This is a genomic window from Georgenia sp. M64, from assembly GCF_038049925.1.
Classification (GTDB): Bacteria; Actinomycetota; Actinomycetes; order Actinomycetales; family Actinomycetaceae; genus Georgenia.
Window position 1 is genome coordinate 1,088,483 of sequence record NZ_CP145809.1, and the last position, 230,686, is coordinate 1,319,168.

The following is a 230,686-nucleotide window of genomic DNA, read 5'->3' on the forward strand; positions in this document are numbered from 1 at the left end:
CGGCGACGGCGAACGCGTCCACGCGAACTCGTTCCATGAGCCTGAGTATGCGGGTACAGGTTCCCGAGACATCCTCAGATCCCGAAGACCGTTCGCGCCTCTGCGCGCGCTCATGCCGCGGGAAGCGTGCACGGACGGGGGGAACGGTTCCCGCTCCATGGATGATGGACCTGTGAACTGGGCCCGCCCTGTCCTGTCCTCTCTGGCCGTCGTCGGCGTCAGCCTGCTGGCTGGCGCACTGACCTCGTGGGCCCAGGGCGTGCTGCCGGAGGCCCTGGCGCCGTTCGCCAACTCGCCGTCCGGGTGGACCGTGCTGACCGCTGTGCTCGTCGCCGTGGCGCGGCCCAGGCTGGCCTGGGGCGCAGTGCTCGGGGTGGCCTCGTTCGTGGGCCTGGTCCTGGGCTACACACTCGCCTCCGAACTGCGCGGGCTCACCTACAACCCGGTGCTGTGGAGCACCGTCGGCGTCATGGCCGGCCCGTTCGTCGGCGCCGCGGCTGCCGCGGTCGTGGGACGACACCCGGTCCGAGCCGCCCTCGGCGCGGGGGCGCTCGCCGGCGTCCTGCTCACGGACGGCATCTACGGTCTGACTGTCGTCAGCGACAGCACCAGCCCGGTGTACTGGAGCTTGTGCCTGGTGGCCGGCGCCGTGCTGGTTGCGGTCACGGCCCTGCGGCTCGGCACTCCTGCTGCCACGGTGCGCGTGGTCGCCAGCGCCGTCGCGGCCACCGCGCTCCTGACCCTGGGATACACGGCGCTCAACGCGGTGGCGTGATCCCACCGCCGGCCGGGCTCACTCCCCGGGTCGCCGGCCTCGCAGTCCCTGCTCCGTGAACGGAGTCTCCGATCTGCCGCGAGACACGTACTCCGGAGTCAGGTAGCGCTTGTTGTGGTTGCCTTCATCCAGCTGGATTTTGCCTGGTGGTGGCTCTTCGCAGTCTTCCTGCTCTGGGACCTCTCCATGGTGGGCTACATCGCCTCACCGAGAGTCGGCGCGATCAGCTATAACGTCGGCCACAGCTACCTCGGGCCGGCCGCGCTGCTCGCCCTCACATGGGCCGGCGACGCCCGGTGGCCGGCGTTCGTCGCCCTGACGTGGGCGTTCCACATCGCCGTCGATCGCCTCCTCGGCTACGGGCTCAAGTTCACGGACCGCTTCACGCACACCCACCTCGGGGAGATGGGCTCGGTATCGAAGCACCCTCCGGAGCACGGACCGATCCACGCCGCCAGCACCACCGCTGTCCGGCGATCACCGGTAGGCCGTTCGTCATCAGGAGCGTCGCCGTCGGCGTGGGTGTCCACCTCAGCGGCCCGCCGTGGCCGCGTGATGGTCGGCCGCCACCGATGAGCCGGCCCGCGGCGCCTCGGGCTCGTGCTGCTCCGTGCGGCGGTGCAGCAGGACCAGAGCCAGCACGATCGTCCAGGCGAACCCGGTGTAGGCGTTGATCCGCTCGAACACGCCGAGCCACGGAGTGGCGAGGCTCTCGGCGAGGGAGGTCATGAGTGGCCCCGTCAGCCCGGCGACGAGGGCCATGACGACAAGGGAAGCGATCGCGTAGAGCCGGAACCACCCGCGCAACGCAACGGCCGACGCCACGACGGCTCCGACCATGAGCGGGACGAAAGCCATCGTCAGGACCACATGCATCGTGTCGTTGAACCCGGGCTCCATACCGCGGGAGCTCATCGGGAAGAAGGGGTGCAGCGGTGCGGTGACCACGCCTGCGGCAAGCAGCAGACCTGCCGTCCACCGTAGGGCCCGACGCGGGCCCGCCGACCACCAGACGCCCACACTGAAGGCAAGCCCAAGGAGCCCGTGCAGGACGATCCATCCGACCGCCAGCGGTCGAACCGGTGAGCCGTAGGCCGAGAGCTCGCTGATCGCCTGGTCCCGGAAGCTGTAGCCGTCGTAGAGCACCCCGGAGACCACGTCGCCTGCCGCGTAGACGACGACCGCCGCGACACCGGCGAGCAGTAGCAGCCTGTGGGCCGGCGAGCCCGGGTGTGTGTGGAAGCCGACCTGCTCACGCGACCCTGCGCTCGTGCGCGTGGTCATGACGCACCTCCGTCAGGTCCTCGTTCAGGATCCCGCGGTCCGCCGTGCGGTTACCAGAGGCGAAGGTCCCTCGTCGGGGCCGCCACTGGGCGAGCCGGCGAGGTGGTGCATCAGCGACATCTGTGAAGGATTCATCGGGCAGAGGTCGAGCACCGTGTCCGTCCCGGCCACCTCCCCGGACGCCACGCGATCGTGGTGGATCCGCGCCCGGGGGACCATGCCGGCTGTCACTACCGCGCCCACGTCGCTACGGTGAGGGCACATCAGCTCTGGCACGCCGCCGATGAAGGGGTCCCCGCAATGGCTGGTCGCGTTGACGCCGTCGTCTTCGACGTCCTGGAGACGCTGCTCGACCTCGACCCCATCGGTGACAGGCTCGAGGCGGTCGGGCAGCCCGCGGCGGTGCTGGGGCCGTTCTTCATGCGGTTCCAGCGCGATGCGATGGCGTTGACGCTCGCGGGCGACGTCGCGGACTTCACCGCGACCGCACGCCAGGCACTGCGCACGGAGACCAAGCACGCGATGTCCGAGGACGCGATAGCCCACGTCCTGGAGGGTTTCGGGGCAGTCCCTGCGTTCCCAGATGCCGCCCCCGCCCTGCGCAAGCTCTCCGACGCCGGGGTGGCCATCGGATGCCTGACGGTCGGCGATCCGGACAACACGCGCTCGTTCCTGGCCAGCGCGGGGCTGGAAGCCTACGTCGACCATGTCGTGACGTGTGATGCCGTCGGCGTCTGGAAACCCGCACCCGCCGTCTACCACCATGCCGCGAAGGTCCTCGCCTGCGAGCTGGATCGAATGGCACTGGTCGCGGTGCATGCATGGGACTGCCACGGCGCCAAGAAGGCAGGCGCTCTCGCCGGCTGGTGCTCCCGCCTGGAGGGAGAGCCCGGCGATGTCTTTCTACCCGCTGACGTCCGCGGGGACGATCTCGTCGAGGTCGTCGAGGCACTGCTGGCGCTCTAGATCTCCGAAGTACACGCTCATGCCGCGCACCGGTACGCCGGCCCGCTCGCCCCGTCTCGCGGCGATGCCGAGACCCGAGTGCCAGGAGTCATCGATGGTCCGGTGACACCGACCCGTCGGCCCGGGTGAGCCCCGCTAACACCCGTTGAGGGCGTGCCGGAGCTCCTCGGGGTCGAGGCCGTCGGTCGCGGGCACCGCCACGTCGTGGTCCTCGAACACGACGGCACGCCGCTTCCAACCCTCCACGATCAGTCGACGGGTGTCGGTGGTGGTCGGGTTCTGCCGCACCTGTGTCATCGACCAGGTGATCGCGGCATCGCCGGCCGACTACGTCCGCCGCCCCGACGTTCCGCCCGACTCACCGACCCTCGGGCTGTCGCACCTGCAGTTCGAGGTCCTGCTCACCGCCGCCCGTACCTCGGCCAACCGCAACGACTTCGCGCTGGTGACCATGCTCGGGTTGCTCGGTCTGATGATCTTCGAGGCCTGCGGGGCGAACGTCACCGACCTGGGCGAGGAGCACGGCCACCGCGTGCCGAAAGTGCGAGGGAAGGGCGGGAAGGTCGTCCTGACCCCGCTCGCGCCGGCCGTGCAGCGTGCCATCGAACCAGCGGCACACCTTCGTCACCACGATGCTCGACGCTGGGGTCGACCTGCGCGACGTCCAGATCGCCGCCCGCCACGCCGACCCGAGGACGACCATGCGCTACGGCCGAGCCCGCAAGAATCTCGACTGTCACCCCAACGGCATCCTCGCCGCCTACATGGCCTCCGGCACGTAGGTCGTCAGACGACCGGTGGGCTTGGTGAGGCGCTCGGATCAGAGCACCGAGCGGCCGATCGGGCCGGGGTTGTGCGCGACCTCCCAGCGGAAGCCGTCCGGGTCGGTGAAGTAGCCGGAGTACCCGCCCCAGTCCCGGCGCTGCGGGCCGCTGGTGGTGGCACCGGCGGCCCGCGCGGTGGCGAGGACGGCGTCGACGTCGGCCTCGGTCGGGCAGTTGTGGGCGAGCGTGACCGGCGGGACGCCGTCGGCCGGTGCGGCGCCGACCTCGGCGGTGAAGGCCGCCACGTCCCACAGCGACAGGACCACCTTCTCCGCCACCCGGAACATGAGCACCTCGCCGGGGACGTCGAGCTCGGGGGTCCAGCCGAGCCCGGCGACGTAGAAGCGGCGCGAGGCGTCGAGGTCCCGCACGGCCAGGGTGACGAAGCTGAGGCGCTGGTCCATCGCACCACGGTGGCACCGCCGGTGGTGCTGCCGCGACCGGGGGCTCCTTCTGCTGCGGTTTCGGTGGCCGTGCGAGAAGGTGGAGGCAGACGCCGGCGGACCGTGCCGGCTCGTGGAGGAGGGAAACGATGACCGTTCACCTGTGGTCGCGCGAGGCCGAGCCCGAGCAGGGCTCGGAGTTCCGTCGCGTGCTCTGGACCGGCGAGCACAGTCAGCTCGTCGTCATGACGATCCCGCCCGGTGGCGAGATCGGCGAGGAGACCCACCCGAAGAACGACCAGATCCTCAGCTTCGTCTCCGGCGCGGGCAAGGCCGTCGTCGACGGCGACGAGCAGTTCGTGGCCCCCGGCGACATCGTCGCGGTTCCCGCCGGGGCGAAGCACAACTTCCTCAACGTCGGGCCGAACCCGCTCGTGCTGTACACGATCTACGGGCCGGCCCACCACTCGGCCGACACGGTCCACGCCACCAAGGAGGAGGCGGAGGAGGCCGAGGAGCGCGGCGAGGACGAGCCGCCCCCCGGCGGCGCCGCCTGACGCCTGACGCTCGCGCGACGGCCCCGGTCCCCGAGCGGGCACCGGGGCCGCCGCCGCGACGCGCGCCCCGGCCACCTGCGAGGATGGCGGACATGAGCCTGACGATCGGTTACGCCGCGGCCCTCGAGCAGTTCGGTCCGCGGGAGTCGGTGGACTACTCGGCGCTGGCGGAGGAGCACGGCTTCTCCGGCGTCATGGCCGCCGACCACTTCCAGCCGTGGACGCCCACCCAGGGTCAGTCCGCGTTCGTGTGGAACGTGCTCACCGCCGTCGGCGAGCGCACGAGCGGCGACCTCGGTCCCGGGGTGACGGCCCCGACCTTCCGGTGGCACCCGGCGATGGTCGCCCAGGCCTCGGCGACCCTGGCGGCGATGTACCCGGGACGGCACTGGCTGGGCCTCGGCTCGGGCGAGGCCCTCAACGAGCACATCACCGGGCAGTACTGGCCCGAGGCGCCCGAGCGGATCAACCGGATGTTCGAGGCGATCGAGATCATCCGCAAGCTCTTCACCGCCTCCCTGGCCGGCAAGGACACCAAGCACGCGGGGCAGTTCTACAAGCTCGAGTCCACCCGCCTGTGGACGATGCCGGAGGAGGCCCCGCCGATCCTCGTCGCGACGGGCGGGCCGGTGACCGCCCGGCGGGCCGGCAAGTTCGCCGACGGCCTCATCACCGTCGGTGCGCCGCTGGAGAAGATCGGCGGGCTGTTCGAGAAGTTCGCGGCCGGGGCGAAGGAGGCCGGCAAGGACCCCGACGCCATGCCCCGGGTGCTCCAGCTGCACCTGTCGTGGGCGCCGACCGACGAGGAGGCGCTCGCCAACGCCATGACCGAGTGGCCCAACGGCGGGATGAAGTTCCCCAAGGCCGACATCCGCTCGCCGTTCGACTTCGCCGCCATGGCCAAGCTCGTCCGCCCGGAGGACTTCGCCGGGCGGATGGTCATCTCGGCCGACCCCGACGTCCACCGGGCCGAGATCCAGAAGTACGTCGACCTCGGGTTCGACCGGATCTACCTGCACAACGTCGGCCGCAACCAGGAGGAGTGGCTCGAGGTGTTCGGCCGCGACGTCCTGCCCCAGCTCGCCCGATGATCCTCGCGCAGGCCCCCGACGGCGTCCCCACCATCACGCGCGGCGACGACCTCGCCGCCCGCCTCACCCCCGTCCTGGCCGCGCTGACCTGGCCGGACGGGTCGCGCGGGCTGGCCGAGGGAGACGTCGTCGTCGTCGCGTCGAAGGTGGTCGCCAAGGCCGAGGGCCGCCTCGTCGCGGCCCGCGACGACGCCGAGCGGGAGCGGGTCGTCGCGGGTGAGACCGTCCGGGTGGTGGCCGAGCGTGCCCGCCCCGACGGCGGCGTGCTGCGCATCGTGGAGAACCGCCAGGGTCTGGTCATGGCCGCCGCGGGCGTGGACTCCTCCGACGTCCCCGCGGGCACCGCCCTGCTCCTGCCCGAGGACCCGGACGACTCGGCCCGGCGGCTGCGCCGAGGCCTGCACGCCCGGTTCGGTGTACGGCCGGGGGTGCTCGTCACCGACACCGCCGGGCGGCCGTGGCGCCGGGGCCTGACCGACATGAGCATCGGGGCTGCCGGGGTTCGGGTCCTGGACGACCTGCGCGGGCGGCGCGACGCCTACGGCCGGGAGCTGAAGGTCACCGTCGTCGCGGCCGCCGACGAGATCGCCGCGGCGGCCGACCTGGTGCGCGGCAAGGCCACCGGCCGGCCGGTGGCGGTGGTGCGGGGCCTCGGCCACCTCGTCACGACCGAGGACGGCGACGGCGCCAGGGCGCTGGTGCGCCCGCCGGAGGAGGACATGTTCCGGCGCGGCTCCGACCTCTGAGACGCCCTACGCCGGGTCGAGGAGGAGCAGGTCGCGCCCGTCCACCGAGACCCGGCGCGCACGCACCCCGTAGACCGCCGAGACCAGCTCCGCGGTGAGCACCGCCCCGGGCGGCCCGGCGGCGACCACCCGGCCCTCCTGCAGGACGACCACCTGGTCGCAGTACCGCAGCGCGTGGTCGAGGTCGTGCAGGGCGGTGAGCACGGTCATCCCGGTCGCGGCGAGGCCGCGGGCCAGGCCGAGGACGGCGAGCTGGGCGGCCACGTCGAGGTGGTTCGTCGGCTCGTCCAGCAGCAGCAGCCCGGGCTGCTGGGCCAGTGCCCGCGCCAGGTGGACCCGCTGGCGCTCGCCGCCGGAGAGCGTGGCGACGTCGCGGTGGGTGAGGTCCGCCGCACCCACCCGCTCGAGCGCGTCGGACGCGAGGGCGACGTCGGCGACGGAGTCGCCGCCCCACCGGGAGCTGTGCGGGGTGCGACCGAGGAGGACGACGTCGAGGACGTCGAGCGAGACGTCGGCGGCGCTGTCCTGCTCGACCAGGGCGACCTGCCGGGCCCGGCGCCGACGGGCCATCGCCAGGAGGTCCTCGCCCGCGAGCCGCACCGCACCCCGGCCTGGCGGCAGGGCGCCGACGACGGTGCGCAGCAGCGTGGACTTGCCCGACCCGTTCGGCCCGACCACCGCGGTGACGGCGGCCGGCGGCGCCGTGGCACGGACGCCGTCGAGGACGACGTGCCCGCCGAGGACCACACCGAGGTCCAGGACCTCCAGGGCCGGGCCGTGCGCGGGGGTCTCGTGGGCGTGCCCGGCCGGCGCGACGGCGACCTCCGACGTGGTGGCGGGTCTCATGTCGCGCTCCGGCGCAGGAGGAGCGCGAACACGGGTGCCCCGACCGCGGCGGTGAGGATGCCGACGGGCAGCTCCCGCGGCTCGAACAGGCTGCGGGCCGCGGTGTCGGCGAGGAGGAGGAAGACCGCCCCGGCGAGCGCGGACACCGGCAGGAGCCGGTGGTGGCGGGGGCCGGTGAGGAACCGCACCGCGTGCGGCAGGACCAGCCCGACGAACCCGATCGAGCCGGCCACGCTCACCAGCGCGCCGGTGAGCAGGGCGGTGGCGGTGAGCAGGAGCCACCGGGCGCGGCGGACGTCGACACCGAGCGAGGCGGCCGAGACGTCCCCGAACGTGAAGGCGTCCAGGGTGCGGCCGTGGCCGAGGAGCACGGCGCCGACCACGACGGTCGCGCCCGCCGTGAGCGCGGCGTCGCCCCAGGTGGCCGCGGCGAGGGAGCCCAGGAGCCAGGAGAGGATCTCGCGGTAGGAGTCCCCGGTGGCGGACCAGAAGATGACGAGGCTGACGACGGCGGAGCCCACCTGGGCCACCGCCACCCCGGCGAGCACGGTGCGCACCGGGGACAGCGACCCGGTCCGGCCGGTGGCGAGGGCGAGGGTGATCACGAGCGCCGCTAACGCGCCGGCGAACGCCGCCACCGGCAGCGCCACCGCGACCCCGAGGACGAGGACGAGGACCGCGCCGACGGCAGCCCCCGAGGAGACCCCCAGCAGGTAGGGGTCCGCCAGGGGGTTGCGCATGAGGGCCTGCATGACGGCCCCGGCCAGCGCCAGGCCCGCGCCCACCGCCGCGGCGGTGACCACGCGCGGGGCGCGGCCCTGCCAGACGATGGCGTCCTGGATCGTGGTGAGCGGGTCCGCCCCGCACGTGGCGCCCACCGCCGAGCACGTGTGGTGCAGCGCCGAGGCCCACACCTGGCCGGCCCCGATGTCCGCCTGCCCCAGGGTGACCGCCCAGGTGGCGGCCACCAGGAGGGCGCCGGTGAGGGCGACGAGGGCGAGCGGGAGCCGCACCCGGCCGGCGTGGGCCCGGCGCCGCGGTGGCGCGGTCGTGGTCAGTCGGTCCTCCCGAGCTCGGCGAGCTGGTCCGCGAGGTCGGCCGCGGCGGGGACGCTGCGCACCCCCGCCTCGCTGGCCGGGAACGGGACGGTGACGTAGCGGCCCTCGCGCACGGCCGTGAGGGTCGCGGTGACCGGGTTGGCCTCGAGCGTGTCGATCTTGTGCTCGGCGGTGTTCCAGGCGGCGTCGACCAGGACGATGACGTCCGGGTCCTCCTCGGCGACGGCCTCCCAGGCCAGCGACGTCCACGTGTCCGCGACGTCGTCCGCGATGTTCGCCAGCCCGGCGGCCTCCATGATCATCTGCGGCGCCCCGATCCCCGCGCCCACGTAGGGCGTCTCGGTCCCCGAGGAGTACCACAGGGCCGTGCGCCCGTCGCCGGCCGGCTCGACCGCGGCCAGCTCGGCGCGCTGGGCCGCGACCAGCTCTGCGGCGGCGTCGGTGCGGCCGAGGACCGCGCCCATCTGGGTGATCTCGTCCATGACGAGGTCGAAGGTGAGCTTCTCGGGCTGCTGGTCGGGGGCCTTGCAGGCCGACGGTGAGACGTAGGTGGAGATCCCGAGGTCCTCGTACATCGCCCGCTCGCCCGCGCCGTCGGCGGAGAGGTTGGACTCCCAGCCGGCGTAGACGAGGTCGGGCTCGAGCTCGAGGACGCTCTCGCTCGCCGGGTTCTGCTCGGCCAGGACGGGTGGCTCGACCTCGGCGAGCCCTCCGGGCAGCGGCCCGTCGGCGAACGCGGTGCCGACGAGGCGGTCCCCGGCGCCGAGCGCGAGGACCATCTCCGTCGCCGAGGACTTGATCGTCACGATCCGCTCCGGCGGGGCCTCCAGGGTGGTCTCGACCCCGCAGGTGCTCACCGTGAGCGGGAAGTCCGACTCCGCTCCGTCGGCGGACGCGGAGGCGGTGTCGGAGGTGGCTGGGTCGGCGCCGGCGCCCGCCCCGCACGCGGTGAGCGCAGCGGCGGTGAGCAGCGCGGCGGTGGGGACGGCGGTCGTGGACAGCAGACGGTGGGCGCGGCGGATGGTCGGCTCCTTCGAGCTCGGCGGGGGCCGCCTGGCACGCAGTCACCTCGCTGCACGCCGGCCGGTGGGGGAACAGGCCGGGGGCCCACGTCCAGGCCCGCGCCCCGCGGCACGTCAGCCGCGGGCACCCGTGGATGATCCTACGCGCCGAGCTACCGGCGCCCCACCAGGCGCAGGTCCACCCAGACCAGCCGGTGGTCGGAGGTGGGGAACGGGAACTGACCGGTGAGCTCCGAGCCCGGCTCGTCGGCTGCGGGCCAGAAGACCCCGGAGCCCGCCACGGGGAGGTGCTTGGAGGGGAGCGCGTAGTCGACCCTCAGGTTCCCCGGCGCGGGGTCGTCGTTGAAGTCGGCGGTGTCCAGGGCGTCGTCGCCGCGGTGGAGGATGTTCGCCCCGCCCTGGGTCAGTGCCGCCTCCACGGCGCCGGTGGAGGTGGGTTCGGGGTCCCGGACACGAGGGTTCTCGAGGAGCTGGTCGATGGCACCGGGGACGGAGTCGCCGTCGAGGGGGTCGGCGTTGTAGTCGCCGACGATGACGAAACGCTCGTTCGCCGGCAGACCGCCGCGCCCGCCGTCGTCGTCGTAGATGTACCCCGCGTCACGCCCGCCGGCGACGTAGTCGGCCCAGAGTCGGATCTCGTCGTGGTTGCGCCGGCCGTTGCGGTCCTCCACGCCGTCGAAGGTGGGCGGTGTGGGGTGGGCGGCCAGGACGTGGACGGTCCGGCCCCACACCTGCACCGGCACGTCCCAGTGGGACTTGCTGGACAGCGGCAGCGCGGCCAGCTCGGCGTCGTCGTACCAGTCGCCCGCACCGGCGACGGCGGGGTCGTCCGGCAGGAGCGCGCCGGGCATGTCCGCCCAGCGGAAGTTCTGGAACGTCCGGACGTCGTCGGTGACGATCGGGTACCGGGACAGCACGACCATGCCGAACTGGCCGGGGAAGAAGCCGAAGCCCAGCGCGTCCCCGGGGCCACCGACCGTGCCGTCGTTGTCCAGGTCGAGCCCGGAGGGCACCCCGGTGTTCACCGGCGCGGTGTACGCGTAGGGGTAGTGCAGCGGCTCCTCGTGGTGCTGGGAGACCTCGAGGTAGTTCTCGCGGAAGAGGTCGACGGCGAGACCGTCGTCGTCGTGGTCGAACTCGTTGAGCAGCACGATGTCGGGGCGGGTGATCTGCAGGACCTGGGCGATGGCCGCGGCCTGCGCGTCGTCGCCCTTGGTGAGGTCCTCGACGAGCTCGCCGGCAGCGGCTCGGTTGAGCGAGGCGTTGTAGGTCGCCACCCGCACGCTGGAGGGGACCTCGGGGCGGACCTTCGTGGGCGCGTCGGGGTCGGCCGCGGCCGCCGGCGCCAGGGCGGCGGCGGTGACCAGCACTGCGGCCGCCAGGGCCGCACGGGGTGTCCTCCGCATACCCTCCACGGTAACAACGCCGCAGGTGAGGCGTAACCCCCTGGGGACGGGCAGTCTCGAACAAGCTGGGACCCGGCCGCCTCGCCGGCAGGCCGGAGGGGCACGTCCAGCCGGACGTGCCCCGCCGATCATTCACACCGCGCGCAGCGCGTCGGGGCCTCGTCCTGCGGCTTGGGTCGGCATGTCGAGCTCAGGGCCTCGGGGTCAGCCTCGTGCGTCCACAGGAAGAGCGGTCGGTCAGGCGGGCGCCATGCACAGGTCCAGGTCGCGGCTCGCCGTGAGTCGGGACCGGAGGCGCCGGCGAGTCAGCTCCCGCTCAGCTCGCGGTCCCGGTCGACGGTCGCCTGGACCCCGCGGACCACGGCGGGGGAGAACCCGGCCTCCTCCATGGCGACCAGACCGGCCACGGTCGTCCCGCCGGGGGAGCACACGGTGTCGACGAGGTCGGCCGGGGTGACGCCGTCGCCGGCCCGTTCGAGCACGAGGCGGGCGCTGCCCAGGACCGCGTGGGCGGCGATCCGCACCGCCTGGGCCTTGGGCAGCCCGTTGCGCACCCCGCCGCGCGCCAGGGCCTCGATGAAGGTGAAGACGAACGCGGGGGAGGACCCCGCCACCGCGGTGTAGGCGGGGAAGTCCCGCTCGGGCAGGACGAGGGCGGAGCCGACGGACTCGAAGAGCCCGACGACGGCGTCGACCTGCTCGTCGGTGGTCTCGTCGTTGCCGCACACCGCCGCCATCCCGGCCCCGATCTGGGCGTTGACGTTGGGCATGACCCGCACCACCGCCTGGCCGGGTGCGAGCAGGTCGGCCAGGTCCGCGAGGGACGTGCCGGCGGCGAGGGAGACCACCAGGGAGCCGTACTCCTCGAGGAGGTCCCGCAGCGGGGCGAGGACGCCGGGGATCATGTGCGGCTTGACGGCCAGGACGACGGCGCCGCCGGGGCCGACGGCCTCGACGAGCTCCTCGTTCGAGCCGAGGACGTCCACCCCGGTCTCCCGGGCGAGGCTCTGCGCGGAGTGGCCGTGGGCGCTGGTGACCGCCAGGTCCTCCACCGCCACCGCTCCGGCGGCCACGACGCCCCGCACGATCGCCGACGCCATGTTGCCCGCACCGATGAACCCGACCCTCATGACTCTCCCGTCGTCGCTTCCCGCTCTCCTGTCACGACAGTAGGGCCATCACCCGGGACGCGGCATGATGCCACCCATGACGAATGCCGCGCCCGCCCCCGCCGACCGTCGTGCACCGCGGGCCCTGGTCACCGGCGCCTCCTCCGGGATCGGCGCGGCCACGGTCCGCCGGCTCGCCCGGGAGGGCTGGGAGGTCGTGGCGACGGCGCGGCGCACCGCCCGCCTGGAGGCCCTCGCCGAGGAGACCGGCTGCGAGATCTGGACGGCGGACCTCACCGACGCCGCCGACGTCGCCGCCCTGGCCGACCACGTGCGCGCCACCGGGCCCCTGCACGCGCTCGTCAACAACGCCGGCGGCGCCCACGGCAGCGACCCGGTCGCCGAGGGCAGCGTCGAGGACTGGCGCCGCATGTACGACCTCAACGTCCTGGCCACCCTGCGGATCACCCAGGAGCTCCTCGACCACGTCGGGGCCGACGGCGGCGGCGACCTCCTCTTCGTCACCTCCACCGCCGCGCACGACACCTACCCCGGCGGCGGGGGGTACGTGGCCGCCAAGCACGCCGAGCGGGCCATCGCGACCACGCTGCGCCTGGAGCTCGTCCGGCGGCCGCTGCGCGTCATCGAGATCGCCCCGGGCATGGTGCGCACCGAGGAGTTCTCCCTCAAGCGCCTCGGCGGCGACGCCGACGCCGCCGCCCAGGTCTACGCCGGGGTGGCCGAGCCGCTCGTGGCCGACGACGTCGCCGACGCGATCGTGTGGTGCCTGACCCGCCCGGCGCACGTCAACGTCGACACCATGGTCATCCGCCCCCGCGCCCAGGCCTCGAACACCCTGGTCGCCCGCGAGGACTGAGCGCTCGCGGACCGGCAGGTCGCCGGCGCACCTCACGGACGGACCGGCCGGTCCTCCCGGGAGGGCCGACCGGGGCGGCGGCGCTAAACTGCTGCGCACAGGCGTCGACCCGGCCATCACCGGTGAGCCTCCGGAAGAACGGGCTGCCGGCTCCCAGGAGCCGTCGGTCCTACTAGAACCGGACGGGTGGGCCCGTCACAGCCTGCTCGAGCGGTCACGACCGCGCCCCCGGGCGCGTCGCGGCAAGCGAGGTGGTACCGCGGCTGCGCGCCCCCGGACGCGCCGTCGTCCTCGCACCCTGTGCCGCCACCGACCGAGGAGCACCATTGGCCGACCAGCCGCAGCGCTACCCCCTCCACCGCCCCGGCAGCGAGGTGCAGGCCTCGCCCAGCTTCCCCGCCCTCGAGCGCGAGGTCCTGGACCACTGGGCCGCCGACGACACCTTCCGGGCCTCGGTCGAGGCACGCGAGGCCGGCGACCACGGCGCCAACGAGTTCGTCTTCTACGACGGCCCGCCCTTCGCCAACGGCCTGCCCCACTACGGCCACCTGCTCACCGGGTACGTCAAGGACGTCGTCGGGCGCTTCCAGACCCAGCTCGGCCGCCGGGTCGAGCGCCGGTTCGGCTGGGACACCCACGGGCTGCCCGCCGAGCTCGAGGCCGAGCGGATCCTGGGGATCAAGGACAAGTCCGAGATCGAGGAGATGGGCATCGAGGCCTTCAACAAGGCCTGCCAGGACTCCGTGCTGCGCTACACCGGCGAGTGGCGCGAGTACGTCACCCGCCAGGCCCGCTGGGTCGACTTCGACAACGACTACAAGACGCTCGACACCACGTACATGGAGTCCGTCGTCTGGGCGTTCAAGCAGCTCTACGACAAGGGCCTGGCCTACGAGGGCTACCGCGTGCTGCCGTACTGCTGGAACGACCAGACCCCGCTGTCCAACCACGAGCTGCGCATGGACGACGACGTCTACGCCAACCGCCAGGACCCGGCCGTCACGGTCGGCCTGCGCCTGGACACCGGCGAGCTCGCCCTCATCTGGACCACCACCCCCTGGACCCTGCCGTCCAACCTCGCCGTCGCCGTCGGCCCGGCCATCGAGTACGTCACCGTCGTCCCGGCCGAGGGGCCCCTGGCCGGTGAGCGGGTCCTCCTGGCCCGCTCGCGCCTGGCCGCCTACGCCCGCGAGCTGGGGGAGGACCCCGAGGTCGTCGCGACCGCGGTCGGGGCCGACCTCGTCGGGCGCCGCTACCACCCGATCTTCGACTACTACGTCGGCCGGCCCGACGACGAGGCGCCCGGACCGAACGCCTGGACCGTCCTGGCCGCCGAGTACGTCACCACCGAGGACGGCACCGGCCTGGTCCACCAGGCCCCGGCCTTCGGTGAGGACGACATGGCCGTGTGCGCCGCCGCCGGGATCGGCACGGTCGTCCCCGTCGACGACGGCGGCCGGTTCACCGCCGAGGTCCCCGACTACGCCGGCAGCCAGGTCTTCGAGGCCAACCGGGCGATCATCGCCGACCTCAAGCACGGCACCGGCCCCCTGGCCCGGTCCGCACCGGCCGAGCGCGCCGTGCTCGTGCGCCAGGAGACGTACGACCACTCCTACCCGCACTGCTGGCGCTGCCGGAAGCCGCTCATCTACAAGGCGGTCTCGAGCTGGTTCGTCCGGGTGACCGAGTTCCGCGACCGGATGGTCGAGCTCAACCAGGAGATCACCTGGGTCCCGGACCACATCAAGGACGGCCAGTTCGGGCACTGGCTCGCCGGCGCCCGGGACTGGTCGATCTCCCGCAACCGGTACTGGGGCACCCCCATCCCGGTGTGGGTCTCCGACGACCCCGAGCACCCGCGCACCGACGTCTACGGCTCCCTCGCCGAGCTCGAGGCCGACTTCGGGCGCCTGCCCCTGGACCGGGAGGGCCGGCCGAACCTTCACCGGCCCTTCATCGACGAGCTGACCCGGCCCAACCCGGACGACCCGACGGGGCGGTCGACCATGCGGCGCATCCCCGACGTCCTGGACGTGTGGTTCGACTCGGGCTCGATGCCCTACGCGCAGGTGCACTACCCCTTCGAGAACCGCGACTGGTTCGAGAACCACTACCCCGGTGACTTCATCGTGGAGTACATCGGCCAGACCCGCGGGTGGTTCTACACCCTCCACGTCCTGGCCACGGCGCTGTTCGACCGGCCGGCGTTCCTCAGCTGCGTCTCCCACGGCGTCGTCCTGGGCTCGGACGGGCGCAAGATGAGCAAGTCCCTGCGCAACTACCCCGACGTCACCGAGGTCCTCGACCGCGACGGGTCCGACGCCATGCGCTGGTTCCTCATGAGCTCGCCGATCCTGCGCGGCGGGAACCTCGTCGTCACCGAGGAGGGCATCCGCGAGACCGTCCGCCAGGTCCTCCTCCCGCTGTGGAACACCTGGTACTTCTTCGCCCTGTACGCCGGCACGCTCGACGGCGGGAAGGGCTACCTCGCCCGGCCGGTCGCGCTCGACGACCCGGCCGCCGTCGCCCGTCTCGACGTCATGGACCGCTACCTCCTCGCGCGCACCCGCGACCTCGCCGCCGGGGTGCGTACCCAGCTCGAGGCGTACGACGTCCCCGGCGCCACGCAGGCGGTGCGCGAGCACCTCGACCTGCTGACCAACTGGTACGTGCGCACCTCCCGGCAGCGGTTCTGGGACGAGGAGACCGGCGCGTTCGACACCCTGTGGACCGCCCTGGAGGTCCTCACCCGCGTCATGGCGCCGCTCGCCCCGCTCGTCAGCGAGGAGATCTGGCGGGGCCTGACCGGCGGGCGCAGCGTGCACCTCACCGACTGGCCCGAGCTGCCCGACGCCGTCGCGGACGACGCCCTCGTCGCCGCGATGGACGCCGTGCGCGACGTCGTCTCGCTCACCCACGCCCTGCGCAAGGGGGCGAGGATCCGCGTGCGCCAGCCGCTGCGCCGGCTCACCGTCGTCGTGGACGACCCCGCGGCGCTGGAGCCGTTCGCGGCGCTGGTGGCCTCGGAGGTCAACGTCAAGGACGTCGTCCTGCTCACCCCGGAGCGGTCCCACCTCACCGTCGCCCGCGACCTCAAGGTGCTCCCGCGCGAGCTGGACCCGGCCAAGCGCCGGCACACCCAGCAGATCTTCGCCGCCGCCCGTGAGGGCCGCTGGGCCGAGGCCGACGGCGTGGTCACCCTCGACCTCGACGGCGCGCCGCTGACCCTCGTCCCCGGCGAGTACGAGCTCACCACCCGCATCGACCTCGGTGAGCAGGCCGGCGGCCGGGTGGCCGCCGACGTGCTGCCGGGCGGCGGCTTCGTCGCCCTCGAGCTCGAGGTCGACGACGAGCTCGCCGCCGAGGGCTACGCCCGCGACCTGGTCCGCCAGGTCCAGGACGAGCGCAAGGCGGCGGGGCTCTACGTCGCCGACCGCATCGCCCTGTCCCTGACCGTGCCGGCCGACCGGCTGGCGTGGGTCGAGGCCCACCGCGAGCTCATCGCGGCCGAGACCCTGGCGGTGGACCTCACCGTCACCGGCGACGACGTCACGACGGCGCAGGTCGCCGTGCGGAAGGAGGCGTGATGAGCGAGCGCACCCCCGAGGAGGCCGACCGCGAGTCCCGCGGGCTCATCGACGCGTTCATGGCCGAGGCCGACGCGCCCGACGTCCCCGATGTCCCCGACGTCCCCGGCGCGGAGGGCGCCTCCCCGGCCGCCGCCGAGGACGAGGACGCCGGCCTGCGGGCGCTGCTCTCCTCGGCCCTCATCGCCGGCCCGGACCCCGACGTCGCCCAGGAGGTCCTCGCCGAGCCCGACGGCGGCGCGGCCGACGTCGCCGACGCCCAGGCGGAGGAGGAGGTCCGGCGGATCTACCTCGACATCCTCGCCCGGGCCCCCGAGCACGACGTCCAGCCGAGCCTGGACCGGGTGCGCGACGTCCTCGAGCTCCTCGGGGACCCCCAGCGCTCCTACCCGGTCATCCACCTCACGGGCACCAACGGCAAGACGTCGACCGCGCGGATGATCGAGCGGCTCCTGCGCGAGAAGGGCCTGCGCACCGGCCGGTTCACCTCCCCGCACCTGCACACGGTGCGCGAGCGCATCGCCCTCGACGGCGAGCCCATCTCCCCGGACGCCTTCGTGGCCACGTGGGAGGACGTCGCCCCGTACGTCGCGATGGTGGACGACCGCTCGCAGGCGGCCGGCGGGCCCCGCCTGAGCTTCTTCGAGGTGTTCACCGTCATGGCCTACGCCGCCTTCGCCGACGCCCCGGTCGACGTCGCGGTCGTCGAGGTCGGCATGGGCGGGCGCTGGGACGCCACCAACGTCGCCGACGGCGAGATCGCCGTGATCACCGCCGTCGAGCGCGACCACGAGCGCTGGCTCGGGCACGACCTCGTCGACATCGCCGCGGAGAAGGTCGGCATCATCAAGGAGCGGGCCACCGTCGTCGTCGCGGAGCAGCACGAGGACGTCGAGGGCGTCATCCTCTCCGCCGCCGCGCAGCACGGTGCCACCGTGCTGCGCGAGGGCGCCGAGCTCGCCGTGCTCGACCGCCAGGTCGCGGTCGGCGGGCAGCTGGTCACCCTGCGCACGCCCGCCGGGGTCTACGAGGACGTCTTCGTCCCCCTGCACGGCCGGCACCAGGCCCGCAACGCCGTCCTCGCGCTCGCGGCGGTCGAGGCGTTCTTCGGCGGCGGCGCCCTCGACGCCGGCGTCGTGGAGCAGGGCTTCGCGGGCGTCGACTCCCCGGCACGCCTGGAGGTGGTGCGCCGCAGCCCGTCGGTCCTCGTCGACGCCGCCCACAACCCCGCCGGCGTCGAGGCCCTGCGCGAGGCGGTGGAGGAGGCCTTCGAGCTCTCCCACCTCGTGGGCGTCGTGGGCGTCATGGCGGACAAGGACGCCGAGGGCATCCTCGCCGGGCTCGAGCCGTTCCTGGCCGAGATCGTCGTCACGCGGGCCGGGACCGACCGGGCCATGGACGTCGACGACCTCGCCGAGATCGCCCGGGACGTCTTCGGGGAGGAGCGCGTCCACGTCGCGGCGCGCCTCGACGACGCCCTCGACGCCGCCGTCACCCTCGCCGAGGCCGACGCCGAGGAGGTCGTGACGACCACCGGGGTGCTCGTCGTCGGCTCCGTCATCCTGGCGGCCGAGGCACGGACGCTGTTCGGACGCGGCTGAGCGCGCCGCGCACCGGGCGCTGCACGTTCGTGCCGTGAGGGCGCCCGACCGGGAGAATCGTCCCTCTTCCCTGGTCGGGGGCCCGGGGTAGGGGCCAGGATGGGCGGCGGGGCCCGGGTCGGGCCCCGTCCGGCTACCGAAGGAGCACGTCGGTGAAGAAGCTCATCAACGACCCCCAGCGCGTCGTCCCCGAGTCCCTGCGCGGGTTCGGCCTGGCCCATCCGGAGCACGTCGTCGTCCACGAGGACCCGCTCTTCGTCTCGCGGGCCGGCGGTGCGGTCAAGGGCAAGGTGGGGCTGGTCTCCGGCGGCGGCAGCGGGCACGAGCCCCTGCACGCCGGCTACGTGGGCGCGGGGATGCTCGACGCGGCCGTCCCCGGCGCGATGTTCACCTCCCCGACGCCCGAGCCCATCCTCGAGGCGACCAAGGCCGCCGACGGCGGCGCGGGCGTCCTGCACATCGTGAAGAACTACACCGGCGACGTCCTCAACTTCGAGACCGCCGCCGAGCTCGCCGAGGCCGAGGACATCACGGTCAAGGCCGTCGTCGTCAACGACGACGTCGCCGTCGAGGACTCCCTCTACACCGCCGGCCGGCGCGGCGTCGCCGGCACGGTCCTCGTGGAGAAGATCGCCGGCGCCGCCGCCGAGCGCGGGGACGACCTCGACGCCGTCGTCGCGGTCGCCGAGAAGGTCATCAAGAACGTGCGGTCGATGGGGGTGGCCCTGACGGCCTGCACGGTGCCCCACGCGGGCAAGCCCTCCTTCGACCTCGCCGACGACGAGATCGAGATCGGCATCGGCATCCACGGCGAGCCCGGGCGGCACAAGATCGCCATGGCCGGTGCGGACGAGATCACCGAGCGCCTCCTCGAGCCGGTGCTGGAGGACCTCAAGGTCGGGTCGGGGGAGAAGGTGCTCCTCTTCGTCAACGGGATGGGCGGCACCCCGCTGTCCGAGCTGTACCTCGTCTACAACCACGCCCACGACGTCCTCGCCGGCAAGGGGCTGGAGGTCACGCGCTCGCTCGTCGGGAACTACATCACCTCCCTCGAGATGCAGGGTGCCTCGATCACTGTGCTGCGGTTGGATGAGGAGCTGACGCAGCTGTGGGACGCCCCCGTGAACACCCCGGCGCTGCGGCGCGGGGTCTGAGGGCGCGACGGAAGGAAGAGGACGTATGAGCGCTGCCACCCTGGGGACCGCCTGGGCGATGGACTGGATCGCCCGCGCGACGAAGGTCGTCTCGGAGAACCGGATCGAGCTGATCGAGCTCGACCGGGCCATCGGCGACGGTGACCACGGCGAGAACATGGACCGCGGATTCACCGCCGTGGCCGCCAAGCTCGCCGGGGCCGAGCCGGCCTCCCCCGGGGAGGTGCTCAAGACGGTGGCCACCACGCTGATGTCCACCGTCGGCGGGGCGGCGGGGCCGCTGTACGGCACCGCCTTCCTCCGGGCGGCCAAGGGTGCCGACGGCGACCTCGACGCCGCCGGGGTCGCGACGATGCTCGAGGCCGCCCTCGAGGGCATCCGGGCGCGGGGCAAGGCCGACACCGGCGAGAAGACGATGGTCGACGCCTGGACCCCGGCCGCCGTGGCGGCCCGCGAGGCCGCCGAGGCGGGTGCGGGCCCGGTGCAGGCGATGCGGGCCGCGGCCGACGCCGCCGTCGAGGGCTCGGAGGCCACCATCCCGATGGTCGCCACCAAGGGCCGGGCGAGCTACCTCGGTGAGCGCTCCGCCGGTCACCGGGACCCCGGCGCCCAGTCGTCCGCCCTCCTGCTCGTGGCCGCGGCGGAGGCCGCGGAGGCCGCCGGGGCCGGCGCGTGAGCCCCGACGGCGCGCACGGGCGGGCGGTGCGCACCGGCATCGTCGTCGTCTCGCACTCCGCCCGGCTGGCCGACGGGGTCGTGGAGGTCGCCGCCCAGATGGCGCCCGACGTCGCCCTGCGCGCCGCCGGCGGGACGGACGAGGGCGGCGTCGGTACGAGCTTCACCAAGGTCGAGGAGGCCGTCCTCGAGCTCCTCGGCGCCGGTGAGGTCGTCGTCCTCACCGACCTGGGCTCGGCGACGATGACCGCCGAGTCGGTGCTGGAGATGCTCGACGACGACGACCGCGAGCGGGTGACCCTGGCCGACGGCCCCCTCGTCGAGGGGACCGTCGCCGGGGCCGTCGCCGCCCAGGGCGGCGCGGACGCGGCCGCCGTGGCGCGCACGGCGGCCGCCGCGGCGGCCAGCTTCGCCCACGCCGGTCAGGCCCCGCCGCCCGAGCCCGCCGACGGGGGCCGCACCGTCGTGCTGACCCTGCGCAACTCCGTGGGGCTGCACGCCCGCCCCGCCGCGCTCCTGGCGCGCCTGGCGTCGCGGTACGACGCCGAGGTCAGCGTCAACGACGTCGACGCCACCTCGGTGCTGGCCCTCATGGGCCTGGGCCTGGGCCAGGGCGAGGAGCTGCGGGTACGGGCCGACGGTCCCGACGCCGACGACGCCCTGGCGGAGATCACCAAGGTCGTCGAGGACGGCTTCGGCGAGGAGTAGCGCGCGCCGGACCCGGTGCGGGCGCCCGGAGGGCGTGCGGGCGCCCGCGCAGGCGCGGGAGCGGGTGACCGCGCCGGTACCCTGGACCGGGTGAGCACCACCGACGCCGCGCCCCGCCCGCCCGGCTCCGCGCGCCTGCTGTTCGCCCGGACCATCCTGGTCAGCGAGGCGTTCGTCGTGCTCTTCGCCACGCTCGTCGCCCACGGGCTGCGCCTGGCCGACCGGCCTCTCGTGTGGGGCGCCGGCGGCGGGGTCATGCTGGCCGCCGTGCTGGCCACGGCGGCGCTGCGCCGGCCGAGGGTGGGGCTCGTGGCCGGCTCGATCGTCCAGCTGGTGCTCGTCGCCAGCGGCCTCGTCGTGCCGATGATGTTCGTCGTCGGGGTGGTCTTCGCGCTGATCTGGGCGGTCTCTCTCCAGCTCGGCGGCCGGATCGACGTCGAGCGTCAGGAGCGCTACGCCGCCGAGCTCGCGCTGCGGGACGGTGCCTCCGGTGCCGCGGCGGCGACCGGTGGCGTCGACGCCGCCGAGCCCACCGACGCGACCGGTGCCGCCGATGCCACCCCCGGTCAGGCCCGCTGACCTGAGAGGTCCCGGCAGCCTGAGGATTCGCGCCGGTCGCGGTCAGCCCGTCGGCCTGACGGGTTGACGCAGGACCGTCCGCAGCCGCTCCGGTGAGACCCTCCGGGGGTCGCTCAGGTAGATCTCGTGGTGCCGGCCGTTCCACGTCAGGCCCCTGGCGGGCATGATCTGGCCGTGCAGGCGGGCCAGGGTGGCCGCTTCGGTGTCGTAGCCTCCGACGTGCATGATCTGCAACGACCGCCCCTCCTCCAGGCGGAGCGTGCGGACGTCGGCGACCGGCAGGCCCGGCTTCCTCCGCGCGGCGTCGGGCAGGCCCCGTGCGACGTCGTCCTGGCTCACCTGCTCGGGCAGGGGGGTGAGCATGGTCCAGTCCCAGTCGTCCTTCCGGCCCGCCGCGAACGACGAGGGGTCCGGGCTCGACCAGAGACCCTCGAGGGGTCCGACCACGAGCTCGTCGCCCGTGCGGGCCCGCAGGCGGGACCTCACGGCGTACGCGCCGGCGTAGAGAGCGGCCACCGCGGCCGGGTACGCCGGTGACGTCTCCGGGTCCCCGCGGCCGTCGATCGCCAGGTAGGTCATCGCCGGGACGTCGACCTCGACAAAGTCCGCCGAGCCCGGCTGGTAGAGGTCCTTGCGGTCCTTCTTCAGGTCGATCCTCACCGCTGCTCCTCTGGCACGGTCCGGGTGGCGTGGCGGCCGTCCTGCGACCGGCGTTCCCAGTCCAGCACAGGCAGGCCGTGCCGGTGGGCCGGTAGGGTGCTCACCCGTGACCACCACCTCCGCAGCCGCCGCCACGCCCGCCGAGCGCACCCTCGTCCTCGTCAAGCCCGACGGCGTCGCCCGCGGCCTCACGGGAGAGGTGCTGCGCCGCGTCGAGGCCAAGGGGTACCGGATCGTCGCCCTGGAGATGCGCACGGCCGACGACGCCCTCCTCGCCGAGCACTACGCGGAGCACCAGGGCAAGCCGTTCTTCGCGCCGCTGGTCGAGTTCATGCGCTCCGGCCCGGTCGTGGCCGCCGTCGTCGAGGGCGGGCGGGTCATCGAGGGCTTCCGTTCCCTCGCCGGGACGACCGAGCCCACCGGCGCCGCTCCCGGCACGATCCGCGGCGACCTGGGCCGGGACTGGGGCACCACCGTCGTCCAGAACCTCGTCCACGGGTCCGACTCGCCCGAGTCCGCCGCCCGCGAGATCGGGCTGTGGTTCCCCGCGCTCTGACCCGACCCGGTCGGGTCCCTGTGGACGGCCTGCCCGGCCCCGCCCGCGCGGGGCAATAGGCTGCCCCCGTGCACCTGAAGACGCTGACGCTGCGAGGGTTCAAGTCCTTCGCGTCCGCGACGACGCTGCACCTCGAGCCCGGGATCACCTGCGTCGTCGGCCCCAACGGCTCGGGCAAGTCCAACGTCGTCGACGCCCTCTCCTGGGTGATGGGGGAGCAGGGCGCCAAGACGCTGCGCGGCGGGTCCATGGCGGACGTCATCTTCGCGGGGACCTCCTCGCGCGCCCCCCTCGGGCGTGCCGAGGTCTCGCTCACCATCGACAACACCGACGGGCTGCTGCCCATCGAGTACACCGAGGTGACGATCTCCCGGACGCTGTTCCGCTCCGGCGGCTCGGAGTACGCCATCAACGGCGCCCCGTGCCGCCTCCTGGACATCCAGGAGCTGCTCTCCGACACCGGCATGGGCCGGGAGATGCACGTCATCGTCGGTCAGGGGCGCCTGGACTCGGTCCTCCAGGCCACCCCGGAGGACCGCCGCGGCTTCATCGAGGAGGCCGCCGGGGTGCTCAAGCACCGGCGCCGCAAGGAGAAGGCGCTGCGCAAGCTCGACGCGATGCAGGCCAACCTTGCCCGGGTGGGTGACCTCTCCGCCGAGATCCGCCGCCAGCTCGGACCCCTGGCCCGGCAGGCGGACGTCGTCCGCCGCGCCCAGGTCGTCCAGACCGACCTGCGGGACGCCCGGGCCCGCCTCCTCGCCGACGACCTCGTCCAGCTCACCGCCACCCTCGAGCAGGAGAGCGCCGACCTCAGCGCCCTCGAGCGACGGCGCGCCGAGACCGAGCAGGCCCAGGACGAGGCCCGGGCCCGGCTCACGGCCCTGGAGCAGGAGGCCGCCGCCGCGGCCCCGCGCCTGGGCAGCGCCACCGACGTGTGGTACCGGCTGTCCGGCCTGCGGGAACGGTTCCGGGCCCTCTCCGACGTCGCCGCCGAACGCTGCCGCCTCCTCGGCGCCCCGGCGGCGGCCGAGCCCGCCGGGGGGCGCGACCCCGACGAGCTCGACGCCCGCGCCGGCGCGGCCCGTGAGGAGGAGGCCGCCCTCGAGGCGGAGCTCGCCCGGCTCAAGGAGGCCCTCGCGGCCGCCGTCGCGGACCGCACGGCCGCGGAGGAGTCCGAACGGGACGCCGAGCGCGCCCTCGCCGCGGTGCACCGGGGGGTCGCCGACCGGCGGGAGGGCCTGGCCCGGCTGACCGGTCAGGTGGGCACCCGGCGCTCGCGCCTGGAGTCCGCCGAGGCCGAGCTCGGACGGCTGCGCGAGTCCCTCGCCGCGGCGCAGGAACGCGCCCGCGCGGCCGGCGAGGAGTTCGCCGCCCTCGAGCGGCAGGTCGCCGGGGCCGAGGAGGGGGAGGAGGGCCTGGACGAGGCGCACGAGGCCGCGACCGTCGAGCTCGAGGAGGCCGAGGAGGCCGTGACCCGGCTCGTCGAGGACGAGCGCGCGGCCGACGCCGACCGGACCACCTGGTCCGCGCGGCGCGAGACCCTCGAGCTCTCCCTCACCCGCAAGGACGGCACCGGGGCGCTCCTCGGCTCGGACCTCCCGGGCGTGCTCGGCGCCGTGCCCGCCCACCTCACGATCGAGGCCGGGTACGAGAACGCGATCGCCGCGGCCCTGGGGGAGGCCACCGACGCCGCCGTCGTGGAGAGCGTCGACGTCGCCGTCGACGCGGTGCGCCAGGCCCGCGACGGCGGGGACGGTCAGGTCCGCGTCCTCGTCGCCCGCGCCGACGACGCCACGCCCGGTCCGGCGTCCCGTCCGGTGCCCGCCGGCCGCGCCGCCGCCGAGCTCGTCTGCGTCGCCGACCCCGCCGTCGCCGCGACGATCGCTCGCCTCCTGACCGGCGTGGTCGTCGTCGAGGACCTCACCGAGGCACGCCGCGTCGTCACCGCCGACCCGGGGCTGACCGCCGTCACCCGGGAGGGCGACCTGCTCTCCGGCGACGCCGCGCGCGGCGGGACCCCCGGGTCGAGCGTGCTGGAGCTGCACGCGGCCCACGAGGAGGCCGTCGCCGAGGTGGAGGCCGCCGCCGCCCGGGCCGAGCAGGCCCGCTTCGCCCTGGGGCCGGCCCGCGAGCGGGTGGCCGCGGCCCGCGAGCGTGCCCGCACCACCCTGGCCGACCTCCACGCCTCGGACGCCCGGCTCGCGGCCGTCGCCGAGCGGCTCGGGCGCCTCGGTGCGACCGTCCGCGGGGCCGAGGCCGAGGCGGAGCGCGCCCGGCCGGCGATCGCGCGCGCCGAGGCCGAGATCGTCGAGCACACCGCCGAGCTCGCTGCCCTCGCCGAGCGGCTCGAGATCGCCCGCCGTGAGCCCGCCCAGGCGGAGGAGGACCTCGCCGGCGCCGTCCAGGTGCGCGACGCCGCCACCGAGGTCGCCCGGGCCGCCCGCACCGCCGAGACCGACGCCCGCCTGGCGGTGCGCACCTGCGAGGAGCGCGTCAAGGCGATCGCGGGCCGGGCCGCCTCGCTGAGGGCGGCCGCGGAGGCCGAGCGGCAGGCCCGGCGCCGCGCCGCCGAGCGGGAGGCCCGGCGGGCCGCCCAGGCCCAGGTGGCCCAGGACGTGCGCGCCGGCGCCGAGGCGGCCACCCGCGCCATCGAGGCCTCCGTGGAGGCGGCGGCCGCCGAGCGCGAACGGGCCGAGGCCGAGCGGACCGAGCGCGAGGAGGCCCTCGCCGCGGTCCGCACCGAGCTCGACGGGATCGGGCGCACCCTCGCCGAGCTCACCGACGTCGCCCACCGTGACGAGGTCGCCCGCGCCGAGCAGCGCCTGCGGATCTCCCAGCTGGAGGAGCGCGCCGTCGCCGAGCTCGGCCTCGACCCGCAGGTCCTCGTCGACGAGTACGGCCCCGACCGGCCCGTCCCGGGAACCGCGCCCGGGCCGGACGGCGAGCCGCCGGAGGCGCGGCCCTACGTGCGCGCAGAGCAGGAGAAGCGGCTGCGGGCGGCCGAGCGCGACCTCGCCAGGCTGGGCAAGGTCAACCCCCTCGCCCTGGAGGAGCACGCCGCCCTGGCCGAGCGGCACAAGTTCCTCACCGACCAGCTGGCCGACCTCAAGAAGTCCCGGGCGGACCTCATGGACATCGTCCGGGAGGTCGACGAGCGGGTCGAGCGCGTGTTCACCGAGGCGTACGCGGACACCGCCCGGCAGTTCGAGGGCGTCTTCGCCCGGCTCTTCCCGGGCGGGGAGGGCAGGCTCGTCCTCACCGACCCCGAGAACATGCTGACCACCGGCATCGAGATCGAGGCCCGGCCGGCGGGCAAGAAGGTCAAGCGGCTCTCCCTGCTCTCCGGCGGGGAGCGCTCGCTCACCGCGGTCGCGCTGCTCGTGGCCATCTTCAAGGCGCGGCCGAGCCCGTTCTACGTCATGGACGAGGTCGAGGCGGCACTGGACGACGTCAACCTCGGACGGCTGCTCGAGATCTTCACCGAGCTGCGCTCGGACTCCCAGCTCATCGTCATCACCCACCAGAAGCGCACCATGGAGATCGCCGACGCGCTGTACGGGGTGACCATGCGCGGCGACGGCGTGACGACCGTCATCTCCCAGCGGCTGGAGAAGGAGCCGGAACCCGCGATGTGAGCGGCGTCGCGGTGAGCAAGGTCACCGCCGCCCCCGCCGCACCAGTGGGACCTCAGGCCGTGCGCGCGGCGCCGGTCAGGTGATACTGGAGGCATGACCGGAGCCGTCCTCGCAGTGATCATCGCCGTCCTCGGCGCGCTCGGCGTCCTGGCCGTCATCCTCTCCGAGCGCAGCCCCGACGGTGGCTGGGCGCAGTGGCTGCGCGACTCCGTCGCCGCCTGGCGGTCGGAGGAGCTCACCGCGGAGCAGGTGCGCACCCGGCGGGCCGACGTCTCCGAGGCCGGCCTCGAGGACATCTTCGACATGGGTCCGACCGCCCAGCCGGCCTACATCGGTCCCGGGGACATCGCCTCCCGGATCGAGCGCGCCCGCTCCCGCGCGCGCAGCCGCGCCGACCGCTGAGGGCGGACCGCCTCGCACCCACCCCCGGCCGTGGGCCAGACTGTCCCGCGTGACCGACATCAGCTGGATCGTCATCGTCCTCGCCGTCCTCGTCCTCGTCGCCGTCGTCGTCGGTGTCATCGCCCTGACGTCCGGCGCACGGAGCCGCCGGGGCGGTGCTCCCACCCTCCCCGCCGAGGAGGTCAGCCCCTTCGAGGCCGACCAGGCACCGGCCCAGGGGGCCAGTGCGGTCCTCGAGCGGGAGGAGCCGGCGACCCCCACCCTCGAGCGGCCCGAGTCGGTCGCCGGTCGCATGCAGCGCCTGCGCGAGCGTCTCGCCCGGTCCGGTGCCCTGGGCCAGACGCTCCTGTCGATCCTCTCCCGCGGCGACCTCACCGAGAGCGACTGGGAGGAGATCGAGGAGACCCTCCTCCTCGCCGACGTCGGCATGGGGCCGACGACGGAGCTCATGGAGACCCTGCGCACGCGCACGAAGGTGCTGGGCACCACCGACCCCGCGGCCGTGCGCGAGGTCCTGCGCAGCGAGCTGCTCGCCCTCGTCGGTCCGGAGCTGGACCGCACGCTCCACCTCGACCCCGCCGTCGGCGACGACGGCCTCGCGCACCCCGCCACCGTGCTCGTCGTGGGTGTCAACGGCACGGGCAAGACGACGACGGTCGGCAAGCTCGCCCGGCTCCTCGTCGCCGAGGACCGCACGGTCGTGCTCGGCGCCGCCGACACCTTCCGCGCCGCGGCGGCCGACCAGCTCAGCACCTGGGGCGAGCGGGTCGGCGTACCCGTCGTCCGTTCCGAGCGCGAGGGTGCCGACCCCGCGGCGGTGGCCTTCGACGCTGTCCGGACGGGCCGGGAGAGCGCCGCGGACGTCGTCGTCGTCGACACCGCCGGCCGCCTGCAGAACAAGGCCGGTCTCATGGACGAGCTCGGGAAGATCAAGCGCGTGATGTCCCGCGAGGCGCCCGTGCGTGAGGTGCTCCTCGTCCTGGACGCCACGACCGGCCAGAACGGCATGCGTCAGGCGCAAGTCTTCGCCGAGGTCGTGGATGTCACCGGCATCGTCCTGACCAAGCTCGACGGCACCGCCAAGGGCGGCATCGTCGTCGCCGTCCAGCGTGAGCTCGGCGTCCCGGTCAAGCTCGTCGGCCTCGGCGAAGGCCCGGACGACCTCGCCCCGTTCGTCCCCGAGGACTTCGTCGACGCGCTCCTGTCCTGAGGCGACGGACCCGGTCCGGCCGCCGACGCGGCTCGCCGGACGCGCCGCCCTGACCCTCGAGGTCCCTCCGCCGGACCGATTCGTCTCGCATCGTGAGCCGAACGGGCCCGCGCAACAGGATCGTCACACCGGGGGCGATTCCGTCACACGGACGAAACATGGCGATGCACCGGACGAAACGTCGCCGATGGACTGTGGTGCCTGGCCAGCCGAGCGTGCTGGCGAGGGAGGAACCATGGAGCTGGATACCGGAGCAACCGCGTGGATGCTGATCTCAGCATCTCTCGTGCTCCTCATGACCCCCGGGCTGGCGCTCTTCTACGGCGGCATGACCCGGTCGAAGTCCGTACTCAACATGATGATGATGTCCTTCGGTGCGATGGCCCTCGTCGGCGTCATCTACGTCCTGTGGGGCTGGTCGATGTCCTACGGCAGCGACGTCGCCGGCATCCTCGGCAACCCGTTCGACCAGTTCGGCCTCTCCGGGACGATCTACGACGAGGCCGGTGAGTTCGTCATCGACGACTACGGCGTCCCCGCCGTGGTCGGGGTGGCGTTCCAGTCGACCTTCGCGATCATCACCACCGCACTGATCTCCGGCGCCATCGCCGACCGCACGAAGTTCTCCACCTGGATGGTCTTCGCCGGCCTGTGGGCGACCCTGTCCTACTTCCCGATGTCCCACATGGTCTGGGGCGGCGGGCTGCTCAGCGCCGACGGTCCCTTCGGCGGGATCGCCGCTCCCATCGACTTCGCCGGTGGCACGGTCGTGCACATCAACGCCGGCGTCGCCGGCCTGGTCCTCGCGCTCGTCGTCGGCCGCCGCAAGGGCTTCGGCAAGGTGCCCATGCGTCCGCACAGCCTGCCGCTGGTCATGCTCGGCGCGGCGCTGCTGTGGTTCGGCTGGTTCGGCTTCAACGCGGGCTCGGCCTTCACCGCCGACGGCGTCGCCGGCCTCGCGTGGGTCAACACCACCACCGCGACCGCCGCCGCGGTCCTCGGCTGGCTCCTCGTGGAGAAGCTCCGCGACGGTCACGCCACCTCCCTCGGCGCCGCCTCCGGCGTCGTGGCCGGCCTCGTGGCGATCACCCCCGCCGCCGGCGCGCTCGACCCGGTCGGCTCGATCGCTCTCGGCGCGGTCGCCGGCGCCCTGTCGGCCCTGGCCGTGGGCCTGAAGTTCAAGCTCGGCTACGACGACTCGCTCGACGTCGTCGGTGTCCACCTCGTCAGCGGCCTGTGGGGCACCGTCGGGATCGGCTTCCTCGCCACCGAGACGGGTCTGCTCTACGGCGGCGGCGCCAACCAGCTCGTCGTCCAGGTCCTCATCGCCGTCGTGGCGATGGTGTACTCCGGTGTGATCACCGCCATCATCGCGGTGGCGCTCAAGGCGACGATGGGCTGGCGCGTGGCGGAGGATGTGGAGGTCGGCGGGATCGACCAGGCCGAGCACGGCGAGTCGGCGTACGAGGCGCTCGGCGCCGGCCGGTTCTCGTCCGACGCCGGGACCACCGCTCCCGCGGCGACCCGCACTACTACGGAGGCAAAGGCATGAAGCTCGTCACCGCGATCGTCCAGCCCCACCGGCTCGACGACGTCAAGAACGCCCTCGAGGCGGCCGGGATCCACGGCATGACCGTTTCCGAGGCGAACGGCTACGGCCGCCAGCACGGCCACACCGAGGTCTACCGCGGTGCGGAGTACACCATCGAGCTCGTGCCGAAGATCCGGGTCGAGGTCCTCACCGACGACTTCGAGGCCCCCGCGGTCGTCGACGCGATCGTCGGCGCCGCCCACTCCGGGCGGATCGGCGACGGCAAGGTCTGGACGCTGCCGGTCGAGGACGTCGTCCGGGTCCGGACGGGGGAGCGCGGCCCCGAGGCCCTGTGACCATGCCGGCACCTCGGACGGGCCCGGTGCGGACCCCCGCCCTCGTGGGGGACCTGCGCCGGGCCCGTCTGGCGCACCCCGGCCAGGGCCCGGGGTACCGCCGGGCGCTGGCCGACCTCACCGACGCCGCCCTGGCCGAGCTGTGGGCGGCGGCCACGGCCGACCTGGACGTCGCCGGCGTGGCCCTGACCGCCGTCGGCAGCCTCGGACGGCGCGACGGCGGACCGCTGGCCGATCTCGACCTGCTGCTCGTCCACGACGGCAGGGTCGACCGGGCGCGGCTCGCCCGGCTCGCGGAGTCCCTGTGGTACCCGCTGTGGGACGCCCACCTCGAGCTCGACCACTCCGTGCGCAGCCTCGAGCAGTGCCGGCAGGTCGCCTCCGCGGACCTGCCCGCCGCCGTCGGTTTGCTCGACCTGCGCGTGGTCGCCGGCGACGCCGACGTCGCCGAGACCGCGGGCCGCGCCGTCCTGGCCGACTGGCGCTCGGCCGCGCGGCGCCGCCTGCCGGACCTCCTCGACTCGGTCGCCGCGCGGGCGGGGCGGGCGGGCGAGCTGGCCTACCTCATCGAGCCCGACCTCAAGGAGGCCCGCGGGGGGCTGCGCGACGCCGTCGTCGTCCGCGCCCTCGTGGCCAGCTGGCTCACCGACCGTCCGCACGGCGACCTCGACCGGGCCTACCGCCACCTCCTGGACGTGCGCGACGCCCTGGCGCGCACGACCGGCCGGCGCTCGCACGTGCTGCGCCTGGCCGAGCAGGACGACGTCGCCGCCGCCCTCGGGCTCGACGACGACGACGACGTGACCGACCCGGCCGACGAGCTCCTCGCCTCCCTCGCCCAGTCCGCCCGCGTGGTCACGGCCGCCCTGGACGCGACCGTGCGCCGCGCCCGGCGGGCCGCCGAGAAGCCGCGTCCGCGGGTCTTCCGCCCGTTCGTGGTCCGTGGCCGGGCCATGCCCCCGCGGCTGAACGAACCCGCGGAGGGGCTCGCCGAGCACGACGGCGAGCTCGTCCTCGCCGGTGGGGCCGACCCCGCGGCGGACCCGCTCCTCGCCCTGCGGGCCGCGGCCACCTCGGCCCGCACGGGCCTGCCGCTCTCGCCGGTCACCCTGACGAGCCTGGGCACGAGCGCGCCGCTCCCCGAGCCCTGGCCGGCCGCGGCGAGGGACCTCCTCGTCGAGCTGCTCGGCCGCGGCGAGGCCCAGGTGCCGGTGTGGGAGGGGCTGGACCTGGCCGGGGTCGTGACGACGTGGTTCCCGGAGTGGGCCAGGGTGCGCAACCGTCCCCAGCGCACCGCCGTGCACCGTCACACGGTCGACCGGCACATGGTCCAGACCGTCGCGCTGGTACCCGCCACCACCGGCGCCGTGCGGCGGGAGGACCTCCTCCTCCTCGCGGCGTTCCTCCACGACATCGGCAAGGCGCCGGGGGTGCGGGACCACGCCGCCGCGGGCGCGCGGCTCGCCGGGCCGATGATGGACCGGCTGGGCCTGACCCCCGCCGAGCGGGACGTCGTCGTGCTCCTCGTGCGCGAGCACCTGCTCCTGCCGGGGGTGGCCGGCCGTGAGGACCTCGACGACCCCTCCGTCGTCGCCCGGGTCGCCGCCGCCGTCGGGCACGACACCGACGTGCTGACGATGCTCCGCCGCCTCACCGAGGCCGACGCCGTCGCGGCCGGTCCCCAGGCGTGGACCACCTGGCGCGAGCGCCGCGTGGACGCCCTCACGGAGCGGGTGAGGGCCGCCGTCGCGTTACCCTGACCCCCAGGCCATCTTCACCCGCACACCCCGAGGGACCCATCCGTGTTCGCGAACCTGTCCGACCGGCTCACCGCCTCCTTCAAGCAGCTCCGCGGCCGGGGACGTCTGTCCGAGGCGGACATCGACGCCACCGTCTCGGAGATCCGGCGCGCCCTGCTCGACGCCGACGTCGCCCTGCCGGTGGTCCGGTCCTTCACCGCCAACGTGCGGGAGCGCGCGAAGTCGGCGGAGGTCTCCGGGGCGCTGAACCCGGCCCAGCAGATCATCAAGATCGTCAACGCCGAGCTGGTCGAGATCCTCGGCGGCCAGGCGCGCGACCTGCACATGGCGAAGCAGCCCCCCACGGTGATCATGCTCGCCGGCCTCCAGGGCGCCGGCAAGACCACCCTCGCGGGCAAGCTCGGGCTGTGGCTGCGCGAGCAGGGGCACACCCCGCTCCTCGTGGCCTCGGACCTCCAGCGGCCCAACGCCGTCACCCAGCTCCAGGTGGTCGGCCAGCAGGCCGGCGTCGCGGTGTGGGCACCCGAGCCGGGCAACGGCGTCGGTGACCCCGTGGCGGTGGCCCGATCCGGCGTCCAGCACGCCCGCGACAAGCAGTACTCCGTGGTCGTCGTCGACACCGCCGGCCGCCTGGGCATCGACGCCGAGATGATGCAGCAGGCCGCGGACATCCGCGACGCCGTCCGGCCCGACGAGACCCTCTTCGTCCTCGACGCGATGATCGGTCAGGACGCCGTCACCACGGCCAACGCCTTCGCCGAGGGCGTCGGCTTCTCCGGCGTCGTGCTCACCAAGCTCGACGGCGACGCCCGGGGCGGCGCGGCCCTGTCGGTGCGCGGCGTCACCGGCAAGCCGGTGCTCTTCGCCTCGGTGGGGGAGAAGCTCAGCGACTTCGAGCGCTTCCACGCCGACCGGATGGCCTCGCGCATCCTCGACATGGGCGACATCCTCACCCTCATCGAGCAGGCCGAGAGGACCTTCGACGCCGGCCAGGCCGAGGAGATGGCCGCCAAGCTCGCCGGTCAGGGCGACTTCACCCTCCAGGACTTCCTCGGCCAGCTCAACCAGCTCAAGAAGATGGGCTCGATGAAGAAGATGCTCGGGATGCTCCCGGGCATGGGCCAGATGCGCGAGCAGCTGGAGAACTTCGACGAGCGCGAGGTCGACCGGGTCGAGGCGATCGTCCACTCGATGACCCCGGCCGAGCGCAACGACCCCCGGATCCTCAACGGCTCGCGGCGCCAGCGCATCGCGCGGGGCTCCGGCACCACCGTGGCCGAGGTCAACTCGCTCGTCGAACGGTTCGAGCAGGCCAAGACGATGATGCGCCAGATGGCCCGCTCAGGCGGCAAGGGCGTCCCCGGGATGGGGATGATGCCCGGCGGCGGCAAGAAGTCCAAGGGACGCATGGCCCCGCCGCCGAAGAAGGGCAAGAAGGGCAAGTCGGGGAACCCGGCCAAGCGCGCGCAGCAGGAGGTCGAGCTCTCGCAGAAGACCGGTACCCGGCCCGCGGCCGGTGCCTCCTTCGGTCTCGGCGGCGCCGGCGGTGGCCAGGCCCAGGAGATGCCCGACCTCGAGGAGCTGCAGAAGTACCTGCGCTGACGCCGGGTATCTGCGGCCGCGCCGGCCGTCCCGGGTGGGCCGGCCGCGCCGTCAGGCTCGGCCGCGCCGGCCGGCGCGGGCTCCGCGTACGTCCCGGGCTCCGCGTCCGTCCCGGGCTCCGCGTCCGTCCCGGGCTCCGCGTCCGGCGCGGGCTCCCACCCGGCCTTGGCTCCCACCCGGCCCGGGCTCCCACCCGGCCCGATGCGAGCGCCGCGGCTTACCCCTTGCGCGGCTCGCCCCGGTGGCAACGCGCTGGGCTCGCCTCCACGAGCGCAGCCAGGTTGCCGGATCGGCTGCTGATCGCGACCAGATCAGCAACCTGATGGGGTCGTATGACCGGGGTCTGGGCCCCGGCCTCAGCGAGGTTGCCAGATTGGTAGTCGATCGCGACCAGATCAGCAACCTGGTTGCGGCCGGACGGGCTGCGGTTCGCGCGGTCGTCGCCGAGGACTCGTGCCGCCCCGAGCTGTGCACCAGCTCTCAAGCGTGCGGGGTGGGCACCCAGTCGATCGTTGCCGGCTGTCCGCGCCAGGCTTGACGCATGTACGCCGCCGAGGTTGCGCGCGCGACACAGCGACTCCGCCGATCCTCTGTCCTCGGCGTCTTCACCCTCGCGATGGCGGAGGAGGCCGGCTTCACCAGAGGATCCGTCAGGCATCGCGTCTCCCGGGGACGATGGCAACGGCTGGTTGGCGCCGCCTACGTCGACGTCACCGCACCTGTCCCGCCCGGGAGCGACGCGTACCGCCGGGCCGCAGGGGCGGCACTGACGTGGCCGAGCGCGGTGGTCTGCCTGCGGACCGCCGCGCTCGTCCACGGGCTGCCGGTGCGGGACGACGGAAAGGCTCACGTGATCGTCCAGGGCCGTCGCCGGGTCCGGGCCGGACTCGTTCCGCACTTCCTCGAGCTGGGGCCGGGCGATGCGAGGAGGGTCCTCTCCTTCCAGGCGACGACGCCGTTGCGGACCGCGCTCGACTGCCTGGCGACCTTCCCGTACGGCGAGGCGGAGAACCTCCTGGCCTGGGTCCGCACCCGCGAGGTCGTGACCGTGGACGCACTCGCCGCCGCGGTCGCCGAGCGTGGCGGGCGGCCGGGCGTCGCTCAGCTCCGGCGCCTGCTGGCGGCGACCGCCCGAGGAGCGCTGAGCGAGGGCGAGCGCCGCCTGCACCGCCTCCTCGACGTCGCAGGTCTGAGCGGCTGGGAGGCCGACCAGCGGATCGTGGTGAACGGTCGGGTGATCGCCCGCGCCGACGTCCTGTTCGAGGTCGAGCGGCTCATCCTCGAGGTCGACGGCCGGCGCGCGCACCCGGACTTCGAGGCCGACCGGGCTCGTCTCAACGCGCTCACTGTCGCCGGCTACACCGTTCTTCGGTTCACCTGGCGCCAGCTGGTCGACCAGCCGTCCGCCGTCGTCACGCAGATCGGGCAGGCCCTGCGACGAGCACGGACGTTGAGGGCGGGCGGGTGACGGTCGGCGGGTGACGTCTCGGGTGACCTCAGGAGCATCGTGATGGCGTGAGAGCCTGTCGCCCATGAGCGAGGTCCTCCACCTGACCGGCACGATCGTCGTCGACGACGCCACCGAGCTGGACGAGGCATGGGTCGTCGACGGCCGACTGACCTTCCGGCGACCCGACGACGCCAGTCGCGCCCGCATCGTCACGGGCTGGGTGCTCCCCGGGCTGGTCGACGTCCACTGCCACATCGGGCTCGGCGCAGCCGGGGAGGTCGACCAGGCCGAGGCGGAGGTGCAGGGCAAGGCCGACCGTGACGCCGGCACCCTGCTCGTCCGTGATGCCGGCTCACCCATGGACAACCGCTGGGTGCAGCAGCGCCCCGACATGCCCCGCCTGATCCGGGCCGGCCATCACCTCGCCCGACCGAAGCGGTACCTGCGGCACTACGGCCGCGAGCTCGACGACGTCGCCGACCTCCCCCGTGCCGCGGCCGAGGAGGCCGCGTACGGCGACGGCTGGGTCAAGATCGTCGCCGACTGGATCGACCGCTCCGAAGGCGCCGCGTCGGACCTGCGGCCGCTGTGGCCGGCCGAGATCCTGCGCGACGCCGTCGCCGCGGCCCACGACGCAGGTGCCCGCGTCACCGCCCACGCCTTCGCCCGCGAGAGCATCGGCCCGCTCCTGGACGCCGGGATCGACGGCATCGAGCACGGGACCGGCATGGACGCGGACCACCTTGCCGAGGCGGCCCGGCGCGGGATCGCGGTCACGCCGACGCTTCTGCAGGTCGGCCGGTTCGCCGCCATCGCCGAGCAGGCGGGGGAGAAGTACCCCGTCTACGCCGCGCGGATGCGGCGCATGCACGCCGACCGGTACGAGCAGGTCCTCGCGATGCACGACGCCGGGGTGCCGCTCCTCATGGGCTCCGACGCCGGGGGCACCATCAGCCACGGCTCGCTGCCCGCCGAGCTGGCCGAGGTCGCCCGGGCGGGTGTGCCGGCGCCCGACGTCGTCGCCGCGGCCTCGTGGCGCGCGCGCCGGTACCTCGGTGCCGCAGGCATCGAGGAGGGGGCCAGCGCTGACGTCGTCGTCTACGACGCGGACCCACGGGACGACGTCTCCGTGACCGCCGGGCCGGCTGCGGTGGTCCTGCGCGGCGAGATCGTCTGACGAGCCGCGCAGCGAGGTGGCCGACGCGTTGCCGGTGCGGGGGAGGCCGCACCGGCAACGGTCGGTGGTCGGCTAGCGGCGAGCGGCCGCCTCGGCGTCGACGAGGCCGGCCCCGAAGAAGGACGTCCGGCCCTCGCCGCCGTAGCAGCGGAGAGCGTCCTCATCCTCAGGATCGACAGGCGGGCACGGCATCTCCGTGGCGGTGGCCCGGACCGCCGCGGCGACGGCGCCCCAGGACCAGGTGGGGTGCTGCTCCACGATCAGCGCGGCGACGCCCGCGGCGTGCGGAGCCGCCATGGATGTGCCGTTGAGGTAGCCGTAGTTGTTGCCCTGGTCCACGGCGGTGATACCCGGGAAGACCGCCTCCAGAGGGTCGAAGATGCTGAAGATGTCGCTCGGGGTGTTGGGCAGCGCGCCGAGGATCGCGTCCTGGACGGTGTCCGTCGCGGAGAAGTAGTCGCCGCCCGGCGCGGCCACGTCGACGACGCCCATGCCGACGGAGGAGTAGTCGGCCAGGGGCTCGGGTCCGGTCGCCGAGACCGTCAGGACGCCCGGCAGCTCGGCCGGCGCCACCCGGCAGTTGTTGCCCACCTCGCGCTCGACGGCCGCGTCCGGCGGCCAGTCCGGCGAGATCGTGTCGAGCTCGGGGTGTGCCAGGTCGGCCTGCTCGTTGCCGGCCGAGGCCACGACGAGCACACCGCGCTGCTGGGCGTACCGCGTCGCCCGCTGGAGCTCGCGCAGTATCGCGCGCTGCTCGGCCTCGTTGCCGCAGTAGTACAGGTAGGGGTCGGCGAAGAGGCTGAGGTTGACGACGTCGAGGCCGAGGTCGCCGGCGTAGCGCAGCCCGGCGGCGACGGAGTCCGCGAAGCAGTACCCGACCTCCGTGCACACCTTGATGGCCACCAGGGTCGCGTCGGGCGCGACCCCGGCGATGCCGATCCCGTTGACCGGCGCGGCGATCGTGGACGCCACGTGGGTCCCGTGGCCGTTGACGTCGACGACGGCGGACTTGTTCGTGCAGTCCCCGTTGCCCGCCTCACCCGCGGCGGCGGTCGGGGTGTCGTCGTAGATGAACGAGCACGACTCGTCCCAGTCCAGGTTCGGTGCGATGTCGTCGTGCGTCGGGTCGACCCCGCTGTCCAGGACCCCCACCCGCACGCCCTCACCCGTCGCGAACGCATGGGCGCCGTCGCTGGTCGCGCCGATCTGCTCCATGTCCCACTGGCACACGGCCAGGGGCTCGTCGGTGGGGGAGATGCCGCCCCAGAGCTCCGCGCAAAGCTCGGCGAGCTCGTCCGCGGGTGCGGCTGCACCGGCGGGGGCGGCCGGCAGCAGGGCCAGCCCGGCCAGGAGCAGACCGGAGAGAAGTGCCGAGAGTCGTCGTGCCATGGATCCTCCTCGTCCAGCCCGGGAGCACCGTCGCACCCGGGGTCCAGGTCCGGCCGGGGTACCGGGGTACCGCGCCACGACCTCGGCTGATCGTGCGCCCGCGGTCGGCGGAATGTCCAGAACCCGTCGGTGACCTCGGGCTTCACGGTCCCGGGCCACCGGTGAGGGGTGGTCCCGTCGTCCTCGGGACGCCCGTCCCTGCGACCCGCGCCGTGGCGAGCCCCACGTTGGGACAACGGGCTCGGGTCTGGCAGAATGACCCGCTGTACTCAGCCCGTCCGGCCCCTCTCACCGTCCGGTGCTGCGTCCCGTGATCTCGGACGGCCCCGAAACCCACCGGGGCCCGACGCGGTCCGCCCCTCATCGAAACCAGGAGTGACCACCTAGTGGCAGTCAAGATCCGTCTCAAGCGTCTCGGCAAGATCCGGGCGCCGTACTACCGTGTCGTCGTCATGGACTCGCGCACCCGCCGCGACGGCCGTGCGATCGAGGAGATCGGCAAGTACCACCCCACCGAGGAGCCCTCGCTCATCGACATCGACTCCGAGCGGGCGCAGTACTGGCTCTCCGTGGGCGCTCAGCCCACCGAGCAGGTCGCCGCGCTGCTCAAGGTCACCGGCGACTGGCAGAAGTTCAAGGGCCTGCCGGGCGCCGAGGGCACCCTGCGCACCAAGGACACCTCCGCCGACGGCGCGGCGAAGGCCAAGGCGGACGCGGTCAAGGCCGCGGACGACGAGGCCGAGAAGCGCAAGGCGAAGGCCGCCGAGGCCAAGGCCGTGAAGGAGGCCGAGGCGCCCGCGGAGACCGCGGCCGAGGCCCCCGCCGAGGACGCCTGATCCCCGTGCTGGCGGACGCTCTCGAGCACCTCGTGCGCGGCATCGTCGACCACCCCGACGACGTCCGCGTCACCACCCGGTCGTTGCGCCGGGGGGAGCTGCTGGAGGTGCGCGTGCACCCCGAGGACCTCGGCCGTGTCATCGGCCGCTCCGGGCGCACCGCACGCGCCCTGCGCACGGTCATCGGCGCACTGTCCACCACCGGCCCGGTCCGGGTCGACGTGGTCGACACCGACCGGCGCTGACGCACCACCTCGCAGACCCGGCCCGCCCTGCGGGCCGGGTCTGCGTGTTCCCACCCAGAGAAGGAGCCGCCGTGCTGCTCACCGTCGCCGTGATCGGCGCCCCCCACGGACTTCGCGGGGAGGTCCGGCTCGACGTCCGCACCGACGACCCGGGCCGGCGCCTGGCCGTCGGCCAGGTGCTCGAGACCGAGCCGTCGGACGCCGGACCGCTGACCGTCTCACGGTTCCGCAGCCAGGGCGGGGCCACCTACGTCCAGTTCGAGGAGGCCCGCGACCGGGGCGGCGCCGAGGCGCTGCGCGGCGTCCGCCTGGTGGTGGAGTCCGACGAGGACGAGGACGAGGGCGACGACGACGAGGGCTGGTACCCGCACGAGCTCGTCGGCATGCGCGTGCGTCACGTCGACGGCCGTGAGCTCGGCACCGTCGCCGAGCTCGAGCACTTCCCGGCGCAGGACGTCCTGCTCGTCACCGAGCCCGACGGCGCCCAGGCGCGGGTGCCCTTCGTCGCCGAGCTCGTGCCCGAGGTCGACGCCGACGCGGGCGTCATCACCGTCGACCCGCCGCGCGGGCTGTTCGCCGCAGACCCCGGCGAGGACGACGACGAGGCCGACGACGACGGGAGCGACGGATCGAACGGCCGGGGCGACACCGCCGGCCCCGACGACGGTCCGGACGACCCGGCCACGTCGCCGAGCGGGGACCGGCCCGCGGGCGGGGCCTGACGTGCGCGTCGACGTCGTCACGATCTTCCCCGACTACCTCGCCCCGCTCGAGCTCTCCCTCGTGGGCAGGGCCCGCCGGGACGGGCTGCTCGACCTGCGCGTGCACGACCTGCGCGACGTCACCACGGACCGTCACCGCACCGTCGACGACACACCGTTCGGCGGCGGCGCCGGCATGGTCATGCGGCCGGACGTGTGGGGGGCCGCGCTGGACGGCGTGATCGGCGAGGGGCCGGTGGTGCTGCTGGTGCCGACGCCCTCGGGTGACCGCCTCACCCAGTCGATGGCCCAGGAGCTGGCCGGCGCCGAGCGGATCGTCATCGCCTGCGGCCGCTACGAGGGGATCGACGCGCGCGTCGCCGAGCACTACTCCGCCGTGCCGGGAGTGCAGGTGCGCGAGGTCTCCATCGGCGACTACGTCCTCAACGGCGGCGAGGTCGCCGCGCTGGTCGTCGTCGAGGCCGTGGCCCGGCTCCTGCCCGGCGTCGTCGGCAACCCCGCCTCCCTCGTCGAGGAGTCCCACGGGGAGGCCGGGCTCCTGGAGTACCCGGTGTACACCAAGCCGCCCGTCTGGGCCGGGCTGGCCGTGCCCGAGGTCCTCACCTCCGGCCACCACGGGCGCGTCGCACGCTGGCGGCGGGACCAGTCGCTGGCGCGCACGGCCGAGCGCCGGCCGGACATGCTCGCCGCCCTGCCGCCAGGGGACCTCGACGCCGAGGACCGCCGCGTGCTCGCCGGGCTCGGCTGGTACGTGCCCGCCGGGTCCGGGCCGGTCCGGGTGCGGGTGCGTGACGCCGTCGCCGCCGACGCCCCGGCGCTGGCGGACCTCGCTGCGGCCACCTTCCCGCTGGCGTGCCCGCCCGGCCTGGGGGCGGAGGACATCGCGGCGTTCGTCGCGTCGCACCTGACCGCCGCGCACTTCGCCGCCTACCTTGCCGAGCCCGAGCGCTACCTCGTCCAGGTCGCCGACACCGGCCTCGCCGTCGGGGATGCCGGCGCCGGCCTCGCCGACGGCGGCCGGCTCGTGGGCTACACCCTCGTCGTCCTGCCGCTCTCGGCGGACGAGGGGCCGGCGGCGGCCGAGGTCGCCGAGGTCGTCCCCGGCCGCCCGGCCGCCGAGCTGAGCAAGTGCTACGTGCTGGCGGACCTCCACGGGACCGGCCTGGGCGGGGCCCTGATGGACTCCGCCGCGGACGCCGTCGCCGAGCGTCGGGTCGACGGCGAGCCCGTGACCACGCTGTGGCTCGGTACCAACAAGGGGAACCGCCGCGCGCAGCGCAGCTACCTCCGGCACGGGTACACCACGGTCGGCACCCGCTCGTTCCGCGTGGGCGGGACGATCGAGGAGGACCTGGTCATGGCCCGCCCGGTGCCGCACGCCACACCCGGGCCCGGCGCCGGAGGTTAGCCTGCCCGTCACGGCTGTGGCAGACTAGGACGGCCCTGCGTCGCGACATCGTGCCTCCCGGACCTGCCACAGGGGGACCGGGCACGCCGACGCCGAGCACCCACGAGACGACAAGCGGCGCACCGCCGCCCGAGCAGCGCGCGTGACCTGTGGCACGAGCGGGAAGAGATCACATGCAGACCCTGGACACCGTCGACGCCTCCTCGCTCCGCGAGGACATCCCGTCCTTCCGGCCCGGCGACACCCTCAAGGTCAACGTCAAGGTCGTCGAGGGCAACCGCTCCCGCATCCAGGTCTTCCAGGGCGTCGTCATCGCCCGCTCGGGCGACGGCGTGCGCGAGACGTTCAAGATCCGCAAGGTGAGCTTCGGCGTCGGCGTCGAGCGCACCTTCCCGGTGCACTCGCCCTCGTTCGACAGCATCGAGGTCGTCACCCGCGGTGACGTGCGTCGCGCCAAGCTGTACTACCTGCGTTCCCTGCGCGGCAAGAAGGCCAAGATCAAGGAGAAGCGCCAGACCACCGCGCGCTGACCCGTGCTGCTGCCCGGCCACCCTCGCGGTGTGCCGGGCAGCGTGCTGTCCGGACCTTGTAGGGTCTAGCCACGGCCCCCGTCGGGCCGCGACCGGCACGGTCGCACCGCAAGAGGGGAAGTCACGACCAGGTGAGCACCGAGAGCACCAACGCGCCGGAGCAGGGCGACCCCCTCGCCCCGACGGCGCCGGCGCCCCGCCCGGCGATGCCGCCGAGCTACCCGCCCGCTCCCGCGCCCTCGGCTGCCGCGGCCCCCGCCCGGCGCCGCGGCGGGTGGCTGCGGGAGACACTCACCGTGATGGTCAGCGCCCTGGTGCTGTCGGTGCTCATCAAGACCTTCCTCGCCCAGGCGTTCTACATCCCGTCGGGTTCCATGGAGCACACCCTCGAGCTCGGGGACCGGGTCATGGTCAACAAGCTGGCGCCCGAGCCGTTCGACCTCGAGCGCGGTGACGTCGTCGTCTTCGTCGACCCGGGCGGGTGGCTCGACGACCTGCCCCCGGACACCCGGCCCGTGTGGCAGCAGCGGGTGACCGAGGTCCTCACCTGGGTGGGTCTGCTTCCTCAGGACGCCGGCCAGCACCTCATCAAGCGCATCGTGGGTGTGGGCGGTGACACGGTGGCCGCCGAGGACGGAGTCCTCACGGTCAACGGCGAGGCCGTCGAGGAGCCGTACCTGCGCGAGGGCGTGTCCTCGAGCGAGACCGACTTCTCCGTCGAGGTCCCCGAGGGGCAGCTGTGGCTCATGGGCGACAACCGCTCGGACTCGGCCGACTCCCGCGCGCACCTCGGGGACCCGGGGGGCGGCACGGTGCCGGTCGACAACGTCGTGGGCCGCGCCTTCGTCATCCTGTGGCCGGCGGACCGGATCTCCCTGCTCAACAACCCCGGGACCTTCGAGGACGTCCCGGCACCGGCGCCGTGAGCGCGCCCGCCGACCGCGCGCCGGCTACCAGGGCCGCCGTGCGGTCCACCGCCAGGCGCCGTCCGTCGCGGAGCCTGGAGACGGCGCTGCTCGCCGAGCTCGGCGGCGACGTCCTCGTCGCGGGCATGGACGAGGTGGGGCGGGGGGCACTGGCCGGTCCGGTCACCGTCGGCGTCGCCGTCGTCGGTGCCGCGACGTCGCGCCGGATGCCCCGCGGGCTCGCCGACTCCAAGCTGCTGACGGCGCGGGCCCGTGAGGACCTCGTCGACCCGGTCCACGCGTGGTGCGCGGACTCGGCCGTCGGCCACGCCGGTCCGGAGGAGATCGACCGGCTCGGCATCATCGCGGCGCTGCGGCTCGCCGGCCGTCGGGCGCTGGCCGAGCTGGCCGACCGCGGACGCGTCCCGGCGGTCGTCATCCTCGACGGCGTCCACGACTGGCTCAGCGACCCCGAGCCGGACCTGTTCTCGGCGATGCTCGTGCCCGCCCTCGACGTGCCGGGCGCTCCCGTCCCGTGCCCGCCCGTGCGCACCCAGGTCAAGGCCGACGCCGCGTGCGCCGTCGTCGCCGCTGCGAGCGTCCTGGCCAAGGTGGCACGCGACCGGATCATGGTGGACCTCGCACCGCACCACCCGCGCTACGGCTGGGAGGCGAACAAGGGGTACAGCTCCGCCGAGCACATCGAGGCCCTGCGCGAGCACGGCACCTGTGAGCTGCACCGCCGCTCCTGGCGGCTGCCCGGTGTGGGCGGCCCCGCGGGCGGCGTCGACCCGAGCGGCGAGGACGTGGCGCTCGGTGACGACGTGCTCGGCCACGAGGACCCGACCGGTGAGGACGTCGCGGTCGGCGTGCTCGGCGACGACGACGTGCTCGATGACGTGCTCGCCACGGAACGGGCGCGTACGTCCGAGCGTCGGCCGGAGGGCATGATGGTCCCGTGAGCGCCGAGGACCTGGAGAACTACGAGACCGAGCTCGAGCTCGACCTGTACCGCGAGTACCGCGACGTGGTGAGCCTGTTCTCGTACGTCGTCGAGACCGAGCGCCGGTTCTACCTGGCCAACAACGTCGACGTGCAGGTGCGCTCGACCGGCGGTGAGGTCTTCTTCGAGCTGACGCTGACCGACGCCTGGGTGTGGGACGTCTACCGCTCCGCCCGGTTCGTGAAGTCGGTGCGGGTGGTCACGTTCAAGGACGTCAACGTCGAGGAGCTCGCCAAGCGGGAGCTCGAGGTCCCCTGACCGGAGGCGCTCGAGGTCCCGAGGCCTGACGTGCGCGAGGTCGCGTCGCCGGACGCGCGCGGATCCGGCGGCGTGAGGCCCTGACGCCGCGACGCCGCCCACTCCCTCTGCGCAGCCCACTCCTCCCGCACCGCTCACCGCGCGGACGGTCCGTCCCCAGCCGGGCGGGAGGGCCGGCGTCCGGGTCCGCAGCCCCGGCAGGCTCGCGTCCATGAGAGCCAAGGACGCCGTCGGTGCGTACGGCGAGCGCGTCGCCGAGCGGCTCCTCGCCGAGGAGGGCCTGGAGGTGGTCGAGCGCAACTGGCGCTGCGCGCGCGGGGAGATCGACCTCGTCGCCGTGGACCACGAGCGCGACGAGATCGTCTTCGTCGAGGTCAAGACCCGGCGGGGGACGGCGCACGGTCACCCCGCCGAGGCCGTGACCCGCGTCAAGCTCGCCCGGCTGCGCGTCCTGGCGGCGCTGTGGCTGAGCGAGCACGACCGCCGCGCCCGCGGCATCCGCATCGACGTCGTCGCGGTCCTGGCCAGACCGGCGGGACCGGCGGTGGTCGAGCACCTCAGGGCGGTGGGGTAGTGGGGCTCGGACGAACCCGCACGGTCTCGCTCCTGGGGCTGCAGGGCCACGTCGTCGAGGTGGAGGCGCACGTGGCGCCCGGCCTGCCCGCGTTCACGGTCGTCGGGCTGCCCGACGCCTCGGTCAACGAGGCCAAGGAGCGGGTGCGGGCCGCGGTGACGTCCTCGGGCCTGGCGTGGCCCGCCCGGCGGACGACGGTGAACCTCTCCCCGGCGACCCTGCCCAAGACCGGTTCCGGCCTCGACCTGGCGCTCGCCGTCGCCGTGCTGGCCGCCGTGGACCTGCCCGGGGCTGCGGAGGCTGCGGGCCGGGTCCACCTGGGTGAGCTCGGGCTAGACGGCCGCCTGCACCCGGTGCGCGGGATCCTGCCGGCGGTGGCCGCGGCGGTGAGCGCCGGGCGGCCCGACGTCGTGGTGCCCGCTGCCAACGCCGCCGAGGCGAGGCTCGTGCCCGGGGCGGTCGTCCGGCCCGTCCACCACCTCGCCGAGCTCCTGCGCTCCTACGGGGGTGACGCCCGGGTCCCGGACCTGCCGGCCGAGGCCCCACGCTCGGTCGTCGTGGCCCCCGTCGTACCGGCCCCGCCGGACCTCGCGGAGGTGCTGGGGCAGGACGAGGCCCGGTTCGCCCTGGAGGTCGCCGCGGCGGGCGGCCACCACCTCTTCCTCGTCGGACCGCCCGGCGCCGGGAAGACGATGCTCGCCGCGCGACTGCCCGGGCTGCTGCCGGACCTCACCGACGCCGAGGCGGTGGAGGTCACCGCCGTCCACTCCGTGGCGGGCACGTTCGACCCGGCCCACGGACTCATCCGACGACCGCCCTTCGAGGAGCCGCACCACACCGCAACACCGGCCGCGGTGGTCGGCGGGGGGTCCGGCCTGCCGCGCCCCGGTGCCGCCAGCCGGGCGCACCACGGGGTGCTCCTGCTCGACGAGGCCCCCGAGTTCTCCCCGCGGGTGCTGCAGACGCTGCGCCAGCCGCTCGAGCGCGGCGAGCTGGTCCTCCACCGTGCGGCCGGGACCGCCCGCTACCCCGCCCGCTTCCAGCTGGTGCTCGCCGCGAACCCCTGCCCGTGCGGGCGGGCGGTGGGCAAGGGTCTGCACTGCACCTGCCGGCCCATGGAGCGGCGGCGCTACCTCGCCCGGCTGGGCGGCCCGCTGCTCGACCGCGTCGACATCCAGGTCGACGTCGAGCCGGTGAGCCGCGCCGCGCTCTCCCTCGGCGGAGCCCCGGACACGACCGCAGCCGTCGCCTCGCGCGTCGCCCTGGCCCGCGACCGTCAGCGCCGGCGCCTGGCCGGCACCCCCTGGTCGACCAACGCCGCCGTGCCCGGCTCCTGGCTGCGTGGGCCGGAGGGCAACCTGCCCGACGACGTCCGTACCGCCCTCGGCCGCGCCGCCGACCGGGGGGTGCTGAGCATGCGGGGGATGGACCGCGTGCTGCGCCTGGCGTGGACCCTGACGGACCTGGACGGACGCAGCCGTCCGACCGTCGCCGACGTCGGCGCAGCCCTCGGGCTGCGCACGAGAGGAGAGAGCGATGCCTGACCTGCCCTTCGACGCCGGCGACGCCCGCCTGGCCGCTGCCGCGTGGAGCCGCCTGGTGGAGCCGGGGGACACCTCCGCCGGGATCCTCGTCTCCCGGCTCGGACCGGTGGCAGCGCTGGACTGGCTCGTCGGAGCCGCCCGCGGCCGGCCGGCGCCCGTGCCGGGCGCCGAACGGCCCTGGGAGGCGGCCGTGGCGCGGTGGGCGCCGCGTCTGGAGAACCTGGACGTGCGCCGCGAGCTCGAGGTGCTCCACCGGCTCGGTGGGACGCTGGTCGTGCCGGGTGAGCCCGGCTGGCCCACCGCCCTCGCCGACCTGGGCGAGGGCGCCCCCTTCGCCCTGTGGGTGCGCGGGGACCCCACCGTCGTTGCCGCTCCGCGGACCGCCGCGCTCGTGGGCGCACGCGCGGCGACCGCATACGGTCAGCGCGCGGCCGCCGACCTGGCGGGTGGGCTGACCGAGGCCGGCACGGTCGTGGTCTCGGGCGGGGCGTACGGCATCGACGCCGCTGCCCACCGCGGGGCGCTGGCGGCCGGCGGCCCGACCGTCGCGGTCCTTGCCGGTGGCGTGGACCGGCTCTACCCGGCCGGGAACGCCGCCCTCCTGGAGGCGGTCGAGGCCGACGGGGCGGTCGTCGCCGAGGTGCCACCGGGCTGCGCACCGAGCCGGTCCAGGTTCCTCGCGCGGAACCGGCTCATCGCCGCGCTCGGTGCCGTGACCGTGGTGGTCGAGGCGGCCTGGCGCTCCGGGGCCCTGAGCACCGCGGCCCGGGCGGTCGAGCTCGCCCGACCTGTCGGCGCGGTCCCGGGCCCGATCACCTCGATGGCCTCGGTCGGCTGCCACCGGCTGCTGCGCGAGGGGGCGGTGTGCGTGACCGACGCCGCGGAGGTGCTCGAGCTCGCGAGCCCGGTCGGCAGCACCACGGCCGCCGAGCCCGCGGTCCAGGCGGGCCTCCTCGACGGCCTCGACGACGTCGCCGCCCGGGTCCTCGACGCTCTCCCCGCCCGGTCCGCGGCACCGGCGGAGAACCTGGCCCGGACCGCCGGGCTCAGCGCCGCCGAGGTCCGCTCCGCGCTCGGCCTCCTCGAGCTCGCCGGTCGGGTCCGCCGGCACGGCAGCGCGTGGCGCCGGACCTGAGCGCGGGCGCCTGGCTACCGTGGCGGGATGAGCGTCGAGGCGGATGAGGAGGTGCTCGACGCGTTCCTGCGCCACCTCGCCCTCCAGCGCGGGATGTCTCCGCACACCGTGCGCGCCTACGCCGGGGACGTCCTCGACCTGCTCACCTACCTCGGTGCGGCCGGAGCCCCGGCGCTCGCCTCGCTCGACCTCACCGACCTGCGCGGGTGGCTCGCGGCCCAGCAGCGGCGCGGGATGTCACGCGCCACCCTTGCCCGCCGGGCAGCCGCCGCCCGCGCCTTCTCGCGCTGGGCGCACCGCAGCGGGCACCTGCCCGCGGACGTCGGCGCACGTCTGCGCAGCCCCCGCGCCGACCGCCACCTGCCCACGGTCCTCGGCGTCGACGACACCGCCCGGCTGCTGGCCGTGGCGCAGGAGCGGGCGGCCGACGACTCGCCCCTGCACCTGCGGGACTGGGCCGCCCTGGAGCTGCTGTACGCCTGCGGGGTGCGCATCAGCGAGCTCGTGGGTACCGACGTCGACGACCTCGACCTCGCCGAGCGGACCGTCCGGGTGCTCGGCAAGGGCGGGAAGGAACGGGTCGTGCCCTTCGGCGTCCCGGCAGCCCGTGCCACGGCGGCGTGGCTCGAGCACGGGCGACCGGCGCTCGCGGGCCCATCCTCCGCCGGTGCGCTGTTCCTGGGGGCGCGAGGTGCGCGGCTCGACCCACGCACGGTGCGCGAGGTCCTGCACCGGCTCACCGCCGCGGCGGGCGTGCACGACCTCGCGCCGCACGGTCTGCGCCACACCGCGGCCACGCACCTCCTGGCGGGTGGCTCTGACCTGCGCACGGTCCAGGAGGTCCTGGGGCACGCCTCCCTCGCCACCACCCAGCGGTACACCCACGTCACCCCCGAGCGGCTGCGTGCCGCCTACGGCCAGGCGCACCCGAGGGCCTGAGATCACCGCAGCCCGGCCAGGTCCGCCGGGAGCAGCCGCACCACCACCTCGAGGCCCAGCAGGTCCATGGGGTCGACGTAGGACTGCGGACCCGTGCGCGCGCCCCAGTGCAGGCAGGTGGTCAGCTCCCACACCGGGCAGTGACCGGACTCCAGCAGCCCGAGGACCTCGCCGCGGCTCACCCGGTCGCCGGCCGAGACGGCGGGGGAGACCGGCTCGTAGGTCGTGCGCACGCCGTCGGCGTGCTGCACCGAGACCACCGGACGGTCCACGACCCGGCCGGCGAAGACCACGACGCCGTCGGCGGCCGCGCGGACCGCCGAGCCCGAGCCGTGCGCCAGGTCCACGCCGCGGTGGCCCGATCCCCAGGGCTGCGCCGGGGCGGTGAAGTCGCGCACGAGGTCGGCCGGCCCACCGGTCGGCCAGTCGTACTCGACCTCCCCGGCGGACCGGCCCTCGGCGTTCAGCGTGCGCACCGCGGGGGAGGCCCCGCTGCCGGCGCCGGCGGGGTCCCCGGCCGGGACCGGCGCGACGGGCTCGACGCGCGCGGTCACGGCCGGCGCGGTGACGGCCGGTGCGGTGACGGCCGGTGCGGCGGTCACCGCCGACTCGCCGGTCACCGCCACCAGGGACAGGGCGGCGCCGGAGACCGCCACGAGGAGGGCGACGACCGCGGCGTGCGTGCCGGAAGGACTCATGCGGCCAGGGTCGGCCGGGCGGGCCGCGCCTGGTCCGTCCCCGGTACCGGACTGGGGATGCCGCGACGGGGCTACCCCTGTGGAGGAGAGGTGCGGCTGCGCGTGGCGGCGGTGCGCGCGTGGCGGTGGTGCGAGGGTGCGGGCGGCGCACGTGCGGGCGGCGCACGAGTGCGGGCGGCGCAGGTGCGGCGGTGCGGGCCCGGACCCGGATCGGATAGCATGGCTCCCGCAACCGGCAGCAGTCGGTTGACATCGCGTGCCCGCAAGTCGTCGCACCACCGCCCCGGTCCCGACCGGGACGGCCAGGTCGGCGAGGCGACCTCCGGTCCTCTCCTCGCGAGAGGTGCTTCCTCGTCGCGGGCACCAGGGTCCCAGGCCACCCGGCCGCGGACGACAACCGAGAGACGGGCCGCGCGGCGCCTTCACGGCGAGCGTGGCCCCGTGGTGTGCGGGATCCCCGCACCAGGAAGGACGAGCCATGGCCGTCGTCACCATGCGCCAGCTCCTCGAGAGCGGCGTGCACTTCGGGCACCAGACCCGGCGCTGGAACCCGAAGATGAAGCGCTTCATCTTCACCGAGCGCAACGGCATCTACATCATCGACCTGCAGCAGTCGCTGACGGACATCGACCGCGCGTTCGAGTTCGTCAAGGAGACCGTCGCCCACGGCGGCAACATCCTCTTCGTCGGCACCAAGAAGCAGGCGCAGGAGTCCATCGCCGAGCAGGCTCAGCGCGTGGGCATGCCCTACGTCAACGAGCGCTGGCTCGGCGGCATGCTCACCAACTTCGGCACCGTGCACAAGCGTCTCCAGCGCCTCAAGGAGCTCGAGCAGGTCGACTTCGACGACGTCGCCGGCAGCGGTTTCACCAAGAAGGAGCTGCTCATGCAGCGCCGTGAGCGGGACAAGCTCGCGCGCACCCTCGGTGGCATCCGCGACATGGCGAAGATCCCCTCGGCCGTGTGGATCGTCGACACGAAGAAGGAGCACCTCGCCGTCGCCGAGGCCCGCAAGCTCCACATCCCCGTCGTGGCGATCCTCGACACCAACTGCGACCCCGACGAGGTCGACTACCGCATCCCCGGCAACGACGACGCCATCCGCGCCGTCTCGCTGCTGACCCGCGTCATCGCGGACGCCGCGGCCGAGGGTCTCGTCGCCCGCCACGGGGGCGGCGGCGCCGCACCCACCGCCGAGGAGCCCCTGGCCGAGTGGGAGCGCGAGCTCCTCGCCGCCCACGAGGCCGACCAGTCCGCGACCGCCTCCGTGGCCGCCGCCGAGGCCCCCGCGGCCGACGTCGCCGCCGCCGAGCAGACCGCCGGCGTCACCCACGACGCCCAGGAGGTCGCCGAGGCCGCCGAGGCTGCCGACGAGACCCCCGGCGTCGACGTCGCGGGCCCCGACACCACCCAGGTGGCCGACAACTCCGTCGCCGCGGAGGACGCCAAGGCCGCCGAGGCCGCGGAGTCCGCCGAGACCGAGCAGGCCTGACCCACCACCGCTGATCTGGAGAGGATCACTTATGGCGAACTACACCGCCGCTGACATCAAGGCCCTGCGCGAGAAGACCGGCGCGGGCATGCTCGACGTCAAGAAGGCCCTGGACGAGGCGAACGGCGACGCGGACAAGGCGCTGGAGATCATCCGCGTCAAGGGCCTCAAGGGCGTCGCCAAGCGCGAGGGGCGCACCGTCGCCGAGGGCCTGGTCGCGGCTCAGATCGTCGCCGAGGGCGACGGCGAGACCGGCGTCATGGTCGAGGTCAACTCCGAGACGGACTTCGTCGCGAAGAACCAGAGCTTCATCGACTTCGCCGACAGCGTGCTCGCCGCGGCGGTCGCCACCGGTGCCACCGACGTCGAGTCCCTCCTGGGCGCCGAGGTCGACGGCGAGACCGTGCAGGCCAAGGTCGACAACATCGCCGCCACCATCGGCGAGAAGATCGTCGTGCGCCGCCTCGTGCGGGTCAGCGGCGAGAAGGTCTCCAGCTACCTGCACCGCACCGCCAAGGACCTCCCGCCGTCGGTGGGAGTGCTCGTGGCCACGGACGCCGCCGGCGCCGAGGTCGGGCGCGACGTCGCGATGCACGTCGCGGCGTACTCGCCCAGCTACCTCGGCCGCGACGAGGTCCCCGCCGACCTGGTGGAGAACGAGCGCCGCATCGCCGAGGAGACCGCCCGCAACGAGGGCAAGCCCGAGGCCGCGCTGCCGAAGATCACCGAGGGCCGCCTCAACGGGTTCTTCAAGGAGAACGTCCTGCTCGACCAGGCGTTCGCCAAGGACCCCAAGAAGACGGTCGGCAAGGTCGTGGAGGAGGCCGGCGGCACCGTCACCGGCTTCGCCCGCTTCCGCGTCGGCGCCTGACGCACCCACCGGTGGCCCCGGCCCGCACGGGCCGGGGCCACCGGCGCACCATCCTGCGCCGGGGCCGCGGCCCCGCCCACCCATCCTGGAGGACCGATCACCGTGCAGCCCGACACCGAGCCCACCGGCGGGCGCGCCCGCCGTGTCCTGCTCAAGCTCTCCGGGGAGGTCTTCGGCGGCGGCAGGGTCGGCCTCGACCCCGACGTCGTCTCGGCCGTGGCGCGGGAGATCGCCGCGGCTGTCGCCGAGGGCGTCCAGGTGGCCGTGGTGGTCGGCGGCGGCAACTTCTTCCGGGGCGCGGAGCTCTCCCAGCGCGGCCTGGACCGCTCCCGCGCCGACTACATGGGCATGCTGGGCACCGTGATGAACGCCCTCGCCCTGCAGGACTTCCTCGAGAAGGCCGGCGTGCGCACCCGCGTCCAGACCGCCATCACCATGGGCCAGGTCGCCGAGCCGTACATCCCGCTGCGGGCGATCCGACACCTCGAGAAGGGCCGCGTCGTCGTCTTCGGCGCCGGCGCCGGCATGCCCTTCTTCTCCACCGACACCGTCGCCGCCCAGCGAGCGCTGGAGACGCACTGCGACGAGGTGCTCGTGGGCAAGAACGGTGTGGACGGGGTGTACACCGCCGACCCGCGCGTGGACCCCGCCGCCGTGCGGCTGGACCACCTCACCTACGCCGACGCGATCCAGCAGGGACTGCGGGTCGTCGACGCCGCCGCCTTCAGCCTGTGCATGGACAACGACCTCACGATGCGGGTCTTCGGTATGGGCGAGCCGGGTAACGTCACCCGCGCCCTGCGGGGTGAGAGGATCGGAACGCTCGTGACCACCCGTGAAGCTGACAACCAAGGAGTGACGCCGTGATCGACGACGCCCTGCTCGAGGCCGAGGAGAAGATGGACAAGGCCGTGGAGGTGGCTCGCGAGGAGATGAGCCACATCCGCACCGGCCGCGCCAACGCCGGCATGTTCAACCCGGTCCTCGTGGACTACTACGGCGCGCCGACCCCGCTGCAGCAGCTCGGCTCGCTCACGATCCCCGAGGCCCGCACGGTCCTCATCACGCCGTACGACCGGTCCTCCTCCAGCGCGATCGCCAAGGCCCTGCGCGAGTCCGACCTCGGCGTGAACCCCACGGACGACGGCAACGTCATCCGCGTGGTGCTGCCCGCCCTGACGGAGGAGCGTCGCCGCGACTACGTCAAGCTCGCCAAGCACAAGGGCGAGGACGCGCGGATCGCCATCCGCTCCGTGCGGCGCAAGGCGAAGGAGACCCTCGACCGCATCGCCAAGGACGGCGAGGCCGGGCAGGACGAGGTCGACCGGGCCGAGAAGGAGCTCGAGGCGCTGACCAAGAAGCACGTCGAGCTCGTCGACCACGTGCTCGAGGCCAAGGAGCGCGAGCTGCTCGAGGTCTGATGGCCCCCGCACCCGCGGCCGACCCCCGCGACAGCCAGGACAGCCTCGCCTCCGCCCTGCGCCGGCTCCGCGAGGCGCGGGAGCGAGCCCGCTCGGCCCTGGTCACCCCGGCCCCGCCGCGCCCGAAGGACCCCGTCCCGCCCACCGGGCGGGCGGGGCGGAACCTGCCCGCCGCGATCGCGGTCGGCGTCTCGCTCCTGGTGCTCGTGGGCGTCAGCCTGCTCACCCGCCCGGAGATGTTCGTCGCCCTGGCGGTCGTGGCGTCCGTGGGCGCGATGTGGGAGCTCGCGCGCGCGGTCGCCCAGCGCGGGATCCGCGTGCCGCTCCTGCCGCTGGTGGTCGGGGCGGTCGGGGTGCTCGTCTCGGCGTGGGTGGCCGGCGGCGAGGCCATGCTCATGGCCTTCACCCTCACCGCCGGCGGCGTGTTCGTCTGGCGCGTCATCGACGGCGGCGGGCGCGACGCGGTGCGCGACGCCGCCGCCGGCATCTTCACCGCCGCCTACGTGCCGTACCTGGCCGGGTTCGCCGTCCTCCTCCTGCGTCTGGAGGACGGTCCGCTGCTGGTCCTGACGTTCCTGCTGGTCACGATCGCCAACGACACCGGCGGCTACGTCGCCGGGGTGCTGTTCGGCAAGCACCCCATGGCGCCGTCGATCAGCCCGAAGAAGTCCTGGGAGGGCCTGGCCGGCTCGGTCGTGCTCGCCGTCGCCGTCGGCGTCGTCATGCTCGGCCCCGTCCTCGACGGCCCCTGGTGGGCCGGGGCCGTGCTGGGCGTGGCCGCGGTCGGCGCCGCGACGACCGGCGACCTCGCCGAGTCCCTCCTCAAGCGCGACCTGGGCCTGAAGGACATGGGCTCCCTGCTGCCCGGCCACGGCGGGATCATGGACCGGCTCGACTCCCTGCTCGTGGGCGCCCCGGTGTCCTACCTCATCCTCGCCGCCGCCACCGGCCAGGCGGCATTCTGAGAGGATGGGTCGGTCATGACGCAGCAGCCCCAGATCCGCCCCTCCCACGAGGTCAGTCCCGGTGACCGCCCGGTCCTGACCTTTGCCGCCAAACGTCGGGGCAAGCCCCCGCGGCACCTCGCGGACCTCTCCGCCGAGGAGCGCCGGTCGGTCGCGGCCGAGCTCGGTGTCCCCGCCTTCCGGCTGGACCAGCTCGCCCGGCACTACTTCGCCCACCTCACCCGCGACCCGGCGGACATGTCCGACCTGCCCGCCGCGGATCGCGACGAGCTCACCACCACCCTCGTGCCGGAGCTGGTGACCAAGGTCCGTGACCTCGCCGCCGACAAGGGCATGACGGTGAAGTCCCTGTGGAACCTCTTCGACGGCGCGATGGTCGAGTCGGTTCTCATGCGCTACTCCGAGCGCACCACCTTGTGTGTCTCCTCCCAGGCCGGCTGCGGGATGGCCTGCCCGTTCTGCGCCACCGGGCAGCAGGGCCTGACCCGCAACCTCTCCACCGCCGAGATCGTCGAGCAGGTCCGCCTGGCGGCCCGGTCGTGCCGGGACGGCGAGCTGCCGGGCGGTCCCACCCGCCTGAGCAACGTCGTCTTCATGGGCATGGGTGAGCCGATGGCCAACTACAAGGCCGTCATCGGTGCCGTGCGCCGCATGGTCGACCCTGCCCCGGCGGGCCTGGGCCTGTCCGCCCGCAACGTCACCGTCTCCACCGTCGGGCTGGTCCCGGCCATCGACAAGCTCGCCAAGGAGGGCGTCCCGGTCACCCTGGCGGTGTCCCTGCACGCCCCCGACGACGGGCTGCGCGACGAGCTCATCCCGATCAACTCCCGCTGGAAGGTGGGCGAGCTCCTCGACGCCGCCCGGCGCTACTTCGATGCGACGGGCCGGCGGGTGAGCATCGAGTACGCCCTCATCAAGGACATGAACGACCACGCCTGGCGAGCCCAGCTCCTCGCCGACGAGCTCAACGCCCGCGGGCGCGGCTGGGTGCACGTCAACCCCATCCCGCTCAACCCCACCCCGGGGTCGATCTGGACGGCGAGCGAGCGCGCGGTCGAGCAGGAGTTCGTCGACACGCTCCGACGTGCCGGGATACCGACGACGGTGCGGGACACTCGGGGCAGCGACATCGACGGCGCCTGCGGCCAGCTGGCCGCCGAGGTGCTCGTCCAGACGAAGGGGCAGGGATGACGGCGATGTTCCCGCCGGCGGGGCGGATGCGCACCGGCTACGACCGGGCGGAGGTGGAGGAGTTCTTCACCCGGGCCCGGGCGGCGTACGAGAGCGGCGAGCCGGGCGGTCCGGACGCCGCCGCCACCGCGTCGCTGAGCTCGACCGGGTTCGACGAGAAGGACGTGCGCGCCGCCGCGTTCACACTGGTGCGCGACGGGTACTCCACCGCTGCCGTCGACGCCGCGCTCGACCGGCTCGAGAGCGCCTTCGTCCAGCGCCGGCGCACCGCGTTCATCGCCGCGCAGGGCGAGAGCGCCTGGATGGACCACATCGCCGACCGCGCGACCACGCTCTACCCGCGCCTGCTGCGCCCCGCCGGGGAGCGGTTCCGCAGCCCGGAGAGCGGGCACGGCTACGACCGGGACGCCGTCGACGCCCTCCTCGAGCGGCTCGTCGCGTACTTCGACGACGGCGGCGAGCTGACATCCGCGGAGCTGCGCACGGCAACCTTCCCGCGGGCACGCGCGCCGAGGGCCTACCACGAGGGCACCGTCGACGCCTACCTCGACCGCGCGGTCGAGGTGCTCGTCGCGGTGGAGTGAGCGGCTTGACGCCCACCGACGTCGTCCTGCTCGGCTCCACCGGCTCCATCGGCACCCAGGCCCTCGAGGTCGTCGCCGCGGCAGCCCCGGGGACGTTCCGCGTGACCGCGCTCAGCGCCGGCGGCGGGAACCTCGAGCTGCTCGCCGAGCAGGCGGTGCTCCACGACGTCCCGGTCGTGGCGCTCGCCCACGGTGGTGACGGCGCCGTCACCCGGCTGCGCGAGCTCCTCGCGGACGAGCGGGCCCGCACCGGACGGGACGACCTCGCCGAGCCCGAGATCCTCACCGGGCCCGACGCCGCCACCACGGTCGCCGGCTCGTTGCGCGTCACGCCGGACGCGCTGGACGTCCGGGAGCCTCCGGCGGCGCCGCGCGCCGTCGTCCTCAACGGCATCACCGGCTCGGTGGGCCTCGCGCCCACCCTGGCCGCCCTGCGGTCGGGGGCCACGCTGGCGCTGGCCAACAAGGAGTCCCTCGTCGTCGGCGGGTCCCTCGTGCGTGCGGCCCAGACCCGGCCGGGCCAGGTCGTGCCGGTGGACTCCGAGCACTCGGCGATCGCGCAGGCGCTGCGCTCGGGCCGCCACGAGAGGGGGATGACCAGCCCCGTCACCACCGGGCGCTCCGAGGTCCGCCGGCTCGTCCTGACCGCCTCGGGCGGCCCCTTCCGCGGGCGCACCCGCGACGAGCTCGCCACCGTGACGCCCGCCCAGGCCCTCGCGCACCCCACGTGGGCCATGGGTCCGGTCGTGACGGTGAACTCCTCCACCATGGTCAACAAAGGTCTCGAGCTCATCGAGGCGCACCTGCTCTTCGACGTCCCGGCCGAGGACGTCGTCGTCGTCGTCCACCCGCAGTCTGTGGTCCACTCGATGGTCGAGTTCCACGACGGGTCCACCCTCGCCCAGGCCTCGCCGCCGGACATGCGCCTGCCCATCGCGCTGGGCCTGACGTGGCCGGAGCGGGCAGCCGGGGTCGCCGCGCCGTGCCGGTGGGACGAGCCCACCTCCTGGACGTTCGAGCCGCTGGACGAGGGCACCTTCCCGGCCGTCGCGCTGGCCCGGGCGGCGGCGGCCGCGTCCGCGACCCACCCCGCCGTGCTGAACGCCGCGAACGAGCAGTGCGTCGCGGCCTTCCTCGACCGTCGCCTCGACTACCTCGGCATCGTCGAGGTCGTCGCCGAGGTGCTCGAGGAGCACGAGGGCCCGGCCGCCTCGGCGGACCTCACCCTCGACGACGTCCTCGGCGCCGAGGAGCGGGCCAGGGCCCGCGCCGAGGAGCTCATCGCCGCCCGCGCCTGAGGCGCGGAACCGGCGCACGGTCCGCGGCCTCCGAGCCTCCGGCCGGGTCGCGCACCGGTCCCCGGAACCACCTCGCCCGCGCCGTCGTTGAGGTGGAGAATGGCCACGTCCCGCAGGAAGGAGCCCCACCGTGGAGTTCGTCGTCGGGGTCCTCATCCTCTTCGTGGGGCTGCTCGCCTCCATCGCCCTGCACGAGGTGGGCCACCTCGTGCCCGCCAAGAGGTTCGGCGTCAAGGTCCCCCAGTACATGGTCGGCTTCGGCAAGACCCTGTGGTCGCGCACGGTGGGCGACACCGAGTACGGCGTCAAGGCCCTCCCGCTCGGCGGGTACGTCCGCATGGTCGGGATGTACCCGCCCACCCGGCGGGCCGAGCGACCCCGCCGGGACGGCCGGCCCACGCTCGTCCAGGAGGCGCGCGCCGCCGCCCTGGAGGAGATCGGGCCGGGGGAGGAGCCCCGCGCCTTCTACAACCTCACGGTCCCGCGCAAGCTCGTGGTCATGCTCGGCGGGCCCACGATGAACCTGCTCATCTCCGCGGTCCTGCTCGGTGTCACGGTCGTGACCCTCGGGCTCGGCCAGTACACGACGACGCTCGGCACGGTCCAGCAGTGCCTGGTCGAGGACCCCGCCCAGGAGGGCTGCACCCCGGCCGACCCGGCGGCGCCCGGCGCCGCGGCCGGCCTGCTGCCCGGCGACCAGGTCCTCACGTGGGACGGCGCCGAGGCGCGCACGTGGGAGGACGTGTCGGGCGCGATCGCCGACGGTGACACCGGGCCGGTCCAGGTCGAGGTCCTGCGCGACGGCGCCCCGCTCACCCTCACCGTGGTCCCCGAGCTCACCGAGCGCCCGGTCCTCGGCGACGACGGGGCACCCCTGACCGAGGACGGCGAGCCCGTCACCGAGATGCGTCCCTACGTGGGCATCGGCCCCGACTTCGCGCTGGTCCGGCAGAGCCCGGCGGTCGTCCCGGGGCTCGTCTGGCAGACGTTCACGGGCACCGTCGAGGTGGTGCTCACGCTCCCGCAGCGGCTCGTCTCGGTCGCTGAGGCCGCGTTCGGCACCGCCGAGCGTGACCCGTCCGTGGTGGGCCTGGTCGGGGTGGGCCGCTTCGCGGGGGAGATCGCGTCGATCGACGGCGAGGGCTACGGCGTCGCGGAGCGCAGCGCCGACATGCTGTCGCTGCTGGTCTCGCTGAACATGGCCCTGTTCGTCTTCAACCTGCTGCCGCTGCTGCCACTCGACGGCGGCCACGTCGCCGGGGCCCTGTGGGAGGGGGCACGGCGCAAGCTGGCCCGCTGGCGCGAGCAGCCCGACCCCGGCCCCGTCGACACCGCGCGGCTGCTGCCGCTGACCTACGTCGTCGTCGCGGCCATGCTGGGGATGAGCGTCCTGCTCGCCTACGCCGACATCGTCCGGCCGGTCAGCCTCACCGGCTGACCGCGTCGGTGCCCGGCCGGCCCCTCAGCCGGGTGACCGCGTCGGTGCCCAGCCGACCCCTCAGCCGGTGACCGCGTCGGTGCCCGGCTGGGCCCCGCGGCCGGACTCGTTGCCCTGCGTGCCGGGTGCGATACTGGACGGGTGAGCGTACCCATCAGCCTCGGCATCCCCACGGTCAAGGAGCAGCCGCCCGTCCTGGCTCCCCGGCGCAAGACCCGCAAGATCCGGGTGGGCACGGTCGAGGTCGGCGGCGACGCCCCGGTGTCGGTCCAGTCGATGACGACCACGAAGACCCACGACATCAACGCCACGCTGCAGCAGATCGCCGAGCTGACGGCCTCGGGCTGCGACATCGTCCGCGTGGCGTGCCCGACGGACAAGGACGCCGAGGCGCTGCCGATCATCGCCAAGAAGTCCAAGATCCCGGTCATCGCCGACATCCACTTCCAGCCCAAGTACGTCTTCGCGGCCATCGAGGCCGGGTGCGGCGCGGTGCGCGTCAACCCGGGCAACATCCGCAAGTTCGACGACCAGGTCAAGGAGATCGCCCAGGCGGCCAAGGACGCCGGCGTCTCGCTGCGGATCGGCGTCAACGCCGGCTCCCTCGACCCCCGCCTGCTGCAGAAGTACGGCAAGGCCACGCCCGAGGCGCTGGTCGAGTCCGCCGTCTGGGAGGCGTCGCTGTTCGAGGAGCACGACTTCCACGACTTCAAGATCTCCGTCAAGCACAACGACCCGGTCGTCATGGTGCGCGCCTACCAGCTGCTCTCCGAGCGCGGGGACTGGCCGCTGCACCTGGGCGTGACCGAGGCCGGCCCCGCCTTCCAGGGCACGATCAAGTCCGCGACCGCCTTCGGTGCGCTGCTCTCCCAGGGCATCGGCGACACCATCCGGGTCTCCCTCTCCGCCCCGCCGGTGGAGGAGGTCAAGGTCGGCAACCAGATCCTCGAGTCGCTCAACCTGCGCCCGCGCAAGCTGGAGATCGTCTCCTGCCCGTCCTGCGGCCGGGCCCAGGTCGACGTCTACACCCTGGCCGACGAGGTCACCGCCGGCCTCGAGGGCATGACCGTGCCCCTGCGGGTGGCCGTCATGGGCTGCGTCGTCAACGGCCCCGGCGAGGCCCGCGAGGCCGACCTCGGTGTGGCGTCCGGCAACGGCAAGGGCCAGATCTTCGTCAAGGGCGAGGTCGTGCGCACGGTCCCCGAGGACCAGATCGTCGAGACCCTCATCGCGGAGGCGAACCGGATCGCGGAGGAGATGGGGTTCCCGTCCGACGGAGCCGCCTCGCCGGTCGTCACGGTCGGCTAGCCGCCGTGGCGCTGTGGCGCCGGTCGGCGCAGTCCGTCCGCCCGGTGGGGCCGGCCGACCGCGACGCGGCCCTGGAGCTGTGCCTGCGCGACCCCGTGGGGTCCGTGCTCGCGGCCGTCCAGGTCGAGCGGCTCGGGCAGCCTGGACCGTCGGGCACCCAGCTGCTCGGCGTCTTCGGTGAGGACGACCCCCGGCCCGCCGCCCTGTGCTGGGCGGGCGCGAACCTCGTGCCCGTCGCCCTGTACGACGAGCTCCTCGTCGAGCTCGCCGAGCACCTGCACCGGCGCAGCCGTCGCTGCTCGTCCATCGTGGGGCCGGCCGACATGGTCCTGCCGCTGTGGGACGAGCTGTCGACGAGCTGGTCCCTGCCCCGGGAGGTGCGGGCCGACCAGCCCTCCCTCGTCATCGACCACGAACCCGCGGTCGCCCCCGACCCGGCGGTGCGCCTCGCCCGACGGGACGAGACCATGCTCGTGCTGCCGGCCAGCGTCGCGATGTTCACCGAGGAGGTCGGCTACGACCCGACCGTCATGGGCGGCTCCTACGGCGCCCGGGTGGCCGAGCTCGTCGCGACCGGGCGCACCTACCTCCGGCTGGAGGACCTCGGGGACGGCCCCCAGGTGGTCTTCAAGGCCGACGTCGGGGCCCTCGCGATCGGGGTGGCGCAGGTCCAGGGCGTCTGGGTCCACCCCGAGCTGCGCGGCCGGGGGATGGCCGGCGCGGGGATGGCGGCGGTCGTCGCGGACGTGCGCGCACGGCTCGCCCCCACCGTCTCCCTCTACGTCAACGACTACAACGCCCCGGCGCTGGGCGCCTACCGCCGCGTCGGTTTCCGCCAGGTGGGCACCTACGCCACGGTGCTCTTCTAACGGAGGAGCTTCGACATCCGGCGGTCGGCCAGGATCTTCCCGCCGGTCTGGCACGTGGGGCAGTACTGCAGCGCCGAGTCGGCGAAGGAGACCTCCCGGACGGTGTCCCCGCACACCGGGCACGGCTGCCCCGCCCGGCCGTGGACCCGCATGCCGGAGCGCTTCGCGTCCTTGAGCTCGGCCGCCGGCCGGCCCGCCGCGGCCGCGACCGCGCCGCCGAGCACCTCCTCCATGGCGGTGTGGATGCGGGCGACCGCCTCGTCGTCGAGCGAGCCGGTCAGGGCGAACGGGCTCGTCCGGGCGGCGTGGAGGATCTCGTCGGAGTAGGCGTTGCCGATGCCCGCGATGACCGACTGGTCCCGCAACGCCCCCTTGACCTGCTGGTTGCGCGACCGCAGCACCGCCCCCAGCCCGGCGGCGTCGAGGCCGAGCGGCTCGGGCCCCAGGGTCTTGACGGCGTGCACCTCCTCCGGCGCGGCCACCACGTGCACGGCGAGCCGCTTGCGCGTCCCGGCCTCGGTGAGGTCGAACCCTGAGCCGTCGTCCAGGCGCAGGCGCAGTGCGATGGGGGAGCGGCCGGGACGCAGGCGCGCGGCGGGCACCTGCTCGTACCACCGCAGCCAGCCCGCTCGGGCGAGGTGGACGAGGAGGTGGAGCTCGGTGTCGTCGTCGGCGACGGCGAGGTCGATCCACTTGCCGTGGCGCGAGGCTCCGCGCACGGTCGTCCCGGCGAGCTGGGCGGGGTCGGGGGCGAACGTCTTCAGGGCCGAGATCGCGCCGACCTCCACGGCGGCGACGACGTGGCCGGACGTGCGCGCGTCCAGGAAGGTGACCAGCCCCTCGACCTCCGGCATCTCCGGCATGACCCCATGGTGCCGCAGGCGCACCGCGCGCACGAGCCGGTGCGCCGTCGCCGTCGCCGTCGTCGCCGTCCGGGACGGCGTGCGCGCGTCGGTAGGCTAGCCCGCGTGCTGATGAAGATGTCGTCCCTGTTCCTGCGGACCCTGCGCGAGGACCCGGCCGACGCCGAGGTCGCGAGCCACCGCCTCCTCGTGCGCGCCGGGTACATCCGGCGGGCCGCCCCGGGGATCTACTCGTGGCTGCCCCTCGGCCTGCGGGTCCTGGCCAAGGTCGAGCGGATCGTCCGCGAGGAGATGGACGCCGTCGGCGGCCAGGAGGTGCACTTCCCCGCGCTGCTGCCCAAGGAGCCCTACGAGGCCACCGGCCGCTGGGTCGAGTACGGCCCGAACATCTTCCGCCTCCAGGACCGCAAGGGCGCGGACTACCTCCTCGCCCCGACCCACGAGGAGATGTTCACGCTGCTGGTCAAGGACCTGTACTCCTCGTACAAGGACCTGCCGCTGACGCTGTACCAGATCCAGACGAAGTACCGCGACGAGGCCCGCCCGCGGGCCGGCCTCATCCGCGGCCGCGAGTTCATCATGAAGGACGCCTACTCCTTCGACGCCGACGACGCGGGCCTGGAGCGCTCCTACGAGCTCCAGCGCGGCGCCTACCGGCGCATCTTCGACCGGCTCGGGCTCGAGCACGTGATCGTGCGTGCCATGAGCGGGGCGATGGGGGGCTCGCGCAGCGAGGAGTTCCTCCACCCCACGCCCATCGGCGAGGACACGTTCGTCCGCTCCCCGGGCGGCTACGCGGCGAACGTCGAGGCGGTCACCACCCCGGTGCCCGAACCGGTGGACGCCACCGGCCTGCCCCCGGCGGAGGTCCTCCCGACGCCCGACTCGACGACGATCGACACCCTCGTCGCGCGCGCCAACGAGCTGCACCCGCGGGCCGACCGTCCGTGGGGGCCGGCCGACACCCTCAAGAACGTCGTCGTCGCCCTCGTCCACCCCGACGGCGCCCGCGAGCTGGTCGCGATCGGCCTGCCCGGCGACCGGGAGGTCGACCTCAAGCGGCTCCAGGCCGCGGTCGACCCCGCCCAGGTGGAGCAGGCGACGGACGAGGACCTGCGCAGCCGGCCCGAGCTGGTCAAGGGCTACATCGGCCCCGCGGTCCTCGGCCCCAACGGTGCTGCGCGCACCCACGACGACGCCGGCCGGGTCGCCGCCGGCGCGATGCGCTACCTCCTCGACCCGCGGGTGGTCCCCGGGACCTCCTGGGTCACCGGCGCCGACGCCGACGGGATGCACGTCTTCGGCCTCGTGGCCGGCCGCGACTTCACCGCCGACGGCACGATCGAGGCCGCCGAGGTCCGCGCCGGGGACCCGTCCCCGGACGGGTCCGGGCCGCTCGAGCTCGCCCGCGGGATCGAGATCGGCCACATCTTCGCGCTCGGGCGCAAGTACGCCGAGGCCCTGGACCTGAAGATCCTCGACGCCAACGGCAAGGCCGTCGTCGTGACGATGGGCTCCTACGGCATCGGGATCACCCGCGCCCTGGCCGCCCTCGCCGAGGCCAACAACGACGACAAGGGACTGGTGTGGCCGATGCAGGTCGCGCCCGCCCACGTCCACGTCCTGGCCACCGGCAAGGGCGAGGAGATCTTCGCCACCGCCGAGCGGATCGCCCGGGAGCTCGAGGCCGCCGGTGTCGAGGTCCTCTACGACGACCGCCCGAAGGTCTCCGCCGGGGTGAAGTTCGCCGACGCCGAGCTGCTAGGGGTGCCGCTGAGCGTCGTCGTCGGCCGGGGCCTGGCCGAGGGCGTGGTGGAGGTGCGGCGCCGGGCGAGCGGCGATCGCGAGGAGCTGGCACCGGAGTCGGTGGTCGCCCGCGTGCGTGAGCTGGTCGACGAGGCGCTCGAGGGCTGAGGCGCGCTCGGCGCTGAGGCCGCTCGGGGGCGATGCCGCCCGGGGCTGCCTCGCCCGGCGCAGATCCGGGCGCGGTCCCCGCCGAGTTGGGGGTTGTTGCCGTTTGCAGGGCCTTCGCACGGCAACAACAGCCAACTCGACGAGAAGCGTTCGCCCACCGGCGGGCGGATGGCCCCCGTCAGGCGGATCAACTGCCTGTGGATGCTTGGTGCAGAGCCCTTCGGATCATCTCCACGACCTGTGCCGGGTGGCGCATCTGTGCACGGTCGATCACGAGCACCGTCCACCCCGCCATCCGCAGTGCGTTGAGGCGCGCACGGTCGCGGGTGATCCACGCGGGATCGTCGTGGTGAGCGCCGTCGTACTCCACCGCGAGCCGCGCCTCCGGCCAGGCGAGGTCCGGCCGTGCGACGAACATCCCCTCGTCGTTGTAGACGCTGAGCTGTGTCACGGGCGGGGGAAGGCCGGCGAGAGCGAGGGTCACGCGCAGCACCGACTCGCGCGGGGACTCGGCGCCGGCGTCAACGAGGTCCAAGGTGCTCGCGACACGGCGGCAGCCCCGGACCCCCGGGTGCCGGGCCCCGACACTCTCCACGTCGCGGCGGAGTAACCCTGTCGCACGTACGAGCGCATCCAGCAGGGGCACTGCCACGAGAGCGGAGTACCAACGCGCCAGGTCGTAGGCCGTCCGCGCCGCTGTCGTCGTGAGACCGAGCGGGGTCACCGTCGTCTCGTCCGTGTCGAGCGTGTCGGTGCGGAGGAAGAGCTGCGGCCTGCGTGCGGTCGTGGGGCGTGGGACCAGGAGCTCCACCCTGTCGGACCCCATCGCCAGACGCGCACCGAGCGCCCATGCCGCGCTCCGGCCGGCCAGGACCGCATCAGCGGGAAGGACCAGGCGGGCTGCGGCGATCATGTCGCCGTGCGTGACGGGTCCAGCCTGGCTGTAGACACCACGCATGAGGCGCACGTAGGCGTCGCCGCGCAGCTGCCCCGCGGTGACGTGTCGCAGGGCCGTCGACCGTGTGAACGGCCCTGATGGCAGTCCAGTTGGGGCGGGCACCGAGGCATCGTCGCGTCCCGTGGGCGAACGCTCTGGCGAGCACGCGCCGGCCTGTGGATCTCGAACCCTGTGGAGAAGACTGGGGTGCCCCGAGCCGCTCACGCCGAGTGGGTGGTTGTTGCTGCCGAAAGCGACTCTGCGACGCCACAACCCACAACTCGACGAGCGCGGCGGGGCTGCGGTGCGGTGCGGTGCGGGGCGGTGCGGTGCGCCGCGCGGTGCGGGAGGGCCCCGGTCAGTCCAGGCCCGGCAGCGCCTCGAGCGTCCCGCCCCAGGCGCGGACCTGCCCGGCAGCGAGCTCCGCGGCCGCCAGGAGCGACTCGCGCTGCTCCGGCCCGGTGAGGGTGATGCTGAACACCCAGTGCGTCAGGAGCCGGGACTCGGCGTCGACCGCGGCGGCCTGCTCGGCGCTGAGGTCGTCGGTCGCGTCCGGCAGGTCGTACACCCCGGGCCGGCGGTCCGGCGCGCCGTCGGCCAGGGCGGTGTCCACGAGGAGCTGCAGGTGGGCGGCGCGCCCAGCCGCAGCGTCCCGGGAGGTCCCGGTCGAGCGGGCCGCCACGGTCTCGAAGGCGTGCCTGGCCTGGTCCAGGACGAGCAGGGTCGGACCGTCGCTGCCACGGGCCAGCAGTGCGTCGGGGGAGAGCTCGGCCCCCGCGGCCGGGGCGAGGTCCTCACCCAGCGCGCCCGCGAGGTCCGCCGCGGCGTGGCTGCGGGAGATCGACACCGACGCGAGCACCGCGGCGACGGCGTCGTCGGGGGAGGCCAGTGACGCCGCGCGCGCATCGGCCGCGCCCGCGGTGAGCAGGTCGAGGACGTCCTGCGGAGCCGGGTCGGCCACCGGCGGGTCCGTGCGCACCGGGGCCGTGGTGACGCCCTCGGGCGCGCCGCCCGGCCAGGCCTCCCACACCCCGCCCAGCGCGTCGGCGTGGGTCCGGGCCTGCTCGGCGACCCGCTCGAGGACCTCGGCGACCTCCCCCTCGGCGCCCGTGACCTCCGCCACGGTCCTCGCGATGGTGGCGGCGTCCACCGCGCCGTCCTGACGGACCTCCTCGACGGCGTCCGGGACGGGCGGGGTCGGTGGCGGCGACTCGAGCCGGACACCGCAACCGCCGAGCAGGGCCGCCCCAGCCACGAGAGCGAGCGTCCCGGCCACGACCCGGGGGCGCGGGCGACGGCGCACGGGGGCACCGGTGGCCGTGCTGCGGGGCGGTGGGAGGGGCATCGGGCCGATCCTGCCATGCCGACCCGCCCGTGCCCGGCCACGCCACGGGTGGGTAGGCTTGAGGACTGACCGCGGCGCCTCCGGGCGCCGCCCCGTGACGCAAGGAGACACCCCGATGAGCCCCGCCCGACCCGCCGAACTGCTCGACCGGCTCCGCGGAGCGCTCGAGCCGGTGGTGGCCGCCGCGGGCCTGTACCTCGAGGACGCGACGGTCGCCGCCGCGGGCCGCCGCAAGGTCGTGCGCGTCGTCGTCGACCTCCCCGACGGCCCCGGGGGCGTGGGGTCCGACCAGCTCTCCGAGGCCTCCCGGGAGATCTCGCGCGTGCTCGACGACGTCGACCTGCTCGAGGGCGCCTACACCCTCGAGGTCACCACCCCCGGCACCGACCGCCCCCTGACGACGCCGCGCCACTACCGCCGCGCCGTCGGTCGCCTGCTCACCGTCGCCACCCGCTCCGGCGGCACGGTCGCCGGGCGCGTCGCGGAGGCCGGCGACGACGCCGTCGTGCTCGACGTCGACGGCCGTCGCCAGGAGCTCGCCTACGCCGACCTCGCCTCGGCGCGGGTCGAGGTCGAGCTCAACCGCACCGAGCAGGACTGAGGAGGACCGATGGACATCGACATGACGGCGCTCCGCCTCATCGAGAGCGAGCGCGGCATCGGGCTGGACGTCCTCGTGGGCGCGATCGAGGAGGCGCTCCTCCTGGCGTACCACCGCACCCCCGGGGCGGTGGAGAAGGCCCGGGTCGAGCTGGACCGGCGAACCGGCCGGGTCACGGTCATGGCGACGGAGACCGACGAGGAGGGCAACGAGGTCGGCGAGTTCGACGACACGCCCTCCGGGTTCGGCCGCATCGCCACCGCGACGGCCCGTTCGGTCATCGTCCAGCGGCTGCGCGACGCCGAGGACGACCAGGTCATGGGCAACTACCGTGACAAGGCCGGGGAGATCCTGTCCGGCGTCGTCCAGCAGGGCCGCGACCCCCGCACGGTGCTCGTGGACATCGGCGACATGGAGGCGGTCCTGCCCGCCCACGAGCAGGTGCCCACCGAGACGTACACGCACGGCGACCGGATCCGCGCGTACGTCCTGGACGTCTCGCGCGGGTCGAAGGGACCCTCGGTCACCCTCTCGCGCACCCACCCCAACCTCGTGCGCAAGCTCTTCGCGCTCGAGGTCCCCGAGGTGGCCGACGGCAGTGTCGAGATCGTCGCCCTCGCCCGCGAGGCGGGCCACCGGTCGAAGATGGCCGTGCGCTCGACCGTGCCAGGTCTCAACGCCAAGGGCGCCTGCATCGGCCCCATGGGCCAGCGTGTGCGCGCCGTCATGGCCGAGCTCGCCGGCGAGAAGATCGACATCATCGACTACTCCGACGACCCCGCCACGTTCGTCGCCAACGCCCTCTCGCCCTCCCGGGTCTCCAGCGTGGAGGTCGTCGACGCCGAGGCCCGGGCCGCCCGGGTCGTGGTGCCCGACTTCCAGCTCTCGCTCGCGATCGGCAAGGAGGGCCAGAACGCCCGGCTCGCCGCCCGTCTGACGGGGTGGCGCATCGACATCCACTCCGACACCGAGGGCGCCGAGCCCGCCGCGGGGGCAGCGGCCGCGACAGCCGCCGAGCAGCCCGAGGGCTCGGCGGGGTAGGATGCTCGTTGGGCACGCGCCCGGAATCCCACATGACACATCGCAGCGAGACACCCACGCCCCCCGCCGGGCCGGTGCGGACCTGCACGGGATGCCGGGGACGGGCCCCGAGGTCCGACCTGGTCCGCCTCGTCCTGGACGCCGCCGCGCAGCGCGTGGTGGTCGACCAGGACCGGACGGCACCGGGACGAGGCGCCTGGCTCCACCCGAGCCGGGAGTGCCTGGACCTCGCCCTCCGACGTCGGAGCATCGGCCGGGCCCTGCGAGCAGCAGGACCGGTGGAGCTCTCCGCGGTGGGCGAGTGGTTCGACCAGCGACAACCGCCGCCGGCGCCCGATGCGCCAGAGGTGGTCACCACGTCATCGACGAAGAAAGCGGGTTGGAAGCCGATGGGCACCCGATGAGTACCCAGCGATGAGCTGCCAGCACTAAAAGCGGTCCACCCTGTCCCGGGCGGGCCGAGACAGGAGAGTTGTGGCAAAGGTCCGCGTGCACGAGCTCGCCAAGGAGCTCGGCGTCGACAGCAAGACGGTTCTCGCGAAGCTTCGCGAGCAGGGAGAGTTCGTGAAGTCGGCGTCGTCGACGATCGAGGCCCCCGTCATCCGTCGGCTGCGTGAAGCATTCCCCGCCGAGGCGGAGAGTCCGAAGAAGCCTGCCGGGCCCCGCCCCGGCGCGTCCGGCCGGCCGTCCGCGCCGGAGGCCGCACCCGAGCCGGCCACCACCCGGCCGGCCCCCGCCGCCGACGGCGGCCAGGAGCGTCCTGCCGCGCAGGCCCCCGCGCCCGCCGAGGCGAGCGCCCCGGCTGCGCCGGCTCCCGCCGCCCCGGCCGCCCCCGCCCCGGCAGCCCCGGCCCCCGCTGCGGCGCCTGCCGAGGCCGCGGCTCCCGAGGCGCCCGCCCCGGCGGCTCGTCCGGGCGCACCCCGCCCGGCGGCGCGACCCACCCCCGAGCGTCCGGCCCCGGAGCGCCCGGCTGCCGAGCGTCCCGCTGCGGAGCGCCCGGCCGCCGAGCGTCCCGGCGCCCCCCGACCCGGCGCGTCCTCGCGTCCGGGGAACAACCCGTTCGCGCCGTCCCAGGGGATGCCCCGTCCGGGCGGCTCCGGCGGCGCTCGCCCCGGCGCCCCGCGTCCGGGGAACAACCCGTTCGCGCCGTCCCAGGGGATGCCCCGTCCGGGCGGCTCCGGCGGTCCGCGTCCCGGCGCCCCGCGTCCGGGGCAGGCGCCCGGCGCCCGTCCCGCGGGCCCGCGTCCGGGCGGCCCCCGCCCGAACCCGAACATGATGCCCGGGCAGAGCTCGGTCGCCCGTCCCGGCGCCCCGGCCGCCCGTCCGGGTGGTGGCGGCGGCGGTCGCGGTCGTCCCGGCGGCGGAGGCGGCGGCTTCGGCGGCCGTCCCGGCGGCGGTGGCGGACCCGGCGCAGGTGGCGCTCCCGGTGGTTTCGCCGGCCGTCCCGGCGGCGGTGGCCGCGGTGGACGCGGCGGCACCCAGGGTGCGTTCGGCCGCGCCGGCGGTCGCCCGGTCCGGGGACGGAAGTCCAAGCGGGCCAAGCGCCAGGAGTTCGAGCAGCAGTCGGCGCCGTCGATCGGCGGCGTGCAGGTCCCCCGCGGCGACGGCAGCACGGTCGTGCGCATCCGCGCCGGCGCCTCGCTGGCGGACTTCGCCGACCGCATCGACGCCAACCCGGCGTCGCTCGTGACGGTGCTGTTCCACCTCGGTGAGATGGCCACGGCCACGCAGTCCCTGGACGAGGACACCTTCTCGGCGCTCGGCGCCGAGCTCGGCTACGTCGTCGAGATCGTCTCCCCGGAGGAGGAGGAGCGCGAGCTCCTCAGCGGGTTCGACATCGACCTCGAGGCCGAGGAGGCCGGCGAGACCGACGAGGACCTGCTCCCGCGCCCGCCGGTCGTCACCGTCATGGGTCACGTCGACCACGGAAAGACCAAGCTCCTCGACGCCATCCGCTCCACGGACGTCGTCGCGGGCGAGGCCGGTGGCATCACCCAGCACATCGGTGCCTACCAGGTCGTCACCGAGCACGAGGACCAGCAGCGCCGGATCACGTTCCTCGACACCCCCGGTCACGAGGCGTTCACCGCCATGCGTGCCCGTGGTGCCGAGGCGACCGACATCGCGATCCTCGTGGTCGCCGCGGACGACGGCGTCATGCCCCAGACCGTGGAGGCGCTCAACCACGCCCAGGCGGCCGGCGTGCCGATCGTCGTGGCCGTGAACAAGGTCGACCGCGAGGGCGCCAACCCGGCGAAGATCCGCCAGCAGCTCACCGAGTACAACCTGGTGGCGGAGGAGTACGGCGGCGACACGATGTTCGTCGACGTCTCCGCGCTGAGGCGCACGGGCATCGACGACCTCCTCGAGGCCGTCCTGCTCACCGCCGACGCGGCGCTGGACCTGCGGGCCAACCCCAACAAGGACGCCCGCGGTGTGGCGATCGAGGCCAACCTGGACAAGGGCCGCGGCGCCGTCGCGACCGTCCTGGTCGACTCCGGCACCCTGCACGTCGGGGACTCGATCGTCGCCGGCACGGCCCACGGCCGCGTCCGCGCCATGTTCGACGAGCACGGCGAGCACGTGACCGAGGCGGGCCCGGCCCGTCCGGTGCAGGTCCTCGGCCTGCAGTCCGTCCCCCGCGCCGGCGACTCCTTCCTGGTGGCGCCCGACGACCGGACGGCCCGCCAGATCGCCGACAAGCGTGCGGCCGCCGAGCGCGCCGCGACGCTGGCCAAGCGCCGCAAGCGCGTCAGCCTGGAGGACTTCACCAAGGCCCTCGAGGAGGGCAAGGTCGACACCCTCAACCTCATCATCAAGGGTGACGTCTCCGGTGCCGTCGAGGCCCTGGAGGACGCGCTGCTCAAGATCGACGTGGGCGACGAGGTCGCGCTGCGGATCATCCACCGCGGTGTGGGTGCCATCACGCAGAACGACGTCAACCTCGCGACGGTGGACTCCGCCGTCATCATCGGCTTCAACGTGCGCCCCGCCGAGCGGGTCGCCGAGCTGGCCGACCGCGAGGGCGTGGACCTGAAGTTCTACTCGGTCATCTACGACGCGATCGACGACGTCGAGGCGGCGCTCAAGGGCATGCTCAAGCCGGAGTTCGAGGAGGTGCAGCTCGGTACCGCCGAGGTGCGCCAGGTGTTCCGCTCCTCCAAGTTCGGCAACATCGCCGGTTCGATCGTCCGCTCGGGCACCATCCGACGGAACACGAACGCGCGTCTGACCCGTGACGGCGTCGTCATCACGGAGAAGCTGACCATCGAGTCGCTGCGCCGCGAGAAGGACGACGTCACCGAGGTCCGCGAGGGCTTCGAGTGCGGTATCGGCATCGGCTTCAAGGACGTCCAGGAGGGCGACATCATCGAGACCTTCGAGATGCGCGAGAAGCCGCGCGCCTGACGCCCCACCACGACGGCCCCGCGGCGCACGGATATCGTGCCCGCGGGGCCGCCTGTGTCCCACCCAGACGAAGGAGACCCCCATGGCCGACGCCCCCCGCGCCCGCAAGCTCGCCGAGCGCATCCAGCAGATCGTCGCCCGGATGATCGACACCCGGATCAAGGACCCGCGGCTCGGCTTCGTCACCGTCACCGACGTGCGCGTGACCGGGGACCTGCAGAACGCCACGATCTTCTACACCGTCCTGGGCACGGAGGAGGAGCGCACCTCCTCCGCCGCGGCCCTGGCGTCGGCCAAGGGGCTCATCCGCTCCGAGGTGGGCAAGCAGACCGGCCTGCGGCTGACGCCCACCATCGAGTTCATCCTCGACGCGGTGCCGGAGACGGCGGCGCACCTCGAGGAGGCGCTGCGCTCCGCCGCCGCGCACGACGCCGAGGTGGCCCGCCTGGCCGCCCAGGCCGCCTACGCCGGCGAGTCCGACCCCTACCGCCGTCCCGAGGACGACGACCTGGACGACGACCTGGCGGACGACGAGCCCGCGACCGGTGCCGTGTCCGAGCCCGCGACCGGTGCCGTGCCCGAGCCCGACGAGCGGCCCGACGGGACCACCACCCGGTGACCGCGCCCGCCCGGCCCGACGTCCCGCGCGGGGCGGCGACCGCGGCCGACGGGCTGGTGATCGTCGACAAGCCCGCCGGCTGGACCAGCCACGACGTCGTCGCACGCACCCGGCGCCTCGCCGCGACGAAGAAGGTGGGGCACGCGGGGACGCTGGACCCCATGGCGACCGGTGTCCTGGTGCTCGGTGTCGGCCGAGCGACGCGGCTGCTGACGTACCTCGTGGGCGTGGACAAGGAGTACACCGCCACGGTCCGTCTGGGGCAGGACACGGTGACCGACGACGCCGAGGGTGAGATCACCTCGGCACCGGGCGCCGCCGGCCTGCTGCGCGCGGACGGCACCGTCGACAGCGCGGCCCTCGAGACCGCCCTGGCGAGCCTGCGCGGACCCATCCAGCAGGTCCCGAGCCAGGTCTCGGCCATCAAGGTCGACGGCAGGCGCTCGTACGCCCGCGTCCGTCAGGGCGAGGACGTCGAGCTGCCCGCGCGGCCGGTCACCGTCCACCGGCTCGAGGTCACCGCGCCGCCCCGGCCGGGGACCGCCGGGACCACCCCGGTGGTCGACGTCGACGTCGTGGTGGGGTGCTCCTCGGGCACGTACGTCCGGGCGCTCGCCCGCGACCTCGGCGCCGCCCTGGGCACCGGTGGGCACCTGACCGCGCTGCGCCGCACCCGGGTCGGCCCCTTCCAGGAGTCGGACGCCCGCGGCGTCGACGAGCTGACGGAGCAGGTCCGTGCCGGGGCCGCGGCCGCCGAGCCGGCGGGCCTGCCCGTGACCGACCTCACCACCGCGGCCACCGCGTGCTTCCCCACCCGCGCGCTCGGGGAGGAGGAGGCCGCGGCCGTGCGGGTGGGCCGGTCGCTCACGCCCACCGGCGAGGCGGGCCCCACCGCGGCCCTCGCCCCCGACGGGCACGTCCTGGCGCTCCTCGCCGACCGCGACGGCGCCGCGCGTCCGGTCCTCGTGCTCGACCCGGCGTGAGCGCCCGGGAGGTGTCCCCGCCGGGCGCCACGCCCGGACCGCCGTCTACAGTGACGGACATGACCGGCCCGGTACCGGGCCCCCGACGTGAGGAGACCCCATGAGCGAGAACACCACCACCGGCGGCTGCGGCTGCGGCTGCGGCGGGCACGCCGAGAAGGCCCAGACCACCACGGAGGTCCGCCGCGACCTCGGGCTCAAGGCCGCCCGTCCCGGTGAGGGCACCAGCCCCGCCGAGCTGGCCGGCCACGGCGCGCACGCCGGGGGCGGCTGCGCCTGCGGGCGGCACTGACCCGGCCGGGCGCCCGGTAGGGTCGTCCACGCGCGCGCGTCGGCCGCGCCGACGCGGAGGAGGTCAGCGGTGCAGGTGTGGAGGAGCGTCGCCGAGATCCCCGCGGACCTCGGCGGCACGGTCACGACCCTCGGCATCTTCGACGGGGTCCACCGGGGCCACCAGGTCGTCCTCGCCGCCACCGCCGAGGAGGCGGAGGGTGCCGGGCTGACCTCGGTGGCCGTGACGTTCGACCCCCACCCGGTCCACGTGCACCGGCCGGCCGACGAGCTGCCGCTGATCTCGTCCCTCACCGACCGCATCGAGCGGCTGGCCGCCACCGGGATCGACGCCGTCCTCGTCCTGGAGTACACCCTCGACCTCGCCCGCAACAGCCCCGAGGACTTCGCCCGCGGCTACCTCGTCGACGCCCTGCACAGCCGCGTCGTGGTGGTGGGGGAGGACGTGCGCTTCGGGTGGGGCAACGCCGGCGACCAGCACACGATGGTCGCGCTGGGCCACGAGCTCGGCTTCGCCGTGCGGATCGTCACCGACATCTGCGACGAGGGCGGGCGCCGCTGGTCCTCGACCTGGGTGCGCGAGCTCCTCGCCGCAGGGGACGTCGCCGGTGCGGCGCACGTCCTCGGCCGGAGCCACCGCGTGCGCGGCGTCGTCGTCCACGGCGCCAAGCGCGGACGGGCCCTCGGCTACCCCACGGCCAACCTGCACGCGGACGACCTCGGTGTCGTCCCCGCGGACGGCGTCTACGCGGGCTGGCTGATCCGGCCCGCGCACGCCCCCGAGCCGGGCGCGTCCAAGCGCCTCCCCGCGGCGGTCTCCGTGGGCACCAACCCCACGTTCGACGGCGTGGAGCGCACCGTGGAGGCCTACGTCCTGGGGCGGACCGATCTCGACCTGTACGGCGAGGAGGTCGTCGTCGAGCTCGTCGAGCGGCTGCGGGCGATGGTGGCCTTCGACGGCGTCCCGGCCCTGCTGGAGCAGATGGCCGACGACGTGCGGCGCACCGCCGACATCCTCGGGGTGCCCGCGCCCGCCCGGCCCGACGTCTACGCGCCGCCCCGCACCTGAACCACCGCTGGACGGTCGGCCGGGGGCTCGTTCGCCCCGGATCCAGGGCGCCTGATAGTCTGGCCCGTGCCGTCAAGCCGGCCACGGATGCGTCATGCCCGGGAGAACATGCCCCGGTGCTCCGTGCAACGACCCGAAGGAGAACCCATGCCCCTCGCTGCCGACGTCAAGCAGTCCATCATCAAGGAGTACGCCACCCACGAGGGCGACACCGGTTCGCCTGAGGTCCAGGTCGCGATGCTCACGCAGCGCATCAAGGACCTCACCGAGCACTTCAAGACCCACAAGCACGACCACCACTCCCGTCGTGGTCTGATGCTCCTCATCGGCCAGCGCAAGCGCCTTCTCGGGTACCTGCAGGCGGAGGACATCGAGCGCTACCGCAGCCTCATCGCGCGGCTCGGTCTGCGCCGCTGAACCACCGGCCGGCCCGGACCCCACGGGTCCGGGCCGGTCGCGCGTGCACGGGGCACGTGCGTGCACGGCACAACTGAACTCCCACCACCACCCACCACGGGACGGCGCGTCCGGTCCTCGGTAGTGGCCTCCGGAACCGGAATCTCCGGCCTCCGTGGGCCTCGATCGAAGGCCGTCGGCCGACCGCAGGTGGACGACACGTAAGGAGGGCACCCGTGGAGGGTCCCGAGATCACGTCCGCAGAAGCCGTCATCGACAACGGCAAGTTCGGCACCAGAACCGTTCGCTTCGAGACCGGCCGCCTGGCCCGTCAGGCCGCCGGCTCCGCCGTGGCCTACCTCGACGACGAGACCATGGTCCTGTCGGCCACGACCGTCGGCAAGCACCCCAAGGACCACTTCGACTTCTTCCCCCTCACGGTGGACGTCGAGGAGCGCCAGTACGCCGCCGGCAAGATCCCCGGCTCGTTCTTCCGCCGCGAGGGCCGGCCCTCGACCGAGGCGATCCTCGCCTGCCGGCTCATCGACCGCCCGCTGCGCCCGACCTTCGTCAAGGGCCTGCGCAACGAGGTCCAGGTCGTCGAGACCGTCCTGGCGATCCACCCGGACGACACCTACGACGTCCTGGCGATCAACGCCGCCTCGCTGTCCACCCAGATCTCCGGCCTGCCGTTCTCCGGGCCCATCGGTGGCACGCGCATCGCCTACATCGACGACCAGTGGGTCGCCTTCCCGCGCTACTCCGAGCTGGAGAAGGCCGTCTTCTCCATGGTCGTGGCCGGCCGCATCGCCGGTGACGACGTCGCGATCATGATGGTCGAGGCCGAGGCGACCGACAACGCCTGGACGCTCATGAAGGACCACGGCGCCACCGCCCCGACCGAGGAGATCGTCGCCGCCGGCCTCGAGGCCGCCAAGCCCTTCATCAAGGCGCTGTGCGACGCCCAGTCCGAGGTCGCCGCAGTCTCGGCCAAGCCGACGGCGGAGTTCCCGCTGTTCCTGGACTACCAGGACGACGTCGTCGAGGCCGTCGAGGCCCACGTCAGCGCGGACCTCGCCCAGGCGATCACCATCCCCGGCAAGCAGGACCGCGAGTCCCGCCAGGAGGAGATCCGGGCCGGGATGCTCGCGGCGCTCGGCGAGCGGTTCGAGGGCCGCGACAAGGAGCTCTCCGCCGCGTTCCGGGCCATCACCAAGAAGGCGGTGCGCCAGCGCGTCCTCAAGGACGGCGTGCGCATGGACGGGCGCGGGCTCAAGGACATCCGCACCCTCTCCGCCGAGGTCGAGGTGCTCCCGCGGGTGCACGGCTCGGCGATCTTCGAGCGCGGCGAGACCCAGATCCTCGGTGTCACCACGCTGAACATGCTCCGCATGGAGCAGCAGCTGGACACGCTCTCGCCCGTCACGCGCAAGCGGTACATGCACAACTACAACTTCCCGCCCTACTCGACCGGTGAGACCGGCCGCGTGGGCTCGCCCAAGCGCCGCGAGATCGGCCACGGCGCCCTGGCGGAGCGGGCCCTCATGCCCGTCCTGCCCCCGCGCGAGGAGTTCCCCTACGCGATCCGTCAGGTCTCCGAGGCGCTCGGCTCCAACGGCTCGACGTCGATGGGCTCCGTCTGCGCCTCCACCCTGTCGATGCTCAACGCCGGTGTGCCGCTGCGCGCCCCCGTGGCGGGCATCGCGATGGGCCTGATGTCGGACACCGTCGACGGGGAGACCCGCTACGCCGCCCTGACCGACATCCTCGGGGCCGAGGACGCCTTCGGCGACATGGACTTCAAGGTCGCCGGCACGCGCGAGTTCATCACCGCCATCCAGCTCGACACCAAGCTCGACGGCATCCCCGCCTCGGTCCTGGCCTCGGCCCTGACCCAGGCCCGCGACGCGCGCCTGTACATCCTCGACGTCATGAACGAGGCCATCGACACCCCCGACGAGATGGCCGCGACCGCCCCCCGCGTCATCACCGTCAAGGTCCCGGTGGACAAGATCGGCGAGGTCATCGGGCCGAAGGGCAAGATGATCAACCAGATCCAGGAGGACACCGGCGCGGACATCTCGATCGAGGACGACGGCACCGTCTACATCGGCGCGACCGACGGCCCCTCGGCCGAGGCGGCCCGCCAGGCGGTCAACGCCATCGCGAACCCGCAGATGCCCGAGATCGGCGAGCGGTTCGTCGGTACGGTCGTCAAGACCACCTCCTTCGGCGCGTTCGTCTCGCTCAGCCCCGGCAAGGACGGCCTGCTGCACATCTCGCAGATCCGCCGGCTCGTCGGCGGCAAGCGCGTGGAGAACGTCGAGGACGTCCTCTCCGTCGGGCAGAAGGTCCAGGTCGAGCTCGCCGAGATCGACCCGCGCGGCAAGCTCTCGCTGCACGCCGTCGTCGAGGGCGAGGAGAACACCCCCGCCGACGGCGACGACCAGGTCGACGAGACCTCGGAGGCCACCACCGAGGAGGCCCCCCGTGCCGAGCGCCGCGAGGGCGGTCGCAGCCGGCGCCGCACCCGCACCCGCCACGACGAGGGCGGCGCGGACTCCGGGGACGACGCCTGAGTCATGCCCCACCCGCTGAACCTGGGTCCTGCCGGGTCGCCCGGCACCGAGGTCCGCACCGAGCAGGACGGCAGCGTCATCCGGCGCTCCGTCCTGCCCGGGGGGATCAGGGTCCTCACCGAGGAGATGCCCGGCCAGCGCTCCACCGCGGTGGGGGCGTGGGTGGCCGTCGGCTCGCGTGACGAGACCGACGGCCACCACGGCTCCACCCACTTCCTCGAGCACCTGCTGTTCAAGGGCACGCCGACCCGCACCGCCCTGGACATCGCCGAGGCCTTCGACGCGGTCGGCGGCGAGGCCAACGCCGCCACGGGCAAGGAGCACACCTCCTACTACGCCCGGGTCCTGGACGTCGACCTGCCCATGGCGGTGGACGTCATCGCCGACATGGTGACCTCCTCCCTCATCGACGCCGGTGAGCTCGAGACCGAGCGCGGGGTCATCCTCGAGGAGCTCGCGATGAACGACGACGACCCGGTCGACGTCGCCCACGAGCGCTTCACCACCGCCGTGCTGGGGGACCACCCCCTCGGCCGTCCCATCGGCGGGACCCCCGAGACCATCCGGGCCGTCCCGCGCGAGGCCGTCCTCGAGCACTACCGGCGCACCTACGTCCCGCGTGAGCTCGTCGTCACCGCCGCCGGCAGCGTCGACCACGACGCGCTGTGCACCCAGGTCGTCGACGCCGTCCGCGCGGGCGGCTGGACCCTCGACCCCGCGGCGGTCCCGGCGGCCCGGCGTCACGGCGCGGCGGCGGCCCACGCCCGCGGGATCGACGTGCCGGGCTCCGGCGCCGTCGTCGTGCCCGGCCCCGAGTCCGCCCTGCTGCCCACCGCGGGCAGTGCCGTCACGGTGCGGCGACCCACCGAGCAGGCCAACGTCCTCCTCGGCGGGCGGGGCATCCAGGCGGGCGACGACCGCCGGTACGTCCTGTCCGTGCTCACCACCGTCCTCGGCGGCGGGATGAGCTCGCGGCTGTTCCAGGAGATCCGCGAGAAGCGGGGCCTGGCCTACTCCACGTACGCCTTCGCCTCGTCCTACGCAGAGGCCGGCACCTTCGGCCTCTACGCCGGCTGCGCGCCGGGCAACGTCGAGCAGGTCGTCGAGCTGCTCGTCTCCGAGTGGGAGCGGCTGGCCGCCGACGGCATCACCCCCGAGGAGCTCGCCCGCGGGGTGGGGCAGCTGCGGGGGAACCTCGTCCTCGGCCTGGAGGACAACGGCTCGCGGATGGCCCGCCTGGGCCGCGCGGAGATCGTCCACGGCGAGCTCACCAGCCTCGACGAGATGATCGAGCGGATCTCCGCCGTGACGGCCCAGCAGGTGCGTGACCTCGCCGCCGAGCTGGCCGCCGCGCCGCGCTCCCTCGTCGTCGTCGGTCCGTTCGAGGACGACCTCGCGGCCCGGCTCCTCACCGCCGGCTGAGCCCTGATCCACCGGAGTGTGGATCAGGGCTGAGAGCCCGGCTCACCGACGGCCGACGGCCCGGCTCACCGCCGGCTGACCGGCCGGCCGCTCACCGACCGCCGACGACGCGGGGGAGCCACTGCGCCACGGCCGCCCCCACGGCCGCGAGGTCCTTCTTGAGACCGTGGTCGCCGGCCACCACCACGACGTCTCGCCCCGGCGCACCGGGCGGCGTACCGAACGGGTCGCGCTCACCCTGGACCACCAGGGTGGGCACGCCGACGGCGTCGAGCTCGCCGAGCCGGTCGGGCGCGTCCGGACGGCCCGGCGGCCGCACCGGGAAGGCCAGGCACAGCACGCCGACGGCGCCGGTGGCGGACACCGTCCGGCACGCCACCCGTGCGCCCGAGGACCGTCCGCCGACGACGAGCGGCCGCCCGGCGAGCGGGCCCGACCGGAGGTGGTCGACCACCGCCGTCCACGCCGCGTCGAGCTGCCGGGCCGGCGCCGGCGCCCGGCGGCCCGCCACCCGGTAGGGCTGCTCCACCAGGGCCACCGCGAGGCCCAGAGCGGTCGCCGCCGTGGCGGCGACCGTCAGGTCGGGGGCGCCGACCCCGCCGCCTGCCCCGTGCCCGAGGACCACGGCGGCGCGGGCGTGCGGCGCGGCGGTGAGGTGGACGCGAGCGGGTCCGTGGGGCGTCCCGACGTCCAGGACGTCGGCCGGAGGAGTGTCGGGCATGCGCCATGGTAGGCGCGCGGCAACTTGTGGCAACCGATTGCCGCAATCTGCTGGGGCGGGGGATGGTCGCCCTGCCCCACGAGGTTTCGGGGCACCGGCGCCGTCGTCCACCGGCGCCGGCCGGGCCGGGGCACAGGCGTCACCGGCCCACCACCGAGTTCGAAGGAGACCGGTTGATGACCAACTCTGCACGGGCGATGCGCCGGAGAGGCCTCGCAGGCCTCGCCGTCGCCATCCCGCTCACCCTCGCCGTCGGCGCCGGCGCCGTCGCCGCCCCGCCCGACCACGCCAACAACAGCGACCAGTCCGCCCAGGCTGCCCAGAGTGACGAGGGGAACCACGGCAGGCCGCCTCAGCTCGAGTCCCGGGTCAAGGACGTCCTCACCGTCAAGGGACGGCAGTTCAAGGACCTCAACGCCAACGGTTCCCTCGACGCCTACGAGGACTGGCGCAAGCCCGTCGACGAGCGCGTCGCCGACCTCGTCGGGCAGATGACGCTCGAGGAGAAGGCCGGCCTCATGCTCATCGACACGCTCAACGCCGAGTGCATCGACGAGGACGTCGCAAGTGTCTCGGACACCGGGTACGACTACATCAACAACCAGAACATGCACCGGCTCATCTTCCGCAACGTCGTGAGCGACACGGCGGTGTGCGGGGCGCCCGGTGGCGGGTTCCGCGCGTCCACGCAGCTCACCCCGGCCGACGCGGCCACGTTCATGAACCGCGTCCAGGAGGTCTCCGAGGGCACCCGCCTGGGGATCCCGGTGCTGTACAAGTCGAACGCCCGCAACCACATCGACCCGCAGGCGCGAGCCGGCATCAACGAGTCCGCCGGCGCCTTCAGCGCCTTCCCCAAGGAGGCCGGCATCGCCGCGGCCGCCCTGGGCGAGCAGGCGCTGGCCACCGGCGAGGCCACCGACGGCGACATGACCGTCGTCGAGGACTTCGCCGGCGTCATGGCCGACGAGTGGGCCTCCATCGGTCTTCGTGGCATGTACGGCTACATGGCCGACCTCTCCACCGATCCGCGCTGGTACCGCGTCCACGAGACGTTCACGGAGGACGCCGACCTGGGCGCCAACATCATGGGCGAGCTCGTCGAGACGCTCCAGGGGCCCGTCGGTGCCGACGGGAACTCCCTGAGCCCCGAGACCGCGGTCGCCCTGACCATGAAGCACTTCCCGGGCGGCGGCCCGCAGGAGCTGGGCCTGGACCCGCACTACTCCTTCGGCAAGACCCAGGTGTACCCCGGTGACGCCTTCGGCTACCACCTCAAGCCCTTCGAGGCGGCCATCGAGGCCGGGGTGGCGTCGATCATGCCGTACTACGGCGTGCCGATGGACGTCACCTACGAGGGCGTCGACTACGACGAGGTCGGCATGGCGTTCTCGGACCAGATCGTCAACGGCCTCCTGCGCGACCAGATGGGCTTCGCCGGCTACGTCAACTCCGACACCGGCATCATCAACGACCGCGCCTGGGGCCTGGAGGAGGCCACCATCCCCGAGCGCGTCGCCGCGGCCATCAACGGCGGGACGGACACGCTCTCCGGGTTCCACGACGTCGCCACGATCACCGGGCTCGTCGAGGCCGGCCTCGTGAGCGAGGAGCGCGTCGACCTCGCCGCCGAGCGTCTGCTCGTCCCGATGTTCGAGATGGGCCTCTTCGAGAACCCCTACGTCGACCCCGAGGTCGCCACGGCCACGGTCGGCAACGACGAGAACCGCGCGGTCGCCCTGGACCTCCAGCGCAAGTCCACCGTGCTCCTGCAGAACCAGGAGATCGACGGCGACCCGGTCCTGCCGCTCGGCGGCGACGAGACCGTCTACGTCCTCGGCAACGTCGACGCCGAGCAGGTCGCGGCGTCCGGCTACGCCGTCGTCGACGGCAACACCGAGGACCCGGCCGACCGGCCGAGCGCGGACGGCGCCGACGTGGCGCTCATCTCCGTGACCGCGACGAACACCGGCACCGGCAGCTACGCCAGCGACGACCCGGCCACCGGCCTGAACGAGGACTACCTCAACCCGATCGTCTGGGACGGCGCCCTGGGACTGGACGGGCAGAGCCCGTACGGCGCGGCCGACGCGTGCGTCGCCTACGGCGGCGAGTCCTGCACGGACGACGGCCTGCGCTTCGGCGGGTCCCTGCCGTGGGAGTCGGGCATCCTCGACCTCACCGGCATGGAGGAGGAGGCGGCCTCCTGGACGGTCACGCCGTCCCTGGAGACCATCCAGCAGGTCATGGCGGAGGTCGGCGCGGAGAACGTCGTGCTCGACATCTACTTCCGTCAGCCCTACGTCCTCGACGAGGCCTCCGGCCTGCTCGACGCCGGAGCCATCCTCGCCAACTTCGGCAACACCACCACGGCGCTCATGGACGTCGTCTCCGGGGACTTCGCGCCCCAGGGCCGCCTGCCGTACGCGCTGCCGAGGACCCGGCTGGCCGTGGAGCAGCAGTACAGCGACCTCCCCGGCTACGACGAGACGACGGACGGGGCCCTGTTCCCGTACGGCTTCGGCCTCACGTACGACAGCTGACCCGCACGACGCCGGCCCCCGGCGGTAGGTGATCGACGGCGAGCCCCCACCCGAGCCGGGTGGGGGCTCGCCGCACGACTACGCTTCGACGCCATGACCTCTCTCTCAGTGGCAGTGGTGGGCGCCGCGGGGCGCATGGGCCGGACGGTCTGCGCGGCCGTGGAGGCCGCCCCGGACCTCGACCTGACAGTGCGCGCCGACGTCGGTGACGACCTGGCCGCGCTGTCCGGACGGGCCCGGGTGGCGGTCGACTTCACCGTCCCGGCCGTCACGGAGGCCAACGTCCACGCCCTCCTCGACGCGGGCCTGCACGTCGTCGTCGGCACGACCGGCTGGACCGAGGAGTCGCTCGGCCGGGTCCGGGACCACCTCGAGGAGCTCAACGCCGGACGCCCGGACGGCCTCGGGGTGCTCATCGCCCCCAACTTCGCCCTCTCCGCGGTGCTCGCCATGAGCTTCGCGCGGCAGGCCGCCCGGTTCTTCGAGTCGGCGGAGGTCATCGAGCTGCACCACCCCGACAAGGTCGACGCCCCCTCGGGGACCGCTCTGACCACGGCCCGGCACATCGCCGAGGCGCGGACCCGGGCCGGGCTCGGTCCGGTCCCGGACGCCACCGAGAAGCAGCTCGACGGGGCGCGCGGCGCCGTCGTCGACGGCGTCCACGTCCACGCGGTGCGGCTGAGGGGCCTCGTGGCGCACGAGGAGGTCCTCCTCGGGAACCCGGGCGAGCAGCTGACGATCCGCACCGACTCCTTCGACCGGTCCAGCTTCATGCCGGGCGTCCTGCTCGCGGTCCGCGAGGTCGTCCGCCGGCCCGGTCTGACCGTGGGCCTGGACCAGGTCCTCGACGTGTAGCGGCACCCGCGGGGCGCCTGCGGTCGCGGCCGGCGGGGGAGCGAACTACCGTGTTCGCGTCTCCCGCCCAGATCCCGCGAGGAATCCCGTGAACACCGCGACCCGTCTCCACGACCGCCTCGGACTCCGGACCAGCCCCCGGATCTTCTTCGGGGCGGCGGCGGTGGTCCTGACCTTCGTGGTCGCGACCATCGCCTTCACCGACCAGGTGGACGCCGCCTTCGCGGCGGCGTCGGGCTGGCTCCTGGACAACCTCGGCTGGTTCTACATCCTCGGTGTGACCAGCTTCCTGGTGTTCCTGCTCTTCATGGCCGCCAGCCGGTACGGGCGCGTCAAGCTGGGGCCCGAGAACGCAGCGCCGGACCACTCCGGGCCCACGTGGTTCGGCATGCTCTTCGCCGCCGGCATCGGCACGATCCTCATGTTCTGGGCCGTCGCCGAGCCCATGAACCACTTCGCGAACCCGCCCCGCCAGGACGTCGAGCCCGGCTCGGTAGCGGCGTTCGTCGAGGCGATGAACTTCACCCTGTACCACTTCGGGCTGCACACCTGGGTGATCTTCGCCCTGCCGGGACTGGCGTTCGCGTACTTCATGTACAAGCGGAACCTCCCGCCGCGGGTGAGCTCGATCTTCCACCCGATCCTGGGCGAGCGGATCCACGGCCCCGTCGGCCGCGCGATCGACGTCGTCGCCATCGTGGGCACGATGTTCGGCGTGGCTGTCTCGGTGGGCCTGGGCACCATGCAGATCAACTCCGGCCTCGCCACCCTCGTCGGGCTCGACGAGTCCCGGCTCGTGCAGATCCTCATCATCGTCGCGGTCACGTCGATCGCGATCGTCTCGGTGGCCCTGGGCCTGGACAAGGGCATCAAGCGGCTGTCCAACCTCAACATCGTCGTGGCCGTCGGGCTGCTGTTCTTCGTCCTCGTCACCGGGCCGACCCTCCTGCTGCTCAGGGGCACCCTGGAGTCCCTCGGCACCTACCTCGGCGCGCTGCCCGAGCTCTCCCTGTGGAACGACACGATCAACGACAGCGGTTGGCAGAGCGGCTGGACCGTCTTCTACTGGGCGTGGACGATCTCGTGGTCACCGTTCGTGGGGATCTTCGTCGCGCGCATCTCCCGCGGTCGCACGATCCGGGAGTTCGTCGGCGGCGTGCTCGCCGCCCCCGTGCTGTTCTCGGTCGCGTGGTTCGGCATCTTCGGCTGGGCGTCCTTCGACATCGAGCGCAACGCCCCCGGCACGCTCGTCGGGCCGGTGGTCGAGGACGGCGACGTCGCCACGGCCATGTTCGTCTTCCTCGAGCAGCTGCCGTTCGCGACAGTCCTCTCCGTCGTCGCGATCCTGCTCGTCGTCGTCTTCTTCACGACGTCGGTCGACTCCGCGGCACTGGTCATGGACACCATCGCCAACGGGCACGAGGACCCGGCGCCGACCCGGCAGCGGGTCTTCTGGGCGCTCGCCGTCGGCGCGGTGGCCGCGACCCTCCTCGGCGCCACGGGGGCGGGCGGCCTCACCGCGCTGCAGCAGGTCATCATCGTCGTGGGACTGCCCTTCTTCGTCATGGGCTACCTCATGATCTACACCCTCCTGGCCGCGCTGCGCGAGGACGCCGGCGAGGCGCCGCTGCTGCGCACCAAGCGCTGGCGGCGGGTGCTCCCGCCGGAGGAGGTCGCACGGCGGGCGGAGGAAGGCGCCGCACTGCGCCGACCGGACGGGACCTCCCTGGCGGCACCCGTCCACCCGGCCACCGGCGAGGCGGACCCGCTCCACCAGGCGCCGTCGCGGTGAGGGAGCGTCGGGGGTCGCGCTGAGGCAGCGGTCAGGGTCGCCCTGAGGCCATGCGGTCAGGGCCCACCGGGGCCGGCGGTCAGAGGTCGGCGTACCAGCAGGTCTCGACGACCTCGGCGGCGCCGACCTGCAGGCGGCGGCGCAGGCCCGCCGGGGCGAACCCGGCCTCGGCGAGGAACCTCGCCCGGGACTCGTCGCCCTCGACCGCCCACACCTGCACCCGGGCCGTCCCCTGGTCGCGCAGGAGGTCGGCACAGGCCGCGAGGAGGCGCGAACCGTGGCCGCGGCGGGCGTGGGCGGCGGGCACCTCGAGCGCGAGGATCTCGGCGACCGCCGGGGCGTCGTCCGCGGCGTCGGTGGCCGCGGGGACGTCGGTGCCCGCCGCGGCGTCCGTGCCCGCGGGGGCGTCGGTGCCGGCTGCCGTTGCGTGGTCGGCAACGCCCTCGGCGTCCTGCGCGGGCGCGACCTCGACCGGGTCGGTCGCGGGCGCGAACGCGGCGAAGCCCACCACCTGCCCGCCGGCCAGGGCGGTGAGCACGCGGTGCGCGCGGGTCGGCGGCGAGACGATCGCCGCCGACCACGCCGCGGCGAGGGCGCCCGGGTCGACCGCACCGGCGACGTCGGCGGGCAGGCCGGCCCCGGTCCCGGCGGCCAGGGTGGCGCGCAGGGTCCTGGCGTGGACGTCGCCGAGGGCCGCGGCGTCCTCGGGGATGGCCGGGCGCACCGAGACGTCGGAGGTGGGACGCAGGGGGTCGTCGTGGCCGTGCCCGGCGTGCGGGTCGCGGAGACCCGCGAGGACGTCGTCGTGCGGACCTGGGACGCCGGGGGTGCTCACCCGGCCAGGTTACGCGGAGCGGGCCACACCAGCGGTGGCCGGGTGGGGCGGCCCGGCCGGCCGCGCCACGATGTGGCCCCCGGGACGCCTCCCCGGACGGCGGACGCTACCGTTCGGTCTCATGGCTGACACGAACGACCCCCGCCTGCCCTCGCGGACCTTCGGGTCGGTGGCGACGGCGATGGTCACCCCCTTCCACGACGACGGCTCGATCGACGTCGACGCCGGTGTGGCCGTGGCCGTCAAGCTCGTCGACGACGGCTGCGACGCCCTCGTCCTGCACGGCACCACGGGGGAGTCCCCCACGACGCACCAGCCGGAGAAGGACGACCTCGTCCGCGCCGTCGTCGACGCCGTCGGGGACCGGGCGATGATCATCGGCGGTGCCGGGTCCAACGACACCGCCCACGCCGTCCGGATCGCCCAGGGGGCGCAGCGCGCCGGGGCGCAGGGCCTCCTCGTGCTCTCCCCGTACTACAACCGGCCCTCCCAGGAGGGCGTCTACCAGCACATCAAGGCGGTCGCGGACGCCGTCGACCTGCCCGTCATGCTCTACGACATCCCCGGTCGCACCGGGGTCGCGATCGGTGACGAGGCGCTCGACCGCCTCGCCGAGCACCCCCGGGTGAAGGCCGTCAAGGATGCCACGGGCGACGTGCCCCAGGGGTTCGAGCGGATGGCCCGCACGGGGCTGGAGTTCTACTCCGGCGACGACTCCCTCAACTTCGGCTGGCTCGCGCACGGCGCCTCCGGGGTCGTCTCCGTCGTCGGTCACGTCGCCGCCGGGGCGTACGCGCAGATGGTGCGCGCGGTCGACGCCGGCGACCTGCCCGGTGCGCGCGACGTCGCCGCCCGTCTGCGGCCCCTCGTCACCGCGATCATGGGCGGCGGCCAGGGTGCCGTCATGTCCAAGCACGCCCTGCAGCTGCTCGGCGTCATCCCCACCGCGGCGGTGCGTCTGCCGCTCGTGCAGGCCTCGGCCGCCGAGGTCGACGCCCTCGCGGCGGTCCTGCGCGAGGAGGGCGTCCTCACCGCCTGAGCCCGCCGGCGGGGCGGTCCGCACCAGGGCGCGGAGCGGTGGCCGGTCCCGGCACGGGCCGCCCGCGGGCGCCCGCCCGATCCACCCCCGGCGCGGTCCGGGAAGCCGCGGCGCGGTCCGGGAAGCCGCGGCGCGGCCATCGCTGGCAAGATGGCCGCGTGAGTCATCCGCACCCAGAGCTGTCCCTGCCCGGTCCGATCCCCGCCGGGGGCCTGCGCATCGTCCCGCTCGGGGGCCTGGGCGAGGTCGGCCGGAACATGACCGTCTTCGAGCACGCCGGCAAGCTGCTCGTCGTCGACTGCGGGGTCCTCTTCCCCGAGGACCACCAGCCCGGCGTGGACCTCATCCTCCCGGACTTCGACTACATCGCCGACCGGCTCGACGACATCGAGGCCGTCGTGCTCACCCACGGGCACGAGGACCACATCGGCGCGGTGCCCTATCTCCTGCGCCTGCGCGACGACATCCCGCTCATCGGCTCCCAGCTCACCCTGGCGTTCATCGAGGCCAAGCTCAAGGAGCAGAGGATCCCGCCGGTGACCCTGGCCGTCAAGGAGGGGCAGGTCGAGCAGATCGGTCCCTTCACCCTCGAGTTCGTGGCCGTGAACCACTCCATCCCGGACGCGCTCGCGGTGATGATCCGCACGACCGCCGGCAACGTCCTGCACACCGGCGACTTCAAGATGGACCAGCTCCCGCTGGACGACCGGATCACCGACCTGCGCGCCTTCGCCCGGCTCGGCGAGGAGGGGGTCGACCTGTTCATGGTCGACTCGACCAACGCGGAGGTGCCCGGCTTCACCGCCCACGAGCGCGACATCGGCCCGGTCCTCGACAACGTCTTCCACCAGGCCGAGGGTCAGATCGTGGTGGCGAGCTTCGCCTCGCACGTCCACCGCGTCCAGCAGGTGCTCGACGCCGCCGCCCTGCACGACCGCAAGGTGGCGCTGGTGGGCCGGTCCATGGTCCGCAACATGACGATCGCCGCGGACCTGGGCTACCTCAAGGTGCCGCCGGGCACGCTCATCGACGTCAAGCGCATCGACGACTACGCCCCGTCCCAGACCGTGCTCATGGCCACCGGGTCGCAGGGCGAGCCCATGGCCGCGCTGAGCCGGATCGCCAACCGTGACCACCGGGTCTCGGTGGGCCCGGGCGACACGGTGATCTTCGCGAGCTCCCTCATCCCCGGGAACGAGAACTCGGTCTTCCGGGTCATCAACGGGCTCATGCGGCTCGGCGCCAAGGTGGTCCACCAGGGCAACGCCAAGGTGCACGTCTCCGGCCACGCCAGCGCCGGGGAGCTGCTCTACTGCTACAACATCGTCCGGCCCAGGAACGTCATGCCGGTGCACGGCGAGATCCGCCACCTCGTGGCCAACGGCGCGATCGCCGTCCAGACGGGGGTGCCCGCCGAGCGGGTGGTCCTGGCCGAGGACGGCGTGGTCGTCGACCTCGTGGACGGCCGGGCCCGCATCGCCGGCGCGGTGCCGTGCGGGTACGTCTACGTGGACGGCTCGAGCGTGGGGGAGATCACCGACGCCGAGCTCAAGGACCGGCGCATCCTCGGCGAGGAGGGCTTCATCTCGATCTTCGCCGTGGTCGACACCGCCACCGGCAAGGTGCTCACCGGCCCGCACATCCAGGCCCGCGGCATGGCCGAGGACGACTCCGTCTTCGACGCGATCCTGCCCGCCGTGCGCGAGGCGCTCGCCGAGGTCGTGGGCCGCGGCAACGCCGACACCCACCAGATGCAGCAGTCGATGCGCCGGGTCGTGGGGCGCTGGACCGCCAAGCGGCTGCGCCGCAGCCCGATGATCATCCCCACGGTCATCGAGGCCTGAGCGGGCGGGGGCCACCTCGCGCCTGGCCGGGGCGGCGAGCCCTCCCGGCGCGGCGGGCGCGCCGCCGGACCGCTGCCGGGCTACCGTGGGACCACCATGGCTACCCGTACGACTTCCCCCGGACGGTCGGCCTCGGCGGCACGCGGCTCCTCCGCACGCGGTTCACGCGGCGGCAAGAGCGGGCGGGGCGGCGGGTCGGCGGCTGCGCAGCGCCCCAGGAGACCCCCGTTCCCGGTACGACTTGTCCGCGGGATCTGGATGACGGGAGCACACCTGGTGGGAGGCACCGCGCGCAGCGTCGGGTCCGGGGCGAAGGGCCTCGACCCGGCCCACCGGCGCGACGGCCTCGCCTTCCTCCTCCTCGCCGTGGCCATCGTGGTCGCGCTGCGGGAGTGGTTCGCGCTGTCCGGCATCGCCGGGGACGTCATCCACCACGTCGCGGCCGGGGTGGTGGGCCTGCTCGGGGTGTTCCTGCCCGTCGTGCTCGTCGCGATGGCGGTGCGGCTCATGCGCCACCCCGAGCGCACGCAGGCCAACGCGCGCGTGTCGATCGGGATCGCGGGCGTCACCGGCGCCGCCACGGGCCTCATCCACATCGCCTCCGGGCTGCCCTCGCCGTCCGGGGACTTCGCCGCGGTGGAGTCCGCCGGCGGGCTCCTCGGCTGGCTCCTCGGCACCCCGCTGACGGTGCTGCTCTCACCGTGGGGGGCCGTGCCGCTGCTCGTGCTCCTCGCCGTTTTCGGCCTCCTCGTGCTGAGCGCCACCCCCGTCTCGGCGGTGCCGGGCCGGCTGCGCTCGGCGTGGGGCTGGCTCCTGGGCCGGCCGCGCGACGTCGCCGAGGTCGACGCGCCCACGGCCGAGCTCGTCGCGGCGGACGGCACGCACCGCCCGCCGGCCCCGCGGCGCCGCCGCGGCAAGCCCCGGGCGGAGGAGGCACCCGAGGTCGTCCCCGGCGCCTACCAGGCCGACGAGGCCTTCGCCCGGCCCGACGAGCGTGCGCCCGCCGAGGAGCCCCGCGGGGCCGACCCCGCCCCGGCCGAGGCGGGCGCCGCGGAGCCCGCCGAGCTCACCGCCCCGCCGACGCAGCCGCTGCCGTCGCGGGCCGAGCAGCTCGAGCTCGCCCCCGACGTCATCTACACCCTGCCCGCCGACGACGTCCTCATCAAGGGCGCGCCGCACAAGGTGCGCTCGGCGGTCAACGACCGGGTGGTGGAGTCCCTCACCCAGGTCCTCACCGAGTTCTCGGTCGACGCCACGGTCACCGGGTTCTCCCGCGGTCCGACGGTGACGCGCTACGAGCTCGAGCTCGGCCCGGGCGTCAAGGTCGAGCGGATCACGGCGCTGAGCCGCAACATCGCCTACGCCGTCGCCAGCGCCGACGTGCGCATCCTCTCGCCGATCCCCGGCAAGTCCGCGATCGGCGTCGAGATCCCCAACGCCGACCGCGAGACGGTGGCGCTGGGCGACGTCCTGCGCTCGTCGGTGGCGCGGCGCAGCGAGCACCCTCTCGTCGTGGGGGTGGGCAAGGACGTCGAGGGCGGCTACGTCGTGGCCAACCTCGCCAAGATGCCGCACCTGCTCGTCGCGGGCGCCACCGGCGCCGGCAAGTCGAGCTTCGTCAACTCCATGATCACCTCGATCATGATGCGCTCCACCCCCGAGGAGGTGCGCATGATCCTCGTGGACCCCAAGCGGGTGGAGCTGACGATCTACGAGGGCATCCCGCACCTCATCACCCCGATCATCACCAGCCCCAAGAAGGCCGCGGAGGCGCTGGAGTGGGTGGTCCGGGAGATGGACGCCCGCTACGACGACCTGTCCGCGTTCGGCTACAAGCACATCGACGACTTCAACACCGGGGTGCGCTCGGGCAAGGTCAAGCCGCTGCCGGGCAGCGAGCGCAAGATCGCGCCCTACCCCTACCTGCTCGTCATCGTCGACGAGCTCGCGGACCTCATGATGGTGGCCCCGCGCGACGTCGAGGCCTCCATCCAGCGCATCACCCAGCTCGCCCGCGCCGCGGGCATCCACCTCGTGCTCGCCACCCAGCGACCCTCCGTCGATGTCGTCACCGGCCTCATCAAGGCGAACGTCCCGTCGCGGCTCGCCTTCGCCACCTCCTCCCTGGCCGACTCCCGGGTCGTCCTGGACCAGCCGGGCGCGGAGAAGCTCATCGGGCAGGGCGACGCGCTGTTCCTGCCCATGGGCTCCTCCAAGCCCATGCGCGTGCAGGGGGCGTGGGTCACCGAGTCCGAGATCCACGCCGTCGTCGACCACGTCAAGGCCCAGCTGCGGCCCACCTACCGCGAGGACGTCATCGCGCCGGTGGTCAAGAAGCAGGTGGACGAGGACATCGGCGACGACCTCGACCTGCTCCTCCAGGCCGCCGAGCTGGTGGTGACGACGCAGTTCGGCTCCACCTCGATGCTCCAGCGCAAGCTCCGCGTCGGGTTCGCCAAGGCGGGCCGGCTCATGGACCTGCTCGAGTCCCGCGAGATCGTCGGCCCGTCGGAGGGCTCGAAGGCGCGCGAGGTCCTCGTCCAGCCCGACGACCTGCCCGCGACGCTGGCCGTCCTGCGCGGCGAGGAGCCCCCGCCCGAGGACGACGACGGGCCGGCTGCGGAGGTCGGGCCGGCCGACGACGGTGCGGACCGCTATGCCGACGGGGTCGCCGGGCACGGTCCGGCCGCCGTGGCCGAGGACTTCTACGACGACGCCGAGGGCGGCGAGGACGCCTGGGAGCTGACCGGGCGGTAGTCCGGGGCGGGGCGTGGCGCTCCTCAGCGGGGCAGGACCTCGGGCTCGGGCCCGGTCGGCTCGGGCGGGTCGGTCCGCTCGGGCTCGGCCATCACCTCGGCGACCCGGGCGGCCCGCGCCGCGATCGTCTCCGGCGCGAGGGACAGGCCGTCGGGCCGGGAGCCGGCCACCAGCTCGTGGAGCGGGTGGATGCGCTGGCCGCCGGCCCGGTCCACGGTCACGGCCGTCCACTCCAGGTCGGTGACCCGGGCGGGGCCCTCCGACGGCGCGGTGACCGTCGCGGTGACCATGGTGCCCGTGGCCGTCTCCATGGTGCAGCACGCGCTGTCCTGGTTGGAGATGAAGTTGCCCATGGACCACGCGACCCACATGCCCGTGCCGTCCGGCCCACCGTCGAGCCTGGCCAGCGGCTGGGGGACGTGCGAGTGGTTGCCCAGGACGAGGTCGACCTGCCCGGACGCGGCGAGCTCGTCGCCGATGCGCAGCTGCTCCTCGATGGGGGCGTGGACGTACTCCGTGCCCCAGTGCATGCTCACCACGACGAGGTCCGCGCCGGCGGCCCGGGCGGTACGGGCCTGCTCGACCAGCGCCCCGGTGTCCCCGGCGGCCGTGGTCGTGACGGCCCAGGGCGAGCTCGGCGGCGCGGGCAGGCCGTTGTCGAGCGTCGTCGCGGCGAGGTGGGCGACCACGACCTCCCGGCCGGCCCGCTCGAGGACGTAGAGCTGGGGCTCGGCCGCCTCCTCGGCGGTCCGGGCGGTGCCGACCGCACCCATGCCCGCGGCCTCGAGCATGTCGAGGGTGTGGAAGACCCCGGCCGTGCCCCGGTCCATCGAGTGGTTGGTCGCCGTGGCGCACCCGTCCCAGCCCAGCGACTCCAGACCGGGGACCAGCTCCGCCGGGGCACCGAACATCGGGTAGGCCGAGACGGCCTCGCCCGGTGGCGCCAGCGGGACCTCGAGGGAGCACAGCGCGAGGTCGGCGCCCTCGGTCCACGGCCGCGTCGCGGCCATGAGCGGCGCGAAGTCGTACGTCCCGTCGGGGCGCTGGGCCATGCGGTTGACGGTCGCGTGCGGCAGGACGTCACCGGCCGAGAGGATGGTGAGGACGGTCGGCTCGGCGGCCGTGGGTGCCGGCGCAGGACCCTGCGCGGTGCCGGTCGGTCCCGGCGCGGCCGGGGCGGTGGAGGACGGGGCGGACGGCGCGGCCGACGTCGGGCCGCCCCCGGGCTGCCCGCCGGTGAGCGCCGAGGTCGTCACCAGGACGGCGGTCACGGCCCCGGCACCGAGAAGCGCACCGGCCACCGGCAGGGCGCGACGAGGGCGCTCCTGCCGGGCGTGGCGTGCGAACCCCATAGGCGAAGGATAGATCGACCCTGCGCGGGCGAGCGCGTGCGACCGGGCGCGGCGCGGGTGAGCGCGCGCTCCGGCAGCCTCGGTGGCCGCAGGGTCATAGGGTGGGGGCCGTGACCAACCCTCCGGCGACGACGCCCGCCCAGCCCGTGCCGCTGTGGAACATCGCGAACGTGCTGACGATGCTCAGGATCGTCCTGGTCCCGGTCTTCGCGTGGCTGTTCCTCCTCGACGGCGACGCCGCCCGCCTGTGGTCGACGGCCGTGTTCGCCGTCGCGGCGGCCACCGACAAGCTCGACGGGCACCTGGCCCGCAGCCGTGGTCTGGTCACCGACTTCGGCAAGCTCGCCGACCCCATCGCCGACAAGGCACTGGTGATCACGGCCCTGGTGCTGCTCTCGGTCGACGGGCTGCTGCCGTGGTGGGTCACTGTCGTCATCGTCGTGCGGGAGCTGGGCATCACGGCGCTGCGCTCGTACCTCAAGCGTCGCGACTACGTCATGGCCGCCTCGCGCGGGGGCAAGCTCAAGACCACCCTGCAGGTCGCCTTCATCCTCATGCTGCTGGTGCCCTGGCAGGCGTTCGTGCCGAGCGGGGTGGCGGACTTCGTCGACCTCCTCGCGTGGATCGTCGTGCTGGCGACCGTGGCCGTCACCCTGCTCACCGGGATCGACTACGTCGTCAAGGCTCTGCAGATCGTCCGCGGCCAGGAGCGGGCCGGCGAGCGGGACCCCTCGGCCTGACCGTGCACGCCCGCGGCCCCGCCCCCGCCCCCGGCGCGGGCGCCACCGACCGGCTGGTCCGCCTCCTCGCGCGGCGCGGGGCCACCCTCGCCGTCGCCGAGTCCCTCACGGGCGGGGCGGTCGCCGCCCGGCTGGTGACGGTGCCCGGGGTCTCCGCCGTCCTGCGCGGCGCCGTCGTCGCCTACGCCACCGACCTCAAGGCCGAGCTCCTCGGGGTCGATCCCGTGCTCCTCGCGGTGCACGGTCCCGTCCATCCCGACGTCGCCCGCCAGATGGCCCGCGGGGTCGCCGCCCGGCTCGGCGCCTCGCACGCCCTGGCGACCACGGGCGTCGCCGGCCCGGGACCCGCCGACGGCCGGGCTGCGGGGACGGTTGTCGTGGCGGTCCACGGTCCCTCCGGCGAGCGCGTGCGGACCCTCCTCCTGCCCGGCACGCGGTCCGTCGTCCGGGAGGCCGCCGTGCGAGCCGCCCTGGCCCTGCTCGCCACGGAGCTCGAGGGCGGGCGGGGAGGGGAACAAGGAGCCGGGTCGTCCCGTTGAGAGGGGTGACGGCCCCGGACCCGGGGGCCGAGAACCGGTAGGTGAGGAACACGAGCCAGTACCAGTACCGCGGAGGCCACGCTGCCGGCACCGTCCGGCGCCCCGGTGGTCGTCCTGAAGGTGGCCGCCCTCAGAGGGTTGGCCAGCACCCTGTGCACGCGGCAGGGTACGGTAGAACGACGACGCCCGAGAGGGCAGGGGAGGAGGGCCGCACGATGATCCTGCTTCGACGCGAGATCGGTGACGTGCTGCGTGACGCGCGCCAGCGTCAGGGCCGCACCCTGCGTGAGGTCTCCTCCGCCGCGCGCGTGTCCCTCGGCTATCTCAGCGAGGTCGAGCGCGGCCAGAAGGAGGCCTCGTCCGAGCTGCTCGCATCCATCTGCGAGGCGCTCAACGTCCCCATGAGCTTCGTCCTCCGCGCGGTCTCGGACCGGGTCGCGGTCAGCGAGGGCGTCAACGTGCCGGACACCGTCCCCGAGGAGCTGCTCCGCCGGGAGAGCGCCCTCCAGCCGATCGGCTGATCCCGGTCGACCGCGGGCCGTCCCCACCACGGACCGCGGGCGAACGACGCAGAAGATCCTGTCAGGCATCGCCTGGCAGGATCTTCGGCGTCCCGGCGTCCCGGCGTCCCGGCGTCCCGGCGTCCCGGCGTCCCGGCGTCCCGGCGTCCCGGCGTCCCGGCGTCTCGGCGTCGCGGACAACGGCGTGCGGACCGAGGACCGCCGAGGAGGGCTCGGCGTCGTCAGCGTGCGCCGGTGGCGGCCCGGCCGACGGGAACGGGCTGGCAGCGCGGGCAGTAGAACGCCCTTCGCGCCGTCGGCGCCCGTCCCACCTCGCCCAGCGCGACCGGAGTGCCGCAGCGCGGGCACGGTCGCCGGTCCCGCCCGTGGACGTTGGCGCTGCGGCGCGGGTCGTCGGTGGCCCGCGGCGTGCGTGCGGCGACCGAGCGCAGCATGAGGGCCCGGGCTGTCGCGACCACCGCGGCCGCGGTCTCGCCGAGGTCGCCGGCGGGCGCCCACGGCGAGACCCGGTGCGCCCAGAGGCTCTCGGCCATGTAGATCGTCCCGAGGCCGGCGACGACGCGCTGGTCGAGGAGGACCTCACCGACGTCGCGGTCGCCCTGGTCGAGGATCCGGCGCCCCGCGGCGGCGACGTCGAGCTCCGCCCCGAGCACGTCCGGCCCGAGGTGACCCACCACCCGGTGCTCCTCCGCCGTGGGGACGAGGTCCATGAGGCCGAGGTCGATGCCCAGCGCGGTCCAGACCGGGGTGCCCAGCACGGCCCGCACGCGGGGCGACCGGTCCGCCCGCGACCTGCCGGCGGCGAGGTCGCCGGTGCGCACGATCCGCCACAGCCCGTCCATGCGCAGGTGCGTGTGGAGGGTGCGGCCGTCGTCGAGCCGCGTCAGCAGGTGCTTGCCGGCGGTGGCGTGGCCCAGCACCCGGCTCCCGACGAGGTCGACCCCCCCGAGGTCGGGCCAGCGCAGCTCCGCGCGAGCGAGGACCTGGCCGGCGATAGCGGCGTCCAGTCGGCGGGCGACCCGCACCACGATGTCACCCTCAGGCACCGGCGGCCTGCCTGGAGGCCCGGGCCTGTCGCCAGGCCGGCACGTACAGCGGCGCACCGAGCAGCAGGGCGCCGCCGGCGACGACCATGGCCGACGAGAGCGAGGTGCCGTCGGCGACCGCGGTGAGCACGAGGATGCCCACGGCCCCCGCGGGCTGGGCGGCCATGGAGTTCAGGGACACCACGGTGGCCCGGTGCCCGGGGCCGACCTGGCGGTGCAGGAGGGTCATGTGCGCCGGGTTGGACGCGCCGTGGGCCACATAGGCCACAAGGTACGCGGTGACGATCCCGGCCACGCCCGCGACCAGCCCGATCGCGACGACGGCGACCCCCTGGAGGATCCGCAGCAGGGCGGCGGCCGGCGCCAGCCCGGTGCGCCGCGCGAGAGCCGGGAGGAGTGCCGCGCCGGCTGCGGATGCGAGCCACGCGGCCGACGTCGCAGGTCCGGTCAGCGCGGCCGCCGCCTCGGTGTCGCCGATCACCTCGGCGAGCCGGACCGGCGTGAGGCTCTCGAGCGCGGCGAGGCCGAAGCCCCAGGTGAGCTCGACGGCGACGAGAGCCATGAGCACGGCGGAGCCGCGCAGGAGGCGGACGCCGTCGGCGACGGCCCGGGGCGTCGCCGACAGCGAGCGCCAGACCCGCCCGCGCGGTTCCTCGACCAGCGCCACCGCGATGCCCACCACCGTGAGGACCTGGACCGTCAGCGCCGCCACGACCGGCACCACGAGGGCCTCGACGCCGGGCAGCGGGTCCCAGGCGACCAGCCCGCCGCCCGCCAGGGCGCCCCCGGCGATGGCGAGACCGAGCACCGTCCCCTGGGCGCTGAGCCCCTTCTCGATGGGCGCCGCCGGGTCCGCGGCCTGGACGGCGTCGACGTACCAGGCTTCGAGCGGGCCGCTGTCGAGCGCCCGGTGGACACCCTGGAGGGCCCAGACCACCGCGAATGCCGCGACTGTCTCGGCGGTGAGGAGGACCGCCAGGGCGACGGCGCCCACGACCGCGGCCAGGAGGAGCACCCGACGGCGGCCGAGGGAGTCGGCCAGCCCGCCGGTGGGCAGCTCGAGCGCCAGGACGACGGCGCCCTGGAGGGCCGCGACGGTGCCCACCTCGGTCAGGCTCAGTCCCCGCTCGAGGGGGAGGAGGACGGTGACGGGGATGACGAGCCCCACGGGGAGCCAGCGCAGGGCGCTGACGAGGAGGAAGCGGCGCGTGACCGACCGCGGCGTGAGGGTCATGGCGGGTCGCCCTGGGGGAAGGCGTGGACGAACAGGAGCACGCGTCGTGCGTCCGGCGCGGGTGGGGCGTCGCGGTAGCCGTCGATGACGGCCGCGAGGTCGTCGAGGAGCGCGCGGAGCCGGTCCGGCGGCAGGTCGACGAACCAGTCGCCACCACCGGCGGCGTCGCGCCACCGCGGTGGCCACCGGTGCTTCGCGTCCTGCCAGGAGCCGGCCCGTTCCTCGAGGACGCGCAGGGAGTCGGCCTCGAGCCAGTCGTTGGCGGCCTCGCCGTCGGGGTCTCCCGCCGCGTCGGAGGGGGACCAGGAGTGGCCCTCGGACGCCGCCCGCCAGAGCCGTTCCCGACCGCGCCCGCCCGGCTCGTCGACGACCAGCCCGGTCTCGGCGAGCCGACGCAGGTGGTAGCTGGTGGCGCCGGAGTTGGTCCCCAGCGCCTGCGCCAGGGTGCTGGCGCTCGCCGGTCCGCCGAGCCGCAGGGCCCCGAGCAGCCGGCTGCGCAGCGGGTGGGCGAGGATCTTCATCGCGCGGGCGTCCAGGCGCATGGTGCGAGGTCGGCTCACGCTGTGCACAATAGTTGTGCACAGAAAGTGTGGGAAGCCTGCGTGCCATGATGAGGCGTGGCGAGGACCGCTTCCACCGTCGACCTCGTGCCGCTGCCCGTCGCGGCGCTGGCCGCACTGGCCGACGGAGACCTCGCGGCCGCCCGCGCCGAGTCCGGCCTGCCGCTGACGGGGTTCTTCCTCACGCCCCGCGCGGTGAGCCTGTGGCGTCTGCGTCTCGGCCAGATCCGGGAGGACCCCGAGGCCGCCCGCTGGGTGGCCCGCGCGGCTGTGCTCTCCCCGTCGGGCGAGGTGGTCGGGCACGCCGGCTTCCACGGCCCGCCCGACCCGGCCGGGATGGTGGAGATCGGCTACTCGATCGCCCCGGCGTACCGCCGTCGCGGGCACGCCCGGGCCGCTGTGCGCGCCCTCCTGGCGCTGGCCGTGGCGGACCCTCGCGTGCGCACGGTCCGGGCCTCGATCAGCCCGGACAACGCCGCCTCGCTCGCCACCGTCGCGCCGCTGGGCTTCGTGCGGGTCGGCGAGCAGTGGGACGAGGACGACGGCCTCGAGCTGGTCCTCGAGCGTCCGGTCCGCCCCGGCGGACCGGACGGACCGGCGGAGCAGAAGGACGGCCCGGCGGAGCGGCAGGACGGAGCCGGCCCTGCCGACGTCGGTCCCGCCACCGGTCCCGCCACCGGTCGCGCCACCGACCCTGGCACCTCTCCCGAGATCGACGTCCTCGTCGTCGGTGCAGGCCCGACCGGCCTCGCGCTGTGCGCCCAGCTCCTCGCGCACGGAGCGCGCGTGCGACTGGTCGACCGGGGCGCCGACCGCGCGCACGAGTCCCGTGCGCTGGCGATCCAGCCTAGGACGATGGAGGTCCTCGCCCCGCTGGGGATCGCGGCCGCGCTCGTCGCCGAGGGCAACCCGGCGGTGCGGGTGGCCGTCCACCTCGGACGCCGCACGCTCGTCGTGCCGCTGTCGGGGGCGGGACTGGGCACCCCGTACCCGTTCCTGCTCTTCCTCTCCCAGGCCCGCACGGAGCAGGTCCTTCTCGACCACGTCGCCGAGGGCGGTCTGGACCCCGAGCGTGAGGTCGAGCTGACGGGCCTGAGTGCGGGCGCCCGGGGGGTGACCTGCCGGCTGCGCGGACCGGGCGGCGAGGAGCAGGTGGTCCGGGCGGGGTACGTCGTGGGCTGCGACGGCGCCCGGAGCACCGTGCGAGACCTCGCCGGCATCGCCTTCCTCGGCGAGCGCTACCCGCAGTCGTTCGTCCTGGCCGACGTCGCGGCCGACGGGCCGGCCCCGGGCGCGGCGCACGCCTACGTGGGCCGCGACGGGATGCTCCTGATGTTCCCCATCGAACAGCCCGCCCCGTGGCGCATCGTGGCCATGCGGCGTGCGGGTGCCCCCCTGGGGGCCGAGGTCACCCTCGCCGAGGTGCAGGCGCTGGTGGACGCGCACACCAGCGGCGTACGGCTCCACGACCCCGTCTGGCTCTCCGGGTTCAGGCTGGCGCGCCGGCGAGCGAGCCGGCTGCGAGCCGGCCGGGTGCTCCTGGCCGGGGACGCCGCCCACGTGCACAGCCCGGCCGGCGCCCAGGGCATGAACACCGGGATCCAGGACGCGGTCAACCTCGGCTGGAAGCTCGCGCTGGTCGCGACGGGACGGGCGGTGCCGGACCTGCTCGACACGTACGAGGCCGAGCGGATGCCTGTCGCGCGCCGCGTGCTGCGGATGACCGACCGCGCCTTCAGCGTCGCCACCTCGGCCACCCCCGCGGTGCGGCTGGCCCGGGTCCACCTGGCGCCGCGCCTGCTGGCCGTGGTGCTGCGCGCCCGTCGGGTGCTCGCGCTCGGCTTCCGCGTCGTCGCCCAGCTGACGATCTCGTACCGGGGCAGCCCCCTGGCAGGCCCCCTGGCCGGCGACGGCCCCCGCCACCACGAGCGAGCGCGGGCGACGGACGGGCTGCCGCGACGACGTCTCCGGGCCGGGGACCGCCTTCCGGACGTCCCGCTCGTGGGCGCGGGCGCGGCGACGCTCCACGAGGCGCTGGCCCGCCCCGCGTTCCACCTCCTGCTCGCCGGGCGTCCGGCGCCGCCTGATGCAGGCCTCGGCGGCCGGGACCCGGGCGGCGACCTCGGTGACCCGGGCGAGGGTGGAGGCCACCTCGGCGACCCGGGCGACGGTGGAGGCCACCTCGGCGACCTCGCGGTCCTGGTGCGCCGCGGGGACCTCCGGGTCCTGCACGTCGTCGCCGACCCCGGCGCGCAGCACCCGACGCGGGCGGAGGCGGAAGTGCTGGTGCTGCGGGACGGGGCCGACCTCGAGCGGCTCGGGCTGGCGCGAGCCGACGGCGCGCTCCTGGTCCGCCCCGACGGGCACCTGGCCCACCGGGGCACGTCGGCGGGGGCGCGCGCGTGGCTGGCGAGGTGGCTGCGGCCGTAGGGCCTCAGCGTCGGGCGGGGGCGGCGCGCAGCCGCAGCCCCTTCGGGGTGGGTCCGAAGCCGGCCCCGGCCAGGGCGGCCCCCAGCGGCCCGTGGCTCTCCAGCGCGCCGACGCCGTCCACCTGACGGAGCGTGAGAGCCCCGAGCGCACCCGTGCCCGCCACCTGGGCCAGCGCCTCGGCCGCGGGAACGAGCAGCTCGACCTCGTCGGTGAAGGACAGCAGGGTCCGGCCGCCCCGCTCCACGTACAGGGTCATCGTCCCGTCGACGAGGACGACGACCGCGCCGGCCTTGCGCCCGGGCCGGTGCCCCTCGCCCGCGGTCGTCGGGGGCCACGCGAGCGCGGCGCCGTAGGGGTTGGCGGGGTCGGTGGCGGCGAGGAGGTGCACCCGCGGCGCGGGCTGCCGGCCGGGGTCGTCCGCGGCGGAGCGCCGAGCGGCGACCTCGGCGGCGTCGCCGCGGAGCCGGTCCACGACCTCCGGGAGCGCGAACTGCGCCGCGCCCAGGCCCTCGACGAGGTAACCGCGGCGCACCTGGCCCGAGTCCTCGAGGTGGCGCAGCACCTGGTAGGCCGCGCCGAAGCCGCCGGGGAGGTCCTCCAGGCCGGCGGCGCCGCGGACCAGGACGCCGTGCCGCTCGAGCAGTGCGAGGGTGAGGGCGGTGGCCCGGCGCGTGCGTTCGTCGGCGGCCTCGGCGGCGCCGAGGTCCCCCGGACGGACGAGCGACCACCGGCCGGCCGCGGCCGGCGGCTGCGCCCCACCCGGCCGGCTCCCCGCGACCGCCACCCTCGACAGGGCCGAGCGGCGCAGGGACGCGCCGGGCCGCATCGACCGGGCGCGCGCCGGCACGCGCGCGGCGGTGTGACTGGGGCGGCCCCCGCCGAGCCGCGCGCGCACGGGGGCGAGCGTGTCGTTGGTGACGAGGCCCGCCCACACGAGGTCCCAGAGCGCGTCGAGGACCTCCGCGGGCGAGGCCGTGACGCCCCCCTCCGGAAGGGGGAGCAGCTCGCGGAAGAACCGGCCGCCGCCGGCCGCGAGCACCGTGCGGAGGTGCTCGTGGACCTCGCCGGGGGCGACGTCACCGGGAGGAGGTGCGAGGTCGGCGACGGCGTCGGCCGGCAGGAGCGTGAGCTGACCGTCCACGCCGGGCAGGGCCCCGGCCCCGACCCACAGCACCTCCCCGGCGCTGGTCAGCTCGTCGAGCATCGCCGGGGAGTAGTCCCGCACCCGGGCGGGAAGGACCAGGGACTCCAGTGCCGACGCCGGCAGGCGGGCGCCGGCGAGCTGGTCGACCACGGCGAGGACGCCGTCGGTGCCGCGCAGGTCGGGGCGCGAGCCGACGGGCGCCACGTGCTGCCACCGGGGCCCGAAGACGGCGAGGGTCTGCGGGGCCACGGGCTCGACCTCGCTGCGCAGGTGCGCCAGGGTCCGTCGCCGGATCCGGCGCATGACCTCGGCGTCGCAGAACTGCACGACCCCGTCCCCGTCCGGGACGAGGCGGCCCGTGACGACGACGACGGTGCGTACCAGCTCGGCGAGGACGGGCGCCACCGCTCCCGGCGCCAGGCCCAGGCGTGCGCCCACCTCCGCGGCGGTGAAGGGACCGTGCGTGCGGGCATGACGGCGGACGAGGTCGCCGAGCGGGTCGGGCACGGGGGCGAGCACGGCATCGGGCAGTCCGAGGGGCAGCGCGGTGCCGAGGGCGTCGCGCAGCCGGCCGGCGTCCTCGGTGACCGCCCACTGCTGGGTGCCCGCCACCCGGACGGCCATGACGCGCCGCTCGGCGACGAGGGTGTCGAGCCACCCGGGCACCGCGGCGGGATCGGCCGCGCGGAGGGTGAGGTCGTGCGTGGTCACCGGACCGAGCCGGCGGACGAGGTCGACCAGGCCCTCGGCGTCCTTCGCCCGGGCGTTCTCCGTGCGGAGCCCCACCTCGGCGGAGACCTCCGCGACCGCCGCCGGGTCGAGAAGGTCCGCGAGGTCGCCCAGCTCGGAACCGACGAGCTCGGCCATGAGGGCGGGGTCCAGCGCCAGGGCCGCCGCGCGCCGCTCGGCCAGGGGTGCGTCGCCGTCGTAGAGGAACTGGGCGACGTACCCCATGAGGAGGGACCGGGCGAAGGGCGACGGGCCGGGGGTGGAGACCTCCACGAGGCGCACCTCCCGCGCCTCGACCCGGCGCATGAGCTCGGTGAGGGCGGGCACGTCGAAGTCGTCCTGAAGGCACTCGCGCACGGCCTCGAGGACGATGGGGAAGTCGGGGAAGCGGGCCGCGACCGCGAGGAGCTGGGCGGCGCGGTGACGCTGCTGCCACAGCGGCTGGCGCCGGTCGGGCCGGCGGCGCGGCAGCAGCAGCGCCCGGGAGGCGCCCTCGCGGAACCGTGCGGCGAAGTGCGCCGACCCGGTCAGCGCCGCCACCACCGAGCCGGAGACCTCGCCCGGGTCCAGGAGGAGGTCGGCCAGGTCCAGCGGCCCGCCGTCGCCGGCCTCGGTGTCGGGCAGGCGCAGGACGATGCCGTCGTCGGCGGGGGAGGCGTTGACGTCCATCCCGGTCGACTCCTGGAGCCGGGCGGCCAGGACCAGCGCCCACGGCGCGTGGACGCGCGCGCCGTAGGGGCTGTGGATGACGACCCGCCAGTCCCCGAGCTCGTCGCGGAACCGCTCGACGACGATCGTGCGGTCGTCGGGCAGGGTCGCGGTCGCCTCCCGCTGCTCCGCGAGGTAGGCGAGCACGTTCGTCCGCGCCCACTGGTCCAGCCCGGCCTCGTCGAGGGACCGGTCGGCGCCGCCGTCGTCGAGATGGGCGAGCAGGTCGCGCGTGGTGGCCCCGAGGGCCCGGCCCAGCTCGGCCGGACGCCCCGGGGAGTCGCCCTTCCAGAAGGGGAGCCGGCCCGGCTGCCCGGGGGCGGGGGTGACCAGGACCCGGTCCGGCGTGATGGCCTCGATCCGCCACGTGCTCGTGCCCAGGGTGAACGTGTCGCCGACCCGCGACTCGTAGACCATCTCCTCGTCCAGCTCACCGACCCGGCGCCCCCCGCCCCGGGCGCCCGCGGTCACCGCCGCCGACCCGCCGGCGGGTCCCTCCTCGGCGGGAGGGCCGCCCGCGAGGTAGACGCCGAACATGCCCCGGTCGGGGATGGTCCCGCCCGAGGTGGCCGCCAGGCGCAGGGCCCCGGGGCGGGCCCGTAGCACGCCGGTGGTGCGGTCCCAGACGAGGCGGGGGCGCAGCTCGGCGAAGTCCTCGCTGGGGTAGCGGCCCGCGAGCATGTCCAGGACGGCGGTGAGCGAGCGCTCGCCGAGCGTCGCGAACGGGGCCGCACGGCGGACGAGGGCGGCGAGGTCGGCGACGGCGAGGTCCTCCACGGCGAGCATCGCCACGACCTGCTGGGCGAGGACGTCCAGCGGGTTGGCCGGGATGTGGATCTCCTCGATGAGCCCGGAGCGCGCGCGGGCGGCCGTGACCGCCGACGGGAGCAGCTCGCCGCGGTGGGTGGGCAGGACGACGCCGTGGGAGACGGCGCCCACCTGGTGACCGGCACGGCCGATGCGCTGCAGGGCCGAGGCCACCGACGGCGGCGCCCCGACCTGGATGACGAGGTCCACCGCGCCCATGTCGATGCCGAGCTCGAGGGAGGACGTCGAGACCACGGCGCGCAGCGTCCCCGACTTCAGGGCCGTCTCGGTCCGCACCCGCTCCTCCCGGCTCATCGACCCGTGGTGCGCGCGGGCGATGACCTCCTCGGCGGGCAGGGCGGTGCCGGACTGTCCCGGCGCGGCGGCCGCCCACGAGCCGCCCTGGTCGTCGAGCACCGCCAGCCCGCCGGCCCCGCTCTGGCGGGCCGACCACTCCTCGTTCAGCCGGGCGGTCAGCCGCTCGGCGGAGCGCCGGGAGTTGGTGAACACGATGGTGCTGCGGTGCGCGGCGACGAGGTCGACGACCCGCTCGGTCAGGTGCGGCCACACCGAGGGGCGGGACAGCTCGGGCAGGGCGCCGGCGGCGTCCCCGGACAGGTCCGGCTCCCCGGCCGACGCGGGACCACCGATCCGCCCGCCGCCGGCGCCGTCGTCCGGCCGCGGAGGCGTGCGTAGGGGCGTCGCGGCCGGGTCGGCGAGGTCCTCGACCGGGACCACGACGTCGACGCGCAGCTCCTTGGTGGACCCGGGCTCGACGACCCGCACGGGCCGGCCGCCGTCGGCCAGCGGGCGGTGACCGGCGAGGAAGGTCCCCACCGTGCCGACGGGCCGGACGGTGGCCGAGAGGCCCACCCGCTGGACCGGGGCGGGCAGCATCGCGTCGAGCCGTTCCAGGCTCACCGCCAGGTGCGCCCCGCGCTTGGTGCCGGCCACGGCGTGGACCTCGTCGAGGATGACGGTGCGCACCCCGCGCAGCCCCTCCCGGGCCGAGGAGGTCAGGACGAGGTAGAGCGACTCCGGGGTCGTGATGAGGATGTCCGGCGGACGGGTGCCCAGGCGCCGGCGCTCGGCCGCCGGGGTGTCCCCGGTGCGCACGCCCACCCGGACGTCGGCCACCGGCCGGCCGAGCCGCGCCGCCGCCTGCGAGATGCCCACCAGCGGCGAGCGGAGGTTGCGCTCGACGTCGGCGGCCAGGGCCTTGAGGGGGGAGACGTAGAGCACCCGGCACCGCTCCTGGGGCTCGGGGACCTCCCCGGTGAGCATCTCGTCGATCGCCCAGAGGAACGCCGCGAGCGTCTTGCCCGAACCCGTGGGCGCGACGACGAGGGCGTGCTCGCCCGAGGCGATGGCCTCCCACGCGCCCGTCTGCGCCGCCGTCGGCGCCGCGAAGGCACCGTCGAACCACGCCTGGGTCGGCTCGGAGAACGGCACGAGCGTCATTGTGCCGTCCGCCGCCGACATCGCGCCCGGCGGGGCGCCGGGCGGCGCCGCGCCCGGCAGGGTGCCGGGCGGCGTGGGAGGGTGGGGGCGTGAAGCACTCGGAGTTCTGGCAGGTCCTCGAGGCGACGTTCGGTGCTGGCTACGGCCGCTCGGTCGCCGAGGACCTCGTCCTCGCCTCGGTCGGCGGGCGCACCGCGGCCCGGGCGCTGGCCGACGGGGTGCCGCCCCGCACGGTGTGGGACGCCGTCTGCGACGAGATGGAGCTCGACGACGCGACCCGGTGGCGTCACCGCCGGGAGCCGCGCAAGGACCGCTCGGCCTGACCGGCGGGTCACGCCTGCTCGTCCCGGGCCGGAGTCCGGACCTGGGCGCGGGTCGGGGTCGCGGGTGGTCAGGGCCGCGGGCGTGCACCCGGCCGAGGGCCACGCTTCTGGGTGAGGTCGAGGGTTCGGGGTGAGGTCGTGGTTCGGGGTGAGGTCGAGGGTTCCCGGTGAGGTCGTCGGTTCCGGGTGAGGTCGCCGACGCGGGGCCGCTGACTCGGCCCGGTCGCTGCTGACTCACCCCGTAGCGAGCGGCGCACCGCGACCACCGGCACTCCGCCGAGCGACTCACCGGAACCTGCCGGACCCCGACCGGTCGAACGCCGCCCGTGCGCGCGCCGCCCCCGGCGTGTCTAGGCTCGTGAGCACGGACCGCCCGGCCGGGGCGGCGGGAGACGAGGAGTGACCGTGAGCGCCGTGGAAGACATCATCGGGCAGATCCCCATGGCCGACCTGGCCGGACGCCTGGGCGTGGACGAGGCGACGGCGGAGAAGGCCGCCCGTCAGGCCCTGCCCGCGCTCCTGGGCGGCATGCGGGCCAACTCCGCCGACCCCGCCGGTGCGGCCTCCCTCGGCGCCGCGGTCGAGCGTCACCCCGCCTCGCTGGTCGAGGGCGGGGTGGATCTGGACGAGGTGGACACGGCGGACGGGGAGAAGATCGTGCGCCACGTCTTCGGTGACCGCACCGACGACGTCACCGGGCGCCTCGAGGACGCCGCCCCGCTCCGCGGTGCGGCCACCCTCGGCGCTGGCGGGCTCGGTGCCGCGCCCCTCGGAGGTTCCGGCGGGCTCGGCGGCGGCGGGCTCGTGGCCAGGCTGCTGCCGATCCTCGCGCCGATCGTCATGTCCTACCTCGCCCGGCGGATGGGTGGCCAGGACCGCCAGGGCGGGGGGAGCGGTCCCTCGGGTGGTGGGCTCGACCAGATCCTCGGCGACCTCCTCGGCGGCGCCGGCGGCGGGGGAGGGCTCGGCGGGCTCGGCGGTCTCCTCGACGGCCTGCTCGGTGGCGGCCGGCGCTGACACGCGGCGTGTCGGAGCTGGCTTCGAACAACCGTTCGTCGTAGGGTCTTCCCAGGCGCCGACGGCGGCGGGTTTCCACAGGAGTGCGAGGGCCCGCTGACGGATGTCAGTGGTCGGGCATAGCGTCGCCAGCAGGTAGCCGTCCGGAGAGGGCGGGCCCTGCCACAGACCAGCCCTGTCCGATCCGAACGGGCCGCCCGCCGCGGCGCCCGTGCACCGAGAGGTGAGTTGACATGCCCGCTCCCGTAGCAGACCGCAGCAAGGCCCTGGAGGCCGCGCTCAGCCAGATCGACCGCCAGTTCGGCAAGGGGTCGGTCATGCGCCTGGGTGACGACACCCGCCCCAAGGTCCAGGTGATCCCGACCGGGTCGGTCGCCCTGGACGTCGCCCTGGGCATCGGCGGGCTGCCGCGCGGCCGCGTCGTGGAGATCTACGGACCGGAGTCCTCCGGCAAGACCACCGTCGCCCTGCACGCCGTCGCCAACGCCCAGCGGGCCGGTGGCATCGCCGCGTTCATCGACGCCGAGCACGCCCTCGACCCCGAGTACGCCAAGAAGCTCGGCGTGGACACCGACGCCCTCCTCGTCTCCCAGCCGGACACCGGTGAGCAGGCGCTGGAGATCATGGACATGCTCATCCGCTCCGGGGCGCTGGACATCGTCGTCATCGACTCCGTCGCCGCCCTCGTGCCCAAGGCGGAGATCGAGGGCGAGATGGGTGACTCCCACGTGGGCCTCCAGGCCCGCCTCATGTCCCAGGCGCTGCGCAAGATCACCGGTGCGCTCTCCGCCTCGGGGACCACGGCCATCTTCATCAACCAGCTGCGCGAGAAGATCGGGGTGTTCTTCGGCTCGCCCGAGACCACCACCGGCGGCAAGGCGCTGAAGTTCTACGCGTCGGTGCGTCTCGACGTGCGGCGCATCGAGACCCTCAAGGAGGGCTCTGACGCGGTGGGCAACCGCACCCGTGTCAAGGTGGTCAAGAACAAGATGGCCCCGCCGTTCAAGCAGGCCGAGTTCGACATCCTCTACGGCCAGGGCATCTCCCGCGAGGGCGGCCTCATCGACCTCGGCGTCGAGAACGGCATCGTGCGCAAGTCCGGCGCCTGGTACACCTACGAGGGCGACCAGCTCGGGCAGGGCAAGGAGAAGTCCCGCCAGTTCCTCAAGGACAACCCCGAGCTCGCCGTGGAGATCGAGAAGAAGATCCTCACCAAGCTCGGGATCGGCGAGGCGGCGGCGGTGGAGGTGCCGGCCGACGTCGACGAGGTCCCGGTCGACTTCTGATCCGATGAGCGAGCGCACCCCGGGTCGGCGCGGCGGGCGGCGGCGGGCCGAGCTCGAGCCCCCGTCGACCGGCGCCGCCGCGCAGGACCGTGAGCCCGACGCCGAGGAGGTGGCGCGGACCATCGCGCTGCGCCAGCTCACCGCCGCGCCACGCAGCCGCGCCCAGCTCGAGGTCGCCATGGCCCGGCGCGACGTCCCCGAGGACGTCGCGGCCCGGGTGCTCGACCGGTTCACCGAGGTCGGGCTCGTCGACGACGGCGCCTACGCCGAGATGCTCGTGCGCACCCGTCACGCCGAGCGGGGACTCGCCCGCCGCGCCCTCGCCGAGGAGCTGCGGCGCAAGGGCATCGCGCCCGACGTCGCGGCGGGCGCCCTCGAGCAGGTCGACGACGCCGACGAGGAGGCCGCCGCCCTCGCGCTCGTGCGAAAGAAGGCCCGCTCGACCCGAGGGCTGGACGAGCAGGTGCGGCGGCGGCGCATGGCGGCACTGCTCGGCCGTAAGGGCTTCCCGGCCGGGGTCGCGATGCGCGCGGTCGAGACCGTCCTCGCGGAGGAGGAGTAGGGCGGGCGTCGGGCCGCGTCCGGCCGGGCGGCGGAGGCCGGGATCGCCGCCCTCAGGGTTCCGGGATCGACCGGCCTCAGGAGGTCCGGGCGGCGAGGGCGTCGTTGATCTCGGCGGTGAGGTGTGCGTCGACGGCCACCGGTCGGCCGTCGAGCTCGCGCACCGGTGCGGCCAGCCGGGTGCTGCTCATGAGCCAGAGGGCGTCGGCGTCCGCGAGCTCGGCCACCCGCACCGGGCGCGTTCGGGTGGCCGCGCCACGCGCGGCGAGGAGCTCGAACGCGTCGGCCTGGGTGGTGCCCGGCAGGACCCCGGCCTCGACCGGCGGGGTGACCAGCACTCCGCCGAGCCGCAGCACGACCGTCGAGGTTGGCCCCTCGAGCACGTAGCCGTCGGTGCTGGTGAAGATGACGTCGTCGGCGCCGCGACGCTGCGCCTCGCGCAGGGCGGCCCGGTTGAGCGCGTAGGACAGCGACTTCGCGCCCTGGAGGAGCCACGGTGCGGAGGTCGTGACGTCCGAGGCGTACCCGCGCGTGAGCGTCACCACCGCGATGCCGTCGGTGCGCTCGCGGGACCAGTCGCGGCTCACCTCGCCGTACGCCCACCCCGTGGCCCGGTCCTCACCCTCCGGACCGCGCGTCAGGACGAGCTTGCACCAGGCCGACGGGGCGTCGGCGAGGGCGCCGGCCACCTCCAGCGTGGCGGCGCGGAAGACGCCGAGGTCCGGCGGCGGCAGCTCCAGGAGTGCGGCGGAGCGGGCCAGGCGCGCGAGGTGGGCGTCGAGGGCCTGCGGCCGGCCGGCCGCGATCCCCACCGTCTCGAAGACGCCGTCGCCGCGGGTGATGCCGAGGTCGGTCACGAGGACGTGCGGCTCGTCGGCGGCCACGCGGCGCAGCGGGCGGCCGGGGCGACCGCGCCGAGGTTCGTCGACGAGGACGAGCACCGCCGGGGTGCTCACGCCCCGTACCCGGCGCTCACGTCCGGCTCCGGGGCATCGGCGTCTCCATCTCGATCGAGGGCTCCTGGACCTTCGCGCCGCCCGCGACCCGGTTGTCCAGGCGGCGCGCGACCCGTTCGGCGGCCGTCGTGAGGGTGTAGTTGATGGCGATGAAGAGCACCGCCGCCACGATGAGGGCCGGCAGCAGGTTGGCGTTGGAGGACCCCAGGAGCCGGGCCTGGCGCAGCAGCTCCGCGTAGTTGATGAGGTAGCCCAGGCCCGTGTCCTTGAGGATGACGACGAGCTGGCTGATCATCGACGGCATCATCGCGATGAGCGCCTGGGGCAGCTCCACCAGGCGCAGGCTCGCGGCCGGTGTCAGGCCGATCGCGAGGCCGGCCTCCCGCTGCCCGCGGGGCAGGTTGTGGACGCCGGAGCGGACGAGCTCGGCGATGACCGAGCCGTTGTACAGGGTCAGCGCGACGACGACCCCGTAGAAGGCCGGGTCGTCGACGGCGCCGGAGAAGGCGAACACGTTGTAGAAGAACAGCATCATGATGAGGACCGGAACGGCGCGGAAGAACTCCACGACCGCCCCCGAGACCCAGCGCAGTGCCGCGTGCTCGGAGAGCCGGCCCAGGCCGAAGAGGAGGCCGAAGACGTTCGCGGTGACGATCGCGATGGCCGCCGCCTTGAGCGTGGCGACGAGCCCGGGCAGGAGGTAGTTCTCCCACGCCGACGCGGTGGCGAAGGGCTCCCACTTCGTCGCGGTGAGCTGGCCCTGCCGGGCCAGGCCCCACACCACCCACGCGAGGACGCCCAGGACGACGAGGACGCCGACGACGTTGATCGCCATGATGCGCCGCCGTGCGCGTGGGCCCGGGGCGTCGAAGATCACCGAGCTCATCGGGCCACCCCCAGCCGGCGGGACAGATGGGTCGTCACCAGGCCGGTCGGCAGCACGATCGCCACCCAGCCCAGCGCGATGATGAGGAAGATCGCCACCGCCAGGTCGGGCCGGAACTCCATCATCGTGTTCATCACCGACGCGGCCTGGACGACGCCGGCGGCCTGGGCGACGGTCGTGTTCTTCGCCAGGGCGATGAGCGTGTTGCCCAGCGGTGCGATCGCCCCGCGGAAGGCCTGCGGCAGGATGATCAGCCGCATCGTCGCGCCGAATCCGAGCCCTATCGCGCGGGCGGCCTCCGCCTGCCCGGCCGGGACGGTGTTGACGCCGGAACGCAGCGCCTCGCAGACGAAGGCCGCGGTGTAGACCGACAGTCCCAGCACCGCCAGACGGAAGCTGTTGGTGGCGATGAAGTCGCCGCTGTCGCGCCCGGCCAGCTCGACCCCCAGCTGGCCCCACAGGCCCAGGGAGGCGGCGAGGATGATGAGCGTGAGGGGGATGTTGCGCACGGTGTTGACGTACGCGGCGCCGGCCCAGCGCAGGCTGGGGGCGGGGGAGACGCGCATGACCGCCAGCACGGTCCCCAGGACGAACGCGAAGAAGGCGGACCACAGGGTCAGGCGGACGTTGACGAGGAACGCGCCGAGGATGTCGTACGAGCCCAGCAGCTCGCCCATGTCGGCGAGGTATCCGCTCACCCGGTCCTCCTTCGTGGGTCGCCGGGCCGCTCAGGGCCCGGACAGGTGCGCCGGGCCGCTCAGGGCCCGGACGGGTGTGCCGGGACGCGACTGGCGTCCCGGCACACCTCTCGTCGGTCAGGCGCAGCCGTCGACCTCGGGCGGGTTGAGGCTGTCGTCGGGGGTGAAGCCCTCGGGGGTGTGCTCGGCGAGGAGCTCCTCCCACGTGCCGTCCTCGATCATCTCGGTGATGGCGGCGTTGACGTCCTCGCAGACGTCGTTCTCCTTGGGCAGACCCACGCCGTAGTTCTCCTCGGAGAAGGTGTTGCCCACGACCTTGAACTGCCCCTCGTACTGGTCCTGCGCGGCGAAGCCGGCGAGGATGATGTCGTCGGTGGTCACGGCGTCGACGGTGCCGGCGCTGAGGAGCTCGACGCACTCGGAGTAGGTCTGCGCCGGGTAGAGCTCGACGTCCTCGGCGTGCTCGTCACGGATGCGCTCGGCGGACGTGGAGCCCTCGACGGAGCACAGCACCTTCCCGGACAGGGCCTCGGGGCCCGTGATCTCCTCGTCGTCGGCCGCGACCAGGAGGTCCTGACCGGCGACGAAGTACGGTCCGGCGAAGGCGACGCGCTCCTTGCGGGCGTCGGTGATGGAGTAGGTCGCGAAGATCATGTCGACCGAGCCGTTCTCCAGCAGCGTCTCGCGCTGGGACGAGATCGACTCGACGAACTCGATCTGGTCCTCGGAGTAGCCCAGCTTGTCGGCGACGTAACGGGCGACGTCGACGTCGAACCCGGTGTACTCCGCGCCCTCCTGCAGGCCCAGGCCGGGCTGGTCGAACTTGATGCCGATGGTGACGCCCTCGCCACCGCCGTCCCCGCCCGCCGCGGAGGTCTCCTCGGCGCCGCCGCCCTCGGCGGGCTCGTCGTCGCCCCCGCCGCCGCAGGCGGCCAGGGTCAGAGCCGCGGCCAGGCTCAGGGCGATTGCTGTGCGCGTGCGTCGCATGTCGTCTCCTCTTCTCGTTCCCCGGGTGGGGCCGTGCGGATGGTCAGTGGCTGAGCAGCTTGGACAGGAAGTCCTTCGCCCGCTCGGAGCGGGGGTTGGTGAAGAACTCCTCGGGGGTGGCCTCCTCGACGATCTGGCCGGCGTCCATGAAGATCACGCGGTCGGCGGCCTTGCGGGCGAAACCCATCTCGTGGGTGACGACGATCATCGTCATCCCCTCACGGGCGAGGGAGGTCATGACGTCGAGGACCTCGGTGATCATCTCCGGGTCGAGCGCGGAGGTCGGCTCGTCGAACAGCATGACCTTGGGCCGCATGGCCAGCGCCCTCGCGATCGCGACGCGCTGCTGCTGCCCGCCGGAGAGCTGGGCGGGGTGCTTGCCCGCCTGGTTGGCGACCCCGACCCGCTCGAGGAGGCCCATCGCCTGCTTCTTCGCCTCGGGAGCCTTGAGGCCGCGGACCTTGGTGGGGCCGAGGGTGACGTTCTCCAGGATCGTCTTGTGGGCGAAGAGGTTGAACGACTGGAAGACCATCCCGACGTCGGCCCGGAGCCGGGCGAGGTCCTTGCCCTCGGCGGGCAGCTCCTTGCCGTCGATGGAGATGGTGCCGGAGTCGATCGGCTCCAGTCGGTTGATGGCCCGGCACAGGGTGGACTTGCCCGACCCGGACGGACCGATGACGACGACGACCTCGCCCCGGCGCACCGTCATGTCGATGTCCTTGAGGACGTGCAGCTCGCCGAAGTGCTTGTTGACGTCGGTGAGGACGACGAGAGGTCCGCCGAGCCGCTCGGCGCTCGCGGTCACGTCGGACGGGGTGTCGGTCACCGGGGAGGGGTTCTCGGTCACCTCGGAGGGGTCGTGCGGGTGGGCCATGGGCGTCAACCTAGCTACGGATTGTTTCGTCGTCGGTGACGAGTGGGTAACAGTCTGGCCACAATAGCGCGTCTTGACCCGCTGTTGACCTGGCCTTTCGGACTTTTCCCGCGTCGCCGCCCGGGCCGTCCGGCGGCGCCGGCGCGCGGCCCTGTCGCTCGCGCCGAGGCGTCCCGCTACCGGGGCCGGCGGTAGAACGGCCCGCGGACGACGTCGTGCGGCTGGGGGCGGCCCCGCACGTCGACCTCGACCGCGGTGCCGACCGCCGCGTGGGCGGGCTCGACGTAGGCCAGGGCGACGGGCCGCCCCAGGGTGGGGCTCGGCGCGCCCGACGTGACCTCGCCGACGACCGTCCCGCCCGCCAGGACCGGATAGCCGGCGCGGCCGGCCCGGGGCCCGCGGCCCTCGAGGGCGACGAGGACCCGGCGCGCGCCGGCCTCGTGGGCGGTGCGGGCGGCCTCGAGCGCCTCCCGTCCGACGAACGCCGGCTTCGTCAGGTCGACCACCGCGCCGAGGCCCGCCGCGAAGGGGTCGGTCGCGCGCGTCAGCTCGTGCCCGTACAGCGGCATCCCGGCCTCCAGGCGCAGGGAGTCCCGGGCGGCCAGGCCCGCCGGGACGAGGCCTGCGGGGGCCCCGGCCTCCAGGAGGGCGCGCCACAGCGCCACCGCGGCGTCGTCGTCGGCCACGAACAGCTCGAAGCCGTCCTCGCCGGTGTACCCCGTGCGGGCGAGCAGGACCTCCACGCCCGCCACCGGCAGCGCGGTCGCGGCGTAGTAGCGCAGGTCCGCCAGCTCGGCCCGGTGCTGCTCGGGCACCAGGCCGGAGACGACGCCCGCGGCGGCCGGCCCCTGGACGGCGACGAGGGAGGTGGCGGCCGACGCGTCGTCGACCGTGACGTCGAAGCCCTCGGCGCGGCGGGCGAGCTCGGCGGCCACGACGGCGGCGTTGCCGGCGTTGGGGACGACGAGGAACCGGTCCTCGGCCCGGCGGTAGGTGATGAGGTCGTCGACGATGCCGCCGTCCTCGGCGCACAGGAGGGAGTACCTCGCCCGGCCCACGGCGACGGCCGAGAGCCGCCCGACCAGCGCGTGGTCGAGGAACGCCGCGGCCCCGGGCCCGCCCACCCACACCTCGCCCATGTGGCTGAGGTCGAACAGACCCGCGGCGCGGCGCACCCCGTGGTGCTCGGCCAGCTCGGAGGCGTACTTCAGCGGCATCTGCCAGCCGCCGAAGTCGGTGAAGGACGCCCCGAGGGCGGCGTGCTCGGCGTGCAGCGCGGTGCGGAGGTCGCTCATGGCACTGACCCTCTCAGGAGTAGGACGTCACGGGCGGGCAGGAGCACACGAGGTTGCGGTCGCCGTGCGCGCCGTCGATGCGCCCCACGGGGCTGAAGTACTTGTCGTGACGCAGCGCGGGCAGGGGGAAGACCGCCTGCTCCCGGCTGTAGGGCCGGTCCCACTCGCCGACGAGGTCGGCGGCGGTGTGCGGGGCCAGGCGCAGCGGGCTGCGCGCGGCCGGGACGTCCCCGGCGGCGACCTGGTCGATCTCGGCGCGGATGGCGACCATGGCGTCGACGAAGCGGTCGAGCTCGCCCAGGTCCTCGCTCTCGGTGGGCTCGACCATGAGCGTCCCGGGCACCGGGAAGGCGAGCGTCGGGGCGTGGAACCCGTAGTCGATGAGGCGCTTGGCCACGTCCTCGGCGGTCACTCCGGTGCGGGCCGTGAGCTCGCGCAGGTCGAGGATGCACTCGTGGGCGACCAGACCGCCCGCGCCGGTGTACAGGACCGGGAAGGACGCGTCGAGGCGGCGGGCCACGTAGTTCGCCGTGAGGAGCGAGCCCTTCGTCGCGGCGGTGAGGCCCTCGCCGCCCAGGAGGGCGATGTACGCCCAGGAGATCGGCAGCACCCCGGCGGAACCGAACCGGCTCGCCGAGACCGGTGCCCCGCCGCCCGCGGCCTCGTCGGTGGGGTCGCCGGGGAGGAAGGGCGCGAGGTGCTCGCGCACCGCGACCGGGCCGACCCCCGGGCCGCCCCCGCCGTGGGGGATCGCGAAGGTCTTGTGGAGGTTGAGGTGGGAGACGTCCCCGCCGAACGCCCCCGGCTGGGCCAGGCCCACGAGCGCGTTGAGGTTGGCGCCGTCGATGTAGACCTGACCGCCGGCGGCGTGCACGGCGTCGCACACCTCCCGCACGTCGCCGTCGTAGACGCCGTGCGTGGAGGGGTAGGTGATCATGATTGCGGCGAGGTCCTCGGCGTGCGCCTCGATCTTGGCGCCCAGGTCGGCGTGGTCGATCGTGCCGTCGGCGGCCGTGGCGACGACCACCACCTTCATGCCGGCCAGGACGGCCGAGGCCGCGTTCGTGCCGTGGGCGGAGGCGGGGATGAGGCAGACGTCGCGGGCGCCCTCGCCGCGGGCACGGTGGTAGCCGCGGATCGCCAGGAGGCCGGCCAGCTCGCCCTGGGAGCCGGCGTTGGGCTGGACCGAGACCCGGTCGTAGCCGGTGATGACGGCCAGCCGCTCCTCGAGGTCGGCGATGAGCGCGCGCCAGCCCTCGGTCTGGGCGTCGGGGGCGAAGGGGTGGACGGCGGCGAAGGCCGGCCACGTCATCGCCTCCATCTGGGCGGTGGCGTTGAGCTTCATCGTGCACGAGCCGAGCGGGATCATCGTGCGGTCCAGCGCCAGGTCCTTGTCGGCGAGGCGACGGAGGTAGCGCAGCATCTGCGTCTCGGACCGGTGGCTGTGGAACGTCGGGTGGGTGAGGTAGGCCGACGTGCGGGTCAGCGCCGGGTCGAACGCGACACCCGCGTCGAGCCGGGCCCGGGCGGCGGGCACCGCGGCGGCGGCGTCGTCGACCCCGAGGGCCGCGGCGACGGTGACGAGGTGCTCCTCGGTCGTCGTCTCCGCGCAGGAGACGCCGACGTGGTCGGGTCCCACGGCGCGCAGGTTCACCCCGGCGGCCTCGGCGGCGGCGACCACCGCGGGCCCGCGGCCGGGCACGTGGACGGTGAGGGTGTCGAAGTAGGAGTCGTGGACGAGCTCGACGCCGTGGGCGCGCAGGGTCTCGGCGAGGGTGCGGGCGGCGTCGTGGGCGTGCCGGGCGATCGCCCGGAGCCCCTCGGGGCCGTGGTAGACGGCGTACATGCTCGCCGCGACTGCGAGGAGCGCCTGCGCGGTGCAGATGTTCGAGGTGGCCTTCTCCCGGCGGATGTGCTGCTCGCGGGTCTGCAGGGCGAGACGGTAGGCGGGCTCGCCGGCGGAGTCGCGCGAGACCCCCACGAGCCGGCCGGGCAGGTTGCGCTCCAGCCCGGAGCGGACCGCCATGTACGCCGCGTGCGGCCCGCCGAAGAACAGGGGCACCCCGAACCGCTGGCTGGAGCCGACGGCGATGTCGGCGCCCTGCTCCCCGGGCGGGGTGATGAGGGTCAGGGCGAGGAGGTCGGCGGCGACGGTGACCATCGCGCCACGGCCCTTCGCCTCGGCGACGACGGCGGAGACGTCCCACACCCGGCCGGAGGCCCCGGGCTGCTGGAGGACCACCCCGGCGAGGTCGCCGTCGGGCAGGCCCGCGGAGAGGTCGGCGACGACGACGTCGATGCCCATCGCCGCGGCCCGGCCGCGGACGACGGCGACGGACTGGGGGAGCAGGTCGGCGTCGAGGACCACGGCGCCGTCGGCGTGGGCCCGGTTCGCCCGCCGCATGAGGAGCACGGCCTCGGCGACGGCGGACGCCTCGTCGAGGAGGGAGGCGTTGGCGACCGGCAGGCCGGTGAGGTCCTCGACCATGGTCTGGAAGTTCAGCAGCGCCTCGAGCCGGCCCTGGGAGATCTCCGGCTGGTACGGGGTGTAGGCGGTGTACCAGGCGGGTGACTGCAGGACGTCGCGCTCGATCACCGGCGGGGTGATCGTCTCGTGGTAGCCCTGACCGATCATCTGCACGCGCACCGTGTTGCGCGCCGCCAGGGCGCGCAGGTCGGCGAGGACCTCGCTCTCGGAGCGCGCCGGCGGCAGGTCGAGCGGGCGCTGCTGGCGGATCCCCGCCGGGACGGCGGCGTCGGCGAGGGCGTCGAGGTCGGGGAGCCCCAGCGCGTCGAGCATCACGGCGACGTCGTCCGGCCCGGCCCCCACGTGCCGGCGCAGGAAGTCCGCGCCGGGGTCCGCGGCGGTGGTCGGGGTGGTGTGCTCGGTCATGGGTGGCTCCCGGGTCGGGGGCGCGCGGGCGCGCCGGCGTCGAGGTCCTCCCTGCTCTGTCACGTGACCTGAGAGATTTCCGGGCCGCGGCCCGGTTGCCCCGTCGGTGAGCGCCGCCCGGCCGGCCGCGCTGCTCTCCAGAGGTGCCTGACCGCGGCGGTGTGGGTGCCTGAGAGATTCCTGGGAGGAGTTGCTCCTACGGCGCCCGCACGGGTGCTGCGGGGCTCTCCCGCCGCGGGTCGTCGGCGTGTGCAGTTGTCGCGGCGGCGGTCCCGCCGTCCCCGAGTCTCCCACGTCGGGCCGCGGCCCGGGAGCCCCGTCCGCCGGCGCCTAGACTGGGTCCCACCATGACTTCCGCCCCGCCCGCCCACGCCCTCACCCCGACCGGCCCCGCAGCGGGTCCGGCGGTCCCTCCGCCGGCGGCCGCCGCGCCGCCGCGGACCTACCTCGTGCGCACCCTCGGCTGCCAGATGAACGTCCACGACTCCGAGCGGCTCGCGGGCATGCTCGAGGAGCGCGGCTACGTCCCCGTGGCCGAGGTCCCCGAGGCCGCCGCCCGGGCCACCGACGCCGGCGACGGCGGCGCGGACGTCGTCATCATCAACACCTGCTCGGTGCGCGAGAACGCCGCCACCCGGCTCTTCGGCAACCTCGGCCAGCTCGCCTCGGTCAAGCGCGGGCGGCCCGGGATGCAGATCGCCGTCGGCGGGTGCCTCGCGCAGCAGATGCGCACGGGCATCGTCGAGAAGGCGCCGTGGGTCGACGTCGTCCTGGGCACCCACAACCTCGACGTGCTCCCGGCCCTGCTCGAACGGGCGAGGCACAACGCCGAGGCCCAGGTCGAGATCGAGGAGTCCCTCAAGGTCTTCCCCTCCACCCTGCCCACCCGCCGCGAGTCCGCCTACGCCGCGTGGGTGTCGATCTCGGTGGGCTGCAACAACACGTGCACCTTCTGCATCGTCCCGCACCTGCGCGGCAAGGAGCGCGACCGCCGGCCGGGCGAGGTCCTCGCCGAGGTCGGTGCCGTCGTCGGGCAGGGCGCGATCGAGGTGACGCTGCTGGGTCAGAACGTCAACAGCTACGGCGTCGGCTTCGGCGACCGGGGGGCCTTCGCCAAGCTCCTGCGCGCGACGGGGCAGATCGAGGGCCTCGAACGGGTCCGGTTCACCTCCCCGCACCCCGCGGCGTTCACCGACGACGTCATCGCCGCCATGGCCGAGACCCCCAACGTCATGCCGTCCCTGCACATGCCGCTGCAGTCCGGCTCCGACGCCGTGCTCCGGGCGATGCGCCGGTCCTACCGCTCCGACCGCTTCCTCGGCATCCTCGACCGGGTGCGTGCGGCGATCCCCGACGCCGCGATCACCACCGACATCATCGTCGGGTTCCCGGGCGAGACCGAGGAGGACTTCCAGGCCACGCTCGACGTCGTCGCGGCGTCGCGGTTCTCCTCGGCGTTCACGTTCCAGTACTCCCCGCGCCCGGGCACCCCCGCGGCGGACCGCGAGGACCAGGTGCCCGCCGACGTCGTCACCGAGCGCTACCAGCGCCTGGCCGCCCTCCAGCAGCGGATCTCCACCGAGGAGAACGAGGCGCAGGTCGGCCGCACCGTCGAGGTGCTCGTCGCCGAGGGGGAGGGGCGCAAGGACGGCGCCACCCACCGCGTCACGGGCCGGGCCGCGGACAACCGCCTCGTCCACGTCGCACTGCCGGTCGACCTGGCGCAGGCCGATCGGCCCCGCCCCGGGGACATGCTCACCGCGACCGTCACGCACGGGGCGCCGCACCACCTCGTGGCGGACTCCGCGCTCGCGGGCGGCACCTACGCGATGCGGCGCACCCGCGCCGGCGACGCCTGGGCGCGCCGGGCCGGGCTGGCCGAGGAGCCGCACGGGCACGGCGAGCCGGCCCCCGCCGGGCCCGTCAGCCTCGGCATCCCCGTCCGGCGCCGCTGAGTCGTCCGCGCCGTCGTCCGCGTCGCCGTCCGCGTCGTCGCCGCCGGCTACGGCTCGTCCCCGCCGGTGGGCGGGACGGAGCGGGTGAGCGCCTGGAAGAACTGCACCCCGGCGGACAGCCCGCCCTCGATGATCTCCAGGAGCTGACGGTCGGTCGCCCCGGCACCGACATCGACGAGAACCTCGGTGCGCACCACCGGTCCCTCGGACGAGTCGGCCGTGTACACGGTCGGCCAGATCTTGTCCCGGTTCCAGTCGTTGACGGCCTGGGCCAGCGCTCCGGCGTACTCCGCCGGCACGGCCCGCCCCCACGTGCCGCGCACGCTGAGGAAGTCGGCCTCCTCCCCGGCCAGGCGCAGCTGGAACCGGTACCCGTCCCACAGCCCGTCGACGGAGCCGTCCGGCTCGGTGCGCACGTGGTAGCCCCGGTCGACGACGACGTCGTGGACCCGCTCGGGAGTCACCGGGGTCGTCGCGCGCAGCGGACCCGTCAGCGCGGTCGGGGACGTGCGCCGCACCGACCCGGCGCTGCGCAGCGCCCGGGCCGTCGCCGCCAGGTCCGACCCGCGCACCGGCACGGCCCGCGCCTGCCCGCGCACGGCGCGCAGCCACCGCCGCAGCCTCACGGCGCACGACCGGCCGGGTCGGGGTAGGCCTGCTCGAGGTCGTGCATCATCCGCATGCCCTGACCGATGCCGCGGCGCAGCAGCGTCGTGAGCTGGTCCTCGCTCACGCCCGCCGCCAGCGGGGTGGACACCTCGGCCACGACGCTGACCATGCCGTCGTCGAGCACCCGGACGTAGCACTTGGGCCCGACGAAGTCCCGGTTCCAGCCGTCGACCAGCTCGAGGACCTCCGCGAGCCGCTCGATCGCCAGACGGCGGTGCCACGTGGAGCGGACCTGGAGGACGTTCTCCTCCGGCCCGAGCAGGTAGACGTGGAAGACGGCCTGCGCCCACATGGCCCCGATGTCGCCGGCGCGGTCGCGGAACCACGGGTAGCCCAGGTCGTCCAGGGCGGCGACGACCCGTTCCCTCGTCAGCGGGTGGACGACGTCCCGCGCCGTGCGGGCGCCCCGGTCCACGGCGCCCGGGCCCGAGGCCCGGCCCCGGCCGTCCTCCGCCGCCGCGCTCATACGACGAGGGTAGTCCGCGGTCCGACCGGCCGGCCGGGCGGGGTAGGTTGACCGGCGTGCAGGAACCAGGCCGGGGGCTCGTCGTCGCCGTCGTGGGGATGACGGCGACCGGGAAGTCCGACCTGGCCCTCGACCTCGCCGAGGCGCTCGGCGGCGAGGTCGTCAACGCCGACGCCATGCAGCTCTACCGCGGCATGGACGTCGGGACGGCCAAGCTCACCGTCGCCGAGCGGCGGGGCGTGCCCCACCACCAGCTCGACGTCCTCGACGTCACCGAGGAGGCCCGCGTCGCCGCCTACCAGCGCGCCGCACGCGAGGACCTCGCCGCCGTCGCGGCCCGGGGGAACCGTGCGCTCCTCGTCGGTGGCTCGGGACTGTACGTCCGCGCGGCCCTGGACCACCTGGAGTTCCCGGGCACGGACCCGCAGGTCCGCGCCGAGCTCGAGCGCCGGGCCGAGACCGAGGGCCGGCGGGCCCTGCACGACGAGCTCGACCGGCTGGACCCGGTCGCGGCCGCCCGGATCGACCCGCGCAACGCCCGGCGGGTGATCCGAGCCCTCGAGGTCATCGCCGTGACCGGCCGGCCCTTCTCCGCCGCGCTGCCCGAGCACGTCTACGCCGTCCCCGCCGTCCAGCTCGCGATCGACGTGCCCCGTCCCGAGCTGGACGGGCGCATCGCCCGCCGCGCCGCCGCGATGATGGCGGGCGGGCTGGTCGAGGAGACCGAGGGGCTCCTCGGCCGCGGCCTCGCCGAGGGCGTGACCGCCCGGCGCGCCGTCGGGTACGCGCAGGCGATGGACGTCCTCGCCGGCCGGCTCACCCGCGAGGAGGCCACCGGGGACATCACGGTGGCGACCCGGCAGCTGGCCCGGCGGCAGGAGAAGTGGTTCCGCCGCGACCCCCGCATCCACTGGCTCGCCCCCGGCCCCCGGGCGGACGTCCTGGCCGCCGCGCTGCGTACCCTGGGGCCATGACCTCGCCCTTCCCGGTCCTGCGCGGCCGGACGCTCACCACCGGTCACGGCACCGAGAACGACTTCGTCCTCGTGCCCGACCCCGACGGCGAGCTCGAGATCGGTGCCGACGAGGTCGCCGCCGTCTGCGACCGGCACGCCGGCGTGGGCGCGGACGGCCTCATCCGCGTGGTGCGCTCACGCGCCCTGCCCGCGGAGGCGCTCGCGGGGTCCGGCGAGGCCGAGTGGTTCATGGACTACCGCAACGCCGACGGGTCGCTCGCGGAGATGTGCGGCAACGGCGTGCGGGTCTTCGTCCACTACCTCCGCGAGAGCGGCCTGGTCACGATCGCCGACGGCGGGTCGATCGTCGTCGGGACGCGCGGGGGCCCGCGGCGGGTGAGCGTCGTGGGGGAGATGTACACGGTCGAGATGGGGCGCTGGCAGATGCCCGGCGGGCTGGCCGCCGTCCAGGCCGGCTACGACGTCGTCGTCCAGGTGGGCGGGCTCGAGGGGCCCCGTGCGGGGCTGCGGGTCACCCTCCCCAACCCGCACACCGTCGTGGCCCTGCCCGACGAGGAGACCCTGGCCGCCGCCGACCTCACCCGGCCCGCCGCCTACGACCCGGAGCCGCCCGAGGGCACGAACCTCGAGCTGGTCGTGCCGCTGGGCGAGGAGAGCGACACCGCGGGGGTCGTCGGTGCCCTGCGGATGCGCGTGCTCGAGCGCGGCGTGGGCGAGACCCGGTCCTGCGGGACGGGGACGTGTGCCGCGGCGCTCGCGGTGCGCGCGTGGGGCGGGCCCGGCGCGCCGGACACCTGGCGGGTGCTCGTCCCGGGCGGTGAGGTGCTCGTTCGCGTCGAGGGGGAGCGGGTCACGCTCACCGGTCCCGCGGTGCTCATCGCCGACGTCGTCCTGCGCTGACCGCCTCCGACCCGAGAGAGGACCCGTTGCCCAAGAGGAAGCGCCGACCGCGTCACGACCGGCCCCCGGCCCGGCCCCGTCCGGGAGCGGGTCCCCGAGGCACCGCCGCGCACGGCAGGCCCGCCCACGGGGGCCCCGCGGCAGGCGGGCCCGCGCACGGGGGGGCGGCGGCCGGCGGCGTCGCGTCGCCGCCCGGCGGGCCGGGTCCCGCCGACCACGCCCCCCTCCTCGCTGAGCTCGAGCGGTGGTGCCGGTCCCTCGACCTCGACCCCGCCGGGGTGCGCGGGCTGGTCGCGACCGCCCTCGCGCTCAAGGCAGAGCTCCCGGGTGCGTCGGACCCGACGCGGTGGTCTCCCGAGGAGCTCACGACGGTGCTCACCCGGACGTTCCCCGCGCGCGTGCCCCTCGACGCCGACGAGCAGCGCCTCGTCGGTCCGGCGATGGCCCTGTACCTGTCCTTCCTCGGCACGACCGGACGGTGGCCCGCCTCCGCCGTGCCGCTCGACGCCCTGACGGGCCTGGTCGAGGAGCTCGCCGACGAGGTGCCGCGCGCGTACGGCCGCGGCTCCGGCCACGCCGCCGTCGAGCATGCGCCCGGTGCCGGGCCCGGTCCCGAGCCTGAACCTGAGCCCGAGCCCGAGCCTGAGCCGGCGCCTGAGGCCGAGCCCAACCCCTTCACCGCGCTGTGGCCCGACGCCCTCGGGCCGGTGCCCGACCTCGCCGCCGTGCTCCGGCTCGATGTCCCCACGGACCGGGCCGCGGCGTGGATGCGGGCCTCCCGGGTGTGGGGCTGGACACGTGGCGTCCTGGACTGGGTGGGCACCTCACGTGAGGTGGCCGACGACGGCGGGCTGCGCGACGCCGACGCCGCCGAGCTCCTCGGCCGGCTCGCGCCCGCCGGGCCCCCGGCGCCGATCGCGCTGCTGTGGCCCGCCCTGGTCGCGACCGGCCTCCTCGAGGTGACCGGGGACCGCGCTCGTCCCGGGCCCCGCGCCCTCGGCGAGGGGCCCGACGAGGCCGTCGTCCTCGACGGGGTGGCCCTGCACGCGGCGGTGCTGGCCGAGCTGCTCCGTCCGGCGCCCTCCGGCACCACCCGGGCCCGGGTCCCGGCCCTCACGCTCGGCGCGCTCGTGCGCGCCGCGGACCCGCGCGGCTTCACCGTCCCCGCCGGTCTCGGTCCCGCGCTCGCGGACGTCACGAACGCGCTCGGCGCCGACCTCGCGGTGGCCGTCGAGGTCGGTGTCCTCGAGCGGCGCGGCGACGCCTACGTCCTGCCCCCGGAGGTGGCCCCCGCGGTGCCCTACGCCGTCGGCCTGGTCGGGCCCTGAGGCGTGACCGTCAGCACCCGGAAGCCGCCGCTGGTGCCCGCGCGGGTGACGTCCGCGCCCACGTCCTCGGCGAGCCAGCGGTGCAGCGAGTCCGCCCCGAGGTTCTTCGCGACGACGAGCTGGGCCCGGCCGCCGGGCGCGAGGAGGCCGAGCCAGGACCGCAGCAGCTCGTGCAGGGCCGCCTTGCCGATCCGGATGGGCGGGTTCGACCAGATCTCGTCGAGCTCGACCCCCTCGGCCCGCAGGCGGCGCAGGGCCTCGCCCGCCTCGAGCGCGCGCACGTTGGTCAGGCCCAGCGCGGCGGCGTTGCGGGCCGTGAGGTCCACGGCCCGCTCGTTGACGTCGGCCGCCCAGACCGTCGCGCCGGGGGAGGCCGCGGCCATCGCCAGCGCGACCGGTCCCCAGCCGCAGCCGACGTCGGCGAGGTGGCCGGTGGCCGGCGGGTCCGCCACCGTCTCGAGCAGCACCCGGGTCCCCGGGTCGAGCCGGTCGCCCGAGAAGACCCCGGGCGCCGTGAGCACCCGGACCCGTCGGCCGCGGAGCGTCGCCTCGAGGGGACGCAGCTCCGCGGGCGAGGCCGGGCTGGCGGTGAAGTAGTGCTCGGGCGTGCTCACCCGCACACCGTATCGGCGGTCCGCCGTGGGGATAATTCCTCGCACCACCCCGCCGCCCGTGGGACCCTGGGAGGAGCGGCGCGCCGTGCGCCGACCGGACGGAAGGACGCCATGACCACGACCCGCCAGCCCCAGCACACCCCCGACGCCGACGGGCGAGGTGCGCAGGAGGCCGCGGAGGACGTGGTGGCCCGGATCCTCGCGCGCGCCGGGAGCGTGCGCTCGACCGAGGGCACCGCGCTGCAGTCCGGTTCCGACCGCTCCGCCGGCGAGCACGACGGGGCCTACGACGGCGACCAGCTCGAGCGGGAGGAGCGTGCCGCGCTGCGCCGCGTGTCCGGCCTGTCCACCGAGCTGCAGGACGTCACCGAGGTCGAGTACCGCCAGCTGCGCCTCGAGCGCGTCGTCCTCGTGGGCCTGTGGTCCACCGGCTCGGCGGAGACGGCCGAGGTCTCCCTCCGCGAGCTCGCCGCCCTCGCCGAGACCGCCGGCTCGGAGGTGCTCGACGGGCTCCTCCAGCGCCGGCAGAACCCCGACCCCGGCACCTACCTCGGCTCGGGCAAGGCCGCCGAGCTCGCCGAGCTCGTCGCCTCGGTCGGCGCCGACACCGTCGTCGTCGACGGCGAGCTCAGCCCCTCCCAGCGCCGCGGGCTGGAGGACATCGTCAAGGTCAAGGTCATCGACCGCACCGCCCTCATCCTCGACATCTTCGCCCAGCACGCGAAGTCCCGGGAGGGCAAGGCTCAGGTCGAGCTCGCCCAGCTCGAGTACCTCCTGCCGCGCCTGCGCGGCTGGGGCGAGTCGATGTCGCGCCAGGCCGGCGGCCGGGTCGCGGGCGGTGCGGGCATCGGCTCCCGCGGCCCCGGTGAGACCAAGATCGAGCTCGACCGGCGCCGCATCCGCACCCGCATGGCCCGCCTCCGCCGCCAGATCCGGGAGATGGCGCCCTCAAGGGAGACCAAGCGGGGTGCGCGGCGCCACCACCAGGTGCCGTCGGTGGCGATCGCCGGGTACACCAACGCGGGCAAGTCCTCGCTGCTCAACCGGCTCACCGGCGCCGGCGTGCTCGTCGAGAACGCGCTCTTCGCCACCCTGGACCCCACCGTGCGCCGGGCCACGACCCCGGACGGGCGCGAGTACACCCTCACCGACACCGTCGGGTTCGTGCGCTCGCTGCCCACCGAGCTCGTCGAGGCGTTCCGGTCCACGCTCGAGGAGGTCGCCGAGGCGGACGTCGTCCTGCACGTCGTCGACGCCGCGCACCCCGACCCGGAGGGGCAGGTCGGCGCCGTCCGCTCGGTCATCGCCGACATCCCCGGCGGCGCCGACGTCCCTGAGCTCATCGTCCTCAACAAGGCCGACCTCGCCGCCCCGGAGGACCTGACGGCCCTGCGCACCCGGTACCCCACGTCCGTGGCGGTCTCCGCCCGCACCGGTGAGGGGATCGAGGAGCTGGCGCGGCTCGTCGCCGAGATGCTCCCGCGCCCCTCGGAGGAGGTGGACCTGGTCGTGCCGTACTCGCGCGGCGACCTGGTCTCGCGGGCCCACACCGACGGCGAGGTGCTGACCGAGTCGTACGCCGAGGGCGGGACCCGGCTCCACGCCCGCGTGGACCCCGCCCTCGCGGCCGAGCTGCGCACGGTCGCGGGCGCCCCGGCGGCCCGCTCGGCCTCCTGAGCGTGGGGGCCGACACCGGCGCCCTGCTCGACGCCGCGGTCGCGGCGGTCGGCGGGGCCCGGCGCGAGGGGCAGCTGCGCATGGCCGAGGCCGTCGCGCAGACCCTCGACGAGGGCTCGCACCTGCTCGTCCAGGCCGGCACCGGCACCGGCAAGTCCCTCGCCTACCTCGTGCCGGTGCTCGCCCACGCCGTCGAGAAGGGCGAGCGGGCCGTCGTCTCCACGGCCACGCTGGCGCTCCAGCGCCAGGTGCTCGCCCAGGACGCGCCCCTCGTGGCGGACATCGTCGCCGAGCGCACCGGTGCGCGGCCGAAGGTGGCGCTGCTCAAGGGCTGGCAGAACTACCTGTGCCTGCACAAGGTCGCCGGCGGTTACCCCGTGGAGGAGGAGCCGGGCCTCTTCGCCGTCTCCGCCGCGACCGACGGCGGGCTGCCCGCCGCCGGTCCGGCCGTCGAGCAGCCCGACCGGCGCGGACCGGGGCCGGCCCCCGCGGCCCGGGAGGGCCTGGGGGAGCAGGTGCTCCGGCTGCGGGCCTGGTCGGAGGAGACCGGGACGGGGGACCGCGACGACCTCGTGCCCGGGGTGAGCGAGCGGGCCTGGCGCCAGGTCTCGGTCACGAGGATGGAGTGCCTGGGGCAGCGGTGCCCGATGATCTCCGAGTGCTTCCCCGAGGCGGCGCGCGTCAGCGCCCGGGAGGCCGACGTCGTCGTGACGAACCACGCGATGCTCGGCATCGCCGCGTCAGGCTCCCCGGGGGTGCTCCCCGAGCACGACGTCCTCGTCGTCGACGAGGCCCACGAGCTCGCCGAGCGGGTCACCGCCCAGGCCACCGCCGAGCTGAGCGCGAGCGTCGTCGAGCGGACCGCCCGGCTCGCCCGCCGGCATGCCGGTGTCGGGCTCGACAACCTCGAGACGGCCGCGGCGTCCCTGCGCGCCCGGCTCGAGGTCGTGCCCGACGGTCGCCTCGTCCACGGGCTGCCCGCCGACCTGCGCGACGCGGTGATCCTCGTCGAGGCCGGTGCCCGCGAGGCGGTCGGCGCGATGAAGCCCGAGCCGGGCGCCGAGGACGCCGGCGGCCGGGCGATGGCCCGCTCCGCCATGGTCGTGCTGCACGAGATCGCCGAACGGCTCCTCGGCGACTCCGTCGCCGCGCGCCGGGACGTCCTGTGGTGCGAACGCCCTCGCGGGGGCATGGAGCAGCCCCGGCTCCGGCTGGCCCCGCTCGACGTCGCCGGCCCGGTCGCCAGCCAGCTCCTCGCCGGCAGGGCGGCGGTCCTCACCTCCGCGACCCTGGCCCTCGGCGGCACGTTCGACCCGATGGCGCGCTCCCTCGGGCTCACCCTCGACGACGAGACGCCCTGGCGCGGCCTCGACGTGGGCTCACCCTTCGACTACGCCAGGCAGGGCATCCTCTACACCGCGCGTCACCTGCCGCCGCCGGGCCGTGACGGGACGAGCGAGCAGGCGCTCGACGAGCTGGTCGCGCTCGTCCGGGCGGCCGGCGGGGCCACCCTTGGCCTCTTCTCGTCCCGCCGGGCGGCCGAGGCCGCCACGGAGCGGCTGCGCGCCGAGCTCGACACCCCGGTCCTGTGCCAGGGCGAGGACCAGCTGCCCACGCTCGTGCGGCGCTTCGTCGAGGACGAGGCGACCTCCCTCATGGGCACCCTCTCCCTGTGGCAGGGCGTCGACGTCCCCGGACCGACGTGCCGGCTCGTCGTCATCGACCGCATCCCCTTCCCCCGGCCCGACGACCCCGTCAAGCAGGCCCGCTCGGAGGTCGTGGCGGCGGCGGGCGGGAACGCCTTCATGTCGGTGGCCGCCACCCACGCCGCGCTCCTGCTCGCCCAGGGCGCCGGCCGGCTCGTGCGCCGCACGGACGACCGCGGCGTCGTGGCGGTCCTCGACCCGCGGCTGGCCACCGCCCGCTACGGCACCTTCCTCACGCGCTCGATGCCGCCGCTGTGGCCCACCAGCGACGGTGAGCTGACCCGCGCGGCGCTGCGCCGGCTCTCCGCGGGCACGGCGACGGTGTCCCACTAGGCTCTTGCCCTGCACCGTCCGTACGCCGACCAGGAGGTCCCGGATGACCCAGCACGACGACGTCCCAGGCCGTCAGGAGCTGCTCGGCGGTGGGGGCCGGCACACCGAGCCCCGGCGCAGCAAGGTGGCCATCGTCGGCGCCGGTGCCGTCGGCTCGACCCTCGCCTACGCCTCGCTCCTGCGCGGGGCCGCGCGCGAGGTCGTCCTGTACGACCTCGACAAGGCCAAGGTCGAGGCCGAGGCGCTGGACATCGCCCACGGCATCCAGTTCACCCCGATGGGGACCGTCTCCGGCTCGGACGACATCGCGATCTGCGCCGACGCCGACGTCGTCGTCATCACGGCCGGCGCCAAGCAGCGGCCCGGGCAGTCCCGCCTGGACCTGGCCGGCGCCACGATCGACATCATGCGGGCGCTCGTCCCGCGGCTGGTCGAGGTCGCACCGGACGCGGTCTACATCATGGTCGCCAACCCCGTGGACATCGTGACGTACGCGGGCCTGAAGATCTCCGGCCTGCCCTCCGAGCAGTTCTTCGGGTCCGGGACCGTGCTGGACTCCTCGCGCCTGCGCTACCTCGTCGCCCGTGAGTGCGGCGTCGCGGTGCAGAACGTCCACGCCTACATCGCCGGGGAGCACGGCGACTCCGAGATCCCGCTGTGGAGCTCGGCGATGATCGGCGCCGTACCGCTGCTCCAGTGGGGCTTCACGGTCGACGGCGGGCTCCTCGACGAGGCCCGGCGCGCCCGCATCAGCGAGGAGGTGGTGGGGGCGGCGTACCGCATCATCGCGGGCAAGGGCGCCACCAACTACGCCGTCGGCCTGGCCGTGGTGCGCATCATCGAGGCGGTGCTGCGCGACGAGCACCGCGTGCTCTCGGTCTCCTCCCTCCTGGAGGACTACCTCGAGATCTCCGACGTCTGCATGTCGGTGCCCACGGTCGTCGGCCGGGCGGGCGTCGGGCGCCGCCTCGTGCCCGTGGTCACCGAGACCGAGCGGGCGGGGCTGCGCCGCAGCGCGGAGTCGATCCGGTCCGTGGCGCAGCGCTTCGGCTTCTGACCGGGGCGACTACAGGCTCCGCAGGACGGTGACGACCCGGCCGAGCACCTGGGCGTCATCCCCCGGGATCGGGGCGAACGCAGGGTTGTGCGGCAGCAGCCACACGTGCCCGTCGCGGTGCTGGAACGTCTTGACGGTCGCCTCGCCGTCGAGCATCGCCGCGACGATCTCCCCGTTCTCCGCCACCGGCTGACGGCGCACCACCACCCAGTCGCCGTCGCAGATCGCCGCGTCGATCATGGACTCCCCGACCACCTTGAGCATGAAGAGCTCGCCGTCGCCGACGAGCTGGCGCGGCAGCGGGAACACGTCCTCGACGGCCTGCTCGGCGAGGATGGGCCCGCCGGCGGCGATCCGGCCCACCACCGGGACGTAGGTGGGCGCGCCGGCACGCAGGCCGTCGCCGTCGGTCGGGCCGCCCGAGACCTCGCGGACCTCGTCCATGAGCTCCATCGCGCGTGGCCGGTTCGGGTCCCGCCGGACGTAGCCCTTGCGCTCGAGCACGCCCAGCTGGTGCTTGACCGACGACGGGCTGGTCAGGCCCACGGCCTCGCCGATCTCGCGCATGCTCGGCGGGTAGCCGTGCGCGTGCACCGCGGACCGGATGGTCTCGAGCACGCGGCGCTGTCGCTCGGTGAGGTCGCGCCCCGTCAGTGCGTGCGGGGTGGTGGTGCCGGTGTCCTCGGGTGTGCTCACGGCCGTGGTCCTTCCTGACCGCCGCCCAGGGCGGGCGACCGGCGATGTCAGTGGTCGGTGATGGGCTTCGTACCAGCAGCGTAGGAGCCCGGAGCGAGAATCTCAAACATCTGTTCGACGGTGTGTCGACATTCGTCCCGGACCGCACTACTGTGACGTACAGACGTTTGACGAACAGCAGTTCGAGGAGGACAAGATGAGCGCACTGGTGGCCCACCCGGCCTGGCAGCCGTCCCCGCAGGCCCGGCCACGGCCGGGGGTGTCGGCCGAGCCGCGGCGGCCTCGCCTCCAGCTGGTGGGGCCGGACTTCGTCCCGTCGCCGGCACGGTCCTCCGCCCCGGGCGCCGACCGCGGCCCGTCCGTGGCCGCGCGCCCTGCCGCGCGGCGGGCGGCGCCGCTGCGCCTCACGGCGCTCGGCCGGCGGGTCGTCGCGGCCCTCGCCCTCCTCGTGGCGCTCGGGCTCGCGCTCGTGCTGGGAACGGTCGCCGGGCAGGCGGTCTCCTCCGGCGCCGCGGCCGAGGCGGTGACCCACACCGTGGTGCCGGGGGAGACCCTGTGGGCAGTGGCCGGCTCGGCGGCCGAGCCGGGGCAGGACGTGCGCGACGTCGTCGCCGAGATCGTCCAGCTCAACGGCCTCGCCACGGAGGTCCTCGAGCCGGGTCAGGCCCTGCTCGTGCCGGCCGGCGGCTGACCCGGGGGTCGGCGGCCGACCCGCGGGCCGGTCGCGGGTGGCGGCAGGCGGCTGCGGCGCGTTTGCGCCGGACGGCCGCCGCGACCTACCGTTCCGAGCGGTCCCCGCGCGGGGACGGGCCGGGCGGTGCCGCCGTCCGGACCGGCCCTCGGGGGCCCGGTGAGGAGGCTCCGGTGCACTGTCCGTTCTGTCGTCATGCCGACTCCCGCGTGATCGACTCGCGCACCGCCGAGGACGGGATGTCCATCCGGCGTCGCCGTCAGTGCCCCAGCTGCGGACGACGCTTCACCACGCTCGAGACCTCGAGCCTCACGGTGGTCAAGCGCTCCGGCGCCACCGAGGCCTTCAGCCGGGACAAGGTCGTCGCGGGCGTGCGCAAGGCCTGCCAGGGACGCCCCGTCTCCGACGACGACCTGGCGCTCCTCGCCCAGCAGGTCGAGGAGGCGGTCCGGGCGAGCGGCAGCGCCCAGATCGACGCGCACGAGATCGGGCTGGCGATCCTCGGCCCGCTGCGGGACCTCGACGAGGTCGCGTACCTGCGCTTCGCCAGCGTCTACTCATCCTTCGCCTCCCTCGAGGACTTCGAGGCGGCCATCGGGGCGCTGCGCGCCGGGCACGACGCGTCCGGCACGGGGGATCCGGCGACGACGTCGGACGCCGGTGCGGCGGCTGCCGACGGTGCCGGCCGGACGGTGGCCGACGATGCCGGCCGGACGGTGGCCGACGGCGGCCCCGAAGACCAGGCGGGGCGGTCGGGGGTCCGCTAGCCTGGGTCTGCCGTCGAGTCCTCCGGGGCTCCGGCGCACCGGCAGCCGCCGGTGACGGCGGAGGGGAAGCCGCCGTCACCGGCGGCCGTCCTCGTTCTCAGCCTGCGGCCGGACCGCCACCGGGCTTCTCGCCGGAGCTCGCGCGCGTCTTCGCGCCGGACGTCTCGCCAGGCTCGTGGTCGCGTCCCCGCAGTGGTCCGGGCAGGTGGTCGGCGAGGTGCCCCTCGCGGACGTGCTCGCCCATCTCGCGGACGTGCACACCGACCTCGAGCAGGCGGTCCCGCACCGAGCGCCGCAGCACCTTGCCGAGCTGGGACCGCGGGAGCTCCTCCAGCACGGCGATCGAGCGAGGCATCGCGTACGCGGAGAGGCGTTCGCGTGTCCAGTGGCGGACCGCCTCGAGGTCGACGCTGGCACCGGGCTCGAGCACGAGGGCCGCCACGACGCTCTCGCCGCGGGAGGAGTCCGGCAGGCCGACGACCGCGACGTCGATGACGCCGGGCATCGACCGGACGGCGTCCTCGACCTGGGAGGGGTAGACGTTGAAGCCGCCGGAGATGATGAGCTCCTTGCGGCGGTCGGCCAGCACGTAGAAGCCGTCCGGGTCGCGCCGGACGAGGTCGCCGGTGCGCAGCCACCCGCCCTCGAGCATGACCTCCGCCGTCTCCTCGGGCTTGCCGTAGTACCCGGCAAAGACCTGCGGGCCCCGCACGATGAGCTCGCCGACCTCGCCGGCGGGCACGTCCCGGGTCGGCTCCTCCGGGTCGACCAGGCGGACCTCGGTGGAGGGGAAGGGCACGCCGAGGGCGCCCGGGCGCCGTGTCTCGTTGAAGGGGTTGCCCAGGATGACGGGGGAGCACTCGGTCATGCCGTACCCCTCGATGATGAGGCCTCCGGTGACCTCCTCCCACCGTCGGGCGACGTCGCCGTCCAGGGCCATGGCGCCGGAGATCGCGTAGCCGACCGATGACATGTCGGTGCCCCGCTCCCGCGCCGCGGTCGCCAGGCGGTCGAACATCGGGGGGACGCCGGGGAAGAAGGTCGCCGGGTGGCGGCGCATCGCGGAGAGCACCATGTCGACGTCGAAGCGCGGCAGGACGACCTGCGTGGCCCCCATGTCGACGGCGAAGGTCAGGCACAGGGTGAGACCGAAGGCGTGGAAGAACGGCAGGACGCCGTAGATGGTCTCCTCGCCCTCGCGCAGGCCCGCCACCCAGGCTCGGCCCTGCTCGGCGTTGGCCAGCAGGTTGCGGTGCGTGAGGGCGACCGCCTTGGGGGTGCCGGTCGTGCCGCCCGTGTGGAGGAGGACGGCGAGGTCCGCCGGTCCCGGCGCGGGGTGGTTGGCGGCCAGGGGGGTGGCGCCGCGCAGCTCGCGGTCCCAGCTGCGCACCCCTGCCGGCACCGGTCCGCGCATCGTCTCGCGCTGGGCCCGGGCCGCCGCGACGGGCAGCCTGAGGAGGAGCCGGGAGCGCAGGGGCAGCGCCGCGGTGAGGTCCACCGCGAAGACGGTCCGCCCCCCGCCGACGACGTTGCCGACGACCTTCTCCCACGCGATGACCACCCGGGCGCCGTGGCCCTCGAGCTGCTCGTGCAGCTCCGCGGCCGGCGCGAGAGGGTTGTGCTCGGCCACCACGGCGCCGAGCCGCAGCACGGCGTAGAACGCGACGACGTGCTGCGGGCAGTTGGGCAGCACGAGCGCCACGCGGTCGCCCGGCCCCACCCCGGCGGCCGCGAGGAGGCCCGCCGCCCGGCGGACCTGCTCGGCGAGCTCGGCGTAGGTGGTCGACCTGCCGAGGAAGTCCAGCGCCACCCGGTCGCCGTGACGCTGCGTCGCCCGGCGCAGCAGCTCGGCCACCCCGTGTTCGGGCACCGTGATCTCGGTCGGGGTGTCGGTACCCTGCGTCGCCATCAACGTCCTCCTCCGGTCGCGGGAACGGTCGGTCCCGCAGGTCAACCTACGCCGCCGTAGGTCGCGGCGCCCGTCACAGGTCCGACGATCGAGGTCCCCAGATGTTGACGCCCGCGTCGACCGCGTGGCCGTCGATCGCCGTGAGCTCGTCCGGCGAGAAGGCCGGTCCGTCGAGGGCCGCGACGGAGCTCTCGAGCTGGGCGGGGCTCGAGGCGCCGACGAGGGCCGTGGTCACCCGGGGGTCGCGCAGGACCCAGGCGATCGCCATCTGCGCCAGGGTCTGGCCGCGGGCCGCCGCGATCTCGTTCAGCGCCCGGACGTGGCCGAGGGTCTCCTCGGTGAGGAACTCCCGGCGGAAGGGCCCGCCGCGGGCGGCTCGCGAGTCCCCGGGGACGCCGTCGAGGTACTTGTCGGTGAGCAGGCCCTGGGCCAGCGGGGAGAAGACCACGGTGCCCAGCCCCGCCTCGCCGACGACGTCGAGCAGGCTGGGGTCGCCGTCCTCGACCCAGCGGTTGACCATCGAGTACGACGGCTGGTGCACGAGCAGGTCGAGACCGATCTCCGCGGCGACCGCCAGGGCCTGGACGGTGCGCTCGGCGGAGTAGGAGGAGATCCCCGCGTAGCGCGCCCGCCCCGACCGCACCGCCGTGAGCAGCGCCCCGAGCGTCTCGTGCAGGGGCGTCGTGGGGTCGAAGCGGTGGGAGTAGAAGATGTCGACGTGGTCCAGGCCCAGCCGGCCGAGCGACTGGTCGAGCGAGGCGAGGAGGTACTTGCGCGAGCCGCCCTCGCCGTAGGGACCGGGCCACTGCGTGTAGCCCGCCTTGGTGGAGATGACCAGCTCGTCGCGCAGGCCGGCCAGGTCGGTGGCGAGCAGCCGGCCGAGCGCCGCCTCGGCCGCGCCGGGCGGGGGCCCGTAGTTGTTGGCGAGGTCGAGGTGGGTGATGCCCAGGTCGACCGCGCGCCGGACGATCTCACGCTGGCCGGCCTCGGGCGTGCCCTCGCCGAAGTTCTGCCAGAGGCCCAGCGCGATCGCGGGCAGGTCCAGCCCGCTGCGGCCGCAGCGTCGGTAGGGCATCGCCTCGTAGCGCCCGGGCGCGGGGGTGAACATCCCCCGACCGTACTGCGAGGACTCAGTCGTCGTCGCGCCCGCGCTCGGCCTCCGGCCGCACCATCACGCGCAGGCGGATGGTGTCCTCCATCTGCCGCACGGCCTCGACGGCCTCGCGGGGGAGCTCGGAGCTGATGTCGGTGACGACGTAGCCGAGCTCGCCCATGGTGCCCAGGATCTGGCCCTCGATGTTGGCGCCGTGCTCGGCGAACGTCTGGTTGACCAGCGCCAGGACGCCGGGGGTGTTGCGGTGGAGGAACACCACGCGGTAGCGGGCGTTCTCCGAGGGCTCGAGGTGCAGCCGGGGGACGTTGACCGACAGGTCCGTCGAGCCGGTGCGGGCGTACTTGACGAGCTTGACGGCCACGAAGTGCCCGATGTTCTCCTGCGCCTCCTGGGTCGACCCGCCCACGTGCGGGGTGAGGATGACGTTGGGCAGGCCGCGCAGCGGGGAGTCGAAGGGGTCGCCGTTCTTCGCCGGCTCCTCGGGGAAGACGTCGACGGCGGCACCCGAGAGCGACCCGTCCAGGATCTTCTCCCGGAGCGTGTCGTAGTCGACGAGGAAGCCGCGCGAGAGGTTGAGGAAGCTCGCGCCGTGCTTCATCTGCTCGAACTGCTCGGCCCCGAACATCCCGGCGTTGCCGGCCCGCCCGTCGACGTGGAGGCTCACGACGTCGGCGACGGCCAGGAGCTCGGCCATCGACCCCATGCGCTGGGCGTTGCCCAGGGCCAGCTTCTCGGCGGTGTCGTGGAAGACGACCCGCATGCCCAGCGCCTCGGCGACGACCGAGAGCTGGGTGCCGATGTTGCCGTAGCCGATGATGCCCAGCGTCCGGCCGCGCACCTCGTGCGAGCCGGCTGCGGACTTGTCCCACACGCCGGCGTGCAGGGCGCGGTCGCGCACGGTCAGCCGGCGCGTGAGGGCGATGATCTCGCCCACGGCCAGCTCGACGACCGAGCGGGTGTTGGAGAACGGGGCGTTGAACACCGCGATGCCGCGCCGGGCCGCGCCGCGCAGGTCGATCTGGTTGGTCCCGATGCAGAAGGCGCCGACGGCGAGCAGGTCCGGCCGGGCGGCGAGCACCCGCTCGGTGACCTGCGTGCGCGAGCGGATGCCCAGCAGGCTCACGCCGTCGAGGGCGGCGATGAGCTCGTCCTCCTCGAGCGCGCCGGGGTGGCGCACGACCTCGTACCCGGCGGCGGCCAGGATCGGGTCGGCGTCGGGGTGCGGGTTCTCGAGGAGCAGTGCCTTGGCCACGGCGCCATCGTCCGCCCGTCTCGCGATCCGGAGCAAGTCCGTCCACTCCGTGGGCCGGGCGCCCTCGGCGCCGTGGCGCGTCGGGACGGGCGGCCGCCCAGGGGCGCTCAGCGCAGCCCGGCCGGCAGGTCCTCGGCGTGGACGACGTGGAGCCGGCGCGTCGGGCGCGTCATGGCGACGTAGAGGTCGCCGTGGCCGCCCGCACCGATCCGGCCCGGCTCCACGAGGACGACGACGTCGAACTCCAGACCCTTGGCCGCCACCGCGTCGACCACCACGACGCGGGCGTCGAGCGGGTCCCCGTCCGGCCCGCGCAGCGCCGCCGCCAGCGCGGGGTCCCCGGCGAGCGCCCGGACCACCAGCGACTCCTGCCCGCGGGGCACCAGCACGGCCACCCGGCCGCGGCCGGGGCCGTCGGTGCGGTCCAGCGCCGCGAGCTCCGCGCGCACGACGTCGGCCGCCGTGCCGGCGAGGTCCCTCGCCCGGGTGGTCACCAGCGAGCCGGGCAGGTCCCGCGCCGCGCGGACCGGGTAGGCCGGGGCCGCCCCGGCGGCGGTCATCACCGCCGTGGCCGCGTCCATCACCGTGGCCGGCGTCCGGTAGCTGATCGTGAGGACCGACTCCCGCACGTGCTCGCTGCCCGCGCCGCCGAGGACGTCCGCCCAGGACCGGGCGGGCCGGTGCCCGCTGCGCTGGGCGAGGTCGCCGACGACGGTCATCGAGCGCGAGGGGCACCGGCGCAGCAGCGAGCGCCACGCCATGGGGCTGAGCTCCTGCGCCTCGTCGACGACGATGTGGCCGTAGGTCCAGGACCGGTCGGCCGAGGCGCGCTCGGCCGTCGTCAGCCGCGGCCCGGTCGCCGCGAAGCGCTCGGCGAGCATCTCCGCGCTGACCATCCCCATCCCCAGCTCCTGGGAGCTGATCGCCTCCTGCGCGTAGCGCAGCTCGTCGGCCGCCTGCTGCCGCGCCTCGGCCCGGGCACGGGAGGCCTCGGCCTGCTGGTGGGGGCCCAGGAGCTCGGCGAGCTCGTCGAGGAGCGGCACGTCCGCGACCGTCCAGGCGGACCCGCGCTCGCGCGCCAGGAGGGCGCGGTCGGCGGCGCCCAGCCGGGGGGCGTGGCGGGCCAGCAGGTCCGGCCGGTCGTAGAGGCGCTCGAGCAGGCCGTGGGCCGTCGTCGGCATCCAGCACAGGTTGAGCGCGACACGCACGTCGCGTGCGCTGCGCACGTCCTCGAAGAGGTACGGCCGCTCCTCCGGGTCGTCCGCCCCGCGCGCCGCGGCGTACTGGCGGACGAGGACGTCGAGCATCGCCAGGGCGAAGGTGTCGCGCGCCTGGTTGTGGGGCAGCCCGGAGCGCCGGGCCCGGCCCATCGCGGTGCGCACGTCGGCGGGGTCGAGGCGCAGCCGCACGCCCTCCACGTCGAGCTCCTGGACCTGCTCGGGCACCCGCTGCAGCCCGCGCACGGCGCGGGCCAGGACGTCGGCCATGACGAGGCGGCCCTTGACGGCCGCGACCTCCTCGTCCTCGGCGGCGTCCGCCGTCGTGCCGGGCAGGAGGTCCGCCATCGTGGTGGCGACGACGTCGCTCTCGCCCAGGGAGGGCAGCACCTGGTCGATGTAGCGCAGGAACACCCGGGACGGCCCCACGAGGAGGACGCCGGACCGCTCCAGCCGCTGACGGTGGGCGTAGAGGAGGTAGGCGGTGCGGTGGAGCGCCACCGCGGTCTTGCCCGTGCCCGGCCCGCCCTGGACGACGAGGACGCCGTCGAGGGGGGAGCGGATCACGGCGTCCTGCTCGGCCTGGATGGTCGCGACGATGTCGCTCATGTGCCCCTCGCGGGCCGCGGACATCGCGGCGAAGAGCGCGCCCTCGCCGGTGAGGCCGTCGGCGACGTCGGCGTCGAGGTGGGCGTGGTCGAGCAGCTCGTCCTCGACCCCGACCACCGTGCGGGAGCGGGTCATGAGGTGCCGGCGCCGCACGACGTCGCCGGGGTGCGCGGCCGTGGCCTGGTAGAAGGGCTGGGCCGAGGGGGCGCGCCAGTCCACGAGGAGCTGGTCGTGCTCGGCGTCGGACATGCCGATGCGCCCGACGTAGCGGGGCTCCTCGCCGGCCCGCAGGTCCAGCCGGCCGAAGACCAGCCGGTTCTCGACGTGGTCGAGCCGGGCCACGGCGTCGGAGTAGTGGGCCGCGAACGCGTCGCGCTCGGAGCGGTTCTGCGGCGACCCCGACGGCCCCTCGCGCCGGACCTCCGCCAGCCGGGACCCGTAGGAGGCGCGCAGCTCGTCGAGGCGGGTGTACACGCGGTCGACGTAGGTCTGCTCCTCGCCGACGGCGGCCGCCACCGTGTCCTGGGCGGCGCCGGCCGGGTCGGGCGTGGGGGCCTGCTGCACGCGTGCTCCTTCTCCTCGTGCGCACCGGCGGTGCGGCTGACGTGCCGTCGGCACGGCCATCCATTATCCGTCCTCGGGACGGTCCGTGCAGGCATGTCCGGGCCGGACGTCCCGCGGACCCGGCTGGATCTGCGACGGACCTGCGCCACCTGCCGCGCGCGGCCGGTGCCGGTCCGCTCGCGGAATGCCCGGCGACACCGCAGTGTTGGCAGAGGTAGACCTCGACCCACCAGAACGAGAGGAGTCGGCCGATGCGCGACCCCCATGAGCTCTACACGCTGGCCGCCCGGCCGCAGGAGTCCACCCCCGTGCTCGTGCACGCCATGCGGGGCTCCCTCGACGCCGGGCACGCCGGCGCGCTGGTCTCGCGGCACCTCCTCGGCTCCCTCCAGGTCGAGCGGGTCGCCACCTTCGAGCCCGACGAGCTGGTCGACTACCGCTCGCGGCGCCCTGCCATGACCTTCGAGGACTGGCGGTTCACGGAGTACGACGAGCCGGTCATCGCGCTGGACCTCCTGCGCGACGACGAGGGCACCGCGCTGCTGCTCCTCCACGGCCCCGAGCCCGACCTGCAGTGGGACCGCTTCACCGCCGCGGTCGTCGGCCTCGTCGAGGACCTCGGCGTCGAGCGGACGATCGGCGTGCACGGCATCCCGATGGCGGTCCCGCACACCCGCCCGACGACGGTGACGTCGCACGCCAGCCGGAGCGGTCTCGTGGACACCCAGCGTCACTTCATGGGCACCGTCCAGGTGCCCGGCAACATCGCGGCCCTGCTGGAGCTCCGGCTCGGGCGGGCCGGGCACGACGCGCTGGGCTTCGCCGCGCACGTCCCGCACTACCTCGCCCAGGCCGAGTACCCCCTCGCGGCCGCCGAGCTCGTCCGGCAGATCGCGGCGCACGCCGGCCTCGCGCTGCCCGTGGGTGAGCTGGAGGCCGCAGCGGCCGAGACGGCCGCGCAGATCGAGGCACAGGTCTCGGCGTCGGCCGAGGTCGGCGCCGTCGTCCACGCGCTCGAGCAGCAGTACGACGCCTTCATGGAGGCCGCGGCCCAGCCGAACCAGAAGACCCTCCTCGCCGACCACGGGGACATGCCCACGGCCGAGCAGATCGGCGCCGAGCTGGAGGCGTTCCTCGCCGAGCACGCGGGCGGGCGTCCCGAGGACGACCCCGAGGCCTGAGAGCGCTGCGGCGCCGTCCCACGGCCCGGGCGGCGCGCCGGCGCCCGCCCCGGGCGGTGGACAATGGCCGCGTGCCGTCCCTCACCGCCCCCGCGCCCGCCCGCGCGGCCTACCTCGTGTGGGCGGCGGCCCTGGCGGTGTACGTCGTCGCCGTCACGGGGCGCACGTCCCTGGGCGTCGCCGGGCTCCAGGCCGCCGAGCGGTTCGACATCTCCGCCACCACGCTCTCGCTCTTCTCGGTCGTCCAGCTCGCGGTCTACGCCGCCGCGCAGGTGCCCGTCGGGATCCTGCTCGACCGGATCGGCAGCCGGACCGTGCTCGCGGCGGGGGCCCTCCTGCTCGCCGCCGGCCAGGTGATGCTCGCGGTCGTCGACACCCTTCCCCTCGCGCTCGCGGCCCGTGTGCTCGTCGGGGCCGGCGACGCGACCGCGTTCGTCTCGGTCCTGCGGCTGGTGCCGGCCTGGTTCCCCGCGCGCCGGGTGCCCCTGCTCAACCAGGTCACCGGCCTCGTCGGTGCCACCGGGCAGATCCTCTCGGCCGTGCCCTTCATGGCGCTCCTCCTCGCGGCGGGCTGGACCACCGCCTTCACCTCCCTCGCCGCCCTCGGCGTCCTCCTCGGCATCCTGGCCGCGGTCGTCGTCCGCGACCGTCCCGCCCGCGAGCGGGACACGGTCCAGCCCGTCGGCACCGGTTCGGAGGTCCCACCCGCCCCGGTGGACGTCCCGCCGCGGACCCGCGTCCCGATGCGTGCCGTGCTGCGCGAGCCGGGGACCTGGCTGGGGTTCTTCACCCACTTCGTCGGGCTCTTCCCGGCCAACACGTTCACGCTGCTGTGGGGCGTGCCGTTCCTCACGGCCGGGCAGGGCCTGAGCCCCGTCGCCGCGAGCACCCTGCTCACCGTCGCCGCCCTGTCGGGCATCGTCGTGGGACCGGTCACCGGGGAGCTGACGGCGCGCCACCCCCTGCGCCGCTCGTGGCTCGTGGCCGGGGCGGTCGCGGCGACGATCGCGGGCTGGGCCTCGGTGCTGGCGGCGAGCACGCCGCGCCCGGTCTGGCAGCTCGCCCTGCTCGTGGTGCTCCTCACCGTCTCCGCCACCGCGTCGAACGTGGGCTTCGACTTCGCGCGCACCTTCGTCCCGCCCGCGCGGCTGGGCACCGCCACGGGTCTGGTCAACGTCGGGGGGTTCGTCGCGTCCCTCATCTCCATCTACCTCGTCGGACTCGTCCTCGACCTCGTCCGGCCCGACGGCGACTACGTGCTCGACGACTTCCGCCTGGCGCTGAGCACCCAGGCCCTGGTGTGGGCGGTCGGCCTCACCGGCTTCGTCCTGGCGCGCCGGGCGACCCGGCGCCGCATGGCCGCGCGCGGCGTGGTCGTGCCCCCGGTGCGCGACGTCGTCGCCCGGATCCTCGCCGAGCGGCGCGACCGGTCCTGAGCGCCGGGCGGCGACCCGCCCGTGGCGCACCGTCGGCGCTCGCGCACCGTCAGCCGGCGGGCGCCACTTGCTGCGAGGGGCCGGCGGGCTCGTCGCGTGCGGCCGGCACGCTGCCCCGGAAGTCCCGCAGCGCGCTGCCCTCGACGAGGCGCACGGGCAGCGGCAGACGGCGCAGGGCTCGGTCGAGCGCGGCCACCGGCAGGGGCGCCGCGCTCGCCGCGAGGAGGACGTTGCCGTACCGGCGACCACGCAGGATGGCGGGGTCGGCGATCAGCAGCACGTGGGGGAAGGTGTCCTGGAGCGCCGCCACCTCGGCGCGGGCCCGGTGCAGGGGCGGGTGGTCCGTGAGGTTGACGAGGTAGAGACCGTCCGCCGTCAGCACCCGCTGGGCGGACCCGGCCGCCTCGACGGTGCGGACGTGGCGCGGGACCTCCCCGCGGGCGAACACGTCCCGGACCACCACCTCCCACGAGCGGTCCGGCAGCGAGTCGAGGACCGCGCGGGCGTCGCCGGTGCGGATGCGCAGGCGGGGGGAGCGGGGCAGGTCGAACCACTCGCGGACGAGCCGGGCGAGCACCTCGTCGATCTCGACGGCGACCTGGGTGGAGCCGGGCCGGCGCGCCTCGAGGGCCCGCGGCAGGGCACACCCCGCGGCCCCCAGGTGCAGGGCCCGCAGCGGCCCGGTCGGGCGCGCCGCCTCGACGACGAGCGCCATCTGCTCCATGTACTCGAACTCCAGGTGGGCCGGGTCGGCCAGGTCGAGGCACGAGCTCTCGGCGCCGTCGAGGACGAGCGTGACCAGCGTCGGTGCCCCGGGCTCCCGGCGCAGCGTGGCCGTGGCCATGGAGGTGGTGACCGGCTCGGTGGGGAGCTCGACGGCCGGGGTGCGCGGCGCTGGGCGGCGTCGGGGGCGGTCGGGCACCGCCCCACGTTAGCCTGGGGCCCGGTCGGCCGAGGCGGAGGTGGTGGGCGTGAGCCGGGCTCCGCGCGGTGAGCGGGCCGGACGGTCCTGGGGCGACGACGACACCGGGTGCACCGTCCTGCACGTGGACATGGACGCGTTCTTCGCCGCCGTGGAGGTCCTCGACCGCCCCGAGCTGCGCGGGCTGCCCGTCGTCGTGGGCGGTGAGCACCGTGGGGTGGTGACCTCGGCGACCTACGAGGCCCGGGCCTTCGGCGTGCACTCCGCCATGCCGGTGGCCCGCGCGCGGGCCCTGTGCCCGCAGGCGGTGTTCCTGCCCACCCGCCACGGGCGCTACTCCGAGGTCTCGCGCCAGGTGATGGCCGTCCTGGCGGAGGTCACCCCGGTGATGGAGCAGGTGAGCATCGATGAGGCCTTCCTCGACGTCTCGGGCGCCCTGCGCCGCATGGGCCCGCCGGTGACGATCGCCCGGTGGGTCCGCCGCGAGGTGCGGGCGCGCACCGGGGTGACGGCCTCGGTCGGCGTGGCGGCCACCAAGCACGTGGCCAAGCTCGCCTCGACCCACGCCAAGCCGGACGGGCTCCTCCTCGTCCCCGCCGCCGCCACCGTCCCCTTCCTCCACTCCCTCCCCGTCGGGGCGCTGTCGGGCGTGGGGGAGAAGACCCGGCAGGTGCTCGAGCGGCGCGGCTGGGACACGGTCGCCGAGCTCGCCGCCACACCGCTGCCGGTGCTCCACCGCACCCTGGGGGTCGCCGCCGGTCAGCGCCTGCACGACCTCGCGTGGGGCGTCGACCCACGCCCGGTGACGCCCGGGCGGGTCGAGAAGTCCGTGGGCACGGAGACGACCTTCGCCGAGGACGTCACCGACCGGCAGCTCCTCGACCGGGTCCTGCTGGACCAGTCCCACCAGTGCGCCGCCCGCCTCCGCGCGGACGGCATGCTCTGCTCGACCGTCTCGGTCAAGGTCCGGATGGCCGACTTCACCACGCTGACCAGGTCCCGCACGCTCGCGGCCCCCACCGACCTCGCCCGCGACCTCGCCGCCGCCGCGCGCGACCTCCTCGCCGGGGTGGCGGTGCCCGCCGCCGGGGTCCGGCTCCTCGGGGTCCGGGCGGAGCGGCTGGTCAGCGCCTCGGCCGGGGTCCAGGCGATGCTCGACGACGACCCGCACCAGGCGCGGGCCGAACGGGCGATGGACGGCGTCCGTGCGCGGTTCGGGCCGGCCGTGCTCCGGCCGGCGTCGCTGCTCGGCGGGCGGCCGGGCGGGCGTCCCGGGCCCTCGTGACGGGGCGACGACCCGGTCCCGGCGCACACCGGTCCGTTCCCGCTTTCGCGCGCGGCTCCGGCGACCTATCCTGGTCACAACACCGTCGTCCACACCCCAGCGACGGGACGGCGGGACGACTGGAGGGTCTCATGCCTCTCTCCGAGTACGAGCAGCGCATGCTCCAGCAGATGGAGCAGCAGCTTCGCTCCGACGACCCCAAGCTCGCGAACACCCTCGCCGACCGTCAGCGCCCGGACGTGCGCCGCCTGAGCCTGGGCGCGCTGCTCTTCCTCCTGGGACTCGGCGGGCTGGTCGGCGGCGTGGCGACCGGGTGGGTGTGGCTGGGCATCCTCGGCTTCCTCGCCATGCTCGGCGGCGTCCTCCTCGCGATCTCCGGCCCGCGCGGCGGAGCGGGCCCCACCGTCAAGGGCGGCCGCCGCCCGACGGGCTCGGGTTCGACCTCGGCGGGGTTCATGCAGCGCCAGGAGGACCGGTGGAACCGGCGCAACGAGGAGCGGGGCAACCGCTGACCCCGACCTCTTCTGACCGAGCCCGCGGCCTCATGGCCGCGGGCTTCGTCGTGCCGGTCCCCACCCCGTCCGCCATCACCACGTCCGCCGCCGCCCGGTAGCACCCGCGCCGGGGCGTCCCCACCTCGCGCCACCGGCGCCCGGACGGACGGGTCACCCGGGGCGTCCCCACCTCGCGCCACCGGCGCCCGCACGGACGGGTCACCCGGGGCGTCCCCACTTCGCTCCACCGGCGCCCGCATGGACCCGGCTCACCGGGGTCCCGAGCCGCCACCGCGGCGACATCGCGCCGTTCGTCCCGCTGCCCCCGGCCCGAACTCCGCCAGCACGGGTCACGAGGACGCCGTCCGGGTCAAAAGGCCCTCCACTCCGCACCACTAGGGCTGACCTGGGATGTCATCGCGACCCAGGCGCACATCACCACCGTTTGTCGTTGACGGGGGAGGGAAGTGGAGTAATGTGGGGGCAACGGGTGGTGCTCCGACCGGGAAGGGGGTGCTGGTGTGTTCCTGGGAACCCATGCACCTCGTCTCGACGACAAGGGTCGGCTGATCCTGCCCGCGAAGTTCCGTGACCAGCTCGCCACCGGCGTCGTCCTGACCAAGGGGCAGGAGCGGTGTCTGTACGCCTTCCCCACCCGCGACTTCGAGGAGATGCACCAGCGCCTGCGCCAGGCCCCCCTGGCGAGCAAGCAGGCCCGCGACTACCTGAGGGTCTTCCTCTCCGGCGCCACCGACGACCTCCCCGACAAGCAGGGCCGGATCACCATCCCGCCCCCGCTGCGCCGCTACGCCGGCCTCGAGCGCGACCTCGCCGTCATCGGCGCGGGCTCCCGCATCGAGATCTGGGACGCCGGCGCCTGGGAGGCCTACCTCGCCGAGCAGGAGCAGGCCTTCGCCGAGACCGCCGAGGAGGTCATCCCCGGCCTCTTCTGACGAACCGCCCGGACCGACCGACCGACCTACCGACCGACGACGCACCACCACGCACCACCCCAGCCCCCGCACGACGAGGTCTCTCACCGCACCTCTGGCGCACTTCCCCGGCGCCAGAGCAGCGGAGGGAGTCCTGGTCGGGCGGTGGAGGGCCCCCGACCAGCAACGCACCCGCCGCGACGCGGCAACCCGAGGAGATGGCATGAGTGAGGCGGACGCAGCGGCGCTGCACGTCCCGGTGCTCGCCGAGCGCTGCCTCGATCTCCTCGCGCCGGCGGTCGGCGCGCCCGGTGCCGTGCTCGTCGACGCGACCCTGGGGATGGGCGGGCACGCCGAGGCCGCGCTGCGACGCTTCCCCGCACTGAGGGTCGTCGGCATCGACCGGGACCCCCAGGCGATCGCCCTCGCCTCGGCGCGCCTGGCGCCCTTCGCCGACCGGTTCACCGCCGTGCACACCACCTACGACCACGTCGACGACGTCGCCGCCGAGCACGGCCGCGCCGGGACGGTCGAGGGCGTCCTCATGGACCTGGGCGTCTCCTCCCTCCAGCTCGACGCCGCCGACCGCGGCTTCGCCTACGCCCAGGACGCCCCGCTGGACATGCGGATGGACCAGAGCACGGGCATCTCGGCCGCCGAGCTCCTCGCCACCGCCGACGTGGCCGAGTTGCGGCGCATCCTCCGGGTGTACGGCGAGGAGAAGTTCGCCGGTCGGATCGCCGCCGCCATCGTCCGGCGCCGCGAGACCTGTCCCCTGGCCCGGACGGGTGAGCTCGTCGAGATCGTCCGCGAGAACATCCCCCAGGCGGCGCGCCGGACGGGCGGCAACCCGGCCAAGCGCACCTTCCAGGCGCTGCGGATCGCGGTCAACGGCGAGCTCGAGGTCCTCGAGCGGGCCCTCCCGCGGGCGGTCGAGGCCCTCGCCGTCGGCGGACGGATCGTCGTCGAGTCCTACCACTCCCTCGAGGACCGGGCGGTCAAGACCGTCCTCGCCCGCGGCGCGACGTCCTCGGCGCCGCCGGACATGCCGGTCGAGCCCGAGTCGCACCGTCCCTACCTGCGCCTCCTCACCCGCGGCGCCGAGGAGGCCGACGAGGCCGAACGGGCCCGCAACCCCCGCGCCACCTCGGTCCGCCTGCGCGCCGCGGAACGTCTCCGCCCCACCCCCGACCACCTGCTCCCGGCCCCCCGAAGGAGGTACGACGCATGAGCGCCGTCCCGGTCCGCGCGCAGACCGCGCCCCGCCCGCAGCACAGCTGGCGCCCGCGCCTGGAGGTCGTGGCCAGCCCGGTCCCGGCGCGCAGCGTCGTCCCCTTCCTGCTCCTGTGCGCGGCGGTCCTGGGGGCGGCGCTCCTCGGTGCCCTGCTGCTCAACACCCAGATGGCCGCCACGGCCTACGAGATCCACGACCAGCAGGTGGCGCTGAACCGCCTCGACGAGGCGGAGGCCTCGCTCAGGGCCCAGGTCGAGCAGGCCGGCTCGCCCGCCGAGCTGCAGCGCCGCGCGGACAGCCTCGGCATGGTCCCGGCGGAGGGGATGCGCTTCGTCCAGCTCGCCGACAGCCGGCTCCTCGGCCTCCCGGAGGAGGGCGCGCCGTGAGCGCCGGCGCCGTGCGCACCCGCACCCATGTGCGGCGTCAGGCCGCGCTCGTCGCGGTGCTGACGGTGCTGCTCGTCTTCTCCGGCCGTCTCGTCTACGTCCAGGCGTTCCAGGGGCCCGAGCTGGCCGAGCAGGCCAAGGACGACCGCACCCGCACCTCGGCGATCCGGGCCCCGCGCGGTGACATCCTCGACGCCGACGGCGAGGTGCTGGCCACCTCCGTGGAGCGCTTCAACATCGGGGTCAACCAGCGGCTCGTCAAGAACTACGTCGTCACGAACGAGGACGAGGAGGTCGTCGGTCGGGGCGCGGCCGCGGCCGCCGAGGCTCTCGCGCCGCTGCTGGGCCGGGACAAGGCCGAGCTCGGCGCCCAGCTCGTGGGCGACTCCACGTTCGTCTACCTCGCCAAGGGCCTGACCCCGGAGCAGTGGCGCGAGATCGACGCGCTGCGGATCCCGGGCATCGAGCCGGAGGAGACGACGGAGCGCATCTACCCCAACGGCACCACCGCCGGGAACGTCCTGGGGTTCGTCGGCGCGGACGGCCAGGGCCTCGCGGGTCTCGAGCTCACCTACGACGACGCCCTCACGGGCACCGACGGCTCGCTCACGGTGGAGATCGGCGGCACCGGCCAGGTCATCCCCACCGGCCACCGCGAGGAGGTCCCGGCGGCCCCCGGCCGCACGGTGCACACCACCATCGACCGGGACCTGCAGTACTTCGCCCAGCGCAGCATCGACGAGGCCGTGGCCACCCACGGCGGTGCGTGGGGCGCCGTCGTCGTGGAGGAGATCGGCACCGGGCGCATCCTCGCCCTGGCCGACTCCGGCACCGTCGACCCCAACGACTTCCAGTCCTGGGACGCGCAGGACCGCGGCTCCCGGGCGGTCCAGAGCCCCTACGAGCCCGGCTCGACGGGCAAGCTGCCCACGTTCGCCATCGCGCTCGAGCAGGGCCTCGTCACCCCGGACACCGTCTTCACCGTGCCGGACACGCTCACCATGCCCAACGGCCAGACGTTCCGCGACAACAGCCCCCACGCCACCGAGACCCTCACCACCACGGGCGTGCTCCAGATGTCGTCCAACACCGGGACGGTCCAGATCGGCGACCTGGTCGACGACCGCGCGCGCTTCGAGCTCCTGCGGGCCTTCGGCTTCGGCGAGCGGACCGGCATCGAGCTGCCTGGCGAGAGCGCCGGCGTCGTGCGCGACCCGGACACGTGGGACAGGCGCACCCGCTACACGACGATGTTCGGCCAGGGCATGTCGGTGACCCTGCTGCAGAACACCTCCATGGTGGCCACCCTCGGCAACGACGGCGTCCGGATGGACCCGCACGTCGTGGACGGCACCACCGACGGTGACGGCGTCTTCGCCCCCACCGAGGTCGCCGACGGCGAGGAGGTCGTCAGCCCGGCCACCGCCGAGACCATGCTGGCGATGATGGAGACGGTGGTCGCCGACGGCGGCACGGGCCCGCAGGGGGCGGTGCCCGGGTACCGCGTGGCGGCCAAGACCGGCACCGCCGAGATCCTCGACGCCGCCGGCGGCCTGAGCAACCGGCTCGGGTCCTTCGTCGGCGTGGCCCCCGCGGAGGACCCGCGGGTCGCCGTCGGCGTGGTCGTCTACCGCGGCGCGGGCACCTCGTACGGCGGCACGGTCGCCGCCCCCACCTTCCGCGAGGTGACGGCGTTCGCGCTGCGCGAGATGGGCGTCGCGCCCAGCACCGAGCCCCCGCCCACGCTGGCCCTGACCCCGGAGCAGGGGTGAGCCGGGCCCTCCCGGATGGCCGTCGCCGCGCGGGGGGGAACAATGGGGCGGTGACCTCCAGCCCCGATGACCCCCTGCGCCCGGCCGCGCCCGCACCCCGGCGCCTCGGCGACCTCGCCGGGGCGTTCGCCCTGTCACCCGCCGGTCCCGGCGAGGGGTGGGCGTCCGTCGAGGTCGCCGGCGTGACGGCGGACAACCGGCTGGTGCGCGGCGGTGAGCTCTTCGCCGCCCACGCCGGCGCCCACGTCCACGGCGCCCGCTTCGTCCCCGCGGCGGTCGCCGCCGGCGCCCGCGCCGTCCTGACCGACCCCGCCGGCGCGGAGCTGCTCGCGGCGGCCGACCCCGGCGTCCCGGTCCTCGTCACCCCCGACGTCCCCGCCCTGCTCGGGCGGCTCGCCGCCGAGATCTACGGCCACCCCGGCCGGGCGCTCGGGACCTTCGCCGTCACCGGCACGAACGGCAAGACGACGACGGCGTTCATGGTCGACCACGCCCTGCGGGCCCTGGGGCGCCGGACGGGCCTCATCGGCACGGTGGAGGTCCGCGTCGGGGACCGCGCCGTCCCCGCCACCCTCACCACCCCGCAGCCCGCCGACCTCCAGGCGCTGCTCGCGGCGATGGTCGCCGGCGGCGTCGACGACCTCGTCATGGAGGTCTCCTCCCACGCCCTGGCGCTGGGCCGGGTCGACCCGCTCGTCTACGACGTCGCCGGGTTCACCAACCTCACCGCCGACCACCTCGACTTCCACGGCGACCTCGAGGGCTACTACGCCGCCAAGGCCTCCCTGTTCGACATCTCGCGCACGGGCGTCGTCGTCGCGGACGACCGCTGGGGGCGGCGCCTCGCCGCGGAGACCGGCGACGCCGTCGCGGCCCTGACGACCGGGCCCGGCGGGGACTGGACCGTCACCGACGTCGAGGCCGACGCCACCGGCTCGGCGTTCACCCTCGCCCACCGGGACGGACGCAGCCTGCGCACCCGCACGGACCTGCCGGGCGCGTTCAACGTGGCCAACGCCGCCCTCGCGGCCGCCATGGTCCTCACCGCCGGGGTGGCGCCGGCCGAGCTCGAGGAGGCCCTCGCGGACGCCGGCGGGCTCAGCCCGCAGGTGCCCGGCCGCATGGAGCAGCTCGGCGACCGCCCCCGTGTGGTCGTCGACTTCGCCCACAACACCGACGCGCTCGTCCAGGCCCTGGCCGCCCTGCGCCCGACGACCACCGGCCGCCTCCACGTCGTGATCGGCGCGGCCGGCGACCGCGACCGCGCGAAGCGGCCCGCGATGGGCCGGGCCGCCGTCGACGGCGCCGACACGGTCATCGTCACCGACGACGACCCCCACGACGAGCCAGCGGCACAGATCCGCGCCGAGGTCCTCGCCGGCACCGGCGGCGCGGCGGTGCGCGAGATCGCCGACCGGGCCGAGGCCATCCGCACGGCGGTCCTCGAGGCCGACGACGACGACACCGTCCTCGTGGCCGGCCGCGGCCACGAGACGGTCCAGGAGGTCGCCGGGGTGGACCACCACCTCGACGACCGCGAGGAGGTGCGCGCGGCCCTGGTGCTGCGCGCGGGAGGACAGCACGCATGATCACGATGACCCTGCGCGAGGTCGCCGCCGTCACCGGCGGCCGGCTCGCTGCGGACGGTCCGGAGGTGGTCGTCGACGGCGAGGTCGTCATCGACTCCCGGCAGGCCGGTCCCGGCACGCTCGTCGCGGCGTTCGTCGGCTCCACCGCCGACGGTCACGAGCACGTCCCCGGGGCCCTGGCCGCGGGCGCGGCAGGCGCCCTGGTCACCCGCCCGGACGTGGCCGAGGCCGCGGGCGCGGACCCCGCCCGCCTCGTCGTCGTCGACGACGTCGCCGCGGCCCTCGGCCGGCTCGCCCGGCACGTCCTGGCGAGCCTGCGCGGCGACGGCGACGGGCCGCGGGTCGTGGCCGTCACCGGCTCGGTCGGCAAGACCACGACGAAGGACCTCCTCGCCCACCTCCTCGCCCCGCTCGGGGACCTCATCGCCCCACCGGGCTCGTTCAACAACGAGATCGGCCTGCCGCTGACCGTGCTGCGCGCGCGGCCCTCCACCGCCACCCTCGTCCTGGAGATGGGCGCGGACCACGTGGGCAACCTCGAGTACCTCACCTCGGTCGCGCCGCCGGACGTCGCGGTCGTCCTGGCGGTCGGCCGGGCCCACCTCGGGGAGTTCGGCGGCATCGAGAACGTCGCCAGGGCCAAGTCCGAGCTCGTCGCCGGCCTGCGACCGACCGGCACGGCCGTGCTCAACGCCGACGACCACCGCGTGGCGGCCATGGCGCCCCTGGCTCCCGGGCCGGTGCGCACCTTCGGCCGCGGCGACGCCGACGTCGTCGCCACCGACGTCGTCCTGGACGACGCCGGCCGCGCCGCCTTCACGCTCACCTCGCCGGCGGGCGCGGCGCACGTGCGCCTCGCGCTGGTGGGGGAGCACCACGTCCACAACGCCCTCGCCGCCGCCACGGTCGCCCTCGAGCTGGGCCTCACCCCGGCGCAGGTGGCCGACCTCCTCGCCGCCGCGCCGGCGGCCAGCCCGCACCGCATGGCCGTGACCGACCGGGCCGACGGCGTGCGGGTCGTCGACGACTCCTACAACGCCAACCCCGACTCGGTGCGCGCGGGCCTGCGGGCGCTGGCCACCCTCGGGGCGGGCCGGCGCAAGGTCGCGGTGCTGGGGGAGATGCTCGAGCTCGGCGCGGACTCCGCAGCCGAGCACGACGCCGCCGGCGCGGACGCCGTCGCCGCGGGGGCCGACGTCGTCCTCGCCGTCGGCGCGGGGACCGCGCCGCTCGCCGCAGGGGCACGCCGTGCGGCGGGGCCGGCCGCCGGGAGCACCGGCTCGGCCGGGTCCGACGGGCCCGTCGTGGAGGTCGTCGAGGTGCCCGACGTCGACGCCGCCGAGGCGGACCTGCGCGACCGGCTCCGCCCGGGCGACGTCGTGCTCCTCAAGGGCTCCAACGGCTCGGGGATCTGGCGGCTCGCGGACGCCCTGCTCACCGGCACCGCCACGGGCGGGAGGATGCCCTCATGATGGCCGTCCTCATCGCCGGCGCCGTCGCGCTCGTGCTCTCGATGGGTGGCACGCCGCTGTTCATCCGCCTCCTCGTGGCCAAGAACTACGGCCAGTTCATCCGTCAGGACGGGCCGACCGCGCACTTCACCAAGCGCGGCACGCCCACCATGGGCGGGGTCGTCATCATCGCGGCCACGGTCCTGGGGTACGCCACGGCGAACCTTGCCACCGGCCGCCTGCCCAACGCCTCCGGCATGCTCCTGCTGCTGCTCATGGTCGGCATGGGCTTCATCGGCTTCCTCGACGACTACATCAAGATCTCCCGTCAGCGCTCCCTGGGCCTGGACGAGCGCAGCAAGATCGTCGGCCAGGCCGTCATCGGCGTCGGCTGGGCCGTGCTGGCGCTGCAGTTCCCGAACGAGAACTTCCGCACCCCGGCCTCCACCGAGATCTCCCTCATCCGGGACACCGGCATCGACCTCGCCTGGGCCGGCGCCGGCCTCGGGCTCGTCCTGTTCGTCCTGTGGGCGAACTTCCTCATCACCGCCTGGTCCAACGCCGTCAACCTCACCGACGGCCTCGACGGCCTCGCGACGGGCACCTCGATGCTCGTGTTCGGCGCGTACACCGTCATCACGATCTGGCAGTCCAACCAGTCCTGCCAGTTCCTCACCGAGCCGGGCCAGGGCTGCTACGAGGTCCGCGACCCGAGGGACCTCGCCATCGTCACCGCCGCCATCGTCGGCGCCAGCTTCGGGTTCCTGTGGTGGAACACCTCGCCGGCGCAGATCTTCATGGGTGACACCGGGTCGCTCGCGCTCGGCGGGGCGCTCGCCGGTCTGTCCATCCTCACCCGCACCGAGATCCTCGGCGCCGTCATCGGCGGTCTCTTCGTCATCATCGTCATGTCCGACGTCATCCAGATCGGCTTCTTCAAGGCCACCGGCAAGCGGGTGTTCCGCATGGCGCCGCTGCACCACCACTTCGAGCTCAAGGGCTGGGGCGAGGTGACGATCGTCGTGCGGTTCTGGATCATCGCCGCCCTGTTCGCCTCCGCCGGGCTCGGCCTGTTCTACGCCGAGTGGGTGTCGGTCGCGTGAGCGGGCTCAGGGGGGCGCGGGTCGCCGTCGTCGGTCTGGGCACCTCGGGCCGGGCCGCGATCGAGGCGCTCGTCGCGGCGGGCGCGACGCCGGTCGGCCACGACGTCAGCGAGGCCGCCGTCGAGGCGGCCCGGACCGGCGCGGAGGTGCCCGCCGGGACGGCGCTGCACCACGCCGCCGACCCCGACGCGCTGGCGGCGGCGGTGCTCGGCTCCGCCCCCGACGTCGTCGTGGTCTCCCCGGGGGTCCCGGCCGTCTCCCCGCTGCACACCGGGGCGGCCGCGGCCGGCCTGGCGGTGTGGAGCGAGGTGGAGCTGGCGTGGCGGCTGCGCGCCCCGCGGCCGGACGGCACCTTCGCCCCCTGGCTCACCCTCACCGGCACCAACGGCAAGACGACGACCGTGGGGATGCTCGAGTCGATCCTCACCGCCGCGGGTGAGCGGGCCGAGGCCGTCGGCAACGTCGGCACCCCCATCGTGCGGGTGGCCACGAGGCGGGGGCCGGAGGCCCCCGACGTCCTGGCGGTGGAGCTGTCGAGCTTCCAGCTGCACTCCACCCTCAGCGTCAGCCCCCAGGCCGCCGCGTGCCTGAACATCGCCCCCGACCACATCGACTGGCACGGCTCGTACGAGGCCTACGCCGCCGACAAGGCCAGGGTCTACGAGCGCACGCAGGTCGCGTGCGTCTACAACGAGGCCGACCCCGCCACCCGCGCCATGGTCGAGGAGGCCGACGTCGTCGAGGGCGCCCGGGCCGTCGGCTTCACCCGCGGCACCCCCGGCGTCGGGCAGCTCGGCCTCGTCGAGGACTACCTCGTCGACCGGGCCTTCGGCGCCGAGCGCTGGCACAGCGCCGCCGAGCTCGCCACCCTGGCGGACCTGGCCCACCTCGCGCCGCAGGGCACGGACGTGCCCGCCCACGTCGTCGCCAACGCCCTGGCGGCCGCCGCCCTCGCCCGGGCCCACGGGGTCGCCCCGGAGCACGTGCGCGACGGGCTGCGCGCCTACGCCGGCGGTGGGCACCGCATCGAGCTCGTCGCCCGGGCCGGCGGGGTGAGCTTCGTCGACGACTCCAAGGCGACCAACGCCCACGCCGCCGCCGCCTCCCTCGGCGCCCAGCCCGCCGGGACGGTGGTGTGGGTGGCCGGCGGGCTCGCGAAGGGCGCCCGGTTCGACGACCTCGTCCGCGCCCACGCCGACCGGCTGCGCGCCGTCGTCCTCATCGGCACCGACCGCGAGCCGCTGCGCTCGGCCCTGGCACGACACGCGGCCGACGTCCCGGTGATCGAGGTGGTCCCCGGCGAGGATGGCAGCGTGATGCCGCGCGCCGTCACCGAGGCGGCCCGGCTCGCCCGGCCCGGTGACACGGTGCTGCTGGCCCCGGCGTGCGCGTCGATGGACCAGTTCGCCGGCTACGCCGCGCGGGGTGAGGCGTTCGCCCGCGCGGCGCGGGAGCTCGAGGGGAGGAGCGGCCGATGACGACCCTCGACGGCACCCGCCGTGTCCGCACCGGCCGGACCACCCGGACCGCCACCGCCCGGGCGACCGCCCGCGAGGGCGGGCGCACCGAGATCGCGGCACTGAGCTACTACCTCGTCGGCGGCGCGTCGCTGCTCCTGCTGGCCATCGGCGTGGTCATGGTCCTCTCCGCCTCGACCATCGACTCCATCCGGACCACCGGCAGCCCCTACGACGGGTTCCTCGGCCAGATGACGTTCGTCCTGCTCGGCCTGCCCCTCGCGGTCGTCGCCTCCCGCATCCCGGTGCGCTGGTACCGGCGCCTGGCCTGGCCGGCGCTCCTGGGCGCCCTGGGCCTGCAGATGCTCATCTTCACCCCCCTCGGGGTCGAGGTGAACGGCAACACCAACTGGATCAAGATCCCCGGCACCGGTCAGAGCGTCCAGCCCTCGGAGTTCGTCAAGCTCGGCCTCGCGCTGTGGCTCGGGCTCGTCCTGTCCCGCAAGGGCCGCCTCCTCGAGCAGTGGCGCCACGTCCTGGTCCCGGGGGCGCTGGGGGCCGGCGCCGGCCTCGGCCTCGTCCTCGCCGGGCACGACATGGGCACCGGACTCGTCATCGTCGCGCTCGTCGGCGGGGCGTTCTTCGTCGCGGGCCTGCCGCTGCGCTGGTTCGCCGGCGCCGCCGTCGCCGGGGCGGGGGCCGCGGCCTTCCTCGTCGCCCTCAAACCCTCCCGCATGAACCGCGTCATGAGCTTCCTCGGGCTCTCCGAGGCCGACCCGTCCGGGGTGGGCTTCCAGACCCAGCACGGGCTGTGGGGGCTGGGCACCGGTGGCATCTCCGGCGTCGGCCTGGGCGCGTCGCGGGAGAAGTGGTCCTACCTGCCCGAGGCCCAGAACGACTTCATCTTCGCCATCATCGGCGAGGAGCTGGGCCTGCTCGGCACCCTGCTCGTCCTCGGGCTCCTCGGGGCCCTGGCCGTGGGGATGTTCCGGATCGTCCGGCGCCACCGCGACCCCTTCGTCCAGATCACCACCGGGGCCGTCGCCACCTGGATCCTCGCCCAGTCGCTCATCAACATCGGCGTGGTCATCGGGCTCCTGCCCGTCATCGGCGTGCCGCTGCCCCTGGTCTCCGCCGGCGGCTCCGCGATGATCTCCACGCTGCTGGCCATCGGCGTCGTGCTGGCCTTCGCCCGCTCGGAGCCGGGCGCCGCGCAGGCCCTGGCCACCCGCGGCGGTGTCGTGCGCCGCTCCCTCGCGGTCGTGGGGAGGGGCCGGCGTGGCTGAGCCCCTGCGCGCCCTCCTGGCCGGCGGCGGGACCGCCGGGCACGTCAACCCCCTCCTGGCCACGGCCGCCGAGCTGGCCGGTCGCCCCGGCGGTGCACGCATCACCGTGCTCGGCACCGAGGCCGGCCTGGAGCACACCCTCGTCCCCGAGGCCGGCCTGCCGCTGCGGATCGTCCCGCGCGTCCCGCTGCCCCGGCGTCCCTCCACCGACCTGCTGCGCCTGCCGGCCCGCATGACGGCCGCCGTGCGGGCCGCGGCCGCGGCCATCGCCGAGACCGACGCCGAGGTGGTGGTGGGCTTCGGCGGGTACGTCGCCACCCCCGCCTACATCGCCGCGCGACGGGCCGGGGTCCCGGTCGTCGTCCACGAGCAGAACGCCCGGCCCGGGCTGGCCAACCGCCTCGGCGCCCGGTGGGCCGCGGCCGTCGCGCTGACGTTCCCCTCGACGCGGCTCCGGGCGGCCCAGGGCCGCACCGAGGTCACCGGCCTGCCGCTGCGCCCCGCCGTCGCCGCGCTCGTCGAGGACCGCGCCACCGACGACGGCGCCGCCGACCGGCGCCGCCTCGCCGCGGCGGAGCTCGGCCTCGACCCGGACCGCCCGACTCTCGTCGTCACCGGCGGCTCGCTCGGTGCGCAGCGGCTCAACGAGGCCTTCGCCCCCGAGGCGTCGGTCATCGTCGCGGCCGGCGCGCAGGTGCTGCACCTGACCGGCCGCGGCAAGGACGCCGACGTCCGCGGCGCCGTGACCGCGCAGGGTCCGGGCGTGGCCGCCCACTACCAGGTCCGGGACTACCTCGGCCGCATGGAGCTCGCCTACGCCGTCGCCGACCTCGTCGTGTGCCGTTCCGGCGCGGGCAGCGTCAGCGAGCTCGCCGCCCTGGGCCTGCCGGCCGTCTACGTGCCGCTACCCGTGGGCAACGGCGAGCAGCGGCTCAACGCCACCGACGTCGTCGCCGCCGGTGGCGGGACGGTCGTCGAGGACGGCGACCTCGACCGGCCGTGGGTGCGCGCGCACGTCCCGGCCCTCCTGGCCGACCGCGACCGGCTCGCCGCCATGGGCCGCGCCGCGGCCGGGGCCGGCCCGCGCGACGGTGCGGCCCGGCTCGCCGACCTCGTCGTCGCCGTCGCCCGTGGGGGCGGGCATGGCTGAGCGGTTCCACCTCGTCGGGGTCGGCGGAGCCGGCATGTCCGCGGTGGCCGAGCTCCTCGCGGCCGCCGGCCACGACGTCTCCGGCTCGGACCAGCACGACTCGGCGACCCTGGACCGGCTCCGCCGCCTCGGCGTGCGCACCCACGTCGGCCACGACGCCGCCCACGTCCCGGCGGCCGGGTCGCTCGTCGTCTCCACCGCGGTGCGGGAGACCAACCCCGAGCTCCGCCGTGCCCGCGAGCTGGGGCTGCCCGTCCTGCACCGCTCCCAGGCCCTGGCCCGGGCCGCCGAGGGCCGGGACTTCGTCGCCGTCGCCGGCGCCCACGGCAAGACCTCCACCTCGGCCATGCTCGCCGTCGCGCTGCGCGCCGCCGGGCAGGACCCCTCCTACGCCATCGGTGGCACCGTGCTGGCGCTCGGCACCGGCGCCCACCTGGGCGGCGGGCGGGCCTTCGTCGCCGAGGCGGACGAGTCCGACGGCTCCTTCCTCAACTACACCCCCCGCCTGGCCCTCGTGACCAACATCGAGCCCGACCACCTCGACCACCACGGCTCCGAGGCCGCCTTCCGGCGCGCCTTCGAGGAGTTCGCCGGCCGGATCGTGCCCGGTGGGCTGCTCGTGGCCTGTGCCGACGACGACGGCGCGCTCACCCTGGCCCGCGCGGCCGCCGGCCGGGGCGTCCGGGTCCTGACCTACGGCACCGGGCCCGCGCCGCTCGCCGCGCACGTCCGGCTCACCGACGTCGAGCTCGGGGCCACCGGGTCCACCGCGACCCTGCTGGCCGAGCACGCCGCCGTCCCGCTGCGCCTGGCGGTGGGGGGCGCCCACATGCTCCTCAACGCCGCCGGGGCCTGGTGCGCCGGGGTCGAGCTCGGTGTCGACGGCCCGGCGATGGCCGAGGCGCTGGGCGCCTTCACCGGGACCGGCCGCCGGTTCGAGGACCGCGGCACCGCCGCCGGCGTGCGCGTCGTCGACGACTACGCCCACCACCCCACCGAGGTCGCCGCCACCCTGCGCACGGCCCGGCTGGCCGCCGGGACCGGCCGGGTCGTCGTGCTGTTCCAGCCACACCTGTTCTCCCGCACCCGCACCTTCGCCGGGGAGTTCGCCGGCGCCCTGGCGGCGGCGGACGAGGTCGTCGTCACCGGGGTCTACGCGGCCCGGGAGGACCGTGCCGACCACCCCGGGGTCGAGGGCTCGCTCATCACCGACGCCATGGGGCGCGCCGGACACCCCGCCCGGTTCGTCGCCGACCGGCTCGAGGCCGCCCGCGCCGTCGTGCGGCTCGCGCGACCCGGCGACCTGGTCCTGACCGTCGGGGCCGGGGACGTCACCGAGCTCGGCCCGGTGATCCTCGAGCGGCTCGGGGCCCGGGCATGAGGCCGCCGGCGCCGCCCCGGCAGCCGCGCCGCGAGCCGCCGAGCCCGGCACCCGCGCGCGAGCCCGCCGACCGGCCCGGCCGGTCGGGCCGCGCCGGGGCGAGGACCACGCCGTCCACGACCGTCGCCACGCCCGCGCCCGCACGAGGACGCGAGGTCACGCCGGCGGTCGATCCCGCGTCGGCCCCGCCCGCGGCCCTGCCGCGTGTGATCATCCCGCGGGGGAGCGGCCCGCAGACACCGGTCGTGAGCACCGGTCTCGCCGCCCGGATGGCCGAGCGCGCCCGGGCCTCGCGCCACCTCCTGCGGCGCCGCGTGCTGGTCGCCGCGGCGGTGCTCGTCGCGCTCCTCGCCCTGGGCTGGCTGCTGCTCGTCTCCCCGGTGCTCGCCCTGGACGGGGAGAGGATCGAGGTCGTCGGTGCGACCGGCACCGTCGACGCCGCGGCCGTCACGGACCTCGTCGAGCCGGAGGTCGGCACGCCCCTGCTGCGGGTGGACACCGGCGCGGTCGCGGACCGGGTCGGGGCCCTGACCACCGTCAAGGAGGCCCTCGTCGCGCGGTCCTGGCCGGACGGCCTCGTCGTCACCGTCGTCCCCCGGGTGCCCGTCGCGGCAGCGTCGACGCCGGAGGGATGGGTCCTCGTCGACGCCGACGGCGTGCAGGTCGGGTCCGCCGACCAGGTTCCCGAGGGCATCCCGCGGGTCACCGTCCCGCTCGGCCAGAGCGACGAGACGGCGCCCGCGGTCGAGGCGGTGCTGGCGGTGCTGGGCACGCTCCCGCCCGACCTGCTGACGCAGGTGGCCGAGGCCGGCGCCGCCTCCCGCGAGCAGGTGACGCTCACCCTGGTCGACGGCGCGCAGGTGCGGTGGGGGAGCGCGGAGGAGAGCGAGCTCAAGGCGGCCGTGCTCGCGGTGCTGCGCCAGCAGCCCGCAGGGGTCTACGACGTCTCCGTCCCGCGCGCGCCCACCACGTCCTGACCTGCTCGCCGCACCGGCGGGGCAGGACGCGCGCGACACACCCGCGGCGGTCGTTGCCCGGAGGGGGTCGCGGACCTAGCGTCACGGGTGGCAGCAGATGACATAAGTCTAACTCTGAAGTAGAGGTTCAGGGTTGGCCCGGCAGGACGACGAGAGGGACCGACGTGGCGGCACCGCAGAACTACCTGGCAGTGATCAAGGTGGTGGGCATCGGCGGCGGCGGCGTGAACGCCGTGAACCGCATGATCGAGGTCGGGTTGAAGGGCGTGGAGTTCATCGCCGTCAACACCGACGCTCAGGCCCTCCTCATGAGCGACGCCGACGTCAAGCTGGACGTCGGTCGTGAGCTCACCCGCGGCCTGGGCGCCGGGGCCGACCCGGAGGTCGGCAAGAAGGCGGCCGAGGACCACGCGGAGGAGATCGAGGAGGTCCTGCGCGGGGCCGACATGGTCTTCGTCACCGCCGGCGAGGGCGGCGGGACCGGGACCGGGGGCGCGCCCGTCGTCGCCCGGATCGCGCGCTCGCTCGGCGCCCTGACCATCGGTGTCGTCACCCGCCCCTTCACGTTCGAGGGCCGCCGCCGCGGCGTGCAGGCGGAGTCGGGCATCGAGGCGCTGCGCGCCGAGGTCGACACGCTCATCGTCATCCCCAACGACCGGCTGCTCTCGATCAGCGACCGCGGGGTCTCCGTCCTGGACGCGTTCAAGTCCGCCGACCAGGTGCTGCTCTCCGGTGTCCAGGGGATCACCGACCTCATCACCACGCCGGGCCTGATCAACCTCGACTTCGCCGACGTCAAGTCGGTCATGCAGGGTGCCGGCAGCGCCCTCATGGGCATCGGCTCCGCGCGTGGCGAGGACCGGGCGGTCCAGGCCTCGGAGCTCGCGATCTCCTCGCCGCTGCTCGAGGCGAGCATCGACGGCGCGCACGGGGTGCTGCTGTCCATCCAGGGCGGCTCCGACCTGGGTCTGTTCGAGATCCACGAGGCCGCCCGCCTGGTCCAGGAGGCCGCGCACCCCGAGGCGAACATCATCTTCGGTGCCGTCATCGACGACGCCCTGGGCGACGAGGTCCGCGTGACCGTCATCGCCGCGGGGTTCGACGAGGGCAGCGGACCCAGCGGGTCCACGGCGAAGATCACCGGGCGCCAGGTCGGCCAGGTGGCGCCGCGCGCCGCCGCACCGGCCGAGCCCGCCCCGGCGGCCGCCCCCGCCGACGCCGCCGCGCACCGGGCGGAGCTGCCCACGCCCGGCGCGCCCGTCGCCCCGGCACCCGAGCCCGCCCCCGAGCGGGTCCCGGCGTTCATCGGCGAGTCCGCCGGCGGTCAGCAGTCCCGCGGGCTGGAGGTGCCCCGGGTCTTCGACGAGGAGCCGGCCCGCTCGCGCCGCGACGAGGACCTCGACATCCCCGACTTCCTCAAGTGAGCCCGGCAGGAGCGCTCCCGCTCCTGCCGGCGAGTCTGGGCCCCGGCGCGCGTGGTGCCTTCACCACGCGCGCCGGTGGCGTCTCCGCCGGGCCCTTCGGAGCCGCCGGTGGGGCCGGCGGTCTCGACCTTGCCCTGCACGTCGGTGACGACCCCGACCAGGTGGCGCGCAACCGGGAGCTGCTGGCCGCGAGCCTGGGGGTGGCGGTGTCGTGGATGGACCAGGTCCACGGCACGGACGTCGCCGTCGTGGAGACGCCGGGGGGCGTCGACCTGGGCCGGTGCGACGGCGCCGTCGCCGTCCGCCACGACCGTGCCCTGGCGGTGGGCGTCCTCGTGGCCGACTGCGTGCCCGTCCTGCTCGCGGACGTACGCGGCGACGTCGTGGCCGCCGTGCACGTGGGGCGCCGCGGTCTCGTCGCGGGCGTCCTCCAGGCCACGCTGACGGCCGTGGCGGCGCACGGCGTCGAGCCTGCGGACCTGTTCGCCGCGGTCGGCCCCGCGGTGTGCGGGCGGTGCTACGAGGTGCCCGCCGTCATGCGCGCGGAGGTGGCCGACGTCGTCCCCGGCACCGCCTCGACCACGTCGTGGGGGACCCCGGCGCTCGACGTCCCCGCGGGCGTGCGGGGCCTGCTCGCCGCCGCCGGGGTGCGCGCCGTGGACCACGTCGACGCCTGCACGGTCGAGGACGAACGGTTCTACTCCTACCGCCGGGCGGGTCGCGACGGCACGACCGTCACCGGCCGGTTCGCCGGCGTCGTCCGCACCCGCTGACCCGCGGCCGACACGCCGCGGTGACGTGCCGGGACGCGCCACGGCGCTGGTCTAGCGTCGGGGCAGGGCGCGGCGCCGCGCCGTGGGATGAGCAACGAGGAGCACCGATGGCCGGAACGATGCGCAAGATGATGGAGTACCTGTCCCTGGCGGAGCCGGAGGACGAGTTCTACGACGAGGTCCCCGAGGGGGAGCACCGCCGCGAGGAGGAGCCGGAGCGGCACGAGCGCGTCGAGCGGACCGAGCGGCACGCCGAGGTCACCCCCATCTCCCGGGCCGCGGCCCTGCACGTCGAGGAGGCTCCCGTGGTGGAGGACCTGCGCCGGATCGTCACCGTGCACCCGTCGAGCTACAACGAGGCCCGCGTCATCGGCGAGGCCTTCCGCGAGGGCACCCCGGTCATCATGAACCTCACCGGCATGAGCGAGGCGGACGCCAAGCGCATGGTCGACTTCTCGGCGGGCCTGGTGTTCGGCCTGCGCGGCGCCATCGAGCGGGTGACGAACCGGGTCTTCCTGCTCTCCCCGGCCACGGTCGAGGTAGAGTCCGACAACGACGGCGTGGACCGGCCGGGCCGCTTCTTCAACCAGAGCTGAGCATTGTCACTCTTCTTCGGGATCCTCGATCTCCTGCTCGTCCTGTACATCCTCGTCCTGCTCGTGCGTCTCGTGCTCGACTGGGTCCAGCTGTTCGCGCGCTCCTGGCGCCCGACCGGGCTCGTCCTGGTCGTCGCCAACGGTGCGTACGCCCTCACCGACCCGCCCCTGCGGTTCCTGCGGCGCCTCATCCCGCCGCTGCGGATCGGGCAGGTCCAGCTCGACCTCGGGTTCATCATCCTGTTCATCGGGGTGCAGATCCTCCGGGCGGTGGTCGCGACCCTGGCGCGCAGCGTCGGCTGAGGCCCCGGCGCCGCGCCGGGCACGTGCACGCCCGCCGCGCCGTTGCCCACTAGGGTCATCGCAGGCACATCCCGCGGCCGGTCCGCTACGGTTGCTCCGTGAGCAGCAGGACCGAAAGCTCATGACCGAACGACACGACACCGAGGTGACGACACATGGCGCTGCTCACGGCAGACGACGTCCTCAACAAGAAGTTCCAGCCCACCAAGTTCCGGGAGGGCTACGACCAGGACGAGGTCGACGACTTCCTTGACGAGGTCGTCAACACGCTCCGCGTGGTGCAGGGCGAGAACGAGGAGCTCAAGGCCAAGCTCGCGGCCTGCGAGCGCCGCGTCGGCGAGCTCTCCCGCGGGGAGGGTGAGCGCCCCGCCGAGGAGGCCCCCGTCGAGGAGCCCGAGGACGAGCAGCCGGCGCCCGCGCCGCAGCCCGCCCCGGTCGCCCAGGCGGCCCCCGTCGCCCCGGTCGCCGCCGCCCCGGCCGCGGCCGCCGTCACGAGCGGTGGCGAGCCGGAGTCGGCCACGGGCATGCTCGCCCTGGCCCAGCGCCTGCACGACGAGTACGTGCGCAACGGCAAGGAGGAGGGCGACCGCATCGTCTCCGAGGCCAAGGCCGAGGGCGCCCGCATCGTCAAGGAGGCCGAGGACCAGCACAACCGGACCCTCACCCAGCTCGAGCAGGAGCGCTCGCTCCTCGAGCGCAAGATCGACGAGCTGCGCACGTTCGAGCGGGACTACCGCACCCGCCTGAAGAGCTACCTCGAGTCGCTGCTGAGCAACGTCGAGGCCGGCCGGCCCCAGGCCGAGGGCCTCTAGGCCCTCACGCGCAGGACGGACGGCGGCGAGCACTCGCCGCCGTCCGTCTCGTTGTGCGTGGGAGACTCTTCCCCGATGGACACCCAGCCCGACGCGCCGAGCGCGCCCCCCGTCGCGCCCGTCCGGCGCCGGCGCCTGCTGACCCTCCTGCTCGTGCTGACCGTCGTCGTCGGCGTCGCCGACCAGGTCACCAAGTACCTGGCGGAGGCCGAGCTGACCCCGGGTGAGCTGGTCCCGGTGCTCGGCACGGTGCTGGGCCTGCAGCTCGTCTACAACCCCGGTGCCGCGTTCTCCTTCGCGACCGGGATGACGTGGGTCTTCACCCTCGTCTCCGTGGCCGTCGTCGTCGTCATCGCGCGGACCTCGCGGCGGCTCGGCTCGACCGGCTGGGCGGTCGCCCTGGGCCTGCTCCTGGGCGGCTCGCTGGGCAACCTCGTGGACCGGCTCTTCCGCGAGCCCGCCTTCGCCCGCGGCCACGTCGTGGACTTCATCAGCTACAACGGCTGGTTCGTCGGCAACGTCGCGGACATCGCCATCGTCGCCGCCGCCGTCCTCATCGCGGTGCTGGCGCTGCTGGGCCGCGAGGTCGACGGCTCGCGGGCCGACGACGGCCCGGGCGCGTCCGCCCGCGGGAGCGGGCGGACCGGCCCCGGCCCCGCGACCGGGACGAGCGGGACCGACCATGTCTGAGACCCGCTCCCTGCCCGTGCCGGAGGGGCTCGCCGGCGAGCGGGTCGACGCCGCCCTCGCCCGGCTCCTGGGGCTCTCGCGCACCCGCGCGGCCGAGCTCGCGGCGGGCGGCCACGTGCTCCTCGACGGCCGGGCCGTGGGCAAGTCCGACCGGCTCACGGCGGACGGCTGGCTCGAGGTCACCCTGCCCGCGGCGCCCGCGCCCGTGGCCCCGGTGGTCGTCGCCGGCATGCGGGTCGTCCTCGAGGACGACGACGTCGTCGTCGTCGACAAGCCGGTGGGCGTCGCCGCGCACGCCAGCCCCGGGTGGGAGGGGCCCACCGTCGTGGGCGCCCTCGCCGCCGCCGGGCACCGGGTCTCGACCTCCGGGCCGGCCGAGCGCCAGGGCGTCGTGCACCGCCTGGACGTGGGCACGTCCGGGCTCATGGTCGTGGCGAAGTCCGAGCTCGCCTACTCGGTGCTCAAGCGCGCCTTCAAGGAGCGCACGGTCGAGAAGGTCTACCACGCCCTCGTCCAGGGCCACCCCGACCCCTCGGCGGGCACCATCGAGGCGCCGATCGGCCGGCACCCGAGCCAGTCGTACAAGATGGCGGTGGTCGCCGGCGGCAAGGAGTCCGTCACGCACTACGAGACGATCGAGGCGATGCCGGGCGCCTCGCTCCTGGAGATCCACCTCGAGACCGGCCGGACGCACCAGATCCGCGTCCACACCGCGGCGGTGCGCCACCCGTGCGTGGGTGACCTCACCTACGGCGCCGACCCGCGGCTGGCGGAGCGGCTGGGCCTGGGACGGCAGTGGCTCCACGCCGTGCGGCTCGGCTTCGAGCACCCGGCGACCCGCCGCCGGGTCGAGGTGACGAGCGAGTACCCCGAGGACCTGCGCCACGCGCTCGAGCTGATGCGCGAGGGCGTGCGGTGAGCGGCGTCGACGTCGTCCGGGTCACCCGCCGCGACCAGCTCGAGGACGCCTGGACGGTGCGGATGGAGGTCTTCGTCGACGAGCAGGGCGTCCCCGCGGAGGAGGAGGTCGACGACCTCGACACCGCGCCCACCACCACCCACGTCCTGGCGGTGGACCGGGCGAGCGGCGCACCCCTGGGCACCGGCCGGCTGCTCGCCGACCCCGCGCACCCCGGCGAGGTCCACCTCGGCCGGCTCGCGGTGCGCGCCGCCGCCCGCGGCACCGGCCTGGGCGCCCGCCTGGTCGTCGCGATCGAGGCCATCGCGCTCGCCGAGCACGCCGTCGCCGAGGACGGCCCGCTCGCCGTCACCGTGGTCCTCTCCGCCCAGGAGTCGGCCATGGGCTTCTACCGGCGGCTGGGGTACGAGGTCCGCACGGGTGAGCGCTACCTCGACGCCGGCATCTGGCACCAGGACATGGCCCGGACCGTCACGGCGTGACGCGCCGGGCGACACGCCGGTCGGGGGCGGCGCGCCGGGGCGACCCGCCCGGCCTCGCCGGAGGCGTCGGTGCACCGAATTACACTGGTGCGCATGGCTGCCGGAGGAACTGAAGACTTCGTCCACCTCCACGTGCACACCGAGTACTCGATGCTCGACGGCGCCGCCAAGCTCGACCCGCTGTTCGCCGAGGTCGGCCGGCTCGGCCAGAAGGCCGTCGCCATGACGGACCACGGCTACATGTTCGGCGCGTACGACTTCTGGAACAAGGCGCGCGGCGCCGGGATCAAGCCGATCATCGGCGTCGAGGCCTACCTCACCCCCGGCACGGCCCGGGCGGACAAGACCCGCGTGCGCTGGGGGGACGACTCCCAGAGCGACGACGACGTCTCCGCCCGCGGCTCCTACACCCACATGACCCTGCTGGCGGCGACGACGGAGGGGATGCACAACCTCTTCCGGATGGACTCCCTGGCCTCCCTCGACGGCCAGATGGGCAAGGCGCCGCGGATGGACCGCGAGCTGCTCACCACCTACGGCAAGGGCCTGGTCGCCACGACCGGGTGCCCCTCCGGCGAGGTGCAGACGCGCATCCGGCTCGGCCAGTACGACGAGGCCGTCCGCGCCGCGGCCGAGTTCCAGGACATCTTCGGCAGGGAGAACTACTACGTCGAGCTGATGGACCACGGCCTCGACCTGGAGAAGCGGGTCATCGCGGACCTGCTGCGTCTGGCCAAGGACATCGGCGCCCCGCTCCTGGCCACCAACGACTCCCACTACGTCACGGCCCAGGACCAGCCCACCCACGACGCGCTGCTGTGCATCAACTCCGGCTCGACCCTGGCCGACCCCGACCGGTTCGCCTTCACCGGCGACACGTACTACATCCGTTCCGCGGCCGAGATGCGCCGGCAGTGGCGCGAGCTGCCCGAGGCCTGCGACAACACCCTCGTCGTCGCCGAGCAGTGCGACGTCGACTTCCGCACCTCGGCCCAGGGCGCGAACTACATGCCCCGCTTCGAGGTGCCGGCCGGTGAGGACGAGCACTCCTGGTTCGTCAAGGAGGTCGAGCGCGGACTGCACTACCGCTTCCCCGGCGGGATCCCCGACGACGTGCGCCGCCAGGCCGAGTACGAGGTCGGCATCATCACCCAGATGGGCTTCCCGGGGTACTTCCTCGTCGTGGCGGACTTCATCAACTGGGCGAAGTCGCGCGGCATCCGCGTCGGCCCGGGCCGTGGCTCCGGCGCCGGGTCGATGGTCGCCTACGCCATGCGCATCACCGACCTCAACCCCCTGCACCACGGCCTGATCTTCGAGCGGTTCCTCAACCCCGACCGTGTCTCGATGCCCGACTTCGACGTCGACTTCGACGAGCGCCGGCGCGGGGAGGTCATCGACTACGTCACGCGCAAGTACGGCGACGACCGGGTCGCCCAGGTCGTCACCTACGGCACGATCAAGGCCAAGCAGGCCCTCAAGGACTCCTCGCGGGTGCTCGGCTACCCCTACGCGATGGGGGAGAAGCTCACCAAGGCGATGCCGCCGTCGGTCATGGGCAAGGACATCACCCTGTCGGGCATCTTCGACCCCACGGACAAGCGCTACGCCGAGGCCGAGGAGTTCCGCCAGGTCCACGCCGCCGACCCGGAGGCGCAGAAGATCGTCGCCACCGCCCAGGGCCTGGAGGGCATCAAGCGCCAGTGGGGCGTCCACGCCTGCGCCGTCATCATGTCCTCGGACCCGCTGATCGACATCATCCCGATCATGCGGCGCCCCCAGGACGGGGCGATCATCACCCAGTTCGACTACCCCACGTGCGAGACCCTGGGCCTGCTGAAGATGGACTTCCTGGGCCTGCGCAACCTCACCGTCCTGGACGACGCCCTGCGCAACATGGCCCGCAACGGCAAGGAGCCGGTGGACCTGGAGACGCTCGGCCTGGACGACCCCGCGGCGTACGAGCTGCTCTCCCGCGGGGACACCCTCGGCGTCTTCCAGCTCGACGGCGGCGGCATGCGCACCCTCCTGCGGCTCATGCGCCCCGACAACTTCGAGGACATCTCCGCCGTCGGCGCCCTGTACCGCCCGGGCCCGATGGGCGCGAACTCCCACACCAACTACGCGCTGCGCAAGAACGGCCAGCAGCGGATCGACCCGATCCACCCCGAGCTGGAGGAGCCCCTCAAGGAGATCCTCGGCACCACCTACGGCCTGATCGTCTACCAGGAGCAGGTCATGGCCATCGCGCAGAAGGTCGCCGGGTTCACCCTCGGCCAGGCCGACCTGCTGCGCCGGGCCATGGGCAAGAAGAAGAAGGCCGAGCTCGACAAGCAGTACGCCGGGTTCGAGGCCGGCATGCTCGAGCGCGGGTACTCCGCCGCGGCCGTCAAGACCCTGTGGGACATCCTCCTGCCGTTCTCCGACTACGCCTTCAACAAGGCGCACTCGGCCGCCTACGGCGTGGTGTCGTACTGGACGGCCTACCTCAAGGCCAACCACCCCACCGAGTACATGGCCGCCCTGCTCACGTCCACGCAGGACAACAAGGACCGGCTGGGCCTCTACCTCGGCGAGTGCCGGCACATGGGCATCACCGTCCTGCCGCCGGACGTCAACACCTCCGCGGCGGACTTCACCCCCGTGGGGGCCGACATCCGCTTCGGGCTCGCGGCCATCCGCAACGTCGGCGCCAACGTCGTCCAGGCGATCATCGATGCCCGGACCGAGAAGGGTGACTTCACCTCCTTCCAGGACTTCCTCGACAAGGTCCCCGCCGTGGTGTGCAACAAGCGCACGGTGGAGTCCCTCGTCAAGGCGGGCGCGTTCGACTCCCTCGGGCACACCCGACGGGCCCTCGTGGCCCGCCACGAGGAGGCCATCGACGCGGTCGTGGACGTCAAGCGCAACGAGGCCGTCGGCCAGTTCGACCTCTTCGCCGGTCTCGGCGGCGACGCGGCACCGGGGACCGGCTTCAGCGTCGAGATCCCGGACCTGCCCGAGTGGGACAAGAAGCAGAAGCTCGCGTTCGAGCGGCAGATGCTCGGGCTCTACGTCTCCGACCACCCGCTGGCCGGGCTCGAGCACGTGCTCCAGCGCGCGGCCGACACCCAGATCTCCTCCCTCCTCGAGGACGAGGCGCGTCCCGACGGCTCCAGCGTCCACATCGCGGGGCTGGTGACGTCCCTGCAGCGGAAGATGACCAAGAACGGCAACCCCTGGGCCATCGCCACCGTGGAGGACCTGGCCGGGTCGATCGAGGTGCTGTTCTTCCCGCAGACGTTCGCCACCGTCTCCACCGCGCTGGCCGAGGACACCATCGTCACCGTGCGGGGGCGCCTCAACCGCCGCGACGACATCCCCACCGTCTACGCCCAGGAGCTCACCCTCCCGGACGTCTCCGACGCCCAGAACGGGCCGGTGAGCCTGACGATGGTCGAGTCGCGCTGCACGGGCCCGGTGGTGGAGCAGCTCCGGGTCGTCCTCGGCAACCACCCCGGCACCGCCGAGGTCCGCCTGCGACTCACGCGGGGGAACAAGGCGCAGGTCGTCCAGCTGGCCGACCGGTTCCGGGTGGACCCCAGCCCCGCGCTCTTCGGCGACCTCAAGGCCCTCCTCGGGCCGAGCTGCCTCACCCACTGACCGCCGACCGGGCGACCGGCCGGCCCAGGGCGGGCCGACCCACCCGCCGTCCTCAGCCGACGCGGGTGGCCCGCCGTCCTCAGCCGACGCGGGCGGCCCGGGTCCCGGTCGGCACGGCGACCTCGACGAGGTCACCCGGGGCGAGCTGGCGGCCGCGACGGGTCTCGACCTCGCCGCCGACGGAGACCTCCCCCTCCGCGATGAGCTCGCGGGCCTGCGCGCCGGAGTCGGCGAGCCCGGCGAGCTTGAGGAACTGGCCCAGGCGGATGGTGCCGCTGGCGGGGACGGTGGGAACGGGCTCGGTCATGACCCGATCCTGCCAGGTGGCCACGGCGCCGGCGGCGCCGGGGGCGGCGGGGGCCGGCCGGCCGCGGGCCGCCCGGGACCGGCCGGGCGGCGCCACTAGGATCGACGTCATGCTCAAGCGCATCGACCTGCGAGGCCAGAGACTCACCGCCGCAGAGCTCGCCGCGGTCCTGCCGCGGGCGGCGCTGGACGTCGAGCGGGCCATGGAGCAGATCCGGCCGGTCATCGACGACGTCCGGGCTCGGGGGGCCGCGGCGCTGCGCGAGCTCGCGGAGCGCTTCGACGGCGTCCGGCCCGAGCACCTGCGGGTGCCTCGACAGGCCCTGACGGACGCCCTGGCCGGGCTCGACCCGGAGGTCCGCGAGGCGCTGGAGATCTCCATCGCCAACAACCGCGCCGGGCACGCCGCCCAGCTCCCGCACGAGACGAGCACCGAGATCACCCCGGGCGGGTTCGTCCGCCAGCGCTGGGTGCCGGTGCGCCGGGTGGGGCTCTACGTCCCCGGCGGGCTGGCCGTGTACCCCTCGAGCGTGGTGATGAACGCCGTCGCGGCCCAGGTGGCCGGGGTCGCCGAGCTCGCGGTGGCGAGCCCCCCGCAGCGCGGGTTCGGCGGGTTGCCGCACCCGGTCATCCTCGCGGCGTGCGAGCTCCTCGGTGTGCACGAGGTCTACGCGGCCGGGGGCGCGCAGGCGGTGGCGATGTTCGCGTACGGCGCCGCCACCGAGGACGAGACGGACCGGGCGGACCTCGCGGCGGCCGGCGTCGAGGGCAACCTGCTGTGCGAGCCCGTGGACGTCGTGACCGGGCCGGGCAACGTCTACGTCGCGGCGGCCAAGCGCGCCGTCATGGGCACGGTCGGCATCGACGCGGAGGCCGGCACGACCGAGATCGCCGTCCTCGCCGACTCCACGGCGCACCCCGCCCACGTGGCGGTGGACCTCATGTCCCAGGCGGAGCACGACCCCGCGGCCGCGTCGGTGCTCATCACCGACTCCATCGAGCTCGCCGACGCCGTCGACGCCGAGATCGCCGCGCGCGTCCCGGTCACCCGGCACGCCGAGCGGATGCGCACCGCGCTCGGCGGTCCGCAGTCGGGCACCGTCCTGGTCGCCGACCTCGACCAGGCCGTCGCCGTCGCCGACGCCTACGGCGCCGAGCACCTCGAGGTCCAGACGGTCGACGCCGCCGAGGTCGCGGCCCGGATCCGCAACGCGGGGGCCATCTTCGTCGGGCCGTTCTCGCCCGTGCCGCTGGGCGACTACATCGCGGGGTCCAACCACGTCCTGCCCACCGGCGGGACCGCCCGGTTCGCCTCGGGCCTCAACGTCATGGCGTTCATCCGGTCCGTGCAGGTCATCGAGTACGACGAGCGGGCGCTCAAGGAGATGGCCGCCCCGCTGACGGCCCTGGCCGCCTCCGAGGACCTGCCCGGGCACGCCGAGGCGGTCAACACCCGGTTCGTCTAGTGCGCCGGCTGCCACGGGCCGTCGCCCGCGCGCCGGTGCCGATCTTCCGGGCGGGCCTGGGTCCGCTCCTGGGCGGGGCGCTGGTGATGGTCGAGCACCGCGGGCGGGTCACGGGCCGGTCCCGCACCGTCGTCCTGGAGGTGGTGGAGCGGGCCGGCCGGGCGGGTCGCGGCGGCGTGCCCACGATCGTCGTCGTCGCGGGGTTCGGCCCAGGCTCGCAGTGGTACCGCAACGTGGCGGCCGAGCCGCGCGTGCGGGTGTGGTGGGGGACCCGGCGCGCGGTGCCGGCGGTCGCGGAGCTGCTCGGCCCGGTCGGGAGCGCGGAGGTCCTCCGCCGCTACCGGGCGGCTCACCCCTGGCGGGCGAGGTTCGTCTCCCGCGCCCTCGGGGTGCCGGCACTGGCGTCGGGACCGGTCGACGCCGGTCTGGTCGCCCGGCTGCCGGCGGTGCGTCTACGGCCGGTCCGCTGAGCCGTCGCTCAGCGGTCGAGCCAGGACGGGAGGTCGGCGATCGAGTCGAGGACGACGTCGGCCTCGCCGTGGGCCGAGCTCTCCGCCCCGGGCAGGTACTTGCCGGTGCGCACGAGGACGCCGGTCAGCCCGCACGCCTGGGCGGCGAGCACGTCGGCGTCGACGTCGTCGCCCACCATGACCGCGTCGCCGGGTGCCGCACCCAGCACGGCGAGGGCGGTGGTGAAGAACGCCCGGGCGGGTTTGCCCACCACCACGGCCTCGACGCCGGCGGCCCGCTCGAGCCCGGCGAGGAACGCGCCGGTGTCGAGCTGGAGACCGACGTCGGTGCGCCAGAACAGGTTGCGGTGCATCGCCACGAGGACGGCGCCGGCTCGCAGCGTGCGGAAGGCCCGGTCGAGGGCCTCGTAGGAGAGCTCGGGCCCGGCGCCACCGAGCAGCACCACGTCGGCGTTCGCGTCAGGGTCGGTGACGAGGTCGACGCCGGGGAGGTCCTCGGCGATGTCGCCGTTGCTCAGCAGGAGGCACCGGGCGCCGGGGTGGTGCTCGGCGAGGTACGCGGCCGTGAGCACGGGGGCGGTGAGCACCTCCGAGGCCGCGACGTCGAACCCCGCGGTCCGCAGCCCGGCGACGACGGAGGCACGCGGGCGCGAGGTGGTGTTGGTGACGAGGAGCAGGTCCAGGTCGCGCTCGCGCAGCGCGGCGAGGGCCTCCACCGCGCCTGGCAGCGGCCGCCAGGAGACGGTGAGCACGCCGTCGACGTCGAGCAGGACGGCACGTCTGGCGTCCATGGACCGACCTTAGCCTCAGCGCACGGCCAGGACGAAGGGGTGGACGGCACCCGCGCCGGCGCGACGCAGCAGCCGGGCCGCGACGGTGAGGGTCCACCCCGAGTCGGTGAGGTCGTCCACGAGGACGACGGTGCGCCCGGGCAGCCCGGCCAGGGCGGCCTCGCCGAGGTCGAGGCGCAGCCGGCGCTCCACGGCGGCCAGCCGCTGCGCCGAGTTGACGTCGTGGCGGCCGGGGGCCTGCTGCGGGTCCGGCGAGACGGCGCCCACCACCGGGACGCCGAGGATCTTGGCGACGCCGGCCGCGAGGTGCGCCACGAGCCGGGGCCGGGTGGCCGAGCCGACCACCACCACGCCGTCCACACCGGGGGAGCCGTCACCGCGCCTCAGCGCCGGGGCCCACTCGCGCAGCACGGTCTCGACCGGCCGGCGCAGGGCGGCGGGGAGCATCCCGTCCGCACCGTGCGCGGCCTCCTGGGCGCCGGAGCCGGGAGCGCCGGAGCCGGGGGCGCCCGGGCCGGGAGCGCCGGAGCCCACGGCGCCGGAGGGGTCGTGGGCCGCGGCCGTCCCGGCGGCGACGGACGGTGCGGCCCGGCCGGGCGCATCCCCCCGGGCGGGCTCGAAGAGGTCACGCAGGGGGCCCGACCAGCCCAGCCCGTCCAGGCGCGCGAGCGCCCTGCCGTCCTCGGCCCGATCCTCGGCGGAGATCCGGCCCCGCACCGAGATGCCGAGGGTCTCCATGCCCGAGGGCCACTGCCGCCGGGCGGCCACCTCGATCCCTGGACGGTCCATGGCCGCGCGGGCATCGCGCAGGGCGCCGTCGTCGACCTCGGCGACGAGGTCCAGCCCGCCGCACAGGTCGCACCGGCCGCAGCGCCACCCGGGCTCGAGGTCGGGGTCGTCGAGCTGGTCGCGCAGGTAGGCCATCCGGCACGCACCGGTGCCCAGCCGCTGGTAGGCCACCATGGCGTCCTGCTCGGCCCGGCGGGTCGCGCTCACCCGGGCGTAGCGCTCGGTGTCGTAGGTCCACGGCGCCCCGGTGGTCTCCCAGCCGCCGCGCACCCGGCGCACCGCGCCGTCGACGTCGAGGACCTTGAGCATCGTCTCGAGCCGGTTGCGGCGCAGGTCGACCATCGGCTCGAGCGCCGCCGTCGACATCGTCCCGCCGTCGGCCAGGGTCGCCAGGGTGGCCCGCACGGCGGGCTCCGGCGGGAAGGCGAGGGAGCCGAAGTACGCCCAGATGTCCTGGTCCTCACGGCCGGGGAGCAGGACGACGTCGGCCCGGTCGACGCCGCGCCCGGCGCGGCCGACCTGCTGGTAGTAGGCGACCGGCGAGGACGGGGCCCCGAGGTGGACGACGAAGGCGAGGTCGGGCTTGTCGAAGCCCATCCCGAGGGCCGAGGTCGCCACGAGGGCCTTGACACGGTTCTCCTTGAGGTCGGCCTCGAGCTGCTCGCGCTCGGCGGTGTCGGTCTGGCCGGTGTAGGCGCGCACCTCGTGGCCGGCCAGCCGCAGCTGCTCGGCCACCTGCTGCGCCGATGAGACCGTCATCGCGTAGACGATGCCCGAGCCGGACCACCGGCCCAGCTGGCCCGCGAGCCACGCCACCCGGGCCGCCTGGTCGGCCAGCTCCAGCACGCCGAGGTGGAGGGAGGGGCGGTCGAGGCCGCCGCGCAGGACCAGGACGCCGTCCTCGCCTCGGCCCACCCCCAGCTGCTCGGCGACGTCGGCGCTCACCCGCGCGTTGGCGGTGGCGGTGGTGGCCAGCACCGGGATGCCGCTCGGCAGGTCCTCCAGCAGGGTGCGGATGCGCCGGTAGTCGGGCCGGAAGTCGTGCCCCCAGTCGGAGATGCAGTGCGCCTCGTCGACGACCACCAGCCCGGCGCTCGCGGCCAGACGGGGGAGGACCTCGTCCCGGAAGCCGGGGTTGTTGAGCCGCTCCGGCGAGCACAGCAGGACGTCGACCTCGCCGGCGGCGATCGCCGCGTGGACGCCCTCCCACTCGGTGACGTTCGCGGAGTTGATCGTCACCGCGCGGATGCCGGCCCGGGCCGCCGCGGCGATCTGGTCGCGCATGAGGGCGAGCAGCGGCGAGACGATCACGGTCGGGCCGGCCGGCGGGCCGTCGCCGGTGCCGGCACGGAGCAGAACCGTCGCGACGAAGTACACCGCCGACTTCCCCCAGCCGGTCGCCTCGACCACGAGCGCCCGGCGCCGGTGCGCCACGAGGGCCTCGACAGCGCTCCACTGGTCCTCGCGCAGCCGGGCGTCGGGACGGCCCACGAGGGCGCGCAGGGCCTCCTCGGCCCGGTCGCGCAGGTCCTGCTGTGCCGTCGTCGTCTCCACGTCTCCCACGCTCTCACACCGCACCGACACGCCCGCTCCCGGGTGTGGACGACGGGGACATTCGTCACCCGCGGGGCGCCGGGAGCCGTGCCACGCTGGGGCCGCGGCGTCGCGGGTCCCGCGACCGCACGGCACGGAGGAGGACCCCATGTCCACCACCACGGCACCGGTCGGCAGCGTGGTCGTCGGGACCGACGGCTCCCCCCACGCCGAGGTCGCGCTCGACTGGGCGGCCGCGGAGGCCGCCCGGCGCGGGACCGGCCTGCACGTCCTCTACGCCTACCCCTGGCTCGCCCGGGCGCGGGCCTGGGAGTTCGCCCCCGACCTGGCAGAGCTCACCCACGGCGACGACGTCGTCGCCGCCGCGGCCGCGCGCGCCCGGTCCGCCCGCCCGGGCCTGACGGTGACGACGGAGGTCGTGGTCGACGACCCGTCGGTGGCCATCACCCTCGCCTCCTGCGACGCCGCCGTGGTCGTCGTCGGCGCGCGGGGGCTGGGTGCGGTGGCCGAGGTCCTCGGCTCGGTGTCCCTGCGGGTGGCCGAGCACGCGTACGCCCCGGTCGTCGTGGTCCGCGCGGACGGGTTCGCCGAGGACACCCGGCGGGTGGCCGTGGGCCTGGACCCCCACGACGACGACGGCGAGACCCTGCGCTACGCCCTCGACGACGCCCGTCGGCGCAAGGTGGGTCTCCTCGCCGTCCAGGGGGTGCAGCTGCGCACCGAGCACCCCGACGACGTCTACGTCCAGCGCCTGACCGAGGTCGTCGAGGCGGGGGAGAGCCGCGTCCGCGACCGGCTCGACGTCTGGCGGGAGCGGTACCCCGACGTGCCCGTCGAGCTGCGCCAGGTGCGCGAGCACCCGGCCGACGCGCTCGCCGACGCGGCGGCCGAGTGCGCCGTCGTGGTCGTGGGCAGCCGCGGGCACGGCGGCCTGGCCGGGCTCCTGCTCGGGTCCGTCAGCCGCGCACTGCTCCACCGCGCCCCGGTCGTCGCGGTGGTGCGGCACGTGCGCGAGTGAGCCGCCGGCCCCACCTCCGCAGACCTCACACCGGTCCGTCTCGCCCGCGGTGGTCCGGGCCCCGGACGCCGCACGGCCGGGGTGGACCGCGCGGCCTAGAATCCTGGGGTGACCACACCGCCCGACAACGCCGTGCGCCTGCCCCTGCGCCCCGGCCTGGAGGGGCTCACCCCGTACGGCGCCCCCCAGCTGGCCGTGCCGGTCCTCCTCAACGTCAACGAGAACCCCTACCCGCCGTCCGCGGGCGTCGTCGCGGACATCGCCGCGGCCGTCGCCGAGGCGGCCGGCGGGCTCAACCGCTACCCCGACCGGGACTTCCCCCGGCTGCGCGAGGAGCTCGCCGCGTACCTCGCCGCGGAGTCCGGCGTCGAGCTCGACCCCGGGCAGGTCTGGGCGGCCAACGGGTCCAACGAGGTCATGCTCCACCTCCTCCAGGCCTTCGGGGGGCCGCGGCGCACGGTCCTGTCCTTCGCGCCCACCTACTCGATGTACCCCGAGTACGCCCGCGACACCCTCACGGGCTGGGTCGCGGGACGCCGCGAGGAGGACTTCTCCCTCGACGTCGGCCACGTCCGCGCCCTCATCGACGAGGTCCGCCCCGCCGTGGTGCTCCTCGCCAGCCCGAACAACCCGACCGGCACCGCCCTGGACCTGGCCACCGTCGGGGCGGTCTGCGAGGCCACGCTCACCTCCGGACCGGCGGGTCCGGACGGCGCACCCACCGCGAGCGTCGTCGTCGTCGACGAGGCCTACGGGGAGTTCCGCCGTGCGGGGACCCCGTCCGCGTTGACCCTGCTCGCCCGGTACCGCCACCTCGCGGTCTCACGGACGATGTCCAAGGCGTTCGGGATGGCCGGCCTGCGGCTGGGCTACCTCGCCGCGGCGCAGGAGCTGGTCGACCACCTGCGGGTCGTCCGCCTGCCGTACCACCTCTCCGCGCTCACCCAGGCCGCCGCGCTGGCGGCGCTGCGCCACCGCGAGGAGCTCATGGGGCAGGTCGCCTCCCTGCGCGCCGAGCGCGACGCCCTCGTCGTGTGGCTGCGGGGCCGTGGGCTCGAGGTCGCCGACTCCGACGCGAACTTCGTCCTGTTCGGGCGCTTCGACGACCGCAGCGCCGTGTGGCAGGGTCTGCTGGAGCGGGGCGTCCTCATCCGTGAGGTCGGACCCGACGGTTGGCTCCGGGTGTCGGTCGGCACCCCGGAGGAGACGGCCGCCTTCCGGGCGGCCCTGGTGGAGGTGCTGGGCCGATGAGCGAGCTGACGGGCCGGACGGCGCGGATCGAGCGGAAGACCTCGGAGTCCGACGTCCTCGTCGAGCTCGACCTCGACGGGAGCGGCCGGACGGACATCTCCACCTCCGTGCCGTTCTACGACCACATGCTCACCGCCCTGGGCAAGCACTCCCTCATCGACCTCACCGTGCGGGCCACCGGCGACACCGACATCGACGTCCACCACACCGTCGAGGACGTCGCGATCTGCCTCGGCCAGGCGCTGCGGCAGGCGCTGGGCGACAAGCGCGGCATCTCCCGCTTCGGCGACGCGCTCGTCCCGCTGGACGAGGCCCTCGCCCAGGCCGTCGTCGACGTCTCCGGGCGCCCCTACCTCGTGCACGAGGGTGAGCCCGCCGGCCAGGAGTACCACCTCATCGGCGGGCACTTCACGGGCTCGCTCACCCGGCACGTGCTCGAGTCGATCGCCCACCACGCCGGGATCTGCCTGCACGTGCGGGTCCTCGCCGGCCGCGACCCCCACCACATCGTCGAGGCCCAGTTCAAGGCCCTCGCCCGGGCCCTGCGCGCGGCCGTCGAGCCCGACCCGCGCGTCGAGGGCGTGCCGTCCACCAAGGGAGCACTGTGAGCACCACCGGGCCGCAGGGTGACGACGAACCCCTCACCGAGGCCGACATCGAGCGCATGCTCCGCGCGCTCGGCCCGGACGCGACCCAGGACGGGCCGGACGCGCCAGGTGTCCCCGGCGGCACCGACGGCCTCGGCACCGACGGGCCCGGGCCCGACGGGCCGGAGCCCGGCCGGGCCGCCTCCGCCGGCCCGGGACCGGCGCCCGCCGGCGACGGCCCGGTCGGTGCGGCCGCGCAGCAGACGCCGGCCCGGCTGGCCCTGGTCCTGACCCCCGTCGCATCGGCCCCGGCGCTCGCCGGCCTGTGCGCGATGGCCGGGATCGACGTCGACGTCGTGCCCTCGGCGTCGGGCGCCGTCGCGGTGCTCGAGGTGCCCGCCAAGGAGGCTCCGGCTGACTGGGACATCACCGAGCTGCTCGGCGGCGGTGAGATGCCCGGCGCCTTCCCGCCCGAGGCGGAGGAGGTCGCCTCGGCCCTGTCCCGGCTCGCGCGCACCGGGGTGGTCCTGCTCACCGCCGACCTCGCCACCGACGTCGGCATCGAGCCGGGCCTGTCCGGGCACGTCAGCGCCCGCCGCTACGTCGGCGGGACCGCCGAGGGCGACATGCCCGCCGGGCTGGTCCTGGCCGGCGCCGACCAGGTGGTCGAGGACCTCGTCCTGGGCCGGGTCCGGGCCGGGGAGGTCGCCGGCCACCAGCGCTCGGGCAACCTGCCGCGGTGGAAGGCCACCCGCATGTTCACCCGCGGACTGCGCAGGAGGAAGCCGTGAGCGCCGGCCGGCGGGTCGTCGTCCTGGACTACGGCTCGGGCAACGTCCGCTCCGCGGTGCGCGCCCTCGAGCGCGTCGGCGCCGACGTCGAGCTCACCGCGGACCCCGACGCCGCGGCCGACGCGCACGGCCTCGTCGTACCCGGCGTGGGCGCCTTCGCCGCGGTGATGGACCAGCTGCGCTCGGTCGACGGCGGCCGCATCATCGAGCGCCGCCTGGCCGGCGGCCGCCCCGTGCTGGGCATCTGCGTGGGGATGCAGGTGATGTTCACCGCCGGGGAGGAGCACGGGGTCACCACCCCCGGCCTCGACCAGTGGCCCGGCACCGTGGACCGGCTCCACGCCCCCGTCGTCCCCCACATGGGCTGGTCGACCGTCGAGGCCCCCGAGGGCAGCGTCCTGTTCGAGGGAGTCGGCGACGAGCGGTTCTACTTCGTCCACTCCTACGCCGCCCAGTCCGACCCCGCCGCGGCCCTCGACGGCGGGGAGGACAGCCCGTTCCCGCCGCCGCTGGTCACCTGGTCCGAGCACGGTGGGCGGTTCGTCGCCGCGGTCGAGAACGGCGCGCTGTCCGCCACCCAGTTCCACCCCGAGAAGTCCGGCGACGCCGGCGCCCAGCTGCTCCGCAACTGGGTCACCAGCCTGTAGGAGCCCCGATGACCTCCACCCCCCGCCTCGAGCTGCTGCCGGCCGTCGACGTCGTCGACGGCCAGGCCGTGCGCCTCTTCCAGGGTGCCGCGGGCTCCGAGACCACCTACGGCGACCCGGGCGAGGCGGCGGCCGCCTTCGTCGCCGAAGGGGCCGAGTGGATCCACCTCGTCGACCTCGACGCGGCCTTCGGCCGTGGCTCCAACCACGAGCTCCTCGCCCGGATCGTCGGCGAGCTCGACGTCAAGGTCGAGCTCTCCGGCGGCATCCGCGACGACGAGTCCCTCGCGCGGGCGCTCGGGTCGGGCGCCACCCGGGTCAACCTCGGCACCGCCGCCCTGGAGGACCCCGCGTGGACCGCCAGGGTCATCGCCCGGCACGGCGAGCAGATCGCCGTCGGGCTCGACGTGCGCGGCACCACGCTCGCCGCACGAGGGTGGACCCGCGAGGGCGGCGACCTGTGGGAGGTCCTCGAGCGCCTCGACGCCGACGGCTGCGCCCGCTACGTCCTCACCGACGTCACCAAGGACGGCACCCTGCGCGGTCCCAACGTCGAGCTGCTCCAGGAGGTGTGCGAGCGCACCTCCGCCCCCGTGGTCGCTTCCGGCGGGGTCGCGAACCTCCACGACATCGAGGCCCTGCGGGAGCTGACCGGCATCGGCGTCGAGGGGGCCATCGTCGGCAAGGCCCTGTACTCCGGCGCCTTCACGCTCAGCCAGGCGCTCGACGTCGCGGGCCGCCCGTGACCGGCGCGCCGACCGGCCCCGGGCACGACGAGGACGCCCCTCCCGCCGTGGTCCACCCCCACCACCCGGGACGGCCGGGCCCTGGAGACCGCGCACCCCTGCGCATCGCCGAGGGGCTCACCGACGCCGCCCTGGCCGACTCCGCCGGCCAGGCGTGGGCGGGACGCACGCTGAAGCCCAACCCCTTCGCCGGCGACGACGGCAGGGTCCAGCCCGGCATGGCCGCGGCCCTGGCGCTGACCGACCCCGGCGAGCGGGTCGTGGCGGTCGTGGAGGAGCTGCGCACCGGCCGCGTCGTCGTCCCCGTCGTCGCGCACGAGCACCCCGGCACCGACGGCGACGGGCACGTCCGCCCCCACGACGCCGACCGGTTCCGCACCGGTGACCGCGGCGGGGACGCCATGGCCTCGGCGGCGATGGTCTCGGTCCGGACCCCCGACGGACGCTCCGCCCTGCCGGTCTTCTCCTCCGTCGAGGCGCTCCTGCGCTGGGACCCGGCCGCCCGGCCCGTCCCGGTCGAGGCCGCCCGGGCGGCCCTGTCGGCGGTGGGGGAGTCGGACTCCCTGCTCGTCCTCGACCCCGGTGCGCCGACCACCGTCCTCGTGCCCCGGCCGGCGGTGTGGGCCGTCGCCCAGCAGCGCGCCTGGGTACCCTCCTGGGCGGACCCCGAGCTGCCCTCGCTCGTCGCGGCGGCCCTGCGGGGGATCACCGAGCTCGTCGGCGTGCGGCTCGAACGCGGTGAGCGCGCCGAGCTGAGGGTCGTCCTGGCCGTGCGGGCCGGTCTCGACGCCGAGACGGTCCGCGCTGCCGTGGCCCGGGCGAGCGAGGCGCTCGGCGCCGAGCACGCGCTGCGCGAGCGGGTGGACTCCCTCGAGCTCGCCCCGACCGTGGTGGCCTGACACCAGGCGCGGCCCTGCGGTCGCCGCCGCCGAGCGCCGGGTGCGCTGCGTTCACCCGACGGGGCAGGTCAGAGCCCCGCGAGCACCCGCACCGCCTCGAGGGTGTCGGCCTCTGCCGCCGTCTTGTCGTCGCGGTAGCGCAGCACCCGTGCGAACCGCAGCGCGACCCCGCCGGGGTAGCGGGGAGAGCGCTGGACGCCGTCGAAGGCGATCTCGACGACCTGCTCGGGCCGTACGTGGACCACGTGGCCCTCGCGGTGGGTCTCGAGAGCGAGGAACCGTTCGGTCTGCCAGGCGAGCATCTCGTCCGTCATGCCCTTGAACGTCTTCCCGAGCATGACGAACCCGCCCGCACCGTCCGCGGCACCGAGGTGGATGTTCGACAACGTGCCGCTCCGGCGACCCGAGCCCCACTCGACGGCGAGCACGACGAGGTCGAGAGTGTGCCGGGGCTTGACCTTGACCCAGGCGGCGCCGCGGCGCCCGGCCTCGTAGGGGGCGTCGAGGCTCTTGACGACGACGCCCTCGTGCCCGCCCGCGAGCGTCCGGGCGTAGAAGTCCGCGGCGGCGCCCGGGTCGTCCGTGCGCAGCCGGGGCACGACCAGGTCCCCGGGCACCACCTCCTCGAGCGCGGCGAGCCGGGTCCGGGCCGGTGCGTCGAGGAGGTCCTGGCCGGCCACGTGCAGGACGTCGAAGAAGACGGTCGTGACGGGCACCTGCCCGCGCAGGGTCGCGACGTCGGCGCTGCTCATCGTCCGCGCCGCGGTCTCCTGGAAGGGCCGCGGCCGACCGTCGGCGCGCAGGGCGATCGCCTCGCCGTCGAGGACGAGGTCGCCGCCGCCCAGGCCCCGGGCCGCCTCGACCACCTCGGGCAGCCGTGCGGTGATGTCGTCCAGGGACCGGGTGAACACCGCGACCTCCCGCCTGCGCCGGTGCACCTGGATGCGGATGCCGTCGAGCTTGGCGTCGACCGCGACCTCGCCGGCGAGCCGCTCGAGCGCCCCGGCCAGGTCGGGTGCGGCGGAGGCGAGCATGGGACGCACCGGCGTGCCCACCGCGAGGGTGAACGCCGCCAGCGCGGCCTCCCCGCCGGTGAGGGCGGCGACGGCGACCGGGCCCGTCTCGCCGGAGAACATCGCCGCCCGGCGCACCGCCGCGAGCGAGACAGAGGACGCCTCGGCGACGGCGTCGAGCATGAGCGAGTCCAGCGCCCCCTGGCGCAGCTCGCCCAGGACGAGCAGCCGCAGGAACCGCTGCTCGGCGGCGGTGGCCCGGCCGAAGAGCTCGGCGACGGCAGCGGCCCGCCGCGCCTGGGAGCCGCTGCCGGACAGCGCCGCGAGGGTCTCCAGGGCGGCGTCGACCTCCACGACCGTCAGGGTGGGGACGTCCGCCGGTGCCGGCAGCGTCTCGAGCGAGCGCCACCCCAGGCCCGTGCGGCGCTGGCGCACCGTCCCGGAGAGGTAGCCTGCGACGAGCGCCGCCTCGGGGCCGGCCTGGCGCAGCGCACCGGCGAGGGCGTGGCGCTTGGCCAGGCGGGAGCGCGTGGCGGCCACGGCCTGGGAGGCCGCGACGAGGTCGGCGAGGAGCATGGCGACCATGGTCCTGCCGTGTGGCCGGGGCCACCACCGGGCGTCGGTGCCGGGCGGGGCGTGCGTGCTAGTCTTGTCCACTGACCGACCAGGGCCTGTCCCTGGTGCGCAAGTGGAGATCCTCCCACCTGGGTGACGTCGGCAGCCGAGAGGCTGCCACAGTGACCGGGTTCAGGTCGACGGGGCTGGTCCCCGTGCACCCGTGCGGCCCAGCGCCGCGGGGGTGACGACCTCTGTGGGCCTCCGCGTGCGCGAGCACGACGGAGGCCTTCTTCGTCTCGCGACGGTCACCGCGAACGAGGTAGAGGAGCACAGCATCAGCGAGCCCCGCATCAACGAGCGGATCCGCGTGCCCGAGGTCCGGCTGGTCGGCCCCGGTGGCGAGCAGGTCGGTGTCGTCCGCGTCGAGGACGCCCTGCGGCTGGCCCAGGAGGCCGACCTCGACCTGGTCGAGGTCGCGCCCGACGCGCGCCCGCCCGTGGCCAAGCTCATGGACTACGGGAAGTTCAAGTACGAGTCCGCCATGAAGGCCCGTGACGCCCGGCGCAACCAGGCGAACACGGTCCTCAAGGAGATCCGGTTCCGCCTCAAGATCGACGCGCACGACTACGCGACCAAGAAGGGTCACGTCGAGCGCTTCCTCACGGGCGGCGACAAGGTCAAGGTCATGATCATGTTCCGCGGCCGTGAGCAGTCCCGCCCCGAGATGGGCATGCGGCTGCTCCAGCGGCTGGCCGAGGACGTCGCCGAGCTCGGCTCGGTCGAGTCCTCCCCGCGGCTGGACGGGCGCAACATGACCATGGTGATCGGCCCGCACAAGAAGAAGGCCGAGGCCAAGAGCGAGCAGCGCCGCAAGCGCGAGCAGGAGCAGGCGGCCAAGACCGCCGCCGCCCCCGCAGCGGCCGCCGAGCCGGCAGCCCCGACCGCGCCCGCGGCGGACGCGCCCGCCGACGGCGCCGCGGACGCCAGCTAGCCCACATACCTGCAAAGACGTCCTGGCCCACCACCCGGGCCCAGGGCAGGACAGATCTGTGCCACCGGCGCAGTCGACCGAGGGACGAACATGCCGAAGAACAAGACGCACTCCGGTGCCAAGAAGCGCTTCCGGGTCACCGGCAGCGGGAAGCTCATGCGCGAGCAGGCCAACAAGCGCCACCTGCTCGAGCACAAGTCCTCCAAGCGCACCCGACGTCTCGCCCAGGACCAGGTGGTCTCCGGCGCCGACGTGAAGAAGATCAAGAAGCTGCTCGGCAAGTAAGCCGCCCCGAACGAAGGAGACTGACGTGGCACGCGTCAAGCGGGCGGTCAACGCCCAGAAGAAGCGCCGCACGACCCTCGAGCGCGCCGCCGGTTACCGCGGCCAGCGCTCGCGGCTGTACCGCAAGGCCAAGGAGCAGGTCACCCACTCGATGACCTACGCCTACCGCGACCGGCGCGCCCGCAAGGGTGACTTCCGCCGGCTGTGGATCCAGCGCATCAACGCCGCGGTGCGCGCCGAGGGCATGACCTACAACCGCTTCGTCCAGGGCCTCAAGGCCGCGGGCGTCGAGGTGGACCGCCGCATGCTGGCCGAGCTGGCCGTGACCGACATCGCCGCGTTCAACGCGCTCGTCGCCACCGCCCGCGCCGCCCTGCCCGCGGACGTCAACGCCCCGGCCGCCTGAGCCGAGCGCACCCCCGCACCGCGGGAGCGACATGACCGGACGCCCGGACACCCTGACCAACCCACGCGCCGAGCGCGTGCGAACGGTCAGGGCACTGTCCGGGCGTCCGGCGCGTCTGCGGCACGGCCAGTTCCTCGTCGAGGGCCCCCAGGGCGTGCGTGAGCTCGTCCGGCACCGCCGCGGCCAGGTGCGCGACCTCTACCTCACCGAGGACGCCGCGCGGCGCCACCCCGAGATCGTCGACGACGCCGCCGGCCTCCACCTGTACCTGGCCACCGCCGAGGTCCTCGCCGCGATGAGCCCGGACGCCCAGGGCGTCCTCGCCGTCGCCCGCGCCCTCGACCCCGCGCCCACCGTCGGTGACCTGGTCACGGGCGAGCAGCCGCGCCTGGTCGCGCTCCTCGTGCGCGCCGCGGACCCGGGCAACGCGGGCACCGTCATCCGGGCCGCGGACGCCGCCGGCGCCGACGCCGTCGTCCTCGGCAGGGGCAGCGTCGAGGTGCACAACCCCAAGGTCGTCCGGGCCACGGCCGGCTCCCTGTTCCACCTGCCGGTCGTCCCGGGCGCCGACGTCGAGGCAGCCGTGGCCGCCCTCCGGGGCGCCGGGCTCCAGGTGCTCGCCGCCGACGGCGCGGGGGAGTGGGACCTCGACGAGCTGGCCGACCGGGCCGCCGCCGAGGCCTACGGCTGCTCCCCGTGGGAGGCCGACGAGCTGAGCGCGACCGGGCTCGTCGCCCCCGACCTGGCCGCCCCGACCGTGTGGCTGCTGGGCAACGAGGCCCACGGCCTCACCGACACCGAGCGCGGGCTCTGCGACGCCGGCGTGCGCGTGCCCATCCACGGCCGTGCGGAGTCCCTCAACGTCGCCACCGCCGCGACGGTGTGCCTGTACGCCTCGGCCCGCGCGCAGCGCCGCACCCGAGCGCCCCACGCCTGAGTGCTCCACGCCTGAACGCTCCACGCGTGGGTGCTCCCCGCGTGAGTGTCCAGCACCTGCCCGGCCGACGTGTGCGCACCGGCGGCCCGGCCACCCTTCCGCCGCCGGGAGCGCGGGACTAGCGTGACCCGCGCCGGAGGGGTTCTCCGGCGAACGGGAGGAATCATGAGCGGCCGCGTCGTGCACTTCGAGATGCCCTACGACGACAAGGACCGGGCCACGGCCTTCTACCGTGACGCCTTCGGCTGGCGGGTCGAGGAGATGCCGGGCTTCGACTACAGCTTCGTCACCACCGGACCGGCCGGGGACGACGGTGCCGCGTCCGAGCCGGGGTACATCGGCGGCGGGATGACCCCGCGCGAGGACCCGGTCAGCGGCCCCGTCATCACCATCGACACCGACGACGTCACCGCCGCGCTCGAGCGCGTGGTGGAGCTCGGCGGGTCGGTGATCCAGGAGCGCACCCCGGTCGGGGACATGGGCTTCACCGGGTACTTCCGGGACACCGAGGGCACCGTGGTCGGGCTCTGGGAGAGCGCCCGGCCCGCCTGACCCCCAGCGCGGCCGGCCGAAGGTGCGGCGGTCGGTGCTCAGGCGCCGCCCTGGACGTAGTCGACCAGGCTGTCACGCTCGTCCTGGAGCTCGCCCAGCCGCTGCTTGACGACGTCGCCGATGCTCACGATGCCCACCAGGCGGCCGTCCGCGACCACGGGCAGGTGGCGCACCCGCCGCTCGGTCATCGTCCGCGCGAGCGTCTCGAGGTCGTCGTCGAGGCGACAGGTGGCGACCTCCGTGGTCATGATCGTCCCGACCGGCACGGCCGGGAGGGGTTCGGTCGACCCGCGCAGGTGCCGCACCACGTCGCGCTCGGAGACGATGCCGTCGACCGTCCCGTCGGCGTCGGAGACGACCACCGCCCCGATCCCGCGGTCGGCGAGCAGGTCGAGCAGCTCCGCCACGGAGGCGTCGCTGCGGATGGTGACGACGGCGTCGCCCTTGCGCCTGAGCACGTCCGAGATGCGCATGCTCGACCGTACTGCGGGCAGCGGCCGCCCGGCCAGACCCCGTCCGTCTCCGTGCGGCTCTTGACCGGGCGCCGGGCCGGGCACATGCTCAGGAGGTGACCGTGGTGCCGATGCCGCCCCGCTCGCGCTGGTTCGCCGACCCGCGCGGCCACGGGCGCGGGCTGCGGGTGACCGCCCACCCCGAGACCGGGATGGTCGTGCTCAGCCTGTGGCGCGCGGACGAGTGCGTCGCCACCGTCCGGCTCACCCCCACGGAGGCGGCCGGGCTCGTGGGTGCCCTCGGCGCCGGCCTGGCGGACCTCGCCGGGACCGCCGGGGCGGAGGTGACGACCGACCGCGCCGCCGACGGATGAGGCTCTTCGTCGCCCTGGCGCTGCCGCCGCAGGTGCAGGAGCACCTGGACCTCGCCGTCGCCGCGGTCGGCGACGACGAGCGGGCCGGCCGGGGCGCACCCACGCTGCGCTGGGTGGCTCCCGGGCTGCGGCACATCACCCTGGCCTTCTACGGGGAGGTGCCCGGCGGCGCCGTCCCGGACCTCACCGCCGACGTCGCCGACGTCGCCGCCGCCCACGGGCCCCTACGGCTCCAGGTGCGCGGCGCCGGCGTCTTCGCCGGCCGGACCCTGTGGGCCGGTGTGCGGGAGGTGGACCCGCCCGGCGGCGCGCTGGTGCGGCTGATGACCGACTGCGAGGACCTGCGCCACCCCGACGCCGCCCGGCGTGAGCGCCACCGCGCGCACGTCACCCTCGCCCGGGCGCGCCGTCCCGACGCCGCCGGCCTGGACCGGCGCGCGCAGGTCCTGTCCGTCTACTCCGGGCCGACGTGGCTCGCCGAGGACCTGGAGCTGCTCTCCTCCGAGCTGGGCGCCGGCAAGGGCGGGGCGCCGGTGCACGAGGTGATCGCCCGGCTCCCGCTCGGCGGACCCGCCCCTGCCGCCGGCTTTCCGGACCACTAGACTCCACTGCTGGCAGCGGCCTCGCCCCCACGGCGCGTGCCCTGCCGGCCCCGTCCCGCCCGGAAGGTTCGCATGTCCTCCTCTGACCCCGCGCCCATCTCCCCGCTCGACGAGGAGGCGGTCGGCGGCGCCGTCGACGCCGCCCTCGCGGCCGTCGCCGCCGCCTCGAGCCTGGAGGAGCTCAAGGCCGCGCGCCTGGCGCACACCGGCGACCGCAGCGTGCTCGCGCTGGCCAACCGGGCCATCGGCGGCCTGGACAACAAGGACAAGGCCGCTGCCGGCAAGCTCCTCGGGCAGGCCCGTGGCCGTGTCGTCAAGGCCGTCGCCGCCCGGCAGGTCGAGCTCGAGGCCGCGCACGACGCCGAGGTGCTGCGCACCGAGCGGGTCGACGTCACCCTGCCCACCGGCCGGGCGCGCACCGGGGCGCGGCACCCGCTGGAGACCCTCATGGAGGACGTCTCGGACTTCTTCGTCGCGATGGGCTGGGAGATCGCCGAGGGGCCCGAGGTCGAGCACGAGTGGTTCAACTTCGACGCGCTCAACTTCGGTCCGGACCACCCGGCCCGGCAGATGCAGGACACGTTCTACGTCGAGCCGCCCGCGGACGCGGGCGGGGACCCCCACCTCGTCCTGCGCACCCACACCTCCCCGGTGCAGTCGCGCACGATGCTCAGCCGTGACCTGCCCATCTACATCGCCGTGCCGGGCAAGGTCTTCCGAACCGACGCCCTCGACGCCACCCACACCCCGGTCTTCCACCAGGTGGAGGGGCTCGCCGTCGACAAGGGCCTGACGATGGCCCACCTCAAGGGGACCCTCGACCACTTCGCCCGGGCGATGTTCGGGCCGGAGGCACGCACCCGGCTGCGCCCGAGCTACTTCCCCTTCACCGAGCCCAGCGCCGAGATGGACCTGTGGTTCCCGCAGAAGAAGGGCGGCCCCGGCTGGATCGAGTGGGGCGGCTGCGGGATGGTCAACCCGGCCGTCCTCGTGGCCAACGGGATCGACCCGGAGGTCTACTCCGGTTTCGCGTTCGGCATGGGCATCGAGCGCACGCTCATGCTCCGGCACGGCATCGCCGACATGCGCGACATGGTCGAGGGCGACGTGCGCTTCTCCCTCCAGTTCGGCACCACCGGAAGGGGTAACTGAGATGCCGTACGTCCCGCTGACCTGGCTCGCCGACCACACCGAGGTCCCCGCCGGCACCACCGCGGCGGACCTGGCCGCCGCCCTCGTGCGCGTCGGGCTCGAGGAGGAGGCGATCAAGCCGCCCGCCGTCACCGGCCCGCTCGTCGTCGGCCGGGTCCTCTCGGTGGTCAAGGAGGAGCAGAAGAACGGCAAGACGATCAGCTACTGCCGGGTCGACGTCGGCCCGGCGCACAACGACGCCCCCGGCGAGGGCGCTGAGCCGGCCGACGCCGCGTCCCGCGGCATCATTTGCGGCGCGCACAACTTCGCCGCCGGCGACGACGTCGTCGTCGCGCTGCCCGGTTCCGTGCTCCCGGGGCCGTTCCCCATCGCCGCCCGCAAGACCTACGGGCACGTCTCCGACGGGATGATCTGCTCAGCCCGCGAGCTCGGCCTCGGGGAGGACCACAGCGGCATCATCGTCCTCGGGCAGCTCCTCGGCGCCGACGCCGTCCCCGCGCCGGGCACGGACGCCGTCGCCCTGCTGGGCCTGGGCGAGGAGGTCCTCGAGATCAACGTCACCCCGGACCGCGGCTACTGCTTCGCCATGCGCGGGGTGGCCCGGGAGTACTCCCACTCCACCGGGGCGGCCTTCACCGACCACGGCCTGGCCGAGAACCTCCCCGGCGGGGCCGTCCCCGCCCCCACCGCGGACGGGTTCGCCGTCGAGGTCGACGACCCCGGCATCGACGGCCACGTCGGCTGCGACCGGTTCGTCACCCGGATCGTCCGGGGCATCGACCCCGCCGCGCCGAGCCCGGCGTGGATGACCGAGCGGCTCACCCAGGCCGGCATGCGGCCCATCTCGCTCGCCGTCGACGTGACCAACTACGTCATGCTCGACCTCGGCCAGCCCCTGCACGCCTACGACCTCGCCACCGTCCACGCCCCGATCGTCGTCCGCCGGGCCGCCGCCGGGGAACGGCTGACCACCCTCGACGACGTCGAGCGGCGCCTCGACCCCGAGGACCTCCTCATCACGGACTCGCCCCACGGGCGCGCGTCCCGCGTGCTCGGCCTCGCCGGGGTCATGGGCGGCGCGGAGACCGAGGTCTCGCCCGCCACCACCGACGTGCTCGTCGAGGCCGCCCACTTCGACCCGGTGTCGATCGCCCGGACGGCCCGCCGGCACAAGCTGCCCTCGGAGGCGGCCAAGCGCTTCGAGCGCGGGGTGGACACCGCCCTGCAGGCCGTGGCCGCCCAGCGGGTCGTCGACCTGCTCGTCGAGCACGGCGGCGGCACCGCCGACCCGGCCGTGAGCGACCTCGACACCACCACGCCCCCGGCGCCGATCGTCCTCGACCCGACCCTGCCCGCCCGGCTCGTCGGGGTGGACTACCCACGGCAGCACGTGCTGGAGATCCTCGAGCGGATCGGCTGCACCGTGCGGCCCACCGCCGCCGGCCCCACCACGGCCGAGGACGACGGGGCCGACGACGCGGTGGGCACGGTCGTCGTCACCCCGCCCACCTGGCGCCCGGACCTCACCGTGCCGGCGGACCTCGTCGAGGAGGTGGCGCGCCTGTCGGGCTACGACGCCATCCCCTCGGTGCTGCCGCCCGCCCCGGCCGGCCGCGGGCTCACCCCGGACCAGCGCCGCCGCCGCGACGTCGCCCGGGCGCTGGCGGAGCACGGCCTCGTCCAGGTGCTGTCCTACCCCTTCGTCGGCGACGTCCACGACCGCCTCGGCCTGCCCGCCGACGACGAGCGACGCCGGGTCCTGCGGCTGGTCAACCCCCTCGCGGACGACGCCCCCGTGCTGCGGACGTCCCTGCTCGACAGCCTCCTCGACGTCGCCCGGCGCAACGTCGGACGCGGCGCCGGGGAGCTCGGCGTGTTCGAGATCGGCCTCGTCACCCGCCCCGCCGGGGTGCGCTCGGGTCCCGTCCCCGGGGTGGACCGCCGACCGGACGCCGACGCCCTGGCCGCCCTCGGGGCCGCGGTGCCGCACCAGCCGCGCCACCTCGCCGCGGTCCTGGCCGGCCCGCTCCTCCCCGACGGCGTGTGGGGTCCGTCCCGCCCCGTGGACTGGGCAGACGCCGTCGAGACGGCCCGGGTCGTCGCGGGCACGGTCGGCGTCGAGCTGAGCGTGCGGCAGAGCGACGTCGCGCCGTGGCACCCCGGCCGCTGCGCCGAGCTCGTCGTCGGCGGGGAGGTCCTGGGCCACGCCGGGGAGCTGCACCCCCACGTCACCGCCGCCCTCGAGCTGCCCGACCGGACCGTCGCCCTCGAGCTCGACCTCGACGCCCTCCTCGCCGCCGTCCCGGACGAGCCGGTGCAGGTCACCCCGGTCTCCACCTTCCCCCTGGCGAAGGAGGACGTAGCCCTCGTCGTCGACGCGGCGGTGCCGGCCGAGGAGGTCCGCGCCGCCGTCGTGGCGGGCGCCGGCGAGCTCGCCGAGGAGGTGCGCCTCTTCGACGTCTACACCGGCGACCAGCTCGGCGAGGGCCGCAAGTCCCTGGCGTTCGCGCTGCGTCTGCGCGCCCCGGACCGTACGCTCACCGCGGAGGAGACCGCTGCCGTGCGCGAGCGGATCGTCGCCGTGGCCGGCGAGCGTGTCGGGGCGGTGCTGCGCACCTGAGCGTCGGCCGGTGGCCGGGCCGTAACCGGACGTTGGGGACATAAGTCCCACCAACGACGCGGAGGTGGTGGGCCACGCTGGGGTCATGAAGATCCTCGTCGTCGTCGCCTCGAAGCACCACGCCACCGAAGAGATCGGTGACGTCATCGTCGAGGAGCTCCGCGCCGCCGGCCACGGGGCGCGGCGGGTCGCCCCCGCCGAGGTCCGCTCGTTCGAGGGGGTCGGGGCGGTCGTCCTGGGCTCGGCCGTGTACATGACGCAGTGGATGGAGCCGATGCGCGACCTCGTCGCCCGCCGGGCCGAGGAGCTGCGGCACCTGCCGGTGTGGGCGTTCTCCGTGGGCCTGGCCGGCGTCCCCGGCGGCGAGGTGCAGGAGCCGGCCCGGGCCGCCGCCGTCGTGCGCCAGGTGGACCCGCTCGGCCACGTGACCTTCAAGGGCCGGCTCGACCCCACGGTCCTGGGCCTGCGGGAGCGCTCGGTCACCCGGCTGGGCAGCGCCCCCGAGGGCGACTACCGCGAGTGGGACAAGATCCGGGCGTGGGCGCGCGACGTCGCGGCCGAGCTCGACGAGCACGTCACCCGCACCGAGGGGCTGGCCCACACCGGCTGAGGTGCGTCACGGCACCAGCAGCACCTTGCCCGTCGTCCCGCGGCCCTCGAGCGCCTCGTGGGCGGCGCGCGCCTCGGTGAGCGGGAACCGCTCGCCGATCCGCACGTCCAGCCCCCCGGTGCGCACGGCCTCGAAGAGCTCGCCCGCCCGCCAGGTCAGCTCGTCGCGGGTGACGACGTAGTCGCCGAGCTTGGGTCGGGTCACGAACAGCGAGCCGGCCCGGTTGAGCCGCTGGAGGTCGAACGGCGGCACCTGGCCGCTGGCGCCGCCGAAGAGGACGAGCGTGCCCCGGCGACGCACGCAGGCGAGCGTGGCGTCGAACGTGTCCTTGCCGACCCCGTCGTAGGCGACGTCGACGCCGACGCCGCCGGTGAGCCCGCGCACCAGGGCGGGCAGCTCGGTCGCCAGGTCCGTCATCTCGGTGTACCGCACGACGTCGGCGGCGCCGGCCGCCCGGGCCAGCGACTCCTTCTCTGCCGACCCCACCAGGCCGATGACCCGGGCGCCGCGCGCCACCGCGAGCTGGGTGAGCAGGAGCCCGACCCCGCCGGCGGCCGCGGTCACGAGGACCGTGTGGCCGGCCTGGACCGGGAACGTCGACGCCACGAGGTAGTGCGCGGTCATGCCCTGCAGGGGGAGTGCGGCGGCGACGTCCATGCTCACCCCGTCGGGCACCGGGACGGCCCGGCCGGCCTCGACCACGACCTTCTCGGCGTAGGAGCCGGGCGCGTCCGCCCAGGCGACGGCGTCGCCGGCGGAGACGCCGGTGACGCCGTCACCGACCGCCACGACGGTTCCGGCCCCCTCGGCGCCCGGGACGTGCGGGAACGGCATGGGGTAGACCCCGCCACGCTGGTAGGTGTCGATGAAGTTCACGCCGGCGGCGGCCACCTCCACGACGAGCTGCCCCGGACCGGGCTCGGGGTCGGGCAGGTCGACGACGGACAGGACCTCGGGTCCACCGGGCTCGGTGGCGTGGATCGCGCGCATGGCCCCCAGCATGCCCGTCCTGGTCCGACCGTGCGGCGCGAGCACCAGCTCGTTCATCTGGTCGTCGTCGGCGACCAGAGGAGCAACCTGGTGAGGAGAGGTGGATCATGCAGCATCCTGTATGGTTATGCAGGTGACCTTCTCTGCAGCGGTGGCGGGGGCCTCCGGCTACGCCGGCGGTGAGATGCTCCGCCTCCTCCTGGCCCATCCCGACGCCGTCGTCGGCGCCGTCACGGCGCACGGCAACGCCGGTCAGCGACTGGGAGCCCACCACCCGCACCTCGTGCCGCTGGCGGACCGGGTCCTCGAGCCCACGAACGTGGACAGCCTTGCCGGGCACGACGTCGTCGTCCTGGCGCTGCCGCACGGGGCCTCCGGCGAGCTTACCGCCGCGCTGGAGGCGGCGGGCAGCGAGGCGCTCGTCCTCGACCTCGGGGCCGACCACCGGCTCACCGACGCCGCCGCCTGGGAGACCTTCTACGGCTCCGGGCACGCCGGGGCCTGGCCCTACGGGATGCCCGAGCTGATCCTGACCGGGGTCGCCACCCGTCAGCGTGACGTGCTGCGCACCGCCCGGCAGATCGCCGTGCCGGGCTGTAACGTCACCGCCGTCACCCTGGCGCTCCAGCCCGGCGTGGCCGCCGGGGTGGTCGACCCGGGTGACGTCGTCGCCGTCCTGGCCGTGGGGTACTCCGGGGCGGGCAAGGCCGCCAAGCCGCACCTGCTCGCCGCCGAGGGTTTCGGCTCCCTGGCGCCCTACGCCGTCGGCGGCACGCACCGCCACATTCCCGAGATCGAGCAGAACCTCCGCGCCGCGGGCGCGCGGGAGGTGCGACTGTCCTTCACCCCCGTGCTTGGCCCCGTCGCGCGCGGCATCCTCGCCACGGTCACCGCCCCCCTCGCACCCGGCGCCGACGCCGCGTCGGTCCGCGCCGCCTGGGCGCAGGCCTACGACGGCGAGCCGTTCGTCCACCTCCTGCCCGAGGGCACCTGGCCCACCACCGCGATGGTCACCGGCGCGAACACCGCCCTCGTCCAGGTCGCCGTGGACGAGCGGGCCGGGCGCGTGGTCGTCCTGTGCGCGATCGACAACCTCGTCAAGGGCACCGCGGGCGCCGCGGTGCAGTCCATGAACCTCGCCCTCGGCCTGCCCGAGACGGCGGGCCTGAGCACCGTGGGAGTCGCCCCGTGAGCGTCACCGCACCCCTGGGCTTCCGCGCCGCGGGCGTCACCGCCGGCCTGAAGTCCTCCGGCCGGCCGGACCTGGCCCTGGTCGTCAACGACGGCCCCGACCATGTCGTCGCCGGGGTCTTCACCTCCAACCGCGTCGTCGCCGCCCCGGTGGTGTGGTCGCGCACCGTCGTCGGCGACGGCGTCGCCCACGCCGTCGTCCTCAACTCCGGCGGAGCCAACGCCTGCACCGGCCCCGAGGGGTTCGCCGACACCCACCGCACCGCCGAGCACGTCGGCGAGGTGCTGGGGGTCTCGGCCGGCGACGTCATCGTGTGCTCCACCGGCCTCATCGGCGAGCGTCTCGACATGCCCGCGCTGCTCGGCGGGGTCGACGCCGCCGCCGCGGCGCTGGGTGCCGACGGCGGCGAGGCGGCCGCGACCGCGATCATGACCACCGACACCGTGACCAAGCAGGTCCTCGTCCAGCGCCCGCTCGGCCCCGGCGGTGCCACGAGCACCGACGACGGGATCACCTGGATCGTCGGGGGCATGGCCAAGGGGGCGGGCATGCTGGCCCCGGGGCTGGCCACCATGCTCTGCGTGCTCACCACCGACGCCGTGGTCACGGCCGAGGAAGCCGACGCCGCCCTGCGCGCCGCCACCGCCGTCACCCTGGACCGGGTCGACTCCGACGGGTGCATGTCCACCAACGACACCGTCGTCCTGCTCGCCTCGGGCGCCTCCGGGGTGCCGGTCGGCGCGGAGGAGCTCACCGAGGCGGTCACCGCCGCCTGCGCCTCGCTGGCCCGCCAGCTCGTGGCCGACGCCGAGGGCGCCAGCCACGACATCGCCGTCACCGTGCGCGGGGCGACCAGCGAGGACGCCGCCGTGGCCGTGGCACGGGCCGTGACCCGGTCGAACCTGTTCAAGGCCGCCGTCTTCGGCAACGACCCCAACTGGGGCCGGGTGCTCTCCGCCGTCGGCACGGTGCCGGTCGACGTCGCCCCCTTCGAGGCCGACGGGGTCGACGTGGCGATCAACGGTGTGACCGTGTGCCGCGCGGGCGGGGTGGGGGAGGACCGCTCCCGGGTCGACCTCGCCGCCGGCCGCGAGGTGCGGGTGGAGGTCGACCTCCACGCCGGGGCCGCCGAGGCGACGGTCTGGACCAACGACCTCACGCACGACTACGTCCACGAGAACAGCGCGTACTCGACATGAGCGGGACGGATGTGAACCCGACGACCGAGGAGTTCTACTTCGACACCGAGCGCGACCTCTTCCCCCACCAGAAGGCCGAGGTCCTGGTCCAGGCGCTGCCGTGGCTGCAGCGGTTCTCCGGCGCGCGGGTGGTCATCAAGTACGGCGGCAACGCCATGGTGGCCGAGAACCTCAAGCGCACCTTCGCCCAGGACGTCCTGTTCCTCCACCAGGTCGGCCTGCGGCCGGTCGTCGTCCACGGCGGCGGCCCGCAGATCTCGACCATGCTCGAGCGGGTGGGTCTGGAGAGCGAGTTCCGCGGCGGCCTGCGCGTGACCACGCCGGAGGTCATGGACGTCGTGCGGATGGTGCTCACCGGTCAGGTCCAGCGCGAGCTCGTCGGCCTGCTCAACGCCGACGTCGCCCACGCCGTCGGGCTCTCCGGGGAGGACGGGCGGCTCCTGCGCGCCCGCCGCCGGCCCGCCACCGTCGCGGGCGAGAGCGTCGACGTCGGCCTCGTCGGTGACGTCGTCGAGGTCGACCCCCAGGCGGTCGAGGACCTCCTCGCCGCCGGGCGGATCCCGGTGGTCTCCACGGTCGCGCTCGACGTCGACGAGCCCGGCCAGATCCTCAACGTCAACGCGGACACCGCCGCCGCGGCGCTCGCCGTCGCCCTCGGCGCCACGAAGCTCGTCATCCTCACCGACGTCGAGGGGCTCTACGCCCGCTGGCCGGACCGCGCCTCCCTCATCAGCCGCCTCGCCGCGGCCGAGCTCGAGGAGATGCTGCCCTCCCTCCAGTCCGGGATGGTGCCGAAGATGGAGGCCTGCCTGCGCGCCGTGCACGGCGGGGTGCCGCAGGCCCACGTCATCGACGGCCGGCAGGAGCACTCGATGCTGCTGGAGATCTTCACCGACGCCGGCGTGGGCACCCTCGTCGAGCCCGACGCCCCGGCGCCTGAGCAGCCTGCGGTGCCGGACCACCCGGCGCCGGACCACACCAGCGAGCCCACCGACCTGGAGCAGCCATGAACGCCCACGACCCCGCCGCCGCACCCGCGCCCGCCGAGACCGTCGGCGCGCACGAGTCCGCCCCCACGTGGACCGAGCGCTACACCGGCGCGGTGATGAACACCTTCGGCACCCCGAAGCGGGTGCTCGTGCGCGGCGAGGGCTCGTACGTCTGGGACGCCGAGGGGCGCCGCTACCTCGACCTCCTCGGCGGCATCGCCGTCAACGCGCTCGGTCACGCCCACCCCGGCCTCGTCGCCGCCGTCACCGAGCAGCTGGCCACGCTCGGGCACGTCTCGAACTTCTTCGCCACCCCGGCCCAGGTCACCCTCGCCGAGCGGCTCCTCCAGGTCGTCACCCCCGGCGGGGCGCCGGCGGGCTCGCGGGTCTTCCTCGCCAACTCCGGCGCCGAGGCCAACGAGGCGGCCCTGAAGATGACGCGCCGGCACCGTCCGGGCGGGCGGGTCCTCGCCCTGGAGGGCGCCTTCCACGGTCGCACGATGGGCGCGCTGTCCCTCACGCACAAGGCCGCCTACCGGGAGCCGTTCGAGCCCCTGCCCGGCGGGGTGGAGTTCCTGCCCTTCGGCGACCTGGCCGCCCTGGAGCGGGCGCTCGGCGACGACGTCGCCGCGGTGTTCGTCGAGCCCGTCCAGGGCGAGGCGGGCGTGCGCCCCCTCCCGCCGGGCTACCTGCCCGCCGCGCGCGAGCTGACCACCGCCGCGGGCGCGCTGCTCGTGCTCGACGAGGTCCAGTCCGGCACGGGCCGGACCGGCACGTGGATGGCCCACCACCTTCCCCACGTGGGCGGCGGGGTCGTCCCCGACGTCGTCACCCTCGCCAAGGGCCTCGGCGGCGGCCTGCCGATCGGTGCCACCGTGGCCCTCGGCGAGCACGCCGCGGGCCTGCTCGGACCCGGTCAGCACGGCACCACCTTCGGCGGCAACCCGGTCTCCGCCGCGGCCGCCCTGACGGTCCTCGACGCGCTCGCCGACGGCCTGCTCAAGCACGTGGCCGAGGTGGGTGACCTCCTGCGCGCGAAGCTGGCGGGCCTGGGCAACCACGGCGTCGCCGAGGTGCGCGGCGAGGGCCTGCTCCTGGCCGTGGGCCTGACGGCGCCGGTGGCCGCGGCGGCGACCGAGCAGCTTCTCGAGGCCGGCTTCATCGTCAACCCCGTGCGCGAGGACGCCCTGCGCCTGGCGCCCCCGCTGATCCTCACGGCCGAGGAGGCCTCCTCTTTCATCGACGCCCTGCCCGGCGCGCTGGACGCCGCCATGGCCGGGGCGGCGTCGTGACCGGGGCGGCGTCGTGACCGGGGTGGCGTCGTGAGCGAGGTCGGCGTTGCCGCCACCAAGGCGGGGCGGCACGCCGTCATCGAACACATCCTCACCTCGGCGCCGGTGCGCTCGCAGACCGAGCTCGGCGAGGCGCTGACCGCGCGGGGCATCCGCGTGACCCAGGCAACCTTGTCCCGCGACCTCGACGAGCTGCGCGCGATCAAGGTCCGCGGACCGGACGGGCAGGCCGTCTACGCCCTCCCGGGCGAGGGGGCCGGCGGCGTCGCCCGGCCGGGGCAGGGCGGCGAGGACCAGATCGCCGCCCGGCTCCAGCGCTGGTGCGCCGAGGTCCTCCTCACCGCGGACAGCACCGCCAACCAGGTCGTGCTGCGCACCCCGCCCGGGGCGGCGCAGCTGCTCGCCTCGGCGATCGACCACTCCGTCTTCCCGCAGGTCCTCGGCTGCATCGCCGGGGACGACACCGTCCTCGTCGTCGCGCGGGACCGCGCCGGCGCCGAGGCGCTGACCCGGCGGCTCCTCGAGCTCGCCGGGGGCAGACCCCGCCCCACCACCGATCAGCCCGACCCCGCCGGCGCCGGCCGTGCGGGCACGAACGACCCAGGAGAGACCCCCCATGAGTGAGAGCACGAGCAAGAAGGAGCGGGTCGTCCTGGCCTACTCAGGCGGCCTGGACACCTCCGTCGCGATCGGCTGGATCGCCGAGCGCACCGGCGCCGAGGTCATCGCGATGGCGGTCGACGTCGGCCAGGGCGGGGAGGACCTCGAGGTCATCCGCCAGCGGGCGCTGGACTGCGGCGCCGTCGAGGCCTACGTCGCCGACGCGCGCGAGGAGTTCGCGACCGAGTACTGCATGCCGGCCCTCAAGGCCAACGCGATGTACATGGACGCCTACCCGCTCGTCTCGGCGCTGTCCCGGCCGGTCATCGTCAAGCACCTCGTGCGGGCGGCCCGCCAGTTCGGCGCGACCACGGTCTCGCACGGCTCGACGGGCAAGGGCAACGACCAGGTCCGCTTCGAGGTCGGCATCACCTCGATCGCCCCCGACCTGCGGTGCATCGCCCCGGTGCGCGACCTCGCGCTGACCCGCGACGTCGCCATCGACTACGCGAACAAGCACGACCTGCCCATCGCGACGACGAAGAACAACCCGTTCTCCATCGACCAGAACGTGTGGGGCCGGGCCATCGAGACCGGCTTCCTCGAGGACATCTGGAACGAGCCCACCAAGGACGTCTACAGCTACACCGACGACCCGACCTACCCGCCCTTGCCGGACGAGGTGACCATCACCTTCCGCGAGGGCGTCCCGGTGGCGATCGACGGCCACGCGGTGACCCCGCTCCAGGCGATCCAGGAGATGAACCGCCGTGCCGGCGCACAGGGCGTGGGCCGGATCGACATCGTCGAGGACCGGCTCGTGGGCATCAAGTCCCGCGAGGTCTACGAGGCCCCCGGCGCCATGGCGCTCATCGCCGCCCACCGCGAGCTGGAGAACGTCACGGTCGAGCGCGAGCAGGCCCGGTTCAAGAAGGGCGTGGGGCAGCGGTGGACCGAGCTGGTCTACGACGGGCAGTGGTTCTCGCCGCTGAAGAACTCCCTCGACGTCTTCATCGACGACACCCAGCGCTACGTCTCCGGCGACATCCGGATGGTCATGCACGGTGGTCGGGCCACCGTCACCGGCCGGCGCTCGGAGTCGTCCCTGTACGACTTCAACCTCGCCACCTACGACACCGGCGACGCCTTCGACCAGTCCCACGCCAAGGGCTTCATCGAGATCTACGGCATGACGTCGAAGCTCTCCGCCGCCCGGGACGTCTCCTTCGGCAACGGCGTCGACCTGTCCACGGTGCCGACGATCAAGGCCTGACCGGCCCGGAGCACCGCGCGGTGGGGCCCGACCTCCCGTGCGGTGCTGGTCCGTCGGGTGAGCCCGCACCGCCCTGCCCGCCGAGCCCTGCGGTGCGGCGTCACGGTGGCGTGCGTGTGATCAGCGCGTAGTCCGGTGATCCCGCCTCGCGCGGTGATCCCTCTGTCGGTGAACGATCCCTCTGTTGCCGAACGAGCACTCTGTCGCCGAGCGATCCCTCTGTTGCCGAACGATCCCTCTGTTGCCGAACGATCCCTCTGTTGCCGAACGATCCCCGCAGACCGCTCTCACTCGGCGACAGCGGGACCTTTCGCGTGCGGCGTGCGGGTGGCGTGCGGCGAGCGCGAGCCGGGCGCCGGCGCTCCGCGTTGGAGTGCGCCCCGCTCATCACTGGCTGCCGGTCAGCACTGGCTGCCGGGCATCACCGGCTACCGGTCATCATCACCCGCTGACGAGCAGTGCGCTCAGCCCAGCGTCGCGACGAGGACCGCCTTGATCGTGTGCATGCGGTTCTCCGCCTGGTCGAACACCACCGACGCGGCCGACTCGAACACCTCGTCCGTCACCTCGAGGGCCTCGAGCCCGGTGCGGGCGTGCACCTCCCGGCCCACCACGGTGCCGAGGTCGTGGAACGCCGGCAGGCAGTGGAGGAACCTCGCGCCGGGGTTGCCGGTCGCGGCCATGAGCTCGGCGTCGACCCGGTAGGGGCTCAGCAGCGCGATGCGCTCGTCCCACACCTCCTTGGGCTCGCCCATCGAGACCCAGACGTCGGTGTAGACGAAGTCCGCCCCCGCCACGCCCGTCCGGACGTCGTCGGTGATGAGCAGCCGCGCACCGGTGCGCCCGGCCAGCTCCTCCGCCACGGCGACCACCTCGGGCGCGGGCTGCAGGGCAGCGGGGGCGACGAGGCGCACGTCCATGCCGAGCAGCGCGCCGGAGACAAGGAGGGAGTGGGCGGTGTTGTTGCGCGCGTCGCCCGTGTAGGCCAGGACGAGCTCGCCGTCGTCCTTGCGCCGGCCGTCGACGACAGGGGCGTGCTCGCGCATGGTGAGCTGGTCGGCGAGCATCTGGGTGGGGTGCCACTCGTCGGTGAGCCCGTTGTAGACCGGCACCTCGGCGTGCGCGGCCAGGGTCTCGACGTCGGCCTGGCGGGCGCCGCGGTACTCGATGGCGTCGAACATCCGCCCGAGCACCCGGGCGGTGTCCTTGACCGACTCCTTGTGCCCGACCTGCGACCCGCTGGGGTCGAGGTAGGTGACGTGCGCGCCCTGGTCGTGTGCGGCGACCTCGAACGCGGCCCGCGTGCGGGTGGAGGTCTTCTCGAAGATCAGCGCGATGTTCTTCCCGGAGAGGCGGCGCTCCTCGGTGCCCGAGCGCTTGGCCGCCTTCAGGTCGGCGGCGAGGTCGAGCAGCGAGCGCCACTCCTCCGTGGTGAAGTCCAGCTCCTTGAGGAAGCTGCGTCCGCGCAGGTCCACGCCCGGTCCTTTCTCGTCGTCGGCGTCACAACTGTGCGTGCGCCCCGCCCGCGCGTGCCCGACGGGCGCGCGTCACAGGCCCTCACGGATCGTAGGACAGCTCATGCAGCGCGGGCCGCCGCGTCCGCGGCCGAGCTCGGAGCCGGGCACCTCGAGGACCTCGATGCCGCTCTCGCGCAGGTAGGAGTTGGAGGTGACGTTCCGGTCGTAGGTGACGACGACCCCCGGGGCGAGCGCGAGGGAGTTGCACCCGTCGTCCCACTGCTCGCGGGCCGCTGCGTGGACGTCCTGCTCCGCGGCGAGGATGCGCAGCCCGGTCACGCCCATCGCGTCGGCGAGCGCGTCGTGCATCCGCTCGGGCTCGTGGTCGGTGATGCGCAGGCCGCCGGGGCCGGGACCGGGGGTGACGGTGTAGGACGGGAGCATCCCCAGGCCGGCGTACTTGATGAAGCTGCGCTCGTCGACCATGGTCATCACGGTGTCCAGGTGCATGAACGAGCGCGCCCGGGGCAGCTCGACGGCCACGATCCGGTCCGCGACGCCGGCGTCGAACAGGCGTGTGGCGAGCCGTTCGACGCCCTGGGCGGTAGTGCGCTCGCTCATCCCGACCAGGACCGCGCCGCCGCCCAGGACGAGCACGTCACCGCCCTCGACCGAGGCCTCCCCGGCGATCCCGGCGGACCAGTGGTGGAACGTCGTGGGCGCGAACCGGGGGTGCCAGCGGTAGATCGCCTCGTAGTTGACCGTCTCGCGCGCTCGGGCCGCCATCCGCATGGCGTTGACCGCGACGCCGTCGTACACCCAGCACGAGGTGTCACGCGTGAAGAGGTGGTTGGGGAGCGGAGCCAGGACGAGGTCGTCCGCGCCCGAGCCGTGCAGCACCAGGGAGGACGGCTCGTCGATGCGCTTCCGCAGCTCGCGCCGGGTCAGGCCCCCGACGAGGAGCTCGGCGAGCTCGGCGTCGCCCATGCCGGCCGCGAGGTCGCGCAGCACCGGGGCGGCCACTGGGCCCTGGACGCGGTCGTCGAAGGTCTGATCGACGATCCACGTGCGGGCCTCCGGGACAGCCAGGGTCTCGCGTAGCAGGTCGGTGAGCTCGAGGACCTTCACGCCGGCGCCGGCGAGGACCTCGCTGAAGACGTCGTGCTCCTCCTGGGCTCGGCGCACCCACAGGAGGTCGTCGAAGAGCAGCTCCGCCATGTTCTCCGGGGTCAGGCGCAGCAGCTCGAGCCCGGGGCGGTGGACGATGACCTCTCGCAGCCGACCCACCTCGGAGCCGACGAAGGGCGGCTCGGCCGCGGGCGGGCGCAGGTCAGCGGTGGTGGTGTCCGTCGTCGCCATCGGGGCCTCCTGGGCTTGGTGGGCCCACCGTCTCACAGGGGAGCGGTGGATCACACGTCCCGCCTCGCCCGGCCGCGCGGGAGCACGGACGACGGGTGCTCGGCGTAAGCGGGCGATGGGTGTTCGGCGTACCCGGGCCGCGGATGCTCGGCAGACACGGGCGACCGGCGGTGGCGAGGCCACCGCCGGTCGTCTCACGTCGCCGGCAGGTGCGACGTGGCTGGTGAAGGGGTCTGCGGCGAACGTGTCGCCGTCCTGCCGGGGTGCACCCGGCCCGGCAAACCCTGCGGCGCCGGGCCGGGTGGATCGGTTGCTAGGGCAGCGGGAGGGTGTTGGACCAACCCGACTGGGTCGTGTCACTGAAGGCGTGGACCCGGTAGAGGTACGCCACACCCGACGTGACTGTCTGGGTGAAGGTGGTGGTGTTCGGCCCCACCGTGGCGTTGACGACGTTGGTGCCGTCGCTGTTGGTGCGCTGGATGAGGAACCCGGTCTCGTTGTCAGAGTTGTCCATCCAGCTGAGGTTCACCGTGGAGGTCTTCTTGTTCTTCACGGTGAGCGTCCCGGTGAGGTTGGTCGGCGTCAAGACAGGGTCGCCCACGGTCTGGGGGGTGTTCCTGCTGTCGACCGTGATCGTCGGGAAGCCTGCCCCCGGGGCGAGGTTGTTGAACGCCGGGTTCGAGTAGTCCCACGTGTCCCCGACCGTGTTGATCGCGTACACCTGGTACTCGTAGTTGTCCCTCGTGTTGCCGATGGGGTCGACGTACTCGGCAAGGCCGGTCTCGGCGCCGGTCGGTGTGGTGCCGTCCGGCAGGGCCGTGATGTTCACCCTGCCCTCGGTCTGGACCATCGCGACCTCGGTCCACGGTCCGGTCGAGCCTTCGAGACGCCGCTCGATCACGAAGGCGGTCTCGTTCTTCGAGTTGTCCGTCCAGCTGACGAGGTACTGCTGGTTACGGCCGGAGCCGGACCGGACGGCACCGATGTAGGTCGGTTCTGCCGGGTTCACCGCCACGGCCTGGGTGCGCATCATGTCCATCTCCTCATGGCTGAGGATGTGGCAGTGGAGCACGTACTCCCACCCGAAGTTCACGAAGTGGTTGAGCACGTCGATCGGCTCGCCGTCGGGGTTGAAGGCCATGAGCGGAAGCCCCATCGCCTCCTGCTGCGTGGTGTTGGCGATGTATGCACCAGCCGGCATCGACGGGTCGAGCAGGCGGACGCTGTTGGGCAGACCACCGGCCCACTCCCCATCCGTCGGGATCGGCGGGATGATCGGCCGCACGACCACGATCGTGTCCTCAAGCGGGCTGATGCGGACCGTGTCCTTCCAGCCGAGCTCGGTCGCCTCGGGCTTGCGGACGATACCGTCCCAGCCGACACGGTTGAGCAGCTGGACGTCGTAGAGGTGGAAGTGGATGGGGTGGGTGTCCACGCCGTTGTGGGTGAACTTCCAGATCTGGGTGCCGTCGTCCGCCTGGGCGATCGGGGTGGCCTCCATGCCCGGGGGAAGCTCGATGCCGTCGAGGACCTCGGTGGGCGGCATCACGAAGCCGTACAGGATCATGTTCTGCAGGCCCGCCTGGGCGTTCGGTGTCTCCACCCCCAGGAAGCCGCTCATGCGCCCGTACTCGTTCTCGAACGCCTCACCCATCTCGTCCTGGATCATCTTGGGCTTGAGGTTGATGGTGAGCCGCTCGGCCGCCGTGGAGGTGGTGAACGGAGCTCCCGGCGCGGTGGCCGCGTCCGGGTCGACGAGCCGGTTGAAGGTCAGCGAGGTGTCGTAGATCTGCACCGTCCCGTTGAGCGGGCCGCTCGTGGGGAAGCTGGTGCCGTAGGCGCTGTTGTACTCGCCCTGGCCGACGACGATCGGCTTCTGGCCGGACTCGAACACGCCGGACCCGTCGGCCTGGTGCGCGAACGCGGCCTGGAGCGTGGTCAGGTTGAACGCGGGAGCCGGTGCGGTGTCCGTGACCTTGATCTGCATGACGGTGCGGGTGTTCGGCCCGTACCCGGGCAGGGTCGACGAGGCGCCGCCGGAGTCGCGGTAGTCGCCGTTGCCGGTGTAGTAGTCGTAGCGCGGGTCACGCGCCGGGAAGGCGGCCGGGGCGTCGTTGTAGACGATCAGCGTCTGGCCCGCGTACTGCGACAGGTCGACGACGACGTCGAAGCGCTCGGCCGGGGCGACGAGCAGCGAGTGCTGGTCGACGTTGCCGGCGTTGAACACCGTGGGGTCGTTGACCCACGTGGTGGGGTGCGCCGGAACCACGGCCGGAGCGGGCAGGAAGCCGCCCTCGGTGCCCATGACGATCCAGTCCGGGCCCTCGGTGCCGGCGACCGGCGTCGGGAACACGGTCGGGTCATCGAGAGCCGCCGCGACCTCGTCAGGGTTGAGCGCGACCTCGGTGCAGGAGAAGCCGGTGCTCTCCGGGACGGGCGTGGTGGTGCCGTCGCAGACGGCGCCGTTGGCGTCGACGGCCTGGTAGAGCGAGAGGTTCATGAAGCGGTCGTTGGCCGCGTTGAGGATCCGCAGGCGGTAGGCCTTCGGCTCCAGCGTCTTGGTGGGGTAGGCCATCCCGTTGACCACCGGGGTGTCCATGAACGCCTCCATGCCCATGGAGTTGTACGGCGTGCTGGGCATGAGTGGCGGCTCGCACCACCCGGCCTCCGCGTCGCAGAGCGGGTCGTAGTACGGGTTGTCGATCGGCGGGTAGTCCACGTTGTTCGTGGGCGGCCAGAACCAAGGGCCGTAGGCCCAGCGGCCGTAGGCGTTGACGCCTGACGGGTCACCGGGGTTCTGCGCCGGCGAGTAGACGTGCGGCAGCCAGAGGCTGCCCTCGCCGCCCCAGCGGGCGGTGTCCCACGTCTCGTCCTGGAGGGCGAGCTGGTCAGCGTTGGGCACGAACGTCTTGTCCTGGAACACGAGCGGGATGGTGTCGGCCGCGCCGGGGATGGTCCCGGCGTCGACGAGCGCCTGCTCGGTGGCGTCCTGGATGATGTACGGCGCGGCCTCGCCGGCGTACACGTTGAGGCGCGTGATGCCCCACGAGTGGTCGTGGTAGAACATCAGCCGCGCGCTCTGGGCGTTGGTGTAGTAGAGCGTCTGGACGCCGTCCTTCGGGTCGTCGACGTTCGCCATGTCGGGCACGTTCTGCACGCTCACGCCCTCCGGGAACGGGGTGTCCTCGTTGGCCGGGGTGATCCACTGGTGCGGCGTGCCGTCGGAGATCCACGGGGTGATGCCGCCGTGCAGGTGGGCGATGGACCGGTTCTCGGAGTAGCACAGCCCGTCCACCACGAGCTGGTTCTTCGTCATCGCGACGCCGTCGATGAACATGCGGTTGCCGTCCATGTCGAACATGCCGTCGTCGCACATGGGCCTCTGCGGATCCACCATGCCCGGCATGGCCTCCATCATCGCGTGGCCTTCGGGCGTCATGCCCGCGCCCATGACGGTGGGGTCCACCGGGAGGAAGAGGTTGCCGGCTTCGCCTGTGGGAAGCAGGTTGCGGAACGTGATCCGGACCGGTGTGTCCTTCTGCGCCACGATGGCCGGGCCGAGGTAGCTCGGCTCGGTGACGCCGAAGTATCCGTTACCGAGGTCGTAGTGAGCGCTGTCCACGGGGACATTTGTCGGCGTCTCGAGCTGCACATAGCCGCGCAACTTGGTCGCCGGGAGGTCGGCGTGCATCTTCTGGCTGTACTCGACCAGGGCGATCTCGTAGTAGTCCGCCGCCGGGACACCATCCCCGGCGGGGAAGGACGTCGTATCGGCGACGGCCGTAGGGATCGTGGGGAGCTCATCGACGAACTTCCTGATGCCGCCGGTGATCGTGACCTGGTCCGGGCCCGCCATGCTCGCGGCGAAGGAGTACGTCCGAGCCTGCGAGGTGAACAGCGGGTAGGGAGCCGTTCCCAGAGTGATCGTGGAGTCCTGCGCGGGCAGGGCCCCGGACGGGTAGTAGATGCTGTCGGTGCCGGAACCGCCGGTGTAGGGGATGCCTCGGCCGTAGTGGGCGATCCGGTCACCTGCGAGGACCGGGAGGTTGGCGACGCCGTAGGTCGCCACGCCGGTCGTGGTGGGCGTGGTGAGCACGCCGCTGTCGAACACGACCGAGTACTCGTTCGGGTTCGCCGTCGGTCGAAGCACGTAGGCGTGGAAGGAGAGGTTCTCCGAACCGGCCTGCACGTAGCTCTGGAACCCGTTGAGGAAGCCGGTGGACAGCACCCCGGGGCTCATGACGAGGACGTTCGACGCGCCGTCGCTGGCGGTCGGTCGCTGCACCACGTCGTTGCCGACCAGGACGTCCGCGCCAGGAGCGGTCGTGAGTTCCGGCAGCGGGCTGTTGGCGTAGTTCGGGTGGCTGAAGTAGCGGGGCGCATCGCCGGGAAGGGCGGCAGCGGCAGCCGCCATGTCCACCATGAGCGGGTTGAGCGCACCCTCCTGGAGGGCGCGGGCGGCCGCAGCGTCGCGGTCCGCCTGGTCGATCTTCTTGTCGATCTTCTCCTGGACGTTGGCGGCCTTCTCCTCGTACCGCTTCGCGTCGTCCTTGGCTGCCGCAGGGGCAGCGGAGCGGGCAGCGTTCACACCGGCTGCGGCGACGGTCGTCGCCTGGCTTGGTGGACTGGCTGCCGAGACTGTCCCTACCCCGAGGGGTAAGAGGGCGATGGCCACGAGGGCGGCCATGACTGACCGATGCTTCATTGCAATCTCCTGCCGAGTCGGGATTTTCCCCCCCCACTCGGACGCGGCGGCCTTCCCCCAAGTCGTCGAGCCGTGAGGTCCAAGATCCAGGACATTCGTCGACGGCGGGAAGGGACCTAAGTCCTAGGATTTACCTCTCGAAATGCTTTAAGGAGCCTTAGTGGAACAATTGGTAGTCGCCCGAAAGGCCCGAAACGGAAATATCTCCTCACCCGGTCGGTGGGCAGTCCTGATCTTGGTGAAGGGGCACCGTCACGGACGACATGTGCGACCCGACGCCCCGGCACGGCAAGATCGCCCCATGGACAACTCCGCCCCGCCCACGAGCGACGACCTGCCTGCAGCCGAGGAGCACCTCAGCCTGTGGGGCGGCCGCTTCGCCGGGGGACCCGCCGACGCCCTCGCAGCCCTGAGCCGCTCCACCCACTTCGACTGGCGGCTCGCCCGCTACGACCTTGCCGGGTCGCGAGCCCACGCGCGCGTGCTGCACACGGCCGGGCTCCTCTCCGAGAACGACCTGGCGGCCATGATCGACGCGATCGACCGCCTCGACCGCGACGTCGCGGCCGGCTCCTTCACTCCGGGCCCGGACGACGAGGACGTCCACACCGCGCTCGAGCGAGGTCTCATCGAGCGGGCGGGGACCGAGCTGGGCGGACGGCTCCGCGCCGGACGGTCCCGCAACGACCAGATCGCCACGCTCGTGCGGCTCTACCTGCGCGACAGCGCCCGGGAGCTTGCCGGCGGTGTCCTCGACGTCGTCGACGCCCTGATCGACCAGGCCGCCGCGCACCCGGACGCCGTCATGCCGGGGCGCACGCACCTCCAGCACGCCCAGCCGGTTCTGCTGGCCCACCACCTCCTCGCCCACGCCTGGCCGCTCATGCGCGACGTCCAGCGGTGGCTCGACTGGGATGCGCGTGCCGCCGTCTCCCCGTACGGCTCGGGCGCCCTGGCGGGTTCCTCCCTCGGCCTCGACCCCGACGCCGTCGCCGCGGAGCTCGGTTTCGACTCCTCGGTGGAGAACTCCATCGACGGCACCGCCTCGCGCGACGTGGTCGCCGAGTTCGCCTTCGTCGTCGCCATGACCGGGGTCGACCTCTCCCGCCTGAGCGAGGAGATCGTGCTCTGGGCGACGAAGGAGTTCGGCTTCGTCCGTCTCGACGACGCCTACTCCACCGGCTCGAGCATCATGCCGCAGAAGAAGAACCCCGACGTCGCCGAGCTCGCGCGCGGGAAGTCCGGTCGTCTCATCGGCGACCTCACCGGTCTGCTCGCCACCCTCAAGGGCCTGCCGCTGGCCTACAACCGTGATCTCCAGGAGGACAAGGAGCCGGTCTTCGACGGCGTCGACACCCTTGAGCTGCTCCTCCCGGCGGTGGCCGGGATGGTCGCCACCCTCCGGTTCGACACGGCGAGGATGGCGGAGCTCGCGCCGCAGGGCTTCTCCCTGGCCACCGACGTCGCCGAGTGGCTCGTGCGCACCGGCGTGCCCTTCCGCACGGCGCACGAGGTCGCCGGCGCCTGCGTGCGCGAGTGCGAGGAGCAGGGCAAGGAGCTGTGGGACCTCACCGACGACGAGCTCACGGCCATCAGCGAGCACCTCACGACCGGCGTGCGGGACGTCCTCACCGTCGAGGGGTCGATCTCCTCGCGCGACGGGCACGGCGGGACCGCGCCGGTGCGGGTGGTCGAGCAGCTGGCCCGGGCGGCGGCACTGTCGGCCGACCTTCGGCGCTGGGCCGGTGGGGACGTGCCCGAGGTTTCGGAGCGCCCGGGGGAACCGGCGGGCGAGTGACGCACGAGCCGGTGACGCCGTGGACGGACCTCCTGGCGCGTCCCGCAGTCGAGGCCGCCCCGCTGCTCCTCGGGGCGGTCCTCACGGTCCGCGGGCTTCCGGGGGAGGAGAGCAGCACGGGCGAGGAGGTCGCCGTCCGGCTCACCGAGGTCGAGGCATACTCCGGTGAGGTGGACCCGGGGTCGCACGCCTACCGGGGACTCACCAGCCGGACCGCACCGATGTTCGCGGCGGGCGGGCGGCTCTACGTCTACTTCACCTACGGCATGCACTGGTGCGCCAACCTCGTCTGCGGCCCCGAGGGGACGGCGTCCGCCGTCCTCCTGCGAGGGGGTGAGGTCGTGTCGGGGCACGACGTGGCCCGGTCACGGCGGCCCGCCGCGCGCAGCGACCGCGACCTCGCCCGCGGTCCCGCGCGTCTCGCCCAGGCGCTCGGGCTCACCGGTGCGGACAGCGGGCTCCTGCTGCGACCCGGGGGCCGGGCGGAGCTCCGTCCCGATCCTGCGGCCGCGGACCTGGTCCGCTCGGGCCCCAGGGTGGGCGTGGCCGGGCCGGGTGGGGACGGGGAACAGTTCCCCTGGCGCTTCCATCTCGCGAACGAGCCGACGGTCTCCGTCTACCGACCGGCGGTGCCGCGCCGCCGGTGACGCCTCCGGGTCGTCCGGGCGGCGCGGTCCCCCCGCCGGGCCCGCCCGTGGGCCGGTGCGCGACCGGGCGGCCGGGCACGGCACACTGGTGCCCCGTGCCCGGAGCAGGGCCGGAAGACGAAAGGCAGGAACGTGACCGACATCCTCGACGAGCTCCAGTGGCGGGGCCTGCTGGCCCAGTCCACCGACATCGCCACCCTCCGGGCGGCGATGGCCGAGGGTCCGATCACCTACTACTGCGGCTTCGACCCCACAGCGGCGAGCCTGCACCACGGTCACCTGGTCCAGCTCGTCGTCATGCGCCACCTCCAGCTCGCGGGTCACAACCCGATCGCCCTCGTGGGCGGGGCCACGGGCATGATCGGCGACCCCCGCATGTCGGGCGAGCGCGTCCTCAACGACAAGGACACCATCGCCGGCTGGACCGACCGGCTGCGTGGGCAGATCTCGACCTTCCTCGACTTCGACGGTCCCCACGCGGCGCAGATGGTCAACAACCTCGACTGGACCGGCCAGCTGACGGCGATCGACTTCCTGCGGGACATCGGCAAGTACTTCCGGCTCGGGACGATGCTCGCCAAGGACACCGTCGCCAGGCGGCTGGCCAGCGAGGAGGGCATCTCCTTCACCGAGTTCAGCTACCAGATCCTGCAGGGCATGGACTTCCTCGAGCTCTACCGCCGCCACGGCTGCACCCTGCAGACCGGCGGCAACGACCAGTGGGGCAACCTCCTCGCCGGCGTCGACCTCATCCACAAGGCCGAGGGGGGGAGCGTGCACGTCCTCACCACCCCGCTCATCACGAAGTCCGACGGCACCAAGTTCGGCAAGTCCGAGGGCGGGGCGATCTGGCTCGACGGGGAGATGTTCAGCCCGTACGCCTTCTACCAGTTCTGGCTCAACACCGACGACGCCGACGTGGTCCGCTACCTCAAGGTCTTCACGTTCCGGACGCGGGAGCAGATCGAGGAGCTGGCCGAGGCGGTGGCCACGCGCCCGCAGGCCCGAGAGGCCCAGCGCGTCCTCGCGGAGGACGTCACGACCCTGGTCCACGGCGCCGACGCGACCGACCGGGTCCGTCGAGCGTCCCAGGCACTGTTCGGGCGGGACGACCTGCGCGAGCTCGACGCCGTCACGTTGCGCGACGCGGTCGCGGAGCTGCCGACGGGGGAGGCGGTGGTCGGCGAGGCGACCATGGTCGACCTCCTGCTCGCCACGGGGCTCGAGGGCGGACGCTCGGCTGCGCGACGGACCATCGCGAGCGGAGGGGCGTACCTGAACAACGAGAAGATCGAGGACGAGGACCAGGTCCTCGCGACCGGTGACGTCCTCGACGGCGGGTACGTGCTCCTCCGCAAGGGACGACGCAACCTCGCGGTCGTGGCCGCTGTCGGGCTGTCGAACTGACGAAGGCTCAGCCGGCGGGGCACCGCTCTACGGGCGCGGTCCATCGCGTAGGGGAGGCGCCACACCGGCTCCGGCCCCGCAGGGGAGCGCCTCGGCCCCCTACCCCCTCGCGGCAATCGGACGACGGCGAACGGGTGAGGCGGGGGAGCGCAAGGCGCCGCGCCACCAATGTCCTGTGGGTCAGGTCTCAGCCGTCAGCAGCGGAGGCTCACCGGCGCCTGCGACGCGCGTCCGCAACAAAACCGCAGGTCAGAGCGTTGTGCACGGTGCAGTCGGGCGTCAGCCGTACGGAGTTGACCTGCCCCGCGAGGGGACGTAGTGTTCTTCTTGCTGCGCCGGACGGGGAGCACGGACAAGCGGTTCGAGAGAGCTGCAGGCCGGTCCCGAGGCGCGAGAACCTGAGTCGATCGAGCCGGCTAGCTGCCGGTCCTCGGACGACCCAGGGGCCAGCGAGGCGGATCGTCCCGCTCGATCGCGAGAGATTGCGGCGAGTTTGACGAGGTCGGCCGAGATGGTTAAGATTGAGAGGTTGCCCCAGTTCGGGTCCGGGGGTTGTTTCGGGTCTGGGTGGTGTGTGTCTGTTTCTTGAGAACTCAACAGTGTGCCAAGTTTTTGATGCCATTTGATTCTGGGTGTCGTGGCTGGTCTTCTGCTTTTGTGGTGGGGGGTTGGTTGTGGTGTCTGGGGTCTTTGTTTTGTTTTGGTTATCGCGCCTGGTCCTGGCCCCTGGTTGGGTCTGGGTGTGTGTAGTCATGGGTTTGCCCTTGGCCTGCTTTGGTGGGTTGGGGGTGTGCTCTTCGTATGGTTTGTCGGCCGCGCTTTTGGGTGTGGTTTGGCGAGTGTTTTTTAACGGAGAGTTTGATCCTGGCTCAGGACGAACGCTGGCGGCGTGCTTAACACATGCAAGTCGAACGATGATGCCAGCTTGCTGGTGGATTAGTGGCGAACGGGTGAGTAACACGTGAGCAACCTGCCCCTGACTTCGGGATAACCGCGGGAAACCGTGGCTAATACCGGATATGACGCGCTATCGCATGGTGGTGTGTGGAAAGATTTATCGGTTGGGGATGGGCTCGCGGCCTATCAGCTTGTTGGTGGGGTGATGGCCTACCAAGGCGACGACGGGTAGCCGGCCTGAGAGGGTGACCGGCCACACTGGGACTGAGACACGGCCCAGACTCCTACGGGAGGCAGCAGTGGGGAATATTGCACAATGGGCGCAAGCCTGATGCAGCGACGCCGCGTGAGGGATGACGGCCTTCGGGTTGTAAACCTCTTTCAGTAGGGAAGAAGGCCTTCGGGTTGACGGTACCTGCAGAAGAAGCGCCGGCTAACTACGTGCCAGCAGCCGCGGTAATACGTAGGGCGCAAGCGTTGTCCGGAATTATTGGGCGTAAAGAGCTCGTAGGCGGTTTGTCGCGTCTGCTGTGAAAACGCGAGGCTTAACCTCGCGCCTGCAGTGGGTACGGGCAGACTAGAGTGCGGTAGGGGAGACTGGAATTCCTGGTGTAGCGGTGGAATGCGCAGATATCAGGAGGAACACCGGTGGCGAAGGCGGGTCTCTGGGCCGTTACTGACGCTGAGGAGCGAAAGCATGGGGAGCGAACAGGATTAGATACCCTGGTAGTCCATGCCGTAAACGTTGGGCACTAGGTGTGGGACCCATTCCACGGGTTCCGTGCCGCAGCTAACGCATTAAGTGCCCCGCCTGGGGAGTACGGCCGCAAGGCTAAAACTCAAAGGAATTGACGGGGGCCCGCACAAGCGGCGGAGCATGCGGATTAATTCGATGCAACGCGAAGAACCTTACCAAGGCTTGACATACACCGGAAACATCCAGAGATGGGTGCCCCGCAAGGTCGGTGTACAGGTGGTGCATGGTTGTCGTCAGCTCGTGTCGTGAGATGTTGGGTTAAGTCCCGCAACGAGCGCAACCCTTGTCCTGTGTTGCCAGCGGGTTATGCCGGGGACTCATGGGAGACTGCCGGGGTCAACTCGGAGGAAGGTGGGGATGACGTCAAATCATCATGCCCCTTATGTCTTGGGCTTCACGCATGCTACAATGGCCGGTACAAAGGGTTGCGATGCCGCGAGGTGGAGCGAATCCCAAAAAGCCGGTCTCAGTTCGGATTGGGGTCTGCAACTCGACCCCATGAAGTCGGAGTCGCTAGTAATCGCAGATCAGCAACGCTGCGGTGAATACGTTCTCGGGCCTTGTACACACCGCCCGTCACGTCACGAAAGTCGGTAACACCCGAAGCCGGTGGCCCAACCTCTTGTAGGGGGGAGCCGTCGAAGGTGGGACTGGCGATTGGGACGAAGTCGTAACAAGGTAGCCGTACCGGAAGGTGCGGCTGGATCACCTCCTTTCTAAGGAGCTTCACAGCGCATCCGCGTCCCCCCTTGGGGGTCGGGGTGTTTGTGGCTGCTGTCGGTGGCGAGTGTTCACCGGGCAGTTCGCTCATGGGTGGAACGTCAAGGGCTTGTGCATGCTGTTGGGTCCTGAGGGAACAGGCCTGCCGGCCCCGTGCTCTGGTCGCCCCGTTGGGGTGGCTGGGTGGGGGTGGGTGTGGTGGCTGGCCTTCTGGTGACCATTCCTGGCCCGGTCCCCCTGGTGATGTTGGGGGTTCGGACAGGTGTTGGTGCGTTGTTTGAGAACTGTACAGTGGACGCGAGCATCTTTGATCTTTTGTGGCAAGTTTTTAAGAGCATTCGGTGGATGCCTTGGCACCAGGAGCCGAAGAAGGACGTTGTAGCCTGCGATAAGCCTCGGGGAGCTGGCAAACGAGCTGTGATCCGAGGGTGTCCGAATGGGGAAACCCGGCCAGAGTCATGTCTGGTTACCCGCGCCTGAATATATAGGGCGTGTGGGGGGAACGTGGGGAAGTGAAACATCTCAGTACCCACAGGAAGAGATATTCCGTGAGTAGTGGCGAGCGAAAGCGGATGAGGCTAAACCGGGGGTGTGTGATAGCCGGCGGGCGTTGCACCTTCGGGGTCGTGGGACCTGCTTACCGTCTCTGCCGGGGCGGTGTGGAGTGAGAAAGTCGTGGTGTAGTCGAACGGTCTGGGAAGGCCGGGCGTAGTGGGTGAGACCCCCGTAGACGAAACATCACGGCCTCCTTGCAGGTATCCCGAGTAGCACGGGGCCCGTGAAATCCCGTGTGAATCTGCCAAGACCACTTGGTAAGCCTAAATACTACCTGGTGACCGATAGCGGACTAGTACCGTGAGGGAAAGGTGAAAAGTACCCCGGGAGGGGAGTGAAATAGTACCTGAAACCGGATGCTTACAATCCGTCGGAGCCTCCATGGTTGGGGTGACGGCGTGCCTTTTGAAGAATGAGCCTGCGAGTTAGTGGCATGTGGCGAGGTTAACCCGTGTGGGGAAGCCGTAGCGAAAGCGAGTCCGAATAGGGCGTCTTTAGTCGCGTGCTCTAGACCCGAAGCGGAGTGATCTACCCATGGGCAGGTTGAAGCGCGGGTAAGACCGCGTGGAGGACCGAACCCACTTAGGTTGAAAACTGAGGGGATGACCTGTGGGTAGGGGTGAAAGGCCAATCAAACTCCGTGATAGCTGGTTCTCCCCGAAATGCATTTAGGTGCAGCGTCATGTGTTTCTTGCCGGAGGTAGAGCTACTGGATGGCCGATGGGCCCTACAAGGTTACTGACGTCAACCAAACTCCGAATGCCGGTAAGTGAGAGCATGGCAGTGAGACTGCGGGGGATAAGCTTCGTAGTCGAGAGGGAAACAGCCCAGACCACCAGCTAAGGCCCCCAAGCGTGTGCTAAGTGGGAAAGGATGTGGAGTTGCACAGACAACCAGGAGGTTGGCTTAGAAGCAGCCACCCTTGAAAGAGTGCGTAATAGCTCACTGGTCAAGTGATTCTGCGCCGACAATGTAGCGGGGCTCAAGCACACCGCCGAAGCTGTGGCATTCACGCATACCCCAGCACCCACTCGATGGGTGTTCAGGGGCGTGGATGGGTAGGGGAGCGTCGTGTGGGAGGTGAAGCTGCGGGGTGACCCAGTGGTGGATCCCACACGAGTGAGAATGCAGGCATGAGTAGCGAATGACGGGTGAGAAACCCGTCCGCCGAATGACCAAGGGTTCCAGGGCCAGGCTAATCCGCCCTGGGTAAGTCGGGACCTAAGGCGAGGCCGACAGGCGTAGTCGATGGACAACGGGTTGATATTCCCGTACCGGCGAAGGACCGACCATACCGAGCCCGGTGATGCTAACCACCCAAACTTGTCTCCTGGCCTTCGGGCCGGGGGGCGGGGGCGCGTGGGACCCGATCCGGTAGTAGGTAAGCGTGTTAACAGGGGTGACGCAGACAGGTAGCCACCGCGTGCTTAATGGCAATGCACGTCTAAGGATGCAGGGCGGGGTGCAGGCAAATCCGCACCCCACATAGCCTCAGATCCGATAGTGACCCCGTAGGGGGGAAGTAGGGTGATCCTATGCTGCCTAGAAAAGCCTCGACGCGAGGGACTAGCCGCCCGTACCCTAAACCGACTCAGGTGGTCAGGTAGAGTATACCAAGGCGATCGAGAGAATCGTGGTTAAGGAACTCGGCAAAATGCCCCCGTAACTTCGGGAGAAGGGGGGCCTGAGGGGTGAAGCCACTTGCTGGCTAGCCTTTGAGGGCCGCAGAGACCAGGGAGAAGCGACTGTTTACTAAAAACACAGGTCCGTGCGAAGTCGCAAGACGATGTATACGGACTGACGCCTGCCCGGTGCTGGAAGGTTAAGAGGACGGGTCAGCCGCAAGGCGAAGCTCAGAATTTAAGCCCCAGTAAACGGCGGTGGTAACTATAACCATCCTAAGGTAGCGAAATTCCTTGTCGGGTAAGTTCCGACCTGCACGAATGGCGTAACGACTTCTCCGCTGTCTCAACCGCGAACTCGGCGAAATTGCACTACGAGTAAAGATGCTCGTTACGCGCAGCAGGACGGAAAGACCCCGGGACCTTTACTATAGCTTGGTATTGGTGTTCGGTACGGCTTGTGTAGGATAGGTGGGAGACTGTGAAGCATTCACGCCAGTGAGTGTGGAGTCATCGTTGAAATACCACTCTGGTCGTACTGCACATCTAACCTCGGTCCGTGATCCGGACCAGGGACAGTGCCTGGTGGGTAGTTTAACTGGGGCGGTTGCCTCCTAAAATGTAACGGAGGCGCTCAAAGGTTCCCTCAGCCTGGTTGGCAATCAGGTGTCGAGTGCAAGTGCACAAGGGAGCTTGACTGTGAGACTGACAGGTCGAGCAGGGACGAAAGTCGGAACTAGTGATCCGGCGGTGGCTTGTGGAAGCGCCGTCGCTCAACGGATAAAAGGTACCCCGGGGATAACAGGCTGATCTTGCCCAAGAGTCCATATCGACGGCATGGTTTGGCACCTCGATGTCGGCTCGTCGCATCCTGGGGCTGGAGTAGGTCCCAAGGGTTGGGCTGTTCGCCCATTAAAGCGGTACGCGAGCTGGGTTTAGAACGTCGTGAGACAGTTCGGTCCCTATCCGCTGCGCGCGCAGGAAACTTGAGAAGGGCTGTCCCTAGTACGAGAGGACCGGGACGGACGAACCTCTGGTGTGCCAGTTGTTCCGCCAGGAGCACGGCTGGTTGGCTACGTTCGGGAGGGATAACCGCTGAAAGCATCTAAGCGGGAAGCCTGCTTCAAGATGAGGTTTCCACCAGGCTTGTCCTGGGAAGGCCCCCAGCAGACCACTGGGTTGATAGGCCGGATGTGGAAGCGAGGACTAACGACTCGTGAAGCTGACCGGTACTAATTGGCCGACAACTTGCCACAACACAAAGCATCCAAACGACTGCTTGCGTCCACTGTACGGTTCCCGGGTAACGCACCCCGCACCCCACACACCCCACCACCACCCCCACACCGGGTGGCCGGCGGAAACGAGGGGAACGCGGAAGGGGTTGCGCACAACTCGACAGAGTTACGGCGGTCATAGCGAGGGGGAAACGCCCGGTCCCATTCCGAACCCGGAAGCTAAGCCCCTCAGCGCCGATGGTACTGCACGGGAGACTGTGTGGGAGAGTAGGACACCGCCGAACACCCATTCCAAGGAGGCCGCAACTTTATGTTGCGGCCTTTTTGGCGTTTATGTAGGACAATGGCACACCAGGAATAGAGGCAATCATGGCGACTGAGGACAACGAGCGCGATAAGGGTTCGTCGCCGCGTCGCGGTGGCGGAAAGCGGCCGTATTCCGGTGGTCACCGGTCGGACGGTGTGGGCGGCAATGAGGCCGGCCGCGACTCCGGCAGGGGAAGGGCGAGCACCGGATCCTCCCGAGAGGGCGGTTATCAGGGTCGCCGTGAGGGCTCCGGCCCCCGTGAGGGCGGATTCCAGGACCGTCGCGAGGGTGGCTACCGCGGCACGCCTCCCCGTGAGGGCGGTTACCAGGGTCGCCGTGAGGGCTCTGCTCCGCGTGAGGGCGGTTATCAGGGTCGCCGTGAGGGCTCGGGTCCGCGTGAAGGCGGATACCAGGACCGTCGCGAGGGTGGCTACCGCGGCACAGCTCCCCGTGAAGGTGGTTACCAGGGTCGCCGTGAGGGCTCCGGCCCGCGTGAGGGCGGTTATCAGGGTCGCCGTGAGGGCTCCGGCCCGCGTGAGGGCGGTTATCAGGGTCGCCGTGAGGGCTCGGGCCCGCGTGAAGGCGGATACCAGGACCGTCGCGAGGGTGGCTACCGCGGCACAGCTCCCCGTGAAGGTGGTTACCAGGGTCGCCGTGAGGGCTCCGGCCCCCGTGAAGGTGGTTACCAGGGGCGCCGTGAGGGCTCTGGCCCCCGTGAAGGTGGTTACCAGGGGCGCCGTGAGGGCTCTGGCCCCCGTGAAGGTGGTTACCAGGGGCGCCGTGAGGGCTCTGGCCCCCGTGAAGGTGGTTACCAGGGTCGCCGTGAGGGCTCTGGCCCCCGTGAAGGTGGTTACCAGGGTCGCCGTGAGGGCTCTGGCCCCCGTGAAGGTGGTTACCAGGGGCGCCGTGAGGGCTCTGGCCCCCGTGAAGGTGGTTACCAGGGTCGCCGTGAGGGCTCTGGCCCGCGTGAGGGCGGTTACCAGGGTCGCCGTGAGGGCTCTGGCCCCCGTGAGGGCGGTTACCAGGGTCGCCGTGAGGGCTCTGGCCCCCGTGAAGGTGGTTACCAGGGTCGCCGTGACGGCTCCGGCCCCCGCGAGGGCGGATACCAGGACCGTCGCGAGGGCGGATACCAGGACCGTCGCGAGGGCGGCTACAGCGGCACGTCTCCGCGTGAGGGCGGTTACCAGGGGCGCCGTGACGGCTCCGGCCCGCGCGAGGGTGGTTACCAGGGGCGCCGTGACGGCTCCGGCCCGCGCGAGGGTGGTTACCAGGGGCGCCGTGACGGCTCCGGTGCCCGTCAGGGCGGTCACCACGGGCGCCCCGTCGGTGACCGACCTGACGGCCGTTCGTTCCGGGACGGTCCTCAGGACTCAGCGCGACGCGACCCGCGGCCGGACCGACCTGCGGAGCCCCACGTCCCGGACGACGTCATTCCGCAGATGCTGGACCGCACAGCACGCACCCGCCTGCGAACTCTCGGCAAGACCAATGCCGATCTGGTCGCCAGGCACCTCGTCATGGCCGGTCGTCTCCTCGACACCGATCCAGAGACCGCGTACGAGCACGCCCAGGCGGCGGCTCGTCGTGCCGGCCGTGTCGACATCGTGCGGGAGGGCGTCGCGGTGACCGCTTACGCCACGGCTCGCTACGCAGAGGCTCTGCGGGAGCTTCGGACCGTGCGAAGGCTTTCTGGGATCGACGCTCACCGGCCGATGGAAGCCGACTGCGAGCGAGGACTTGGGCGTCCGGAGCGGGCTCTGGCCATCGTCGCGGAGACGGATGTCAGCAAGCTGACCGAGGACGACCGTGTCGAGCTGGCGATCGTGGCGAGCGGCGCCCGTGCTGATCTCGGCGAGAACGAAGCGGCACTCATGGTGCTCGAGTCGGCGCTCGTCGAGCGGGTGGCGGACCCTGCCCTCCGAAGCCGTCTCGCGCTCGTGCGGGCGGAGCGCCTCGACGAGCTCGGCCGAACGGAGGAGGCGCAGGCTCTTCGTGCCGAGGTCGGTCCGGAGCCGATCGACGATGAGGAGATCGTGGTGCACGACCTCGCCGAGTCCGACGAGGACGAAACGCACACAGCCGACGAGGATGGCGAGTCAGCAGGCTCGGAGGCTGAGGCGGAGCTGGGACCCGAGCCTGAGCTGGAGGCTGAGCTTGAGCTTGAGCTTGAGCCTGAGCCTGAGCCTGAGGCCGAGGCCGAGGCCGAGGCTGAGCCCGAGCCGGCTGTGGCTGGTGTCGCAGAGAGTGACGACACGAGCGAGGACTTCGAGCAGGCGGCCCTCGACCTCGGGGCCGGGATCGACAAGGAGGAGCGCTGATGACCGAGTCCACGGGGCTGCTCGCGAGCGCGCGCGCTCTTGCCGAGGAGTACGACCTCGCCCTCATGGACCTCGACGGCGTCTGCTACCGCGGAGCCGAGCCGGTCGAGCACGCGGACGAGGGGGTGGCGTCCGCACGGGGCCTCGGCATGCGGATGCTCTTCGTCACCAACAATGCCAACCGGCCGCCCCAGACGGTCGCCGACCAGCTCAGCTCGCTCGGGATCCCGACCGAGCCGGTGGAGGTCATGACCTCCTCGCAGGCGGCAGCGGCGGTCCTCGCGCAGGACCTTCCCGCGGGCGCGCTCGTGCTCGCCGTCGGCGGGGCGGGGCTGCGCTCCGCCCTCCTTGAGGCGGGACTCCGTGTGACGGACACCGCAGCGGACGAGCCCGTGGCCGTCGCCCAGGGGTTCGCGCCCGAGGTCGGGTGGGCCCAGTTGACCGAGGCGGCCTACGCGATCGCGGCCGGTGCACGCTACGTGGCAACCAACCTCGACTCGACCCTGCCCACGGAGCGGGGTTTCGCCGTGGGCAACGGCTCCCTCGTGGCAGCGGTCGTCAACGCGACCGGGGTGACGCCGCTCTCCGCCGGCAAGCCGGAGGCCGAGATCTTCCACCAGGCGGTGGCGCGGGCCGGCGGGACGCGCCCCCTCGCCGTCGGTGACCGGCTCAACACCGACCTGGCCGGGGCGCGCGCGGCGGGCATCCCCGGACTCCACGTCCTGACGGGGGTGAGCGACGCCCGCGCGGTGGTCCTCGCCGAGCCCCACGAGCGGCCGAGCTTCCTCGCCGTCGACCTTCGCGGCCTCGCCGAGCCCCACCCGGCACCGCACCGCGACCCGCAGGGGTGGTGGCGGTGCGGCGCGGCCGCGGCCCGGGTCGCCGGCTCCGAGCCGCACCTCGAGCTGCGGGTGGGCGACCGGACGCTGGACCTGGACTCCGACGCCGAGCCGGTGACGGTCTCCCTCGACGCCTGGCGCTGCCTCACCGCGGCAGCCTGGGACGCTGCGGACGACGGCACGGTACTCACACCCGAGCGGGTGCCCGTGCTGGAGGTCGTCTCGCCGCGATAGCCTGACCGGTGCCCGCACGACCCGGAGAGGAGACGACGATGGACGTGACCCCCGCCGACCTCCCCGCGGCGCGTCCGGCTGCCGCCGACCCTCTCGAGAGGCTGGGCGAGATCGACGAGCTCCCCCTGGCGGACCAGGTCGCCGTCTTCGACGCCATCCACTCGCACCTCTCGGCGCGGCTGAGAAGCGCCGAGAGCTGACGTGGCGCGCCGCGTACGCATCGACGCCGAGCTGGTCCGACGAGGTCTGGCCCGTTCGCGCCAGCACGCCGCCGAGCTCCTCGCGGCCGGTCACGTCCGGCTCGACGGCGAGGTCGTCACCAAGCCCGCCCGGCAGGTCGATCCTGCCCAGGCCCTGCTCGTCGACGTGCCTGACGCCCAGGACTACGTCTCGCGCGGTGCCCACAAGCTGGCCGGCGCCCTCGACGCGCTCGGGGCCGACGCGCCGGTGGTCGACGGTCGTCGGTGTCTCGACGCCGGGGCCTCCACCGGCGGGTTCACCGACGTGCTGCTGCGCCGCGGGGCCGCCCACGTCGTCGCCGTCGACGTCGGCTACGGCCAGCTGGCGTGGTCCCTGCAGACCGACGAGCGCGTGAGCGTGCTGGACCGCACCAACGTGCGGACCCTCACGCCGGAGGCTGTCGCGCCGGCGCCGCAGCTCGTGGTGGGCGACATGTCGTTCATCTCGCTCACCCTCGTCCTGCCTGCCCTCGCGAGGGCGGCCGCCCCGGACGCGGACTTCCTCCTCATGGTCAAACCGCAGTTCGAGGTGGGCAAGGACCGGCTCGGCTCGGGCGGGGTGGTGCGCGACCCCGCGCTCCACGTGGAGTCGGTCCTCACCGTCGCGGCCGCCGCGGCCGAGGTCGGACTCGACACGTGGGCCGTGGTCCCCAGCCCGCTGCCCGGTCCGTCCGGCAACGTCGAGTACTTTCTGGCGATGCGCCGCGACCACCCCCGGGCCCTGAGCGGGCAGGCCCTGGCCGACGCCGCGGCCGAGGCGGTCCGCACCGGGCCGGCCGGAGACGGTGAAACCACACCGGCCGGAGCCGTGCGGACCACACCGGCCGGAGCCGGTGGGACCACGCCGACGGACCCGCTCGTCATCCGCACCCCGGAGCAGGAGAAGCCATGAGCCGCCGCATCCTCGTCGTGTGCCACGAGGGGCGCCACGACGCCGTCCGCGCGGCGGACCGCGTCAGCGACGACCTGCGCGAGCACGGGATCGAGACCGTCCGCAACGGCAGCGCCGAGGGGGTCGAGCTCGTCGTCGTCCTGGGCGGCGACGGCACGATCCTGCGGGCGGCCGAGGAGGCGCGCAACCACGACGTCCCCGTCCTCGGGGTGAACCTGGGCCACGTCGGGTTCCTCGCCGAGGCCGAGCCCGAGGCGCTGCCCGAGGTGGTCGCGCGCATCGTCGCGCGCGACTACTCGGTCGAGGAGCGGATGACGCTCGACGTCCAGGTCACGACCCCGGACGGGCGGGTCCAGCGCAGCTGGGCCCTCAACGAGGCCGCGGTGGAGAAGGGGGAGCGGGCCCGCATGGTCGTGGCCACGATCGGGGTGGACGGCCGGGGGCTGTCCTCCTTCGGCTGCGACGCCATCATCCTGGCCACCCCCACCGGCTCGACCGCCTACGCCTTCTCGGGCGGGGGACCGGTGGTCTGGCCCGACGTCGAGGCGCTGCTGCTGGTCCCCATCGCCGCCCACGCGCTGTTCACCCGCCCGATGGTCGTGGGGCCGAGCTCGGTCCTCGAGGTCGAGATCCTCCCCTACGAGGAGACTCACGCCGTCGTCTGGTGCGACGGCCGGCGTCTCCTCGACGCCCCCTCGGGCTCGCGCATCGAGGTCCGCCGCGGCGAGCGACCCGTCCGCCTCGCGCGCCTCACCGAGGCTCCGTTCTCGGGCCGGCTCGTCGCCAAGTTCAACCTGCCGGTCAAGGGGTGGCGCAACCTGCGGGAGGTGCCGTGATCGAGCAGGTCCGCATCGAGAACCTCGGGGTGATCGCCTCCGCGGAGCTCGACCTCGCGCCCACCTTCACCGTCATCACCGGCGAGACCGGGGCGGGCAAGACCATGGTCCTCACCAGCCTCGACCTGCTGCTCGGCGGCCGCGCCGACCCCGCGCTCGTGCGCACCGGCACCGACCGCGCCGTCGTCGAGGGCACCTTCACCGTCCCCCCCGACGGCGTCGCCGCCGGCCGGGCCGAGGAGGCGGGCGCGGAGCTCGACGACGGCGCCCTCATCGTCGCCCGCACGGTGCCGGCGGGCGGCAGGTCCCGGGCCCACCTCGGCGGCCGGACCGTGCCCCAGGGCGTCCTGGCCGAGATCGGTGAGCAGCTCGTCACCGTCCACGGGCAGTCGCAGCAGCTGCGCCTGCGCGCCCCGGCACAGCAGCGCGCCGCGCTCGACGCGTTCGGCGGCGCGGACCACGCTGCCCTTCTCGACACCTACCGCCGGGCCTGGGCCGACCTCGTGGCGGTCCGCGCCGAGCTCGCCGAGTGGGAGCGCTCGGCCGGCGTCCGCGAGGAGGAGATCGCGCGCCTGCGCGCCGGGCTCGACCAGGTCGACGCCCTGGCCCCCCTGCCCGGGGAGGATGTCGCACTGCGCGAGGAGGCCCAGCGGCTCGGCAACGTCGAGGAGCTGCGCGCGGCGACCGGACGGGCCCACCAGGCGCTCACGGGGGCCGACGACCTCGCCCCCGGCGGGGTCGACGCCGCAGCCCTGCTCGAGGAGGCCCGGCGCAGCCTCGAGCACGGCGCCGCCGACGACCCGGCCCTGGGCGAGTGGGCCGCCCGCCTGGCCGAGGCCGCCTACCTCGTCTCCGACGTCGCCACCGAGCTCGCGTCCTACCTCACCTCCCTCGACGCCGACCCCGCCCGGCTCGCCGTCGTCCACGAGCGGCGCGCCGCCCTGGCCGAGGCGACCCGGCTGCACGGTCCCGACGTCGACGCGCTCCTGGCGTGGGCGGACCGGGCCCGGGAGCGGCTCGCCTACCTCGACGGCCCCGAGGACACCGGTGAGCGGCTGCGCGAGCGCCTCGCGGGGGCGGAGCGCGCCACGGCGGCGGCGTCCGCCGCGCTGAGCGAGTCCCGGCGCGCCGTGGCGGAGGACCTCGCCCGGTCGGTGGACGCCGAGCTCGCGGGCCTGGCGATGAAGGGCGCCCACCTCACCGCGCGGCTCACCGCCCTGCCCGAGCCCGGTCCGCACGGCGGTGAGGACGTCGAGCTGCTGCTCGCCGCCCACCCCGGCGCCCCCGCGCGGCCCCTGGGACAGGGGGCCTCCGGCGGTGAGCTCTCCCGCGTCATGCTGGCCATCGAGGTCGCGCTGGCCACCGCCGCGCCCGCCGCGGACGCCACCGACCCGCGGACCTTCGTCTTCGACGAGGTCGACGCCGGGGTGGGTGGCCGGGCCGCCGTCGAGGTCGGCCGGCGGCTGGCCCTGCTGGCCCGCAGCTCCCAGGTGGTGGTCGTCACCCACCTGGCGCAGGTCGCCGCGTTCGCCGACCGCCACCTCGTGGTGAGCAAGGACACAGCCGGCGCCGCCGTGGTCACGGCCACCGACGTCAGCAGGGTCGAAGGCCCCGATCGGGTGCGGGAGCTGGCCAGGATGCTCTCGGGCCAGGAGGACTCCGAGACCGCCCTGCGGCACGCCGCTGAGCTTCTGGAGCGGGCGACCGTGGCACCATGAGCCGGTGAGTCCACACTTCCGACGTCGCCGCCAGCAGGCCGACACCGGCCCGGGAACGACCGGGCCGGCGCGCGTGGACGCCCGCACGAAGAACCTGACCAAGCGTCTGCGTCCGGGCGAGATCGCCGTCATCGACCACGAGGACCTCGACCGGGTCTCGGCCGAGGCGCTCGTCGCGTGCCGGCCGGCCGCGGTGCTCAACGCCGCCCGCTCGACCTCCGGCCGCTACCCCAACCTCGGACCGGGCATCCTCCTCGAGGCGGGCATCCCGCTGGTGGACGACCTCGGCTCGGCGGTCATGGCGGTCAAGGAGGGCCAGGTCCTCACCGTCGACGGCGGTGAGGTGCGCGCCGGGGACGTCCTCGTCGCCGAGGGCACGGCCCAGGACGCCGACACGGTCGAGGCGTCCCAGGCCCTGGCGCGCGAGGGGCTGTCGGTCCAGCTCGAGGCGTTCGCGACCAACACCATGGACTACGTCCGCAAGGAGCGCGACCTGCTCCTGGACGGGGTGGGCGTGCCGGTCGTGCGCACCCGGTTCGAGGGACGGCACGTCCTCATCGTCGTGCGGGGCTACCACTACAAGGAAGATCTGGCGATGCTGCGGCCGTACATCCGCGAGTACCGCCCCCTCCTCATCGGGGTCGACGGCGGCGCTGACGCGCTCATCGAGGCCGGCCACACCCCGGACATGATCGTCGGTGACATGGACTCGGTCTCGGACCGGGCGCTGCGGTCCGGCGCCGAGATCGTCGTCCACGCCTACCGGGACGGCCGGGCCCCGGGGCAGCGACGCGTGGAGGACCTCGGTGTCGAGCACGTCGTGTTCCCCGCGACCGGCACCAGCGAGGACGTCGCCATGCTGCTCGCGGACGACTCCGGCGCCGAGCTCATCGTCGCCGTCGGCACCCACGACACCCTCATCGAGTTCCTCGACAAGGGCCGCTCCGGCATGGCCTCGACCTTCCTCACCCGGCTGCGGGTGGGCAGCAAGCTCATCGACGCCAAGGGGGTCTCGCAGCTGTACCGCACGCGGATCTCGTCCTGGCAGCTGGTGCTGCTGGCCGTCGTCGGCCTGCTCGCCCTGTTCGTCGCCCTCGCCGCCACCAACGTCGGCCAGACCATCTTCGGGCTGTCCGGGGCGTGGTTCGACGACCTGGTGAACTTCTTCCGGTCGCTCGTGGGCATCGCCCCGGAACCGACCACCTGACCCGCTGGAGACACGCTTCGATGATCGACTTCCGCTACCACATCGTCTCCCTCATCGCCGTGTTCCTGGCCCTCTCGGTCGGCATCGTCCTGGGGGCGGGTCCGCTGCGCGACTCCATCGGCGACACCCTCACGGGCCAGGTCCAGGACCTGCGCGAGGACCGCGACCAGCTGCGCGTCGCCCTGGAGACCGCCGACCGGGACGTCACCGAGCGGACGACCTACCTCGATGAGTCCGCGCCGGTCCTGCTCGAGGGCACCCTCACCGACCGGCGGGTCACGGTGGTGACGCTGCCCGGGACCGTCACCGAGGACGTCGAGGAGCTCCGGGACCGCCTCGCGCGGGCCGGGGCCGAGGTGGTCGGTGAGGTCGCCGTCACCGAGGCGTGGACCGACGCCGACACGCTCTCCTTCCGCCAGACCTTCGCCGGTCAGCTGCTGGGCTACATGGACGACGCCCCGGCCGAGGACGCCGGCGCCGAGGCCATCTTCGGCGCCGCCCTCGCCCAGGCCCTGACCGGGACGGGCGAGGAGCTCTCCGAGGACGCCGCCACCCTGGTCGACCTCCTCACCTCCGCCGAGGAGCCGCTCATCACCCTCACCGAGGAGCCGGCCGGGCCCGCCCACGCCACCGTGCTGGTCGGGCCCCGGCCCGCCGAGCTGCCCACCGAGGAGGAGGATCCCGAGGTGGTCGAGGCCGCCGCCGAGACCCTCGCCGGGCACGTGCGCCTGGCCGAGGCGCTCGCGCAGGCGGCGCCGTCGGTCACCGTGGGTGCCGCCGTCTCGGACCGTGACCTCGTCACCGCCGTGCGCGAGGACGAGGCGGCCGCGGGTGCCGCGACCACCGTCGACTCCGTCGGGGAGGTCACCGCCGCCATCTCCGCGCCCCTGGCGCTCGCCGTGTCGATCTCCGGCGCGACCGACGCCTACGGGTTCGGGCTCGGGGCCGAGGCGCCCGTCCCGCCCCGGGTCGAGCTGCCGCTCCTCGTCCCCGACGTCACCCCGTCCGAGCCGTCGCAGGACGGCACCGCCGGGGCGGAGGAGACCACCGCCGGGGAGGAGACCACCGCCCCCGCGGAGGACGCCACGGCCGACGGGGAGGACGGGGCGGCGTGAGCCCGGCCCGGGACGTCCTCGCCCCCGCCGTGATCGGGGCCGGTGCCACCGCCGCGGCGGCAACCGTCCTGCGGTCCCGCCCACCCGGTGGGGCGGGGCGGTGGGAGCGGCGCAACTTCGCCGGCCGGGACGTGAGCCTCCTCGGCGGGGCCGCCGTCGGGGCCGGGGCCGTGGCGGGACCGCTCGCCGCCGCCCTGGTCACCCGCGAGCCCGCGGTCGCCCGGACCCTCGCCGCCGCCGCGCTCGCGGCCGGCGCCGGGGCGGGCATGGGCCTGCTCGACGACCTCGGCGAGGGACCCGCCGACGCGCCCCGGGCCAAGGGGCTGCGCGGGCACCTCGGGGCGCTCGCCCGCGGTCAGGTCACCACCGGGTCCCTGAAGATCGTCGGCATCGGCGCCGGGGCGCTCCTCGCCGCCGCCCTCGTCACGCCCGGGCGTGGGACGGGCCGGCTGACCGGGACCCTCGCCGGCGCCGCCCTCGTCGCCGGCACCGCGAACCTGCACAACCTCTTCGACCTGCGTCCGGGCCGGTCCCTCAAGGTCGCCACCGCCGTGGCCGCGCCGCTGGTCCTCGCCGTCGCCCCCACCGCCGCGACCGGCGCCTGCGCGCTCGGCGTCGTCGGCGCCGCCCTGCCTGACGACCTGGCCGAGCGCACCATGCTCGGCGACACCGGCGCCAACGCCGTCGGCGCGCTCGTGGGCACCGCCCTGGCCGCCCACCCCTCCCGGCTCCTGCGCGGGAGCGCCCTGGCCGCGGTCGTGGCGCTGACGCTGGCGAGCGAGCGGGTGAGCTTCTCCGCGGTCATCGACGCCACGCCGGTGCTGCACCGGCTGGACGACCTGGGCCGCCGCGCCCCGCAGCGGTGAGACGCCTCCTCGGCGGCGCCCTCGGCGCGGCCGGCCTCATCTCGCTCATCACGCTCCTCTCCCGCGGGGTGGGCTTCGTCCGCTGGCTGGTGCAGTCCTGGACCCTGGGCTCCTCCGCCACCTCCCAGGCCTACGAGACCGCCAACACCGTGCCGAACGTCCTCTTCGAGGTCGCCGCCGGCGGCGCGCTCGCCGGGGCCGTCGTGCCCCTGCTCGCCGTCCCGCTCGCCCGGCGCCTGCGCGACGACGTCGACCGCACCGCCTCGGCCCTGCTGACGTGGACGCTCGTGGTGCTCGTGCCGCTGGCGCTCGTGCTGGCCGCGCTCGCCGGGCCGATCGCCGGCCTCTTCGACGCCGGCGACGCCGAGATCACCAGGCTCACGGCCACGATGCTGCGGATCTTCGCGCTCCAGGTGCCGCTGTACGGCGTCGGCGTCATCCTCTCGGGGGTCCTGCAGGCCCAGAAGCGCTTCTTCTGGCCGGCGTTCGCGCCCCTGCTGTCCTCCCTCGTCGTCATCGGCGCGTACCTGGCGTTCGGTGCGCTCGCCCAGGGGGCGCAGGACCGGCCCGGCGACCTGCCCGGCGCGGCCGTCGCGTGGCTCGCGTGGGGGACCACGGCCGGCGTGGCCGCCATGAGCCTGTCCCAGCTCGTCCCCGTCGTCCGCTCGGGGGTGCGGCTGCGCCCGCGCACCGGCTTCCCCGCCGGGGTGGCGCGGCGGGCCGTGACCCTGGCCGGGGCGGGGCTGGGGGCGCTCCTGGCCCAGCAGGTCAGCGTCGTCGTCGTCCTGTACCTCGCCACCACCGCGGGGGAGACGGGCACCATCACCGTCTACCGCTACGCCCAGGCGGTGTACTTCCTGCCCTACGCCGTCCTCGCGGTACCACTGGCCACGGCCGTCTTCCCGCGCCTGTCCGAGCGTGCCGGCACCGGGGACCGGACCGGTTTCGCCGCGCTGGCCGCCGGCTCCACCCGGCTCGTGCTCGCCGCCGGGCTGGTCGGGCTCGCGGTGCTCGTCGCCGTCGCGCCGGCCGCGACCGCCGTGTTCTCCGCCGCGGACGACATGCCCGGGATGACCGCCGCCATCACCTGGTTCGCCCCGGGCGTCGTGGGCTACGCCCTCGTCTTCCACCTCTCCCGGGCGCTGTACGCCCTCGACCGCGCCCGCGCCGCCGTGGTCGCCACGGCCGCCGGCTGGGCGGCCGTCTCGCTGGCGTCCTGGGTGGGGGTGCGCCTCCTCGTCCCCGACGGCGGCGACGGCCCGGCCACCCTCACGGTCCTGGCGGCCGCGTCGTCCGTGGGGATGACCCTCGCCGGGGTCCTGCTCCTCATCGCGCTGCGGCGCGCCGGCGGCGCGGGCGCGCTGGCGGGCACGGCGCGCACGGCCGTCGTCGCGGGCGTCGGGGCGGCCGCGGGTGCGGCGGGGGGACGACTCGTCGTCGACGCCCTGCTCGCGGGCGACGGCGGAGCGCTCGCCGGGGCCGGCGCCGCGGTCGTCGGCGCCGTGGTGGCGACCGCGGTGACCGCCGTCGCCGTCCTGGCCGGGGACCGTGGCACGGTGCGGGGGGCAGGTCTGGGTCGGTCCGGCGGCGCGGCGTAGCCCACGCTGGGATACTGGCGCGGACCGGACGCGAGGGGGAGGCCATGCGGGTGCTGCAGGTGACGGGCTCGAGCGCGGGCGGCGTGGCCCGTCACGCCCGGGAGATCAGCAGCCTCCTCGCCGCCGGCTCCCGGCCGCTGGGCACCCTGCCCGCCCCCGGCGAGCAGGAGGTCCGGGTGCTCCTCGCCGGGCCCGCGGACGTCCTCGCCCCGCTCGCCGACGACGGCACCCGGGGCGCGCGGGCCGTGCGCACCCGGGAGGTGGAGATCGCCGACCGCCCCCGCGCCCAGGACCTCGCCGCCGTCGCCGCCCTGCGGCGCCTCGCGGGGGACGCGGACGTCGTCCACGCCCACGGGCTGCGGGCCGGCGCGCTGACCGTCCTGGCCATGCGTGCCCTGAGCCCGCGTCCGCGCCTGGTCGTGACCGTCCACAACCTGCCCGTGGGCGGGCCGCGCGTCCGGGCCGTCGCGGCCGTGCTCGAACGCCTGGTCGCCCGCGGGGCGGACGTCGTCCTCGGCGTGAGCGGCGACCTCGTCCAGCGTATGCGCGACCGTGGCGCGCGGCAGGTGGAGCGGGCCCTCGTCCCCGCGCCGGCGCGGGTCGCCACCGGCGACGTCGACGCCGCCGAGCTGCGCTCCTCCCTGGGCCTCGCCGAGGGCGAGCGGCTGGTCCTCACCGTCGCCCGCCTCGCCCCGCAGAAGGGCCTGGACCTGCTCGTCGACGCCGCCGCACTCCTCGACGGCCGAGACGGCGGCCCCGCCGACGGCGGACGCGGCCGGCACGCCGCGGGCACCCACTCCTGGCGCTGGGTGGTCGTCGGCGACGGCCCGCTGCGCGCCCGGCTGACCGACCGGGTCCGCGACGCCGGTCTTCCGGTGGTGCTGGCCGGACGCCGCGAGGACGTCCCCGAGCTGCTCGCCGCCGCCGACGTCGTCGTCTCCACCGCCACCTGGGAGGGGCAGCCGATCGCCGTCCAGGAGGCGCTGCGGGCCGGCGCACCGGTGGTGGCCACCGACGTCGGCGGGACCCGGGAGGTCACCGGCGACGCGGCGGTGCTCGTCCCCGCGGGCGACGCCGCGGCGCTCGCCGCCGGCGTCGCGGAGGTGCTGGCCGACCCCACCCGGGCCCGTGCGCTGCGGGCCGCCGCCCGTTCGCGCGCGGCCACCCTGCCCGGGCCGGCGGAGGTCCGGGCGCAGCTCCTGCGCGTCTACACGTCCTGAGGCGGCCCGCTCCCGACGTGCGGCGCGAGCCGGGGGCCGGCGTCCCGGACGGCGGGCCGGCGATGGAGCGGGCAGCGCGGCGCGGCGCGCCGGTGACGCGCGGCACGCCGCCGGACCGGGTGCGTGGGGCCGTGGGGCTGCTAGTGTCGAAGTCCGTGGTGAACCATTCCGCCCGGCTCCCCGGGAACCAGTCCAGCACCCCCCGCCAGATCTTCGTCACGGGCGGGGTCGTCAGCTCGCTGGGCAAGGGGCTCACCGCCTCGAGCCTGGGCCAGCTCCTCCGCTCCCGCGGTCTGCGCGTGGTCATGCAGAAGCTCGACCCGTACATCAACGTCGATCCCGGCACGATGAACCCGTTCCAGCACGGGGAGGTCTTCGTCACCGACGACGGCACGGAGACCGACCTCGACATCGGCCACTACGAGCGCTTCCTCGACGTCGAGCTCTCCGGCAAGGCCAACGCGACGACGGGGCAGGTCTACTCCGCCGTCATCGCCAAGGAGCGGCGCGGGGAGTACCTCGGCGACACCGTCCAGGTCATCCCGCACATCACCGACGAGATCAAGGCGCGGATGCGCGCCCAGGCGGACCCGGTCGACGGCGAGGAGCCGCCGGACGTCATCATCACCGAGATCGGCGGCACGGTCGGCGACATCGAGTCCCTGCCCTTCCTCGAGGCGGCCCGTCAGGTCCGTCAGGAGCTCGGGCGGGACAACGTCTTCTTCCTCCACGTCTCGCTCGTGCCCTACATCGCCGCGAGCGGGGAGCTCAAGACCAAGCCCACCCAGCACTCGGTGGCCGAGCTGCGCTCGATCGGCATCCAGCCCGACGCCATCGTGTGCCGCTCCGACCGCGACCTGCCCGAGGGCGTCAAGGTCAAGATCGCCGCGATGTGCGACGTCGACCGCGAGGCGGTCGTCACCTGCCCCGACGCGTCGAGCATCTACGAGATCCCGGCGGTCCTGCACCGCGAGGGCATCGACGCCTACGTCGTGCGTCGGCTGGGCCTGAGCTTCCGCGACGTCGACTGGACCGAGTGGGACCGGCTCCTCGAGCGGGTCCGCCACCCCACCGAGACCGTCGAGGTCGCCCTCGTCGGGAAGTACATCGACCTGCCCGACGCCTACCTCTCCGTGACGGAGGCGCTGCGCGCCGGCGGCTTCCACCACCGCGCCCGCGTGCAGATCCGCTGGGTGGCCTCCGACCTCTGCGAGACCCCCGAGGGCGCCCGCCGGGCGCTCGAGGGCGTCGACGCCGTCCTCGTCCCCGGCGGGTTCGGCGTGCGGGGGATCGACGGCAAGGTCGGCGCGCTGCGCCACGCCCGCGAGCAGCAGATCCCCACCCTCGGCATCTGCCTGGGCCTGCAGTGCATGGTCATCGAGGCCGCCCGCAACCTCCTCGGCCTGGACCGGGCGAGCTCGACCGAGTTCGACCCCGCCACCCCCGACCCGGTGGTCGCCACGATGGAGGAGCAGCTCGCCATCGTCGGCGGCGAGGGCGACCTCGGCGGCACGATGCGCCTGGGCCGCTACGAGGCGGTCCTCGAGCCCGGCTCCCTGGCCGCCGAGGTCTACGGCTCGCAGCGCGTCACCGAGCGGCACCGCCACCGCTACGAGGTCAACAACACCTACCGCGACGCCCTCGACGGGGCCGGGCTGAAGATCTCGGGCCGCTCGCCCGACTCCTCCCTGGTGGAGTTCGTCGAGCTCGACCGGGACAAGCACCCGTACTACGTCGCCACCCAGGCGCACCCCGAGTTCAAGTCCCGGCCCACCCGCGCCCACCCGCTCTTCGCCGGGCTCGTCGGCGCGGCGCTCGAGCGTCAGCGTGCGGGCCGGCTCCTCGAGGTCGAGGCTCCCGAGGACGACGGCGCCACCCCCGCCCACGACGAGCCCGGGGTCCTCACCCCGGCCGGCGAGGAGCTGTGAGCGTCGAGGACGTCAAGGACACCGGGCGTGAGGTCCTGCGGCGCACCCGGCTCCACGACGGCCGTGTCTTCGACCTCGTCGGCGAGGAGGTCCGCCTCGACCCCGCGGACCCCGACGGCGTCCTGCGCGAGTTCGTCGACCACCCCGGCGCGGTGGCCGTCGTCGCCCTGCGCGGGGACGCCGGTGCCGAGGAGGTGCTGCTCGTCCACCAGTACCGGCACCCCGTACGGGCCCAGCTCTGGGAGATCCCCGCCGGGCTGCTCGACGTCGACGGCGAGGACCACCGCGAGGCGGCCGCACGTGAGCTGTACGAGGAGGCCGACCTGCGCGCCGAGCGGTGGGACGTGCTGGTCGACTACTTCACCTCGCCGGGCGGCTCGAGCGAGTCCCTGCGCATCTACCTCGCCCGCGACCTCACCGAGGTGCCCCACCACGAGCAGCACGAGCGGGAGGACGAGGAGCGCGACATGCCCAAGGCGTGGGTGCCGCTGGACGAGGCCGTCGCCGCCGTCCACGCGGGGCGCCTGCACAACCCGTCCGCGGTCGTGGGGATCCTCGCCGCGGAGAGCGCCCGCTCCCGCGGCTGGGCACCGCTGCGCGCGGTGACGGACCCCTGGATGCGTTGACCACCGACCGGGCCGCACCGCCGCGACCCGGCCAGACCGAGGAGGAACTGTGAGAGTCGCACTGCCCGTCACCGGTACCGGCCACCTCGACCCGCGGTGGGGTCGGGCCCACCTCATCGCCGTCGCCACCGTCGCCGGCGGTACGGTCACCGACTGGGCCGAGCACGAGGTCGCCTGGGACCACCTGCACGACGAGGGCGGCGAGGGCGCGCACCATGCGCGGGTGGCCCGGTTCCTCCGCGAGCAGCAGGTGGAGGCCGTCGTGGCGAACCACATGGGGCCGGGCATGACCCGCATGCTCACGACCATGGGCCTGCCGACGGTCCTGGGAGCCGAGGGGGACGCACGCATCGCCCTGGAGGCGGCGCTGGCGGAGCTCGGCGCCTCGGCCTGAGCGAGGGCCGGTCCGCCTCAGGACGGGGTGGCGGCTCCGTCCTCACGACGGTGCCCCGCGCTGAGCTCGACCAGGGCCTGCGAGCTCAGGCCGTCGGGTGGGCCGACCGCGACCCGGCACGCCGTCACCGCCCGCAGGGTGGACGTGCGGCGGCCACCCTCGAGCATCGCCCGCTCACCCAGCACAGCGCCGGGCCCCACGTCGGCGACGACCTGGTCGTCCACCTCGACCCGGACGACGCCGTCCAGGAGCAGGAAGACGGTGTCGCCGGGCTCGCCCTGGCGCACCAGCGTCTCGCCGGCCGCCACGTTCGCGAACCGGACCCGGCGACCCGGCCGCATGATCTGGGCCGAGAGCCGGCGCTCGAGGGCCGTCTCGACCTGGGTGGTGACCACGGGCAGGTCGGTGCCCCGCCAGGGCGAGCGCTCCTCGCTGGACGCCCAGTACCACGTCGCGAAGTCCATCGAACCGACCTTGGTGAAGAGGGCGCCCGAGTCGTCGTAGATCCAGTGCCTCGGCACCGGGCTGGCGCCCCGGACCTCGGACCGTGAGCTGCCGTCCGCACCGATGGTGAGGGAGAGGGTCGTCCAGATCAGGGGCGCGGAGACCCGGAGGAACGGCGGGTCGGGGGTGGTGCGGGGCGCCGGGAAGCCGGCGTGACCGCCGGCCGTCTGGACGAACGTCACCGCGCTGCCGTCGTGGGCCGGCTCCTGACGCAGGTCGGGGTACGGGATCGGGGCGAAGGTGAGCTCGTGGTCGAGGACGTGGACCGTGGAGCGGCTGATGAGACCACCGCCGGAGTACCCGACACCCGTGATCTCACCGTCGTTCACGTCGATCCAGGCACGGAGGTGGTTGGCGGCCCGCACCCGGTTGCCGGCGACGAGCGGCGCCGGGTCCTGGACGACGTCCGGCGGTGGCGCGTCGTAGTGGTTGAGCCCGGCGTCGAAGAACAGGCGGGGGGCGCCCGAGACCGCCTCCGAGGGCAACCACGACACCGACAGCACCGATCTCTCGATGCGCATGGGCACCTCCCGGCACGGGTAGCGGCCGTTCCAGTCTGCCCCGACGGCCGCGCACCTGTCACGAGTCCGGATCCACCACGCGCGGGCCGCCGCGCCCCTAGGCTCGTGCCCGGCGCGTCCCTCCCGAGTGACGCCCCGGTCGAGGAGGACCGATGAGAGCGTCACAGCGAACGGTCACGGTTTTCGCCGCCGCCGCGGGCGTGGTGCTCGCCGGCGGGCTGGCCTTCGCCGACGGTGCCCCGCCGCCGCCGCCGGACCGGCCACCGGCCGCCGCTGCGGACCACCCGACAGCGGCGACGTCTGCGATCGAGCTCCCGACCGGTGACCCCGACCCGCAGCGGCCCGACGCCCCGGGCGGGGGCCGCGCCGGGAACGGGGACCGGGGTGAGGACCGCCGGGCCGACGGCGGCAGGGCCGCTCCGGCGATCGCCAACGAGTACCTGCGCGAGAGCGCCACGCCCGAGCTCCTCGAGGCGTGCCGGGAGGCCAACGGCACCAACAAGAACCGCGCGAACTGGCGTGGGAAGCTCGTCTCAGCCGTCGCGCGCGAGCTCCGCGGCCGGACCTTCGGGCCGGACGAGGAGCACGTCGTCACGGACGACGTCGAGGACCGCTGCTGAGCCACGCCTGGGACCGCGTCACGCGCGCCTGGTGCGCTCGGCGCTCAGCGCACCGCGGCCGCCACCGGCTCGCGGGAGTACATCGCCGAGCACACCGCCGTCGTGGCCACGACCACCAGTGCCGCGCCGAGCATGTGCAGGCCCACCAGCACCTCGGGAAGCCCCGTGAAGTGCTGGACGTAGCCGATGACACCCTCCGCGGCGACGGCGGCGAGGAGCCACGTCCAGGCGCGGCGCGCCGGGCCCAGCTCGGGGCGGTCGCCCGCCCGGCGCAGCAGGACCCCGCCCGCGACGGCGACCCCGACGAACAGCCACACCGCCCCCGAGTGGAGCCGGGTGACGAGGTAGGGGTCCAGCGCGAGCCGCGACGGCTCGTCGGCGTCGCCCGAGTGCGGGCCCGCGCCGGTGACGACGGTGCCGAGGGTGACCACGGCGGCGGCGAGGACCGCCAGGGCCAGGGGCCACCACCGCAGCGACGGCGGGGCGAGGGCCACGACGGGCGCGTCGGCCGAGCGCAGCCGCACGAGGAGGTAGGTCGACAGCGCCACGAGGGCGAGCGAGATGAGCATGTGCGAGCCGACGACGGCCGGGTGCAGGTCCACCCACACGGTGATCCCGCCGACGACCGCCTGCAGGGCGATCCCGGCCAGCGGCCACCACGCGAGGCGGCGCACCGCGGGCCGCGAGGCGGTGGGCTCGCGGCGGTAGACCGCCCACAGCAGCGCCACGGCGATGACGGAGAGCACCCCGGTGAGCGTGCGGTTGCCGAACTCGATGTAGGGGTGGATCGACGTCGCCTCGTGGAAGACGGGGGTGAACGAGCCGGGCTCGCACAGGGGCCACTGCGAGCAGCCCAGGCCGGAGCCGGTCAGCCGGACCGCTCCGCCGGTGATGATGATCCCCACCTGGGCGAGGAGGTTGGCCACCGCCAGCCCCCACGTGAGGCGGTCCACCCGCGTGTCACGGGCGTCGCGCCCGGGCCGGGGGGCGGTGCGGCGGGTGGCGTCGGTCGCGGAGCTCACGGCACCAGGGTACGGCGGCACCGGGTCAGTCCCACCGGAACCACCGCGCCGCCAGCGCGCCCCCGACGACCGCCCAGACGGCGAGCACGGCGACCGCACCGAGGTTGAGCGTGCCGGCGGTGGCGAGCGTGCGCAGCCCCTCGCCGAGCGCCCCGGAGGGCAGCACGGCGACGACGGCCGGCAGCGGCCCGGGCAGCGCGCCGAGCGGGGTGAGCAGGCCCCCGCCGGCCGCCATGAGCACCCACAGGAGGTTGGCGACGGCGAGCACCGCCTCGGGCCGCAGCGTCCCGCCGACGAGCATCGCCAGCGCCACGAACGCGGCCGCCCCGAGCGTGAGCAGCAGCGCCGTCCCGGCGACGGCACCGGGGTCGAGGCCCGGGCGCCAGCCCAGCACGACCGCCGTGAGCGCGAGCACGAGGACCTGGACCGCCAGGACGGCCAGCACCGCGCCGAGCTTGCCCGCGAGCAGCCCGCGCGGACCGAGCGGGGTGGTGGCCAGCATCCGCATGACGCCCCACCGCCGGTCGAAGGCCACCGCGATCGCCTGCGAGGTGAACGCCGTGGAGGCGACGGCCAGGGCGAGCGCGCCGGCCAGCGCCGCCGGGTGCCGGGTCTCGCCCGGCAGGGCCACGACCTCGGTGCCCACGAGCAGGACGAGGGCGATGACCGGCATGACGAAGGTGAGCAGGAGCTGCTCGCCGTTGCGCAGCACGGCCGCGGTCTCGAACCGCAGCTGGGCGAGGGCCCGGCGCGCGGAGACCCGCACGGGCACGGTCGGGGCGCTCATCGCTCCTCCTCCCGCAGCCGGCGACCGGTCAGGTCGAGGAAGG

The 230,686-nt window shown here is 74.3% G+C and carries 202 protein-coding genes, 3 rRNA genes, 1 pseudogene and 1 riboswitch (2 of these 207 cut by a window edge); of the genes and pseudogenes, 154 read left to right on the forward strand and 52 right to left on the reverse strand.

Annotation, left to right across the window (positions count from 1 at the left end; genetic code table 11):
* Positions 1–22 carry the beginning of a hypothetical protein gene (locus AAEM63_RS04920; RefSeq protein WP_341360519.1) on the reverse strand. The gene continues 287 nt to the left of window position 1, outside the view, so the window shows 22 of its 309 coding nt (coding positions 1–22); it begins with the start codon at positions 20–22; its stop codon lies off the left edge, out of view.
* 150 nt (positions 23–172) lie between these two features.
* Between AAEM63_RS04920 and AAEM63_RS04925 the strand changes: the two genes are divergently transcribed.
* A complete protein-coding gene (locus AAEM63_RS04925) occupies positions 173–775 on the forward strand; it encodes a DUF6518 family protein (RefSeq protein ID WP_341360520.1) in 603 nt (200 codons plus the stop codon).
* Positions 776–889: 114 nt separating this feature from the next.
* Positions 890–1,351, forward strand: a complete 462-nt coding sequence (locus AAEM63_RS04930; protein WP_341360521.1) for a DUF4260 domain-containing protein — start codon at positions 890–892, stop codon at positions 1,349–1,351.
* Here AAEM63_RS04930 and AAEM63_RS04935 read toward each other — a convergent pair.
* A complete protein-coding gene (locus AAEM63_RS04935) occupies positions 1,307–2,059 on the reverse strand; it encodes a DUF998 domain-containing protein (RefSeq protein ID WP_341360522.1) in 753 nt (250 codons plus the stop codon). The genes AAEM63_RS04930 and AAEM63_RS04935 overlap by 45 nt on opposite strands.
* 252 nt (positions 2,060–2,311) lie before the next feature.
* Here AAEM63_RS04935 and AAEM63_RS04940 point away from each other — a divergent pair, with 252 nt between their 5' ends.
* Complete coding sequence (locus tag AAEM63_RS04940; RefSeq protein ID WP_341360523.1) at positions 2,312–3,025, forward strand: haloacid dehalogenase type II; 714 nt, start codon at positions 2,312–2,314, stop codon at positions 3,023–3,025.
* A 135-nt stretch (positions 3,026–3,160) separates the two neighbouring features.
* Here AAEM63_RS04940 and AAEM63_RS04945 read toward each other — a convergent pair whose 3' ends face one another.
* Both AAEM63_RS04945 and AAEM63_RS04950 read right to left on the reverse strand, forming a co-directional pair.
* Positions 3,161–3,313 (reverse strand): hypothetical protein, encoded by a 153-nt coding sequence (locus AAEM63_RS04945; RefSeq protein WP_341360524.1) that lies wholly within the window; start codon positions 3,311–3,313, stop codon positions 3,161–3,163.
* A gap of 70 nt (positions 3,314–3,383) precedes the next feature.
* Entirely contained in the window at positions 3,384–3,656 is a 273-nt protein-coding gene (locus AAEM63_RS04950) for a hypothetical protein (RefSeq protein WP_341360525.1), read from the reverse strand.
* Between the two features lies 1 nt (position 3,657).
* On the opposite strand from AAEM63_RS04950, the gene AAEM63_RS04955 reads away from it, so the two are divergent.
* Entirely contained in the window at positions 3,658–3,807 is a 150-nt protein-coding gene (locus AAEM63_RS04955; protein WP_341360526.1) for a hypothetical protein, read from the forward strand.
* 38 nt (positions 3,808–3,845) lie between these two features.
* On the opposite strand, the gene AAEM63_RS04960 is transcribed toward AAEM63_RS04955, so the two are convergent.
* Complete coding sequence (locus AAEM63_RS04960) at positions 3,846–4,253, reverse strand: VOC family protein (RefSeq protein ID WP_341360527.1); 408 nt, start codon at positions 4,251–4,253, stop codon at positions 3,846–3,848.
* 128 nt (positions 4,254–4,381) lie between these two features.
* Here AAEM63_RS04960 and AAEM63_RS04965 point away from each other — a divergent pair, with 128 nt between their 5' ends.
* From AAEM63_RS04965 to cofE, 3 genes are all read left to right on the forward strand, one after another.
* Positions 4,382–4,789 carry a cupin domain-containing protein gene (locus tag AAEM63_RS04965; protein ID WP_341360528.1) on the forward strand — a complete coding sequence of 136 codons (408 nt, stop codon included), beginning with the start codon at positions 4,382–4,384 and terminating at the stop codon, positions 4,787–4,789.
* 83 nt (positions 4,790–4,872) lie between these two features.
* A complete protein-coding gene (locus AAEM63_RS04970) occupies positions 4,873–5,880 on the forward strand; it encodes a TIGR03557 family F420-dependent LLM class oxidoreductase (RefSeq protein WP_341360529.1) in 1,008 nt (335 codons plus the stop codon).
* Entirely contained in the window at positions 5,877–6,626 is a 750-nt protein-coding gene (gene cofE, locus AAEM63_RS04975) for a coenzyme F420-0:L-glutamate ligase (RefSeq protein WP_341360530.1), read from the forward strand. The genes AAEM63_RS04970 and cofE overlap by 4 nt, the downstream gene beginning before the upstream one ends.
* Positions 6,627–6,632: 6 nt before the next feature.
* On the opposite strand, the gene AAEM63_RS04980 is transcribed toward cofE, so the two are convergent.
* The 5 genes from AAEM63_RS04980 to proC form a co-directional block, all read right to left on the reverse strand.
* Complete coding sequence (locus AAEM63_RS04980; RefSeq protein WP_341360531.1) at positions 6,633–7,472, reverse strand: ABC transporter ATP-binding protein; 840 nt, start codon at positions 7,470–7,472, stop codon at positions 6,633–6,635.
* On the reverse strand, positions 7,469–8,485 hold the full coding sequence (locus AAEM63_RS04985) for a putative F420-0 ABC transporter permease subunit (protein WP_341360532.1): 1,017 nt from the start codon (positions 8,483–8,485) through the stop codon (positions 7,469–7,471). The genes AAEM63_RS04980 and AAEM63_RS04985 overlap by 4 nt, the downstream gene beginning before the upstream one ends.
* A gap of 41 nt (positions 8,486–8,526) precedes the next feature.
* Positions 8,527–9,387, reverse strand: coding sequence for a putative F420-0 ABC transporter substrate-binding protein (locus tag AAEM63_RS04990; protein WP_341360533.1), 861 nt, complete (start codon positions 9,385–9,387; stop codon positions 8,527–8,529).
* A 317-nt stretch (positions 9,388–9,704) separates the two neighbouring features.
* Positions 9,705–10,958, reverse strand: coding sequence for an endonuclease/exonuclease/phosphatase family protein (locus AAEM63_RS04995; RefSeq protein WP_341360534.1), 1,254 nt, complete (start codon positions 10,956–10,958; stop codon positions 9,705–9,707).
* A 305-nt stretch (positions 10,959–11,263) separates the two neighbouring features.
* Positions 11,264–12,088 (reverse strand): pyrroline-5-carboxylate reductase, encoded by an 825-nt coding sequence (gene proC, locus AAEM63_RS05000; protein WP_341360535.1) that lies wholly within the window; start codon positions 12,086–12,088, stop codon positions 11,264–11,266.
* A gap of 76 nt (positions 12,089–12,164) precedes the next feature.
* Between proC and AAEM63_RS05005 the strand changes: the two genes are divergently transcribed.
* From AAEM63_RS05005 to AAEM63_RS05035, 7 genes are all read left to right on the forward strand, one after another.
* Positions 12,165–12,944, forward strand: a complete 780-nt coding sequence (locus tag AAEM63_RS05005) for an SDR family NAD(P)-dependent oxidoreductase (RefSeq protein WP_341360536.1) — start codon at positions 12,165–12,167, stop codon at positions 12,942–12,944.
* Positions 12,945–13,270: 326 nt separating this feature from the next.
* Positions 13,271–16,531, forward strand: a complete 3,261-nt coding sequence (gene ileS, locus AAEM63_RS05010) for an isoleucine--tRNA ligase (RefSeq protein WP_341360537.1) — start codon at positions 13,271–13,273, stop codon at positions 16,529–16,531.
* Positions 16,531–18,132 (forward strand): folylpolyglutamate synthase/dihydrofolate synthase family protein, encoded by a 1,602-nt coding sequence (locus AAEM63_RS05015; RefSeq protein WP_341360538.1) that lies wholly within the window; start codon positions 16,531–16,533, stop codon positions 18,130–18,132. The genes ileS and AAEM63_RS05015 overlap by 1 nt, the downstream gene beginning before the upstream one ends.
* A 152-nt stretch (positions 18,133–18,284) precedes the next feature.
* On the forward strand, positions 18,285–19,286 hold the full coding sequence (gene dhaK, locus AAEM63_RS05020) for a dihydroxyacetone kinase subunit DhaK (protein WP_341360539.1): 1,002 nt from the start codon (positions 18,285–18,287) through the stop codon (positions 19,284–19,286).
* A gap of 25 nt (positions 19,287–19,311) precedes the next feature.
* Positions 19,312–19,962, forward strand: coding sequence for a dihydroxyacetone kinase subunit DhaL (dhaL, locus tag AAEM63_RS05025; protein ID WP_341360540.1), 651 nt, complete (start codon positions 19,312–19,314; stop codon positions 19,960–19,962).
* Positions 19,959–20,669: a dihydroxyacetone kinase phosphoryl donor subunit DhaM gene (gene dhaM / locus AAEM63_RS05030; protein WP_341360541.1), complete on the forward strand. Its 711-nt coding sequence runs from the start codon at positions 19,959–19,961 to the stop codon at positions 20,667–20,669. Before dhaL ends, dhaM begins: the two co-directional genes overlap by 4 nt.
* Before the next feature lie 90 nt (positions 20,670–20,759).
* The gene (locus AAEM63_RS05035) at positions 20,760–21,248 is read left to right on the forward strand and encodes a DUF4233 domain-containing protein (RefSeq protein ID WP_341360542.1); all 489 of its coding nucleotides are present in this window, start codon (positions 20,760–20,762) and stop codon (positions 21,246–21,248) included.
* Between the two features lie 42 nt (positions 21,249–21,290).
* Here the strand turns inward: AAEM63_RS05035 and AAEM63_RS05040 are convergent, their stop codons facing one another.
* The gene (locus tag AAEM63_RS05040; protein ID WP_341360543.1) at positions 21,291–21,908 is read right to left on the reverse strand and encodes a GyrI-like domain-containing protein; all 618 of its coding nucleotides are present in this window, start codon (positions 21,906–21,908) and stop codon (positions 21,291–21,293) included.
* A 106-nt stretch (positions 21,909–22,014) separates the two neighbouring features.
* Here AAEM63_RS05040 and ndk point away from each other — a divergent pair, with 106 nt between their 5' ends.
* The 10 genes from ndk (at position 22,015) to AAEM63_RS05090 (ending at position 35,587) form a co-directional block, all read left to right on the forward strand.
* A complete protein-coding gene (ndk, locus tag AAEM63_RS05045; RefSeq protein WP_341360544.1) occupies positions 22,015–22,464 on the forward strand; it encodes a nucleoside-diphosphate kinase in 450 nt (149 codons plus the stop codon).
* Between the two features lie 68 nt (positions 22,465–22,532).
* Positions 22,533–26,099, forward strand: a complete 3,567-nt coding sequence (smc, locus tag AAEM63_RS05050) for a chromosome segregation protein SMC (RefSeq protein WP_341360545.1) — start codon at positions 22,533–22,535, stop codon at positions 26,097–26,099.
* 93 nt (positions 26,100–26,192) lie between these two features.
* Positions 26,193–26,501: a hypothetical protein gene (locus AAEM63_RS05055; protein ID WP_123917619.1), complete on the forward strand. Its 309-nt coding sequence runs from the start codon at positions 26,193–26,195 to the stop codon at positions 26,499–26,501.
* A 49-nt stretch (positions 26,502–26,550) separates the two neighbouring features.
* Positions 26,551–27,711 (forward strand): signal recognition particle-docking protein FtsY, encoded by a 1,161-nt coding sequence (ftsY, locus tag AAEM63_RS05060; RefSeq protein ID WP_341360546.1) that lies wholly within the window; start codon positions 26,551–26,553, stop codon positions 27,709–27,711.
* Positions 27,712–27,946: 235 nt separating this feature from the next.
* A complete protein-coding gene (locus tag AAEM63_RS05065; RefSeq protein WP_341360547.1) occupies positions 27,947–29,263 on the forward strand; it encodes an ammonium transporter in 1,317 nt (438 codons plus the stop codon).
* Positions 29,260–29,598: a P-II family nitrogen regulator gene (locus AAEM63_RS05070; protein ID WP_123917623.1), complete on the forward strand. Its 339-nt coding sequence runs from the start codon at positions 29,260–29,262 to the stop codon at positions 29,596–29,598. The genes AAEM63_RS05065 and AAEM63_RS05070 overlap by 4 nt, the downstream gene beginning before the upstream one ends.
* Before the next feature lie 26 nt (positions 29,599–29,624).
* A complete protein-coding gene (locus tag AAEM63_RS05075) occupies positions 29,625–31,358 on the forward strand; it encodes an HD domain-containing protein (protein WP_341360548.1) in 1,734 nt (577 codons plus the stop codon).
* A 42-nt stretch (positions 31,359–31,400) separates the two neighbouring features.
* Entirely contained in the window at positions 31,401–32,960 is a 1,560-nt protein-coding gene (gene ffh / locus AAEM63_RS05080) for a signal recognition particle protein (RefSeq protein ID WP_341360549.1), read from the forward strand.
* Positions 32,961–33,501: 541 nt separating this feature from the next.
* A complete protein-coding gene (locus AAEM63_RS05085; protein WP_341360550.1) occupies positions 33,502–34,428 on the forward strand; it encodes a DUF559 domain-containing protein in 927 nt (308 codons plus the stop codon).
* Between the two features lie 64 nt (positions 34,429–34,492).
* Entirely contained in the window at positions 34,493–35,587 is a 1,095-nt protein-coding gene (locus AAEM63_RS05090) for an amidohydrolase family protein (RefSeq protein ID WP_341360551.1), read from the forward strand.
* A gap of 72 nt (positions 35,588–35,659) precedes the next feature.
* Here the strand turns inward: AAEM63_RS05090 and AAEM63_RS05095 are convergent, their stop codons facing one another.
* Entirely contained in the window at positions 35,660–36,976 is a 1,317-nt protein-coding gene (locus tag AAEM63_RS05095; protein ID WP_341360552.1) for a S8 family serine peptidase, read from the reverse strand.
* Positions 36,977–37,362: 386 nt separating this feature from the next.
* On the opposite strand from AAEM63_RS05095, the gene rpsP reads away from it, so the two are divergent.
* The 13 genes and pseudogenes from rpsP to AAEM63_RS05160 all read left to right on the forward strand — a co-directional run bounded on the left by rpsP (position 37,363) and on the right by AAEM63_RS05160 (position 47,075).
* Entirely contained in the window at positions 37,363–37,812 is a 450-nt protein-coding gene (gene rpsP / locus AAEM63_RS05100; RefSeq protein ID WP_341360553.1) for a 30S ribosomal protein S16, read from the forward strand.
* A gap of 5 nt (positions 37,813–37,817) precedes the next feature.
* A complete protein-coding gene (locus AAEM63_RS05105; protein WP_123917641.1) occupies positions 37,818–38,057 on the forward strand; it encodes an RNA-binding protein in 240 nt (79 codons plus the stop codon).
* Between the two features lie 71 nt (positions 38,058–38,128).
* Positions 38,129–38,779, forward strand: coding sequence for a ribosome maturation factor RimM (gene rimM / locus AAEM63_RS05110; RefSeq protein ID WP_341360554.1), 651 nt, complete (start codon positions 38,129–38,131; stop codon positions 38,777–38,779).
* Position 38,780: 1 nt separating this feature from the next.
* Positions 38,781–39,533, forward strand: a pseudogene (gene trmD, locus AAEM63_RS05115) (tRNA (guanosine(37)-N1)-methyltransferase TrmD); the annotation flags it as partial.
* Between the two features lie 30 nt (positions 39,534–39,563).
* A complete protein-coding gene (locus AAEM63_RS05120) occupies positions 39,564–40,187 on the forward strand; it encodes a GNAT family N-acetyltransferase (protein ID WP_341361315.1) in 624 nt (207 codons plus the stop codon).
* A gap of 173 nt (positions 40,188–40,360) precedes the next feature.
* The gene (gene rplS / locus AAEM63_RS05125) at positions 40,361–40,717 is read left to right on the forward strand and encodes a 50S ribosomal protein L19 (protein ID WP_341360555.1); all 357 of its coding nucleotides are present in this window, start codon (positions 40,361–40,363) and stop codon (positions 40,715–40,717) included.
* Positions 40,718–40,848: 131 nt separating this feature from the next.
* The gene (lepB, locus tag AAEM63_RS05130) at positions 40,849–41,643 is read left to right on the forward strand and encodes a signal peptidase I (protein WP_341360556.1); all 795 of its coding nucleotides are present in this window, start codon (positions 40,849–40,851) and stop codon (positions 41,641–41,643) included.
* Between the two features lie 38 nt (positions 41,644–41,681).
* On the forward strand, positions 41,682–42,584 hold the full coding sequence (locus AAEM63_RS05135; protein WP_341360557.1) for a ribonuclease HII: 903 nt from the start codon (positions 41,682–41,684) through the stop codon (positions 42,582–42,584).
* Entirely contained in the window at positions 42,581–42,883 is a 303-nt protein-coding gene (locus AAEM63_RS05140) for a DUF2469 domain-containing protein (RefSeq protein ID WP_123917649.1), read from the forward strand. Before AAEM63_RS05135 ends, AAEM63_RS05140 begins: the two co-directional genes overlap by 4 nt.
* A gap of 211 nt (positions 42,884–43,094) precedes the next feature.
* Positions 43,095–43,457 (forward strand): YraN family protein, encoded by a 363-nt coding sequence (locus tag AAEM63_RS05145; RefSeq protein WP_123917651.1) that lies wholly within the window; start codon positions 43,095–43,097, stop codon positions 43,455–43,457.
* Complete coding sequence (locus tag AAEM63_RS05150; RefSeq protein WP_341360558.1) at positions 43,457–45,001, forward strand: YifB family Mg chelatase-like AAA ATPase; 1,545 nt, start codon at positions 43,457–43,459, stop codon at positions 44,999–45,001. Before AAEM63_RS05145 ends, AAEM63_RS05150 begins: the two co-directional genes overlap by 1 nt.
* Positions 44,994–46,136 (forward strand): DNA-processing protein DprA, encoded by a 1,143-nt coding sequence (dprA, locus tag AAEM63_RS05155; protein WP_341360559.1) that lies wholly within the window; start codon positions 44,994–44,996, stop codon positions 46,134–46,136. The genes AAEM63_RS05150 and dprA overlap by 8 nt, the downstream gene beginning before the upstream one ends.
* A gap of 27 nt (positions 46,137–46,163) precedes the next feature.
* Positions 46,164–47,075 (forward strand): tyrosine recombinase XerC, encoded by a 912-nt coding sequence (locus tag AAEM63_RS05160; RefSeq protein ID WP_341360560.1) that lies wholly within the window; start codon positions 46,164–46,166, stop codon positions 47,073–47,075.
* Between the two features lie 2 nt (positions 47,076–47,077).
* On the opposite strand, the gene AAEM63_RS05165 is transcribed toward AAEM63_RS05160, so the two are convergent.
* The gene (locus AAEM63_RS05165; RefSeq protein WP_341360561.1) at positions 47,078–47,773 is read right to left on the reverse strand and encodes a M23 family metallopeptidase; all 696 of its coding nucleotides are present in this window, start codon (positions 47,771–47,773) and stop codon (positions 47,078–47,080) included.
* A 478-nt stretch (positions 47,774–48,251) separates the two neighbouring features.
* Here AAEM63_RS05165 and rpsB point away from each other — a divergent pair, with 478 nt between their 5' ends.
* From rpsB to AAEM63_RS05220, 11 genes are all read left to right on the forward strand, one after another.
* Positions 48,252–49,265: a 30S ribosomal protein S2 gene (rpsB, locus tag AAEM63_RS05170; RefSeq protein ID WP_341360562.1), complete on the forward strand. Its 1,014-nt coding sequence runs from the start codon at positions 48,252–48,254 to the stop codon at positions 49,263–49,265.
* Between the two features lie 31 nt (positions 49,266–49,296).
* Positions 49,297–50,136, forward strand: a complete 840-nt coding sequence (tsf, locus tag AAEM63_RS05175; protein WP_341360563.1) for a translation elongation factor Ts — start codon at positions 49,297–49,299, stop codon at positions 50,134–50,136.
* 102 nt (positions 50,137–50,238) lie between these two features.
* Complete coding sequence (gene pyrH, locus AAEM63_RS05180) at positions 50,239–51,003, forward strand: UMP kinase (protein WP_341360564.1); 765 nt, start codon at positions 50,239–50,241, stop codon at positions 51,001–51,003.
* Positions 51,000–51,557: a ribosome recycling factor gene (gene frr / locus AAEM63_RS05185; protein WP_341360565.1), complete on the forward strand. Its 558-nt coding sequence runs from the start codon at positions 51,000–51,002 to the stop codon at positions 51,555–51,557. The genes pyrH and frr overlap by 4 nt, the downstream gene beginning before the upstream one ends.
* Positions 51,557–52,522 (forward strand): phosphatidate cytidylyltransferase, encoded by a 966-nt coding sequence (locus AAEM63_RS05190; RefSeq protein WP_341360566.1) that lies wholly within the window; start codon positions 51,557–51,559, stop codon positions 52,520–52,522. Before frr ends, AAEM63_RS05190 begins: the two co-directional genes overlap by 1 nt.
* Positions 52,523–52,537: 15 nt before the next feature.
* On the forward strand, positions 52,538–53,713 hold the full coding sequence (gene rlmN / locus AAEM63_RS05195; RefSeq protein ID WP_341360567.1) for a 23S rRNA (adenine(2503)-C(2))-methyltransferase RlmN: 1,176 nt from the start codon (positions 52,538–52,540) through the stop codon (positions 53,711–53,713).
* The gene (locus AAEM63_RS05200) at positions 53,710–54,297 is read left to right on the forward strand and encodes a DivIVA domain-containing protein (protein ID WP_341360568.1); all 588 of its coding nucleotides are present in this window, start codon (positions 53,710–53,712) and stop codon (positions 54,295–54,297) included. The genes rlmN and AAEM63_RS05200 overlap by 4 nt, the downstream gene beginning before the upstream one ends.
* A 5-nt stretch (positions 54,298–54,302) precedes the next feature.
* Positions 54,303–55,595, forward strand: coding sequence for a 1-deoxy-D-xylulose-5-phosphate reductoisomerase (gene dxr, locus AAEM63_RS05205; RefSeq protein ID WP_341360569.1), 1,293 nt, complete (start codon positions 54,303–54,305; stop codon positions 55,593–55,595).
* A gap of 130 nt (positions 55,596–55,725) precedes the next feature.
* Positions 55,726–57,033 (forward strand): site-2 protease family protein, encoded by a 1,308-nt coding sequence (locus tag AAEM63_RS05210; protein WP_341360570.1) that lies wholly within the window; start codon positions 55,726–55,728, stop codon positions 57,031–57,033.
* 141 nt (positions 57,034–57,174) lie between these two features.
* The gene (gene ispG / locus AAEM63_RS05215; RefSeq protein WP_341360571.1) at positions 57,175–58,341 is read left to right on the forward strand and encodes a flavodoxin-dependent (E)-4-hydroxy-3-methylbut-2-enyl-diphosphate synthase; all 1,167 of its coding nucleotides are present in this window, start codon (positions 57,175–57,177) and stop codon (positions 58,339–58,341) included.
* 5 nt (positions 58,342–58,346) lie between these two features.
* The gene (locus AAEM63_RS05220) at positions 58,347–59,210 is read left to right on the forward strand and encodes a DUF4081 domain-containing protein (protein ID WP_341360572.1); all 864 of its coding nucleotides are present in this window, start codon (positions 58,347–58,349) and stop codon (positions 59,208–59,210) included.
* Here AAEM63_RS05220 and AAEM63_RS05225 read toward each other — a convergent pair.
* Entirely contained in the window at positions 59,207–60,073 is an 867-nt protein-coding gene (locus AAEM63_RS05225) for a DNA-formamidopyrimidine glycosylase family protein (protein ID WP_341360573.1), read from the reverse strand. The genes AAEM63_RS05220 and AAEM63_RS05225 overlap by 4 nt on opposite strands.
* 105 nt (positions 60,074–60,178) lie before the next feature.
* On the opposite strand from AAEM63_RS05225, the gene AAEM63_RS05230 reads away from it, so the two are divergent.
* Positions 60,179–61,987 carry a proline--tRNA ligase gene (locus AAEM63_RS05230; RefSeq protein ID WP_341360574.1) on the forward strand — a complete coding sequence of 603 codons (1,809 nt, stop codon included), beginning with the start codon at positions 60,179–60,181 and terminating at the stop codon, positions 61,985–61,987.
* 187 nt (positions 61,988–62,174) lie between these two features.
* On the opposite strand, the gene AAEM63_RS05235 is transcribed toward AAEM63_RS05230, so the two are convergent.
* Both AAEM63_RS05235 and AAEM63_RS05240 read right to left on the reverse strand, forming a co-directional pair.
* Positions 62,175–62,900, reverse strand: coding sequence for a DUF559 domain-containing protein (locus AAEM63_RS05235; protein ID WP_341360575.1), 726 nt, complete (start codon positions 62,898–62,900; stop codon positions 62,175–62,177).
* A 382-nt stretch (positions 62,901–63,282) separates the two neighbouring features.
* The gene (locus AAEM63_RS05240) at positions 63,283–64,269 is read right to left on the reverse strand and encodes a DUF4439 domain-containing protein (protein WP_341360576.1); all 987 of its coding nucleotides are present in this window, start codon (positions 64,267–64,269) and stop codon (positions 63,283–63,285) included.
* Positions 64,270–64,384: 115 nt separating this feature from the next.
* Here AAEM63_RS05240 and rimP point away from each other — a divergent pair, with 115 nt between their 5' ends.
* The 11 genes from rimP to AAEM63_RS05295 all read left to right on the forward strand — a co-directional run bounded on the left by rimP (position 64,385) and on the right by AAEM63_RS05295 (position 76,678).
* Positions 64,385–64,870, forward strand: coding sequence for a ribosome maturation factor RimP (gene rimP, locus AAEM63_RS05245; protein ID WP_341360577.1), 486 nt, complete (start codon positions 64,385–64,387; stop codon positions 64,868–64,870).
* 9 nt (positions 64,871–64,879) lie between these two features.
* Entirely contained in the window at positions 64,880–65,911 is a 1,032-nt protein-coding gene (gene nusA, locus AAEM63_RS05250) for a transcription termination factor NusA (protein WP_341360578.1), read from the forward strand.
* Between the two features lie 32 nt (positions 65,912–65,943).
* Positions 65,944–66,315, forward strand: coding sequence for a YlxR family protein (locus tag AAEM63_RS05255; RefSeq protein ID WP_341360579.1), 372 nt, complete (start codon positions 65,944–65,946; stop codon positions 66,313–66,315).
* 70 nt (positions 66,316–66,385) lie between these two features.
* Complete coding sequence (gene infB, locus AAEM63_RS05260) at positions 66,386–69,319, forward strand: translation initiation factor IF-2 (RefSeq protein WP_341360580.1); 2,934 nt, start codon at positions 66,386–66,388, stop codon at positions 69,317–69,319.
* 82 nt (positions 69,320–69,401) lie between these two features.
* Positions 69,402–69,938, forward strand: a complete 537-nt coding sequence (gene rbfA / locus AAEM63_RS05265; RefSeq protein ID WP_341360581.1) for a 30S ribosome-binding factor RbfA — start codon at positions 69,402–69,404, stop codon at positions 69,936–69,938.
* The gene (gene truB, locus AAEM63_RS05270) at positions 69,935–70,921 is read left to right on the forward strand and encodes a tRNA pseudouridine(55) synthase TruB (RefSeq protein WP_341360582.1); all 987 of its coding nucleotides are present in this window, start codon (positions 69,935–69,937) and stop codon (positions 70,919–70,921) included. Before rbfA ends, truB begins: the two co-directional genes overlap by 4 nt.
* Positions 70,922–71,021: 100 nt before the next feature.
* Positions 71,022–71,213, forward strand: a complete 192-nt coding sequence (locus tag AAEM63_RS05275; protein ID WP_341360583.1) for a hypothetical protein — start codon at positions 71,022–71,024, stop codon at positions 71,211–71,213.
* Positions 71,214–71,282: 69 nt separating this feature from the next.
* The gene (locus AAEM63_RS05280; protein ID WP_341360584.1) at positions 71,283–72,281 is read left to right on the forward strand and encodes a bifunctional riboflavin kinase/FAD synthetase; all 999 of its coding nucleotides are present in this window, start codon (positions 71,283–71,285) and stop codon (positions 72,279–72,281) included.
* Positions 72,282–72,428: 147 nt separating this feature from the next.
* Positions 72,429–72,698 (forward strand): 30S ribosomal protein S15, encoded by a 270-nt coding sequence (gene rpsO, locus AAEM63_RS05285; RefSeq protein ID WP_123917705.1) that lies wholly within the window; start codon positions 72,429–72,431, stop codon positions 72,696–72,698.
* 215 nt (positions 72,699–72,913) lie between these two features.
* A complete protein-coding gene (locus tag AAEM63_RS05290; RefSeq protein WP_341360585.1) occupies positions 72,914–75,256 on the forward strand; it encodes a polyribonucleotide nucleotidyltransferase in 2,343 nt (780 codons plus the stop codon).
* A 3-nt stretch (positions 75,257–75,259) separates the two neighbouring features.
* Complete coding sequence (locus AAEM63_RS05295; RefSeq protein ID WP_341360586.1) at positions 75,260–76,678, forward strand: pitrilysin family protein; 1,419 nt, start codon at positions 75,260–75,262, stop codon at positions 76,676–76,678.
* Between the two features lie 91 nt (positions 76,679–76,769).
* Here the strand turns inward: AAEM63_RS05295 and AAEM63_RS05300 are convergent, their stop codons facing one another.
* Positions 76,770–77,399, reverse strand: coding sequence for an alpha/beta family hydrolase (locus AAEM63_RS05300; protein WP_341360587.1), 630 nt, complete (start codon positions 77,397–77,399; stop codon positions 76,770–76,772).
* 176 nt (positions 77,400–77,575) lie between these two features.
* Here AAEM63_RS05300 and AAEM63_RS05305 point away from each other — a divergent pair, with 176 nt between their 5' ends.
* The 3 genes from AAEM63_RS05305 (at position 77,576) to AAEM63_RS05315 (ending at position 82,589) form a co-directional block, all read left to right on the forward strand.
* Entirely contained in the window at positions 77,576–79,942 is a 2,367-nt protein-coding gene (locus AAEM63_RS05305) for a glycoside hydrolase family 3 N-terminal domain-containing protein (protein ID WP_341360588.1), read from the forward strand.
* A 93-nt stretch (positions 79,943–80,035) separates the two neighbouring features.
* Positions 80,036–80,797, forward strand: coding sequence for a 4-hydroxy-tetrahydrodipicolinate reductase (dapB, locus tag AAEM63_RS05310; protein ID WP_341360589.1), 762 nt, complete (start codon positions 80,036–80,038; stop codon positions 80,795–80,797).
* 88 nt (positions 80,798–80,885) lie between these two features.
* Entirely contained in the window at positions 80,886–82,589 is a 1,704-nt protein-coding gene (locus AAEM63_RS05315; RefSeq protein WP_341360590.1) for a BCCT family transporter, read from the forward strand.
* A 79-nt stretch (positions 82,590–82,668) separates the two neighbouring features.
* On the opposite strand, the gene AAEM63_RS05320 is transcribed toward AAEM63_RS05315, so the two are convergent.
* A complete protein-coding gene (locus AAEM63_RS05320; RefSeq protein WP_341360591.1) occupies positions 82,669–83,424 on the reverse strand; it encodes a GNAT family N-acetyltransferase in 756 nt (251 codons plus the stop codon).
* A 121-nt stretch (positions 83,425–83,545) separates the two neighbouring features.
* Here AAEM63_RS05320 and dapA point away from each other — a divergent pair, with 121 nt between their 5' ends.
* The 3 genes from dapA (at position 83,546) to AAEM63_RS05335 (ending at position 89,064) form a co-directional block, all read left to right on the forward strand.
* Entirely contained in the window at positions 83,546–84,463 is a 918-nt protein-coding gene (gene dapA, locus AAEM63_RS05325) for a 4-hydroxy-tetrahydrodipicolinate synthase (protein WP_341360592.1), read from the forward strand.
* 158 nt (positions 84,464–84,621) lie between these two features.
* Positions 84,622–86,307, forward strand: a complete 1,686-nt coding sequence (locus tag AAEM63_RS05330; protein WP_341360593.1) for a ribonuclease J — start codon at positions 84,622–84,624, stop codon at positions 86,305–86,307.
* Between the two features lie 258 nt (positions 86,308–86,565).
* Entirely contained in the window at positions 86,566–89,064 is a 2,499-nt protein-coding gene (locus tag AAEM63_RS05335; RefSeq protein WP_341360594.1) for a DNA translocase FtsK, read from the forward strand.
* A gap of 23 nt (positions 89,065–89,087) precedes the next feature.
* Here the strand turns inward: AAEM63_RS05335 and AAEM63_RS05340 are convergent, their stop codons facing one another.
* Positions 89,088–90,416: a CapA family protein gene (locus tag AAEM63_RS05340; RefSeq protein ID WP_341360595.1), complete on the reverse strand. Its 1,329-nt coding sequence runs from the start codon at positions 90,414–90,416 to the stop codon at positions 89,088–89,090.
* 110 nt (positions 90,417–90,526) lie between these two features.
* Here AAEM63_RS05340 and pgsA point away from each other — a divergent pair, with 110 nt between their 5' ends.
* From pgsA to AAEM63_RS05355, 3 genes are all read left to right on the forward strand, one after another.
* Entirely contained in the window at positions 90,527–91,156 is a 630-nt protein-coding gene (pgsA, locus tag AAEM63_RS05345; protein ID WP_341360596.1) for a CDP-diacylglycerol--glycerol-3-phosphate 3-phosphatidyltransferase, read from the forward strand.
* Positions 91,157–91,158: 2 nt separating this feature from the next.
* On the forward strand, positions 91,159–91,695 hold the full coding sequence (locus AAEM63_RS05350) for a CinA family protein (RefSeq protein ID WP_341360597.1): 537 nt from the start codon (positions 91,159–91,161) through the stop codon (positions 91,693–91,695).
* Between the two features lie 215 nt (positions 91,696–91,910).
* Positions 91,911–92,216, forward strand: coding sequence for a helix-turn-helix transcriptional regulator (locus AAEM63_RS05355; RefSeq protein ID WP_123917727.1), 306 nt, complete (start codon positions 91,911–91,913; stop codon positions 92,214–92,216).
* 221 nt (positions 92,217–92,437) lie between these two features.
* On the opposite strand, the gene AAEM63_RS05360 is transcribed toward AAEM63_RS05355, so the two are convergent.
* Genes AAEM63_RS05360 through AAEM63_RS05370 form a run of 3 tightly spaced genes read right to left on the reverse strand, consistent with a single transcriptional unit; the run spans position 92,438 to position 95,056 of the window.
* Complete coding sequence (locus AAEM63_RS05360; protein ID WP_341360598.1) at positions 92,438–93,262, reverse strand: DNA-formamidopyrimidine glycosylase family protein; 825 nt, start codon at positions 93,260–93,262, stop codon at positions 92,438–92,440.
* Positions 93,255–94,496, reverse strand: coding sequence for an MFS transporter (locus AAEM63_RS05365; protein ID WP_341360599.1), 1,242 nt, complete (start codon positions 94,494–94,496; stop codon positions 93,255–93,257). The genes AAEM63_RS05360 and AAEM63_RS05365 overlap by 8 nt, the downstream gene beginning before the upstream one ends.
* Complete coding sequence (locus AAEM63_RS05370; protein ID WP_341360600.1) at positions 94,493–95,056, reverse strand: helix-turn-helix domain-containing protein; 564 nt, start codon at positions 95,054–95,056, stop codon at positions 94,493–94,495. Before AAEM63_RS05370 ends, AAEM63_RS05365 begins: the two co-directional genes overlap by 4 nt.
* 57 nt (positions 95,057–95,113) lie before the next feature.
* On the opposite strand from AAEM63_RS05370, the gene AAEM63_RS05375 reads away from it, so the two are divergent.
* Entirely contained in the window at positions 95,114–97,486 is a 2,373-nt protein-coding gene (locus AAEM63_RS05375) for a GNAT family N-acetyltransferase (protein WP_341360601.1), read from the forward strand.
* A gap of 4 nt (positions 97,487–97,490) precedes the next feature.
* Here AAEM63_RS05375 and AAEM63_RS05380 read toward each other — a convergent pair whose 3' ends face one another.
* Positions 97,491–102,335, reverse strand: coding sequence for an ATP-dependent helicase (locus AAEM63_RS05380; protein ID WP_341360602.1), 4,845 nt, complete (start codon positions 102,333–102,335; stop codon positions 97,491–97,493).
* An 89-nt stretch (positions 102,336–102,424) separates the two neighbouring features.
* Here AAEM63_RS05380 and AAEM63_RS05385 point away from each other — a divergent pair, with 89 nt between their 5' ends.
* The 4 genes from AAEM63_RS05385 to AAEM63_RS05400 all read left to right on the forward strand — a co-directional run bounded on the left by AAEM63_RS05385 (position 102,425) and on the right by AAEM63_RS05400 (position 105,523).
* A complete protein-coding gene (locus AAEM63_RS05385) occupies positions 102,425–102,658 on the forward strand; it encodes a DUF3046 domain-containing protein (protein ID WP_341360603.1) in 234 nt (77 codons plus the stop codon).
* A gap of 405 nt (positions 102,659–103,063) precedes the next feature.
* The gene (locus tag AAEM63_RS05390) at positions 103,064–103,675 is read left to right on the forward strand and encodes a DUF937 domain-containing protein (RefSeq protein WP_341360604.1); all 612 of its coding nucleotides are present in this window, start codon (positions 103,064–103,066) and stop codon (positions 103,673–103,675) included.
* A 233-nt stretch (positions 103,676–103,908) separates the two neighbouring features.
* Positions 103,909–104,961 (forward strand): recombinase RecA, encoded by a 1,053-nt coding sequence (gene recA, locus AAEM63_RS05395; protein WP_341360605.1) that lies wholly within the window; start codon positions 103,909–103,911, stop codon positions 104,959–104,961.
* 4 nt (positions 104,962–104,965) lie between these two features.
* Entirely contained in the window at positions 104,966–105,523 is a 558-nt protein-coding gene (locus tag AAEM63_RS05400) for a regulatory protein RecX (protein ID WP_341360606.1), read from the forward strand.
* 76 nt (positions 105,524–105,599) lie between these two features.
* Here AAEM63_RS05400 and AAEM63_RS05405 read toward each other — a convergent pair whose 3' ends face one another.
* The 7 genes from AAEM63_RS05405 to gcvP all read right to left on the reverse strand — a co-directional run bounded on the left by AAEM63_RS05405 (position 105,600) and on the right by gcvP (position 114,111).
* Positions 105,600–106,478, reverse strand: coding sequence for an aminodeoxychorismate lyase (locus AAEM63_RS05405; protein WP_341360607.1), 879 nt, complete (start codon positions 106,476–106,478; stop codon positions 105,600–105,602).
* A gap of 16 nt (positions 106,479–106,494) precedes the next feature.
* Positions 106,495–107,364: an amino acid ABC transporter permease gene (locus AAEM63_RS05410; protein ID WP_341360608.1), complete on the reverse strand. Its 870-nt coding sequence runs from the start codon at positions 107,362–107,364 to the stop codon at positions 106,495–106,497.
* On the reverse strand, positions 107,361–108,041 hold the full coding sequence (locus tag AAEM63_RS05415) for an ABC transporter permease subunit (protein ID WP_341361316.1): 681 nt from the start codon (positions 108,039–108,041) through the stop codon (positions 107,361–107,363). The genes AAEM63_RS05410 and AAEM63_RS05415 overlap by 4 nt, the downstream gene beginning before the upstream one ends.
* A gap of 138 nt (positions 108,042–108,179) precedes the next feature.
* Positions 108,180–109,049 carry a glutamate ABC transporter substrate-binding protein gene (locus tag AAEM63_RS05420; RefSeq protein WP_341360609.1) on the reverse strand — a complete coding sequence of 290 codons (870 nt, stop codon included), beginning with the start codon at positions 109,047–109,049 and terminating at the stop codon, positions 108,180–108,182.
* 43 nt (positions 109,050–109,092) lie between these two features.
* On the reverse strand, positions 109,093–109,923 hold the full coding sequence (locus AAEM63_RS05425; protein WP_341360610.1) for an amino acid ABC transporter ATP-binding protein: 831 nt from the start codon (positions 109,921–109,923) through the stop codon (positions 109,093–109,095).
* 176 nt (positions 109,924–110,099) lie between these two features.
* Positions 110,100–111,218, reverse strand: a complete 1,119-nt coding sequence (gcvT, locus tag AAEM63_RS05430; protein WP_341360611.1) for a glycine cleavage system aminomethyltransferase GcvT — start codon at positions 111,216–111,218, stop codon at positions 110,100–110,102.
* A 13-nt stretch (positions 111,219–111,231) separates the two neighbouring features.
* Positions 111,232–114,111, reverse strand: a complete 2,880-nt coding sequence (gene gcvP / locus AAEM63_RS05435) for an aminomethyl-transferring glycine dehydrogenase (protein WP_341360612.1) — start codon at positions 114,109–114,111, stop codon at positions 111,232–111,234.
* A 147-nt stretch (positions 114,112–114,258) separates the two neighbouring features.
* Positions 114,259–114,353, reverse strand: a riboswitch (glycine riboswitch).
* A gap of 105 nt (positions 114,354–114,458) precedes the next feature.
* On the opposite strand from gcvP, the gene miaB reads away from it, so the two are divergent.
* On the forward strand, positions 114,459–116,066 hold the full coding sequence (gene miaB / locus AAEM63_RS05440; protein ID WP_341360613.1) for a tRNA (N6-isopentenyl adenosine(37)-C2)-methylthiotransferase MiaB: 1,608 nt from the start codon (positions 114,459–114,461) through the stop codon (positions 116,064–116,066).
* Between the two features lie 47 nt (positions 116,067–116,113).
* On the opposite strand, the gene AAEM63_RS05445 is transcribed toward miaB, so the two are convergent.
* Both AAEM63_RS05445 and AAEM63_RS05450 read right to left on the reverse strand, forming a co-directional pair.
* On the reverse strand, positions 116,114–116,692 hold the full coding sequence (locus AAEM63_RS05445; protein ID WP_341360614.1) for a YbjN domain-containing protein: 579 nt from the start codon (positions 116,690–116,692) through the stop codon (positions 116,114–116,116).
* Positions 116,689–117,201, reverse strand: coding sequence for a YbjN domain-containing protein (locus AAEM63_RS05450; protein WP_341360615.1), 513 nt, complete (start codon positions 117,199–117,201; stop codon positions 116,689–116,691). Before AAEM63_RS05450 ends, AAEM63_RS05445 begins: the two co-directional genes overlap by 4 nt.
* A 56-nt stretch (positions 117,202–117,257) precedes the next feature.
* Here AAEM63_RS05450 and miaA point away from each other — a divergent pair, with 56 nt between their 5' ends.
* The 3 genes from miaA to AAEM63_RS05465 all read left to right on the forward strand — a co-directional run bounded on the left by miaA (position 117,258) and on the right by AAEM63_RS05465 (position 120,405).
* Positions 117,258–118,175, forward strand: coding sequence for a tRNA (adenosine(37)-N6)-dimethylallyltransferase MiaA (gene miaA / locus AAEM63_RS05455; RefSeq protein WP_341360616.1), 918 nt, complete (start codon positions 117,258–117,260; stop codon positions 118,173–118,175).
* Complete coding sequence (dapF, locus tag AAEM63_RS05460; RefSeq protein ID WP_341360617.1) at positions 118,172–119,077, forward strand: diaminopimelate epimerase; 906 nt, start codon at positions 118,172–118,174, stop codon at positions 119,075–119,077. The genes miaA and dapF overlap by 4 nt, the downstream gene beginning before the upstream one ends.
* Positions 119,078–119,355: 278 nt before the next feature.
* Entirely contained in the window at positions 119,356–120,405 is a 1,050-nt protein-coding gene (locus AAEM63_RS05465) for a hypothetical protein (RefSeq protein WP_341360618.1), read from the forward strand.
* Here AAEM63_RS05465 and AAEM63_RS05470 read toward each other — a convergent pair.
* Positions 120,378–121,019 carry a methyltransferase gene (locus AAEM63_RS05470; RefSeq protein ID WP_341360619.1) on the reverse strand — a complete coding sequence of 214 codons (642 nt, stop codon included), beginning with the start codon at positions 121,017–121,019 and terminating at the stop codon, positions 120,378–120,380. The two genes, AAEM63_RS05465 and AAEM63_RS05470, sit on opposite strands and share 28 nt — an antisense overlap.
* A gap of 111 nt (positions 121,020–121,130) precedes the next feature.
* On the opposite strand from AAEM63_RS05470, the gene hflX reads away from it, so the two are divergent.
* From hflX to AAEM63_RS05485, 3 genes are read left to right on the forward strand one after another with little or no spacing between them, the layout of a single operon-like run.
* Complete coding sequence (gene hflX / locus AAEM63_RS05475) at positions 121,131–122,696, forward strand: GTPase HflX (RefSeq protein WP_341360620.1); 1,566 nt, start codon at positions 121,131–121,133, stop codon at positions 122,694–122,696.
* A gap of 2 nt (positions 122,697–122,698) precedes the next feature.
* On the forward strand, positions 122,699–124,735 hold the full coding sequence (locus AAEM63_RS05480) for an ATP-dependent DNA helicase (protein WP_341360621.1): 2,037 nt from the start codon (positions 122,699–122,701) through the stop codon (positions 124,733–124,735).
* A gap of 43 nt (positions 124,736–124,778) precedes the next feature.
* The gene (locus AAEM63_RS05485) at positions 124,779–125,792 is read left to right on the forward strand and encodes an L-lactate dehydrogenase (protein WP_341360622.1); all 1,014 of its coding nucleotides are present in this window, start codon (positions 124,779–124,781) and stop codon (positions 125,790–125,792) included.
* Between the two features lie 9 nt (positions 125,793–125,801).
* On the opposite strand, the gene lexA is transcribed toward AAEM63_RS05485, so the two are convergent.
* Positions 125,802–126,488, reverse strand: coding sequence for a transcriptional repressor LexA (lexA, locus tag AAEM63_RS05490; RefSeq protein WP_341360623.1), 687 nt, complete (start codon positions 126,486–126,488; stop codon positions 125,802–125,804).
* A gap of 196 nt (positions 126,489–126,684) precedes the next feature.
* On the opposite strand from lexA, the gene AAEM63_RS05495 reads away from it, so the two are divergent.
* On the forward strand, positions 126,685–127,179 hold the full coding sequence (locus AAEM63_RS05495; RefSeq protein WP_341360624.1) for a LysM peptidoglycan-binding domain-containing protein: 495 nt from the start codon (positions 126,685–126,687) through the stop codon (positions 127,177–127,179).
* Positions 127,180–127,352: 173 nt separating this feature from the next.
* Complete coding sequence (nrdR, locus tag AAEM63_RS05500) at positions 127,353–127,946, forward strand: transcriptional regulator NrdR (RefSeq protein WP_341360625.1); 594 nt, start codon at positions 127,353–127,355, stop codon at positions 127,944–127,946.
* 97 nt (positions 127,947–128,043) lie between these two features.
* Here the strand turns inward: nrdR and AAEM63_RS05505 are convergent, their stop codons facing one another.
* From AAEM63_RS05505 to AAEM63_RS05520, 4 genes are all read right to left on the reverse strand, one after another.
* Complete coding sequence (locus AAEM63_RS05505) at positions 128,044–129,855, reverse strand: AMP-binding protein (protein ID WP_341360626.1); 1,812 nt, start codon at positions 129,853–129,855, stop codon at positions 128,044–128,046.
* A gap of 73 nt (positions 129,856–129,928) precedes the next feature.
* Entirely contained in the window at positions 129,929–130,963 is a 1,035-nt protein-coding gene (locus AAEM63_RS05510) for an aldo/keto reductase (RefSeq protein WP_341360627.1), read from the reverse strand.
* A 22-nt stretch (positions 130,964–130,985) separates the two neighbouring features.
* Positions 130,986–132,221: a phosphoglycerate dehydrogenase gene (gene serA, locus AAEM63_RS05515; protein ID WP_341360628.1), complete on the reverse strand. Its 1,236-nt coding sequence runs from the start codon at positions 132,219–132,221 to the stop codon at positions 130,986–130,988.
* A gap of 107 nt (positions 132,222–132,328) precedes the next feature.
* Positions 132,329–134,611, reverse strand: a complete 2,283-nt coding sequence (locus tag AAEM63_RS05520; RefSeq protein ID WP_341360629.1) for an AAA family ATPase — start codon at positions 134,609–134,611, stop codon at positions 132,329–132,331.
* A 251-nt stretch (positions 134,612–134,862) separates the two neighbouring features.
* Between AAEM63_RS05520 and AAEM63_RS05525 the strand changes: the two genes are divergently transcribed.
* Both AAEM63_RS05525 and AAEM63_RS05530 read left to right on the forward strand, forming a co-directional pair.
* Positions 134,863–135,792, forward strand: coding sequence for a PAC2 family protein (locus tag AAEM63_RS05525; RefSeq protein WP_341360630.1), 930 nt, complete (start codon positions 134,863–134,865; stop codon positions 135,790–135,792).
* Positions 135,793–135,863: 71 nt separating this feature from the next.
* On the forward strand, positions 135,864–137,228 hold the full coding sequence (locus AAEM63_RS05530; RefSeq protein WP_341360631.1) for an MFS transporter: 1,365 nt from the start codon (positions 135,864–135,866) through the stop codon (positions 137,226–137,228).
* Between the two features lie 49 nt (positions 137,229–137,277).
* Here AAEM63_RS05530 and AAEM63_RS05535 read toward each other — a convergent pair whose 3' ends face one another.
* Complete coding sequence (locus AAEM63_RS05535; RefSeq protein WP_341360632.1) at positions 137,278–138,150, reverse strand: fused MFS/spermidine synthase; 873 nt, start codon at positions 138,148–138,150, stop codon at positions 137,278–137,280.
* Positions 138,151–138,199: 49 nt separating this feature from the next.
* On the opposite strand from AAEM63_RS05535, the gene dinB reads away from it, so the two are divergent.
* The 23 genes from dinB to dnaE all read left to right on the forward strand — a co-directional run bounded on the left by dinB (position 138,200) and on the right by dnaE (position 164,288).
* Entirely contained in the window at positions 138,200–139,435 is a 1,236-nt protein-coding gene (dinB, locus tag AAEM63_RS05540; RefSeq protein WP_341360633.1) for a DNA polymerase IV, read from the forward strand.
* Positions 139,436–139,566: 131 nt separating this feature from the next.
* On the forward strand, positions 139,567–139,947 hold the full coding sequence (locus AAEM63_RS05545) for a DUF3040 domain-containing protein (protein ID WP_341360634.1): 381 nt from the start codon (positions 139,567–139,569) through the stop codon (positions 139,945–139,947).
* A gap of 503 nt (positions 139,948–140,450) precedes the next feature.
* Positions 140,451–140,882 (forward strand): division/cell wall cluster transcriptional repressor MraZ, encoded by a 432-nt coding sequence (mraZ, locus tag AAEM63_RS05550; RefSeq protein WP_123917795.1) that lies wholly within the window; start codon positions 140,451–140,453, stop codon positions 140,880–140,882.
* A gap of 202 nt (positions 140,883–141,084) precedes the next feature.
* Positions 141,085–142,092 carry a 16S rRNA (cytosine(1402)-N(4))-methyltransferase RsmH gene (rsmH, locus tag AAEM63_RS05555; protein ID WP_341360635.1) on the forward strand — a complete coding sequence of 336 codons (1,008 nt, stop codon included), beginning with the start codon at positions 141,085–141,087 and terminating at the stop codon, positions 142,090–142,092.
* The gene (locus AAEM63_RS05560; protein WP_341360636.1) at positions 142,089–142,481 is read left to right on the forward strand and encodes a hypothetical protein; all 393 of its coding nucleotides are present in this window, start codon (positions 142,089–142,091) and stop codon (positions 142,479–142,481) included. Before rsmH ends, AAEM63_RS05560 begins: the two co-directional genes overlap by 4 nt.
* Positions 142,478–144,253, forward strand: coding sequence for a penicillin-binding protein 2 (locus AAEM63_RS05565; protein ID WP_341360637.1), 1,776 nt, complete (start codon positions 142,478–142,480; stop codon positions 144,251–144,253). Before AAEM63_RS05560 ends, AAEM63_RS05565 begins: the two co-directional genes overlap by 4 nt.
* Before the next feature lie 50 nt (positions 144,254–144,303).
* Positions 144,304–145,842 carry a UDP-N-acetylmuramoyl-L-alanyl-D-glutamate--2,6-diaminopimelate ligase gene (locus tag AAEM63_RS05570; protein WP_341360638.1) on the forward strand — a complete coding sequence of 513 codons (1,539 nt, stop codon included), beginning with the start codon at positions 144,304–144,306 and terminating at the stop codon, positions 145,840–145,842.
* The gene (gene murF, locus AAEM63_RS05575; protein WP_341360639.1) at positions 145,839–147,314 is read left to right on the forward strand and encodes a UDP-N-acetylmuramoyl-tripeptide--D-alanyl-D-alanine ligase; all 1,476 of its coding nucleotides are present in this window, start codon (positions 145,839–145,841) and stop codon (positions 147,312–147,314) included. The genes AAEM63_RS05570 and murF overlap by 4 nt, the downstream gene beginning before the upstream one ends.
* Positions 147,311–148,396: a phospho-N-acetylmuramoyl-pentapeptide-transferase gene (mraY, locus tag AAEM63_RS05580; RefSeq protein ID WP_341360640.1), complete on the forward strand. Its 1,086-nt coding sequence runs from the start codon at positions 147,311–147,313 to the stop codon at positions 148,394–148,396. Before murF ends, mraY begins: the two co-directional genes overlap by 4 nt.
* Complete coding sequence (gene murD, locus AAEM63_RS05585; protein ID WP_341360641.1) at positions 148,393–149,874, forward strand: UDP-N-acetylmuramoyl-L-alanine--D-glutamate ligase; 1,482 nt, start codon at positions 148,393–148,395, stop codon at positions 149,872–149,874. The genes mraY and murD overlap by 4 nt, the downstream gene beginning before the upstream one ends.
* Positions 149,871–151,139 (forward strand): putative lipid II flippase FtsW, encoded by a 1,269-nt coding sequence (gene ftsW, locus AAEM63_RS05590; protein ID WP_341360642.1) that lies wholly within the window; start codon positions 149,871–149,873, stop codon positions 151,137–151,139. Before murD ends, ftsW begins: the two co-directional genes overlap by 4 nt.
* Positions 151,132–152,289 carry a UDP-N-acetylglucosamine--N-acetylmuramyl-(pentapeptide) pyrophosphoryl-undecaprenol N-acetylglucosamine transferase gene (locus AAEM63_RS05595; protein WP_341360643.1) on the forward strand — a complete coding sequence of 386 codons (1,158 nt, stop codon included), beginning with the start codon at positions 151,132–151,134 and terminating at the stop codon, positions 152,287–152,289. The genes ftsW and AAEM63_RS05595 overlap by 8 nt, the downstream gene beginning before the upstream one ends.
* Complete coding sequence (gene murC / locus AAEM63_RS05600; RefSeq protein ID WP_341360644.1) at positions 152,282–153,670, forward strand: UDP-N-acetylmuramate--L-alanine ligase; 1,389 nt, start codon at positions 152,282–152,284, stop codon at positions 153,668–153,670. The genes AAEM63_RS05595 and murC overlap by 8 nt, the downstream gene beginning before the upstream one ends.
* A gap of 245 nt (positions 153,671–153,915) precedes the next feature.
* Positions 153,916–154,647 carry a cell division protein FtsQ/DivIB gene (locus tag AAEM63_RS05605; RefSeq protein WP_341360645.1) on the forward strand — a complete coding sequence of 244 codons (732 nt, stop codon included), beginning with the start codon at positions 153,916–153,918 and terminating at the stop codon, positions 154,645–154,647.
* A 164-nt stretch (positions 154,648–154,811) separates the two neighbouring features.
* Entirely contained in the window at positions 154,812–156,071 is a 1,260-nt protein-coding gene (ftsZ, locus tag AAEM63_RS05610) for a cell division protein FtsZ (protein WP_341360646.1), read from the forward strand.
* Positions 156,068–156,844, forward strand: a complete 777-nt coding sequence (gene pgeF, locus AAEM63_RS05615) for a peptidoglycan editing factor PgeF (protein ID WP_341360647.1) — start codon at positions 156,068–156,070, stop codon at positions 156,842–156,844. Before ftsZ ends, pgeF begins: the two co-directional genes overlap by 4 nt.
* A 107-nt stretch (positions 156,845–156,951) precedes the next feature.
* Positions 156,952–157,440: a cell division protein SepF gene (locus AAEM63_RS05620; protein ID WP_341360648.1), complete on the forward strand. Its 489-nt coding sequence runs from the start codon at positions 156,952–156,954 to the stop codon at positions 157,438–157,440.
* 3 nt (positions 157,441–157,443) lie between these two features.
* Positions 157,444–157,743 (forward strand): YggT family protein, encoded by a 300-nt coding sequence (locus AAEM63_RS05625; RefSeq protein WP_341360649.1) that lies wholly within the window; start codon positions 157,444–157,446, stop codon positions 157,741–157,743.
* Between the two features lie 155 nt (positions 157,744–157,898).
* On the forward strand, positions 157,899–158,555 hold the full coding sequence (locus AAEM63_RS05630; protein WP_341360650.1) for a DivIVA domain-containing protein: 657 nt from the start codon (positions 157,899–157,901) through the stop codon (positions 158,553–158,555).
* Positions 158,556–158,630: 75 nt separating this feature from the next.
* Positions 158,631–159,245, forward strand: coding sequence for a signal peptidase II (lspA, locus tag AAEM63_RS05635; protein WP_341360651.1), 615 nt, complete (start codon positions 158,631–158,633; stop codon positions 159,243–159,245).
* A complete protein-coding gene (locus tag AAEM63_RS05640; RefSeq protein WP_341360652.1) occupies positions 159,238–160,164 on the forward strand; it encodes an RluA family pseudouridine synthase in 927 nt (308 codons plus the stop codon). Before lspA ends, AAEM63_RS05640 begins: the two co-directional genes overlap by 8 nt.
* Positions 160,161–160,646 carry a GNAT family N-acetyltransferase gene (locus tag AAEM63_RS05645; protein WP_341360653.1) on the forward strand — a complete coding sequence of 162 codons (486 nt, stop codon included), beginning with the start codon at positions 160,161–160,163 and terminating at the stop codon, positions 160,644–160,646. Before AAEM63_RS05640 ends, AAEM63_RS05645 begins: the two co-directional genes overlap by 4 nt.
* 93 nt (positions 160,647–160,739) lie before the next feature.
* Positions 160,740–164,288, forward strand: coding sequence for a DNA polymerase III subunit alpha (gene dnaE, locus AAEM63_RS05650; protein WP_341360654.1), 3,549 nt, complete (start codon positions 160,740–160,742; stop codon positions 164,286–164,288).
* A 79-nt stretch (positions 164,289–164,367) separates the two neighbouring features.
* Here dnaE and AAEM63_RS05655 read toward each other — a convergent pair whose 3' ends face one another.
* Positions 164,368–164,595 (reverse strand): RNA-binding S4 domain-containing protein, encoded by a 228-nt coding sequence (locus tag AAEM63_RS05655; protein WP_341360655.1) that lies wholly within the window; start codon positions 164,593–164,595, stop codon positions 164,368–164,370.
* A gap of 109 nt (positions 164,596–164,704) precedes the next feature.
* Between AAEM63_RS05655 and hisD the strand changes: the two genes are divergently transcribed.
* Both hisD and AAEM63_RS05665 read left to right on the forward strand, forming a co-directional pair.
* Positions 164,705–166,060 (forward strand): histidinol dehydrogenase, encoded by a 1,356-nt coding sequence (gene hisD, locus AAEM63_RS05660; RefSeq protein ID WP_341360656.1) that lies wholly within the window; start codon positions 164,705–164,707, stop codon positions 166,058–166,060.
* The gene (locus tag AAEM63_RS05665; RefSeq protein WP_341360657.1) at positions 166,060–166,530 is read left to right on the forward strand and encodes a nitroreductase family deazaflavin-dependent oxidoreductase; all 471 of its coding nucleotides are present in this window, start codon (positions 166,060–166,062) and stop codon (positions 166,528–166,530) included. The genes hisD and AAEM63_RS05665 overlap by 1 nt, the downstream gene beginning before the upstream one ends.
* An 8-nt stretch (positions 166,531–166,538) precedes the next feature.
* Here the strand turns inward: AAEM63_RS05665 and AAEM63_RS05670 are convergent, their stop codons facing one another.
* The gene (locus tag AAEM63_RS05670; RefSeq protein WP_341360658.1) at positions 166,539–167,321 is read right to left on the reverse strand and encodes an HAD-IIA family hydrolase; all 783 of its coding nucleotides are present in this window, start codon (positions 167,319–167,321) and stop codon (positions 166,539–166,541) included.
* Between the two features lie 15 nt (positions 167,322–167,336).
* Positions 167,337–169,664 (reverse strand): DEAD/DEAH box helicase, encoded by a 2,328-nt coding sequence (locus AAEM63_RS05675; protein WP_341360659.1) that lies wholly within the window; start codon positions 169,662–169,664, stop codon positions 167,337–167,339.
* Between the two features lie 148 nt (positions 169,665–169,812).
* Between AAEM63_RS05675 and AAEM63_RS05680 the strand changes: the two genes are divergently transcribed.
* From AAEM63_RS05680 to AAEM63_RS05710, 7 genes are all read left to right on the forward strand, one after another.
* Positions 169,813–170,682, forward strand: a complete 870-nt coding sequence (locus AAEM63_RS05680; RefSeq protein ID WP_341360660.1) for a universal stress protein — start codon at positions 169,813–169,815, stop codon at positions 170,680–170,682.
* Positions 170,683–170,790: 108 nt separating this feature from the next.
* Positions 170,791–171,933 (forward strand): histidinol-phosphate transaminase, encoded by a 1,143-nt coding sequence (locus tag AAEM63_RS05685; protein WP_341360661.1) that lies wholly within the window; start codon positions 170,791–170,793, stop codon positions 171,931–171,933.
* Entirely contained in the window at positions 171,930–172,541 is a 612-nt protein-coding gene (hisB, locus tag AAEM63_RS05690) for an imidazoleglycerol-phosphate dehydratase HisB (RefSeq protein ID WP_341360662.1), read from the forward strand. The genes AAEM63_RS05685 and hisB overlap by 4 nt, the downstream gene beginning before the upstream one ends.
* A complete protein-coding gene (locus tag AAEM63_RS05695; RefSeq protein ID WP_341360663.1) occupies positions 172,538–173,311 on the forward strand; it encodes a hypothetical protein in 774 nt (257 codons plus the stop codon). Before hisB ends, AAEM63_RS05695 begins: the two co-directional genes overlap by 4 nt.
* The gene (gene hisH, locus AAEM63_RS05700) at positions 173,308–173,958 is read left to right on the forward strand and encodes an imidazole glycerol phosphate synthase subunit HisH (protein WP_341360664.1); all 651 of its coding nucleotides are present in this window, start codon (positions 173,308–173,310) and stop codon (positions 173,956–173,958) included. Before AAEM63_RS05695 ends, hisH begins: the two co-directional genes overlap by 4 nt.
* An 8-nt stretch (positions 173,959–173,966) precedes the next feature.
* Positions 173,967–174,704 (forward strand): bifunctional 1-(5-phosphoribosyl)-5-((5-phosphoribosylamino)methylideneamino)imidazole-4-carboxamide isomerase/phosphoribosylanthranilate isomerase PriA, encoded by a 738-nt coding sequence (gene priA / locus AAEM63_RS05705; RefSeq protein ID WP_341360665.1) that lies wholly within the window; start codon positions 173,967–173,969, stop codon positions 174,702–174,704.
* Positions 174,701–175,603, forward strand: coding sequence for an SseB family protein (locus AAEM63_RS05710; protein WP_341360666.1), 903 nt, complete (start codon positions 174,701–174,703; stop codon positions 175,601–175,603). The genes priA and AAEM63_RS05710 overlap by 4 nt, the downstream gene beginning before the upstream one ends.
* A 68-nt stretch (positions 175,604–175,671) precedes the next feature.
* Here AAEM63_RS05710 and AAEM63_RS05715 read toward each other — a convergent pair whose 3' ends face one another.
* Complete coding sequence (locus AAEM63_RS05715) at positions 175,672–177,192, reverse strand: ATP-dependent DNA ligase (RefSeq protein ID WP_341360667.1); 1,521 nt, start codon at positions 177,190–177,192, stop codon at positions 175,672–175,674.
* Positions 177,193–177,508: 316 nt separating this feature from the next.
* Between AAEM63_RS05715 and infC the strand changes: the two genes are divergently transcribed.
* From infC to AAEM63_RS05740, 5 genes are all read left to right on the forward strand, one after another.
* Positions 177,509–178,165: a translation initiation factor IF-3 gene (gene infC, locus AAEM63_RS05720; RefSeq protein WP_341361317.1), complete on the forward strand. Its 657-nt coding sequence runs from the start codon at positions 177,509–177,511 to the stop codon at positions 178,163–178,165.
* A 90-nt stretch (positions 178,166–178,255) separates the two neighbouring features.
* Positions 178,256–178,450, forward strand: a complete 195-nt coding sequence (rpmI, locus tag AAEM63_RS05725) for a 50S ribosomal protein L35 (RefSeq protein ID WP_341360668.1) — start codon at positions 178,256–178,258, stop codon at positions 178,448–178,450.
* A gap of 25 nt (positions 178,451–178,475) precedes the next feature.
* Positions 178,476–178,856, forward strand: coding sequence for a 50S ribosomal protein L20 (gene rplT, locus AAEM63_RS05730; RefSeq protein ID WP_123917855.1), 381 nt, complete (start codon positions 178,476–178,478; stop codon positions 178,854–178,856).
* A gap of 31 nt (positions 178,857–178,887) precedes the next feature.
* Positions 178,888–179,793, forward strand: a complete 906-nt coding sequence (locus AAEM63_RS05735; RefSeq protein WP_341360669.1) for an RNA methyltransferase — start codon at positions 178,888–178,890, stop codon at positions 179,791–179,793.
* 165 nt (positions 179,794–179,958) lie between these two features.
* Complete coding sequence (locus AAEM63_RS05740) at positions 179,959–180,345, forward strand: VOC family protein (RefSeq protein WP_341360670.1); 387 nt, start codon at positions 179,959–179,961, stop codon at positions 180,343–180,345.
* A gap of 38 nt (positions 180,346–180,383) precedes the next feature.
* Here the strand turns inward: AAEM63_RS05740 and AAEM63_RS05745 are convergent, their stop codons facing one another.
* Positions 180,384–180,818, reverse strand: a complete 435-nt coding sequence (locus AAEM63_RS05745) for a CBS domain-containing protein (protein WP_341360671.1) — start codon at positions 180,816–180,818, stop codon at positions 180,384–180,386.
* A gap of 95 nt (positions 180,819–180,913) precedes the next feature.
* On the opposite strand from AAEM63_RS05745, the gene AAEM63_RS05750 reads away from it, so the two are divergent.
* The 5 genes from AAEM63_RS05750 (at position 180,914) to AAEM63_RS05770 (ending at position 186,155) form a co-directional block, all read left to right on the forward strand.
* The gene (locus AAEM63_RS05750) at positions 180,914–181,171 is read left to right on the forward strand and encodes a hypothetical protein (protein ID WP_341360672.1); all 258 of its coding nucleotides are present in this window, start codon (positions 180,914–180,916) and stop codon (positions 181,169–181,171) included.
* Positions 181,168–181,773 (forward strand): RNA 2',3'-cyclic phosphodiesterase, encoded by a 606-nt coding sequence (gene thpR / locus AAEM63_RS05755; RefSeq protein WP_341360673.1) that lies wholly within the window; start codon positions 181,168–181,170, stop codon positions 181,771–181,773. The genes AAEM63_RS05750 and thpR overlap by 4 nt, the downstream gene beginning before the upstream one ends.
* Positions 181,774–181,845: 72 nt before the next feature.
* Positions 181,846–182,925: a phenylalanine--tRNA ligase subunit alpha gene (gene pheS, locus AAEM63_RS05760; RefSeq protein ID WP_341360674.1), complete on the forward strand. Its 1,080-nt coding sequence runs from the start codon at positions 181,846–181,848 to the stop codon at positions 182,923–182,925.
* 1 nt (position 182,926) lies between these two features.
* Positions 182,927–185,545 carry a phenylalanine--tRNA ligase subunit beta gene (pheT, locus tag AAEM63_RS05765; protein WP_341360675.1) on the forward strand — a complete coding sequence of 873 codons (2,619 nt, stop codon included), beginning with the start codon at positions 182,927–182,929 and terminating at the stop codon, positions 185,543–185,545.
* Between the two features lie 85 nt (positions 185,546–185,630).
* Positions 185,631–186,155: a flavodoxin domain-containing protein gene (locus AAEM63_RS05770; RefSeq protein ID WP_341360676.1), complete on the forward strand. Its 525-nt coding sequence runs from the start codon at positions 185,631–185,633 to the stop codon at positions 186,153–186,155.
* Between the two features lie 6 nt (positions 186,156–186,161).
* Here AAEM63_RS05770 and AAEM63_RS05775 read toward each other — a convergent pair whose 3' ends face one another.
* A complete protein-coding gene (locus AAEM63_RS05775; protein WP_341361318.1) occupies positions 186,162–187,145 on the reverse strand; it encodes a quinone oxidoreductase in 984 nt (327 codons plus the stop codon).
* A gap of 127 nt (positions 187,146–187,272) precedes the next feature.
* Here AAEM63_RS05775 and argC point away from each other — a divergent pair, with 127 nt between their 5' ends.
* Genes argC through AAEM63_RS05805 form a run of 6 tightly spaced genes read left to right on the forward strand, consistent with a single transcriptional unit; the run spans position 187,273 to position 193,690 of the window.
* On the forward strand, positions 187,273–188,337 hold the full coding sequence (argC, locus tag AAEM63_RS05780; protein WP_341360677.1) for an N-acetyl-gamma-glutamyl-phosphate reductase: 1,065 nt from the start codon (positions 187,273–187,275) through the stop codon (positions 188,335–188,337).
* Entirely contained in the window at positions 188,334–189,536 is a 1,203-nt protein-coding gene (gene argJ, locus AAEM63_RS05785; RefSeq protein WP_341360678.1) for a bifunctional glutamate N-acetyltransferase/amino-acid acetyltransferase ArgJ, read from the forward strand. Before argC ends, argJ begins: the two co-directional genes overlap by 4 nt.
* Positions 189,533–190,546, forward strand: coding sequence for an acetylglutamate kinase (gene argB / locus AAEM63_RS05790; protein ID WP_341360679.1), 1,014 nt, complete (start codon positions 189,533–189,535; stop codon positions 190,544–190,546). Before argJ ends, argB begins: the two co-directional genes overlap by 4 nt.
* On the forward strand, positions 190,543–191,817 hold the full coding sequence (locus AAEM63_RS05795) for an acetylornithine transaminase (RefSeq protein ID WP_341360680.1): 1,275 nt from the start codon (positions 190,543–190,545) through the stop codon (positions 191,815–191,817). The genes argB and AAEM63_RS05795 overlap by 4 nt, the downstream gene beginning before the upstream one ends.
* 30 nt (positions 191,818–191,847) lie before the next feature.
* Positions 191,848–192,441: an arginine repressor gene (gene argR, locus AAEM63_RS05800; RefSeq protein WP_341360681.1), complete on the forward strand. Its 594-nt coding sequence runs from the start codon at positions 191,848–191,850 to the stop codon at positions 192,439–192,441.
* Positions 192,434–193,690 carry an argininosuccinate synthase gene (locus AAEM63_RS05805; protein WP_341360682.1) on the forward strand — a complete coding sequence of 419 codons (1,257 nt, stop codon included), beginning with the start codon at positions 192,434–192,436 and terminating at the stop codon, positions 193,688–193,690. Before argR ends, AAEM63_RS05805 begins: the two co-directional genes overlap by 8 nt.
* A 464-nt stretch (positions 193,691–194,154) precedes the next feature.
* Here AAEM63_RS05805 and argF read toward each other — a convergent pair whose 3' ends face one another.
* The 3 genes from argF to AAEM63_RS05820 form a co-directional block, all read right to left on the reverse strand.
* Entirely contained in the window at positions 194,155–195,165 is a 1,011-nt protein-coding gene (argF, locus tag AAEM63_RS05810) for an ornithine carbamoyltransferase (protein ID WP_341360683.1), read from the reverse strand.
* Positions 195,166–195,237: 72 nt separating this feature from the next.
* Positions 195,238–196,506, reverse strand: coding sequence for an arginine deiminase (locus tag AAEM63_RS05815; RefSeq protein WP_341360684.1), 1,269 nt, complete (start codon positions 196,504–196,506; stop codon positions 195,238–195,240).
* A gap of 313 nt (positions 196,507–196,819) precedes the next feature.
* The gene (locus AAEM63_RS05820) at positions 196,820–201,094 is read right to left on the reverse strand and encodes a multicopper oxidase domain-containing protein (RefSeq protein WP_341360685.1); all 4,275 of its coding nucleotides are present in this window, start codon (positions 201,092–201,094) and stop codon (positions 196,820–196,822) included.
* Between the two features lie 418 nt (positions 201,095–201,512).
* Between AAEM63_RS05820 and argH the strand changes: the two genes are divergently transcribed.
* The 20 genes from argH to AAEM63_RS05920 all read left to right on the forward strand — a co-directional run bounded on the left by argH (position 201,513) and on the right by AAEM63_RS05920 (position 227,189).
* Positions 201,513–203,009 carry an argininosuccinate lyase gene (gene argH, locus AAEM63_RS05825; RefSeq protein ID WP_341360686.1) on the forward strand — a complete coding sequence of 499 codons (1,497 nt, stop codon included), beginning with the start codon at positions 201,513–201,515 and terminating at the stop codon, positions 203,007–203,009.
* Positions 203,006–203,656, forward strand: coding sequence for a DNA-3-methyladenine glycosylase (locus AAEM63_RS05830; RefSeq protein ID WP_341360687.1), 651 nt, complete (start codon positions 203,006–203,008; stop codon positions 203,654–203,656). The genes argH and AAEM63_RS05830 overlap by 4 nt, the downstream gene beginning before the upstream one ends.
* Before the next feature lie 132 nt (positions 203,657–203,788).
* Positions 203,789–205,063, forward strand: a complete 1,275-nt coding sequence (gene tyrS / locus AAEM63_RS05835) for a tyrosine--tRNA ligase (RefSeq protein WP_341360688.1) — start codon at positions 203,789–203,791, stop codon at positions 205,061–205,063.
* Positions 205,064–205,909: 846 nt separating this feature from the next.
* Positions 205,910–207,433: ribosomal RNA gene (locus AAEM63_RS05840) — 16S ribosomal RNA — on the forward strand.
* Positions 207,434–207,755: 322 nt separating this feature from the next.
* Positions 207,756–210,870, forward strand: a 23S ribosomal RNA gene (locus AAEM63_RS05845).
* A gap of 149 nt (positions 210,871–211,019) precedes the next feature.
* Positions 211,020–211,136: ribosomal RNA gene (gene rrf, locus AAEM63_RS05850) — 5S ribosomal RNA — on the forward strand.
* Together the 16S, 23S and 5S rRNA genes form the textbook arrangement of a ribosomal RNA operon.
* A 1,462-nt stretch (positions 211,137–212,598) precedes the next feature.
* Entirely contained in the window at positions 212,599–213,477 is an 879-nt protein-coding gene (locus AAEM63_RS05855; RefSeq protein ID WP_341360689.1) for a hypothetical protein, read from the forward strand.
* Positions 213,477–214,550 carry an HAD hydrolase-like protein gene (locus AAEM63_RS05860; RefSeq protein WP_341360690.1) on the forward strand — a complete coding sequence of 358 codons (1,074 nt, stop codon included), beginning with the start codon at positions 213,477–213,479 and terminating at the stop codon, positions 214,548–214,550. Before AAEM63_RS05855 ends, AAEM63_RS05860 begins: the two co-directional genes overlap by 1 nt.
* Before the next feature lie 38 nt (positions 214,551–214,588).
* The gene (locus tag AAEM63_RS05865; RefSeq protein WP_341360691.1) at positions 214,589–214,750 is read left to right on the forward strand and encodes a hypothetical protein; all 162 of its coding nucleotides are present in this window, start codon (positions 214,589–214,591) and stop codon (positions 214,748–214,750) included.
* Position 214,751: 1 nt separating this feature from the next.
* A complete protein-coding gene (locus AAEM63_RS05870; protein WP_341360692.1) occupies positions 214,752–215,681 on the forward strand; it encodes a TlyA family RNA methyltransferase in 930 nt (309 codons plus the stop codon).
* Positions 215,678–216,517: an NAD kinase gene (locus AAEM63_RS05875; protein ID WP_341360693.1), complete on the forward strand. Its 840-nt coding sequence runs from the start codon at positions 215,678–215,680 to the stop codon at positions 216,515–216,517. Before AAEM63_RS05870 ends, AAEM63_RS05875 begins: the two co-directional genes overlap by 4 nt.
* The gene (gene recN / locus AAEM63_RS05880) at positions 216,514–218,235 is read left to right on the forward strand and encodes a DNA repair protein RecN (protein WP_341360694.1); all 1,722 of its coding nucleotides are present in this window, start codon (positions 216,514–216,516) and stop codon (positions 218,233–218,235) included. The genes AAEM63_RS05875 and recN overlap by 4 nt, the downstream gene beginning before the upstream one ends.
* Positions 218,236–218,239: 4 nt before the next feature.
* Positions 218,240–219,442 carry a putative cytokinetic ring protein SteA gene (steA, locus tag AAEM63_RS05885; protein ID WP_341360695.1) on the forward strand — a complete coding sequence of 401 codons (1,203 nt, stop codon included), beginning with the start codon at positions 218,240–218,242 and terminating at the stop codon, positions 219,440–219,442.
* 20 nt (positions 219,443–219,462) lie between these two features.
* Positions 219,463–220,557, forward strand: a complete 1,095-nt coding sequence (locus AAEM63_RS05890) for a copper transporter (RefSeq protein ID WP_341360696.1) — start codon at positions 219,463–219,465, stop codon at positions 220,555–220,557.
* Positions 220,554–221,423: a hypothetical protein gene (locus AAEM63_RS05895; protein WP_341360697.1), complete on the forward strand. Its 870-nt coding sequence runs from the start codon at positions 220,554–220,556 to the stop codon at positions 221,421–221,423. Before AAEM63_RS05890 ends, AAEM63_RS05895 begins: the two co-directional genes overlap by 4 nt.
* On the forward strand, positions 221,420–223,021 hold the full coding sequence (locus AAEM63_RS05900; protein ID WP_341360698.1) for a lipid II flippase MurJ: 1,602 nt from the start codon (positions 221,420–221,422) through the stop codon (positions 223,019–223,021). Before AAEM63_RS05895 ends, AAEM63_RS05900 begins: the two co-directional genes overlap by 4 nt.
* A 44-nt stretch (positions 223,022–223,065) precedes the next feature.
* The gene (locus AAEM63_RS05905) at positions 223,066–224,241 is read left to right on the forward strand and encodes a glycosyltransferase (protein WP_341360699.1); all 1,176 of its coding nucleotides are present in this window, start codon (positions 223,066–223,068) and stop codon (positions 224,239–224,241) included.
* A gap of 17 nt (positions 224,242–224,258) precedes the next feature.
* Positions 224,259–226,169 carry a CTP synthase gene (locus AAEM63_RS05910; protein WP_341360700.1) on the forward strand — a complete coding sequence of 637 codons (1,911 nt, stop codon included), beginning with the start codon at positions 224,259–224,261 and terminating at the stop codon, positions 226,167–226,169.
* Complete coding sequence (locus tag AAEM63_RS05915) at positions 226,166–226,795, forward strand: NUDIX hydrolase (protein WP_341360701.1); 630 nt, start codon at positions 226,166–226,168, stop codon at positions 226,793–226,795. Before AAEM63_RS05910 ends, AAEM63_RS05915 begins: the two co-directional genes overlap by 4 nt.
* A gap of 49 nt (positions 226,796–226,844) precedes the next feature.
* Positions 226,845–227,189: a NifB/NifX family molybdenum-iron cluster-binding protein gene (locus AAEM63_RS05920; protein ID WP_341360702.1), complete on the forward strand. Its 345-nt coding sequence runs from the start codon at positions 226,845–226,847 to the stop codon at positions 227,187–227,189.
* A 17-nt stretch (positions 227,190–227,206) separates the two neighbouring features.
* On the opposite strand, the gene AAEM63_RS05925 is transcribed toward AAEM63_RS05920, so the two are convergent.
* The gene (locus AAEM63_RS05925; RefSeq protein ID WP_341360703.1) at positions 227,207–228,214 is read right to left on the reverse strand and encodes a cyclic nucleotide-binding domain-containing protein; all 1,008 of its coding nucleotides are present in this window, start codon (positions 228,212–228,214) and stop codon (positions 227,207–227,209) included.
* Between the two features lie 152 nt (positions 228,215–228,366).
* Between AAEM63_RS05925 and AAEM63_RS05930 the strand changes: the two genes are divergently transcribed.
* Positions 228,367–228,834, forward strand: coding sequence for a hypothetical protein (locus tag AAEM63_RS05930; protein WP_341360704.1), 468 nt, complete (start codon positions 228,367–228,369; stop codon positions 228,832–228,834).
* A gap of 44 nt (positions 228,835–228,878) precedes the next feature.
* Here AAEM63_RS05930 and AAEM63_RS05935 read toward each other — a convergent pair whose 3' ends face one another.
* The 3 genes in view from AAEM63_RS05935 to AAEM63_RS05945 are tightly spaced (at most 25 nt apart) and all read right to left on the reverse strand, a layout consistent with a single transcriptional unit that may run on beyond the window.
* Positions 228,879–229,856, reverse strand: coding sequence for a COX15/CtaA family protein (locus tag AAEM63_RS05935; protein ID WP_341360705.1), 978 nt, complete (start codon positions 229,854–229,856; stop codon positions 228,879–228,881).
* 25 nt (positions 229,857–229,881) lie between these two features.
* Positions 229,882–230,643 carry an ABC transporter permease gene (locus AAEM63_RS05940; RefSeq protein ID WP_341360706.1) on the reverse strand — a complete coding sequence of 254 codons (762 nt, stop codon included), beginning with the start codon at positions 230,641–230,643 and terminating at the stop codon, positions 229,882–229,884.
* On the reverse strand, positions 230,640–230,686 hold the end of the coding sequence (locus AAEM63_RS05945) for an ABC transporter ATP-binding protein (protein WP_341361319.1). 913 nt of this gene lie beyond the right edge of the window; the window shows 47 of its 960 coding nt (coding positions 914–960); the start codon falls outside the window, past its right edge — the gene reads right to left on this strand; its stop codon occupies positions 230,640–230,642. Before AAEM63_RS05945 ends, AAEM63_RS05940 begins: the two co-directional genes overlap by 4 nt.

Excerpts from the sequence above, each read along its gene's own strand:
- AAEM63_RS05795 (WP_341360680.1), top strand. The coding sequence starts at position 190,543 with ATGAACGCCCACGACCCCGCCGCCGCACCCGCGCCCGCCGAGACCGTC.
- AAEM63_RS05005 (WP_341360536.1), top strand. The coding sequence starts at position 12,165 with ATGACGAATGCCGCGCCCGCCCCCGCCGACCGTCGTGCACCGCGGGCC.
- AAEM63_RS05235 (WP_341360575.1), bottom strand. The coding sequence starts at position 62,900 with ATGATCGCCGCAGCCCGCCTGGTCCTTCCCGCTGATGCGGTCCTGGCC.
- pheS (WP_341360674.1), top strand. The coding sequence starts at position 181,846 with ATGTCCTCCTCTGACCCCGCGCCCATCTCCCCGCTCGACGAGGAGGCG.
- AAEM63_RS05425 (WP_341360610.1), bottom strand. The coding sequence starts at position 109,923 with ATGGCCCACCCGCACGACCCCTCCGAGGTGACCGAGAACCCCTCCCCG.
- thpR (WP_341360673.1), top strand. The coding sequence starts at position 181,168 with ATGAGGCTCTTCGTCGCCCTGGCGCTGCCGCCGCAGGTGCAGGAGCAC.
- rlmN (WP_341360567.1), top strand. The coding sequence starts at position 52,538 with ATGACGCAGCAGCCCCAGATCCGCCCCTCCCACGAGGTCAGTCCCGGT.
- AAEM63_RS05545 (WP_341360634.1), top strand. The coding sequence starts at position 139,567 with ATGCCTCTCTCCGAGTACGAGCAGCGCATGCTCCAGCAGATGGAGCAG.
- lspA (WP_341360651.1), top strand. The coding sequence starts at position 158,631 with ATGGACACCCAGCCCGACGCGCCGAGCGCGCCCCCCGTCGCGCCCGTC.
- AAEM63_RS05365 (WP_341360599.1), bottom strand. The coding sequence starts at position 94,496 with ATGACCCTCACGCCGCGGTCGGTCACGCGCCGCTTCCTCCTCGTCAGC.
- rpsO (WP_123917705.1), top strand. The coding sequence starts at position 72,429 with ATGCCCCTCGCTGCCGACGTCAAGCAGTCCATCATCAAGGAGTACGCC.
- AAEM63_RS05770 (WP_341360676.1), top strand. The coding sequence starts at position 185,631 with ATGAAGATCCTCGTCGTCGTCGCCTCGAAGCACCACGCCACCGAAGAG.
- AAEM63_RS05255 (WP_341360579.1), top strand. The coding sequence starts at position 65,944 with ATGACACATCGCAGCGAGACACCCACGCCCCCCGCCGGGCCGGTGCGG.
- AAEM63_RS05775 (WP_341361318.1), bottom strand. The coding sequence starts at position 187,145 with ATGCGCGCGATCCACGCCACCGAGCCCGGTGGACCCGAGGTCCTGTCC.
- AAEM63_RS05240 (WP_341360576.1), bottom strand. The coding sequence starts at position 64,269 with ATGCCCCTCCCACCGCCCCGCAGCACGGCCACCGGTGCCCCCGTGCGC.
- AAEM63_RS05505 (WP_341360626.1), bottom strand. The coding sequence starts at position 129,855 with ATGGCGACGCAGGGTACCGACACCCCGACCGAGATCACGGTGCCCGAA.
- cofE (WP_341360530.1), top strand. The coding sequence starts at position 5,877 with ATGATCCTCGCGCAGGCCCCCGACGGCGTCCCCACCATCACGCGCGGC.
- AAEM63_RS05225 (WP_341360573.1), bottom strand. The coding sequence starts at position 60,073 with ATGCCGGAGATGCCGGAGGTCGAGGGGCTGGTCACCTTCCTGGACGCG.
- rimP (WP_341360577.1), top strand. The coding sequence starts at position 64,385 with ATGAGCCCCGCCCGACCCGCCGAACTGCTCGACCGGCTCCGCGGAGCG.
- rpsB (WP_341360562.1), top strand. The coding sequence starts at position 48,252 with ATGGCCGTCGTCACCATGCGCCAGCTCCTCGAGAGCGGCGTGCACTTC.
- pheT (WP_341360675.1), top strand. The coding sequence starts at position 182,927 with ATGCCGTACGTCCCGCTGACCTGGCTCGCCGACCACACCGAGGTCCCC.
- AAEM63_RS05165 (WP_341360561.1), bottom strand. The coding sequence starts at position 47,773 with ATGAGTCCTTCCGGCACGCACGCCGCGGTCGTCGCCCTCCTCGTGGCG.
- AAEM63_RS05095 (WP_341360552.1), bottom strand. The coding sequence starts at position 36,976 with ATGGCACGACGACTCTCGGCACTTCTCTCCGGTCTGCTCCTGGCCGGG.
- dprA (WP_341360559.1), top strand. The coding sequence starts at position 44,994 with ATGCCTGACCTGCCCTTCGACGCCGGCGACGCCCGCCTGGCCGCTGCC.
- AAEM63_RS05925 (WP_341360703.1), bottom strand. The coding sequence starts at position 228,214 with ATGCGCATCGAGAGATCGGTGCTGTCGGTGTCGTGGTTGCCCTCGGAG.
- argB (WP_341360679.1), top strand. The coding sequence starts at position 189,533 with ATGAGCGGGACGGATGTGAACCCGACGACCGAGGAGTTCTACTTCGAC.
- AAEM63_RS05450 (WP_341360615.1), bottom strand. The coding sequence starts at position 117,201 with ATGAGCGCGGCGGCGGAGGACGGCCGGGGCCGGGCCTCGGGCCCGGGC.
- AAEM63_RS04955 (WP_341360526.1), top strand. The coding sequence starts at position 3,658 with ATGCTCGACGCTGGGGTCGACCTGCGCGACGTCCAGATCGCCGCCCGC.
- rpmI (WP_341360668.1), top strand. The coding sequence starts at position 178,256 with ATGCCGAAGAACAAGACGCACTCCGGTGCCAAGAAGCGCTTCCGGGTC.
- AAEM63_RS05940 (WP_341360706.1), bottom strand. The coding sequence starts at position 230,643 with ATGAGCGCCCCGACCGTGCCCGTGCGGGTCTCCGCGCGCCGGGCCCTC.
- AAEM63_RS05715 (WP_341360667.1), bottom strand. The coding sequence starts at position 177,192 with ATGCTCCTCGCCGACCTCGTCGCGGCCTCCCAGGCCGTGGCCGCCACG.
- AAEM63_RS05200 (WP_341360568.1), top strand. The coding sequence starts at position 53,710 with ATGACGGCGATGTTCCCGCCGGCGGGGCGGATGCGCACCGGCTACGAC.
- gcvP (WP_341360612.1), bottom strand. The coding sequence starts at position 114,111 with ATGACCGAGCACACCACCCCGACCACCGCCGCGGACCCCGGCGCGGAC.
- AAEM63_RS05640 (WP_341360652.1), top strand. The coding sequence starts at position 159,238 with ATGTCTGAGACCCGCTCCCTGCCCGTGCCGGAGGGGCTCGCCGGCGAG.
- AAEM63_RS05865 (WP_341360691.1), top strand. The coding sequence starts at position 214,589 with ATGGACGTGACCCCCGCCGACCTCCCCGCGGCGCGTCCGGCTGCCGCC.
- AAEM63_RS05745 (WP_341360671.1), bottom strand. The coding sequence starts at position 180,818 with ATGCGCATCTCGGACGTGCTCAGGCGCAAGGGCGACGCCGTCGTCACC.
- rbfA (WP_341360581.1), top strand. The coding sequence starts at position 69,402 with ATGGCCGACGCCCCCCGCGCCCGCAAGCTCGCCGAGCGCATCCAGCAG.
- AAEM63_RS05805 (WP_341360682.1), top strand. The coding sequence starts at position 192,434 with ATGAGTGAGAGCACGAGCAAGAAGGAGCGGGTCGTCCTGGCCTACTCA.
- AAEM63_RS05875 (WP_341360693.1), top strand. The coding sequence starts at position 215,678 with ATGAGCCGCCGCATCCTCGTCGTGTGCCACGAGGGGCGCCACGACGCC.
- AAEM63_RS05335 (WP_341360594.1), top strand. The coding sequence starts at position 86,566 with ATGACGGGAGCACACCTGGTGGGAGGCACCGCGCGCAGCGTCGGGTCC.
- AAEM63_RS05620 (WP_341360648.1), top strand. The coding sequence starts at position 156,952 with ATGGCCGGAACGATGCGCAAGATGATGGAGTACCTGTCCCTGGCGGAG.
- AAEM63_RS05090 (WP_341360551.1), top strand. The coding sequence starts at position 34,493 with ATGAGCGAGGTCCTCCACCTGACCGGCACGATCGTCGTCGACGACGCC.
- AAEM63_RS04965 (WP_341360528.1), top strand. The coding sequence starts at position 4,382 with ATGACCGTTCACCTGTGGTCGCGCGAGGCCGAGCCCGAGCAGGGCTCG.
- AAEM63_RS05905 (WP_341360699.1), top strand. The coding sequence starts at position 223,066 with ATGCGGGTGCTGCAGGTGACGGGCTCGAGCGCGGGCGGCGTGGCCCGT.
- AAEM63_RS05380 (WP_341360602.1), bottom strand. The coding sequence starts at position 102,335 with ATGACGCTCGTGCCGTTCTCCGAGCCGACCCAGGCGTGGTTCGACGGT.
- rsmH (WP_341360635.1), top strand. The coding sequence starts at position 141,085 with ATGAGTGAGGCGGACGCAGCGGCGCTGCACGTCCCGGTGCTCGCCGAG.
- hflX (WP_341360620.1), top strand. The coding sequence starts at position 121,131 with ATGACCACGACCCGCCAGCCCCAGCACACCCCCGACGCCGACGGGCGA.
- nusA (WP_341360578.1), top strand. The coding sequence starts at position 64,880 with ATGGACATCGACATGACGGCGCTCCGCCTCATCGAGAGCGAGCGCGGC.
- AAEM63_RS05630 (WP_341360650.1), top strand. The coding sequence starts at position 157,899 with ATGGCGCTGCTCACGGCAGACGACGTCCTCAACAAGAAGTTCCAGCCC.
- AAEM63_RS05510 (WP_341360627.1), bottom strand. The coding sequence starts at position 130,963 with ATGTTCACCCCCGCGCCCGGGCGCTACGAGGCGATGCCCTACCGACGC.
- AAEM63_RS05415 (WP_341361316.1), bottom strand. The coding sequence starts at position 108,041 with ATGGGCGAGCTGCTGGGCTCGTACGACATCCTCGGCGCGTTCCTCGTC.
- AAEM63_RS05890 (WP_341360696.1), top strand. The coding sequence starts at position 219,463 with ATGATCGACTTCCGCTACCACATCGTCTCCCTCATCGCCGTGTTCCTG.
- murC (WP_341360644.1), top strand. The coding sequence starts at position 152,282 with ATGGCTGAGCGGTTCCACCTCGTCGGGGTCGGCGGAGCCGGCATGTCC.
- mraY (WP_341360640.1), top strand. The coding sequence starts at position 147,311 with ATGATGGCCGTCCTCATCGCCGGCGCCGTCGCGCTCGTGCTCTCGATG.
- AAEM63_RS05400 (WP_341360606.1), top strand. The coding sequence starts at position 104,966 with ATGAGCGAGCGCACCCCGGGTCGGCGCGGCGGGCGGCGGCGGGCCGAG.
- AAEM63_RS05560 (WP_341360636.1), top strand. The coding sequence starts at position 142,089 with ATGAGCGCCGTCCCGGTCCGCGCGCAGACCGCGCCCCGCCCGCAGCAC.
- AAEM63_RS05495 (WP_341360624.1), top strand. The coding sequence starts at position 126,685 with ATGAGCGCACTGGTGGCCCACCCGGCCTGGCAGCCGTCCCCGCAGGCC.
- AAEM63_RS04980 (WP_341360531.1), bottom strand. The coding sequence starts at position 7,472 with ATGAGACCCGCCACCACGTCGGAGGTCGCCGTCGCGCCGGCCGGGCAC.
- AAEM63_RS05860 (WP_341360690.1), top strand. The coding sequence starts at position 213,477 with ATGACCGAGTCCACGGGGCTGCTCGCGAGCGCGCGCGCTCTTGCCGAG.
- AAEM63_RS05305 (WP_341360588.1), top strand. The coding sequence starts at position 77,576 with ATGACCAACTCTGCACGGGCGATGCGCCGGAGAGGCCTCGCAGGCCTC.
- AAEM63_RS05525 (WP_341360630.1), top strand. The coding sequence starts at position 134,863 with ATGCGCGACCCCCATGAGCTCTACACGCTGGCCGCCCGGCCGCAGGAG.
- proC (WP_341360535.1), bottom strand. The coding sequence starts at position 12,088 with ATGAGGGTCGGGTTCATCGGTGCGGGCAACATGGCGTCGGCGATCGTG.
- AAEM63_RS05085 (WP_341360550.1), top strand. The coding sequence starts at position 33,502 with ATGTACGCCGCCGAGGTTGCGCGCGCGACACAGCGACTCCGCCGATCC.
- ftsW (WP_341360642.1), top strand. The coding sequence starts at position 149,871 with ATGACGACCCTCGACGGCACCCGCCGTGTCCGCACCGGCCGGACCACC.
- gcvT (WP_341360611.1), bottom strand. The coding sequence starts at position 111,218 with ATGAGCGACCTCCGCACCGCGCTGCACGCCGAGCACGCCGCCCTCGGG.
- dapF (WP_341360617.1), top strand. The coding sequence starts at position 118,172 with ATGACCTCGCCCTTCCCGGTCCTGCGCGGCCGGACGCTCACCACCGGT.
- AAEM63_RS05930 (WP_341360704.1), top strand. The coding sequence starts at position 228,367 with ATGAGAGCGTCACAGCGAACGGTCACGGTTTTCGCCGCCGCCGCGGGC.
- AAEM63_RS05190 (WP_341360566.1), top strand. The coding sequence starts at position 51,557 with ATGGCCCCCGCACCCGCGGCCGACCCCCGCGACAGCCAGGACAGCCTC.
- AAEM63_RS05300 (WP_341360587.1), bottom strand. The coding sequence starts at position 77,399 with ATGCCCGACACTCCTCCGGCCGACGTCCTGGACGTCGGGACGCCCCAC.
- AAEM63_RS04935 (WP_341360522.1), bottom strand. The coding sequence starts at position 2,059 with ATGACCACGCGCACGAGCGCAGGGTCGCGTGAGCAGGTCGGCTTCCAC.
- AAEM63_RS05815 (WP_341360684.1), bottom strand. The coding sequence starts at position 196,506 with ATGGCGACGACGGACACCACCACCGCTGACCTGCGCCCGCCCGCGGCC.
- AAEM63_RS05420 (WP_341360609.1), bottom strand. The coding sequence starts at position 109,049 with ATGCGACGCACGCGCACAGCAATCGCCCTGAGCCTGGCCGCGGCTCTG.
- murF (WP_341360639.1), top strand. The coding sequence starts at position 145,839 with ATGATCACGATGACCCTGCGCGAGGTCGCCGCCGTCACCGGCGGCCGG.
- dapB (WP_341360589.1), top strand. The coding sequence starts at position 80,036 with ATGACCTCTCTCTCAGTGGCAGTGGTGGGCGCCGCGGGGCGCATGGGC.
- miaB (WP_341360613.1), top strand. The coding sequence starts at position 114,459 with ATGACTTCCGCCCCGCCCGCCCACGCCCTCACCCCGACCGGCCCCGCA.
- AAEM63_RS05070 (WP_123917623.1), top strand. The coding sequence starts at position 29,260 with ATGAAGCTCGTCACCGCGATCGTCCAGCCCCACCGGCTCGACGACGTC.
- AAEM63_RS05655 (WP_341360655.1), bottom strand. The coding sequence starts at position 164,595 with ATGACCGAGCCCGTTCCCACCGTCCCCGCCAGCGGCACCATCCGCCTG.
- argC (WP_341360677.1), top strand. The coding sequence starts at position 187,273 with ATGCAGGTGACCTTCTCTGCAGCGGTGGCGGGGGCCTCCGGCTACGCC.
- argH (WP_341360686.1), top strand. The coding sequence starts at position 201,513 with ATGGACAACTCCGCCCCGCCCACGAGCGACGACCTGCCTGCAGCCGAG.
- tsf (WP_341360563.1), top strand. The coding sequence starts at position 49,297 with ATGGCGAACTACACCGCCGCTGACATCAAGGCCCTGCGCGAGAAGACC.
- AAEM63_RS05410 (WP_341360608.1), bottom strand. The coding sequence starts at position 107,364 with ATGAGCTCGGTGATCTTCGACGCCCCGGGCCCACGCGCACGGCGGCGC.
- AAEM63_RS05340 (WP_341360595.1), bottom strand. The coding sequence starts at position 90,416 with ATGGGGTTCGCACGCCACGCCCGGCAGGAGCGCCCTCGTCGCGCCCTG.
- AAEM63_RS05015 (WP_341360538.1), top strand. The coding sequence starts at position 16,531 with ATGAGCGAGCGCACCCCCGAGGAGGCCGACCGCGAGTCCCGCGGGCTC.
- AAEM63_RS05055 (WP_123917619.1), top strand. The coding sequence starts at position 26,193 with ATGACCGGAGCCGTCCTCGCAGTGATCATCGCCGTCCTCGGCGCGCTC.
- AAEM63_RS04970 (WP_341360529.1), top strand. The coding sequence starts at position 4,873 with ATGGCGGACATGAGCCTGACGATCGGTTACGCCGCGGCCCTCGAGCAG.
- priA (WP_341360665.1), top strand. The coding sequence starts at position 173,967 with ATGACCTCCACCCCCCGCCTCGAGCTGCTGCCGGCCGTCGACGTCGTC.
- AAEM63_RS05295 (WP_341360586.1), top strand. The coding sequence starts at position 75,260 with ATGCCCCACCCGCTGAACCTGGGTCCTGCCGGGTCGCCCGGCACCGAG.
- AAEM63_RS05670 (WP_341360658.1), bottom strand. The coding sequence starts at position 167,321 with ATGGACGCCAGACGTGCCGTCCTGCTCGACGTCGACGGCGTGCTCACC.
- dnaE (WP_341360654.1), top strand. The coding sequence starts at position 160,740 with ATGGCTGCCGGAGGAACTGAAGACTTCGTCCACCTCCACGTGCACACC.
- AAEM63_RS05855 (WP_341360689.1), top strand. The coding sequence starts at position 212,599 with ATGCTGGACCGCACAGCACGCACCCGCCTGCGAACTCTCGGCAAGACC.
- AAEM63_RS05735 (WP_341360669.1), top strand. The coding sequence starts at position 178,888 with ATGACCGGACGCCCGGACACCCTGACCAACCCACGCGCCGAGCGCGTG.
- AAEM63_RS04995 (WP_341360534.1), bottom strand. The coding sequence starts at position 10,958 with ATGCGGAGGACACCCCGTGCGGCCCTGGCGGCCGCAGTGCTGGTCACC.
- AAEM63_RS05355 (WP_123917727.1), top strand. The coding sequence starts at position 91,911 with ATGATCCTGCTTCGACGCGAGATCGGTGACGTGCTGCGTGACGCGCGC.
- recA (WP_341360605.1), top strand. The coding sequence starts at position 103,909 with ATGCCCGCTCCCGTAGCAGACCGCAGCAAGGCCCTGGAGGCCGCGCTC.
- dhaL (WP_341360540.1), top strand. The coding sequence starts at position 19,312 with ATGAGCGCTGCCACCCTGGGGACCGCCTGGGCGATGGACTGGATCGCC.
- AAEM63_RS05485 (WP_341360622.1), top strand. The coding sequence starts at position 124,779 with ATGACCCAGCACGACGACGTCCCAGGCCGTCAGGAGCTGCTCGGCGGT.
- AAEM63_RS05065 (WP_341360547.1), top strand. The coding sequence starts at position 27,947 with ATGGAGCTGGATACCGGAGCAACCGCGTGGATGCTGATCTCAGCATCT.
- hisD (WP_341360656.1), top strand. The coding sequence starts at position 164,705 with ATGCTCAAGCGCATCGACCTGCGAGGCCAGAGACTCACCGCCGCAGAG.
- AAEM63_RS05275 (WP_341360583.1), top strand. The coding sequence starts at position 71,022 with ATGAGCGAGAACACCACCACCGGCGGCTGCGGCTGCGGCTGCGGCGGG.
- AAEM63_RS04960 (WP_341360527.1), bottom strand. The coding sequence starts at position 4,253 with ATGGACCAGCGCCTCAGCTTCGTCACCCTGGCCGTGCGGGACCTCGAC.
- AAEM63_RS05145 (WP_123917651.1), top strand. The coding sequence starts at position 43,095 with ATGAGAGCCAAGGACGCCGTCGGTGCGTACGGCGAGCGCGTCGCCGAG.
- hisB (WP_341360662.1), top strand. The coding sequence starts at position 171,930 with ATGAGCGAGCTGACGGGCCGGACGGCGCGGATCGAGCGGAAGACCTCG.
- AAEM63_RS05160 (WP_341360560.1), top strand. The coding sequence starts at position 46,164 with ATGAGCGTCGAGGCGGATGAGGAGGTGCTCGACGCGTTCCTGCGCCAC.
- AAEM63_RS05680 (WP_341360660.1), top strand. The coding sequence starts at position 169,813 with ATGTCCACCACCACGGCACCGGTCGGCAGCGTGGTCGTCGGGACCGAC.
- rplS (WP_341360555.1), top strand. The coding sequence starts at position 40,361 with ATGCAGACCCTGGACACCGTCGACGCCTCCTCGCTCCGCGAGGACATC.
- AAEM63_RS05740 (WP_341360670.1), top strand. The coding sequence starts at position 179,959 with ATGAGCGGCCGCGTCGTGCACTTCGAGATGCCCTACGACGACAAGGAC.
- dapA (WP_341360592.1), top strand. The coding sequence starts at position 83,546 with ATGGCTGACACGAACGACCCCCGCCTGCCCTCGCGGACCTTCGGGTCG.